A 230,686-nucleotide genomic window follows, 5' to 3' on the forward strand; every position below is an offset into this window, starting at 1 on the left:
CGACGTTGAGCGGCTTGCTCGATGCACCGCTCACGACAATCCGCTGCCGGTCGCCGATGAAGCTGATGGAATCGACGACGCCCGAGAGCGCCTCCGTCCCGGCGTTCGTCACGCGAATGGTTTCGGGGCGGATCATGACGGTCACGTTCGCGGTCGTCGCAGCGCCCTCGATCGGCAATCGCCCGCCGGGCAGGATCAACATGCCGTTCTCGATCGGAGCTTCCACGATATTCGCCGCTCCGATGAATTCGGCCACAAAGCGATCCTTCGGTGCGAAGTAGACCTCGCGTGGTGCGCCGATCTGGGCGATCGCACCTTTCCGCATCACCACGATGCGGTCGCCCAATTCCATGGCTTCGGCCTGATCATGCGTGACGTAGATCGTCGTAATGCCGAGTGCTCGCAACAACCGGTTAAGCTCACTCCGCAGCCGGTCCCGCAAGGCGGCATCAAGCGCGGTCAACGGCTCATCAAGCAGCAGTATTCCGGGCCGGATCGCGACCGCGCGCGCCAATGCGACGCGCTGCCGCTGGCCGCCCGAAAGTTGGTCGATACGGCGGTTCTCCAAGCCAATGATGTTCGTCAGAGCCACCAGTTCGGCGACGCGCGCGGCCTGCTCGTCCCTGGCAACGCCGCGGATCTTCAGCCCGTAGGCGATATTGTCCGCCACCGTCATGTTGGGGAACAAAGCGTAGGACTGAAACACCATCCCGACATTACGCCGTTCGATCGGGACCGAGGTCATATCCTTGCCGTCGAACAGCACCTTGCCGCCGGCGTCCGGCAGCTCGAGGCCGGCGATGATCCGCAGCATGGTGGTCTTGCCGCACCCGGACGGCCCGAGCAGCACCAGCGTCTCGCCGCGCGCAATGTCGAGGGTCGCGGGATCAAGCGCGCGCGTGCCGTCGGCAAAGGTCTTGCCGCACGCCTCGATCCGCACCGCTGCACCGTGCCCCGCCGTACTCATCGCTTGTGGTCCCCATCGGCCAGCAGTTGCATCGCAACCAGGAGCGGAATGATCATCACGAAGAAGATCAGCGTGTAGGCCGAAGCGACTTCGAGCCGCATCGAGGCATAGCTGTCCGCGAGCCCGATCGGCAATGTCTTCGTCAACGGCGTATGCAGCATCCAGGTCAGGTTGAATTCACCGAGCGACAGCGTGACCACCATCAATGCGCCAGCCAGAATTCCAGGCAGCGCGTTCGGCACGATGACATCGCAGAACCGCCGCCACGGCGAGGCGCCCAGCGAGGCCGCCCCCTCATCTAGCGTCTTGATATCCACGGTGGCAAACACCGCCATCACCGAGCGCACCATGAACGGCATGGTAAAGATCACGTGGCCGACCAGGATGAACAGCCAGGAACGGCGGAAGTCGCCAAAGCTCCCATAGGCGAGCAGAAGTGCCAGCGCGATCGCGAGCCCCGGAATCGCCAGCGGCAAGGTGATGATCTCCTCGACGATGCGGGCAAGCCGGCCTCCCCGCGCATGCAGCGCATAGGCCGCGGGAACTCCCGCAAACAGCGTGACGGCAAGTGTCGCGAAGGCGATCACGAACGAGAGCAGAATGGTGCCGGCGTAGAGCTCCCAGACCTGCGCGACCCATTGCAGCGTCACGCCGGACTGGATGCCGCGGAAATAATTGACGGTGACGCCGGCGGAGATCGAAAGCCCTGCGGGCACCACCAGGAATGCCGCAACAAGCAGTGTGAAGATGAATTGGCTGGCGAAGATCAGGCGATCGCGCATGCTTCACCCGGCCGCCGCGACCGCGCTGCCGCTGAACGTGCGGGCGAGTGCCAGGATGAGCCAGGTGATCAGGCCGAGCCCCACCGACAGCGCGGCTGATGTCGCGAAATTGGCGGCCAGCGTGAACTCGGTGTAGATCAGCATCGGCAGCACGTCGATGTTCGTCGCCAGCGTGAAGGCGGTCCCGAAGGCCCCCATCGCGGTCGCAAATGCGATCGCTCCGGACGCAACGAAAGCCGGCGCCAGGGCCGGCAGCACGACGTCACGCTGGACCGCCCAGGGGCTGGCGCCGAGCGAACGCGCCGCTTCCTCCAGACCGACATCGAGCTTCTGCACGGCCGCCATGATCGTGAGGATCACGCGCGGGATCGAGAAGTAGAGATAGCCCAGGAAGAGCCCGTAGATCGAATAGGCGAACACGAACTTTTCGCCGAAGATCCGGTTCGACAGATCGCCGATCAGCCCTTGGCGTCCGGCCAACAGGATGATCATGAAGCCGACCACCACGCCTGGAAAGGCCAGCGGAAAGGTCAGCATCGCGATCAGCACGGTCCGCCCGGGGAAGCGGTGCCGCTGCAGGAACATTCCGGCAATCGTCGCCACGATCAACGTGACGACCGTGGTTGCCGCCGCCAGCAGCACGGTGTTGAACAGCGTCGCGCGATAGCGGCCTTCGGTCAGGATGGCGAGATATCCAGCGAGCCCGTGCGGACCTTCAGCGCCCGCAACCACCAGCCGCGCCATCGGCAACAGGAAGAATGCCGTGGTCACGACCGCAAGCGGCAGCAGGCAGAGCCAAACGAAAGACTTTTGCGACATCGGAAGAATGGTGCCCCGCGAAAGGCACCATATTGCCTCAGCGAACCTCGGCGAGATAGCGGTCGACGACGGCTTTTTGCACGTTTTCCATCTCACCCCAGTCGACGCTCTTGGCGCGGGCATAGTCGCTGTCGGGGAGGAATTTGCCCTTCACGGACGCCGGCAGCTCGATCGGGCGGGCCGGACGCAGATAGGCATTGGTCCAGATCGCCTGCCCTTTGTCGGACAAGAGATAGTCCATCACCTTCTTGGCCTTCTCCTTGTCGGGCGCGTTCTTCACGAGACCGACGACATAGGGAAACACCACCGAACCTTCGCATGGGATCACAAACTCGAAGTTGCCCTTCTCGGAGTATTTCGCGCGGTAGGCGTTGAAGTCGTAGTCGAACAGGATCGGCATCTCACCGGAGACGACGCGGGCATACGACGTCTGCTTGGGCACGATCGGATCGTTCTTGCGCAATTCCTTGAAGAAGCTGATCGCCGGATCGAAATTGGTGGACGAGCCGCCCAGCGCCAGATTGACGGCGACCGCGCCGACATAGCCGACAGCTGCGGAGGACGGGTCGAGATAGCCGACCATGCCCTTGTAGTCGGGCTTCAGCAGGTCCTTCCAGCAGGCCGGCACCGGCTTGCCACCGAGTGCATCCTTGTTGACGAACAGGCCGAGCGTGCCGGAGTGGATCGTGGTCCAATAGCCGTCCGGATCCTTGAGGCCTGCAGGGACCTGATCCCAGTGCGCCGGCTTGTAAGGCTCGAGCGCGTCCTGCGCTTTGGCCTTCATGCCGAAGGTCACGCCGAAATAGCCGATATCGCCAACCGGATTGCTCTTCTCGGCCAGGATCTGGGCCAGAGCCTGGCCGGAATTCTTGTTGTCATGCGGGATATCGTAGTTGAGGTCCGCCTTGATCGCCTTCAGCATCGAGGCCCAGTCAGCCCATTCCGGCGGGCAATTGTAGCAGATCACGTCGGCTGCCTTGGCGGATTGCCACGCGCGATCAGTGTCAGCGCCAGCAACGCAAGGACAAGGCGGACGGTCTTCATGGGAGGCTCCGGTCTGGGAGAGGATGCAATGGGGATTTCAACATCAACCGCGCGACCAAGTATAGGCCGCGTATGAACGTTTTGCGACGCGCTTGCTGCCGTGCAGCAAAGCGAGCTCCCCCAAATGCCGGCCATCGGATGCTCGCGGCAACCCGTCGTTTCGCGCTAGGCTGCCAGGCAAAAGAGGAAGCGCCCATGTATCAGCCGCCCGGCGTCAAGACATCGTCCGACCTTCCCGTCTCCGATCTGATGAAAGCCTGGGTCCTTGGTGACCCCGACCAGCTCCACCTTTCCGAGAAGCTGACGCCGGTCCCGTCGCGCGCCGAAGTGCTGGTGCGTATCGACGCGGTTGCGATTTGCGCCACTGATCTGGAAATCATCCATGCCGGCTCGCCGGCAAGCATTGAGGGCGGCCTGCCCTTCAACAAAAACTTCACGCCGGGTCACGAGTACATGGGCACGGTTGCCGCACTCGGGCCTGACGTCGACGAATTCAGGATCGGTGAACGGGTCAGCGTCGAAATCCATGCCGGCTGCGGCCAATGCAAGCGCTGCCGCCAGGGCATGTACACGTCCTGTCTCAACTATGGGAAGCCGGAAAAGGGCCACCGCGCCAACGGCTTTACGACCGATGGCGGGTTCGCCGAATACGCGGTCAACCATATCAACACGCTGGCGCGCGTCCCCGACACCATGAGCGACGCGGAAGCGACGCTTGTGGTGACTGCCGGGACATCGATGTATGGCTTGACGGAATTGGGGGGATTGGTGGCCGGCGAGAGCGTCGTGGTGATTGGCCCAGGGCCGATCGGACTTCTCACAGTAGCTGTGGCCAAGGCGCTTGGCGCAAGCCCGGTCATCCTGACCGGCACGCGCAACAAGCGGCTGGCGATCGGCGGGGAATTGGGGGCCGATCGCGTCATCAACATCAACGATGAAAACGCCGTTGAGGTCGTGAAGCAACTAACAGGTGGGATTGGCGCCGACTATGTCGTCGAATGTGCCGGCACCGAAGCGACACTCAACCAGGCCATTCACATGACCAATCGCGGCGGCAAGATCTGCCTTGCCGCCTTCCCGCACGAGGCCGCGTCGCTGGACATCGCGCATCTCGTGCGGAACAACATTTACGCCTACGGCATCCGCGGCGAAGGCCGCAGCGCCACGCATCGCGCGATGGAACTGATGGCGGCGAAACGGTTCGATGCGACGAAGATCCACACGCATACGTTTCCGCTGGCCGACCTGCTGACGGCGCTCAGATATGCGCGGGATCGTGTCGACGACGCGATCAAGGTCGTGGTGACCAATCGCAAGGCCGACGCGATCGCGCGCGCTGCCGAGTGAGTCCGGGGCTGCGCGGACGAGCGCTGCCAGGAAAGCCTGCTCACACCGAGCAGTATCGTTCCTTGATCTCCTCATCGGCCAGCAGCGCTTGCGCCGACGCCTGATGCACCACGGAGCCTTGATCCAGGACATAGGCACGATCGGCGATGCCCAGCGCGAGTTCGACGTTCTGCTCGACCAGCAGAACCGTTGTTCCCTGTGCCTTCATGCTGCGGAACAGCTCGAACATCTCGTCGACCAGGACGGGCATGATGCCCTCCGAAGGCTCATCCAGCATGATCAGGTCGGGCTTTGCGATCATCGCCCGCGCGATCGCCAGCATCTGCTGCTCGCCGCCGGACATCGTCACCGCCTCTTGATCCATGCGCTCGGCCAGCCGCGGGAATATCACGGCAATCTCTTCGAGCAGCTCGGCTTCCCGCTTCTTCGCAGGTGACGCGACCAGGCCCAGTCGAAGATTCTCCCGGACCGACAGGCCCTGCACAATGCGACGCTCTTCGGGAACATAGGCCAGGCCCAACGCGAAGCGCACATGCGCCGGCTGACGCAGCAGCTCCTCACCCTTGAAGGTGACCGAGCCGCGTGTCCGCCCCATCAAGCCCATGATCGATTTCAGCGTCGTCGTCTTGCCGGCTCCATTGCGGCCGATCAGGCAAACGATCTCGCCTTTGGTCACCTCGAGACCGATGTCCTGCAACGCGTGGCTTGCCCCATACCAGGCATTGAGCTTGCTGACCTGCAGCATCGCCTCAGTGCTCCCGCTGACCAAGATAGACACGTTTCACCGCCTCGTTCTGCCGGACCTCCTGCGGCGTGCCCTCGGCAAGCAGTTCTCCGTGGTGCAGCACGAGGATGCGGTCGCTGATCCCGAGCACCAGCTTCATCTTGTGCTCGACGAGGATGACCGTGCGCTCCTTTGCGAGCTTCAGGATCAAATCCATCATGGTCCGGGTTTCCTCCGGGCTCATGCCGGCCGTGGGCTCGTCCAGCAGCAGCAACCGGGGTTGGCTCGCAAGCGCCATGCCGATCTCCAGCGCCCGCTGCTCGCCATGCGCCAGCGTCTTGGCGGCGCGTTCCCGGGATTCCCACAGCCCGACCAAAGCCAGCAACTCGTCAGCCCGCTCGACCAGTTCGGTCAGGCGCGCACGGGGACGCCAGATGTCATATCGCGACACCAGCGCTTGCAGACCAACGCGGATGTTCTCACGCGTCGTGAGCTGCGGAAACACGCTGGTGATCTGAAAGGATTTTGCGATCCCCATGTGCGCAAAGCGATGTTGCGGCAAGCCGGTGACATCCCTGCCCTCGAACTCAACGCTGCCCTTCGTCGGCCGAAAGGCGCCGCACAGCAAGTTGAAGTAGGTGCTCTTTCCAGCCCCGTTCGGACCAATGATGGAGGTGATCGCTCCCCTGGAAAACTCGGCCGAGATGTTGTTCAGAGCGACAAACTTTCCGAACGTCTTGCCGACGCCCCTGGTGCGCAGAATGATTTCGCTGGCTTGACCTGCTGCGGTCGTCATCGCTTGCCCCGCGCGATCAGTGTGCCCCAGATCCCGGCGGGGAAGAACAGCACGCATGCAATGAAGATGGCGCCAACGATCAGTTGCCAATGAACGGTCCACACGGAGACGATGTTCTCCAGGACCAGGAAGACCGCCGCGCCGACCATCGGCCCGAAGAACGTCCCCATGCCACCCAGCAGCGCGATCATCACGACCAGGCCCGAGGTCTCGTAGTGCAGGATCTCGATCGGAACGATCGACAGGTGCAGAGCCTGCAACGCACCCGCGAGACCACAGAAACCGCCCGACAGGACGAAAGTCAGCAAGCGTGTCAGGGTCACGTCATAGCCCGATGCGCGGGCACGCATCTCGTTCTCCCGCACCGCTTCAATGACGGCACCGAAGGGCGAGGCGAGAATGCGCGACATCACGAAGAATGCAGCGATCACAAAAGCCGCGATGACGTAATACCGGATCATCGGATTGATGAAATCGATCCGCAGGCCGAACAGATCGATGGTACGGACATTGATGCCGCGCAGGCCATTCTCGCCGCCGGTCAAGTCTACCGCCTGATAGAACAGGTAATAGACACATTGCGACAGAGCCATCGTGACCATGGCGAAGTAGATACCGCGGGTCCTGATCGCGAGCACGCCGATCAGCAGTGCCATGAGCAGCCCACCGGCGAGCCCGGCCGCAATCGCCGCATACCACGGCCAACCGAAGTGCACGATGGCGATGCCACAGAGATAGGCGCCGGTCCCGAACAGCGCCGCGTGCCCGAACGACAAGAGACCCAGATAGCCAAACACGAGGTTGAACCCGAGGGCGTACAGCCCGTAGATCAGAATATTCACGGCGAGCGCCGTGAACGGCATCACCAACGGGAAGATCAGGATGACCGCCGCAACAATGCTGGCGCGATGTCGCGTTGCGAACTCGTACCAGCCACCCGTCGTGGCCCGAGGCTGTTTGATCGATTGAGTGGTTTCGGTCATGCCAGGCTCAGCTCATCAATCCGGCGCGGCCGAAGAAGCCTGGGGACGAACAATGAGGACGATCGCCATCAGGGCAAAGATCGAGACCTTGGCCATCTCCGGGGCAAACAGCGAGGTCATGCTGACCACTACACCGACCAGGAGGCCCGCCAGTACGGCACCGCCGATCGACCCCATGCCTCCAACGACCGTCACCACGAACGCCTCGGCGAGAATCGTGCCCCCCATCTCCGGAATGACGCCTTGGAGCGGGGCCGCTAACAGGCCGGCGAAGCCTGCAATCGCGGTGCCTATCCCGAACACGATCAACCAGACCCTGGAAACATCGACCCCAAGGACGCGGACGATCTGCGGATCGCGCGCACCGGCGCGGATGATCAGCCCGAAGCTGGTCTTCTCCAGAAACAGCCACAGCGCCAGCAGAACGACGGCCGTCGCGCCGATCACAAATAGACGGTAGAGCGGGAAATAGCCGACACCGATGTCGACGGCGCCCTGCAGGACCTCGGGCGTATCGAACGGATAGCCGGTCTTGCCAAAGGCAATGCGCACGCACTCCACCATCACGTAGCTGAGCCCGAAGGTCAGCAGCAGCGGATAGTCGATGCCGCGACCGTAGAGCGGCCGGATCAGCACGCGCTCAACGGCAAGGCCGAACAGTCCAATCGCGATCGGCACAGCCACGAGGCAAATCCAGAAATTGCCCCCGATCGAGATCAGATAAAGTCCGACATAGGCGCCGACCATGTAGAAGGCGCCATGGGCGAAGTTGACGACCGTCAGCATCCCGAAGATCAGCGAGAGGCCGATCGCAAACAGCACGTAGATTGCGCCGAGCGCCAACCCGGCAAACAGCTGCAGCGCAATCAGGTCAAAGCTCAGGCCCGCCATTTGTCCCCCTCGGCACAACGCTCACCGCTTCGCAGCGCGCGCCGGCGCATGGCTCAGCTCTTGTGACCGAGCGCCTCGCAGGTGCGCAGGTACTTCTCGTTAGGCTCTTCGGTCGACAGGACCTCGAACACGTCGGACTCGTTCTTCATGTCCTTGGACTTCGACTTGATCACGAGCACCGACTGCACCGACTGGTGATCGCATTTGCGATAGTATTGCGGTCCCTTGTAGTAGTCATACTTCAGGGCTTCCAGTGCAGCGACGACCTTGTTGGTCTCCACGCTGCCCGCGCCCTTGACCGCCTCGAGCACGGTCCGCACCCCGCCATAGCCGAGCGCACCGTAGTCGGTGGGCAACTTGCCGTCATACATCTTGCGGAAGGCGTCGTTGAACGCCTTGGTCGAGGCAAACTTGTCTTCGATGCCCCAGTAGAACGAGCAGCCGCCGACGACGCCTTCGAATGCCTGGGGTCCCGCCGCGACGCGGCTGGCATGCGAGAGCAGTGGTGCGATGATCTGGATCGATTTCTTGATGCCGAAGTCGGTTGCCTGCTTCAGCGCGATCTGCTGGTCGCGGCCGAAATTGCTGATACAGAGAATGTCGGGCTTGAGCGCCTGGAGACGCGGCAGCAGGGTCGAGAAGTCAGTCGTCCCGAGCGGATGGCGAATATCGCCGAGGTTTTCGATGTTGAATTCCTTGCCCACTTCGAGGAAGCCGCGCACCATCTCGTGACCGTAGGCGTAGTCCGCCGTGAGGAACGCAACCTTCTTGCCGAACTTGGCGAAAGCGTACCGGCCGACCGCGCCTGACGTCATATGCGGATTCAGCGCTTCGTGGAAAGTGTATTTGCTGAGGTCCGCCGCCTCGTTGATGGCGTCGGACTGGCTGATCGAATTGAAGATGACGCCACGCTCCTTGGTGACGTTGTTGATCGCAAGCTGAACCGCCGCCGAGAGACTGCGACGACGAAATTCACCTTCTCCTTCTCGACCAGCTCCACGTCCGCGTCGCCGCTTCACCCGGATTGAGCTTGTCGTCGCGCACGACGAGCTCGGCCTTGCGGCCGTTGAGGCCGCCGGCGTCATTGAATTGGGCGACGGCCAGCTGAGCGGCCCGCACCTGATCCTGGGCCTCGGCGCCATAAGGACCGGTCAAGGGAACGGGGAAGCCGATCTTGATCGGTGCTTCCTCGGCCTGCAGCAGATTGATGCGAAAAGGCGAGACGGCGAGAGCGGCGCCGGCGCTTGCCGTCGTCAGCAGGCGACGCCGCGATATCGAACCGGCTTTGGTGACCTTCTTCGTCATGACTATCCTCCCCAAAAACTGTCTGTGTTTTGCTTATCGCCTTGTCTTTGCCCGGAACGTCTCCACCTCAGATTCGTCCCAAGGCCGTCAGGATAACCTGAGGCGTGAGCGGAATCTCGGTAATTGTTGCGCCGAACGGCCGCAGCGCATCGTTGACCGCGTTGGCAACCGCGGCTGCCGCACCGGCCGTACCCGCCTCGCCCGCCCCTTTGGCTCCCAGCTCCGATTCCAGTGTCGGTGACACCACGTGGCCAATGTCGATATCGGGCATCTCGCCGGACATCGGGACCAAATAATCCGCCATGTTGGCGTTGGTCAGCTGACCACGCTCGTCATAGATACACTTCTCGAACAGCGCCGCACCGAGCCCCTGCACAACCCCACCCCGGATCTGTTCGTCGACCAGTTGCGGGTTGATGATGGTGCCGCAGTCTTCGACAACCCAATGTTTCAGCAACGTCACGAACCCGGTCTCGGTATCGACCTCAAGCCATGAGGCCTGGACGCCGTTGGTGAACGCAAAGGGATACTGGCGCGGCACGAAATGCCGGGTCGCCATCAACTCGGGCTGGATGCCCGGCGGGAGGGTATCCGGTCGGAAATAGACGATCCGCGCCAGCTCGTTCAGCTCGATCCGCGACGCGCCGTCGTCGGCATTGACGATGCGGTTATCGACGATATCGAGCCCGGCCGGCGTCGATTGCAGGATGGCTGCGGCGACATCCAGAATATTCTGGCGCAGAGCCTTGGCGGCCTGCAAGGCGGCTTCGCCGCCGATGCCGGCGCCGCGCGAGGCCCAGGTGCCGCCGCCGTAGGGTGTATTGTCGGTGTCGCCCAGGGTCACGCGGACCCGGTCCATCGAGACGCCAAGCACGCTGCCGACGATCTGGGCCGTCAGCGACTCCGACCCCTGCCCCTGCTCCGTGATGCTGGTCTGGCAGATCACCGAGCCCTGTGTATCGAGCCGAACCGCAACACCATCCTGCGATGAAATCTTCGCGCCGCCGACACCGTAAAAGGCGGCACTTGGATTGGTGACCTCGATGAAGCTCGCGATTCCGATGCCCCGGTGTATATTTCTGGTGCGCAGTGCCGCCTGCTCGGCACGCAATGCGTCGTAGTCCATCATCTGAAGCAGCTTGGCCAACGAGGCATGATGCGAAAGCTGCTCGAACTTCATGCCCGAGGGGGATGCACAGGGATAGGCATCGTCGGTGATCAGGTTACGCCGGCGGATCTCGACGGGGTCCATGCCGATCTTGGCTGCGGCCAAATCGACCAGGCCTTCGGTGACCGAACAGGCAATCGGGTGTCCGACCGCCCGGTACTGGCACATCACGTTCTTATTCTGGAACACGACCCGCGCTCGCGCCCGGTAGTTCGGCGTGACATACGGCCCGCCAACGAGATTGACCACCTGATTGGCCTCGATGGCGCTGGTGCGTGGATACATCGAATAGGGACCGATCCCCGTCAGGTCTTCAATCTCGAAGGCCGTGATCGTACCGTCCGGTCTGACGCCTATCCGCCCCCTGCATCGATGATCGCGGGCGTGAATGTCCGTGTTGAAGCTCTCGATACGGTCAGCCACGAATTTGACCGGCCGACGCAACAGCTTCGATAGCGCGTATGTCGCCATTTCGTCGGCGTAGATGTGAACCTTGATGCCGAACGAGCCGCCGACGTCCTTGCAGACCACCCGGACCTGCGCCTCCCTCAATCCGAGATGCAGGGCTGCAATGTTCTGCACCATGTGCGGCGCCTGCGTGCCCTGATAGACCGTCAGCCGCGCCTCGGCCCCATTCCAGTCGGCAACCACTGCACGCGGTTCAAGCGTCACGCCGGTATGCCGCCCGAACACGAATTCGGCCTCGACGACTTCGGACTCCGACAATGCGTGGTCGACGTCGCCGGCATCGAGTGTCCGCTCGAAGGCAAGATTGTCACCGAGCGAGGCGTGAATGACAGGCGTTGCGGGATCGAGCGCGGTGCGCATGTCGGTGACCGCCGCGAGTTCCTCGTAATCGACGGCAATATGCTCCATGGCATCTTCGGCCGCCGCACGGCTAGTCGCGACAATCGCTGCAACCGCTTCACCCTGCCAGCAGACCCGGTCGACTGCGATCGCGTGCTGCGGCGCGGACTTCAATCCCTTCAGATGCGAGAGCACACCGACCCACGGTGTGATGACAGTCTCAAGCTCACGCCCCGTGACGATGGAAATGACGCCAGACATACGCCGCGCCGCGCTGGCGTCGATCGCCACGATTTTGGCGTGGGCATGGGGCGACCGCAAGAAAACCACATGCGCCATCCGCGGCAATTCCAAGTCGCTGACGTATTGTCCGCGCCCTTGCAGCAACCTGTCCAGGTTGGGTCGCGGCACCGTCTTGCCGATATAGGAATTCGGGCGATCGAGCACCGAAAGTGACTCTGCTGGCGCACGGGTCACAGTCATGTCCGCCGCTCCGCGCGTGTCTTGGCTGTCGCCTCCACAGCGTCCACGATGGCCTGATAGCCGGTGCAGCGGCAATAATTGCCGGAGAGATGCTCGCGGATCGCTTGCCGATCAGGCACGGGCGAATGCTTCAGCAGATCCTGCGCCGTCATCAGCATCCCCGGCGTGCAGTAGCCGCACTGCAATGCATTGCGTTCGCGAAATGCCGCCTGAAGATCGGCGATTTCACCGCTGTCGGACACCCCCTCGATGGTCTCGACTGACGCGCCATGCGCCTGGACCGCCAGCATCAGGCAGGAGCGGACGATCTCGCCATCGATCCGAACAGTACAGGCACCACAGACGCCGTGCTCGCAACCGACATGCGTTCCGGTCAGCTTGAGGTTTTCCCGGAGAAAGTCTGCGAGGTTGAGCCGTGGCAGCACAAAGGCATCGATCGGTTCGCCGTTGACCAGAAGCGAGAGCGATACTGGAGCGCTCACTTGGCCACTCCCGTTGCCAGCTCGGGTCGCGCGAGCAAAGCGGCCACGCAGCGCCGGAGCAAGACAGTGGCGAGGTGTCGGCGCATGGCCGCGGTAGCCTGTTGATCCTCTTGCGGGTCGAGCTCGTTGGTCAGCGCCGTCGCAGCTTCCGCCAGCAACTCGGGATTCACGGATGCATTGATCAGCTTGCCGGCGGCAGCTGCCAGCAGAGGCCTATCGCCAACGGCAAAGAAGCCCAGCCGAAGATCCGAGAATCGGCCGGCAGCAACAACAGCACGCGCGGCGAGACCAACGACGGCGTAGTCACCATGCCGCCGGGCGTATTCCTGAAAAAAGAACGTCGAGCCTTGGCCGGTGACTGGCGCCTCGATCGCGACGAGCAGTTCGTCCGGCGATAGTGCCGTTTCGTAGATTCCTTTAAAAAATTCGGTCGCAGCAATCCGCCGCTCGCCCGTCGGACCGCGAGCAACGATCGTGGCGTCAAGCGCCATGACACAGGCCGGCAGCTCCGACGCGGGATCGGCGTGAGCGAGGCTTCCGCCAATCGTTCCGCGGTTGCGGATTGCGGGATGGGCAACGTGGCTGACGGCATCCCGCAACAGCGGAGCGTGCAGCGCAATCTCGGGCGATCTGAGCAAGTCGACATGCCGGGTCAGCGCGCCAACGACGAGGACGTCTCCCCTCATGGCAATGCCGCGCAACTCGGCGAGGCCGCCGATATCGACCAGAATCTCCGGGGACAGAAGCCGCAGGTTCATCGCCGGCATCAGGCTCTGGCCGCCCGACAGAACCTTCGCCTTGTCGCCATGCACGGCAAGCAACTCCAGCGCATTCACGACGCTGGTCGCGCGGGCGTAGGCGAAAGCCGCAGCTTTCATGTGGGCGTGGCCTCCCGGCCCAATTTTGGTTTGTCAGATTAGAGGGCCGCCTTGTTCAAAGGTCAAGCTTGTTTATCGAGTGATTATTTGCGCATCAGGGCTTGTCTTCACCTTGGGAACGCCGCAGGTTCCTTGCCAACTAAAGTTCAACGAGCAGGGAGGCGGATCATGAAGCTCGGGTTCTTTACGATGCCGATCCATCCTCTCGACAAGGACTGGCGGCAATCGCTGCGGGAGGATCGGGAAGCCTTCCTGCTTGCGGATGAGCTCGGGTTCACGGAAGCGTATGTCGGCGAGCATGTCACCGACAAGGCCGAGAACATCACCTCCAGCATCGCGTTCATTGCCTGGCTCGCAGCGGCAACCAAACAGATCAAGCTTGGAACCGGCACGATCAACATGCCGAATACCCATCCGGCGGCGGTCGCAGCATCTGTCGCCATGCTTGATCACATGCTTGATGGCCGTTTCATATTTGGAATAAGCCTGGTGGATTGCTGTCCGACGCGGAAATCTTTGACAATCTCGACGCTGACCGCAACGCCATGTTCCTCGAGGCAATCAATCAGGTCCTCGACATCTGGTCGGGCAAACCGCCTTATGATCTACAAGGCAAATATTGGAATGTATCCGTCAAAAAGACTCTGATCGAGGACATCGGCCAGGGAATCGTCGCGCGCCCGTTGCAGGCTCCGCACCCGCCGATCGTGGTGACCGCGGTCGCGCCATTTTCAAAAGGCGTCACGGAGGCCGCTGCGCGCGGCTGGGATCCGATCTCGGCAAACTTCCTGATGCCCGCCTGGGTCAAGAGTCACTGGCCCAAATACGTCGAGGGCTGCGAGCGCGTAGGCCGGGCGGCCAACTCCGCCAATTGGCGCGTCGCCAAGAGCGTGTTCGTGGCAAAGGATGCGGCAACCGCGAAGGCCTATGCTACATCGCCGGACAGCCCCTACGTGTACTATTATCACCAGCTGTTCACAAAGCTGAAGCGTAGCGGCCGGCTCGAACTGTTCAAGACGCGGCGGGACCAGCCCGATGCGGAGGTCACGCTGGATTCGATCTGCGACAAGCTCATCATCTACGGCACGCCCGAAAGCGTGGCCGACCAGTTGCTGGCGTTCCGGCAGGAGATCGGCCATTTCGGAACCTTGCTCTATGCCGGGAAGGACTGGAAGGATCGCGAGCTTGGCCGCCAATCGATGATCCTGATGGCCGAGAAGGTCTTGCCGCGCATCAATGCCGCCGGCGGCTCATCGACGTGAAGGAGTTTCGACGTGGCTTTCACTGATCGCATTCCGTACCAGGCGCAGGTCGACCGGCCGAAGCTGACGTTACCTAATGGCAAGAAGCTTGCCGTCTGGGTCATCCTCAATGTCGAGGAATGGCGCATCGAGAATCCCATGCCGCGCACCGTGCTGAGCCCGCCGATGGGCCAACCTCTGTTGCCCGACGTGCCGAACTGGTCGTGGCACGAATACGGCATGCGTGCCGGCTTCTGGCGGCAATTCAAAGCCCTCACCGACCGAAAGATACCGGTGACGCTGGCTGCGAATGCCAAGGTCTGCAACAGCTATCCGCGCGTCGCGTCGGCGGCACTCGAGGCGGGCTTCGAATTCATGGGACACGGATTCGTCCAGGGACCGATGCACAAGGTGGAGAACCAGGCCGATGCAATCAAGCGCGCGGTCGACACCATTGCCGGATTCACCGGCAAGCCACCGCGATCATGGGAGAGCCCGGGCCTGACCGAAACCGAAGAAACGCTCGACCTCCTGCGCCTCAACGGGATCGAATACGTGGCCGATTGGGTGATTGACGATCTTCCGCAAGAGATCGCCACGCCGCATGGAACTGTGACGACAATTCCCTATTCGGTCGAGACCAATGACATTGTCATCCACGCGCTGCAGCACCTGCCGTCGGAACAGTTCCTGACGCGCTGCACCGACCAGTTCGATCGGCTGTATCTCGAAGGCGCGGAGAATGCCCGTGTCATGGCGATTTCGGTGCATCCCTACATCACAGGGGTCCCACATCGAATCAAGTACCTTGAAGCCCTGCTCGATTACGTCACCGGCCATGACGGCGTGGCGCTCATGACGGCGAGCGAGATCGGCGACTGGTATCGGGATCAGATGGCGCAGAAGTAGTCCGGCTCAGCCGACGACCTGGATCGGCGCCCTCCGTCGATCGGTCGCGCTCTCCGCCATCCGCTCAAATCCCGCGAGGAAGATGTCCAGCGCGTCACTGATCATCTGCGCCTTGTCCTCGAGGACAGGCGCTTCGTAGATGTATTTGCGTACCCCGTAATAGAAAATGCCGCCGTGAAACACCCAGGCTAGTTCCAGTTCGGCGGCGCTGGGCCGGCTCTGCGTCGCGAGGCCGGCGTCGTGGCGGCACTCCCTGAGAATGCGGGTCAGGATCTTGTCCTTGACCATGCCAACATACCAGCGATTGATATCGAGACCCTTCAGGCCCGAGTAAAGATAGATCCTCAGCCATCTTCGATTGAAGATTGCGTCTGTATAAACTTCGTAGAATTCTTGCAGCCGCGCGCGGAGCGGACGAGATCGATCGGACAGCAATTTCTCCCAGCCGATTTCAAGGGGTTCGAGATAGACCTTGCGGTAGACCTCCTTGATGAGATCGTCCTTGCTCGGAAAATAGCGGTAAAGCAACGGCTGGGTCACACCGAGTTTGCGAGCGAGGGCACGCGTGCCGCCGCCGAACCCCTCCTCCGCAAAGAGCTCGGTCGCCTTGGTGACGAATTCACTGCGACGGTCGTCAGCTGATAGTCGCTTCTGCTTGGTACGAACTCGCTTGACGGGCATCTTTCGATTCATGATGGCTTGTCACCATCGTCAGCCAAGAACCGGCCAAAACCTCCCCGCGAGAACAACAGCGGACTGTTGACGCTGTAAGCATAGGCTTCCACAGCGCCCAGGAAAATGACGTGATCACCGCCGTAGTAGCGGTTGGCGGCACGGCACTGGAAATTTGCGACCACGTCGGCAAGCACTGGAGCGTTCCCGAGGCCTGGAGTCCAGCTCACACCCGCGAACTTGTCACCCGACGATTTGGCAAACTGCATCGCCAACGTCTGCTGTGACGCATCGAGAACATTGACCGTGAAGTGGCTGGCATTCTGGAAGATCGGCAGCCCCTGCGAAAACATCCCCAGGCTCCAGAGCACCAGCGGCGGATTGAGCGACACTGACGCGAAGGAATTGCAAGTAATTCCGTACGGCCGTCCTTCGGCCGACATTGCGGTGACGATCGTTACACCGGTCGCAAACGTACCGAGCGCATTGCGGAAGTCACGGGGATCGATCGTCGAACTGTCGCTTGCGAGCTCATTAGCCGGATCCGGTGGATGTTTGGGTGAGTCGGACATCCGGCCAGCCTCAAAGCGTCAGGTTTTCGGACGGCAGCCCAAGCGCTACCCGCCCGTAATTGGTGCCTGCTGCATCGAAATTGAAGGCGAGATGCGAGTTTACAGCATGCGCATCGCGGAATTGACGCTGCAACGCACCTGATGTGAACAGGCTGCGCGCCCCGCTCGCCGCGAACAGAAGAGACACCGCTTCAGTGCACAGATTGACCGCGAATGCGCCATCGCGCCGGAGCTTCGTCTTCGCAGCAATGCCCGGGATGTCGCCACGCCGAAGCTCCGCAAGCACCTCGACGCAGTTGGTGCGCATGATCAGCCGCGCGGCATCTATCTTCGCCGACGCTTCAGCGATCTTGATTTGTGTGCTCTGCAGGTCCCCGATCTTGGCCCGATTGTATGTCGAGGCGCGGTATCGCGCGATCTCGACATAATCATCAAGGCAAGCCTGGGCATTTCCCAGGCCGACTCCGGACAATACGTAGGGAAATAACGAGAAAACCGGAAGCATGTAGAGCGCGTTCGGATTGACAACGCTGCCTGGTGTTGCACCACCGGCAAGATCGCTGACAGCAACCGTCATATGCTCGGGAACGAATGCGTCAGCCACCCGCACATCGTTCGACCCAGTTCCACGCAAACCGGCGGCATTCCAGGTGTCGTCGATGCTGTAGTCCCGCCTGTTCAGCAGGAACAGCCGATACTCGACACCGTCGGCCTCATCATCCGAAGCAACTACGCTCGCGAGCATGTTCCACCCGCATGCTTCCACCCCCGATGAGAACGGCCAATGTCCGCTCAGCACGTACCCGCCACTCGTCTTCCTGGCGCGACCCGCCGGAAAGACAAAGGAAGACGCGATCAACGTGGCCGGATCCTCCCCCCATACCGCGCTCTGCGCTTCAGGCGCGAACATACCCAGCATCCAGTGGTGGCTCGCAAGATTGGCAAAGTTCCACGAAACCGAAGCGTCGCCTTGCCCCAGAGCGTCAGCGCAGTCGACGAGCGCAACGTAGTCGAGTTCGCTCCCTCCAACTCGCTTCGGCTGCAGGATTCGAAAGAGCCCGCTATCATGCAGATCCCGCTCTGTCTCCACTGGCAACCGGCGCAGCTCTTCGGTGCGCGCCGCCCGTTCTCGCAAGGCCGGCACGAGCCCTCTCGCTCGTGCGACCATCAGCGAGTAAAGATCCCGGTCCGGCCCTGGCGGCATCTTCGCGTCGAGCCCGCGGCCAACCTCAACCATGGTCTCTTCCTTTGTTCGATCTCCAAGACATTCGGGCGATCGGATCGATCGGCTCAGTTTATCGAGCGATCACCAGAGATCAAGACGTGCAATGCCGCTCCCCACGAATTCAAGGCTCGGGACGCGCGACTGCGCAGAGCGCACATATGAGCGTTCCCTTCCTAGATTCCCGCGCCTGCGCGGGACAGCTCATTCTAGCATTTCTCACAACCAGAATTCGATGCCTGGTCCAAAAGACGGTGCTACCAGTGTACAAATGATCACTGAACCCTACCGCAGGCGACGACGCGGCGGCGAATGCATGACGGGCGTCGGCAAGGTCCCGCCGCTTCGTGCTGCCGACCGGACCACAAATCCGTACTCAAAAGATTTCTGATCGAAGCGGCTGGAAAAGTCCGACCGTGAGCACTTCCGCAAGCCAGCCCGCCTAAGCTCTCGCGCAGCCTGAGCGACTCGCCGTGCACCGCTGCAAACGACAACGAACCGGATGAGAATGAGAGCGAGGGCGGCGAGCAGGTACCACCACCGCCCAATATGGATCGGGAGCTGATTGATGTGTCCAGCAAGCCGCTGATCTACGCCAAAGATCGCGGCATAACGCGCTGGGTTGGCGACAGACCTCGTGAAGGCATGGAACGGGCAAAAATGGGTCAGTCTGGACGCTGTATCCGGTACGTTCTGGCAGCGCAAAAAACGACAAAGCCAATACCTAGAACTTCGACGCGGAGACACCAGAAGCGCATGTGGAGTTGGCTCGGGCATTGAATATGGAGCGCATGCGCACGCAGCTCGGTCATAGAACATGCGCGATCCTCGATATCTCGATCCTCGATATTACGGCGGGCAACAACGCGCTGGCCGAAATAGGGAGTTTCTTGGATTCGGCGGTCAATACATGACGCGGATGGCTGGCAGAAGCCGTGACGGCATGAAAACGGCGTTGGCGGAGGCGAGCGGGCTGCGCCTTAGGGCCGATATGTCAGGTAAGCTGCCTCTTACGAGATTAGCATCCTTCGCGCTGACGAGGCTACTGCGCTTTGGTATTGTTCTCCGCAGGGAGAAGCCCACGGTCGTATCGCCTAGGCGCGCCACACTTGATCAGTCGATCGAGTGCTTGCGGATAGATAGTGCCGTGAATATTTGCTTCCGAGTGGCCAAGTGGCGCAAGTATGGGGGCCAGCCGCTGCGCTGGAAGCTGGTTCAGCGCGTCGGATCGCCGAAGGGATGGGTCGTTGCGCTAAGGATGGGCGAAAATAACGAGGTAGTCCTGGATTACTTGTTAGTTCCGTCGGCGTCGCTTTCGTTCAAAAGCCACGTATTCTGTTTTTCTGAGGACTCACGCCCGGTCTACAAAATCGAGCGCTTTCAGACTTTCGAAGCGCTGTCTCAGTCGCTCGTAAGGCGCATCTGCGAGAGCACGAGCAAAACAGAGCGGGCCACAGAAGCCCCCGGCGGCCAGGTAGCGCTCGACTGAACAACGTTGCGAGTCTCCTACACTCACCACGATGATGTGGCGTCGTGACATTGCGACCGCCGTCCGATTGGGGAACGGCAAACAAAAAGCCCGCCGCGGATACTTCCGCCGTGGGCTCAACAATTTCTGATTTTCCGATTATGCCGGTGAGTTGCCCGACGTGTCAACCGGTTCTTGCGAGCTGAACGCGATCGGTAAAATATGATGCGTCGGCTTCGACGGCGGGAAACCTCCTTCACCGAAAGTCCGCGCATGATGCCAGAATCGTAACACGAGCTGGCGTCGGTCGCCCTATGCTTGTTGCGATGATGTCAGTGTGCCGCTGAGTTGCCCGACGCGTCAAGCGAACGAACGGCTCGCAGCACCTGTACCGACATCAGGACAGTTTTTGGCTCGCGTCAGCTCAACCGACCCGCGCCACCATTAGATTGCAAGGAGGAAGCGCCGATGTATTTCGTTGCTGCCGTGCTCGCGGTCCTGTCCGGCCTGTTCTATGCCGCAGGCCATCATCAGATCGGCTCCATCGGTGCCACCATGTGCCAGTATGGCGGCATCTTCTGCGACAGCCCGGTGCTGGTTCTCGTCGGTGCGGGGTTCGCCGCGACGTGGGGCATGCTCGTCAGCGTACGCTGATCATCCCGCGCGAACGCCCGCATCTATTGCGGCATCTATTGCGGCGGGATCGGGTTTGCCGGTTGAGCAGGCTTTGGGCCGGGCGGAGCAGGTTCAATCGGCGCCCTGGGCTCGGTCGGTATCACCTTTGCGCCAGCCGCACGTGCGGCCTCGCCGGTCGTCGAGTAATTGGCGGAAGCGGCGGGCTGCACCTTCGGCTTGCTCCACGGACCGTGGTCGACGACCAGCATGCCCAACACGCCGAGGATCGCAACCACCGCCGCAACCAGCAGCGGCGCGCCACCATGCCGATTTCGATGCTCAACCGGACGGCCATCCGATATGCCATGCGCCTGCATTGTCATCATCGTCTCCTCCACGGAAACAAGCCGCGACCGGCGCGTAAGTTTCCGGTTCCCCGATGTGAAAGCGAGACATGTTGGTGGAACCAATCCATAGCCACCGAATTTCCACGATATGCGGCCGCTACCGGCCGTTCAAAGCACGCCCGGATTGCCAAAGGTGACGGCACCTGGCCTTCAGTGAAATCGCGGCACGGCACATGAGCTCCGAAATACCCGAGTCCCCGCTTCAGCCCACGCTCAGTGAGCGAGCGATCGACACTGCAACGGATGTTTCGCGAACCATTACGGAGGTGTCTGACGGACTTCGCGCGGCTGCCGATCGCCTCAGCGAGGCGATCGCAAGCTCGCGCCGGCCGGGCGGAGCCCTCGCCACGGTGAGCGCGGTCACGCGCGAAGCGCCGCTCGCAAGTCTGTTCGTTGCGTTTCTGCTCGGCATTGCCGTCGCGCGCCGGCGCTAGGCGTCGATGCGCGGCGAGGACTGTCCTAGAATTTGCCCTTCGTCGCGTCCTTGGTTGCGGACATCACGCTTCCGCTGATCTGCCGCATATGTTCGCCGGCATTGGTGAACTGGCTGCGCAGGAATTCCGACTGGATCCGCATCGCCTCCTGCAGATCGGTCGCGTGCACCAGCTTGCGCGCATGCTCGAACGCCGCCTTCATGTTCTGCTCGGTGAACGACAGCGCCTGTTTGGAAATCTCGGTACCGGTGCCCGGCATCGCCGTCATCGACTTGCTCGCGGCATCAAAGAACAGGCTGAAGGCCTGTTCGGCCTGGTCGATGGTCTTTTCCGCGAGATCGCGGAGCTCGGCGGGAACTTCAAGCTTCGGTTCAATCATGATCGCGCCCCCTGAAATAAGCGTCGGCGGACGTTAGCATAGATTGTGACGGCGTCAGCGCCGTATCGCCAACGATGAGAGGCCCGCTCGCTCCGATGGCCGAGGAAAAATTACCTAGCGGCGACGGGGCTGCGCCATCGCCGGATTCCAATCATGTCAGCACTGTGGCATAGTGATTCGGCCTCGTCGTTGGTCGCGTTCTCGTCTCGCCTCTCTTGGGGAATAAGGGGATCCGATGCTGCGCGCCGTTCGTCCGACACCGACCTGCACCCGCTTCAAGACCAGCATAGAGATGCCGTGCATGAAGTGCGGCACACAAATGCGGCTTGCCTTGATCGAGCCGCGCGACCAGGTCTACGACGTGCTGACCTATCAGTGCGCGCCCTGCAATTCCGGCGAAAGCTTCCTGAACGCGCGCTAGGCTGCCGGCACGTTCAGTCGTTCAGCACCGCGGCTCCCGCTTCCGTCAGCTCGGGCTCGCCGCCATGCAATTCGACCAGACCAAGCTCGGTGAGGATGTCCAGATCCTCGTCGCTGACCGGGGACAATTTGAGCCTGCCGGCCTGGATATCCCGAAGGGTCCAGCGCAAGCCGATGGCGCGCTCGAGTGAAAATTCAGCGAATGGATTGTTTGCCATTCGCCTCGACTAGTGCCGCATTTGGATCAGACTTTGTCTTTGCCGCGGCGGCTTCATGGACAGCACAGATTGATGGCGAGCTGGCGCGATCGGGGCATCCGGCGCCCCCATCGCGTCATCGCGCCAGGTGCCTCTCGCTGCGGCTCAGTACCGATAGGGATCGATATCGAGCAGCGGGAATGCGCTGAACACGTTCGGCAGATTGGTCGGCGTCGCCGGATGCAAATAGGACTTGTCCAGTTCGGCGAAGCTCGTGACGCCGAGCAGCCCGAGGCAGCGGATCACCTCGTCCTCCAGCAATTCAAGCATCCGAACGATGCCTGCCTCGCCGGCCGCAGCGAGCGCCCAGCATTGCAGACGGCCGATCCCGACAAGGTCGGCCCCCGAGACGATGGCCTTGACGATGTCGGTGCCGCGGCAGATCGAGCCGTCGACCATGATCTTGGCACGGCCGGCGACGGCCTCGACGATCTCGGGCAGGACATGCATGGACCCACGGCCGTGGTCGAGCTGCCGTCCGCCATGATTTGAGACGTAGATCCAGTCGACCCCGTGATCGAGCGCGATCCTTGCGTCTTCGGCGGTAGCTATACCCTTGAGGATCAGCGGAATCTTGAACTTGTCCTTGATCAACTTCACCGTCCGCCACTCCAGCCCCTTCTGGAAATCGCCGCCGGTGGCGCGGATGCGGCTTTCTCGGACGTAGCGCTTGGCGATGTCGCGCTCGCGCCGGCTGTAATGGGCGGTGTCCACAGTGAGGCAGAACGCGGCGTAACCGTTGTCGATGCTACGGCTGACCACATCCTCGACGAAAGCATCGTCGCCGCGCACATAGAGCTGGAAGATGCGCAAGGCATCCGGCGCCGCCTTGGCGGTATTCTCCAGCCCGGGCTCGGACACCGAGCTCAGCATATGCGCCGCGCCGAATGTTCCCGCGCCGCGCGCGACGGCCGCGCCCGCGTCGGGATCGAAGATCTCGAGTGCACCGACCGGCGCGATCATCACGGGAAGCCGGAGCTTGCGGCCGAAGACCTTGGTGGAGGGATCGACATTGATAACGTTGCGCAGGACGCGCGGCCGGAACGCGATCTCGTCGAGCGCCATCCTGTTGCGGCGCATCGTGGTCTCGGTCTCCGAGGCCCCGACGATGTAGTCCCAGGCGTTCTGATTGAGCTTGGCGCGGGCCGTTCGCGCGAATTCGTGCAGGTTCTGGTATTCCTCGCCACTGGCGCCGAGCTCGACATTGCGCGCCTGCTGAATGGGGGTCCCGTCATTCATGGTGTTTCTTCTCCCGATTTGGCCGGCACATTAGCCGCAGACAAATAGGAAAAGCTACCACCTTGACCCACCAAACCGGCCTGCGAAGGCCAGCTATTCGCCTGTGAGATAGATCGGATTTCGACGCGACGCCGCCGCCTCCGGATTGACCTTGCTCGCTGCCTGCTAGCTGCCCGAAAACCGGTTTCGGTACTCGGTCGGCGACACGCCGAGGTGGCGCAGGAAGGCCCGCCGCATTCGTTCGTCATCGCCAAACCCCGCGCGCTTGGCGACCTCGACGACGCCGCCGATCTGGCGGCTTTCGAGCAGCAAGCGCGCGGTCTCCACGCGCAGCGCCTCGACACCGCTTGCAGGCGTCATGCCGGTGCGGCTGACATAGGTCCGGGCAAAGGTGCGCGGCGTCATCCCGGCCTTTTCCGCCAGCGTCTCGACCTTGAGGTCATCAGTGATGTTCTCGATGATCCAGGCATGCAGCGCACTGAAGCGTCCCTCGACGTCCGACGCCTGGGCCGCAAGCACGGTCGAGAACTGGCTCTGGCCGCCCGGCCGTTTCAGAAACACCACAAGCCTGCGCGCGACGTCGAGCGCGATGGTATGTCCGAAATCCTCCTCGATCATCGCGAGCGCCAGATCGATGCCGGCGCTGACACCCGCCGACGACCAGACATGTCCGTGCTTGACGAAAATCGCGTTGGGCTCGACGCGGATATTGGGAAAGCTGTCCTGCAGACGAGGACAATAGCGCCAGTGCGTTGCAGCACGCTTACCGTCCAGAATTCCGGTCCACGCCAGCGCGAATGCGCCGAGGCAGACCGATGCGATACGGCGCGCCTTCGGCAGCGCCTTCGCAATCCAGTCCATCAACTCGGCGTCGTTGCGGATCTTCCAGATGCCGGGCCCGCCGGGGATCACCAGCGTGTCGATCTCGGCAGGCGAAACACTGGCGATCGGCGCCGTGTCGATCATCATGCCGACATCGGTCGGTACCAAGCCACCAGACGTCGACAGATAGGATAGCGAGTAGTCCGGCCCGGGCAGTTCGATCGCCTCCAGCTCTGCGAACACCTGAGCCGGCCCCGAGATGTCAAGCAAGGTCACGCCCGGAAAGGCAACGATCGCGATCCGCCGCGTCGCTTTCCTGTCGCGCGGCTCAGGCCGGGGCGGTTTGGCAGCTTTCGAGGGCATATTGTCCTTTAAGCCATTCGAGGCCGCCCTGTATAGCTCGCGATGGAATTCTGGAGTTCTGCCATGTCGCGACATCTGGGCAGCGGGTACAGGGCGATCAAATCGCCGTGGGCGGATTACGCAATCTACAGTCTACCCGACGCCTCCCGGATCGAAGCCTGCGACCGTCAGCCGCTGATGGACGCCATGAACGGCATCATCGCCGTCAACTGGCAGGCCACCGAGCCGCACTGGACAGCAACCTCCTCGCCCTTCGACAAGAAGTACAGCCTGATCCTCGTCTATGACGGCTCCGGCCTCGTGGCCTTCTCGGTCTACCGCATCCTGCAGATGTCGGCCGGACTTGGAATCTATCGCAGCGGCACCGAAGTGCTCCCTGCGCACCAGGGCCGCGGCTTGTACGGCTTCTTCACGGCGGAAGTTCTGAAATGCTCGGGCGCCGAGCGAGTCGACGGCAACGTGCTCTACGGCTGGCGCACCCGCAATCCGATCGTCTGGGCAGCGAACGCTAAGATTTGCGAAAAAGTGTCTCCATCATTGCTCGATGACGCGCAGGACCCGGCACTGCAGGCGGCCTGTGTCGAGATGTGCACTTCGCTCTATCCGGGCAAGCCGCTCGAACTGCCTGATATGATCATGCGTGGCGCTTACGGCCACATTAAGCACCATCGGCAGGCCTATCATGGCACCGCGTCGCTGGTCGATGCCGCGATGTCGCGAAAGATTCCGAATTCAGCGGATGCCCTTTTCTCGGTGGGTTACGCGAGGGTGTGATGTCGATGCTCGGACAACAAGCCGTTTACGCCCCGACGTCGCGCTTAACCGATCGCGCTTATCTCGCCTGGACGGCCGTGGCGATCGCCTATGCAATCGCCTTCCTGCAGCGCGTGTCGCCGCAATCGGTCAGCCTCAGCTTCATGCACGACTTCAACACCGACGCGGCCGGTGTTGCGATGCTGGCCTCGAGCTACTTCTGGGGCTACACCTTGATGCAGATTCCGGCCGGCCTTCTGGTCGATCGTTACGGCGTCAAGCGCGTCGTCCTCGTCAGCATGATCGCCTCGTCGCTCGGTAGCGCTGCGTTCGCGCTGGCGCCGAACCTGCTCGACGTGTTTGCTGCCCGTCTGATCGTCGCCTGCGGCGATGCGCTGGTCTTCACCGCACTGCTGAAGCTCGTCGCGCAGAGCTTTGCCGATGAACGGTTCGGCATGATGTCGGGCATTTCACAGGTCTCCGGCTATGTCGGCGGCGTGATCGCGACCACACCGCTCGCCGCCGCCGTGTCGGGGTTTGGCTGGCGGGCCTGTTTCCTGTTCATCGCCTGCATCGGCCTCGCCAACCTCGCCTTCGCCAAGGTCACGCTCAAGCCTGATCCGGCCTCGCACAGCAACAAGACGCTGAAGGGCGTCGTGATCGCCGCGCGGCAATCGCTTGCCCATGTCGCGAACTGGGGTTGCGCGATGACGTTTGCGTCGCACTTCGCGGTCGTGACGACGCTGTCGGGCGTCTGGGGCATTCCGATGGTCGCCCACTTCTTCCATATCTCCCCAACGGCTGCCGGCACGCCGCTGCTCGCCTTCATGATCGGCAATGCGCTCGGCTCGATCTTCCTCGGTCACGCCGCCGATCGTGCCGCCGCGGCGCTCGACCGCGCGCTGATCGGCATCTGCGTGTTGCGCATGCTGCTGATCGCGATGCTGCTGCCGCCAGTCGCCCAGACATTCGGTCTCGCCTACGTCACCGTCGTGTTCACGATCCTGGGCCTCGTCGCCGGCGGCACCGTCCCGCTGGTGCTGAAATGCGTCAAGAAGCTCTACACCTCCGACTTGATCGGCGTGGGTGCTTCCGTGAACACCACCGCCGCTGGGATCTTTGCCGGCGTCTCGCAGCCGATCATCGGCTTTGCGATGCTTACCGCCAGCAACGCCTCCGGCACCGACGCCGTGCACAACGCGGCCGCGATCGGAGACGGCGGTTACAGCGCCTTGATCTTCATTCTGCTTCTGATGTCGCTGCCGGGCATTGCCGGGCCGCTGATGATGAGAAGCAAGTTGATAGCTCGTTAGTGTCGTTATGAGTGTAGGGGGTGTTATGGAGCGCTTGTTCTTGAAAAGAGGCGACGTTGCGTCGGACTTTCCGGTCAGCAGCTGGCAGAGCGTGATGTTCTCCGAGTTTGAAGCGCAGATGAGCAGCGAGGCAAGGCCGTTTCCTTGCGTGTTCGGAGTGACCGGACATCGCCAGGATCAGCTCCGCTACCTGTTCCTCGATCCGTATGACGTCGCGGTGCTCGGCGAACAGCTCGCACAATATGTTTCGGAGGCGCGCTCGTTCGGTCCCAACACATCGTTGATCGTATTCACGCGGCCCCGCCCGGTGCAGACGCTCGACGCCTATTATCGCAAGATGTGGCTGACGCTCGACCAGCTCGCGCGCCTGGACAAGAATCCGTGGCCATCAGACATTCCGGAACAGATCGACCACCCGATGTGGGAGTTCTCGTTTGCGGGCGAGCCGATCTTCGTCGTGTGCACGACGCCCGCCCATGTGATGCGCCAGAGCCGCCGGTCCAGCGCCTTCATGCTCACGTTCCAGCCGCGCTGGGTATTCGAGAAGATCCTGGGGACGGAAAAGGCGGCGAACGCCGCATTCGCCGAGGTGCGCAAGCGCCTGATCCCGTACGACAGCGCGAGCCCCTCCCCGCTGCTTGGCCGCTACGGCGCGACCGATGGCCGCGAATATCTGCAGTACTTCCTGCACGACGACAACACTGCGAGCGGAGGCTGCCCGTTTGCCAAGCTCGCGCAGAACAAGACGCCACCGATCGCGAACAAGGAACAGGCAGCATGACCCAGATCATCGCCGGCACGAAGACTGAATTTGCCATCGATCGGGAGATCCTGAACCTGCTCCCGGCCCAGGGTTCGGTCGAGCTGCAGCACGATGCGGCCGGCAAGGTGCATCACTTCCATACCCATCCGGTCGATGAAATCCTGATGATCATCAGCGGCCGGCTGAACTTCATCTGGGACGAAGGCGAGCGGGTCGTCGGTGCCGGCGACACCATCTTTCTGCCTGCCGGTACCCGGCATCAATCCGAAGCGCTCGAGGGCGGCGCGATCTACGTCATCGCGACGCAGCCGCCCGCCAAGCCGATGAACAACTGACATTCAGGGAAAACGCGAACACCTCAGGACAGTGAAGGATCGCGCGGCGGGTTTACCGCCAAACGTTCGACCAGCTCGATGACCTCGGAACGCTGGCCGGGCGCAAGTCGAAGGAAAGCCTTCAATAGTCGCAGGCTTTCCAGTGTTTCGCTCGATGGAGCTCCGAGCTTCTTCTGCAGCTCTGCAACGTATGTGGGATTTTTCATCTCGCACCTTAAGTGAGGATTACGAATGGCATACCCAGGTAAGCGTGAAGGCTTGGCCCAGAAGGTCGACACCGCAGCTCAAGAGGCCGAACGCCTCGGCCTGACCACGGCAACCTTGATACTCCGGATGGCACGCCTCGAGATCGATCGGGCGGAGCCCGAGGAGGTTGAAAGTATGCCAAGGAACAACTTGCGCAGCAAGCCGAACTGAGCTCCGGACACGGGCCGGTTCCGGCTCCACAGGCCGCCGGTCCGCACCGAGGCCGTGAACGACGTTGCACGAGGCGAGAGGCTTTGCTCTCGCCTGCGGTCAGGTTGTTTTACGTGTATTTGATCTTTGGTGCAGGCTGACCGGCTAGCCGGCGTTGCCTGCTTTGCCGAACGCGCCCGCCTCGGCCAACGCGGCGATGCGCCGGTCGTCATAGCCAAGCGTCTTGCTCAGCACATCCCTGGTGTGCTGACCAAGCAGCGGCGCCGCGACGGGATCGACCGTCGGCGTCAGGCTCATACTGACCGGCGACTCGATGTTCGGAACCGAGCCGGCGGTTGGATGCGCGATCTTGCTGAGGCGATCACGATCGCGCACTTCGGGCGCGTTGAACCCTTCCTCGACGGTGCGCAGATATCCGACCGGGATGTTGGCCTTCTTCATCTTCGCCATCCAGTGCTCGAGCGTGTCGCCCGCGAAAACGCTGGCGATAATGCCGCGCAGCTTCTCCTTGTTGGCAGACCGCGCCTTGCGGTGAGCAAACTCGGGATCGGTGACGAGATCCGGACGTTCAAGCACGTCGGTGACAAGCCGGCGATAAAGCCGGTCGTTGGCACAGGCCATATAGAGCGGACCATCGGACGCCCGGTAGACGCCGACGGTCGGCGAACCGTTCGGGGAGTTGCCGAAACGGCCGGGGTTGTTGCCATTGATGAGATAGGCCATGCCATAGAAGCCGGTCATTGACACCGCGGTGTCGATCAGCGCGACCTCGACCTGCTGTCCGCGACCGAGCCGATCCCGCGCAATCAGCGCCAGCAAAATGGCGTTGCAGGCCGACATGCCAGTTGCCATGTCCACAATCGGTGGCCCGGTGCGCACCGGTTCGCCGTCCGGAAAGCCGTTGAGCGACATGAAGCCGCTTTCGGCCTGCGTGATCGGGTCAAAGCCCGGGCGCAGCGCGAAATCGCCTTTGCGGCCGTAGGCGGAGATCGAACAATAGATCAGCCGCGGATTGGTCTCCGCGACCGACGCATAATCGAGACCGAATTTCTTCATTACGCCGCCGGAGAAATTCTCCACCACGACGTCGGCCTTGGCAATCAGCGCGCGCGCGATTTCGAGCGCAGCCGGATTGTTGAAATCGAGCGCTATGCCGCGCTTGTTGCGGTTGAGGCTCAGATACGCTGCGCTCTCGCCGCCGATTTCCGCGTGCTCGTAGGCGCGCGTGTCGTCCCCGCCGTCCGGATTCTCGATCTTGATGACCTCGGCCCCGAAGTCGGCCAGCGTTTGGGTGCAGGCCGGGCCGGCGACGACTCGGGTGAAGTCGACAACCAGCAGGCCATCGAGCGCCGTCGGAACTCCTTCCCCGCGCGGCGCGCGCCCTGGCAATTCTGGTCTGGTCATGATCCGGCGCTTCCTCTGTTATTTTGTCAGGCGAAATACGACGGCCCCCTGCCAGGACCGGCACTGCACGCCTTTTAGCGGAAGCCCGTCACCAAAACCAAACCCGGATTTTGCAGGGCGGGACCTTCGCCCGACATGGCTGTCGTCGGCAAAGGAGGGCCCGCAGTGCCGGCACGGTCGGACGACTTAATGTCAGGGAAAGCGGCATGATACCGGAGCTGGAGGTGCGTCCGGCAAGCGGAAGGCGGTCGAAACAAATATCGGCGGGTAGCAACAGTCCGTTGCCACCCGCTTTCGTCATCGAGAACCGCCGCGCTATTCGGCGATCATTTCGCCGGAGCCGCCGAACTCGGCCGGAAAGTCCTTCAGCTTCGGCAGGCCGTCGCGGATCGGCAGCACCGCCTCGGAATAGTTGACGTGAACGCCGGGGCTGAACTTCAGCGTCGGGATCGTCGCGGTGAACACGTCGACGAGCCCAAGCGTCGGGTGGTTGGTCATCAGGTGACCGCCGCACTTGGTGCAATATTTGCGCTGGCTCATCGCGGTCTTCTCGAATGTCGCGATGTGGTCGGCGCCCTTGGTGACCTCGACCGCCTCAGGCTTCCAGAGACTGAACGCATTCACCGGACCGCCGGACCAGGAACGGCATGAACGGCAATGGCAGTATCCCATCGCCTCAGGCTCCCCTGTGACCTTGAGCTCGACGGCGCCACAGAAGCAGTTTCCAGTGTGATTCATCGGTCGGTTCTCCTTGGGTGAAGTGGTCGGATTCCGCGCCGGCATCGACCCACGTTACTCGTGGTGTTCGCGATGCAGGATAAGACGTAGGCGGGCGTAGCCGCTGCGAACTCCCTTGTGGACGCACCAGACCATTTCCCGCACAAGAGGCAATCACATTGCGCTTGCATGCAGGCAGGTCGTCGACGCCAGCGACGTTACATGAGAGTCCGCGCTGCTGTCGACCATCTTCCGCCCAGCGAGGCAGCGCACATCGCTAGCGCCCAAGGAAGGCGCTCAGTGTGAGGCAAAGCACAGCGCAGCAATGTGATGAATCACTGTTATGCCGGTTGCCTGCATGGCAACCGGCATGTGAGCACCTCACCCTGGATCAGCGTTGACGGTCCTTCGCGGGAACCCGGCCCGGTGTGGCAAGTCCATACATCAGCGCCAGCCGATCCAGGCACTCCTTGAGGCGCCGCGCGAAATAGTCCTGCCAGCGCTGCGTCCGCAAACCGCGCCGCTGCCCGACCTGCTCCATGGTCATGCCAAGGATCAAGACGTCATGCACCAGCGCCGAGCCATCGGCGCCAAGCTCATGCTCCGCGCGATTCAAGCGCAAGGTCGCCTGGCGCTGCCCCTCCGTGATCGGCTCACGTTGCAGTCCGCCGTCAACATATTCGCGCGTCGTATCCACCGCGCGAGGGCCACGCTCGGCCTTCTCCCAATCATTCTGGAAGGCCCGGCCGCCCCGATATTGTGTATCGTCGATCTGCCGGTGCGCATGCAACCGACCGAGCGGATCGTTGCGGATCGAGCGGAACGCAACGATCTTCTCGCCCGGCTCGATTGCAAGGGGATCGTCGACCTCGATGGTCGCCACCTCGGCATTATAGGGCATATCCTGGGAGCGCCGGTCATGCGTTCCGGCGGGATCGTACGGCTTCCGGCGTTTTGCGCGCGGCATCGGTGACCTCCAAAATGTCTGATGATGGGCGCGCGGAAACTCTCCGCGCGATCGCGTTTGCGGACCGACGCCCGTCGGCCGGAAGATGGGCTGTCTCAGATGGCGCCGACGGCTTGAAGCCAGGCGACGTTCAGGACCGGCCTTGCCGAGCCTTCGGGATCGCGGCTCAAGTGAAAATGCGGGCTGCAGTAGCTCGAGCCCGGCCGGCGCGGATGACCACAGAAGGTCATGGTTCGCCGTCGGCGTCCCCGCCATAGGGATAGCGGCAGTCTCCGGGTTTAAGATCGAGCAATGAGAGGTGCCGTGGCGCGACCGCCGCGCAGCGAAGTTGGGGCATCTCCACCAATTCGGTGAAGATCTTGGGGCATCGAACCAGATCGAGCTTCGGCTCGGCCTGCACGTCCCGCAGTCGGCCGATCCGCGGGAGCTCCGGCAGGACCGGCTTGGGTAGTTCGAGATATCCTGGCGGAGACGGCTCGGGCCCGATCGAGGCCGGCCAATCCCATGCGCTGCGCCCGGCTGAGCGCCGCGTTGCGGGTATAGGCCGTATTGAAGGTTGCGTTGATCGTGTCAGCTATTTCCCAATAGGACAAGCCGCGGGCGCGCAGGTCCTGCAGGGCTGCCGAATGCTCCGGCAGCCAGTTCATCATTTCCATTCCAAATTCCCATTTTTGTCATTCCGCCGGCGCCTCGCACAACTTCCGATATTCCGAACAAAAAGTCAAGCTTGATTTCTGATAATCGTAACGGTAGTAATGGATCCGGGTTTGGAGAGGATGGAACATGCTGGATGCGGCACTGATCGAACGAGCACTGGAAAAGACAGGGAAGAGCAAAGGCGGGCTGGCCCGCGCGATGGGAGTTCGGGCCGGAGCGGTGTCCGAAATCCTGTCGGGGATACGATTGATCAAGGCATCGGAGATCGCCCCGATCATGGAGTATCTGGAGCTGAACTCGGTGCCGATCGTGGGCCGGGTCGGCGCGGGCGCCTCGATTCAGCCGGAGCTCGAGCAGGTGCCGCCGGAGGGGCTCGGGGAGATCGAACTCCCGTTCCCGATGACGGAGGAGACCGTCGCTTTCGAGGTTTCGGGCGATTCGATGCTGCCGAAATACGAGAACGGCGACGTCATCGTGGTCTATCGCGAGCAGCGCTATCCGCTGTCGAGCTTCTACGGAGAGGAAGCTGCGGTCCGGCTGAAGAGCGGCGAGCGCTATCTGAAGACGATCGAGCGCGGCAGTTCTTCCGGAACCGTCAATCTCAAGAGCTTCAACGCCAAGCCGATCAACGGCGTCAAGCTCGAATGGATCGGCGAGATCTGCGTTACCCTGCCCCGTGGCCAGATCGAGCGGCTGCGTGGCAAGACGGCGGCGAAGGGCCGCAAATCCGCCCCCAAAGGCGGCCGATCGTCCGAGAAATAGCAGCGCTGCTGCCAGGGCCGGCCAGATCGATTCGGATGCCACCGCACCGAATCGATCTAGGGCAGGCACGTTCGAATTCCGATTATCGGCAATTTCTCTTGACACAATTCCGATTATCGGAAACAATGATCGATGACAGTCAACGCATCGAACCATCACATCAGGCAATGCAGTATTTCGTCGTGATGATCGACTACGGCCGCCGTGGCCGCGAGGCGATCGTCGATCCCGAACTGACGCGACGCGAGGTCGTCTCACGGGTCGCGTCGGGAGAATATACAAACGTCAGCTTCATTCACGAGATTGCCGGGTGTTCGGTTGAGGATGTTACGGACGATATCCTTTCCGAGGCCGCCCTGCCCGAGATCCCCCTGACCGGCGCAGAGCTGCAAGCCAATACGCTGGATCACGTCCGCGACCGGCGGAAGCACGAGCCTATCTGACGGCGCTCACGTGGTGATTGCGAAAAGGTGATCTTTCTTGATCCGACCACTTGGCCGGAACCCGAAACGGACTAGATAGCGTTCACGCAGAGTCTATTCGGACCAGGCGTAGGTTCCCCTTAGATTAGCGAATCGTTTTCTCGGGCCGGCAGATTTCAGCTTCAGATGACTTCGACAACCAACGCCGAGATCGCGAGAGCCGATGGCGATCTCCGGATCGCGCTGCTGCTTGGCATCGCAAACTGGTTTCTATTCCTCGACCATATTCCGCATAACTTCGTCAGCGCGCTGACCATGCGCAATTTCGGCTTCAGCGGCGCGACCGACCTCTTTGTATTCATCGGCGGCTACGCGGTGACGCTCATCTACGCCCAGATGACGCTGGAGCGCGGATTCCTGGTGGCAGCAACCCGCATCTTCAAGCGCGTTTGGCAGCTCTATGCCGCCTATATCGTTCTGTTCGTGATCTATGTCGAGTTGATCAGCTATGTCGCCGCGCGGACCGCGGCGCCCGAGATCATCAGCGAATTCAACATCACCGGCTTCATCGACCACCCGGTCCGGACGCTGATCTACGGCTTGTTCCTGCAGGCCAAGCCGCTCAATCTCGACGTGCTGCAACTCATCATCGCCCTGATGGCCTTCCAGCCGATCGTCGTCTTCGGACTGCTGTACGTACCGAACGCGACACTTCTCGCGTCCGTGACACTTTACGCCGCCGCCCGCGTGCTCGACTGGAACCTGACATCCTATCCGTATGGAGCCTGGTATCTTAACCCGTTCTGCTGGCAATTGCTGTTCGTGATGGGCGGCTGGCTTGCGCTCATCGGCACTCGCTATGCCCCTGCGATCCGCGCGATGCAGGCCATTACCGCGCTGCGCGCCACAGCGTTGCTCTATCTGCTGTTCGCGCTGACGATCGTGTCCAGCAACGAAATCCCGGCACTCGCCCAGATGATGCCAAGCGGACTGAGCGAGATGCTGCTGCAGAACGACCGCGAGGACGTCGCCCCTCACCGCATCCTGCATTTCCTGACCCTGACATTCCTGTTCACCTGGTTGGTGCCCCGCGACTGCGAATACCTGCGATCATACGCGTTGCAGCCGATCATCAAATGCGGCGAGGAGTGGCTGGCCGTGTTCTGTGCGGGCGTGTTCCTCTCCTTTGCTGCGCACCTGATCCTGATCACGGGCCCGTATTCGCTGACCAGGCAGGTTGCGGTCAGCATCGCTGGCATCGCGGCGATGACCGCGGTCGCCTACTACGTCTCGTGGTCGAAGCAACAGGACAACAAATCAGCCGTCGGAGCACGGTCCTGAACCGGCAGCGACGAGCTGGAGGTCGACGCTAACGTTCCGCGCATCCATGGTCGCGGTGCAGCCCCTCGGTCTCCAGTTGTCCGATCAGGCATGCTCAGCCGAGCCCTGCATGACGCGCAAATTGGCTTGTGTGCAGCTGTTCAAAACAACGAGGCTGCTCTGGGGCAGGAAACAGGGGCTTCGCCAAGCGCTGGCCAGCTGCGGCTTCCTCATCGCACCAATGATCTGGCGGTAGCGGTGGGGCCGATCAAGCTGCGGGTAGCCGGCTCCTTTCCGAATGGATACTATCTCGTCAGCCTCGTGCCCGAGCCCTGGATGGCCGACGTCCAGAAGCGCACCGCTCCGAGAATCAAGGTCTGGGCAAGCGCGGCAGCTTCACGAACCGCGTCGAAATCTGGGAATTGTGTCCGTCGACGAGCACCTTGATGCTCACCGCTTGGAGCTTTCCTGTTCGCTGGTCGGGAGCAAGGTTGTAGCTCACGCGCGCGCCGGCTGCGGGCACGACGCCAGGTGGAAGCGATTTCAAATGAAAGAAGATGTCCCTGTCGCCGGCGTCCGGCCGGATGAAGCCGAATGCACGGTCATTGTGATAGGTCTTGATCGTCCCCTCCAGCATCAGATCCTCCGCTCGACGGCTGCGGGTCTATCCTATTCCGGGCAGTCGGACGCGGCATTTGAGGCCGGCCGGAATTGCGTAATTCGGGTTGGGCAGTTCGAGCCTCACGCCGATGGTTCCGCTCGCGGCATCGAAGACCTGGTCGACCACGGTCACAGTTGCGGCGTACCTGCCGCCGACCGGCTCCTCCGGAAACACCTCGGCCGATGCGCCCACGCGGATCTTGCCGAATTGGCCGAGCGGCACATAGACCTCGACGTTGAGAGGATCAATCTGTGAGACGGTCATGATGTGAGACTGGTCGAACACGTATTCACCAGGCCCCAGGGTTCGCTCCACCACCACGCCGTTGATGGGACTGCGGATCGTGCGCTGCTTGAGGACTTCCGTCGCACGGCTCAATTCCAGCTTCGACATGGCAAGGTTCACCCTCGCTTCATCGAGTTCCTGCTCGGCGACGCGCGCGCCCGTTTCGGCTTCATCGGCGACCGCAACCGTGACAGAGTCGCTCTTGCGCAACTGTCTCGCCCGCTCGTCCTTGCGGCGCTGGAACTCCAGCTTAGCCATGCTGGAACGAACCGTCGCATCGTTCTCGGAACGGAGCTTGGCCAGCGCTTCCGCAGCCTGCTCCACGCCCGACTCGAGGCGGGCCAGCACATCGCCCTTCTTGACCACGTCGCCACGATCGGCGAGCACCTCACTCAACAGGCCCGGTACCGAAGTCCCGAGCTTGAGCACCATTTTCGGCTGGATCAGGCAATCGAATTGACCTTCGACCTTCTGGTCCTGCGCACGCGCATCAATACAACCTAAGACAGTCGACGCGAGAAGGGTCAGCGCGCCGCAGCCGATAGCCGCCATCGCCCGGGGTGTCTTGTGACCCGCTGGTTCACATTTGCCCCCCGTCGGATTGAAACGCCCGCACGTCGCTCGCACCCTGCGGACGAGCCTGGATACAGTGGCCATCTTCATTCACCTCTCCCCGAGAAGGCCAGCAAACGGTCGAGACGCCGATCAAGCTGCAGGTTCTGGACCCGCACATAGCCGTGCCGGCGCTCGGCTTGAAACTGCGCAAATCTGCGCAACCCCTGATATACGCTCACCGGCACGTCAAAACTCGCGTCGACCAGTTTGCGGATGACGTGGGCCGCCGTCGCCGTATGGATCGTGAAGATATCGTCATCGAGCGAAACGATCGCCTCGCAGCTGCCGGGGTCCCCCTGCCGGGCACAACGGCCGAACAGCTGGCGATCGACGCGCCGCGAGTCATGATATTCGGTCAGGATGACATGAAGCCCGCCGCAATCGGCGACGCCTTTGCCGAGGCCGATATCCGTGCCGCGCCCGGCCATGTTGGTGGCAACGGTGACCCGCGCGGGCTCCCCAGCGCGCGCGACCACTTCGGCTTCGATCTGATCCTGCTTAGCATTCAGAAGCGCATGTTCGATGCCGCGCCGCCTCAATACGGCGCTGATCTCCTCCGATGCGCCGACAGAGCGCGTCCCGATCAGCACCGGCCGCCCCCCCATCACCGCCACGCGTTCGACCGTATCGGCGATGACGTTCAGCTTCTCGGCCTGGCTTGCGCAGACCCGCGGAGGCAAGACGGTCCGCTGCGACGGACGGTTCAACGGAATCCGGACCACATCGAGCCCATAGACGGATTTGATCTCCCGCGCGACCTCCAGCGCGGTGCCGGACATTCCCGCCAGCTTGATGTAGCGCCGGAACAGCCGTTGGTAGGTGATGCGGGCCATGGTCTCGCGACGATCGGTCAGCTCACAGCTCTCCTTGACCTCGATCAGTTGATGCAGACCACGCTCCCAGGAGCGGTCCGGCATCGTGCGTCCGGTCGATTCATCGACGATCTGGATCTTGCTGTCGACGACGACATAGTGCTGGTCGCGCTTGAACAGATGGATGGCCGTCAGCGCCTGCGTCATCAGCTCTTCACGAGCGCGCGACGAGGTCCACACACCATGCTCGTCATCGGTCAGGTGGCCGAGTTGCCGCCGCCCCTCGGCGGTCAACAGCACGGATCGCTCTGCCGGATCGACGGCGTAATGGTCTCCGGCGACCAGCTGTGCGGCGAAATCAAGCGCCTGCTCGCATTGCAGCTTCTCCTCAGCGGCTCCAATCGACGAAGACAGGATCAGCGGTGTGCGGGCTTCATCGATGAAGATGCTGTCCGCCTCGTCGACAATGCCGAAGTGGAGCCCGCGCAAGACGAGATCTTCGCCCCGCTCCTGATGGCCGCGAAGCTTCTCGAGCGAAAGATGCAATCTGCTGCCGCGCCGCGATAGCGCGACGCGGTCGCGCAGATAATCGAATGCGAGTTCCTTGTTGGTGCAATAAGTCACCGACTTTGCATAGGCCTGGCGGCGCTCGGCCTTGGACATGCCCTGCACCACGACGCCCGTGCTGAGCCCGAGAAACTGATAGAGCGGAGCGAGCTCGGTTGCATCGCGATTGGCGAGATAGTCGTTGACCGTGATCAGATGCACCGGATATCCGGCAAGCGCGACGGTCGCCGCCGGCAGCGTCGCGGCAATTGTCTTGCCTTCACCCGTCGCCATCTCGACCAGCTTGCCCTGCAGCAATCCCCATCCCGCCATCAGCTGAACGTCATAGTGCCGCTGGCCGATCGTACGGGTTGCCGCCTCCCGCACCAGGGCGAATGAGCGCCCGACCAGCTCAGGCACGAAGCCCCGCCGGCGCAGCGTCGCGCGCATGCCGTTCGCTTCCTGCCGCAAATCGTCGTCGCTTGCGACAGACAACGCACGTTCGTGTTGTGCCGCATGCCCGACGATCGCACGCAACGCGCGTGCCGGGTCGCAAAACCGGCCGAGCGCAGGCTTGATCAGATCATTGACGAGGCCTTGTGCGATCCGGTCGTGCAGCGCCGGCTCATATTCCGCCCGCTCGGGATAGGGGCAGCTCAATGCCAGCTCGCGGCGGTCCAACTTCATACCGGGCCTAGACATTGAAATTCGTCAACAAAAGCAGCCTGATGCTGCGATACCACTGCACCGACAGCGGCTCCATTCGATGATCGAACCGCACGAAGACATGCTGACCAAAATAGTCCACCGCCTCAAGTCCATCGAGCGCGATGTCGAACTGGAAGGTCCGCTGCAAGGTCTTCGGACCCTTGGTGTCGCGCGGATCGACGGCGATATCCCCTCCACCCTCGACGCCCAACGCAGGAGACGGGAGATATTCACCGGCCGCAGGGACCGCGCGTAGCACGCGTCCTTCCAGATTCAGACGTGGCCGGTCAACCGGCCGCACTTCGATGCGATCGGTGGTCAGGCGAACGCGATCGACCGCCTCCTGAGGCACCACGACACGCGCCAATGGCGTCGTCTTTCCGACGACATAGCCGAGCAGTTCGCCTCGCCGGTAATAGCGGCCGGGCATATCCACCATTTGCGGCACGATGAACACTCCGTCGCTGCGGGCGCGCGTGAAGAGTTCGGCGGCACGTTCGCGAACAAGGGCGAGGTTTGCCTGCTCGACAGCAAGCTTTTCGTGCACGACCTGCGCCTTGGCGCGGTCGGCGACGAACTGGGCGGCATATTCGGCCTCCAGCTCAGCGACTTTGGCTTCGTTCCTGCGCAGCTGCGCAAGCAGCGCCGGATCATAGCTCTGGATCAACGGGTCTCCGCGAACGACCTCGGTCCCCGGCGTCACCAGCAGTTCCCGAACGAACCCGTTCGCGCTCGCGCGGACCATCGCCTCTTCCGGCAACCACAACACGCCTTCGGCATGCGAATGGTAAGGCATGGGAACGGCGAACAGGACAACGACAAGGCCGAGAACAAGGCTCCCAGAAATGGCCAGGGAACGCGCGCGATGCTTGCGCAACCGCGGACTTTCCAGGAGGTGCCGTACCGCCCTGACGACAGGGAAGATCGCCATCGCCGCCACAGCCCAGATCGCGAGCAGAACGCCGATGAAGAAGAATTGCCCCGCGATGAACAAGGCGATCATGACCGTCACCATGATCCGGTACAGCGTCGACGCGAAACCATAGAAGACAAACCATACGCACTCCGCGCGCGATCCCTCGGGCCGTTCTACTTCCCGAATCCAGAGCACATAGCGCTCGATCAGATATCCCCAATAGCGCGCCGATCGCGCTGCGAGGTTCGGCATCTCGATGAGATCGACCAGGATATAGTAGGCATCGTAACGCAGCAGCGGATTGCCGTTGAACAGCAGGGTGGAGACACTGGCGATCAGCATCACGTTGAAGAGGACGGCGCGCACCAGCCCGGGTTCGATCAGAAGCCAGAGATAAAAGGCAATCGCTGCGACGAACAGCTCGACTCCCATGCCGGCGGCACCGACCAGCGCGCGCCGATATTTGGATCTGAACACCGTCGCCGCCGACGCATCGCAGTACGGAACGGGCAACAGGACCAGCAGAATGATGCCGAGATCATGAACCTCACCGCCCCCCGCCTTCGTCGCCGAAGCGTGCCCCAATTCGTGGAGCGCCTTGATCAACGGAAAGACCAGGTAGAGAACCAGAAGATTGTCAATGGCCAATACCCGGTCGCTGAAATTGTGGGTCAGCTCGGGCCAATGCGGCCATATCAGAACGAACGCCGGCAGCACCACCACAAGCCATACCGCCGCGCCCCAGCCGCTCCAGATCAAGCGCAGCAGCCCTCTGCAACGCGTGAGCAGCCGGTCCGGATCGAACAGGGGGATCCGGATCGCCATCGGGTTGCCGTAGGAACGGAAATGCCGCGCCTTCTCCTCGCGCTCGCCGCGGGCAAACGCCTCGGCCACGTCGGGCGTGACGTCGCTTTCCAATAAGTCGGCGGAATGCAACTGGCCGAGCAGCTGGATGAGTTCGTCCTGGCTTGGCGCCTCGTCGCCAAGGTGCTGGTTGGCCAATTCCCACAATTGCTCGACAGTGTGATTTCCGTCCAGCAGCGAGATCACGAGACGCGCGGACGGTGTAAAGCGGTGCACGCGGGATGAGGCCGGATCCTGCAGCAGGTACCAGACCTCGCCGCGGTAGAGATGTCGATGCAACCGCGCATGCGCACGCAGCTTCGGCTTTCGCGTCGCGACGCGGTACCACCAGCTGCTGAGCAATGGCGCGTTCATCCGAGTCCCGCTATCAAAACAGCCACTTCCAGATCGTGAGGCGCACCCAGTCGACCAGATAATGCGTCCAGATCCAGATCAACTTCCGCTCACCGACTTCGACCTTGCCGACCCCCTCCATGCCGGGCCGCACCTGCTCGGAGGCGTCGCGCATTCGCGCTTCGACCCGGAAGAAGTTGCGACCGTCCTGAGCCGTCGAGACCGGCGTGATCTGTTCGACCGAGAACTCCATCTGTCGATGCGGAATACCGGAAAGCGTGAGCTCTCCCTGTTGTTGGAGCTTCAGATAGGAGATGTCGCGCTCCTCCACCTGCAGGATGACGCGGTAGCTATCCAGCGGTGCGATTGTGAACAGCGACTTGCCAAGCTCGACGGGCGTCCCCAACAGCTGCTGCAGATCGCCGGCAACGACGATGCCGTCGAACGGAGCGACCAGCGTGGCGCGCGACAGCTTGTCCTTGGTGAGCGACAACATCGCGTCAACCTGTTCGATCTGCGCCTGGAGTATCGCCATGGTCGAGCGCTCCTGCGCCGCCAGCGCCTGCCGATACTTGCGCTCGAGTTGCTCACGCTCCGACGATAGCCGCGCTTGATCGAGCTTGAGCTCCCGGTCATCGAGTTTGCAGAGCACCTGCCCGGCCTTCACGGTGTCGCCGGCCCGAACGAAGCTCTCCGCAATGAATCCGTCGAACGGCGCCGCCGCGATGCGTTGCACGGCTCCCTCAATGACGGTTTTCGCCGCGACGCGATAGGTCCCGTTGACGACGCTGAAGAACAGAATGAACCCGAGCGCCAGCAGTGCGATCAGCTTTGCGCCGGGGTGGCGCGGTCCGAACAGGACCTCCGCACCGTGGCGCAACGACGAGCCGGCATACTGCAACAGGTTCCGCTCGCTTTCGCGCTTCAGCGTCAGGATCGGCCCAAGCAGCCCGCCGACGGTCTTGCAAAGCTCGATTGTCGCCTCATCGAATGGCTCGCCCTTCGTCCGTTCCAGGGTAAGGACACCGGTCGCGTGTCCACCGTCGACGAGTGGAACGGAACAGATCGCGACGTCGTGATATTCGCGGGCAAGCTCATCATGGGCGAGCGCGGCACGCTCCACGTCGTCGCGCGGCGGAAACACCAGAGCGACATCGAGATCAAGCACCTCGTCCATCGCATTGCCGATCCGCCGCCCGAGGTCCATCTTGGGATCGAACGTCGCGGTATGCGAGATCACCTTCACTTCGTTACTGCCGGATTTCTCTAGACCGATGCTGACCCGGTCGCACGCCAGCCGTCCGGCAAGCTCGTTCGCGACCGCGAGTGCAGATGCCGAGAAATAGCGCTCCTGCATGGCCGTCGCCACGATACCCATGGCGATGCCCATGCGCGTCAGCCGCGCCTCGCGCTCTTCCAGCGCCCCCTTGCGGAATTGATCGATCAACCAGGCGCTCGCCCAGTGCAACAGCCGCAGCGCCCGCTGGAGTGCCGCCTCGGGTCCCGGGCCGATATCGAGCACCACGACCCCGTGAAGGGTGCCCGACACCTCGATGGGGTAACCGATGAAGGCGCCGCGCCCTTCCGTCGGCACGACGATTCCGCGCCGCTCGGTCAGCGCCCGTTCGGCGGCCGGGCTGAGATGCTGCATATCGAGACCAGGATGCGGCCACACCGCGGCGGGAACGTAGGCGCCATCCTTGTCCGGTCCGAGCAGGAGCAATCCACCGCCGGCACGCTCGACCTGCATGCACAGGATGGTCAGCCAACTCGTACAGAATTCCGCGCTGTCTTTCGCTGCAGAGAATTTTGCCCAAGCCACCGATTCCGCGCGGGACGCGTCTTCGGCAAAGGAATAGATCGGCGACGCGGTTGTCATTGCGGTTTTGGGCTCCGTCGAGCTTGGCGCCGCGAAGCCGCAACGAAAGCGGCATCGCAGCGCGCACCTGAGAGCGCGCTGCCGTGGCGCAGAGACCGGGCGAACGGCATAGCCAGAGCCCTATGCTAAGCGGATGCCCTTGCCCCGTTTAACCGATCGTCGGCCGGCGCGTCATCGCCGGACGACGCTTCCGACGTTCCTCCCTTGATGACGGATAGACGTGATGGCAGGGCCTGGAAGTTTCGCATCGACTGAAGATGGAGATAGAGCAACTCCAGCGCGTCGCTCTTGGCGAGCTCGGCGAGCTTTTCGCCGGGGAGAGCCTTGAGCTTCTCCCGGTTCACCGCCATGAAGCCAGCCAGCGACAGCTTTTCGCCGGCGGTCGTCTCGACCTGGGCTTGCATGGGCTCGAGCAGATCGAGCTCGAGGACCTTCTTGCAGAAGGCCACCGTACGGTTGAACTGCGCCTGATATTCCTGAAGGAAGGTCAGGACGTTCTGGACATATTGTGTGGGCTTGTTGTCGGCATCGAACAGCTCTTGTCCTTTTGCCTCTCGATTGAACCCCGAATAGGCCTCGTCGATGCAGAGAATCAGCCGGTCGCCGTCCGCGCTCGTCGAGAACACGAATGGATAGCGGCGGATGAATGCCGGGACATATTTGGCGTCCCATTTGGCCTCTCGGGACAGAAACAGGTTCTCGCCTTCCCGCACGCCCAGGATCACCGCAGGCATGATGCTTTCCTTGTTGCCCGCGAACACGATCGCATATTCCGAGGCAGCATACGGAAACTCGACCGCCATCAAGGGCACTGAATTCGTCTTGCCACTGAACTCGTAGTTTCTCTTCGTCTCGATCGCGCAGCCGCGATGGCGAGCCGCGGACAACGGGACGACGGTTTCGTAAATCAGCAATTGGGTCGTCATAACTCTACTCCTCCGCCTCTACTACAGGCCTCAGCCGGCCCCTGAACTATTCACAGACATTGGACGTATGCGCATACCCGCGTTTGGATTCCACTGGGCCTTGTCCTGGCCCAGGTGGTTCAGGAAATCATCGAGCCATTCCTGCGAACCGTTCGCGGGTCCAGAGGCGAGATGGCCGACGGTATCGAGATCGCTACCCCAGTTGATGCTGGCTATTTCTTTTGGCTTGTCTGTTGTCCGCGATGAGTGATGCGTCGATGCTGACGAATCCGCCTCCGTCGCTGCGCTTGGTCCCGGACTGCCGACCAGGCTCGCGGACAGCGAGACGAAATATCCGCCAAGATCCGTATCTTGGCCATGGCCCGTCTTGGTGTCCGGCTTGATGTTTTCGGGCTTGAGGACAATGTTGGAGGGCAGGGTAACCCCCGCAGGCACATCGGTGCTTGCGAACGGTGCCACCGGTCCGGCCACCGTCGCCGTCGTCGGCAGCACGAAGGTCGCTGCCGGCAGCGTGATCGCGGGGTGAGCGGCGGACTGCTGGACGATGATCCCGCTCTGCAGCACGGCAGTCGGAGCCGGCTGTCCTTCCCCTTGGGCCGGTTCCGGCAGACGACGCTCGCCGACCTGAAGGGTGTCGCCTGCAACATCATCGCCGCTGTCTTCGGCAAATCGCATGGCGTTGCCCATCTCGTGGACCAGCGTGGTGAGCAGGTCCATCCGACCGGCAGCCGGACCCGAGGACGAGGCCTCGAACACGCCGTTGGCGAGCCGGATGGTGAATTCGCTGTTGTCGCCCGGCGTCGGGTCGACGAACCAACCCCATCCGGCCGCGTCGCCGTCGAGTACGATGGTGTTGCCGGTCGTGGCACCGAGCAACTGACCCGGAAGATCGGCGATCAACACCGTGACCTGATCAAGCACCGAAAGCCGCGGATCTGTCGGCCCCAGGGCATCGATCCACACCTGCTTTGCTGTAGCGACGATGGCAGCCAGTTGATCGGCGGTGACCGTGGCGACATCCGTTGACGGAGGCGCCGCAAGCGCCGCCGATTGCGGCGTGCCACCGCCAGCATAGGCAACGTCGTCGCCGCGGATCAGCACGTTGTCGAACGAGGCGTTGCCGTTGCGCGCGTAGAGCCCGACGCTGCCGTCATGCACCAGGCCGTTGTAGTTGAAGCTGAGGACGCTCTTGCCGTTGAGCACCACGTTGACGTTATTGGTGACTGTCTCGCTCAGCGCGACGAGCAGGCTGTAGTCGGTACCGGCGGTGATGGTCGCAGTCGCGACCGCATCGACGTACCAGATGCCGTTGCTGCGGTGTCCGAGGACGACCTGATTCGTGCCGGCGATGATTCCGGCATAGATGAAGTCGTTCGACGACGTGTAATCGAAGATCAATCCGGCAGATGTGCCGGCCTTACTGGCGTTTACCGTCGCCGAATACTCCACATACGACAGCGGCGCCACGGCAAGCTGCCGCGTCGTGAGCGCGACGTCGTTTGCAGGCGGTACCGCAAAATAGCGCCCGCTCGTGCCGCTCGTCGTGGTCCAGGTTCCGTTCTGCGGCACGAAGTTGTTCGCAATACCGTCCGAGAAATCCTCCAGGAGCGAGTAAGTCGGAGTGAACGGAAGCTTCTGCACCGAGTAGGACGTGACGTTGGTCAGCGAACTGTTGGTGCCGAGGCCCAGCGTTCCCATATTGAGCGGGTTCGTGAACGTATAGGAGAGCGAATAGCCATTGAAACTGATCGTTGCGGTCTCGAAATTCGAGGCCAGCATGAAGGCGGTCTGCTTGTTGGTGCCCAAGCCCTTGACGCTCAGGGTGGCAAGGTCGGTCCATCCCGACGCTGTTCGTTGACCGATCTTGATCTGGTTATTGATGACGTCGACGCCGGCATATTTGAAGTTGTCCGGTGCCTGGTAATCGAAGATGACGTAGCTGTTCTGGTTCGCGCCGCCATAGCCGACCTTCGCCGTGACGGACACTTCGTAATAGGTCGGCAGCCAGGCATCGAGATCGAACAGAGTGATATTGTCTCCACTCACCGTGCTCAGGCTGTTCGAATAGGCTGCGCTGGCGACGCTCCAGGTGCCCGCGGCCACAAACATGCCGGTCGGCGAGCTGTTGCCGGTAAAGTTTGCGCTGCGCAACACGTCGCGCTGCGTGCCTGGTGTGTTGCCGGCCTGCGGATCGGTCGGTGCGCCGGTCTGGCCGTGCCACGCGCTGTCTTGCTGCAGCACCAGACCGAGCTCGCCGGCAGGTTCGCCGTTGCGGCCGGGGTTCGGATCGTTCTTTGTCGGCAACTGCGGTATCGCGCCGCCGTTCAGATCCGAGAAGCGGGTCGGATCGATGCCGTCGCTCAGGGATTCCGCATACAGGAAGCTCTGCACGCCGGGCTGCAACGTGCGGCTCACGGTGGCCATGCCGAACTCGGAGAACGGCACCAGATAGGAGTTGTATTCACCGACCCAGTCGATCAGGCGATCGCCACCGGTATTCGCAATCAGGACGTCCTTGCCGGCGCCACCATAGGCACGGTCCTCATAGGTCGGCTGCGTGACCGGCACGTTGTTGAGCCCGCCATTCACCGTCTGGTCGTCGACCGCGTTGAGCAGGTCGTTGCCCCAGCCGCCGTACAGATGGTCTCGGCCGGTCCCGCCGACCAGCCAGTCGTTGCCGTTGTCGCCGAAGATGGCATCGCTGCCGTCGTTGTACGCCGCAGCGTAGGCGACGGTCTGGTTGCCGTTCTGCTGCGACGTTCCGCCGGGCACATACACGCCCGAGTTCTGATTGAAGTTCAGGAAGAACTGTGCGCCGGTCGGCGTGGCGCCCGCAGCCCATTTCGAGGCCGTTCCATCCGCATTGAGCAGGATCTCGCGCAGCGGATCGTTTTCGTCGTAAAGCGCGAACTCGCCGGTGCGCCCCGCGATCTTCGGATGCGTGAACTTGCCGTCCGGGTCGGTGGGATTGAAGGCCAGCACATTGCCCGGGTTGAACGGATGGTAGTAATCGATCTCGTAGAGGCCGATCGGGGTGCCATCCGCCGCGTATTTCGGCGCAAAGGACAGCGGCAAAGCTTCGGCGCCGGAGATCGCGTCGTCGCCCGAGCCGCCGTGCATCTCGTCGTTGCCGAGGCCGCCGAACATGATGTCGTCGTAGTGCATCGTCGTCTTGCCGTCGGAGTTGGGCTCGTTCGGCTTGGCACCCGCGTAGGAGAACTCGTCGCCCGTCGGCTGCGTCCCCTTCCAGTTGGGATCGGCGCTGAACGGCGTAATGTCGACCGTATATTTCATCACGCCGCTGACGTTGATGGTGTCGGTCTGCATATTGCCGGGCGTGTAGATGTATTCGTTGAGCGCGTTACCGTTGCTGTATTTGGGGTCGCTGTCGGTCGGCAGCAGCGGCGTCACGCCATACAGCGGCTCGCCGAGGCTAACATTGTAGTTTGCAGCCGACGAGGTGGCGCTGAGGCTGTTGCGGCTCACAAAGATGCGGCCATCGTCACCGAGCATGCCGTCGTCGCCGGTGCCGCCCGACATCCAGTCATTGCCGTAGCCGCCGATCATCGTGTCGTTCTGGCCCTCGCCATACAGCCAGTCGTTGCCGACCTCGCCATAAATAACGTCATCACCGTTCTCGCCGTGGATTTCGTCGGCCGCGCCGATGTCGCCATGGGCATTGGCCGGTTTGAGCGGATCGGCGCCGTTGAAATCCGGTCCGCCCGGCGAGTAGTCGAGCAGCCTGACCGCCCGCACGACGATCTTGACCGTATCGTCATACGCCACCACGCCGCCGCCGGTCGTAACCTTCGACAATGTGATCGCCGGATCGTGGGGACCGCTGTCGTAGTTGAAGCGCAGGAAGCCGTTGTAGCTCTGCACCACAGTCGAAATGCCGGTCGTCGTCAGGTAGGCGTTCATCGTGAGATTGGCGACCACCGCCGATCCGACCGGGGGCGCGACGATGCCGTTGACGCCGACCAGGCGGATGATGTCGCCATTGTCACCGACGATGTTGTCGGAGTCGTTGGCGTGGCCGTTCGGGTTTGTCGTGATGTTGATGCCGCCGTTGCTGGTATCGACGGTTGCGTCTCCGGCCGCATTGAGCGCGATCGCGTTTCCGGAGCCGCCAAAGAGCAGGTCGGAGCCGTCCGGCCGCAGGCTCGGGCTCTTCAGGCTGAACATGTCGGAACTGCCGCCGACCAGATCGTCCTGGTTCTGGTTGCCGAACACGATGTCGTTGCCGGCATTACCTTCGATGTAGTCCTGGCCGTCGGATGCGCCGTCGAACGACGGACGCAGATTCAGCGCGTTGTTGACGTCACGGAACGGATTGCCGGCGATGTTGGTGCCGAGACCGACACCGGTCACGCCGACGCGCCCGCCCTTCGTGTCGGCCGGATCGACCGCCATGATGCCGTTGCCGAGATCCTTGATCAGGTGCGCGACATAGTCGATCGAGCCGTCGCCCTGGATTACGTCGTTGCCGGCTTCGCCAAACAGCATGTCGTCGTTGGGACCGCCGGCGATGTAGTCGTTGCCGTAGCTGTTGGCCACGGTCACCGAATTCGAGCCGCCCGGCACCGTGTCGTACATCGTGATCTGGTAGTCGCCCCAGTTGGCATGGCCGCGCGGATCGGCCTGCGGGACGCCGTTGGCGTAATCCAGCCCGGCCGCTGCCGTGTCCGTGGCTGCGCCGGTGCTGTAGATCTGCGTGCCGCTCAGCGTCTCGAAGCGGAGGTTGGCATAGTTGCCGAGCAGCCCTGCCCCGGCAGTTCTACCGACCAGACCGCGGGTCAACGTCACGTTGTCGCCGAACACCAGGTCGCGACCCGTGCCGCCGTCAAGCGCATCGTTGCCGGGACCGCCGATCAGAATGTCGTCACCGCCATTGCCGTAGACCGTGTTGTTGCCGCCGACCTGCCGCGACTGGCTGCTGATGACCCGCGCCAGCAGTGTCGTCTCGATGCGCTGTGGCACCAAAGTCAACGGTTTTGTGGTGTCGCGGGCGCCGTCGGTCGTCTGCGTGATGTCGCCGAGCGCACCGAAGATCACGTCGTTGTTGTCACCGAAGACATCGGAGCTCGTCACGCCGACGCCCGGTGCTTCGCCGTAGATCAGGTTGCTGGCACCCGAGGTCAGCGGGTCGAGGTCCGGGGCGCCGGAATTGCCGGCGGCCTGCGCGACCGTCAGAACGCGGGTGATGACATCGACGTTGAAGCCGCTGTCGCCGTAGATGTGGTCCTGGCCCCGCTCGCCAAGGATCGTGTCGTTGCCCGAACCGCCGGCGAGATGGTCGCCAGCCTGGCTGCCGATGATGGTGTCGTCGCCGGCGCCACCATAGGCGGTGATGCCGACGGTCGGCAACTGTCCGTCCGGAATGCCGGCGAACAGGTTGTGCGCGTCGATGACGTCGTTGCCGTTGAACGTATACTGGTTGGCCAACGGGAACACGAAGAAGTCGGCGCTCTGCCCGAGCCGGTTGCGCTCGACGATCGTGCTGGTGAGGTTCACCTTGGCGTCGCCGCTGGAGGCCGTGTTCCCATGCAGGAACGCCAGGAAGCCCGGCTGCAAGTCGATCAACTCGAGCGTGTCGTGCTTCGCCAACGCACCCCAGCCGATTGCCGCCGTGACCTTCGTCTCGCTGACGACGTTGGTCGTCAGCGTCAGCGTCTTGCCGTCGCCGCTGATGCTCTGGATCGTCAGTATGCCGTTATTGTGAGCGGTCAGCGCTACTGTGATCTGCTCGCCCGGCAGGAAGCCGTCGAGCAGCCAGCTGCCACCGGCGCGGCTCAGCGTGTTGCCGCTGAACGTGAGGCCGGAGATCTCCTTGCTGTCGGCACGGCCGCTGATCGCCGCCGTGTCCGTCTCGGTGGTCACAACGTTCTTGGCGGTCAGGGTCAGGATCTGCGCCGTGACTCCCGCCACTTCGTATTTGCCGTCGTTCTTCGCCGTACCGGTGATCGAGATCGTCTGCCCGATCACGAAATTGTCGGTGATCCAGCTCCCGGTATCGGTGCGGGTGATGGTGTCGCCGGCCGGGTTGGCCGCAAACGTAACCGGATACTCCGAGCCGACCTTGGCGACGGTGCCGATATCGATCGTGATGCGCGCACTCTCGCTGCCGCCGACCGGTGTCGGGATCAGGCTGTTCGCTGCATTGAGCGTCAGCGTCTTGCCGTCCAGGCTGACGGCGGTGATCGTGAAGTTGCTGTTGTTGTAGGTCGACTGCGACACCGCGATGGTCTCGCCGACGGCGAAACCGTCGGTGATGAAGCTGCCGCCATCGAGCCGGGTGATCGTGTCGCCCGAGCCGCTGCGCGCGAAGCTGATCTGGTTATAGGTCGCGCCGAACGTGATCAGCCCTTCAGTGACGAAGCCGGGGTCGAACGGGGTGTTGTTTGGCAGCCTGATCGACGCGGTGTTCCATTCCTTGACCGTGTGCGTTGCCGTGCCGGTGCCCGCAAACGCCGGCGTCAGTCCGCCCAGCGTCAGCGTCAGATCGTTCAGCGTCTTCACTTCGCCGACGGCGACGCCGTCGATCGTCACGAGTCCGTCGACCTTGTAGCCGTCGGTGACCCAGCTGCCGCTGGCGCGCGTGATGGTACCGAAGGCGCCGTCGGCGGTGTCGAACGTGCCGAGCGTCACACTGACGGTGTCGCTCGGATTCGTCGCGCCTGGTCCTGGCGTCGCCATCGTGAACGCCTGGTTGTCCATGTGCGGCATCGGCTTGCCGCTGAACTTGCCGAGCGAGGAGGCCTGGTACGACTTGCCGGCGTACCACACGCCGTCCTGCGTCGTGTCACCATAGACGACGAGCGGCGACCCGATGTTGATGGTCATCGGAACGGCCGCCTGCCGTGGCAGGATAGCGGTCTGCCCGGCCTGCCCCGAGCCGGCCAGCAACAGCGTGTCGTTGGTGGTCTTGGTGGTGGCGAAGCCGGTGACCAGGAAGTCGCCGGTCAGTTCGACCGTCATCGGTTCCGAGCCGACGGTCGGGACCACCGTGTTCGCTGCGGTCAGGATCAGCGTCTTGCCGTCGGCGCTGACCCCGGCGATCGTGAAGCTGCCGTTGTTGGTTAGGCTGCCATTGGTGCTCGTGGTGCCGGACAGCACCATCGTCTGGCCGGCCGCGAAGCCGTCCCTTGACCAGTTGCCGCCGTCGTTGCGGGTGATCGTATCGCCCGCCGCACTGCGCGCGAAGGTGACGTTCGGGAAGCTGAACTCAGCGGTGATGGAGACCTGCTGGCCGACCGCGAAGCCGCTATCGCCGTCCCACGCCTTGCCGTCGCCGCGGACGATGCGATCCTGCGTTCCGGCCGGGTCGGTGTTGACCGGCGCGCTGACGGTCATGCTGCCGTTGACGAAGTCGCTGCTGCCGTTGACGGTAATGTCGTCGCCGCCGACGCGTATCATTGCAACGGTCTGGATCGCGGGCAGCTTGGTCAGATCGCCGCCGCTGAGGTCCAGCGTCGCGCCGTTGTTCTCGAATCCGGTGACCATCCAGGCTCCCGGCTGACCGCCGATCGCCACCGGCTGGCCAATCACGAAACTGCTGTCGGCGGCCCAGCTCTTGCCGTCCTTGCGGGTGATCGAACTCGTCGTGACAGTAAACGGGCCGGCCGCCGCACTGGAGACCAGATACCGTCCGGTGACCGCCACGGTGCCCGTGACGTTCACCGTCGACGTCAGCGATATCCCGCTGAGCAGCAACACGCTGCCATAGCCCGGGCCGTAGGTGCCGGAGCTGCCGTTATCGAAGCCGGCGATCGTCGCCGTGCCGATGTTGACGGGCTTGCCGTTTCCGCCCGGCAGATACACCGAAACCGTCTGTCCGGCGACGAAGCCGAGCGAGGCCCACGGCGAGCCGTCTTCGCGGGCAATCCGGACGAAGCCATTGGCGGTCGAAACATCGAAACTGCCGGTCGTCTGGGTTCCGATCTGCTGGCCGCTGTTGACCTGCAGATAGTCGGTCACCGAGATCGTGCCACTGAACCCGGTACCGGTCGTCGTCGGCAAACCACCGACCTGCTGCAAGGTCAACACGCTGTTCGCACCGTGCGCCACGCTACCGATGCCGACCACCGTGTACGCGCCGGTCGAGCCGCCGTCGATGCTGAGCATGACCTCCTGGCCGATGGCGAACCCTGCCGTGACCCATGATTGAAGATCTTCGCGCGACAGCGTGTAGACGCCGGCCTGGCCTGCGACGGGCGCGATATCGAACGCGGGCACGTTGGCATTCACCTGCAACGGCGCATTGCCGCCGCCATGAATGGTCGTGATGCCGCCATGCTCGGCGGTGATACCGATCGTGCCGTCCGCGTTGTAATCCGGACCAGGGATCAGCGTGCTCTGCACGTTGAGATTGTCGTTGCCGCTACCGAGGAAGATGTTCAGCACCTCGATCGTCGAATGACTGCCATCGGTGGTGAACTGTCCGGTCTGCGGGTTGACGCTGATCGTTCCGTAGCTGATGCCGAGCGGATAGATCAGCGGTTCGCCGAAGGTCGGCCCATTGCCCGCCAGCCGGGTGAAATCGAGCACGCCGGTGCCCATCCCGAAGCCGTTGAGCGCGGTCGAGGTCAGCGTGCCGTTCTCGCCCGCCAACGAGCCGTCATTGTAGATATTCAGCGTGTCGATCGCCTGCGACTCGGGCGGCTGCGGCGGGATGTTGAACAACGGCCCGTTGGCCTCGCCCGGCAGCAGCACCGCCGGCACCAGCGACACGTCCTCGGCGGTGGTGCCGCCCTCTACCGACAGCGGACCCTGGATGCCGTCGAGCAGATGCGCCATCTTCGGGAACGCGCGCAGGTTCTGGTGTCCCGGCTGGATGTCGAAATACGGGTCGCCGATCAGCGGCACCGTCACCATCTGGTACCAGACGGGAAGACCGGGGTAATTTACCGGATCGGGTGTATCGGGATAGTTCGCATCGGGCTTCGCCTTCGGCGGCGCGAAGGTAACGACCGCCGCCTCTTGCGTGACCGTAACGTTCGCTGCCGTCACCACGGTGCCCTCCCCGCCGAGCGGACGGCCGCTATAGGGCACGACACCACCGGGCGCGGCCGGATGGTCGGTCAGCACCATGACGTCGAGCTTCTTCGCGGTCGTGCCGGTGATCAGGTCGACCTTCTCGATCAGATCGCTACCGCCGATCCCCTGGATATCGACGATCTGGCCCTCGAGGAATCCATTGTCGAGCCAGCTGGTGCCGTCCTTGCGCGTGAGCGTGTCGAGCATCTTGTTGATGCTGGCTGCCGTGTAGGTGCCGGCGGCGGGCGTGACCGCCGCCGTCAAAGTCAGCGTCTTGTCGGTAACGCCGCCCGCTCCGATCGTGAAGAACGCCGGCGTCGAAGGCGCGGCGTTGGTGCCAAGCTGGGTGTTGTTCGAATTCAGGATTTCAATGATCTCGCCCGGCGCGAAGTTGTCGTTCACGAAGCTGCCGATGTCGCTGCGGGTGATGGTGTTGCCCGATATCGTGATATCGCCGGTGAACATCAGGAACGGCATGCTGCCGACCGCGTAGGTGACGTTGGTCGCTCCGGACGCGTAGATGCCCGTGTCCTGCAGCGAGTCGATCGTGGCGACATTGTAGGTGCCGGCGGTCGGCGCACTCGTCAGAGTGATCGAATTCGCGGTGACAGCGTTGTCGGCGCTGCTGATCTGATAGTCCGTGGTGACCAGGTTGGTGCCGAGAATGCGGATCTCCTGCCCGGGCAGGAAGCCATCGTTGATGAAGTTCAAAAGTTCCGAGCCGGTGCCCAGGGTGATCGTATTGCCGCTGATCACGATGTTGCCGGTGAACAGCTTCGTCGGCTGCTTGCCGCCGATCTTTGTCAACGTGATCGTGGCATCGTTCTCGTTGATGTCGGTCTGCCCGTCGGTCACGATCGCGATGCTGACCGGCGCCAGTGGCACGCCCGTCAACCGCATCTTGTAGCTGTCGCCGGTCGCGGTTGGCGGATCCGAAGCGGTCTGCGCGGTGACCAGCGTGCTGCCGCCACTCTCCAGCAGGAATACGCCCGGCGTCTCGTCGTCGAGAATGCGCGCATCGATTGACTGCGTGCTGTCCAGCCCGTTGTTGACCGATGCGCTGTTGTATTCGCTGTCGGTCGTGTTCGGCACGCCGTTGATGGCAAACGTCTTGGTAAAGTTGCCTGCCGTGACCGTATTCGCGACCGTCAGCGTCAGAGTCTTCGAGTCGAGGCTCGCGATCGTATACGTGGTGTCGTTGGCGCCCGCGCCGGTGATCGTGATCTGCTCGCCCTTCGCAAATCCGTCGAACAGCCAGCTTCCGCCCGCATCGGTCCGCGTGATCGTGTCGCCCGTGGCGCTCTGCGCAAAGGTGACGGGCAGCGTCTTCTGGGTGTAGATCGATTGGATGATCTGCGTGTCGCTCGGGTTCTCCGGAGACTGGTCGTTGATGGCGTTGATCGACACCAGCACCGGCTTGTTCCAGTTGGTCGAGTCGAAGACGATGTGATAAGCGCCCGGCTGGTCCGAGTAGGCCTGCAGGTCCTGGACGAAGCGCGGGTCGGATGAGCTCAAGGTGGCCCGGCCGTCCTGTGCGTTGACGGTCACGGTCACGTTGCCGACCGGAGCCTTGGTCAGCTCGATCGCATAGAGATCGCCGACCGCGGTCGTCGCATCGCCCTCCAGCACAATCGAATTGTTGTCGACGACTTTGCCCGCATATTGCGGCAGGCCGCCCGAGCTGAACGGATCGAGCTGCGTCACCTTGACCGCCGCCAGGTTCACGTCGTGGATGTTCACCTCGACGTTGCTGACGAGCGCATGGTTGTACGACGGGTCGTCGCTCAGCACCGTGTGGCTGATCACCACCGTCCGGTCGCCCTCCGGCGTGCCGTCGTTCGGCGTCCACACGTGAACGATCTGCTCCTGGTTCCAGTTGGAGCTGTCGAATTCGAGCACGAGCGATCGCGCCGGGACGTGCACCAGGGTGCCGTCGATCATGACGTCGCGGTCGTACGCCGCCGGCGCCACCAGGACGCCCGGACCGACCTGGCTGGTCGCGAGCCACACGCTCTCGCCGCTGCCCTGATTGTCGATGATGTCGCCCGCGCCCAGGTAGCCGTTGTTGCCATGAGCCTCCTGCTCGGCCATCGCTGCCGAGACGGTGACGTAGACATGGGTTCCGGCCACCGGCGCGTGACCCAGGCGAATGCCGTAGATGTCATCGCTCTGGCCTTCGGTCACTTCGGTGGTGCCCGGGCTTTGGTCGCCGGCCACGTTCTGGTCGATGATGACCTGGCCCTGCTGCGGCCGCGCGACGCTGAGGCTGATGCCATCGGCCACCAGCCCGTTATAGGCCAGATCGGCCGACGTGACGCGGTTGTTGATCATGCTGCTGGTGCCGTTGATGTCGCGCGAGACGACATCGCCCGCCACATCACCCGCAACGTTGATCGTGTCGTTGCCGAGCCCGCCGACGACACGCACCGCCATGCCGGGCGCCGTGCTCAGCACGTCGATCGTATCGTCGCCTTCAAGCGCGTTGACCTCCAGCACCTGAATGTTCTGGTAGGTGACGGTCAGACCGGCGCCGAAGATGCCCTTGTCCGTTACGACGATGTGGTCGGCGAACTCGGTGCCGAGGATGACCAGCTTGTTGAAGCCGCTGCCGCCGTCGACGGAGACCGGCGCGTTGATGTTGTACTGGACCTGGTTGTCGCCGCCGCCGGTGCGGATGTCGGTTTCGGCGGCAGTCGAGAAGCCCTTGGTCAGCAGTGGCTTGGCGATCATCTGGACCGGGTCGACCCAGACGATGTCGTGGGTGATCGGGTCGGTCTCGGCAAGCGCAAACGCGCGCACCGTGAACAGATCGTTGCCCTCGTCGCCCTCGAGCCGCAGCGGCGCCTGGTTGCTGTAGACCGTGAATGTGTCGTTGCCGGTGCCGCCTTCCGCGACCAGCGGCGATGTCGCGCCGGCACTGAGCCAGCCACGCGTCGTCGCCACCGTGCCGTAGATGCTTTGCGGCGTCAGCGAATTGGCGAGCTGCGGGAACCCGTCGAGCCCTGCCGTTCCCGTCAATGGCGGCGGCATGGCTGCCCCGACCACAGAGCCGCCATAGGTATCGCCGACCGGCTGCGGGATCTGCGGCTGGCTGCCATCGCGCTGCAATCCGTAGATCTGGCCGATCTGGAAGGTATCATTACCGGCGCCGCCGTCGAGCGTCGTCGGTGCCGCGTTGTCGTCCACCGCGAAGTAGTCGTTGCCGCCCAGTCCATAGACCGCCAGGCGGCCGTTGATCGCGCTGTCGTAGTTGACCCGCTGCACCGACTGCGAGCGCACGGCAGCATTGGCATTCGGGTCAGAGGCCTGCGCCTGATTGAGCGTGCTTGTCAGCAGGCTCGGATCGTAGTCCAGCACCGTGACGAACGCCGTGTCGTCCTTGTAGAGGGATGGCAGAGCCGGGCTTTCCTGAGCGATGCCGGTCGTGCGCCGCAGCAGGAAGACGTCGTCGGTCCCGACATAGCCCGGATTGTCCTTGCCGTAGACCGCCAGATTGTCGACGCCGTCGGTCGGATCGCCGCTGTCGAGCACGTTGATGACGTAGTTGCGCAGGTCGCCGTTGGCGTCGCCGCCATGCGAGCCGGTCGTATTGATGACGTAGGTGTCGCTGCCGCCCTGTCCATCGAAGGTCAGTGTGTCGCCGCTCGCGACGCCGGCGGCGGTCTCTTGCGTGATCTTCATCGACTGCAGCTGGTTGACGACGAAGAAGTCCTCTCCGTCGTCCTTCTCGATCTTCACATCGTCCTGGAGGGTCTGCTTCTGCAGCACGTTCTTGGCACTCAGCGTCATCAGTGCCCCGGTCAGCGCGGTGATGACGTAGGTGTGGCTGTTGTTGCCCGTGCTGTCGATCAGCGAGCCGACGATCGAAATGGCGTCGCCGACCGCAAAGCCGTCATCGCTCCAGTTCTTGCCGTCCGAGCGCGCGATCGTGTCGCCGCTGCTGTCCGGCGTAAACGTGAGGTTGTTCGCGGCGGATGCAGCCACCGTAATCGCCGGCGGAGCGAACTGGCCGGCCGGTGTCGGCAGGTTGCTGCCGTAGACGCGGGTCATGCCGCTCGAATATTTGACCGACAGCACCGCGGCGGTGCCGAAACCCTGCCCTGGACCATCATGGATGATCTGGCTCTGGGTGCCCGGCATCTGCGATGCGGCGTCGCCGCTCTGCCCGCCCAGGAAGGTCTGGTCGAAATAGATCTGGTCGCTGTCGCCGTTGCCGAAGACTCGCGTCAGATTGGCGGCCGGGGTGCCGTCGGCGGCGAACGTTACCGCACCATGGGCGATCACGCCGCGCAGATGCATGACGGTGCCGTCGCCGGGATCGGTCGCATCGAATTCCGCGATGCCGCTCGAGATCTCGCCGGTGCGGAAGAAGTCGCCGTAGATGTCGATGTTCTTCGCCGCGAGGATCTGCGAATTCGCGTCGGTCGTGACGTCGTCGGCGACCCGCAGCAGAATCGAGCCGTTCGGTGTGTTGATCAAACCATGGGCGATCGACTCGGGTGCGTTTTCGAGGAACAGCACCGTGCCCGACCCGAGCAGGTTGAGATCCTCGCCCTGCGCCGGCGTCTCTCGCACGGTGAAGCGCAGATCGACCCCGCCTGTGCTGGCGGTGCCATCGCCGAGACCCAGGCCCAGCGCCTGCAGCAACACGACATTGGCGCCGAGCGCCGGATTGGGCGGCGTCGCGTCCCGCAACGCCGGATCGACGATGTTGCTTTCGGTCAGGTAGATGGCGCCGGTCGCGCGCGCACCGATCGTGCCGCCAATGGCATAGGCCTGCGAGTCGATCTCGAGGTCGTTGCCGCCGCTGGCATCGCCGATATTGCCGCCATCGGCGAACAGATCGATCGTGTTGCCGACGATGCTGGCGCTGTCAGCGCCAACGCCGTTTGCCCGCGCGTCGAGAATCGAGCCGCTCTGGGTCGCCAGCGACACGTCGCCCTTGGTCTCGACCAGGCCGATCTCGAGGTCGTTGATCGTCTCCGCTCCCAGAAGTTTGGTCGCCTCCGTCCCGCGCAGCACGTCGGTGATGAAGATGCCCTGGGTGTTGCTGCCGGAATCCGTGTCGAAGGCGGTGAGCACGCCGAGCGGCGCGCCATGGGTTTCGTTGACGTTGATTTCGAGGAAGTTGTCGGGCGTGCCGATGCCGCCCTGTCCTTCCTTGCCGCCGATATTGTTGTTGCCGGCGACCAAGGTGATGTTGACACCGCTGACATCGGCGTCGACGTGTGGTCCAGAGTCGTTCAGCGAATCGATGATGCGGCGCGGCGAGTACAGCGTCACATCGCTGCTGGTCGACATAATGCGGCCGACGCGCAGGTCGCCTGTCTTCTCCTCGATCGTGACGAAGCCGTTGGTCAGGACGTCAATATGATGGGAATCCGTAGCCCCCGGTGCCGGGAACGGACCGCCGGTCAGGTCGGTAATCGCAAAGACGTTGATGATCGGATCGCTCGGCAGCGGATTGGCGGCCGTGACGACGATGTTGTTGCCGGCCGATATACCGGGATTGGTCGTCGGGTTCATCGGGTCGCCGTCACCCGGATGCGCGGTCGGGTCCTGCGTCTTGTCACGCAGCCGGAACTCGTAAGTGCTGCTGATCGTGCCGGTGCCGGTGCCGAACACGCCCATGTTCAGCGGGTCATTCGGATTGGCGTCGGGCGAGAAGTGCACAAACGACTTATAGAAAGTGCCGCTATGCGGGTGATCGTCGGTGACAATGATGCCACCCTGCGTACCCGACACGTTGGTCTGTAGCACCGTCGGCTCGAGCAACACATCGGCGTTGTTGCCGGCCTGGATCGAGTCGATGTCGACCTGGTAGGGCGTCGCCAGCCCGCTCTGGCGCACCAGGCTGCCGAGGGTGAGGTAGACGTCGTTCTTCGCCTTGGCGAAGAACTGCTCCTCGCCAACCTTGATGACCTGGCCCTGGAAGGTCTCGTCATGCGGCGCACTGCGCACGAGTTCGACCACCACCCGATGCGTCGCGTCGCCGATGCTGCCATTGTCCGCCAGCAGGCCGTGCAGGAAGTCGCCGGGCTGGAACGGCCACCACTGATTGCCCATAGTGTTGGTGCGGATGATGGCGTTGTCGTTGGTCGACTTGATGTTTCCGCCGGTATTGCGGATCCGGGTTTCGCCGATCGGGTTTTCGATCAGGCTCTGGGTCTGGTTCCAGGCATTGGCGAATGCCACGCCCTTGCTGGTGTCGCCGTCGAGCAGAACATCGCCGGTGCCGAAATTCTTGATGTCCACCAACGACGCCGTATAGGCGTGGTTGATCCAGAATTCCAACCCGGTGCCCGCACCACCGATGTTGGTGCTGTGGATGTCGACCTCACCGGGCGCACCGCGATTGATGACGTCGATCTCGTTGATGTCGAGGTTCTTGTTCGAGTTGTTGGTGATCAGCACCTGCTGGAAGTTCTCACGGAACTCGAATGTCGGCTTGGAACCGTGGACGTAATCGGGTGAACCGCCGGGCGCGTTGAACACTGCCTTGGCCCCGCCAGTGTTGGCGATCGGGTCGACCGAAATCGTCGCGCCCGCCTCGACGTAGCCGACCCCGTTCCCGCCATCGACGGTCACGTTGATCGCCTTGGTCACCTTGTTGTTGCTGTCGACGATCAACCAGGGGCTGGCGCCCTCATAGATGATCACGTCGGAGTTCCAGTCGATCGTATGGCTCTCCGAACCGCCGCCCGTACTGTCGACGAAACCGCCATTGGCCTCGACAAACAGCGCATCCGGGTCGGTGCTGCTCGGCGGGCCGGCGATGACGGTTGTGGAAGCCAGACCATGTACGGTCTCGCCGAGTGTCATGTTGTTGTGTTCATGGCCGTCGGACGGTCCGATGCCGATGAAGACCGAGTCGCTGTTGGCCCTGGCCTTGAAGTCGTTCTGGTCGGCCTTGATCGTGACGCCATAGATGCCGTCGATCACCGTTCCACCGCCGCCGATCGTGACGTCAACCGTGTCGGTTCCGTTGAGATCGGCCGGCGCGTTGGTGTCGCCAAACAGTCCACCCGCGAAGGCCTCGGCCGACACATAGAGATTTGCCGCCGGGACCGTCGGATTGTGGCGCGAGAACTGGGCTAGGATGGTCACGCTGTTGGCGTCGATGTTCGCACCGCTGCCTACCATGCCGTGAACGTCGCTGTTGGCGGTGATCTCTGCGGTGGAATTTGCAGAGCTGATCAATCCGCCGCCGTCGGAATGCGACTCATCGGTGATGTTGAAGTCATTGTCCGCGATCATCGAGAGGTCGCCGACCGCGATGATCTGGGTGCCGTTGCCGATCGCAACCGTGTTGTGATTGTTGAAATTGACGTCCGCTTCGGACGATCCAATGTGAATGAGACCGCCCGAGGCGTTGGCGGAATAGGCCGACAGGTTGGGCAGCGACTGGGTCGTGACATTGACGTTGCCGCCGGCGCTGACGAGGCTCGCCAGCAGTTTCGACGACACGGTGTAAGTCGCTTCGACATCGGCAGTGGGCTTGCTGATCTCGATGCCACCGCCGCTGCCGCCCTTGGCCGATGCCGACGACACCCCGTCTCCTGGCGGCGGGGAGATCGTCCGCAGCGAGATGTTGCCCGGCCCCAGCAGCTCCTGCGTGGTGCCGCTGCCGGCATCGGTCAGATCGATGCGCAGTTGCTGCTGTCCGCCCTGCGGGGTCAAGGCGACACCGGCCTTGAAGAACTGATGGGTGCCGCCGGCGCTGGCGGGAGCGGTGACATTGATGATGTTGTTGCCGGCCGCGTCCGAGGTCAGCTGCCAGCCGTTCGCGGTGAACTTGGTGTAGTACGTGACACCGTCCGTCAGCCCGCCGATCGTCTCACGCACCAGTTCCATCTGCGTGCTCGAGTCGACGCCGGACATATTCAGCGTGACGTCGTGCTCGGGGAAGTTATTGGGTGGATTAGACGGATCCGGCACGCCGCCGACGTCGTTCGGATTCGCCGCCAGTTTGATCACGTGGGTGTCGCTGGTGGTAATGACGTAGTAGGTGTTGCCGACGACGAGGCCGCCCACGTTGGTCCCGTTCGCGAGCGCATGGCCATTGGAATCGGCCGCTCGGAAGACGACCTGGTCGCCTTTCTGGAAGCCCGTGCCTGCCCCGACCAGAATGTCGTTTGCGCCCGGGGACGCAGTCGGCTTGTTGTTGTCACCGTTGTACTGAACGTTGACTGCGCCGGTCGAGAACACCACCGGAGTGGGCGCCCGGTAGGTGACGGCGGTGCCGCTACCGAACACCGACAGCGCTGCGATCGAGTTGTGCCCGGAATCCACGCCGCTCTGCGACACCGATTGCGGCCCCGCCTTGGCGTCGGTCAGATTGTCGTACAATTCGATGGTGAACGGATCGATAACGCGAACGTAGTAGTCTTTCGTCGTGGCGCTGCCCGGCAGAGTCTCGGTCAGACCGATATTGCCGCCGCCATTCGTGGTGTAGAGGACCGAATCGCCGGTCTGGAAATTGTGCGGGATCGAGAACCGGATCATGTTCCGGCCCTGATTGTCGACACCGCCTCCCGACGCGAATGGCGCCAGCGTATCGAGACCGCTGCCCTGGAACAGATCGCCCAGCACCAGATTGTTGGAATCCATCACGATGACGTTGTACTGCCGCGGGTTGGTCGACGGCCCCGACTGCAACGCCCCGTTCGCGGTCGAGATCGCCGTATTACCGTTCGGCAGGTAGGTGATGCTGTCCCCGGTCGACAGGCCATGGCTCGTGAACGTAATGACGTCGGTCGATGTGTTCACCGCGGTGATGAAATCGTTGAAGGTGCCACCGGAGTCGGATCGCGCCTCGGCGTCGACCGTCACGTTGCCGCCGGCGGTGATGCTGGAGCCGGTGTCGATCAGCGCGTTGACCGTTGGGTTGGAATTGACCCGTGCATAGGCGAAGCCGACATCAATGCCGCCGCCGCCGTAGTCCTTGGAAGTCGCATCGCCCTCGGCGCGGATGGACTGCGCAATCACCTTGACGTCGGTCGCGACATTCGCAGTCACGTTCTTGCCGATGACGGCCGTGATCGTCGGATTGACCGTCGCCACCGTCGATGCGCCGCGGCCTGCGCCGATGCCGCCACCCGACACAGTGCCGGTGATCGAGGCCGAGGTGGTGTCGTGCGCCTCGATGTCCAAGCTGCCGGCGTTGGTAATCTTCGTCCCGTCGCCGATCGCAGCCGACGTCGCATCGATCAGTGCAACCTCGGAAGTCATGATGCCGACCGAAATCGCACCACCGCTGCCGACGTCGGCCGCCGAGGTCGGCTGAGCCGCCGAGTCGGCCTTGATGGTGACCGCACCGGCGACGTTGATCGTCGACCCGCCGCCGACGAAGGCGTTGACTGCCCCCGTAACCACGGCGATCGCATCGACGCCGGCGCCAGCGGCAATGCCGATGCTGACAACGTCGGCCGTCGCACTGGCATCGCGATGCAGAGTATGCGCAGTAATCTGCAAGGTACCTGCGCTGATCTGCCCACCGGTGCCGATGAAGGCGTCCACCGCGCCGACGTCGGCATTGCTCAGCGACTGGCTGTCCGACATATGGGCCGCGCCTTGAATGGCGATCGCGTTGATGCCGGCAATCGCATCGCTTGCGCTGTTGTAGAGCTTGACCTTGTTGCTGTTGCCAACGAAGCCGACGAAATAGCGGCTGCCGTTGCTGAGGTCCTGGATGCTGTCACCGCCGCCATTGTCGTAGACCACCGCACTGCCGGTGGTCAGACCGATGGTGTTGCCGAGTTGGATTGTGTGGCCGACCGAGTCAACGGCATTGTGGTCGAACACCGTGGTGGCGCCGATCGCCGCCGTAGGCAGCATCGCTGCGATGCTGATGCCGCCGCCGGCGCCGCCCGTGGCGTCGGCATGGGCGGTGTCGTCGGCCACCGAGTCGATCAGGACTGTTGCGCTGCCCGTGAGGGCGCCGCCCCCGTTGTCAATGAACGCCTGGGTGTTGCGGGCAATGGTCGCGCTCGGCATCACCACCGCCACGCCCGCGAGGCCGACGCCGACGCCCTTGCCGGTGATCTCGGCGTCGCTGGTGTCGCTGGCCTTCAACGTGACCGGGCTATTGTGGCTGCTGCCGTCGACGATGGTGTCCGGTCCGATATAGGCTCGCGTGACGCCATCGATCTCGGCGGTCGGCAGCGCCAGCGCAAAGGCGATGCCGCCGGCACTCAATCCCTCTGACACCAGGACCGCCGTCTCATACGCGGTTGCTTCGACGTCCGCCGATCCGTTCAACTTGAAAGTCGACGAAGCCGCTGGATTCGATCCCGTGGCATTGCCGAGATAGGCTTCGACGGTACGGTTCATGACCGCGCGCGAGGCCGCGCCGGCGCCGCTGAATGCACCGATGCCTAGCACCTTGGTTTCGGGGGTCGCCGTGCTGTGGTCCAGCGCCTTGACCTGAAGTGCCCCGGTCACGTCGCCACTCGCCCCCACCGACGCGGCGGTAGTGCCGTTAACATTGGCGAACGCAGCCTCGAAGGTTAGCGAAATGGCACCACCGCTCAGGCCTCCGCCGGTCGCCTTGGCGTTGTTGGTCGAGGTCGCGTCGATATCCACCGCCGAGGTCCCGTCCTTGATCTTGCTGCCATTGCCGACGGATGCCCGTGTATCGCGGCTGACCGTGGCGTTGACCACCGCGCCCGAGGCGGCGATCGTGCCAACCGAGACCATGACGAGATTGCCGGTGGCAGCATTGTTCTCGTCGGTTGCGTCGACCTCCAATCCTGGCGTCGTGCCCACTCCGGATGACGTGATATCGGCATTCGAACCGATCGACGCCTGCGTCTTGCCGCCGACTGTCGACTCCGCGAGCATGCCGGTGGCCGAAATCCCGAAGGATACCGAAACGCCGATCAGTTCGGCATCGGAACTGATCTTGCTGGTATCTGCGATGACACTGACCGGACCGGTTGAGTTGATGAATGCCTTGTCGCCGATCGAGGCGACGACATTCGGCGTCACGGTGGTGAAGGCGAACGACGCATCGATGCTGGCAGCCGCACCGAAATCGAACATGTCGGAATTCACCGTGGCCTCGACGTCGGCCGTAGCGTGTACCGTGACCGCGCCGACGGTGCCGAACTCGCCGATGTTGGCGCTATCGCCTACACTGGCCGTGGTGTCGTGGTCTACCGTCAGATCGGTAAACACCACGCCGACGGCCACCGCCGCGGCGCCAATATGGCCCGTTGTCAGCGTGAATATGCGGGTCGCATCCGCATCTACGGTCACCGAGGCCGCATTATCGATCTCGGTCGAGTCGAACAGGCTGGCTTGCGTCGCGCTGTGATCGTTGACCACCGCGACCGCAGCACCCAGCGCAACCGCGCCGGCTGCGGCGTCGAGAGTCGTGACCTGAACGTTTTCGTTGAAGATCGCGTTGACCGAAACCGCGCCGCCGGCTGAGATCGTACCACCCAGTGCCGCCGTGACATTGTCGGCGACGTTGAGCACGGCGATCGCCGCACCAGCGCCGACCAGGCCGCCAGCCACCTGGCCGGACACGATGGTGATGGTGTCGATCTCGTTCGCCTTGACGCCGATGGCCCCGCCCGCGGTCAGCGAGGTTGCCGAATGGATGATCGCTGAAGTGCCGGGAGGCGCCGGGGTCTGGTTCTCGATGGCGCTGATGCTCGACTGAGTCGGCGCCTCCTCGTTGATGCCATGGATATGGCCGCCATTGCCTAACAGGGCTTCCTGCATGCCGGCGTTGACCCGGCTGTTGCTCGAATTGGCGTTCTGCTGAAGAACCTGGACCGCGCCCGCGCCCACCGATGAGAACTGGATTTGATTCTGGTTATTCAGAGCATCGCTGTAGCTGGTGTAGAAGGCGAAGTGGCCCCCCCCGGTATCGCGGACGTAATACTGCTGTCCATTGTGCAGGTTGCCAATGTCAGTGCCGCCGGTGCCGTGGAAATAGGTTACCAGGTCACCGGTCGACAGGCCGCTCGACGTGCCGAGATTCAGGGTGCTCGATGGCAACTCGACGGCTGATCCTGCGTCAAACCCGACACTATTCGTGAAATTCCCGATGCCGGTCGTCGCTGCCCCGGTGCCGCTCTGCGCCTGCGCCCCCGCATTCCTGTCGGCGCTGTCTTGCGCGCCGGTAAGGTACTGGTCGTCATTGCCCGACGACGTGAACTGGATCAGCCCCGTCGTGTGTAGCGTGTCGTTGGCGTGGGCGCTGGTGTCATAGAGCTGGATGACACCGTTGCCGAGATCGCGCACGAAGGCGTGGTTGCCCTCATGCAGGCTGCCGAGATCTTGACCGCTGCCGCTGTGATAAACCACTTCGGCCCCGGTCGGGAAGGCCTTCTGATCGTTGCCAAAATTGATGTTGCTGTTGGCGCCGGTGGTGACGTTGCCGGTCTGGAACGAATGGGTGGTTGCCTGGGTCGCACTGGCAGTGCTGACGAGATATTGATTGTCGTTGCCGGATGAGGAGAACAGCAACTGGCCAACGCTGGAATTCGTATCCACGGCGTGGGCATAGGTATCGAACAGTTCGATCTTTCCGCTGCCGAGATTGCGAACGAAGGCGTGTTTGCCGTCGATCAGCTGGGCACTCAGATCGGTGCCGCCGCCGTCGTGATAGATGACCTCGGTGCCGGTCGAGAATGCGTCGTTGTCGCTGCCGTAGTCGATCGTGCTGTTGGCGGTGCTGACGGTACTGGCCGCGAACTGATGGTGAGCTTGGTCGTTATAGGTCGAATCGATCTTCTGCCCGATCGACCACACACTGACCGCGCCGCCGACGCCGACAAATCCGCCGGCGCCGCTGATGTCAAAGCCGGTGACATTCTTGATATTGACAGCGTTGACCTCGATGTCGGCCTTGGCCTTGAGCTGCGCGCCGCCATCGACCTCGGCCTTGGTATTGTTATTGAGCGTTCCGACGTCAACCGCGCCGGCCACGCCGACGAAGCCGGCACCAACGCCAACGATATAGGTCTGGATGCCGACCTTGTCGCCTGCATCGACATAGACGCTCTGGTCCGCATTGGCCTGCGCCTGATGCAGCGTATCGACCAGCGCATTGGCGTTGACGACGGCGTCGGTCTCGACATTGACCAAGGTCACGCCAACCGCGCCGGAGACGCCGACATAGCCGGCACCGGCCGCGGCCACGATGTGCAGGATATTCTCTTGCGATGTTGCCTGCACCAGAACGCCATGGGCGTTGAAATGCGAGGCACCAGTCGATGTCGTTTCAAAATCGCTGGAAGCGATGTTGCCGTCCAAGAGGTCGCCGCGCCCGCCGCTGTTGCCCAACGCATCGACTTGCGCCGACGCACCGATCGTCGCCTCGGTGTCCTTGGTCACCAGCATCACACCGACCGAGCCACCGATGCCGACCGAGGCACCGGCGCCGACCGCGCCGGACAATTCGAAGATGTCGGTCTTGTCGTTGGCGAAAACATCGACATCGCCGCCGGCGTAGACCTTGGCGGAATCGCCGATCGAAGCCTTGACCTGGTTGTTGATGCTGAGCACGTCGACGGCGCCGCCGACCCCGACCCCGCCCGCGGCGACGCCAAAGCCGACCATCACGACGTCTTCCTTGCCACCGGCGACGACCTCGATGTCGCTCAAGGCATTGACGGTCGCACTGGTATCGACATAGGCCTTGGTGGTATCACCGATGACGTTGACGCCGACCGCTGGCGCCACACCCACGCCGCCGACGCCGACGCCGCCCGCAACCGCCAGATGGTAGAAATCATCGCCTGCGCCGACCAGCACCGATTGGCTGGTGGAGGCGCTGGTCGTATCGCTATTGACCTTGGCGTGGTCGCCGACATAGGCCTGCGTCGTCGCGTTGACGACATCGACCCCGGCCGACACCGCAACACCCACGGTCCCGCCGCCGACGGCGAAGGTAAAGGTGCGAATCTCGTCCTGGTTGGTCGCGGCGATCGCGACACCGTGGAAATTGCCCTGGGTGTCGAGCGAGGTGACGCGCGTGCCGCTCAGCGACGGATCCTTGCTGTTGACATCGTCCCCGCCGTTCTTGCTGAGGTCCATGCTACCGACATGCGGCGTATGAACCGCGCCCTTGGCGCGGAGCGCCTGGCGGTCACTCGGATTGGACAGCTGGTTCCGGTCGATTCCGCTGGTCTCGATGCCCTGCCCGGTCGGATCGTTGACGTTGAACGGATTGTTGGCCGCTCCTGCGGGCGGAATGTTGATGATGCCGGTATTGACGGTCAGGCCAGTGCCATTCTTGCCGTCACCCGTGACGAGGGCACCCGAGCCGATGAACGCTTCGGTATCCTTGGAGTAGACGTCGACCCCGGCGGCGGCGCCGACGCCGGCCTCACCGCCCACCGCCACCACCGCGACGATCTCGTTGATGTTGCTGACGTCGTTGGCCGACACCACGACGCTGCCGGTGGCATGGACGTTGCCAGCACCGGCACCTGACGCGTTGTTCGGGTCATCACCAATAAAGGCGCGCGTCGTGAGGTCGAACACGTGAACGTCGGCGTTGGCGGCAACGCCCGCCGTCCCGCCAACACCGATGCCGGCGGAAACCGAAACCAGGTCTTCGCTCGACTCGGCCTTGACGACGATATTGTTATCAACCGTCGCGATGACGCCAGAGTCGATGAAGGCGTTGGTGCTCTTGGTGATGACGCCGACATCGGCGCCCACACCAACACCTACCTCACCACTGGCCCCGATGGAACCCGCGACGGAGATGATGCCGCCGCTCGGCTCGGTGTCCGAGGGGTCGGCGTTCGGACCTGTGAAATCGCTGGCAGTCACCAGCAGGTCGCCGCCGCCGGTTACTTTAATATTGGAGCTGTGGCCGATATCGGCAGTCGTTGCCTCGTTCAACACCTCAACCGCAGCGGATCCCGCCACCCCGGCAGAGCCGCCGCCGCCAGCGACGCCAGCGGCAATCGCGATGATGTCCTCGTTGGCCCGTGCCGTTACGCTCATGATGCCGGCCGACGTCACCGTCGCATTCGGTCCGACATAGGCCGTCGTCGTGGCACCGTGCACCAGCGTGGTATTCGCAACACCGATCGCCGAACCGTTGACGCTGATGCCGACACCCCCGGCGATCATCGTGGTCTGGAAGGCGCTGGTTGCCTTCACGGTCACGCCGCCGCCATTGGCGTGCACGGTCGCGGAGTCGCCGATATAGGCCTCTGTCGTTGGATGGATATCGGCGATCGCAGCCGACAGAACCAGCGCTATCGAATCACCCGAGCCGGCCGTGCCGGCGACCGACAGCATGGTCTCGGATGAGTCCGCCGTCACGCTGACGGCACCTCCCGAGGACACCGTTGCGCCACCATCGATAAAGGCCTTGGTCGATTTGTTCAGGATCTCGACGTCAAGACCGATGCCGAGGCCCGCCGAGCCGCTGAGCGAGATGCCGAAGGCACCAGCGATGCTGGTGATCTTGGTTTCGTTGACCGCCTTGACGCTGACATCGCCGCTCGGCGTATAGAGGCCCGCCTGATTGATCTTGCCGCCACCGATATGGGCGTCGACATCGACGTTGAAGTCATTGACGATGAACGAGCCGCCGATCGCGGAGCCACCCTTCGAGCCAGAACCGGCGACTGCCAGCGACGTCACCTCCGGCTTCACCACGTCGGGGATTTTCGGAACGTCGAGCTTGGTCGGCAGCAGGTGCGCATCGGCCTCGACCATGATGGCGCCGGCCGCATCGGCGTCACCGCCTATGAATGCCGTCGTCGATGCGTGCAACACCGTCACGTCGACGGTGGCGCCGAATCCAGTGCCATCCTTGGAAACCGCTGCGGCCGCCGCCAGGGTCTGGGGATCGAGATTCTCGTTCGCCGTCAGGTTCACCGTGCCGCTCGACTCGATGTGCGAGCCCGCGGCCGTCGAGGCTTCGGTGTCGAATTGATTGACGATGTTGATGCCGACCGACCCCGCGAAGGAGCCGACCGCGTTGTTGCCGGTCGTCGCCGCGACAGCCGCACCCCAGGCAATGAAATCGTCAGTGGTCCCGTTGGGGGTGATTGCCTGAATGGTGACGCCGCTGCCCTTGATCAACGACGCACCGGTTACCCGCGCTTTGTTGGTGGCACTGACCACATTGACCGATACGCCGGCGGCGATCTGGACGTCGGCATCCGTGGCGAGTGCCGCGCCGACGCCCTTGGCGATGGCACGGTTCTGGGCCTGCGCCGAAATCGTCACCGCCTTGTTCGTCGCGGTGACGCCGGCGCCATGGCTGATCGTCGCGCTGTTGTTCGAGGTCAGCGCATTGACCGAAACCGCGGCGGCTAGCCCGATGCCGCTGGCATCGCTGGCGCCGCCTTCCTTCGAGTTCTTGCCCTGCGCGTCGCCGGTGCTGTTGCTGGCCGAAGGCAGTGACTGGCCGCTGGTATTGGAGTTGCCCCCATTCACCTGCTTGTTGGCCTGCCCGTCGGCATTCCCGCCGGAATCGTTGGAATCGGCGCCCTTGACCGTGGCGGTGGCTTCCGCGTCACTGGTCACGGCGGCGGTCGAGGTCAGCGTGAAAGCGCCGCCCGAAGTGGTGATCGTGCGTGCCAATTCGGCACTGACATTCTCCGCCACCACGGCGACCGAAACCGACGCGCCGAGCCCGACGCTTTTGCCGGCCGCATCGCCATCCGATTCGGTCTTGAAGTCAGTGGTTTGCGACGCCGTGATCGACACGTCGCCGGCGGCGCTGATGCCGTTGCCGCCCAGCGCATCGGTGCCAACGTAGGCGGTCGTCGTATCGTGTGCGACGATCACCGCAGCCCCGATTCCAATGGCAGCGCCGCCGCTGGACTTGGCAGCATTCTCGCCATGGGTGAATGCGGAATCCGTTGCCGTCGCCGCGACCGTGAATTGACCGGCCGAGCCGGTCCATCCCGTGCCGTCAATGATCGTGGCGTTGACGGTGTTGGTCATAACGTTGACACCGGCTGAACCGCCGATGCCCGCCTTGTCGCCGTCCGACTCGCCGTGAGGCTTGGCGGTGGCGAGGTTTGCCTCATTGGCGGTCGCGATGATCGACACGTCACCGCCAATCTTGAGCGCTGCGCCGCTCGGTCCAACCGGATCGGCATGACCGACCGATGTCGGGCTCAGGCCAATCACCGCCTCGGTCTTGTTGTCGACGACATTGACCGCCACCGAAATCCCGATCCCGGCATCGGCGCCAGCCGCACCCGAGGTCGCGTCGGCACGGGACGAGTCTGCGAGATCATGCAGCACCTGGTTGTCGTTGCCGGCGCCGCTCAGCGCGATCGCCTTGCCGCTATAGGCGTCGCCGCGCGATGCCGCGAGTTGGTAGTGTCCATTGCCGAGGTCGATCGCGTAGTAGGTCGTCCCGCCGGTGCCGTCGAGACCGCCGATCGCGGCTCCGCCCTTGGCGTCGTAGGTGACGGGATCGCCGGCGCGCAACTGGCTGCCACCGAGATTGAGCAAGGTTACGGTCGCGCCGCCACTAGCGCCTTCATCGAATTTAGCGTCAGAGAACAGGTTCGGAATATCGACGTTTTGGAACGTGATGATCGGCGCGAACCGCTGCGTCCCCTTGCCCTGCGACGTCAGCTTGACCAGGCCGGTATCACCACCCGCCTCGGCATCGGCCTTGTTGGTGTTGTAAAGACGTATCGTGCCGTCGCCGTTGACATGGACGAAGTAGGTCGTGCCGGTCGACAGGCCGCCGATGTCGTTGGTGAGAGGGTTGTCGCTGAAATATTGAACCTTGTCGCCGCTCTTGGGACCGAAATCCTTTCCGACGAAGATCGAATTGCGCTGGAACAGCGATGCGCTCGGGTCGTCATCCGTAGACACGAGATTGGCCGCCGCGGTGCCGGCGGCACTGAACTTGAACGGATTTGCGCTATCGGGCGAGCCGTTGACATATTTAAGGAACTGCTGGGTGCCGGTGCCGGCCCCGGTCAATTTGTTGAAGTTGGCGCTGCCGAGTTCGGCGTCGATTAACCCGTTGTCATTGCCGCTGCCGTCGCCGTAGAAGCGGACGGTGCCGTCGCCCGCGACGTTGACAAAGTAGCTCTTGCCGTCGGTTAGCCCGGTGATCGCAGTGTTGTTCGCGCTGTTGGGATCCGCCTGGTATTTCACCTCGTCTCCGGTCTTCAGACCGGAATTGAAGCCGAGATAGATCGAATCCTTCTGGAACGTCGGGTCGGTCGAGCTGTCCAATGCGACGACGTTGGGCGTCCCGATCACCGGTGCCTTGACCACACGGTCGGTCATGGTCGCTCGACGTCGAGGCCGCCGCCTGTAATCACCGTGTTATTGCCGATGAACCCTTGATTGGTGATTTCGTTGCGGTTGACCGCAACCGCGACACCGACCCCGGTGCCGCCGCTACTGGCCGAGGCGTCCGCCACCGCGTGGCCGTCGGAATTGTTGCTGGACTTGGCGGCGACCATGTTGGTCGCGGTAACGTGGATGCCATCGGGAATCGACGCCACCGAGGACGCATTCTCAAGATTGATTGCGATCGCGCCGGCGACGCTCACGCCGCCATCGCCGCTGGTGGCCGACGGCGAGGATGCGTTCTTGGTGCTGTCACTCTTCTTCGCGCCATCGTTTTTCGCGGCGCCGGCGGCGAAGCCCTGCTGCGCGTTCTTTTTGTCGTCGGCGGATGTGGTGTCGCCACCATCTCCTGGATTTTCGCTCTTCTTCTGGCCGCCTTTGACGCTTGCCTTCGCGGTACTTTCGCTGCCCGAGAACGCGCTCGACACGAACGAGGCGACGCCCCCGGTGGTCAACCATTGCTTGGTCGTTGACGTCGAATCATCGTTCACAATCGACAGCGCGAGCGAAACGCCGATCCCGGTGTTGGCGTCGGTATTGCCGCTTGCGGTGGTGGATACGGTGTCGGTGAGCGTCGAGCTCGCCTTGAGATCGCCGCCAACCATAAGCCCGGTGCCGATGCCGATCGTCGTATAGGCGTCGTTGTTTGCGGCGGAAATCGCCACCACCGGCGTCAAGCCAGTGCCGGAACTCGCCGTGGCGCCGTTCTGCGCAAAGGTCGTCATGCCGTGCGCCGACGTCGCGTTCAGCGACAAATTCTTGGCGCCGGTCAGCGTCGCATTGTCGCCGATATAGGCCGCTGTCGTATCCTCGCTGTAATCGACCGCCACGGAGGCGCCGACCCCGAGCTTGCCGCCGGTGGCACCACCGTCAACCGGCACCGCCTTGGCGAACTCCTTGATATTGGCATCGGCCTCGATGAGGACATTGGGGCTGCCGGTCAGCGTCACGCTGGCGGCATTGTCGACATAGGCCTCGTTCTCGCCAATGATGACGTTGATCGCGAACGCGCCGGCGACGCCATTGTCTTTCGAGCTGACGCCGGCGACCGCAATGGCGTTGAAGCTGCTCTGGGCAAGCGAACCCGGATCGGGCACGCCGTTGTTGAGCGCCCCCACGGCCACCGTCAGCGACCCGGCGGTGATGCTGCTCGATCCGCCGACAAACGCTGTATTATCGCGCTCGTCGGCGATATTGATCGCGACCGCGACCCCGACGCCGGTCGACGTGGTATTGTTGGTGAAACTGGCATCCGCCGCGGTCGTCACGACATCTACCGGGGTCGCCAGAATCATGACGCCGCCGCCGCCCGCGTTGATCGTGCTGCCGACCAGCGAGGCCGAGGTCTTGCCGTTGTCGACCGTGACCGCGACCGCCCCGGCGATGTTGATCGAGCCGTCGCTGGTCGCCGCCTTGTTGTTGCTGAGCGCGGTTTCGCTTGCGTTCTTGTCGCCGATGCTGGAGTCCGACCCCTGGCCCGAGGCATCGGCCGTCGTCGTGATCGTGCGGCTCGACGACGAGGCCAGCGTCACCGCGCTGCCGTCGATCTCGGCGCCGCCGGTCACCGACGCCGTCGTATCGCCAAGGACGACCGCAACCGCAACGCCAGCGCCGGCCGTGCCGCCGGTGCTGGCGTCGCCCTTCACCGTCATCGGCAATGTGCTGCTGGCGGTCAGCGTCGTCGCGCCGGTCGCGTTCAGCTTGGCGCTGTCCGAAACGTCCAGTGTGGCGCCGGCGTTGAACACCGAGACCGCGACCGCGCCGTCCAACTTGGTATCAGAATTGCCCTTCGAGGTTGCCGCAACATCGAACTTGGTGAAATTCGTCGTCGCGGTGGCGTCGATCTTGCCGCCCGCGGTCAGCAATGTGCCGAGACCGTGGATCGTCACGTTGGGATCGGCCTTTCCGGCGGTAACGGCAATCGTCACTGCCCGGCTCGCGTTGGCCGTGTTGGTCTCGATACTACCGTCGACCGAGGACAGGATCTTGATGTCACCACTCGTCGCGCTCAGCTGCGATCCGCCACCAATGTCGATCGTGGCGTGCGAGAAACTGGTGACCAGGGACACGCCGGTTTCGTTGGTGAGATTGCCGAGGTTGCTGTTGATGAAGCCGACAATGGAGGCATCGCTGATGGAACTGGTGTCGCCGGTATGCGAGCCATCGCCGTCGGTCGGACTGACAGTGACGGTCGAGTCGCTGGTCAGGGTCAGGTTGTGGCTGGCGGTCAGCGTGGCACCGCTCAGGGTAATCCCGGTATCGGCATTGGCCAGAAGACCCGCGCCGGCATCAGCGTTCCCCGCGGTATCCTTCGACTCCAGGGTCAAATCGCCGGTGACGTTAACGGAGGCGCTCGACGTGATATGCGAATTGGTGGTGACGGCAAGGTTGTAGCCGACGTACCCGCTCCCGGCCTCCCGGTTCTCGAGCGTGACGGTGTCTCCGTTGAAGCGTTGGTCGCCGCCATCGAACGAAATCGTCAGGGTGTGCCCGGCCCCAATGGTGCCGTCGAGCGTCGAAAGCATATCAACGTCGATGCGAATGATATCCTGGATGAAATCCCCTGTCGGCGACCGCGCGATGCTGACCGTGTTGTCGCCTGAGCCGAGCGCCTTGCTGCCTTCCGAAGCATTTGTCGCAGTATCGACCAGAGTGAGCGTATTGCCGACCGCCTTGAGCGTGAAATCATGAACGCTGAGCGACGAGTAGGAAATGTCGGCCGACAGCAGAAGACGTGGCTCCATGGCTTCCAGCGTGAAGGTCTGCCGCCGCGGCTGGGCCACCGGGCGCGATGCACCGCCCCGCCTGGGCTTCCTTTTGTATCGTTCGGGAAATAATTCGCGCACGACCTTGTCGAGCAGCGATTCGAACGGGGAGCGCTTAGAGGCTTCCTTGTTCCAGCGCCAATGAATACCCATTGGAATGCTCCATTTGGAAATGGACTTGACGGCGCAGAAAGAAACTCACGCAACGACAACCCCTGGGCAAATACACGTCCGGGGGAAACGACTTAGTGACTGACTGATTCCAGGAGATCGCCTCTGATTTTGAGGCTGTCCGATTCAACGTACGGCTGATGTCGGGATGAAAACCCGAGATCGGAAAAACTGAGAAAAACATTCATAGCAGCGCCCTCTACGAACAACGAGCCGGCGGCTTTCAAATTTACTAAAAGTAGCAAAGCATAGAGTAGGACTAGCAACACGAGGCAACAAAACTATGACACGTCGCCTTCGCGTCCACAAGCACCGTTGCGCTCATCGAATTTTTTTCGCGCCAGTGAGAGGCAGTTCACACTCGAATTCACCCGAGCAAGACAGACGCACGGCAAGAGAGCCAGCTCGTCAGCAACGTGTCGCCGCTACTGCAGGTTTTAGAAGTTACTGTCGATCATTTGATTTTCTTGAAGTTCTCGATTGATCAAAGCGCTCAGTGACTCGTGATCACACAGTCACAACAGGTGCATGCGCGAAGTCTTCGGTTCCGGTACGACCCGCGATCGCAGCGGGGATCAGCGCATCTAGCGCAACCGCCGTTGTCACCCTCATCTCGGACGGCGCGCTGATCGAGCCCGACCGCTGACTATTTCCTGCGCGACGCCAGGATCTTCTCGGCGGCGCGAAGATGCGGCTTGTCCAGCATCTTGCCATCCATCTTGGCGACCCCCGATGGATTATCGGCGAACGCGGCGATCACCCGCTCCGACCAAGCGATCTCCTCGTCGGTCGGCATGAAGGCCGCGTTGACGACATCGACGTGCTTGGGATGGATCACGGCCTTGGCGAGGAAGCCGTCCTGCCGCGCAGCGATCGCCTCCGCCTTCAGCGCGTCGAGATCGTTGATGTCGGTGGCGATGGTGTCGATCGCGACGACGCCGGCCGCGGCCGCGCCGACCAGGCAGAGATCGCGGGCAAGAATAAACGGCGAGTGATAGCGGCCATCGGTGCGGTTGCGGGTCGCACCGAGCGAAGCAGCCAGGTCTTCCGCGCCCCACATCATACCCCAGAGCCGCGGGCTCATGTTCTCGAAATCGAGGATCTTGAGAACCGCCCGCGCCGTCTCGGTCGCGACCGTGACGATCCGCGTGGTGCCCTGCTCGATGCTGGAGGCAGCCTCGAACGCATCGAGATAGAGCGCGAGCTTGTTGACGTCGGCGGCGCCGGCGCATTTCGGCAGCACGATGCCATCGGGCTTCCCGGGCATCACGGCGGCGAGGTCGCCGAGCGTCAGACCGGTGTCGAGCGCGTTGACCCGGATATAGAGCTTCTGCTCCGGATTGCGCGCATCGAGCATCTGCCGCGTGATTCCGCGCGCAACCACCTTCTGGTCCGGCGCGATGGAATCCTCGAGGTCGAGGATTAATGCATCGGCCGCGGTCTTCTTGGCGCTTTCATATTTCCGGGTGCTGTCGCCGGGAACGAACAGGAACGATCGCATCATCTACGCCTTCGGCTTGCAGTGCATTAGGCCGGTGCGGCGGCAGCTCGCCACCACCTCACCCCGCTGATTGGTCATGGTGTGCTCGAACTCGACGATGCCCTGGGTCGGCCGCGACTTGCTGGCGCGCTTGCCGATGATCTTGGTATGCGCTTTCAAGGTATCGCCGTGAAAGACCGGCTTCGGAAACTTGACGTCGGTCATGCCGAGATTGCCTACCGTGGTTCCCAGGGTCGTGTCGTACACGCTCATGCCGATCATGATGCCAAGCGTATAGAGGCTGTTGAACAGCCGCTGGCCGAACTCGGTCTTCTCTGAGAAATGCGCATCGAGGTGCAGCGGCTGCGGATTCATGGTCAGGAGGCTGAACATGGTGTTGTCCATCTCCGTCACGGTCCGGCTGAACTCGTGATGGAATTCCCGCCCGACCTCGAACTCTTCGAAATACAATCCAGCCATCTATCGTCCCTTGTAGTTGGGCGCCCGCTTCTCGACGAACGCATTCAACCCTTCCTGGCAATCTTCTGTCGAGGCGACCACCACGAAACTTTCCGCCGTGTTCTCCACCGAGCGGCGGAAATCGGCATCGACCGCGCGCATGAAGGCATCGCGGCCGATCTTCATCACGATCGGCGATTTCGCCGCTAGCTTGCGCGCGATCTCGCGGGCCCGCTCCAGTGCCGTGCCCTTCGGCACCACTTCGCTGAGCAGCCCCATGCGAAAGGCGGTTACGGCATCGAAGGGCTCGCCGAGGAACAGCGGGCCGAACGCCTGGTGCTTGCCGACCAGCCGCGGCAGCTGCACGAAGTGGATCGCCGGGATCAGGCCGACATCGATCTCGGGATAGCCGAAGGTCGAGCTGTCGCCCGCAACGATCATGTCGCAGGAGATCGCGATCGTCATGCCGCCGGCGCGCACCGCGCCGTCGATCGCGGCAATGGTCGGCTTGCCCATGCGGTACTGCGTATCGTTCAGCGCGAAATACAGCCGCTCGAGGAATGTTTTGGTCTCGATCGCGGGCTTGCCCCTGACGATGTCGAGGTCGAGGCCGGCGCAAAACACCTTGTGAGCACTGCTGATGATGACGGCGCGCACCGCCTCATCATCGCGCGCCTTCGCCAGCGCCGCCAGCAACGCATCGATCAAGGGAATGCTGAGCGCATTGACCGGCGCGCGATCCAGCACGATCTCCGCGATCTGGTCGCTGACCGAGTAACGAACGAGTTCCGTGCTCATGATGTCTTGACTCCTGTCATCGCTTGGCTTGCCGCACCGCGCCCGACAGCAAGAAGCCGTCGATTTCGGCAGGACCAAATCCAGCCTCTGTCAGTATCCTCTGGCTATCCTGCCCGACATCCGGCGCGGGGCACAGGTGATCCTCGGACACGCTCGCGATCCCTGGCGTCCGCGGCGAATAGACCGCGCCGACGCCCGGCGTATCCTGACGGACCGACGCCCTGGTCGCCTCGACATGAGGGTTGTGCAGCCATTCGCCGGGATTGAGGATCCGTTCCGCGATGATATCGGCCGCGTGCAGCGCCGTAAGCCAGGCATCCGTCGGCTGAGTCAGGAACACCTCGCGCAGCTGCGGGATCAGCGTATCGGCCGCGTCGGCGCGCCGGGCAAAGTCGGCGAAGCGCGGATCGGTGGCGAGATCCTCGCGCGCGATTGCATTGCACAACCGTTTGTATTGCGGCTCGTTCACCAATGTCACCATCATCCAGCCGTCCTGCGTCTGGTAGGTGCCGGCCGGCACATTGAGCGCGCGCGGCGCACCGCCCTCCAGGATGAACTCGGCGACCTTGTGCCCGAGCAGCGCCGACGTCGACTGGCAGAGATTGACGTCGATCCAGCGGCCGGTGCCGACGGTCGCGCGCGCGAAAAGCGTCGTCGCGATGGCCTGGAACGCGTAGACGCCGGTGACCACGTCGGAGATCGTGGTGCCGACCCGGTGCGGCACACCATCGGTACCGATATTGACCGAGACCAGCCCCGAGAACGCCTGCGCCACCGAGTCCGAGCCCGGCCGCTTTGAGTACGGCCCGCTCTGCCCGAAGCCGCTGACCGAGAGATAGACGAGGCCGGGATTGTCACGCGACAGGCCCTCATAGCCAAGCCCGAGCCGCTCGGCGACACCAGGACGGAATCCTTCAATCAGCACGTCGGCCTCGCGCGCCAGGCGCTGCGCGATCGCGATGCCGTCCTCGTGCTTCATGTCGAGGCAGAGACTGCGCTTGCCGCGGTTGTAGACCGCTGACAAGGTCGTGTGATTGCCATAAGTCGTGCCGAGATAGCGCGACCAATCGCCCTCGGGCGGCTCCACCTTGATGACGTCGGCGCCATAGACCCCGAGCAGCATCGCGCAATAGGGCGAGGCGATCCCCTGCCCGAAATCGAGCACTTTCAGCCCGCGATACGGCGCCTCGTGCGTCGGCGTCAGCCTGCGTTCGCCAGCCATTTGTCCTCCCCGTTAGTTTCGAAGGGCCCTACAGCGCCAGATAGCGCTGCCGGATGTTGTCGTTGGCCTTCAGCTCTTCGATGGAGGATGTGTAGACGATCTGTCCCTTGTCGATAACCGTCGCGTGGCTCGCAAGGCCAAGGCAAAAATGCATGTTCTGCTCGGCGATCAAGACTGTGGCACCGGTGCCACGGAGCTGCCGCAGCAGCTCGCCGATGCGTTGCACGATGATCGGTGCCAGTCCCTCGCTCGGCTCGTCCAGCAGCAGCAGCACCGGGTTGCCCATCAACGTGCGGGCGATCGCCAGCATCTGCTGCTCGCCGCCGGAGAGCCGGCCTGCGATCCGGTGCCGCAACGGCTCCAGCAGCGGAAACACGTCATAGACGCGGCGGATCGACCACTCGTCCTCGCCATCAGGCCCCTTCTTCTGGCCGATGACCAGATTGTCCTCGACCGTATGCTCGGGAAAGATCTGGCGGTCTTCCGGCACGAAGCCGAGCCCGGCCCGCGCGATGTGATGCGGCCGCATCCCGGACACCTGCTGGCCGCGCAGGGTGACCTTGCCGCGGCGTGCCGGCGCCAGTCCCATGATCGCCTTCATGGTAGTCGACTTTCCGGCGCCGTTGCGGCCGAGCAGCGCCATGGTCTCGCCCTTGCGCACCGACAGGCCGACGCCGAACAGGATCTGGCTGGTGCCGTAGTAGACGTCGAGGTCCTCGACCTGCACCACCGGCTGCGTGCTCATGCGACCGCTCCGGCGTGGTCGTCGCTGCCGAGATAGGCCTCGATGACGGCTTCGTTGCTGCGGATCGCATCCGGCGTCCCGGTCGCGAGAATTCTCCCGTAGCACAGCACGACGATCTCTGGCGCGATCTTGAACACAATGTCCATGTCGTGCTCGATGAAGACGACGGTGATCTTCTGCTTCTCCCAGAGCTCGCGCACCTTGTCGATCATGCGCCAGCGCTCCTCGGTGCCCATGCCCGCGGTCGGCTCGTCGAGCAGCAGCACCTTGGGCTCGAGCACCAGCGCAAGTGCGATATCGAGCAGCTTCTGGTCGCCATGCGACAACGTCGCCGCGGTCCTGTTGCGCTTGCTGGCGAGGCCGAGCAGCTCCATCGCATGCTGGGCGCGATCGCGCGTCTCGGCCAATGGAAAGCGGCGATGCATCACGGCGGCGCGGCGCTGATCGGCACCGACCGCAGCCAGCATCGTCTCCTCGACGGTGAGCGACGGAAAGATGCTCGCGACCTGGAAGGCGCGACCGATGCCATGGCGCACGATCTCCGGCGGCGCCTTGCCTGCCATGTCGACGCCATTGAGCAGGATCTGCCCGGCGTCCGGTCGGAGCGCGCCCGTGATCAGGTTGAAGAAGGTGCTCTTGCCGGCGCCGTTGGGACCGATCACGGCAGTGAGGGAGCCGTCGGCGAAGTCGAGCGAGACATTATCGGTCGCCTTGACGCCGCCGAAGGATTTCGAGAGGGCGCGAATCTCCAGCATGGCTAGCCGCTCCCCTCGCCGCGTCGTTGGGCGAACCATTCGACGACGAAGTCCATCAGGCCCTTTCGCAAACCGATGGCAAAGAAAAGGATGACGATGCCGAGCACGATGCCGTGATACTCGGTCAGACGGGTGACGGTATCATTGAGGATCAACAGCAGCACCGTGCCGACCATCGGGCCGAGGAAGGTGGTCACGCCGCCGAGCATGTTGATGAAGATGCCCTCGCCCGAGATCGTCCAATAGGCGAATTCGGGATAGGCGCCGGAGACGAACAGCGCCATGATCATGCCGCCGGTCGCGGCGAACAGCGCGGCCAGCACAAATATCGTCAGCTTCGCGCGCCAGACATCGATGCCGATGAAGCTCGCCCGCGTGGCGTTGTCGCGGATCATGCGCAGCGTGTAGCCGAACGGCGACTGCGCGATCTGGCGCATCAAGTATAGCCCGATCACCAGTAGCGCGCAGCTCGTGATGTAGAGATGCAGATGGTTCGACAGGTCGATGCCGAGGAACGGCGGCCGCGGAATGCCGCCGCGCAGGCCCTGGTCACCGCCAGTGAGCGACTGCCACGACAGGATGGTCGAATGGATCAGCATCTGGAACGCCAGCGTGACGAAGGCGAAATAGATCTCCTTCAGCCGCACGCAGATCGCACCGATGACGAGGGCTACCACAAATGTCATCGCCAACGTGGCGACGAAGGCCACCGGGATCGCCACGCCGGTCTTCTGCATCATGAGGCCGAAGCCGTAGGCGCCGAGGCCGAAGAACATGCCGTGGCCGAAGGAGATCAGCCCGGTGTAGCCGACCAGCAGGTTGAGCGACGTTGCGAACAATCCGTAGGCCGCGCAGCGGATCACGAAGTCGAGCAGCTGCTTGCTGCCGAACATCATCGGCAGCAGCGCAAGCACGACAAACGCCACCAGCGCGACCAGCACATCACGATAGCGCTGCGGCCTAGCGTCGATCCGCGGAGGCGCCATGGTTTGCGCGCCCTGCCCGGCCTGCAACTCGGTCATGCGACCTCCTTGCCGAACAGGCCGGTCGGACGCGACACCAGCACGATCACCATGAAGAGATACATCAGTCCCTCGGTGAACAGCGGGAAGCCGAGCGAACCGAACGAGCGGATCAGGCCGATCAGCAGCGCGCCGATCAATGCCCCCAGGATCGAACCCATGCCGCCGATCACGGTGACGATGAAGGACTCGATCAGAACAGAGAAACCCATGCCCGGTGTCAGCGAGCGCACCGGCGCGGCCAGCGCTCCGGCGAGACCCGCCAGCATGCCGCCGAGCGCGAACACGCCGCCATAGATCAGCCCGGTGTTGATGCCGAGCGCCGACACCATCCCGGGATTATGCGCAGCCGCACGGATCACCTTGCCGATCCTGGAGCGCGCCAGCCCCAGCCCGAGAACGACGGCAGCAGCCAACGCCACGCCGATCAGCAGCAGATAATATGGCGGCACCACGCCGCCGGCGATGAACAGCGGCGGCACCTGAAATGCAGCCGGCATGCCCATCGACTTGAATTCAGGCCCCCAGATCATGCGGACGACGTCATCGAAGATCAGCACGAAGGCGTAACAGACCAGGAGCTGCATCAGCACGTCGCGGCCGTAGACCCGGCTCATGAACACGCGCTCGAAGATCAGGCCGAGGATCGCGGTGCCGGCGGCGCCAACCAGGATCGCCAGCGCAAAGCTGCCGGTGAGCTGGTAGGCCGTCATCGCGAAATAGGCGCCGAACATGTAGAAGGCGCCGTGGCTGAAATTGACCACCTTGAGTACACCGAAGATCAGCGTCAGCCCGACGGCGACGAGAAACAGCAACATGCCGATGATCAGCCGCTGGTGGTCTGCGTTACCAGACAGGCAGGGCTGGCGAGGCAACTGGCGAGCGCGTCGAGGTCCACGAGAAATCATCCATTACGGCGGGCCGCAACGCCGGCGCGACAAACATCAGATGAAAGGCGGAGACAGCTTGCGGCTCTCTCCGCCGGACATGTGGATCAGGTGTAGCCTTTGCTCTTCTTCCACTCGGCTTCGAGTTCGAAGATGGTCTTCCAGTCACCGGCCTTCACATCAGGCACATAAGGCTCCTGCGGGATCGTGGTGCCCCAACCGATCGCGTAGCCGACCAGCGTGCGGTCGTCGGCCCGCATGGTGACGGTACCATCGGCGCCGAACGGACACTTGATGGTGAGCCCGGTGAGGACTTCCGCGACCTTCTTTCCGTCGGTCGAGTTCGCCTTCTTGACGGCTTCGTTGAGAAACATGACCGCCGTGGCGTTCTGCCAGGACCAGTTGGTCGGGTACTCGTTGTACTTCGCCTTGTAGGCATCGCCCCAGGCCGCATTCTCCGGCGTCGCCGGGAATGTCTTGATGTAGCGGTCGCCGGAGTGGATGCCCTTCGGCAGGTTCTTCACCACCGTGAGCGCGGTGTAGTCGGCCATGTTGACCGCGAACACCTCCATCTGGGTGAATAGCGCGTAGATATTGGCCTGGTCGATATAGGACGTGAGATCGCCGCCCCACAGGCAGGAATAGAGCGCCTGCGGCTTCGCCTGCAGGATCTTGGTCACCACCTCGGTGTAGTCGGGCTGGAACAGTTTTGGCCAGGACTCGCTGATGACCTCGACGTCAGGCGCGAACTTCTTCAGGTACAGCACGAACTCGCCGGTGGTGTCGCGGCCATAGGCATAGTCGGGCGAACAGGTCGCCCATTTCTTCAGGCCCTTGGTCTTGGCGATCCCTGCCGCGTAGCCGGCACCGACGATCGAGTCGTGAATGCCCTGCCGGACGCAGCGGAAGGCATTCGGGATGTGCTGCTTTGGATCGGCCGTCAGCGACGACGCTTCCGAGCAGGTGTGGATGCAGAGCACGCCGAGATCGCGCGCCACCTCGTGAACCGCGAACGATCCCGACGACGCCTCGCCGTCGAGCAGCATCTCGCAGCCATCGGTGTTGACGAGCTCGCGCGCGATACGTGCGGCTTCCTGCGGCTGTCCCTTGGAGTCGCGGATCACCATCTCGATCTGCCGCCCGGCAAGGCCGCCGGCAGCATTGACCTTCTCGACTTCCAGCATCACCGCGTTGCGCGAGGACGTGCCGAGCTGCGCGACGCGACCCGACAGAATCGTCGGCATGCCGATCTTGATCGTCTTGGCCTCTGCGCGCGCCACCCATGGCGCGGCAAAGGTCACCGCACCGGCGCCCATCAGCGCAAGCGTCGAGCGCCGGCTGATGCCCGGTTTCCGGGTCCTCGTCATACTCCCCTCCCTGTCGGGTTCGCGTTCCCAAAATCCCTTGCGGAGATCGTTCCGTCTCCATGCCCGTGATGTTTTCAGAGCAAGGGGGGTGACGTCAAGCCAAAGATGAACTACGACTCATAATTCATCTAGGGAGAAAACGGCGCCAGAATTGGCCCGACGAGCGGCAAATGATCAATCTTTCCAGCTTCATCGCATTTCATGCCAGGCGGACTCCGGACCGCTGTGCGCTGAAATATCGCGGCGAGGACGTCTCATACGCCGACTTTGACCTGCGGATCCGACAGGTCGGCAGTTGGCTCGCGATGCGCGGGATTGCGCCCGGCGATGTCGTCGCCGTCCTGATGAAGAACAGCACCGCTTTTCTCGAGCTGGTGTTTGCGACGAGCCATATCGGCGCGGTTTTCCTGCCGATCAATTATCGCCTCTCCGCCGATGAGGTCAGCTACATCGTCGGCAATGCCGGCGCGCGGCTGCTGGTTGCCGATGATGAATTCGCCGCGATCGCGACCGGTGGCGCGCCAGTGGTGCTGCTGGGTGAAGTCGCACAGTCCAGCATCACCAACCTCGCGCCCGACATCGCGCCGGCACCGATCCATGTGCGCCAGCCGCGCGATTTGATGCGGCTGATGTACACCTCGGGCACGACCGATCGTCCCAAGGGGGTGATGCTCACTTACGAGAACATCTACTGGAAATCCGCCGACCAGACCTTGGTGCTCGGATTGAACGCCGACACCCGGCTGCTCGTGGTCGGCCCGCTCTATCACGTCGGCGCGCTCGATTTGCCCGGCATCGCCGTGCTCTGGCACGGCGGCATGCTCTGCATTCACCGCAGCTTCGAGCCCGAACTGGCGCTCGCCGCGATCGAGCGCGAGAAGCTGAACGCGTCATGGTTTGCGCCGGTCATGACCACGGCCCTCCTCACCTGTCCGAACCGCGCGCGCTACGACGTCTCCAGCCTGCAATGGGCGATCGGCGGCGGCGAGAAGACACCGGAGGTTCGCATCCGCGCCTTCTCCGACTATTTCAGGAATGCGCGTTACATCGATGCCTACGGCCTCACCGAAAGCTGCGGCGGCGACACCTTCATGGACGCCGGCCGGGAGATCGAGAAGATCGGCTCGACCGGCCGCGCCATCGCCCATGTCGAGATCGAGATCCGCGACGACACGGGCAAGCGCCTGCCCGCGGGCCAGGATGGCGAAATCTGCCTGCGCGGCCCGAAGGTCACGCAGGGCTACTGGAAAGATCCCGAGAAGACCGCGTCCGCGTTCTTCGGCGATTGGTTCCGCACCGGCGACATCGGCTATCTCGACGACGACGGCTTCCTCTATCTGACCGACCGCAAGAAGGACATGATCATCTCCGGCGGCGAGAACATCGCCTCTTCCGAAGTCGAGCGCGTCATCTACGAAATCCCCGGGGTGCGCGAGGTCGCGGTGATCGGCCTGCCGGACACGCGCTGGGGCGAAAGGCCGGTCGCCATCGTGGTGCTGGCCGACGATGCAAGGCTCGACCTGCCCAACCTCACCGAATTCTGCCGCGCACGGCTCGCCGGCTTCAAGGTGCCGCGGCAGCTCATCATTCGCGACAGCCTGCCGCGCAACCCATCCGGCAAGGTGCTCAAACGCGTGCTCCGCGCCGAACTCGAGGCCACCGCATGACACCAGCGACACCTGCCAAGGTGACAAAGCTTAACCGGGTCGAGCGCAACGCCTGGACCAAGCAGAAGATCTTCGACGCCGCGACCAAGATCGTCGGCAAGTATGGCTATGCCGAAGCCTCGGTCGCCCGCATCACCGAGGCCGCCGGCGTCGCGCAGGGCACCTTCTACAATCATTTCGAGAACCGGCAGGAACTGCTCGATCAGCTGCTGCCGAAGATCGGCCTCGACATGGTCCGCTTCATCCATGCGCGCACCGGCACCGCCAGCGAGGCCCGGCAGGAGATCGAGCGCTTCAGCGCCTTCTTCGATTTCATCCGCGAGGTGCCCGAGTTTCTGCGCATTCTCAACGAGGCCGAGTTCTTCGCGCCGACCGGCTACCAGAAGCATTTTGACAACATCTCGAACGCCTATGTCCGTATCTTGCAGCGTGCGCGCGCTGCCGGCGCCACCAACATTTTCAGCGACGAGGAATTCGAGGCCATCGTCCAGGTGCTGATGGGCGCGCGCGGCTATCTCAGCCGGCGCTACTCATACTCCGAGCATGGTGTCACTGCCGTGCCCGATTATGTGATCACGGCCTATCAGAAGCTCGTCACGCGTGGCCTGTTCAACAGCAACGAAGGGAAGAAGCGATGAGCGCCGACGGCACTATCCTCGTCACCGGCGGCAGCCGCGGCATTGGCGCGGCAACCGCAACGCTGCTTGCCGATCAGGGGCATCGCGTCGTCATCGTCGATGTCGCGCCGGAGCCGCTGGCCGGCACGAACGCCATCCTCTGGCCGGCGCCGTTCGATGTTGCGAGCGAAGCTGTCGTCGTCGCCGGCATCGCCGATATCGAGAACGCGCACGGCCCGATCGCGGGCCTCGTCAATGCGGCCGGCGTGTTCGGCAAGATGCACACGATCGATCGGGTGCGGATGGAGCAATGGGACCGCGAGGTCAATATCGACCTGCGCGGCACGTTCCTGGTCGCGCGCAGCGTCGGCATCAGCATGGCGAAGCGGCGGCACGGCGCAATCGTCAACGTCGCTTCCGTGGCCGGCATGACATCGGGCCCGATCCACGCGTATACCGCAGCGAAGGCCGGCGTCATCCAGATCACGCAAACGCTCGCCGCCGAATGGGGCCGTAGCGGCGTGCGCGTCAACGCGGTGTCGCCCGGCTTCACTCGCACGGCGGCGCTCGAAGCCGGCATCGCGTCAGGCGCGCTGAACAAGGACCTTCTGGCCAGCCCGACGGCGATGAACCGGCTCGTTGAGCCGATGGAAGTGGCGCAGGCGATCGCCTGGCTGCTCTCGCCGCAGAGCAGCGGCGTGACCGGTATCAACCTGCCGGTCGATGCCGGCTACATCGCGGGCACCACCTGGGCCGCCTATGGCGGCCTGCCGGAAGCACCACGCAGCTGAGGACAACGCATGAATATCGAGCTTCCGCGCCAACACCTCAACCTGTCCTCCGCCATTGCCGAGGGCGACATCCGCGTGCTGCTGATGGTGCTGGTGCACATGACCGGCGACGAGAAGTGGCTCGAGCCACCCTACAAGCCGAAGCGCGACGTCCGCCTGATCCCCGATCCTGATGCCGGCGTGCCGAAGGAGATCCAGGACGAGATCCGCGCGGCGGTCCTGAACCTGTTCGCGAACGGAACGCCGAAGCCCGTCATCACTGATCCCGGCAATGAGCTGATGCTGCGGATGATGCGCGCGACGCTCGGCGAGAATGTCGCGCCGGAATACGCCCCGCTGATGCGGGAAGAGATGGGCTTCGTTCCCCGCGATGCCCACTGGCGCGAGCGCCCGTCCGGCGAGAAGCTGGCGCAGCAGCATGTGCTGATCGTCGGCGCCGGGGTCTGCGCGATTGCGCTCGGCGTTGCGCTCGGGCGGCTCGGCATTCCCTACACGATCGTCGAGAGGCAGGATGAGATCGGCGGCACCTGGTACGTCAACCGCTATCCCGGCTGCGGCGTCGATACGCCGAACCACTCCTATTCGTTCTCCTTCGGTGCCCGCAATCCGTGGACCCGCTATTTCGCACAGCGACGGGAGTTGCTGGATTATCTGCTCAAGGTCGTGCGCGAACACGACATCCGCAGACACGTCCGCCTCTCGACCGAGCTCGTCGCCTCGCACTGGGACGAAGCCAAGCGCCGCTGGATCTCGACGCTCAGGACCGCAAGCGGCGAAGAGACTTTCGAATCCACCGCGCTGGTCAGCGCGATCGGGCAACTCAACGATCCCTTGCCTGCCCGCTTCAACGGCGACGAGGACTTTAAGGGCCTGAAGGTCCATTCGGCGCTATGGTCCGACGACATCAAGCTCGACGGCAAGCATGTCGCCGTGATCGGTACCGGCGCGACTGCGATGCAGCTGGTGCCGTCGATCGCCGACCGCGTCGCCTCGGTCACCGTCTACCAGCGCACCGCGCAGTGGGCGCGGCCGGTGAAGGGATATTCCGATCCGATCACCGAGGGCGCCCAGTGGCTGCTGGCGCATCTGCCGTTCTACGTGCAGTGGTATCGCTTCAACATGTTCTGGCGTTACGGTGACGGCCTGTTGCCGTTCCTGCGCAAGGATCCGGCCTGGCCGCATCCCGACCGCGCCGTCAACAAGGGCAACGACCGGCACCGCCAGGAGCTGGCCGACTTCATCCTCTCCGAGCTGAAGGATCGCCCCGATTTGATCGAGAAGTGCATGCCGACCTATCCGCCCTACGGCAAGCGCATCCTGCTCGACAACAACTGGTTCAAGACGCTGACCAAGCCGAATGTCGAGCTGGTCACCGACAAGATCGATCATTTCGCAGCGGACGGCATCGTCACGGCCGACGGCACATCGCGGCAGCACGATGTCATCGTGATCTCGACCGGCTTCAAGGTCTCCGAGATGGCGGCGCGTCTCAACATCACCGGGCGCGAGGGCAAGAACCTGAAGCAGGCGTGGGAACACGACAATCCGACCGCCTATCTCGGTCTCACCGTGCCTGACTTCCCCAACCTCTTTCTGATGCTCGGGCCCAACTCGGGACCGGCGCATGGCGGCAGCGTGATCTTCCAATCGGAATGCCAGAGCCGCTACATCTCCGCCTGCCTGGTCGAGATGATCGAGAACGACATCGCTGCGATCGACGTCGATCCCGATGCGCATGACGAATACATCCGCAACGTCGATGCCGAGCACGAGCAATTGATCTGGACGCATCCGGGCATGACGACCTACTACCGCAACAGTCGCGGCCGCGTGTTCTCTGCAATGCCGTGGCGGTTCGTCGACTACTGGAAGATGACGCACGATCCCGACTTCACGCAGTATCGAAAGACCAAGTCGCGACAGGATTCCTGACCTGAATTCCCTTGTTCGTTAACTTGACAGCAGGCCATAACTGCCGCAGCATTTCGAAGGCTGCACCTGTTGGGGTGCTGGAGCGCCTGCTCCTCGCGTCGCAGGAATTGACGGACGATTATGGGATCGGCCGCCAGGCAGCAGAAGCGGACAGAGGTCCGTCGGCCCACCCTTGGAGAGGAGCATGACGCCACCGGCGCAAGCCAGCGACCTTGCTCAGCGGCAAGGTCTCGGTGCACGTTAAGGCGATAGCAGCTGCTAGCCGCGTGCGCTGCCGACAATCTGAACATATCCGCAGGACGAGAGCGCAAAGGCCAAGCGCTTTTGGATCCCGAAACACCACTGGTCTATACCAGAGATCCTTCGCTAAAACGAAGTAGCAGGGCCCCGCGATGCTTGAATGCACCGGGGCCCATTCGTTTGCGCCGTCTCCCCTTCATCACGCCGCATTGCGCGATCGCACCGGATCGGGAACAATTGTCCTGACGGGATGAGGAACGCTGATGGAAAAGCCGAAGGTCAGGATCTACACCGACTACAAGTCTCCCTACGCCTATGTCGCCAACAAGCGGCTGTTTGAGCTCGAGGAAAGCTGTGGCGTCGAACTGGAATGGCTGCCCTACACGCTGCGCATTCCCGAGTTCATGGGCACGGTCGAAGGGCGCACGCCGCATTTCTGGCGCAAGGTGCGCTACTCCTACATGGATGCGCGGCGGTTCGCCAACGCGCAAGGACTGACCATGAAGGGCCCGCGCCGGATCTACGATGCCTTCTACTCGAGCGCCGGGATGCTGTTCGCGCAGCGCCATGGACTGTTCCGGCCCTATCATGACATGGTATTCCGGAGGTTCTGGAACCACGAGCTGGAGATCGACGAGTTGTCGGAGATTGCCGGCGTGATTTCCGCGATCGGCGGCTCTGCCGATGCGTTCGAGGCTTATGTCAACGGCCCTGCCCGCGCCGAGCACGATCGCATCATCGACGAGGCCGAAGCGCTGGGCGTGTTCGGCGTTCCCAGCATGGTGTTCAACGGCGAACTGTTCTGGGGCGGCGACCGCATCGACCTGCTGATCGAACGGATCAGAAATCCGCAATCGATCGCGCTCGCACTCGGGAGCAGACATCGAACCTAAGCTCACGCCGTTTTGAACCTGCTTGCCCTCCCCGGACGATCAGCCTCCATCCAGGATGGCCCAGCATCCGGTGCGCTCCAGCACCGGCTTCAACGCAATGCGATCGCCGGCACCAAGCGCGGTGAACTTCTCGCGCAACTGCTGCAGGCACTTGACCTGATATTTGAACGGCGCCAGCGCGTAAGGCAGTCCCCAGACCTTGATCTCGAGGCGTTCAAGGCCCTTCGCGAATGCATCCGCATTGGCGGCGAGGAACGGCAGATAGAGTTCGCCCGCGATCCGCAGCAATGCTTCAGCGAACCCGCCAAGCGCCTGCTCGCGCGGATACCAGGCGCCCTCGACACCGGATGCGTCGTCGAGCCGCCGCACCCAGTGATCGGTGAACGGCGCGCGCTCGCGCATGATCCGCATCGGGGTCGGGTCGGTCGCCATCTCGCTGAGTTGTCCGAACCAGGCAAAGTCCGCTAGCGACGGGCGGCTGCCGAACAGATAGTTCGTCATGCCGACATGCGGCTCGAATGCTGCCAGCGTCCGCCGATAGCTCTCCTCGAGCAGCGGCCGGTTCTCATCCGTCGCACCGAGAATGACCATGCGCGAGATCTGCCGCTGCCGGAACTCCTCGATCTCCTCACGGCTGCCGGCTTCGGCTTCCGACGTCGCCCATTCCTCACCCGCCCAGCGCGAGACGTAGACCTGGTCTTCCGGATCCCACCAGCGATAGAGAAACAACGGCTTCACCGCCCATTCATCGGCGAGGTCCTCGAGCAGATCGCAGACGAATGCGACCGCCTTGTCCTCGGGGATCACCGAGCGCCCCTGGTGGCGCGCTTCCAGATCATAGGCGAGCGTCGTGGTCTCGCCGCGATAGCTGCCGTCGGGATATTGCAGCACCGGGATCAGCATCGGCTTCAGATGCGCGGTTGCCGCGCGCAGCGCCTTGCTCATGATCACCCAGTCGTGCGGGATCCGCCGGTAGCGCATCAGTGCGCGCAGCTTGATCGCATAGGGCGACGCGGTCGAACCGATCAGGCGATAGCGGTCCCCGGTCATGACGATGCCTCCGAAAACGCCGGATTGCCGTAGGGATAGAACCGCGTCAGGTCGACGTTCCGGTAAGGCAACTTGTCAAGACGCGTCGTGCCGAGGAACGGCTGCTCCGGTTCGACCAGCAGGATCGTCTTGGCAAAGCCATTGTCGTCGAAGCCGCGCCGGAAATGCACCCGCGACTTGATCGCCATCACCTCGAACGCGCCGATGTCAGGCACCAGCGCTTTCAGCGAAAACGGCTCCATGATCTGCACCAGATAGGTGGAGAGGATCAGCACATTGTTGCGACCGAAGCGCACGCAGACCCAGAACTGGCCGTAGCCCTCGCCAGCAGCCGATATCGTGCCTTGAATACGAACCGGATCGCCCGCCGACTCGTCGGCACGACCGCCGATCTCCATGTCGAAAGCATCGCCGGCCTTGGCGCCGGCCGCCTTCAGGCTTGCGGTCGCCCTGGCATCGGCGATGGTCGCGATCACGGTGTTGGCGAGGTCCTGCGCGATGATCTCGCGCAGCAGCCAGGTCGCCGATCCCGAGCGGTCGCTGTGATCGGCCAGCACCACCGGCGTGCTGCCGTCAGCGACGGCCTGCTTCGCCAACGCGACGCCTTCGGTGATGCTTTGGAGTTTCGTCGATTGCAGCAGCGCCTCGCGCAGCCGCCAGATCGTGCCCGCGAGATCGCGCGCGATTTGCTCGGCGAGCTTCGGGTTGTCGTTGGTCAGCACCTGCACGGTCATGCCAACATCGGGAACATCGGCGAACGGGAAACCGAAGAAGATATTGACGTAGACGTCGACCTCGCGGGCCTCCCACACCAGCGCGCGCTGCACAAGATCCATCCAGGGCCGCGCCCCGGTCCATTGCAGCACCGTGGGTGAGATCACCGGAACCTTGATCGTCCTGTGCACCGGCTTGTAGTCGCCGCGGATCGCCCGCACCAGCATGCGCGCCGCGCGCTCGCCCTGCAGATGCGCATCATAATGCGGGAAATATTTCACGGCGAACGCCATGTCCGCCTGTTCGAGGAACGCCTCGTCCTCATTGCCATGCGGGTCGAAGGTCGCGGCGATGAAGGCGGAACGGCCGACCACCTCACGCACCTGTCGGGCCAGATCGGCCTCCGGCCGCGGCACGTCGCGCACCGCCATGGCGCCATGCAGGCACAGATAGACGCCGTCGAACGGCCCCTCCTCCTTCAGCCCGGCGATCATCTTGCCGGTGAAGGTGCGATAGGCCTCCCGCGTGATCCAGCCCGATCCGGTGTAGGTCTTCGGCCAGAGCGGGGATTCGATGCCGACCAGTTCGACTTCGGAGAACTCGCGCGCAACTTGTACGAAGCCGCCCATGTAGTTCTTGGGATCGAACTGCAGCAGCGCCTCGCCCTTGGCCGGCGAGCCCGGATAGATGAAGTCGTCGAGGGTGGTCTCGTTCGGCAGGAACGAGACGGTTTCGTGGGAGAAATGCAGGACGGCGATACGTATCTTGCGATCGCTCATTTTGACGCGCCTCGGCTGTTTTCCGCATAGTGGCATCGAAGGCGCCGCGCGCCAATCCGCATTCGGTTTTTGCCCGCCAGACCTGCAAATAAGCCGACGCGTCACGGTTTGCCGCCGCGCGGATTCTGCTATGTTTGGCCAACAATCGGGCCCCGGCCTCGCAGACATCTCAAGGAGAGAACGCCATGAATCCCCCCGTCAGCTCGCCCGCGATCTAGGTCGTGAAATCCGTTCGCGAGCAGGTGAGCGCCGAGGAGTGGCAGGCCCGCGTCGATCTGGCCGCCTGCTATCGTCTCACCGCGATGTACGGCATGACCGAGATGATCGCGAACCACATCTCCTGCCGCGTGCCCGGCACCACCGACCAGTTCCTGATCAACGCCTACGGCATGCTGTATGAGGAGATCGACGCCTCCAGCCTGATCAAGGTCGACGTCGAAGGCAACACACTGCTCAACGCAACCGACTATGACGTCAACGTCGCCGGCTTCGTCATTCACAGCGCCATCCACATGGCCAAGCACGACATGGACTGCGTCGCGCATACCCACACTCCGGCCGGCATGGCGGTCTCGGCGATGGAATGTGGTCTGCTGCCGCTGGCGCAGACCTCGATGCGCTTCCTGCACATCGCCTATCACGACTTCGAAGGCATCGCCGACAATGTCGACGAACGCGAGCGGCTGGTCCGCGACCTCGGCGACAACGAAGCGATGATCCTGCGCAACCACGGCCTCTTGGTGGTCGGCCGCACCGTGCCCGCCGCCTTCAACGTACTGTTCCGGCTCGAGCGCGCTTGCCAGACCCAGGTGATGGCGCTGTCCTGCAACACCAAGCTGGTCTATCCGCCGCAAAACATCCTCGAAGACACCTATGAGCGGATGCTGCCCAAGCCCGGCCGCGCCGCGCGCAACGGCGAGCTCGCCTGGCCGGCGCTGCTGCGCAAGCTCGACCGGGCGGATCCGTCGTATCGGGATTGAGGCGCCACCCCCAACACCGGTGTCGTCCTTGCGAAAGCAGGGACCCATACGCCGCGGCGAGCGTTGCGAACGGGACTCGTCGTTCCGACGCCGCTCAACAATAACGATTCGTGGTTATGGGTCCCTGCGATCGCAGGGACGACAGCGAGTGTGTGGCGCGGCTTTGTCGTAGGCCATCGCGCCGGCTCAAAGCTCCGCTGCGAGCTGGACCACCTGGTTTCGCAACCAGGCATGGGCCGGATCGTGATCGTAGGAGGCGTGCCACAGCAACGTCGCCGGCATCTCGTTCAGCTCCACCGGCGGCGGGCTGAGGCTGAGCCCGAGCTCGGCCGAGAAGCGCGTGGCCAGCCGTGATCCCATGGTGACGATGACGGGCGCCTGCGCCACCAGATGCGGGACGGTGAGGAAACGCGGCGTGGTCAGCGCAACCGTGCGCTGCAGGCCGAGCTGGTCGAGCGCTTCGTCAACGATGCCGCGCACGCTGCGGGCAGGCCGCAGGCTGGTCAGCACATGCGGAAGCCTTACGTAGTCCTCAAGCGAGATCGGAGGCGTGATACCAGTCTTCTCGGCATTGAACATGCACAGGAAGCGCTCGGTCAACAGCGTGCGCCGCTTGTGATGGAATTGTCCCTGCGGGAGCGGCCCATGAGCGACGGCGAGATCCAGCTCGTCGGCGTCGAGGTCATCGAGCAGCCGGGACGAGTCAACATTGTAAAGCCGGAAGTGAACGCCAGGTGCGATCGCGCGCATGCGCGCCAGCAAAGCCGGCATGATCAGGATTTCCATACTGTCTGACAGTCCGAACCTGAACGTCCGTACCGCCGTGGCGGGATCGAACGCCTGATCGCGCAGCACCACCGCCTCGACCTGCGCAAGCGCGCTCCGCACCGGCTCGCGCAGGGTTGCTGCACGAGGCGTGAGACGCATGCCGTCGGCCCCACGCGTCAGAAGCTCGTCATCGAACAGCTCACGCAAGCGGGCAAGGTTGTGGCTCATCGCGGATTGGCCGATCCCGACGCAAGCCGCCGCCCTGGTCACGCTCCGTTCGGTCAGCAGCGCATCGAGATGAACCAGCAGATTCAAGTCGATACGACCTAAATTAGCAATATCGATGGCCATTATCGATCCTATCTGTTTGATCGATGATCATAGCCTGACCATCTCCTCCGACAAGGGAGCGACGGGCGACCGCCCGCCGCCCAAATCCACCCCAAGCCTACGGAGGATCCCATGTCGATCCGCAGCACAATTCTTGCCGCCGCCTTCAGCCTGGCCTCGCTGGGAGCCGCGCACGCAAGCACGCTCAGGCCGATCGAGGGCCGAAGCGTTCATGTCGGCGACCTGTCCGGCGTCGTCTACTACACCGTCGAGCCCGACGGGTATCGCGTCGTAACCACGCTCGCAGAGGGCGCGGCCGGAGCGCCAATCCGCTTCGTATCGGTGCTGGCACCCGGTCAGCGCGCCCTGCTCTCGACGCCGAACCAGGCAGATGCATTGGAGATCAGCCGAAGCGGCGACGGCCTGACCATCCGCACGTCAGGCCCAGCCTCCAATTAGTTCCGACACCGGCGCCGTGTTTCCGTCACTTGTGCAGGAATCCCAGATGTCCACGATCCGCCTTCATCGAACGACGAGCCTGACGCCCGAGCAATACGTAGCCGGTCTCACCGACTTCGGCCCGGGCCGCTCCAAAGTCTTTGGCAACAGCGCCGATGCCTATCTCAAGGTGCATGATCGCGGCCCCTCCGACGCCGACGTGACGGAAGGCTCGAGCGGCATCTGGGAGCGCTTGTACTACGATTGGTCCGACCCCGATCACGTCGTCCTGACGACGATCGACTCCAATGTGTGGGGCGGCGCGTCGGGCCACACCTACAACTTCACGCGCCGGCCCGACGGCACCACCGACATCGACGTGATCGTGGTGCGCGACGGCAAGAACCTGAAGGGATGGGTCCTCGGTCTCGTACTTCGAACCATCGGCAAAGGCGTGCTGGTGAAGGCGTTCGAAAACTCCGTCAAAGCCATCGAGCAGCGACATGCAGATGCGCTTCGGCGGGGCGGGATTGCCGCCTAGAGGCAGAGCAATCGGAGTATTGCACCGAGATCAATGTTTCTATTGTACCGCTTTTTGTATCGGATCATATCTAGCTCATTGAACGAATTGCACCGGAGAAAGCCGATGCAATGTAGATGGAGGCAACTGAGATGGACGTGAACTATCTCGATACGTTCCTGGCATTCCTCGGGATGACGTTCGGACTGGTCTCCGCGCTACCTGGCCTCTTCTTCCAACCCAAGGCCGAGGTGCGCAGCGCGACAAGGCCGGCCTCGAGGCGCGACTGACCGACACGCGGACGCGCGTCACGCGCGCCGGGAGACACCCATCGACGTCACCAGGACTGCTCCATGTCCACGCACAGCGCGCATCCCACCGCCGAGAGACGACAAGAACCGCAGCCCTACTGCGACTTCTGGCAGGGCCGCGGCCCGACAAGACTGATACTGTCCTCGATCGATCGAGGCTGGTCGGGCCTGTCGGCCGAGCTGCGGGCGCATGGCAAGAGCGAGATCCCCTGGCGGGGTACGCAATCCGACACCGAAATCTGTGTCGATGTTCACGGCAACGGATCGCCCGTCACCCGGCGGGCCACCGGAGTTTCGGATCGGACCATCACCCGACGCGACACGATCTGGCTCACCCCTGCGGGATGGAAGGAAGGTTCACTCGATATCGGCGGCGATCTGCCGGGGATCGCACATATCTATCTTGATCCGAGCCAGTTCTCCCCGGGCAAGCTTGGCGTCGAGGTCGATGCTTCGGCGCTCGGCGCGCTGCGATACGACAGCGCCTTCGAAGATCCGCTGCTGGGCGAAATGGCACGCGCCATCGCATCAGAGCTGCAGAGCGAAACTTCCGCCGGCAGGCTGCTGGTCGAGTCGCTGGCGAGCAGCATGGCGATACGGCTTATTCAAAAGTACACGAGCAGTCCGGCTGCGCGGCCGGCCGCCGTTTCTGCAAGCGGAGGCCTTGATCGGCGCCGGCTCTCCCGTGTGCTGGACTACATCGAAGCAAATCTGGAAGGCGATCTCTCGCTCGATCGCATCGCGTCGATTGCGTATCTCAGCCGATTTCACTTCGCCCGCGCCTTTCGGCAGGCCGTCGGCCATCCTCCTCACCGTTACGTCGCCGCGCGGCGCCTCGAGCGCGCGAAGGCCCTGCTGATCCAGGGCGACCGGCCGCTGGTCGATATTGCGCTTACGCTCGGCTTCTCCAACCAGGCCAATTTCACCCGCGCATTCAAGCAGGCAGCCGGCATGGCGCCGGGCCAGTATCGCCGCGGGTCCGGATTGCCGCAGCCGGCGATGTCGCTGGCCGATATCCGGGACGCGATTCCGATCCTCGCGTGATGCTGAAGGTCGCGACCTTCAGCAACGAATGACAAGACGACGGCATTCGACGCAAAGCGATTGGCCGCACGGATCGATATCTTGATCGGCAGCAAGCAACGAGGCGCGCATCCGCGGGAGAGCGGACGCGCCACCGAATTCGCTTGTCGATCAGCAAGAGAGACCAACGTCATGAACCTGACCGACCTTCAAACGCTCGCAACCCTGCTCGGACCAGCCTTTGGCTTGGTGTCGCTCATGGCCCACCGGCTGCAGCAGACCGGCGCGCTTCGCAAGGCAACAGTAGCGTTCGCCATCCGGCGTCGACAGCAAGCGATGACAACATCGCAGCAATCCGGGCAAAGCCTCAGAGGACCCGACTCTCCATAATTCGAGCCAAGCCGGAAACCCGCCCGGTCCAGCGAATGCCAGGAGGCCCGCATGCCCACCGTTGCACCTGCTCACGAGTTCGATGTCCAGACGCTGCTGCGTGCGCTCACGCACCGCGTCCACAGCGACCTCGTCTCGTCGATCGATGCGGTCTCTGCCGCCGTGCTGCGCACAGATAACCCTGCGGTCAAGGTCGCGCTTGCCGGCGTCATCGAACTGCTCGAGCAGCATGCCGGCGTCCATCGCGTGCTGGCGATGCCGGATCGCGACGGACTGATCGACGCCGCCGAATCCGTCCGCAAGCTTGCGCTCGGCCTGAGCCGATCGTCGCTGGAGCCGATCGGGATTCGTCTCGCGCTGAGCGCCGACAGCCTGCCGCTCGAAGCAGAACGCTGCTGGCGCCTCGCTCTGGCCGTCCATGAGCTGGTGACAAATGCTGCACGGCACGCGCATTTCGAAAGCCGGGATGGTGCGATCAAGATCAAGCTCTCGCTCGCCGGGACCATCGTCAATTGCATCGTCGCGGACAATGGTTCGCGCTCGGAGCGCTTGCGGCCGGGGCGCGGTCTCCAGATGGTCAGCGATCTGGCCCACAGCCTCGGCGGCCGGATCGAGTACGGCTTCGGCCCGCAATTCTCGTCGTTCCTCGTCGTGTTTCCGCTCCGCGCACGCGAGCATCGCGCCAACCGGATCGTCGCGTCGCGGCGCCTGCGTAACGCGCGTCAGACAGCGCCGCCGCGTGTGCGGCCGCGGCCGGCGCGCGCGCCTACTGTTGCCGTGCCGGACGGCCTGCGCAGCGATGTCCCCGCCACGACGGAAGCTGCACTGGAGCCGACATGAAGGGCGTTCTCAGCCTCGCCCTGCTCGCGACCGGCGCGCTCGGCTTTGCGATGTTCCTGGCAACCCTGCGGCCGGAACCCATCGGACGCTCAACGCGCGTCGCCAGTGCCTTCACGCGATTTCTCATCTCAATCGAAGCCAACAATGGACCAGGAGAGAGCCATGATCACGAGCACAACTGACGAAATCATTGACCTGCGTCGCCGCCGGCTGCTGGGCACCGCCGCGATCGGGATCGCCGCCGTCGGCGCGGCAACCGTGCTTCCGGCGGGAATCCGCACCGCGGCTGCCAGCGAAGCCGTCCGTCCCTTCCGCATCGACGTGCCGGAAGAGCAGCTGGTCGACCTGCGCCGGCGTGTCGCCGCGACGCGATGGCCCGACAGGGAGACCGTCACCGATCCATCCCAAGGCGTGCAGCTCAAGACCGTGCAGCAGCTCGCCCAATACTGGCAGGACGGCTACAGCTGGAGAAAGATCGAGGCGCGGCTCAACAGCCTGCCGCAGTTCATCACCGAGATCGACGGGCTCGACATTCACTTCATTCACGTTCGCTCCAGGCATCCGAACGCACTGCCGATGATCGTGACGCACGGCTGGCCTGGCTCGATCATCGAGCAGATCAAGATCATTGATCCGCTGACCAACCCGACGGCGCATGGCGGGACCGCCGCGGATGCGTTCGATCTCGTGATTCCGTCGCTGCCGGGTCACGGCTTCTCCGGAAAGCCGACCGCACCCGGCTGGACTCCGGTTCGTATCGCGCGGGCCTGGACCACCCTGATGCGCCGCCTCGGCTACAAGCAGTTCGTGGCGCAGGGTGGCGATTGGGGCAACGCCGTCTCGGAGACGCTGGCGCTGCAAGAGCCGGTCGAGCTGCTCGGCATCCACACCAATATGGCGGCCACCGTTCCGGCCGACATTTCGAGGGCCCTCGCGTTCAATCTGGCGCCGCCGGTCATTCTTGCGGCCGACGAGCGCCGTGCCTGGGATCAGCTGCGCTTCTTCTACGACAACGGGCTCGGCTACGCCAACGAGATGTCCAATCGCCCGCAGACCCTCTACGGGCTGGTCGATTCGCCGATCGGCCTCGCCGGCTGGATGCTCGATCACGATGCGCGCAGCCAGGATATGATCGCCCGCGTCTTCGACGGCAAGACGGAAGGGCTGTCGCGCGAGGATGTGCTCGACAACATCTCGCTGTACTGGCTGACCAATACCGCGATCTCCTCGGCGCGGCTCTATTGGGACACCCATCAGGTGTCGACGGGCGGCTTCTTCGACGTGCGCGGCGTCAAGATCCCGGTCGCCGTAAGCGCGTTCCCCGACGAAATCTACACGGCGCCCCGGAGCTGGGCGGAGCAGGCCTATCCGAAGCTGATCCACTACAACAAGCTCGACAAGGGCGGGCACTTCGCGGCGTGGGAGCAGCCCGAGCTCTTTGTCGCCGAAATGCGTACGGCGTTCCGCGCGCTTCGCAACGCCTAGTCATGCTGCCGGCGGTGCGCACGAAGATGCGCGCCGCCATTCCTTCCGGCCTTGTGATGAACCAGCCTTCCTCATTCCTGTCGCGACATTCCGCTTCCGTCTTCGCGGTGCGGACGTTTGCGGCAGCCATGGTGGCCCTTTCGATCGCGCTCCTGCTCGATATGCCGCGCCCCTACTGGGCGATGGCGTCGGTCTACATCACCTCCAACGAGCTGACGGGGGCGACGTCGTCGAAGGCGGTGTATCGCGTGCTGGGAACGCTGATCGGAGCCACCGGAACGATCGTGCTGATCCCGAATCTCGTCAACGCACCCGAGCTGCTCAGCCTTGCCATGGCGCTGTGGGCCGGCGTTTTCCTGTATTTTTCGCTGATCGACGGCACCCCGCGCAGCTACGTGTTCCTGCTGTCCGGCTACACTGTCGCCCTGCTCGGCTTCCCGATCCTTTCGACGCCCGAATCGACGTTCGACATCGTCTCTACCCGCGTGCAGGAAATCCTGCTCGGCATCGCTTGCGCGAGCATCGCATCAAGGATCGTGCTGCCGCGCACTGTCGCCGACACAATCGCCGCCCGCGCGGAGGCCTGGCTCGCCAACATGCGCCAGCTCACCGTGGACGTCCTCACCGGCCACAGCAGCGATCAGGAGCACGATGGCGAACGCATGCGGCTTGCCGCTGCCGCCGCCGAGATCGACCAGCTGAGCCGGCATCTCGGCTTCGAAACCGTGACATCGGCGAATACGGTACGAGGCCTGGAACTGCTCCGGCAACGGATGCTGCTGTTGCACCCTCTGCTCGCATCAATCGAGGCCCGGAAGAACGCGCTCATCTCTCACGGCGGTGTGCCGCCAGCGATCGCCGATGTCAGCCTGCGGATTGCAAGCTGGCTTGCGAACGGCGATCAGGACGGACAGGACGCTGACCGATTGCGCGCAATACTCGATGAAGTCCAGCCGCAGCTTGCCACAAATGCGAGCTGGACCGAGATATCCGCGGTCGGCCTCGCCGTTCGGCTGCGCAATCTCATCGACATCATGCGGGATTGCCGCCTGTTGCGCGAGGCAACTGCCGACGGCCGCGACCCGAGCTCGCTTGCGCTTGCCCTGACGCTTGATGGCCCGGAGCCCGGTGCCCGGCACCGCGACCACGGGCTCGCGTCGTGGGCTGCCGCGGCGACAGCACTCTCGGTTGTCGCCTGCTGCGCGTTCTGGATCGCCACCGGCTGGACCGATGGTGCATCTGCTGCGTTGTTCGCCGCACTTGTCGGGTCGTTTCTGGCCGGCCAGGACGATCCGCTGCCGGCATTCCGCAAGTTCTTCGGCGTCATCCTCGTCGTCATCGTGGTCACCGGAATTTACACGTTCGGCATTTTGCCGCGCGTCACGACGTTCGAGATGCTGGTCGTCGCCCTCGCGCCGACGTTCCTACTGTTCGGCTGGATGACGGCACGGCCGGCGACCGGATCCACCGGCTCTTGGCTTGCCATCTTCACATCGGTGCAGCTCGCGCTGCAATCATCCTACTCGGCGGACTTCGGCGCCTTCGCCAATTCCAGCATATCCCTCATGGTGGGTGTCGCACTCACGGCCACGACCTGCGGGATCGTCCGCACGCTGGGCGCGGCCTGGATCGCAAACCGCCTGGTGCGGAGCAACTGGCGCACGCTCGCTGCGGTCGCCGGGCGCAGCTCGCCGCAGGATCGCGCCGCCATCGGCAGTCTCATGCAGCATCGCCTGGCTCTGCTTGCCGCGCGCATCACCGTGGTTCCAGCAGCGGCGCGGAGCGACGCCGCCAATCTTCTGCAGCTTCGAACGGCGCTGAACATCATCGATGTCAGGCACGCGAGCCTCGGCCTGTCACACGCTGCCATGGCCGGCATCGACGCGCTGTTCAACCGTCTTGCATCGGCTGCGCGGACCCATACCGCCGGGCGGCTGCCGGATGAGCTGATCGGCCGGCTTGACGACGCGATTGCGTCGACGTTGCGAGAGCCCGCGAGCAAGAACCGCAGTGACGCGCTGATCGGCCTTTCCGGAATTCGCGCCGGCCTGTTTCCTGCCGCCGGGTCCTACCAGCCGCGCCTATCAGCACAAGGGAGCATAGCCGCATGAGATACGAACTTGATCTGTTTGGCGTGATCGTTCCCAGTTTCCTGCTGTGGGGTGTCGTCGCCTACATCCTCACGCGCGTAGCCGCCAGGGTGTTGGCGCGGGCTGGCCTTTATCGCCACGTCTGGCACGGCGCGCTGTTCAATTTCGCGCTCTACGTCTGTCTCGTCGCTGGCCTCAGCTTTATCTCCAGGGAGTTGGTCTCATGAAATCCGTTCTCAACGCGCTGCGCCGCGTCTCCCTCACCACACTCGTGGTTCTGGTCGCGGTCTGGGCCGGTTACAAGCTCTGGGACTACTACATGAACGAACCTTGGACCCGCGACGGCCATGTCAGGGCTGACGTCGTTCCGGTTGCGCCCGATGTCTCCGGCTTCGTCACCGACGTGCTCGTCAAGGACAACCAGCCGGTCCGGCGCGGCGACGTGCTGTTCCGGATCGACCGGGCGCGCTACGAAATCGCGCTGAAGCAGGCGGAGGCGGTGCTGCTCGGCAAGGGCGCCCAGCTCGACGAGGCCAACGCGGACCTGAAGCGCTACAGCGCGCTGACGCCCGACGTGGTCGTCTCCAAGCAGCGGCTGGATCAGGTGATCGCGGCCCAGGGCGAGGCGCAGGCTGCCTATGACCAGGCCGTCGCGGACCTCAATCTGGCCAGGCTCAATCTCGAGCGCAGCGAGGTTCGTGCCTCCATCAGTGGCGTCGTCACCAACGTGGATCTGCGGCCGGGGACCTATCTCACCACCGGCAAGGGCGTCATGGCGCTGCTCGATTCCGACACGCTGCGCGTCGAGGGCTATTTCGAGGAGACCAAGCTGCCGCGCATCCATCTCGGCGACCCCGTCAGTGTTCGTTTGCTCGGCGCGGACCACACGTTGCGCGGAACCGTGGAAAGCATCGCGGCCGGCATCGAAGATCGCGATCGCAGCTCCGGCTCAACACTGCTTGCCAACGTCAATCCGACCTTCAACTGGGTGCGGCTGGCGCAACGCGTTCCCGTCCGCATCGCGCTCGATCCCGCCATGCGAAGCGAGCTCGTTGCCGGCGCCACCGCGACCGTCGAGGTGCTCGGATTGCCGGCGCACGGCGGCCCGAGCGGAACCGGGGAGGCTCGCGACGGTTCACACCCAAGCGTGTGCCGGGCGGTGCAGGCCGCGTTCCGAGCCCGGCCGCAGTGTGGCTGACGCCCCAATCGCGCGATAGCCGGCGTCGTCTGATTCTGATCCCGCCTTGTGGACTAGCAGGGTGGGATCACAGCGCGAACGCGCCGGTCAGCTTCCGAGTTGAATGGTACGCTCCAGCGCCGCGGCAAAGCCGTTGAGCGGGACGTTGAAGACGACCGGCTGCGCGGTGTTGATGTTCTGCGCCGCAACGGTCAGCGTCTTGGCCTTGCTCATCGTGTCGGTCACGGCGCTGGGAAAGGATATCGGAAGCAGACAGCCTTGCGCGGGACATGTGGAGAAGCGGGTCTGCTCCAGATCCTTGCCGAGCTTGACGACCGCCCCGCTGTCAAGCTTCAGCCCGAACGGCATCAAGATATTGCCTTCGGTCTTTCCGTTTCTGGGTAGCAGTTCGATGGCGAAGACTTGCTGGTTGGTCTCCTTGGAGGTCTGGGTCCGACTGAGGGTGCACAGCCTCGCGCGGCCGTCGAGCTGACATTTGACGATCCAGTCTCCGTAGGTCTCGCTGATCGCGGACGCGCCCTTGGGGAGCTGCACGGGGGGCCCCGCGCCATCCATCGCAGATGTCCGGCTCCGCGTGTCGATCGGAACGGAGACGGTCCCTCCGCTAGCGTCCGACATATCGGGCGTCCGGGCGGCCTGCGCCGAGCCGACGCCGGCCATGATGGCGAGAGCGACGATTACCCGAAGACGTCTGTCTGCTGCGCTGACCCTCACCATGCATTCACCCCGTCTCATCACGCCTCGAAGCCGATTTTGCCTTACGTGGGTAAAATTCCCACATAGACAAAGCACATCTACTTGGAGAACCGCCGACATGCAAGAGATTATCGCCGCCAGCGTGATTGTTGCGATTGTTGCATTCTGCAGCGGGTATTTTTGGGCAATTGCGCGTGAAGTCAGGGCCTCGAACAGGCAGCGGCGGAAATGACGCATGATGGGTGGAGCGCAGTCATGCCCATCCAGCGCGATTTGCCCGCGAGGCGCGTTTTCAACTAAGCTCGCCGGATGGACATGCTCGTCAAGCTCTATGCCCTGCCCGATTCCCGGCCCGCCTACGATCGATTGCAGCAGGCCGGAATTGTGATGCGCCGCGCGCTCGCCCCCGAAAAGCACAAGGTTACAGCCTGGGTACGGGAGACCTTCAGCGAGGCATGGGCCAGCGAAACCGAGGTCGCGTTCAGCCGCGAACCGGTCTCCTGCTTCATCGCGATCCAGCACAAGAAGATTGTCGGCTTTGCCTGCCATGACGCGGCCTGTCGCAACTTCTTCGGTCCGACCGGTGTCGCGCCGAAGGCCCAGCAGGGCGGTATCGGCAAGGCGCTGCTGTTCGCCTGTCTCGAGGACATGAAACACCAGGGCTTCGGCTACGCCATCATCGGTGGCGTCGGCCCGGCAGACTTCTATGCGAAGGCCGTCGGTGCCGTGGCCATCGAAGGCTCCGCGCCAGGCATCTATCGGGGACTGCTGTAGGTGGCGGGTTGCGCTTCGCTCGACCGATAGCAGCCTCCTTCGAGCCCATCCTTGGCGGATTCAGGACGGAACCCGAAATCCGTTCAATCGCAATCGCTTACATACAAGTAAAAGTTGCACTGCGGTCGACGCCACCGCATCGCAGATGCACGCCACACGCTGCGCTTCCGTGATCCCGCTCCTCGCATCGAGGCCGCACAATTATTTGGCGCCGGTCGCCATCGACACGACATGAGGACCTTGCGCTTCACGTGCCGCCGATGGTCAACTCGCTGATCGGAATGTTCCTGCATCGTTGGGGGAAACATGAAGTTCAAGTTGATTGCGATCGCGGCCAGCCTGGGGCTCGCACTCGCCGCCACGGCGGCGGCCGCCCAGACACCGCGCAAGGGCGGGACCATTCGCATGACGGCGCCGTACGGCTCCAGCTTCACTAGCATGGACATCCACACGACACCACGCGCCCAGGACGAGATCTACGCCAAGGCCCTGCACCGCTCGCTCTACATCTGGGACTCCACCGAGGGCAAGCCGGTTCTGGAACTTGCCAAGGAGGTCGCCGTCTCGGGCGGAGGTCTCGTTCATACCTTCAGGCTGCGCGACGACGCCTATTTCCACAACGGCCGCAAGATGACGGCGGACGACATCATCTGGTCCTACAATCGCATCATGGACGGTACCAAGGCCTATCCCGGCGCACGCTTCGTCCGCATCATCGAGGGCGCGGCCGAGGTCGAGAAGGGCCAGGCCAAGGAGATCTCCGGCCTGAAGAAGATCGACGACTTCACCCTCGAAATGAAGCTGACCGAAAAGGTCGATCCCGCCTTCTACTTCTTCACCGCGCTGACGTCGATCTATCCCGCCGACGAGGGCGCCATGGAGAGCTTCATCCAGAACCCGATCGGTCTCGGTCCGTTCAAGTTCGTCGAGCACGTGCCGGGCTCGCGTATCGTGCTGGAACGCTGGGACCGGTTCTACAAGCCCGGCAAGCCATATGCCGACAAGCTCGTCATCTCGCTGATGGGCGAAGCCGCAGCGCGCGACGTCGCCTTCCGCAACAAGGAGATCGACACCTCGGTGCTGGGGCCTGCACAGTATGTCGCCTATCAGGCCGACCCCGACCTCAAGGGCACCATCGTCGAGGTCGCCGAGGTCTTCACTCGCTACATGGGGATGAATCCCGCCTTCAAGCCGTTCTCCGACAAGCGGGTTCGCCAGGCCATCAACTACGCGATCGATGCCGATCTGATCATCAACAAGCTGGTCAAGGGCAAGGCCTATCGCGCCACGAGCTGGCTGCCTTTGACCTCGCCCGCCTACGACAAGACGATGAAGCCCTACCCGTATGATCCCGCGAAGGCGAAGCAATTGCTGGCCGACGCGGGTTATCCCTCGGGCTTCGAATTCGAATGGACCACCAGTCAGAATGAAAGCTGGGGCCTGCCGATCGTCGAGGCCGCGATCCCGATGCTGGACAAGGTCGGCATCAAGGTGAAGGTGAAGCAGGTCGAAACCGCGGTGCTGGCGGAGGTCATTCGCAAGGGCGACTTCCAGGCCTTCATCTATTCCCAGGCGACCGGCCCGGATCCACAGGCCGCGCTCAAATGCTTCCATTCGGCGACGCCGCAATCGGCCTGCAACTACACGACTTTCAAGAACGCGGAGTTCGACAAGCTGATCGATGAGGCCGGGCAGACCGACGACGCCGCCAAGCGCGTGCAGCTGCTGCAAAAGGCGAACGCGCAGCTCCGTGAGGAAGCGCCGGTCTGGTTCTTCAACTACAACAAGGCGGTCATGGCGGTGCAGCCCTGGCTCAAGGGAATTCAGTTGGACGCGACCGAACTGACACATCAGAATGTCGAGGACCTCTGGGTCGACGAGACCTCGCCCGCGAAGTGACAGGTGCCATCGTCCTCCCTCCATCACGAGAATGGAGGGAGTGAGGAAAACGTCCAATGCTCTCCTTCGCGATCCGTCGAGTCCTGCAAACCATTCCGACCGTGCTGGCCGTGGTGCTGCTGATCTTTGTGCTGTTCAGCGTCGTCCCGGGCAGCATCGTGTCGAGCATGGGCGACGACGGCCGGGGCCCGACGGATCCGCAGGTCGTGGAACGCATGAAGAAGCAGCTCGGGCTCGATGATCCGGTTTACGTGCGCTTCGGCTCGTATATCGCCAAGCTCGCGACCGGTGATTTCGGCACCTCGTTCCGGACCCGCGAGCCGGTCACGACCATGATCGCCAAACGGATGTGGCCGACGCTGCAATTGATCTTCGCAGCCCTGGCATTCGCGGTTGCGGTCGGTGTACCGCTCGGCTTCATCGCCGCGCTGAGGCCGGGCAGCCTCGTCGACACGATCTCGATGGTGCTGGCGGTATCGGGCCTCTCGATGGCCAAGTTCTGGCTCGGGCTATTGCTGATGTATCTGTTCGCATTGAAGCTCGGCTGGCTGCCGAGTTTTGGCTATGGCGATGGCGGGCTCAAATATCTGCTGCTGCCCGCCGTGACGCTCGGCGTCTCGCCGATGGCGCTGCTGGCGCGGACGACGCGTGCCGCGGTGCTCGAGATCATGACCGCGGATTTTGTCCGCACCGCGCGCTCGAAGGGCATGAGCGAGACCCGGGTCGTGACTTGGCACGTGATGCGCAATGCCCTCGTCATCATTCTCACGGCGATCGGCCTGCAATTCGGCGTCGTGATGGGCCAGGCGGTGGTCGTCGAGAAACTATTCTCCTGGCCCGGCATCGGCTCGCTGCTGGTCGACAGCGTCCTGCAGCGCGACATTCCTGCCGTGCAGGGCACCATTCTGGTGGTGGTGCTGTTCTTCCTCGCCGTCAACACACTGGTCGACCTGCTCTACGGCGTGATCGATCCAAGGATCAGATACGCATGAGGGGCCGTCGGGTTCAGCACACCTGTGCACGATCGACCATGCAGTCCGCCATGGCCGGGTGGATGCGATGAATCTTGGCACCAGCGCGATCATCGGCGGGATGCTGTTCGTGCTTGCGATCTTCGTCGGCCTGTTCGCGCCCTGGCTGGCACATACCGATCCGGTCATGGGCGCCAATCTCGTGAATGCGGAGGAACCGCCGAGCTGGATCTGGTGGTTCGGCACCGATGCGCAGGGTCGCGATATCTATTCCCGCGTCGTGCACGGCGCGCGCATCTCGCTGACCGTCGGCATCGTCTCGCAGCTCGTCAACAGCGTCATCGGCGTGACGCTGGGCTTGACCGCGGGCTATTGGGGCGGCTGGTGGGACGATGTCGTCAACGGGCTGACCAATGTCATGCTCGCGATCCCTTCGCTGATCTTCGCACTCGCCATCATGGCGGTGCTTGGGCCCGGCCTGACGAGCCTGCTGATCGCGCTCGGATTGACCAACTGGTCCTTCACCTGCCGGATCGCGCGGGCCTCGACGCTGTCGCTCAAGAGCCAGGGCTATGTGCAGGCTGCACGCGTGCTCGGCTATGGAGATCTGCGCATCATGATCACGCAATTGCTGCCGAACATGATCGGTCCCATCATCGTCATCGGCACGCTCGGCATGGGCGGCGCGGTGCTGGCCGAAGCCTCGCTGTCGTTCCTCGGCCTCGGCATCCGTCCACCCTATCCCAGCTGGGGCAGCATGCTTTCGGAGGCGCGCGACCAGATCACCACGGCGCCATGGCTGTCGGTGTTCCCGGGCCTTGCGATATTCCTGACCGTGCTCGGCCTCAATTTGCTCGGCGACGGCTTGCGCGACGTACTCGATCCTCAGTCGCGGAGCCGGCGCACATGACGGCCGCTCCGCTGATCGAAGTCGAGGATTTGCGCATCGATCTAGACGATGGCGCCAAACATGTTGCAGCGGTCGAAGGCGTTTCATTCCGCATCGATCGTGGCGAGACATTCGGCCTTGTCGGCGAGTCCGGCTGCGGCAAGAGCATTACGGCGCTTGCCCTGATCGGCCTGCTGCGCCGGCCGCTCTCGATCGGCGCCGGCGCCATCCGCTTCGAAGGCCGCGAGATCCAGGGACTTTCCGCGGCCGAGCAACGCGCGCTGCGCGGCAACCGGATCGCCATGATCTTCCAGGAGCCGATGACGGCGCTTAATCCGGTCTCGCCGGTCGGCCGCCAGATCGCCGAAATGTTCGTGCTGCACAAGGGCAAGAGCTGGCGCGAGGCAAACCAGCTGGCCGTCGAGGCGCTGGCGAATGTCCGCGTCCCCGCGCCGGAGCGGCGGGTGAAGGATTATCCGCACCAGCTCTCGGGCGGCATGCGCCAGCGCGTGATGATCGCCATCGCGCTGGCATGCGATCCGGATCTTCTGATCGCCGACGAGCCAACCACTGCGCTCGACGTGACGGTGCAGGCGGAGATCATCGAACTGATGCGCAATTTGTGCGCCGAGCGCGGCACCGCGATCCTGATGATCAGCCACGATCTCGGCCTGGTCGCCAACGTCTGCCGCCGCGTCGGCGTGATGTATGCCGGCCGCATCGTCGAGGAACGCGGCTCGGACGACATCTTCCGCGCCGGCGCGCATCCCTACACGCAAGGCCTGGTCGACTCGCTGCCGCGGCTGGGGAGCCGCGCGGCGCTTGGCCGGTCGCGGCTCAGGGAAATCGCCGGCGTCGTACCTGCGATCTCGGATTTCCCAAGCGGCTGCCGGTTCAATCCGCGTTGCGCGCAGGCGACCGAGATCTGCCGGACCACCGTACCGGAGACGACATGGCTCGGCGCGGGCGGCCTCGTCAGGTGCCACCATCATGCTTGACCCCGCGGTGAGGCCTGGCGACGACGTCATCCTCAGCGTGAAGGATCTCGCGGTGCATTTTCCGCTTGGCGGCGGCCTGTTCGGCAGCGGCCACCGGCTGCTGCGTGCGGTCGACGGCGTCGATCTCGAGCTCAAGCGCGGTGAGTGCCTCGGCCTCGTCGGCGAATCCGGTTGCGGCAAGTCGACCGTCGCCCTTTCGCTGCTTGGGCTGCTGACGCCGACGCGGGGCAGGATCGTGCTGGACGGGCACGTGGTGACGGAGCGGCGGTCGGTCGATCGAAAGCGATTGGCCCGTATCGCCCAGATGGTGTTTCAGGATCCCTACGCCTCGCTCAATCCACGCCAGACCGTTCGCCGCACGCTTGAAGACCCACTGCGGCTGCATGGCGTGACAGCCCAGAGCGAGATCGACGGACGCGTTGCCGAGATGCTCAGGCATGTCGGCCTGCGGCCCGAACAGGCCGGCCGCTACCCGCATGAATTTTCGGGCGGCCAGCGCCAGCGCATCGGCATCGCCCGCGCGCTGATCCTCAATCCGAAGATCGTTATCTGCGACGAGCCGGTATCGGCGCTCGATGTCTCGATCCGCGCCCAGATCATCAACCTGCTGCTGGAATTGAAGGAGAGCCTCGGCCTCTCCTACATCATGATCAGCCACGACCTCGGCGTGGTCGAGCATATGAGCGACAGGGTCGCGGTGATGTATCTCGGCCGCATTGTGGAGACGGGCGGCTGGCGCGACATCTTCGAACGGCCGGCGCACCCCTATACACAGACCCTGATCGCCGCGATTCCCGATCCGCTACGCCGCGCGCCGATAGCGACCGCAAGGGGCGAGCTTCCCAATCCTCTCGATCCGCCGGACGGATGCGCCTTCAGTCCGCGCTGTCGTTACGCCGAAGCGGTGTGTCATCGCGAACCCGGGCCTTCGCTTGAAACGCGTCCGGACGGACACGCAGTGCGGTGCTGGCGAGCCGACGAGATTGCCGGTCAGCTTCCAAGTTGAATGGTGCGCTCGAGCGCCGCATTTGCCTGCGGGGCGCGTTTTCCACTAAGGTCGCCGGATGGTGACAGGCGGGTTGAAGATCACGACCGGCATCATTGCCGCAGTACTGGTCACTGCGGCGGTGGCTCAGGCGCGCAGCGTGCTGGCCCCGCTTGCCGCCGCCCTGTTCATCATTGCGATCGTCTGGCCCGTTCAGGAGCGGCTGCAGTCATGGCTGCCGAAACTCCTCGCGCTCGCCATCACCGTCGTCGTTACGACCACTGTCTGCATCGCATTCGCCTCGCTCGCGGCGTGGGGATTCGGCCGTGTCGGGCGCTCCTTGATTGCGGATGCGGCGCGATATCAAGCCTTCTACGACGCCGTGGTGATATGGCTGGACGGCCACGGCATCTCGTTCGCAGGCCTTTGGGCCGAACATTTCAATGTCGGCTGGCTGCTGCGCGTCACCCAATACGTCACCGGCCGCGTCAACACCACGTTGAGTTTCTGGCTCATCGCGCTGGTCTATGTCGTGCTCGGACTTCTCGAGGTCGAAGACGCCCGTCGACGAATCCAGCGATTGAAGAATCGCACAGCCGCGGACGTCTTGCTCAAGGGCAGCAAGGCCACGGCGGCCAAGTTCCGCAAATACATGCTGGTGCGGACGCAGATGAGCGCGGTCACGGGTCTCCTGGTCGGCCTGTTCGCCGCCGTGACCGGACTGCCATTCGCGTTCGAATGGGGCGTCATCGCCTTTGTCCTCAACTACATTCCTTTCATCGGCCCCTTCATCGCGACATTGTTTCCCACGCTGCTGGCCATGACGCAGTTCGGGAGTTGGCCAGCGGTGTTTGGTGTGTTCGCCTGTCTCAACGTCATCCAGTTCGTGGTTGGCAGCTATATCGAACCGCGGGTGGCCGGCTCGACGTTGTCGATCTCGCCGTTCCTGGTGCTGTTTGCGATCTTCTTCTGGAGCTCGCTTTGGGGCCTGTTCGGGACTTTCATCGGCGTGCCGATCACGCTCGCCATTCTGACCTTCTGTGCCGAGAGTCCGTCGGCCGCATGGATCGCTGATTTGTTCGGCGGAACGCACGAAGAAAGGCCGGAAACGTCTTAGCTTCCGGCAATTTCCACCCGCTCGGGCTCGGCGAGGCAGAGCTTCCGGTCCGGCCCGACCACCATTCTGTGGATATAGAAATAGGTGGCCGCATCATCGGCCGCCCCCATCACCGGCGACGGGGCCGAGACGATCTTCGACGCACCGCATGTGCCGATCCAATCGATATGTCGGTGACCGTGCATCACGACCGAGCGATCGGAAAATTTTTGCAACCTGCGTACAAACCAACTGCCGTTGATCAGGGCCGTCCCGATGCGTTCAGCAAACGTCTTGACCGGCATCGGATACTCCATCAAGTGATGATGCAGCGCGATGATCCAGCATGCCGTGGGGAAATCACGGATTGCAGCCTCCAATCGCCGCGTTTGCGCTTGCGAAACCAGACCGAGCGCGTTGGTGAAGGAAAAGTGGGTTTCTGCGTTGGAGTTGAGAATGGCGATCCCGAGGCCGCCATCCCGGTCCGGCGGCAGGATCATTGGGAATTGGTCATCGAACAAGCCGCGGACCGCCACTGCACGGCGCACACCCCCGTGCTGCGCAAATTGCACTATCCGGTCTTGGTAAGGTGCCAGCGCCTGGTTCAGCGTAGCCGATGGTTTGCCGGAACCGTCGATGACACGCACGCGATCGCCCTGGACGGCCGCAATCGCCGACAGGGTACGCATCTGCCGTAGCCGCTTGCCTGGGCTGAACGGCAGGTCGAGGCGCGCGGGATTGGCGCGATCAACGACGTTAACGTCATGATTGCCCGGAAGCATGATGATGCGTGCTGCAAGCTCGGGATGACCTGCCAATGCATCGAGAAACTCCGCCCATTCGCCGGGCCGGCCGGCATCCGTCATATCGCCGCTGATCAGCACATGGTCGAGTGGATCGACGGCGTGAATTTCGGCGAGGCGAGCCAGCACGCGATGGAAGCGCTGGTTTCCCCGCGGACCGGCCGTCCCGCTTTCGATGCGGAAACCGTATCGCTCGCCGACCACGTGAAGATCCGACAAATGCGCAAGGCGCCAACAGCGGCCTCCGGACGGCGTCGCGTCGAAGGCGGCAAGGTCGGCCGGTTGATCCATGCTGGCGTCGGCCACACTCCAGGCCAGTGATGCGACCGCAAGATAGCCGGACACCAGCACCACGGCGTTCGCGAACGTCGGCACCACAAGACGATGGATCAGAACAAGGTCATTGACGGTCGCAGTCCATTGCGAAGCAGGCCAGGACAGGACCGCGATCAATGCCGCACCTGCAGAGAGCAGCATGCCGGCGCCGATTGAGCAATTGCGGCGCAGCCTTATGCGAGAAGCAGGAGTTGCGCCGGTTCGCCAGAGCAGTTCCGCCAGATGGCTCAGCGCCTCGCGCGTGAAGGTGTAGCTCGGTTGCACCGCGAGCGCATTCAATGACCAGAAGTTTGTTTCTGCGATTTGAAACAGCGGTCGCCCGCCGAGCCACCCTAACGCCGCGATCACAACCAATGCCAGCACGGCCCCCACCTCGGACAACGCCAGAGCTTGTTGCGAAAGGCTCGAGATCCAGGCGGACGCGACCAGCGGCGCAAGGCCGAGCAGCAGGCCCGGAAGCAGAAGTGAAACCGTCCAGGCGAATAACAGCTTCGCCGGGCTTATCTCAACCAGAAGGCTGCCCACGATCGCGAACAACGAACGCTGTTCGGGACTGGCGGCATTGTCCTCAAAGTCGCCATCGCGGGGATCAAGCAGCACGCCGACGTTCCTCCGTTGCGCAGCGTATTGACACAAACGCAGCTAGCGCAGCTTCCCGAAGAACTCCCGCACCTCGCCAACGAACAGCTCGGGCTGCTCGAACGCGGAGAAGTGCCCGCCCTTCGGCATCTCGCTCCAGTGCTGGATGTTGGTGAAGTTGGTCTCCATCCATTTGCGGACCGGCGTGACGATCTCCTTGGGAAACACGGCAACGCCGGTCGGCACACTGACCTTGTGCGGAGTTCGCTTGCCCGGACCGAAGCTCTCCCAATAGAGCCGCGCCGACGATGTCGCCGTCTCGGTGACCCAATACAGCATGACATTGTCGAGCAGTTCGTCACGGCCGAGGATGTTTTCCGGATGCCCGTCGCAGTCGGTCCAGGCCCAGAATTTCTCCAGGATCCAGGCCGCCTGCCCGCTCGGTGAATCCGTCAGCGCATAGCCGAGCGTCTGCGGCCGGGTCGCCTGCTGCTTGGAATAGCCGGAATCCCAGTCGGCATAATATTTAATGCCGTTGAGCGCGCGGGTTTCCTCCGGCGTCGGCTGCCCCTCGACATTGGGCCGCGTCGACATCGCAAGCGTGATGTGGATGCCGGCGCAATGCGCCGGATCCTGCCCGCCGATCGCGGTGGTGACCGCGGAGCCCCAATCGCCGCCTTGCGCGAAATAGCTGGTATAGCCCAGCCGTTCCATCAGGACGGCCCAGGCCTTGGCGATCCGGTCGACGCCCCAGCCGGTCTCGGCCGGTTTGGCCGAGAAGCCGAAGCCGGGCAATGACGGGCACACCACATGGAAGGCATCGGCAGCGCTGCCGCCATGCGCGGTCGGATCGGTCAGCGGTTCGATTACCTTGTGGAATTCGACCACCGATCCCGGCCAGCCATGGGTGACGATCAATGGCCGGGCCTCCGGATGCTTTGAGCGGACATGGATGAAGTGAATGTCGAGCCCGTCGATCTCGGTGGTGAACTGGCTGAAGCGGTTGAGCCGCGCCTCGCGCTGCCGCCAATCATAGGTCTCGGCCCAATATTGGCAGATGTCCTTGATCCATTTCAGCGGCGCGCCCTGGCTCCAATCGTCGACCAGCTCGGCCTCCGGCCAGCGGGTCCGGCGCAGCCGGGTGCGCAGATCCTCGAGGACATCGTCACTGACGGCGATGCGAAACGAGCTGATGGCGGCGGTATTCATGGCGTCTCCCCAGGATACAGAGCTTTCCGGGGAAGATAGGGGCGGACCGTCAGCCGAGCAAACCGTCGCGTGAGGCTATTTGCCGATCGCCGTCTCCAGCAGCGCCTGGGCCTGCTTGGTGGCTGCGGCGAATGCCGGCTGCTCCGGGGCGTGCTGAACGAAGCAGCGCTTGAAGGCGTCCTCGCCCTGCTGGCGCAGGTCGCCGAGCTTGTCATAGGCCGCCCGCGTGATCTGCTTGCGCTCGAGCTTCTCGGCCGCCGCGTCGGCCTTCTTGTTGTAGTCGGCGCGGATCGCGGTGCAGGCCGGCACCTGCACGGTGGGCGCGATCTCGCCATAGGCGATGTAGAACTTGCCGTCGTCGAGCGCCGCGACGAACACCTCGTCGGCTGCCTCTGGGAACGAATCCTGGGTGCGGCCGGCCAGGAAACCGTAGGCAAGCGTGGCCGACGCCGGCTTGGCGACCGGCAGCTCGTTGAAGTTGATCACGGCCGCATCGGTCGAGATCGCCTGGGTGTAGAGGCCCTCGAACTTCAGCGCCGGCTCGATCTGCTGCGGTACGTTCTTGCTGCCCTTGTCCCACCAGGCCTTGTGCTCGTGCAGCCAGCGGGTGAACAGGGATTCGGTGGTGACGATGATATGGGCCTTCGGCTCGACGAAGCTGCCGTCGGCACGCTTCTCGCCGATCTTGGCGCCGTCCCTGCCAGTGTCGGCATCGAAGCGCAGGCCGTCGAGCATGCCGAACCCCATGTCGCCTTTATATAGAGTGTCGAGATTGAGCTGGGCGGGCGCAAAGCCCGGCCGGGCGGGCTGCGACAGGATCGCGGCCAACTGGCCCTTGAGCTCGTCGCGCGCGGCCGCCTCGGCCTTGTCGACGGCCTCGTTGATCTTGTTGTCGTTCGACAGCTTGGCGAATTTGGCGATCGCGGCGTCACGCGTCGCGATGTAGCGGTCTTCCGGCGACGCGGCGCGGGCCGGCGACAGGATCAGGATGGGGGACAGGACGAGGGCAAGGCGGAAAATAAAATGCATGCCCTGTGGTCGCCCGCAGGGCATGCAAGGTTCAAGGTCACGGGTACTACCAGCATATCCGTCGCCGGCAGGCCCTCTGCCGGCGACGAATCTCTTCAGGACGGACCGGTCAGGCCGGCCTTGTCGGCTGCCTTGGTCAGCCCGCGCCCCTGTCAGGCCGCCTTGGAATTCGCCACGTGGGTCGCGATCGCGTCCATTAGCGCCGGCGACAGGCAGTCATACGGCTCGAGCCCAAGCTCCTTCAGCCGCGACCTGATCCCGGCCATCTCGGCCGGCTTGACGCCGGACTCGATCACCGACGACACGAAGGCCGCAAACCCCGGAGCCGCCGAGCCGGACTCCTGGAACAGCTCGGGATGGATGAAGTCGAGGCCATAGAACGGATGGCCCTTGTTCTCGATCCGGCCGTACATGTGGGTGCCGCATCCGGTGCAGGCATGACGCTGGATCACCGCTGCGCTATCCACGATCTTCAGCTTGTCGCCGTTCTCCAGCACGGTGACGTTCTCGCGCGGGACGACCGCGACCACCGAGAAGGTGGCGCCCGAAGGCTTCCAGCACTTGGTGCAGCCGCAGGCGTGGTTGTGGGCGACGTCGCCCTTGACCCCGACCTTGACTTTCTTGTCCGCGCATTTGCAGACGAGCGTGCCGCCCGCAAAACTGCCGGAGCCTTGTTTGACGCCATTGTCGACCGACGGGTGGATATGAACAGTCATTGGTCTATCCTCCTAGTGCTTGGTGTTTTGATTTCAGAATACGACGACCGAACGGATCGATTTGCCCTCGTGCATCAGGTCGAAGCCCTTGTTGATCTCGTCGAGCTTCAGCACATGGGTGATCATCGGATCGATCTGGATCTTTCCGTTCATGTACCAGTCGACGATCTTCGGCACGTCGGTGCGGCCGCGCGCGCCGCCGAAGGCGGTCCCCTTCCAGACTCGCCCGGTGACAAGCTGGAATGGTCGGGTCGCAATCTCCTTGCCGGATTCCGCGACACCGATCACGACCGAGACGCCCCAGCCGCGGTGACAGGCTTCCAGCGCCTGGCGCATCACGTTGGTATTGCCGGTGCAGTCGAAGGTGTAGTCGGCGCCGCCGTCGGTCAGGCCCACCAGGTGCTGGACGATATCGCCCGTCACCTTGGTCGGGTTGACGAAATGCGTCATGCCGAACTGCTTGCCCCACGCTTCCTTGGAGTCATTGATATCGACGCCGATGATCTTGTCGGCGCCGACCATCTTGGCGCCCTGGATCACATTGAGGCCGATGCCGCCGAGGCCGAACACGACGACGTTAGCGCCCGGCGTCACCTTGGCGGTGTTGACGACCGCACCGACGCCTGTGGTGACGCCGCAACCGATGTAGCAGCTCTTGTCGAATGGCGCGTCCTCGCGAATCTTGGCGACCGCGATCTCGGGCAGCACGGTGAAGTTCGAGAAGGTCGAGCAGCCCATATAGTGGAAGACTGTCTTGCCCTTGTAGCTGAAGCGCGAGGTGCCATCCGGCATCACGCCCTTGCCTTGCGTCGCGCGGATCGCGGTGCAGAGATTGGTCTTCTGGCTCAGGCAGCTTTTGCACTGGCGACATTCAGGCGTGTAGAGCGGGATCACGTGATCGCCCGGCTTCACCGACGTCACGCCGGCGCCGACCTCGCGCACGATGCCGGCACCTTCATGCCCGAGGATCGAGGGGAAGATGCCTTCGCTGTCGAAGCCGTCGAGCGTGTAGGCGTCGGTGTGGCAGATGCCCGTCGCCTTGATCTCGACAAGGACCTCGCCGGCCTTGGGGCCTTCCAGGTCGAGCTCGACGATCTCAAGCGGCTTCTTGGCTTCGAATGCGACTGCGGCGCGGGTCTTCATCTTGGTCTCCACAAAACATCAAACAGGTTTGTCATTCGCGCCGGTCACGCTCACTTCTTGTCGTTGTGGCCCATGCAGGCGTCTTCCGCCTTGCCGTAGGCTTCCGATTTGTCTTCGTGCTTGGCCGGCCGTACGCGCTCAACCGCATCATTGGAACGAGCGCGCAGGTACACATAGAGGTCGTCCATGTAGCAAGCAACGTTCGGATTGTCGCCGAACGCCGGCATAACGTTCTCCTGCGACGTCGAGACGTTCTTGCGTCCGCTCGCGACCACGCCGAGAAAATCGGCATAGTTCATGCTCTTCAGCGAGTCCTTCAGCGCAGGCGCGTACGTCGAACCCATACCATCGGGCCCGTGGCAAACGTGGCATTCCGAATGGTATCGGCGATATCCAGAGTAAGTGTACCAATCGACGGTCCCGTCAGGTGCAACCTTGTAGGTCGGGTTACCGTCCTTATCGAGATACTTGCCGTCCTCGGATTTGACCGCCGTCGGGTCGCCGGGAGCTTCGGCAGAGGCAACTCCTCCCATTGCCACGACGAAGATCGCAGCAGTCACAAACCAGATCTTACGCAAAAGCATATCCTCGCGTGCGGATGGAAGACGGACCGGCGCATGGAGATCGCCCCATGCGCCGGAACGAGGCTTGCTCAGCTCACTGCTGCGGCAGCGAGAACACGGTGAGCGTTCCACCGAGCGCGGTGTAGTTGCTCAGCGCCGCATAGCCGCCGACTGCGCCAAGACCGGCCGTCGGATCAGTCAGACCGGCCGCGAGGCCGATGCCTGCCCAACCACCAACACCTGACAGAACTGCGACGTACTGCTTGCCGCCATTCTCATAGGTGGTGACGTTGCCGATGATGCCGGACGGAGTCTTGAACTTGTAGAGCTCCTTGCCCGTCTTCGCGTCGACCGCCTTCAGGTAGCCTTCCAGCGTGCCGTAGAACACCACGCCGCCGGCGGTTGCGAGCGCACCCGACCAGACCGAGAACTGCTCCTTGTTCGACCACACGATCTTGCCGGTCTTGCCGTCCCAGGCAATGAAATTGCCCATGTTGGTCTCACCGGGAGGCGGATACATCGACAGCGTCGCGCCGACATAGGGCTGACCTGCGGTGTAGCTCACCTTGAACGGCTCGTAGTCCATGCAGACGTGGTTGGTCGGCACGTAGAACAGTTGCGTGTCGGGCGAGTAGGCCGCCGGCTGCTCGTCCTTCGAACCCAGCGCCGCCGGGCAGATGCCCTTGACGTTGTGGTCTTCGCCGGCCTTGTCGGTCGACGCTGCATCGAGAACCTTCGGACGACCATAGGTCGGCGAGCTCTTGTTCATATCGACGCCGGAGGTCCAGTTCACCTTCGGATCATACTTGTCGGCGACCAGCAGTTCGCCGGTGGCGCGATCGAGCGTGTAGCCGAGGCCGTTACGATCGAAGTGCGTCAGCAGCTTGCGCGGCGTGCCGTCGATCGACTGATCCGAGAGGATCATCTCGTTGACGCCGTCATAGTCCCATTCGTCATGAGGCGTCATCTGGTAGACCCACTTGGCGACGCCGGTATCCGGGTTGCGCGCCCAGATCGTCATCGACCACTTGTTGTCGCCGGGACGCTGCTTCGGATTCCAGGTCGAGGGATTGCCCGATCCGTAATACACGAGGTTCAGTTCAGGATCGTAGGAGATCCAGCCCCAGGTCGCGCCGCCGCCGATCTTCCATTGATCGCCTTGCCACGTCTTCAGGCTGGAGTCCTTGCCGATCGGCTTGCCGAGCTCGGTGGTCTTGTCGTCGACCAGGATCTGATCATCCGGACCTTCCGAGAAGCCGCGCCAGACCAGCTTGCCGGTCTTGAGGTCGTAGGCCGTCATGTGGGCCTGAACGCCGAACTCGCCGCCGGAGATACCCACCAGGACCTTGTCCTTGATGACCATCGGCGCCGAGGTACCGGTCGATCCCTTGCTCGGATCGCCGTTCTTGACGCTCCACTCAACCTTGCCGGTCTTCGCATCGAGCGCGACCAGCGTGGTGTCGGCCTGATGCAGGATGATCTTGCCGTCGCCATAGGCGACGCCGCGATTAACGGTGTCGCAGCACATCACCGGAATGACGTTCGGATCCTGCTTCGGCTCATACTTCCAGACGATCTGATTGTCCTTGGAAAGGTCAATAGCGTAGACCTTGTTCGGGAACGGGGTGTGCACGTACATCATGTTGCCGATGATCAGCGGTCCGCCTTCGTGACCGCGCAGCACGCCGGTCGAAAACGTCCAGGCGACCTGCAACTTTCCGACGTTCTGGGCGTTGATCTGATTCAGCTTCGAGTATCGCTGATTGGTGTAGTCGCCGGTCGGCATCACCCAGTCTTTCGGGTTCTGCGACATCTTGTGGAGTTCGTCATTGGCGCTGGCAGCTCCGACGGCAAACACCGCCATTGCCCCAAGGCCAGTCGCGTAAAGCATCTTGCGCATCGTGGATTTCCTCCCAGGTTCAAGAGCTCAAGGGTTTCCGCCGAAACGGCCCCACTTCTTCCATTTTGGTGCCCCAGTCGTAGTCCGATCGAACCCTGCTGACTTGCCCAATAGAGAAGAGCCGTTTGCTCAAAAGCGAAGCTGCGACAGATTTTTGCAGGCCCGCCCCCAATGGCTGGCAAAGGTTGCTTCATGTTGCAGGGCATCAATCGCGGCCGGCACATTCGAAGCGCCAGATTGACGCGTTCTAAGGTTGCGCTTGACGAGCCCAGAACTAAGTCGGAGGATCACCCGACATTAACCGGGAAGAAATCCCGCCACCTCCCTAAGCTGTTCAGAATCAGGGAGAAGGCGCATCGTCCCGGGCCAGATTGAGCTCGGTGAGCAGTCACGTTGGGGATCGAATCGGTGGCTGGAAAGATGTCCGATACAGTCCATTCACTCAGCACGAACGGATTGACGCCCAAGCGGCAAATCCAGCGCTGGTCGGATGCGCTCACTGATCTCTGTGGTCAGTTCGATGTCGATGCGCTGGAAGGATCCTCGCTCGAGGGCCGCATCAATTTCACGACGGTCTCGCGATTGAAGCTGTGCCAGATCGAGGCAAGCCAGCACCGGATCGCGCATACCATCTCACGCATCAAACTCAGCGAGCACCCCTACATCAAGATCGTTTTCCAGACCCACGGCGTCTCGCATTTCGAGCAGGACGGTCTGCACTTCGACATCATGCCGGGCGACTGCTTCGCCTACGACGTGTCCTGTCCGCATACGATCATCAGCCCGTCCCTGACCCGTCACGAGGTCGTCATCGTGCCGAAGGACCTGCTCAAGGAGCGCGGCTTCCAGCTCTCGAAGATGGCGCCCTGCAAGCTCTCGGCGCGCAACGGCACCGGCCGCATCGCCTATGATTTCGTGCACGCCGCGTTCGGCGAGGCGCCGACGCTGACCCCGGTCAACGCGGTCGGTGTCGCCGATGCGCTGATCGATTTGCTGCTGCTGCCGCTGCGAGAAACCGGCGCGATGTTCGACCGCGGCAGCGCCGAGGCGACCTATGTGCGGGCCCAGGGCTTCATCCGCGAGCACCTGCGCGATCCCGATCTCTGCATCGACCGCATCTCCGCGGCGCTCGGCTGCTCGAAGCGCTATCTGCACATGCTGTTCAGCGATCGCGGCATGACGGTCAGCGACTACATCTGGAAGGCCCGGCTGCAGAATTGCCGGCAGGAGCTGGAATCCCAGAACGGCAAGACCATCACGGACGTGGCCTTCTCCTGGGGCTTCTCGAGTTCTTCGCATTTCAGCCGCGTGTTCCGGAAATATTTCGGCATCGCGCCCTCGTCCGTTCACAAGGGCCTGCACAGCGGCATGCCGGTGGACGTGGTGCTGGAGTAGCGTTTCCGTCTGGCGTGCAGGCGTCACGCCATGCTGTCGACCTTCAAATCCTCATCAATCAAGCTGACCTCAATCAAGGCTTGGGCGCGCAACCTCAAGCGGGACAGCGTCGCGCTCTATCTCGCGGCGCGTGACCCGCGCGTACCATGGTACGCCAGCGCTTGCGATCGCCATCGCGGCCTATGCGCTGTCTCCGATCGATCTGATTCCGGATTTCATCCCGGTGCTCGGCTATCTCGATGATCTGATCCTGCTGCCGCTCGGCATCTGGTTCGCGATCGCGCTCGTTCCGGACGAAGTGATGGCGGAATGCCGCGCCAAGGCCGGCGCGGTATTGCAGCGACCGATCAGCCGCGCCGGGATGATCGCAATCGTCGTGCTCTGGATCGCCGGCGCATTTGCGCTGGTGTGGGCCGCTTTCAGATACTGGCCGCGGTAGCGGCCTTCGGCACCAGCGCCTCGACCGTCACGCCGTCATCGGTGGAGTTGATCTTGAGCGTGCCTCCGAGCGCGAGGATCCGCTCCTGCATGCCGGTCAAACCGCGGCCAAGCCTGCGATCGGCGAGCATGCCGCGGCCATTGTCGCGAACCCGCACCAGCACGCCATCGCGGCTGCCGCGCAGGCCGGCCTGCCGCTCGACGGGCTCGATCGTGATAGCGACCGCCGTCGCGCCGGCGTGGCGGAACACGTTGGTGAGCGCTTCCTGGACGATGCGGTAGATCGTCAAATCGGCCATCTCGCCGGTCTCGCCGAGATCAGGCGACACGTTACTCTCGATCTCCACCTCCGGATGCGTCTCGCTCCACAGCCGCACCAGCGCACCGAGCGCTTCTGCAAGCCCGAGCTCGGCCAATCCCACCGGCCGCAATCGCTCAAGGATGCGGCGAGTGAACTGCTGGAGCGCGTTGACCTGCTCGAGGATGGCGTTGCCGTGCTTGCGCAATGCCGCAGGATCCGCCTTGTCCACCTCCGACAGCCGGGTCAGTGCGCCGGCATGCGCGCGCAGCGCAAACAGATAGGGCCCGAACTCGTCGTGCAGTTCGCGCGCGATTTCCTTGCGTTCGGAATCCTGCAGCGAGACCGCACGTTCGGCGAGTAGCCGCTTGCTGTCGACGGCCTCGCCAAGCGTCGCCGCCAAATGGTTCAGTTTGGCACAGATCGCGGCCAATTCGGGCGATCCGCCGGGCTCGACCCGTGCATCGTAATCCCCGGCCTCGATACCGATCATGGCCTGCGACAGCGCCTCGAGCGGCGCCAGCGCGCGACCGACCACCAGCATGGTCACCAGCAGCAGCGCCACCGCGATCGCGGAGCCGATCTCGAGCTGGGTAACGATGCCGTCCCAGATCTCGGCGATCTCGTCGTCGGGATGCGAGGTGATGACCAGCGACTGCGGTTTGCCGTGAACCGAGATCGGCACCCGCACCGAGGTCTGCTCGGGATGGACCAGCGCGACGAACCACTCCGGCGGGGCGCGCGGATCGCCAGCGTCCTGCGGACGCTCGGGAGACTTTGCGGTCGCGTCATCCTGCCGCGTGATGCTGACATGACGCAGCCGGCTCAGATCCTCGACGATCTGATCAAGCCGCGCATCGGGATCCGGCGCCTCGTCGAGGCCGGCCACGATCGCAGCAACAAACTCGCGCGCGAGCCGGATAACGCTTTGATCTTCTGCCTGAACGCGAGGTCCCGCCTCGAGCGCCAGCCGCGCGATATTGATGCCCAATCCAAGCGCCAGAATCAGCGCCAGCAACAGGTTGATCCGTGCGCGCAAGGATAGCTTTTGCCACATGACGTTGCCCCCGACCGCGATCCCTCCTCCGAGAGGATCGTTGACAGCCAAATTTGCCCGGCTATCTAATCGCACCCTATCGCAATCCCGTGCGAGGTGCACAACCGGTCGGAACCGAGGTGTTCTTCGCGCAAGCCGATGTGATGACGCGTGAATCGATGAGGTCGCCGGAACAACGCCATGCGCATTCTGATCGTTGACGATCATCCCATCGTTGCCTCCGGTTGTCGCACCGTGTTCGCCGACGATCCCGCGATCACCCTGCTCGAAGCAGCGGATGCCGAGAGCGGCGAGCGGGCTTTCGTTGCGGAGAAGCCCGATCTCTGCGTGATCGACATCAACCTGCCGACCGTCTCCGGCTTCGAGCTGGCCCGGCGCATCCTGAGCCGTGATGCGTCCGCGCGCCTCATCATGTTCAGCATGAACGACGACCCGGTGTTCGCCGCCCGCGCCATCGACATCGGCGCCAAGGGCTACGTCTCGAAGACCGGCGATCCCAACGATCTGGTGGAGGCGGTCCGCGAGGTCGGTAACGGCGGCGTCTATCTGCCGCCTGCGATCGCACGCAATGTCGCCTTTGCGCGGCCGGGCTTTGCGCAGAATCCGCTTTCCAAGCTGACCTCGCGCGAGATGGAGATCCTGCGCCTGCTCAGTTCCGGCAAGAGCCTGTCGGAGATCGCCTGGCTGGTCCATTCGTCATACAAGACGGTCGCGAACACGTCATCGATCATGCGCCAGAAGCTTGGCGTGCGCACTTCGGCCGAGCTGGTGCGCCTCGCGATCGAGAGCGGCGTCGCCTGACGCCGCGCACCAACACAGAGGAATACGACGATGCAGACGGTTTCCCAGAACAAGTCGCATGGCGGCACACAAGGCGTCTACCGCCATCCCAGCCGCGAGACCAAGACCGACATGACGTTCTCGGTGTTCGTCCCTGAGCATGCGGCGGGCACCAAATTGCCTGTCGTCACCTACCTGTCGGGCCTGACCTGCACGCACGCCAACGTCACCGAGAAGGGCGAATTCCGCCAGGCTTGCGCCGAGCTCGGCCTGATCTTCGTCGCTCCGGATACCAGCCCGCGCGGCGAAGGCGTCCCGGGCGATCCCGCCAATTCCTACGATTTTGGCCTCGGCGCAGGTTTCTATGTTGATGCGACGGAGCAGCCGTTCGCGACCAACTACCGGATGTGGAGCTACGTCACTGAGGAATTGCCCAAGCTGATCGCCGAGCAATTCCCGGTCGACACGACGCGGCAATCGATCCTCGGTCACTCCATGGGCGGCCACGGCGCGCTGACGATGGCGCTGCGCCATCCGGATCGCTATCGCGCAGCAAGTGCGTTTGCGCCGATCGTGGCACCATCGCAGGTACCGTGGGGCAACAAGGCGCTCGGCGGTTATCTCGGCAGCAACAAGCAGGCGTGGCGCAAGCATGATGCGGTCGCGCTGATCGAGGATGGCGCCCGCTTCTCCGACCTGCTGGTCGATTATGGCGATGCCGACGGTTTTCTCACCGAGCAGCTGCGGCCCGAGCTGCTGAAGGCGGCGTGCGAGCAGGCCAACATTCCCCTCACCTTGCGGCGTCAGCCGGGCTACGACCACAGCTATTACTTCATCTCGACCTTCATGGCCGATCATCTGCGCTGGCACGCCGCGCGGCTGAAGGCGTGATACTTCCCGCGCCAAAGCGGCGTGATACCAAAATGTCGAAAACAACCCCATGCAAAGTAGCCGGTTCCGACGTTCAACCAGACGGCTGTCGACCAGACGGCTTGACACGTCGGGCAACTCAGGCGTAAACTTCTAATATTCAGAAATCGTCCAAGCAACCGTCGCTCATCGTGCCTGCGGGGCGCCGTAGTTCGGCGCAAGCAGACGGTTGCGCACGAGGTAGTCGGTGGCACGCGACCAGGATTCGTCGGTGTTGCCGCGCATGTCGGCACTCGCTGCGGCCACCAATTGCCCGGTATGCACGTCCCGCAGGTAGAGATTGATGTTGAGGATGAGGTTGGAGACCTTCTGCACCACGCCGGTCATCGCGAGGTCAGCGCCGAGCTCGCCGGCCAGCTTCACGTCGCAGCCGCCGCAGGCTGAAGATTGCTGCCGTGCGCCGCAACATTGACGGGCGCGATATCGAGCACGCGGAACTTGCCGGAGTCCGCAAGCTCCTTGCGCACCTGATCGCCGGCCCGGAGCAGCCGCGCCTGCTCGTCGGTGCGCGGCCCGTTCATCTCTCCCTGCAGGCTGGTGTCGATCATCTCGAGATCGAACACCGCGAGCTTGGGCGGTTCGGCTCGCACCGCCCCCGCCGACATCGCCAGCAACGATACGACCAACGCGAACGCTGTTCTCATGATTGTGAACCAATCGAAATTTGTAACCTCGCAACGACAAAAAGCGGGGTTGCAAGCAAGGCCAATTCGGTCATCTTGCACGTCAACGCATGGTGCGACAATGCCATGCCGAGTGAGGAAAGACTGCGGGAGGAGTTATGTTCCGATGGCTGATCGGCACGATCGCGCTCAGCATGATGGCGGCCAGAGCGCTGGCGGCTGATCCCGTCGAGATCCATATCGGCTATCTCGGGCATGCCGGCGTCAAATCGACGCTCTCGCTGGTCGAACAGCCGGCCGACAATGACGGCATCGCCGGCGCGCGGCTCGCGATCGAGGACAACAATACGACCGGCAAGTTCCTCAACCAGCGCTTCGCGCTCGACGAGGTCAAGGTCAAGGACAGTGACGATGTCGCCAAGGTCGCGACCGATCTCGCCGGCCGCAACGACTACATCATCACCGATCTGCCAGCCGACGCGCTGCTCAAGGTCGCCGATGCACTACGCGATCGCGGCACCATGCTGCTGAATGCCGGTGCGATCGACGACCGGCTGCGCGAGCAAGACTGCCGCGGCAATGTCGTCCATGTCGCGCCGACCCGCTCGATGCTGGCGGACGCGCTCGGCCAGTACCTGGTATGGAAGCAGTGGAAGCGCTGGCTGCTGGTGAGCGGCTCGCACGATCAGGACAAGCTCTACGCCGATGCGCTGCGCCGCGCCGCCAACCGCTTCGGCGCCAAGATCGTCCAGGAACGGACCTTCGAGGACACCGGCGGCGCGCGGCGCACCGACTCGGGCGTGACGCTGATCCAGCGCCAGATGCCGGTGTTCACCCAGCAGGCACCGGCCTACGACGTGCTCGTTGCCGCCGACGAGAGCGAGGTGTTCGCGAACTATCTGCCCTACCGGACCTGGGACCCGCGGCCTGTCGCGGGCTCGGCGGGGCTGGTGCCGACCAGCTGGGACGCGGCGCATGATCAATGGGGCGCGGTCCAGATCCAGAACCGCTTCGTCAAGCTGAACATGCGCCGCATGACGGCGCTCGACATGCAGGCCTGGACCGCTGCCCGCATGATCGGCGAAGCCACGTCCCGCACCAGCTCGGGAGACCCCAAGAAGGTCATCGCCTTCCTCAAGAGCAAGGATTTCTCGATCGCCGCCTTCAAGGGCACGCGACTGACCCTGCGCGACTGGAATTGGCAGCTCCGCCAGCCGATCCTGCTGGCCGATGGTCGTATGGTCGTTTCGGTCTCGCCGCAGGAAGGTTTCCTGCACCAGGTCTCCGAGCTCGACACGCTCGGAGTTGACCGGCCTGAAACGAAGTGCAAGCTGCAGTAGGGAGATGAAACGCATGAGGCGCCGCTGTCTGTTGACCGGGATGCTCGTTTGGCTTGCCGCGACACCGGCGTCCGCCTTCGTTGCCTATGTCTCCAACGAAAAGGGCAATACGGTCACGGTGATCGACACCGACAGCTGGACGGTGACGAAAACCATCAAGGTCGGCCAGCGGCCGCGCGGCATCGAGTTCTCGCGCGACGGCAAGTTCGTGATGGTTGCGGTCGGCGACGACGACACCATCCAGGTGATCGACACCAAGACCCAGGAGATCGTCGACACCCTGCCCTCCGGCCCCGACCCTGAGCTGTTCACGCAGGATGCCGCCGGCAAGACCATGTACGTCGCGAACGAGAACGACAACACGGTCACCGTGATCGATCTCGAGAAGCGCGCCCGGCTTGGCGACATCCAGGTCGGCGTCGAGCCCGAGGGCATGACGATCAGCCCGGACGGCAAGGTCCTGATCAACACGTCCGAAACCACCAACATGGCGCATTTCATCGACACCGCGACGCGCCAGATCGTCGGCAATGTGCTGGTCGATTCGCGGCCGCGCTTCGCCCAGTTCAAGCGCGACGGCTCCGAATTGTGGGTCTCCTCCGAGATCGGCGGCACGGTGTCGATCATCGATCCGGTCAAGCGCGAGGTAACCGGCAAGATCACCTTTGAAATCCCGGGCCTGCGCAACGAGGCGATCCAGCCCGTCGGCATCGGCATGACCAAGGACGGCAAGACAGCGTTCGTCGCGCTCGGCCCCGCCAACCGCGTCGCGGTGGTCGATGGTGCGACCCACAAGGTGCTCAAATATCTGCTGGTCGGCCAGCGGGTCTGGCACATGGATTTCACCCCCGACGAGAAATATCTGATGGTCACCAACGGCGTTTCGAACGATGTCTCGGTGATCGACGTCGCGGCCCAGAAGGTGATCAAGACCATTCAGGTCGGCGAATTGCCTTGGGGGATCACGGTCGCGCAGCCATGACCGCAACCGACGCCCATATCGCGAGCCAATCCTCGCCGGATGCAAGTCCTGCAGCAACCGCGCAGCCGGCGTTGTCGATCGGCAATGTCAGCCACAGCTACGGTCCGCGGCGCGCCTTGATTGATGTCAATTTCACGGTCGCACCGGCGAGCTTCACCGCACTGCTCGGCCTCAACGGCGCCGGCAAGAGCACGTTGTTCTCGCTGGTGACGCGGCTGTTCGGCATCCAGAACGGCCAGATCAAGATCTTCGGCCACGACATCAGCCGGACGCCGGGTGAAGCGCTGCGTCTGATGGGCGTCGTGTTCCAGCCGCGCACGCTCGATCTCGATCTGTCACTGACGCAGAACCTGCTTTATCACGCCGCGCTGCACGGCATCTCGCGGCGCGAGGCGCGGCTGCGCAGCGCCGAGGTGCTCGGCCGCATCGGACTTGCCGACCGCGCCGGCAGCAAGGTGCGTGACCTCTCGGGCGGCCAGATGCGGCGGCTCGAGATCGCCCGCGCGCTGCTGCACCGACCGCGGCTGCTGCTGCTCGACGAGGCTACCGTCGGGCTCGACGTCAAGGCGCGCGCCGACATCCTCGACCACGTCCGCCAACTCGTCGCCGAGCAGGGCATCGGCGTGCTCTGGGCGACGCATCTGTTCGACGAGATCATGCCGGGCGACGACCTCGTCGTGCTGCATCAGGGCCGGATGCTGGCGCACGGCCCGATGTCGCGCGTGATCGCGGACGCAGGCGCCCAGGACGTCAACACCGCGTTCATGCGCCTGACCGGAACGGCAACCCTCACCGGAAAACCGCCAACATGAGCAGCACGACGGTCACGCCCGAACGCAGCGGCTTCTCGGTGTCCGAATACATCGTCTGCCTGAACGGCATCGTGTGGCGCGAGGCGCTGCGCTTCCTGCATCAGCGCGAGCGGTTCGTCTCGGCGCTGGTCAGGCCGCTGGTCTGGCTGTTCATCTTTGCGGCCGGCTTCCGCCAGGTGCTCGGCATCTCGATCATCCCGCCCTATGAGACCTACATCCTCTACGAGGTCTATATCGCGCCAGGCCTGATGGCGATGATCCAGCTCTTCAACGGCATGCAATCCTCGCTGTCGATGGTCTATGACCGCGAGATGGGCAACATGCGCACGTTGCTGGTCAGCCCGCTGCCGCGCGGCTATCTGTTGTTCTGCAAGCTGCTCGCCGGCACCGCGGTGTCGCTGCTGCAGGTCTACGCCTTCCTGCTGATCGCGTGGTTCTGGGATATCACGCCGCCGACCATCGGCTACCTCACCGTGCTTCCGGCGCTGGTGCTGTCGGGCCTGATGCTCGGCGCGCTGGGCATGCTGATCTCAGCCAGCATCAAGCAGCTGGAAAATTTCGCCGGCGTGATGAACTTTGTGATCTTCCCGATGTTCTTTGCCTCGTCGGCGCTCTACCCGCTCTGGCGAGTGCAGGAAGGCAGCCCGATGCTGTACTATGTCTGCCAGTGCAATCCGTTCACCCATGCGGTGGAGCTGATCCGGTTTGCGCTCTACGGCAAGATGAACTGGGTTTCGCTCGCGGTGGTCGGCGGCTGCACGGTGGTGTTCATGATCGGCGCGATCCTGGCTTACGATCCATCGCGCGGCCTGGTGCGCCGCGGACCCGGCGGAGGCGAGGCATGACAGGCTTGCGAACGGGATTTGGCGCGCTGCTCGCGATGGCGCTGTCGAGCCAGGTCGCATTGGCTGCGGATCCGCGTTACCCGGACTGGCCCTGCCAACAAGCCAAGGTGCCCGAGATCTCGCTCGCCGCCGTCTGGGCCGGGCCGCCGCTCGGCGATGCCGAGACCAAGTGGAGGGACGATCCGAAGATCAGCGCACTCGCGACCAAGCTCGCCGCGCGCCGCGTCCCGCTCGAGGATGCACAGAAGCAGATCACCGAGTTCCTGCAGGCCGCCGCGGCGGACAAGGCCAATGCGGGAAAGCTGCTGTTCGCTGGCCTGTTCGATACGCTCAATGGGCAGCGTGCCTCGGTCATGAACGGGCTCGAGCGCGTGATGCGCAAGCAGCGCGAGGCCGCGGAGAAGATCCGCGACGATACAATCAAGCTGCAGGCGTTGCAGGATGCCACGCCGCCGGACCAGACCAAGGTCGACGAACTCGGCAACCAGCTGGTCTGGGAGACGCGGATCTTCGAGGACCGCGGACGGGTGGTGAAATTCGTGTGCGAGGTGCCGACCACCATCGATCAGCGGCTGTTTGCGCTCAGCCGCACCATCCAGCAGGAGCTGGATTAGCCCTACTGCGGCACGGGTCTGCTTCCATCGTCATTGCGAGGAGCGATAGCGACGAAGCAATCCATCTCACCCCGTTTGCGGACAGATGGATTGCGTCGCTTCGCTCGCAATGACGGCCGATGTGTTCGCAGCCTCACAGGACTGGCGGGAGGTGCTCCTTTGCGCAGCGCTGTTCCGGAACCAAATGCGCCCCCCGCTCGTTGACCCCAACTATATCTGAAGTTGGGAGACCTTGATGAGAGCAGCCAAGATCGTCATGACCAGCCTCGCCGCCGCGAGCCTGATCACCTCAGCGGCTTTCGCCCAGCAACCGATGACTGGAATAGTCACCAAGATTGACCGATTGAGTGGAACCATCTCGCTCCAGCAGACGCAAAGCGGAACGGTGGGCGCGGCCGGCGGCGCGATGCAGGAATACAAGGTACCCAAGGGACAGTCGCTGGAGGACTTCCACGCCGGCGACAAGGTAACGTTCACCACCTCAGACAGCGATGGCGGCAAAACCATCAACAAGCTCGACAAGCAGAAATAATCGGCACGACGCGTGAGGACGGGCTCAATGCTCGCCCTCGCGCGGCTCGGGCTCCACATCCGCCAGCGGCAGCTTGGCCCGTTCCCACCCGTCGGTTCCCTCCGGATACCACGCCACGTTGCGGTAGCCGTAGGACAGCACGCGCTTGGCCGCGTTCCACGACATCCAGCAACTTTCCTGACAATAGATCACGAGCAATTTTGCTTGGTCGTCGCCGGAGGCACGCACCAGGCCGCGCCGGAGATAGTCCTCGGTTGAAGCGGCAAGTTTGCCGTAGCCGGTGTCGGGCAGCCAGATGCTGCCGGGAATGTCGCGATGCGGCCGCTCGCGCCACACCGTGCCGGCGGGCAGTTTCGGCTTCGGCGGGCGCGGCAGCACGTCGACGAAGGCACCGGACTTGTCGCGCCAGATCGCTGCCGCTTCCTCCGTCGTGAGCACGCGTGCGCCGGCAAGCGTGGCCGGTACAAGTGCGCGGTAATCCTCGGTGCGGTACCCCTCGGGCTCTGCAGGCTGGTCCTGCGCGCGGACAGGCGAAGCGGCGACCACCAGCACCGCCAGCATGGCCGCGAGCCTGATCATGGCGACTTGGTTGCGGTCTCCGGCCCGATCGGACGGTCGTTCTCGTCGAGCAGCGGAACGCCGAAGTCGAGCAGGATCTTGTTGATCGCCGGCTGGTTCTCCTGGATCAGTCGATTGAGCTGCCGCTTCCAGTTCTGGTCAGATCCGCGCACGCCCATGCCGATGCGATACACCAGCTTCGGTCCCGTGGTCTCCTTGACCAGCGGCGTGATATGCAGCGGCGGGTTCGCCTTCTTGGCATAAAAGCCCGCCATCGGCCCCCACAGGATGCCGGCATCGATCTCGCCCTTTTCGAGATCGTTCATCATCGCCTCGGCCGAGGAATCGTAGCGCGTGTCGATCATCAGCGGATAAGGCTTGGCATTGCCCATCAGCCCGTTGATGGCCATGTTGGTCGCCGGCGGCGTTCCGGCGACGATGCCGATATGCTTGCCCTTCAGCCGCTCATCCTCGAGCGTCGTGACCTCATCCAATCCGCTGCCCGGCTTGGCGACGATCGCATAGGCCGTGCGGTAATACGGATTGGTGCCCTGCGCGAGGTCGTCGCCTTGCGGAAATCCCATGATCACGTCGCAGCGATGCGAGCCGAGAGTAACCCGCACGAAACCGGTCGCCTGCGGAAAATACATGTAATCGAGCTTCTTCTGCAGCTTCTCGGCAAACAGCTCGCCGATCTTGTTCTCAAAGCCCTCGCCCTTGTCGTTCGAGAACGGCAGGTTGCGCGGATCGGCACAGATGCGGAGAACTTTGGGATCGACCAGCTCGATGGAGAGTTCGCCCTGCTCATTGACCTGCGCACGCGCGATGTCACGGCCGGCGAGACAGGCGATAAAGCCGACAAGCGCGAACAGGACAGGACGGCATCCGACAACTCTCATCACGCGGTCTCCTCTTGAGCGGACAGGTCACCGTGGTCAGGCAATTGCCCGGCGCGCCATGACGTGTAACAGGGATAATGATCGCGACGGCGCCGCGTTGCTTGTTGCAGCGCAAACGCACGTGAGACGACATCGTTCATGCGTCCCGGAAAAACTGAGGCGGAAACATGGCTCATGGCGGTTCGGTGCTTGCGCTGCTCCTGATGCTTTGGGCGCCGACCATAGCGCGGGCGCAAGAGGCGGAATTGCCTGTGAGCGAAGTCGCCCCCGGAATATTCGTTCACACCGGCGTCACTGCATTGATGACGCGCGAGAACGAAGGCGCCATCGCCAATGTGGGCTTCGTGATCGGCGACAGTGCCGTTGCCGTCATCGACACCGGCGGCAGCGTTCGCGAAGGACTGCAATTGCTCGCCGCGGTGCGCAGCCATAGCGACAAGCCGATCCGCTACGTCATCAACACCCACGCGCATCCGGACCACAGCTTCGGCAACGCGGCGTTCGTCGGCGACGGGACCAGCTTTGTCGGCCACAAGGCCCTGCCCCGCGCGCTGGCGGCGCGCGGGCAATTCTATCTCGACGGATTTCGGCGGACCATGGGCGATGCCTTGGTCGACGAGGTGCGGATCATTCCACCAACCGTGCTGGTCGAGGACACGCTGAAGCTCAACCTTGGCGGACGGAGCCTCACTCTGAAGGCCTGGCCGCCCGCCCACAGCGACAACGACCTGACCGTCTTCGATGAACGCAGCGGGACCCTGTTCGCCGGCGACATGGTGTTCCTCGAGCATATTCCGGTGGTCGACGGCAGCCTCAAGGGCTGGCTGCGCGCGCTCGACGACCTCGCCGCGATTCCCGCCGAGCGTGTGGTTCCCGGTCACGGACCCGTGAGCGCATGGCCTGCGGCGCTCGCCGACGAACGGCGTTATCTCGAGACGCTGGCCACGGACGTGCGCGCGCTGGTCAAAAGCGGCAAGCCGATCACGGCTGCGGCGGAGCACGCCGCGGCAGCTGAGCGGCCGCGCTGGCAATTGTTCGATGATTACAACGCCCGCAACGCAACTGCAGCATTCTCGGAAATTGAATGGGAGTAGCTGTTGGCCCTATAATGATGCGGCTGCATAGGATCTCGCGAACATGACCGGACATCGCGCCCGCCTGCTTTGCGTCGCCAGCCTTGTTGCGATCGCGCTGGGCACACCGGCCGCGCTCGCGGCCGAGACCTATGACCCCTGGCCGGGCCTCGTCCAGGACATCTTCAGCAATCGTCCGATGAATGACGGCAACGACGTCATCGGCATCGAGATGCCGGCGCGCGCGGAGGACGCCGCGATCGTTCCGGTGACGCTGCGCACCAAGCTGCAACCCAGCGACAGCCGCCGCGTCATCGCCATCACCCTGGTCATCGACGAAAATCCCGCACCGATGGCCGCGAAATTCACGCTCGGGCCGGACGCCAATGTCACCGAGATCTCGACCCGCGTCCGCGTCAACAATTACACCAACGTGCACGCCGTCGCGCAGCTCAGCGACGGCAAGCTCTATGTGAGCAAGGTCTACGTCAAGGCATCCGGCGGCTGCTCGGCACCGGCCGGCAAGAACGTCGAGGAAGCGAAGAACCGGCTCGGCCAGATGCGCTACCGGCAATTCACGAAGTCCGAACAGGGGCCGGCGACCAGCACGCGCGAAGCCCAGATCATGATCGGGCACCCGAACAATTCAGGCCTGCAGATGGATCAGGTCACGCAGCTCTATATCCCGGCCTTCTTCGTCAACGAGCTGCACATCTGGCAGGACGACAGTCCGGTGCTGGCGATGGAGGGCGGAATCTCGATTTCCGAGGACCCCAACATCCGCTTCACCTACGTCTCGAACGGCGCCAAGCACTTCCGCGCCGAAGCCAGGGATACCGACGGGCACGTCTTCGAGCACGAATGGAAGGTCGAGAATCCCGGGACCTGACGGGTACGCGATCTCGCGATCAACGCTCTAGAAACATCGGACTTCGGCTTCGGCTTGAGCGCGCCGCAAATCGTTGAGCGCGTTCGCGGCCTGCTCGGACGAGCGGAACTGGCCGCCCAGGTTGCCGCGCACCTGCGCCATGCTCAGCACGGTTTCGGCGGTGACGTAGCGATCATAGGGGATGATGGAGGCGACGACGTCGATCGAGCAGGAGCATTGCTCGATCGACTGCCGGGATTCGCCATTGGCCTTCATGCAGCCGAACACATACTCCGCCCGCGCCGAGGTCGGATAGTCGTTGATCTCCTGAGCCCGCGCGCTGATCGTCGTCCCGGCGAGCACGGCCAGGAGCCCGGCCAAGAACACCGCCAAGACGGCGACAATCGGTCGTAGCATGCCAGCTCCTGCCATGGTCGTGCTTCCTCTTCTCTTCCCGCAAGCTATGCTATGGGTGTTGATCAGAAAATAAAACATTCGGGGAAGTGGCTCAAGAAACGATGATCATGTCTGTACGCACGGTGTTGGCTGCGGCAGTTCTGGCGGTCATGCAGTTCGGCACCTCGTGCAACGCGGAGACCATCCGCGTTGCAGCGCAGAAGACCGGAACGCTGGCCTGGGAACTGGCTGTCATTCGCTCCCATGGTCTCGACAAGAAGGCCAACCTGTCGATCGATGTCGTCGAGCTCGCCAGCCCCGAGGCCGGCAAGATCGCGCTGCGCTCCGGCACCGCCGACGTGATGGTGTCCGACTGGCCCTGGGTGTCGCGCGAGCGATCGCTCGGTGCCAAGCTCCAGTTCTATCCCTATTCGAGCGCGCTGGGCGCCGTAATGATCCCGGCCGCCTCGCCGGTCGAAACGCTCGCCGACCTCAAGGGGCGCAAGCTTGCCGTCGCCGGCGGCGCGATCGACAAGAACTGGCTGTTGCTGCAAGCCGCCTTGAAGCAGGACGGCGTCGACCTGAAGTCACAGGCGACCATCGTCTATGGCGCGCCGCCGCTGCTCGCCGCCAAGACGCTGGGTGGCGAAATGGACGCGACGCTCAACTATTGGAATTTCTGCGCCGCGCTCGAGGCCAAGGGCTTTCGCCGCCTCGCCGGCATGGAAGAGATCCTGCAGAAGCTCGGCAGCAAGGGCCGCATCGCGATGATTGGTTACGTCTTCGACGAGGCCTGGGCTGGCGCCAACAAGGACCTGGTGGCCCGCTTCATCGCCGTGACGCGCGCCGCGAAAGAGATTCTGGCGACCTCGGACGCCGAATGGGATGCGATCGCGCCGCTGACCGGCGCGCAGGATGCCGCAACCCTGCAGGCCTATCGCGACCGCTATCGTGAAGGCATCCCGCGGCGTCCGATCGCTGACGAAGAGGCGGACGCGCGGGTGCTCTACCGGGTGTTGGCGCAACTCGGCGGCCGCGATCTGGTCGGGACGGCGACCGAGCTCGATCCCGGCACCTTCTATCAAGCGATCCCGGGAGACTGACGGTGCTGCGCCTCCTGTCATTCGCGCTGTTCATCGCGACCTGGTGGATTGCCTCGCTCGTGATCGGCGATGCCAAGCTGCCGGCGCCGCCGGCGGTACTCTCGGTGCTCATCGCCGAGGCACGATCGGGGGCGCTGTTCGTCAATCTCGGCGCGACGCTGGCGCGCGTCGCGCTGGCTTTCACGCTTGCAATGGCGATCGGCTCGGCGATCGGCTACCTGATGGGCCGCGTCTCGCTCGCCAATCGCCTTGGCGATCCCTGGCTGATCCTGCTGCTCAATTTGCCGGCGCTGGTTGTCATCGTGCTGGCCTATATCTGGGCCGGGCTGACCGAGGTCGCGGCGATCGCCGCCATCGCCATCAACAAGCTGCCGACCGCCGTCGTCACCCTGCGCGAGGGTGCCCGTGCGCTCGATCCTGCGCTCGACGAGATGGCAACGGCGTTTGCCTTGCCGCGCGGCCGCGCCTTCCGGCATGTGATCCTGCCGCAACTTGCGCCCTACATCGCGGCCGCGGCGCGCTCCGGGCTCTCGCTGGTCTGGAAGATCGTGCTGGTCGCCGAATATCTCGGCCGGCCGAACGGTGTCGGCTTCGAGATCGGCGTCGCCTTCCAGCTGTTCGACATTCCCCTGCTGCTCGCCTACTCGCTGAGCTTTGCCGGCGTCGTGCTGGTCATCGAGACGGTGATGGTGCAGCCGTTTGAAACCAGGCTAACGCGGTGGCGGCTCCGTGCAGCTTGAGGTCAATATCACAGGCAAGAGCTTCGAGAGCGCGGCCGGAAAGCGGCACGACGTGCTCGACAACGTCACCTTCACGTTGAACGCCGGCGAGGTCGGCGTGCTGTTCGGCCCGTCGGGTTGCGGCAAGAGCACCCTGCTCAAGATTCTCGCCGGGCTCGACGGCAACTATCAGGGCCATGTCACGCGCTCACCCGGCATGCGCCTTGGCATGGTGTTCCAGGAGCCGCGGCTGTTGCCCTGGCGCACCGTCGAGGAGAACGTGCGGCTAGCCGCACCTGAGGTCGACGACGGCACGCTGGCGGCGCTGTTCGAGGTGCTCGAACTGAGCGCGCATCACAACCACTTTCCCGGCGAATTGTCGCTCGGACTCGCCCGCCGCGTCGCCCTCGCCCGCGCCTTCGCCATCGAGCCGGATTTCCTGATCCTCGACGAGCCGCTGGCCTCGCTCGACAATGCCCTCGCAGGCAGGCTGCGCGACCAGATCGCGACCCTGGTCGCGAGCCGGAAGATGATGACGCTCCTGGTCACCCACGATCTCGACGATGCCGTCCGCCTCGGCGACCGCCTGTTCTTCCTGTCGCCGCGGCCGGCCCGAATCCTTCACGTCGAAACCATCGCCGCACCACGTGCGACACGGGGCGAGCCGGAGATCGGTGAAATCAAGCGGCAGCTCTCGCAGTTGGACCTTGCAAATATGTGAGACGCCGTCATCCTTGGACCAAGCGTAAGGGAGAGGTCGGATGTCGCGTGCGTTGATTGCCGTTGGAGTTGCCTTGCTCGTGCTGCCGGCCGCCGTGCTCGCCCAAAGCAAAGGCAAGGGCATCCGGTTGTGGAATCTGACCAGCGCCACGATCTCGAGCTTCGAGCTGTCGCCGGCGGGCAAGAATGAATGGGGTCCCAACCAGACGCTGAACGACAAGGACAAGGAAGTCGACCACGACGAGCGCTTGCGTATCACCGGCGTCGAGCCCGGCCGCTACGATGCCAAGGTTGGCTATAGCGGGGGCAAGCAGTGCTTGGCCCGCGACATCGAGATCAAGGCCGATGCGGTGTTTACGGTGTCCGACAAGGACCTGAAGGACTGCAACAAATAGAGCGCTAGCCCGCGGGCGGTTTGCCGCCCGTGCTCGCGCGATCATTGGTGTGCGGATATTCGCACCGCCATCGCACCGCAGTCCATTTCGGATGTTCGCCGACCCACTGCGCGATGTAGGGCGGCGCGGCCATGGCGCATTGCTGCAGCGAGCCGGTCCAGTTGAACACCAGATGCTGCTCCTCGCAGGTGGCGGGCGACAGCACCGCACATACAGTGACGATCAGATCAATCGGGTTCATGCATGAGACCTCGCGAGCGTCGTCAAAAAGATAACATAAGCGCTACGTCCACAGCAGCCGGAAGTTTCATTTTCGCGCGAGCGGGACCCGGCCGTCGCGGCCCCGCAGCACATCGGCGTGACCTGAGCCGACAACCGTGAAACCGACGCCTTGCCGCCGGTTCATTTCGTCAATAAGCTGGTTCCCACAACTGCTAACAGGCTGATGGCTCTTACGGAAACCTCCCGGCGCGGCGTCGCGATCGCCATATGCTTGCTGGCGCTCGGCGCCGGCGCTTGGGCTGTCACGGGTCAGGTTCGGCGTGCAGCGGCGGAGCCGCAGCCGGGCAAGCCGGATTCGGGCCGCACCGAGCCCTCCCGCATCGCAAACAGCGACCAGGCACCGGTCAAGCTGACGCCCAACCAGCAGGGACAGATCGGGCTCGAAACTTCGGTTGTGGAAGCCGCTCCGCATCCTGAGCAATTCCGCGCCTACGGTGCCGTGCTGGACATCTCTCGCATCACGGAGCTCACCAACAGCTACGCCAATGCGCAGGCCCAACTCCAGACAGCGCAGGCCAAGCTCGAAGTCGCGAAGAGCGCATTCGACCGGACCAAGAATCTCGTCGACTCCGCCGCGCTCCCCAGAAAGGAAGCCGAAACCGCGGAGGGAACGCTGCGAACCGACAAGGCCGCGCTTGCTGCGGCGGAATCGCAGCTCAGGACTCTTGCAGCAACAGCACAGCAGGAATGGGGGCCGGTGATCGGCCGCGGCATCGTCGAGCGCTCGCCCGCGGTCGTCAGGCTGATCGAGCGTGATCAGTTTCTGGTTCAGGTGACGCTGCCGCCCGGCGTGAGTGTCGCCGCAACTCCGCGAACGGCCCTCGCACAGGCGCCGACGCGAAATGCGAATATCGATCTGCAGTACGTCTCCCCGGCAACACGCACCGATCCCCGGATTCAGGGATTGAGCTATTTCTTCTCGGCGCCTGGCGACAGTGGTCTGCTGCCCGGCATGAACACCACGGTCTATGTGCCGTCGGGCACCACTTACGAGGGCGTGTTCATCGAGGATACCGCGATCGTGCGATGGCAGGGCCGATCATGGGTTTACCTGCGCGTGAGACCCGACAGCTTCCGGCGGCATCCGATCAGCACGGATCAGCCGGTCTCGGATGACGACTACGTCGTCCGAGACATCCCGTCGGGATCCGAAATCGTCATCCGGGGTGCACAGGTCCTACTGTCCGAGGAGGCCAAGGGCGAGCTTCGGAGCGGCGATGACAATGACTGACGGCACCGGCTCCGACCGTTCAGGACCGCAAGCCGCTCTCGTCGCGTTCGCCATCCGCTTCCGCGGTATCGTGCTCGCGCTTTCGTTCGCGCTGCTGGGCTACGGCCTGTTCGCGCTCGGCGAAGCCAAATACGGCGTCTTCCCCGAATTCGCACCGCCACAGGTCACGATCCAGACCGAAGCTCCCGGCCTCAGCCCGGAGCATGTCGAAATCCTGGTCACGCAACCGATCGAAACGTCGATCAACGGCCTGGCCGGCGTCGAAAGCCTGCGCTCGTCGTCGATCCAGGGCCTCTCCGTGGTGACGGTCGTCTTCCAGCCGGGCAGCGATATCTACCGGGCGCGCCAATTGGTGACGGAGCGTCTCTCGGCCGTGGCCGCGCGGCTGCCACAAGGCGTGCAGCCGCCCTCGATGACACCGTTGACTCCGCTGGCCGGCACGGTGCTGGTCATTGGCCTGACGTCCGACCAGCGCTCGCTGATGGAATTGCGCACCGTTGCGGACTGGACCGTGGCAAGGCGGCTTCTGGCCGTCACGGGCGTGGCACAAGTATCCACTTACGGCAAAGACGTCAGGTCTCTGCAGGTGCAGGTCCGCCCGGACGACCTGATCCGGTTCCGGGTCGGCATGAACGATGTGCTGGCCGCCGCGCGCAAGGCCACCGGCGTACGGGGCGCCGGCTTCATCGATACCGCCAATCAGCGCGTCACGCTGCAAACCCAGGGGCAGTCCCTGACGCCCGATCAACTCGCCCGCACCGTTCTTCTGCACGAAGGCGGCGCGAGCGTGGTTCTCGACGACGTCGCCACCGTTGTGACCGCTCCCGAGCCGCCGATCGGGGCCGCCCTCATCGACGGCGTGCCCGGCATCATGCTGATGGTCAGCCAGCAATACGGTGCGAACACACGAGAAGTCACCACGCGGGCGGAAGCCGCCCTGCAAGAGCTGCGACCGGGCCTTGAAGCCGACGGTGTCAAGCTCCATGCAGACATCTTCCGCCCTGCCAATTTCATCGATGCGGCGACCGAGAACGTGCTCAACGCGTTGTTGATCGGCGGCGCGCTCGTGGTCGTTGTGCTGTTTCTGTTTCTGTTCGACTGGCGCACCTCGATCATCAGCTGCACTGCCATTCCCCTCTCGTTGATCGCGGCCGTGCTCGCACTGCAATGGATGGGTGAAACGCTCAACACGATGACGCTGGGTGGCCTTGCGATCGCGATCGGCGAAGTCGTCGATGACGCCGTGATCGGCGTCGAGAATGTGGTACGTCGATTGCGCGAAAACCGCCGGGCAACGGCGCCGAGACCCGAGGCTCGCGTCGTGCTCGATGCCTTCCTCGAAGTGCGCACCGCCGTTGCCTATGCAACGTTTGCGGTGCTGCTGGTCTTCTTCCCGATCCTGACGCTTTCCGGCATTGCCGGCCGTCTCTTCGGGCCCTTGGGCATCGCCTACATCCTGGCCGTGCTCGCCTCGCTGGCGGTCGCCCTTACGGTGACGCCGGCGCTCTCCATGCTGCTCCTCGTCGGCAGGACCGGCGGGCAGCGCCTGCATGAACCGCCTGCGGTGCGATGGTCCCGTCGCCACTACCAGGCCTTGCTGCGTCATATCGGCCGCTACCCGAAGCTGGTGATGACGGCGGCCGCGGCTTTGACGATCGCCGGCGGGGCGATGCTGCCCTTCTTCGGCGGGACCTTCCTGCCGGATCTGCGCGAAGGCCATCTGATCCTGCACGTCTCCGCGATCCCCGGCACCTCGCTCGACGAATCGCTTCGTATCGGCAAGCTGATGACCGATACGCTCCTGAAGATCCCGGGTGTACGCCGGGTGGCGCAGCATGCAGGCCGGGCCGAGGCCGGCATCGACACGGTCGGTCCGCATTCCAGCGAGTTCGAGGTCGATTTGGAGCCCGGGCTCTCGGGTCGGGCACAATCCGCCGCAGAAGCGCGCATCAGGGCCGCTCTGGCCGGCTTCCCCGGGGTTTCCTTCTCGAGCAAGACCTACCTGACGGAACGTGTCGAGGAGACCGTCTCCGGCTTCACCGCGGCGGTGGTCGTCAACATCTACGGACCCGATCTCGATTTGCTCGAGCGCGCTGCGCGCGACGTCGCGCGCGAACTGGATGAAGTCGCAGGGGCCGCCGACGTGCAGCAACGATCGCCGCCGGGAATGCCGCAAGTCAACGTGACGCTTCGCCCGACGGATCTGCAGCGATGGGGTCTCGATGCGGTCGAAGTGCTCGAACTCATTCGCACCGCCTATCAGGCGATGTCGTCGGCCAGGGATATGAAGGCAATGCCGTCTTCAATGTCATCGTGATCCTCGACGCGCATGCCCGCGCCCGAGTCACTCAGATCGGTGACCTGCCTGTGCGGACGCCGAGCGGCGCTTACGTTCTGCTGAAGCAGATCGCCGACGTCTACGAGACTTCGGGCCGCTATCAGATCCAGCACCTGAATGCGCAGCGCGTTCAGACCGTAACGGCGAACGTCAGCGGCCGCGATCTCGAATCCTTCGTGGCCGCCGCCAAACGCAAGCTGGCGCGCGAAGTCACGCTGCCGCCCGGTGCTCACGTGGAGTTTGCCGGTGCGGCCGAGGCCCAGGCCCGGTCGCGGCACGATCTCATCGTCAACTCCTTGCTGGCCGGGACGGGCATCGTCGTTCTGCTTGCGATGGTGACCGGTCATTGGCGAAACCTGTTGCTGGTCATGATCAACTTGCCGTTTGCGTTTGTCGGCGGCGTATTCGCCCTGGCGCTGACCGGTGGCCTGCTTTCGCTCGGGTCGATGGTCGGCTTCGTCACGCTGTTCGGAATCACGCTGCGCAACTCGATCCTGATGATCTCGCATTACGAGCACCTGGTCCTGGTCGACGGTCGTGTGTGGGGACTGGATACCGTGATCGAGGGCGCGGCCGACCGCCTCGTCCCGATCCTGATGACATCTCTGGTGACCGGCCTCGGATTGCTGCCGCTCGCGATCGGCGCCGGAGAACCGGGACGTGAAATCGAGGGCCCGATGGCGATCGTCATCCTTGGGGGCCTGATGACTTCGATGGCACTCAGTCTGCTGGTGCTACCGACCCTCGCGCTTCGATATGCGCGATTCAAGAGCCGCCCCTGAGCACGCGCAAGACGCGTGACGATCTATTCGCTTCACAGGCAGGCAGCAGCACTGGCCAGGCATAGGCGCAGCACAATCCAGCAATGGACGGTGGAGGTCTTGGGCGGGATCGTCGAAGCCCGTTTAGGTGAGGCTTTGCGCGATGGCACCGGAGCGATCAGTTCGACCGGCGTCCGGAGATCGAAAGACCCGCCGACACTGCCACGGCTTCGACGGCGTTTGCCATCGAAGCCGCGGCAGGTCGTCAGGTGGACTTACTTGCGCGCTGCGCAGGCGTACATGTTGATTTCCATGCCGACCAGCACTTCGACGATCTTCGGTGTTTTCCAGGCCATTTCCTTCTCCCAAGTATAAGTTGGCGCAAGCCTCGCGCCGCGCGGCAAGCTAGGGCTGGCTTTTCCAGGGTGCAAGTCGGGCGGGTAACGACCCGACTTCGCTGCTGGACATGCAGAAACGGACGACGGCTCGCGGACATCCGCCCGGCTTAGCAACGGCTGGGAAATTCCGACACTGATCTGTCAGGCATTTTCCGGCTGCCGGTCGGCGACGCACGGAGAAGCAAACCCGATTGCGCCGGCCGCGTCTTGCCCAAGAGCGAAATCGCAATTTTTTTGTTGTGCGCGGAATCCAGCGTCAATATCTGGAATCCGTCCGGAAAAATTCGCGGACCCGTGACTATTTGAGCAGGCGCAGCAGCGCCCGGCCGGCGCGCGATTTCAGCTCTTTCGCATCCAGCGTTCCGTCATTGTCGGGATCGGCGGCCTTGAAGCGCTGCTCGACGACTGCGAGGTATTCGTCGAGCGTCAGGGTGCCGTCGTGATCCGGATCCGCCATCTTGAGCTCTTTCGCGGTCAGCCGTCCGCGCAATTCGCGGACGTCGAGCGTGCCGTCGTGGTCGGGATCGAGCTTCGCGAACAGGTCGGCGGCAGCCTTCTTGGCTTCGGCAAGGTCGACGGTGCCGTCATTGTCGGGGTCGAGCATCTTGAGCGCGCTGCGACCACCGGATGCGGCCAGAGCGGGACCTGACAGGACGGCCGCAGCCAAAGTCAAAGCAAGCGATCGGCGCGAGATCATCATTCGTCTCCCTTGATGCCGCTCCGGCGCGAGGAACGGAGCAGGTCCGCAAATCGACGTTCACCATAGCAGCTTCCCGAAGCTTCCACAGCTAGTGCAGCCGGTGCACCGCTGTCGGGTTTCGGGTGGAAACAGACGGCCTGAAGCATCATCGATGGCGCTCCGTCGATTGCATTTGCGCCAAAACGTGCGAGGTGACCCCATGAGCGATATTTGCCGGACCATGTTGGGCTGCGTCGTTGCGCTCGGTCTAATCGCGCCCGTGTCCGCGCAGAACGGGGCCCCTGTCCCGTCGGCGGAGGCGGTTCAGCCGCGGGTGCTCACCGGCAAGGAACGGCTCGGACGCAAATGGACCGACGAGCAGCGCATCGACAATTGCAATGTGCCGCCGGACAAGCGCGGCACCAAGCCGCGGCCAAGCGCCTGCCCCCATGCACCGTCGAGCTGATCGAACCGCTCGCGCTGCGGCATAAGTGCGAACCGCGCGGTGGCGTTGTGTATTCCACGCGACGGTAAGCCACGGACGCATCAGCGAAAAACTGACGCGATCGACCGGCCTCCCGCGGTGGTTGGGGTTCGTTCACGTTTTCGTATTGACCCGTTTTGGTTTCAGGCCGATGGTTCCGTCCGCAACGTCAGGAATAGGCGTGCAGCAAAGGTTCATTGGGAGGATAGGATGAGACGCATTGCGCTGGCCGCAAGCCTCGTGATTCTTGCATCGTATGGTGCAAGCGCTCAGACCAACGAGCAGTTGGTCAAGGGTGCGACTGATACGTCGAACGTTCTCAATTACGGAATGGGTTACAATCTTCAGCGCTTCTCGACGCTGAACCAGATCAACAAGGACACCGTCAAGAATCTGGTGCCGGTCTGGAATTACAGCCTGAACGACGACCGCAGCGAGGAATCGCAGCCGCTCGTCTACCAGGGCGTCCTCTACGTCACCACGCACAACGCCACGATCGCGATCGACGCCAAAACCGGCAAGCAGATCTGGAAGACCAAGGTCGAGTATCCCGCCGAGACGCCCCGCATCGTCTGCTGCGGCATCATCAATCGCGGCGCCGCCCTCTATGACGGCAAGCTGTTCCGCACCACCCTCGACGCCAATGTGATCGCGCTCGATGCCAAGACCGGCAAGGAGCTGTGGCGCGAGAAGGCCGCGGACATCAAGGAAGGCTACTCGATGACGGTGGCGCCGCTGGTCGCCGACGGCGTCGTGATCACCGGCATCTCGGGCGCCGAGTTCGGCACCCGCGGCTTCATCGACGGCTGGGATCCCGCGACCGGCAAGAAGCTCTGGCGAACCTACTCGATCCCGACCCCGGACGAGCCCGGTGGCGACACCTGGAAGGGCGATACCTGGAAGCTCGGCGGCGGATCGACCTGGATCACCGGCTCCTACGATGCCGAATTGAATACGGTGTATTGGGGCATCGGCAATCCCGGACCGTTCAACTCGGCGGTGCGTCCCGGCGACAATCTCTACACCTGCTCGGTGCTCGCGCTCGATCCGAAGACCGGCAAGATCAAGTGGCACTACCAGTTCTCGCCGAACAACCCGTTCGACTACGACTCGGTGGCCGAGATGGTGCTCGCCGACATGAACGTCGAGGGCAAGCCGACCAAGGTGCTGATGGATGCCAACCGCAACGGCTTCTTCTACGTGCTCGACCGCACCAACGGGAAGCTGCTCGCGGCCAATCCCTATGTGAACGTCAACTGGGCCACCGGCATCGACATGAAGACCGGCCGCCCGATCGAGACCGACGTCGCCAAGGATGCGCGCGAAGGCAAGAAGGTCACGGTCTACCCGTCGATCCTCGGCGGCAAGAACTGGGAGCCGATGTCGTTCAATCCGCAGACCGGCCTCGCCTACGCCAACACGCTCGCTTTCGGCGGCAGGTACAAAGCCGAGCCGGTGACGTTCAAGCAGGGCGAGTGGTATCTCGGCATGGACCTCACCGATCCCTGGGAATGGGGCACCGGACCGCGCGGCCATCTCAAGGCGATCGATCCGATGACCGGCAAGGCGAAGTGGGAAGCGCCGAGCGATATTCCGCGCTTCTCCGGCGTGCTCTCCACCGCCGGCGGCGTGGTGTTCTCCGGTCAGTTGACCGGTGAATTCGAGGCGTTCGACGCCGACACCGGCAAGAAGCTCTGGCAGTTCCAGACCGGCTCGGGCATCGAAGGACAACCCGTGACCTGGCAGCAGGACGGCGTGCAGTATGTCGCCGTCACCTCGGGCTATGGCGGCGTCTATTCGCTGTTCTCGGGCGACGAGCGGCTTGCCAAGGTGCCACCCGGCGGCTCGCTGTGGGTTTTCGCGGTCAAGAACTGAGCGCGGAGCACACGTGACTGAAAGAGTAACCCTGTTGACGGCGGCGATCTTCGCCGCCGTCGCGGCGGCCTTGATCACCTCGATCCCGGCAGCCGCACAACAAGCCGGTGCAATCGACCTTGAAGGTCAGGCCGACCAAGGCAAGGTCACCTACGCCAAGAACTGCTCACACTGCCACGGGCCCAACATGGTCAACTCCGGCACCATCACGCCGGACCTGCGCGCGTTTGCCGGCGACAAGACCCGCTTCGTGACCACCGTGAAGCAAGGCAAGAACGGCAAGATGCCGCCCTGGGCCGATATCCTGAGCGAGCAGGAGATCGCCGACGTCTGGGCCTTCCTGTCGAGCCGGAGGCCCCAATGAGGGCCCTGCTTGCCGGCGTTGCCACGGCGTTGCTTGTTGGCATGACGGCGGCAGCGCATGCCGCCGACGCGCCGCTCAAGGTTTGCCTCGACGAGGATCTGCCGCCCTTGTCGGCGCATCATCGCGGCAAGCCGGATACCGGCTTCGACGTAGCACTCGCGCAAGTGATTGCCGAGCGGCTCGGACGTCCGCTCAATATCCAATGGTTCGAGAGCAAGCTCGACGAGGATTCGAGCCCGGCGCTGGAAGCCAATGCCTTGCTGTCGGACGGGCGCTGCTCGCTGGTCGGCGGCTATGCGCTCACCACGGATTCGCTGAAGGCACCCGGCGTCACGACGGCCAAGCTGCCGGACTTCGATGGCGCCACCCGCGACGATCGCCGCCGCCGGATCCCGATCGGGGTGCTGGTGCCGAGCCAGCCCTACATCTATTCGCCGATGACCGTCGTGCTCGGTCCGAAGGCCAGGGACAAGATCAAGGAGCGCAAGATCACCGATATCGGCGACCTCGCCGGCCTTCGCCTGACGATCGAAAGCGGCACGCTGGGCGATGCCATCCTGATGACCTTCGACAAGGGAAAACTGATCGAAGACATCACCCATCTCGTTCCCGGGCGCAGCGACCTGTTGGGAGAGCTGGAGCGCGGCGAATACGACGCCACCCTGCTCGACCTGCGCCGGTTCGACGCCTACCGCGCGAGCCATCCGGATACCAAGATCACGGCCTCGGGATATTATTATCCGATCGGCGCCAATCGCGGTTACGTTGCGCTCGAAACCGACAAGGCGCTGCTGGAGGCCGTCAACAAGGTGCTGTCCGATCTGCAAGCCAAGGGCACCATCGCGGAGCTCGGTAAAGCCGCAGGCCTCACATGGCTGCCCCCGCGCGAGCCGATCATCCTTGGCGATGTCTGGCTGAAGATCCTGAACCGCTAGCGCTTATTGCAGCCAGGGAGGCGACCGCAATTGAATCATTGCGCACGCTCTTTCCTCGTCATTGCGAGCGAAGCGAAGCAATCCATTGCGCCGCAAGCGAAGACATTGGTTACTTCGTCGCTGACGCTCCTCGCAATGACGGGAAAGAGCTCGGACCAGCTTGCGGCCACTGACCGGAAACGTGAGCCCGCTATCGCAGATAGCTCGCCAGGTTCATGCTCTGGATCTTGGCGATCGCCGAATAGGACGCCGTCAGCTGCGCCTGATAGGTTGAAAGCTGCGCCGTCACCGCAGCGACGTCGACGCTGGTGAGGTTGGTCGACAAGGTCTTGGCAAAATTCTGGTAGTCGCTCTGGTCCGTGCTGGCGGTCTCGATCTGCGACGACGCGGTCGAAAGCTTGGCCTGCACCGTGGACGTCGCATCGAGCGCAGTGCTGGCGAGGTCGAGCGCCTGCGAGATGTCGCTCGACGTCAACGTCGTGCTGTTGCCGACGTATTTCAACAGCCGCATGACCTGCTCGAAGGCCGGATTGTCGGCGGTGACGCCGTAGGAGATCGACTAGCTGTCCGAGACGCGCACCGACGCGATTTCGCTGTCACCCTTGTAATAGCTGATATCCGACGTCGTCAGCGAGCCGGTGCCGGCGTCGAAGCTCGACAGATCCGCGGGCGCCGTGTCGGTACGGGCGCCGCTGAAGACATATTCGCCGTCATACTGGGTGTTCAGCAGCCCCTGCATCTGCGACATCGCCTGCTGGGCGTAGTTGATCGCGGATGCGGTCGCCGTGCTGCTGCCGGTGGTGGCCGCGCTGAGCTGGGTCCGCAGCTGCGTGATGATATCGGTCACGGAGCCGACCGCCGAATACATCGCCTGCACCTTGTTGTCGGCGAGATTGCTGGCATCGATATAGGACTGCGCACGCGTCACCGAGACCTGTAGATTGATCACGCGCCCGGCGCCGGAACCATAACCACCGAAATCCTCGGATTGCAGCCCGGAGGATTCCTGCACCTGCTCATTGGCCATCGCCGCCTGCAGGCGCAGCGCACTTGATATCATCTGATCCGACTGCGCGAAGGTGGCAACACGCATCAACATGGCGACGACCTCATGCCTAGCCTGAACTCATCGCGGTCATCAGCGCCGAGAACATGGCGTTGATGGCCGTAATGATCTGGGACGCGGCGGCGTATTTGTTCTGCAGCGCGCTCAGATTCGCGCTCTCCTGGTCAATGTTGACGCCGGATTGCGACGACAGTGAACTCGCATAGGTCGATTGCGCGGTCTGCTTGGCGGTGTAGGTCGCCGATGCCTGGGTCGCCTTGCCGGCGACGTTGGCAACGATCGCGGACGGCGCGCGCACATTCGGCGCGACGGCCCATGTGATGGCCACGCGCGTCGATTCCGGTCCCATCGTCGGGGTGGAGTCCTTCATCATTCCCGACAAGATCAGCGTGCGCGGGCTCGAGCAGATCGGCTATGTGCGGCTGGCCCATCTGTTCTGGCGGATGTCGCGCGAACTCGCCCGTGATCCCTCGCCGCTGGCCGAGCTGGAGATCGCCTGGTGGGGCATCAGGAGCACCCGGCAGAGGTACCGCGACATGTGCGAGCTTCCCGCCGGCATCAGCCCGGCCGAGCTGGCCCGCCGGATCCGCGCCTTCCACGACGACTTCCGCGCGATCCCCGCTGACCGTCTCGGTCCACGGCATCCGCTTCCAGCTGGCGACGACCGCCACGCAGGCCCCCGAGGCGCCGCAGGTGGTTTCGCCGCCGCTCGCCGCGGCTTCTTAGCCGCGCCAGAAATCTCACTGGGAATCGGCGAGCATTCCGTTCAGAAGCGCTTCGGCCCGCTGCAGCAGCGGCTTCGCGCCACTATCAGATGCAATCGCGATCGCCGTGCGCAACTGGTGGAGAACCAGGTTCTTCTCGTTCGTGGCCGGCGCTATCGTTGCCTCGCTGAACAGCGCCTCGGCTTCCAGGCCTGAAAAGCCCTGTTGCCGCGCAGTGTTGCGTACCTCACGCAGCATGTTCAGCGCAGCCCGTGCATCGCCGAGCCGGTTGACGGCGAGCGCCAGGTAGATCGAGGCTCGCAGCACAATCGAGGTGTAGCCGACCGATCTGGCTTCTTCCCGGGCTTCAATGAGCGTCAGCCGCGCTTCATCGAGACGCCCCTGCTCCAGATATGCGATACCGAGATGGCACGTGACAACCGGCACGAAGAGGCGAATTCCATACTTCTGCGTGAGCGCGAAAGCCTCCCCCAGGATGTCAGCTGCTCCTTCGGGATTGCCCTGGCCGAGCATCAGGAAGCCGCCGCTATACCCCGCGGCAACGCGATCGAATGGTCGATTGCTCTCATCGGCGATCGCGGCCGCGCGCTCGTGAAATTCGATGCCGGTGTCGATCTCTCCCAGCGTCGTGTGGGTCACGCTCTTCATCATGCAACACAGCAACAGCAGTGTTCTCGGCGTCGTTCCGGGCGGTGCGCTGGCATCCGGCCCGGAAAGGCGGAGGCACGCCTGTCCCAGCATCTGCTCAGCTTCACGGAACCGGCCGGCGATGAAGTAGGCCTGGCCAAGGCTGTATTGAGCCAGGTTGAGCCAACCGGGATTGCCCCATTCCCCGGCCAGGCGAGCAACCTCCTCGCCGGTTTCGATTGCCTCGATCGGCGTGCCATAGAAATTCTGGGCGCCCGACCTGACCGCCATCGCCGCGACCTTCCGCCCGATATCGTCGACCGCGTTGGCGCGTCCCTCCGCGTCCCTTCCGAGATCGAACCATTCGGCGACCTTGCCGACGCTCATGAACGCCGTGCGCGCCTCGATGCGAAGATCGATCGCATCCGCTTCGCGCGAGCGAGCGAACGGCGTCTTGTCGAGCGCGGCCATTGCGATCTCGAAGTAATTGGTCGCATCGGCAAATGCCGATCGTGCCAGGCTCTTGCGCGCGGCGGTTCTGCCGTAGGCGAAGGCCCTTTGCCAATCCTTCGCCCGCATTGCGTGATAGCAGAGCTTGCTGGGCTCATCGTACGAACTGCCATTGCCTTCCAGCGTCGCAAGAATCCGTGCGTGGACGCTCTCGCGCAGCTTTTCGACCATCGAGTCGTAGGTCACCTGGCGAACCATCTCGTGCGGGAATTCGAGCAAGCCGTCCTGCTCGACGTCGATCCTCACGAGAAACTCGACGCGATCGAGCGCCGTCAGGCAGCGCTGAAAGGCCTCTTGCGACAGGCCGGACACCTCACGCAGCAAGGATTCCGTCGACGACGGTCCCAACGCCGCCGCGATCTGCAACAGCGCGCGCTCCTCCTTCGATATGCGATCGAGGCGCGTGGCGATGACGCCCTGGATGCTGCTCGGAATCCCGAGATCACCGACCGGACGCGCAAGCGCCAGTTCGCCCCAATGGCCCCGGAGGATTCCACTGTCCTTGAGGCTGCGACAAACCTCTTCAATGAACAGCGGTACGCTCGCCGTATGAAGAACGACGCGGTTCTTCAGATCAGCCATGTTCGCCGACGAGCCCAGGATGTCGTCCAGCATCTCGCGTCCGGCATCCTCATCGAGCGAACGCAACGCCGTGATTTCCGCATTGCTGCGCGCTACCCAATCCGGAATTCCATTGGGCCGGCTGGTCAGCAGCACCAGAAGGCCGGGTGCCCTCAGCGAGGCGAGCGCGGCCATCACGGTCTCGCTGGCGCGATCGATCCAGTGCAGATCCTCGATGAGGATCACCGCGCGCCGGCGAGCGACCAGGCCTTCGACAATCGCACAGCATGCCTCGCTGATCGCACGGCCGCGCGCGTGCGGCTCGAGCTCGCCCCATTCCGGATCCGATATCGGGCGGTCAAGCACGGCATCGATGGCCGAACGCTGAATCCCGGTCAGTTTGGTCAAGCCGTCCGCGTCCGCCGCGGCTCCCTCCAGGATCGAGAGCAACAGGGCCTTGAGTGTGCTGAACGGCGCGCCTTGAAGATTCGGGCTGCATTCGGCGTGGATGGGAAGCCACCCCTCCCGGGTGAGCTGGTCTACGAACTCATGCGCCAGCCGCGATTTCCCGATCCCGGGATCGCCGATCAAGAATGCCGTTTGCCGGTCAGGATCGGCATTGTGCGCCAACTGCCTGAGCAGCGCCGTTTCCTTCAGCCGGTTGACGAACCGCGCAACGCTTCGTGCCCTGCGCACCCGCCAGCTGGAGACATCCGTTGCGCTGGCGACGCGGTAGATCGGCAAGGGTTCGCTAAATCCCTTGAGCTGCTTCCGACCCAGATATTCAAACTGAACGTTGCCCTCGGCAAGGTTCTGACAGGCTTCGGACGCGTAGATCTGGTTCGGCTCTGCGGCCGCTTCAAGCCGCGCCGCAAGATGCTGCGCCGCCCCGCCGATCTCGTAAACCTTGGAGTACTCGCTGGCGACCATATAGGTCACCACCCGCCCCGAATGGAGCCCGACCCGGACCTGCAGTCCCGGATCGCCCAAACCCGCGACCCGTCGGACCAGTTCGATCGCTGCATGGCAGGCCAGCGGCGCGTGGTTGTCGTCAGCGATCGGCGCGCCAAATACCGCGGCGAGCCCATCACCCAGCTCCTTGCTGACGATGCCGCCGAACTGGCGCACGGCGCCTCGCATCGCGATCAGGGCCGGCTCCAGGCGCGAGACCGCCTCTTCCGGGTCCAAATCCGCGACGAGCCCCGTCGAGTCGACCACGTCGGCGCGAAGGATCGTCACAAATCGTTGTTCGCTATCGGGGTCCGCGCGCTTGGCTACCGCAGCACCGCATTTGGCGCACCAATTGTCGTCCGCTCCGATCGTCGACTGGCATGCAAAGCAAAGCATTCCCCTGCTCTCAAAGGCTACTGCGGTATCGCCGGCTCCCCCCGGTGAGCAGCCTAGGGTAGAGATTACCCATCGGGACCTGCTTATCAATCCAGACGTGCAATCCACTTGCATCCGCGCCAACCCGAGAGGTTGTCGAACTGGACGGGATACAGTCTTGAGTGGTAGGTCGGGGCGCGAGAGAAATCGGGCGGCGCAACTGGAGCCGCATGACCTATTCGATCGACGTACCAGCGTTGCATAATTTACGTATAGCCAGAGCAATTCAAAGTTGCAATGAAAGGGAAATCCTATGGGCGGAAGAGTATTCAATAATCAACAATTTAAAGATCACATCAACGCGCACTACTATCCTTTGCAGAACATGATCAAGAGCGTCGCTATACTTAAGGCGTCGGATCATATCGATATCGAGACGCTGGAATATGGCCAATACCAGCCGATCCTGTCGCCCCGGGACCAATGGCCGGGCGGAAGCGGCAAGCGGTGGCAGCGGGAGATGGGCAAGGCGCGCCTGGACCTGGCCACGCAGGCAAGCACCGCCCCCCTCTCCAAGGACGAAGCCGGCGTCGTGCCGCTGACGAAGTGCGCCCTGCTCGATGCCAGCGTCCGCAAGTGCTTCAACTCCGAACCGCCGATCCCGATCAAGATCGACGTCAAGGAGCAGGACAAGAACGCGCCGAACGCCGATCGGCACGACATCCTGCTGGTCTGGGAGCACGCTAACGGCGACGATCAGCCGCCGACGCTTCTGCTGCTGACGATGGTCTGCCCGGCCTAGCTCCTGATCGCGGGCGGCACCTCCCTACGATCGGCCTTGCGCCAACGGCGGCTGCCTGATGGCAGCCGTGCTGGCGTGGCCGCAACGATCATCTGCCTCGCTTCAATCCGCTTTCAGATGCCGGCGCGCGGCGCTGATCTCGACGACGCCCGGCGGCGCTGCTGCAACAGCGCTCTCACCGCGCGCTCCGCGGCGCGCGCGGAGCCGAAATGGCCGCCGTCGAGGCCGTCAAAGGCGCGGTCCGAGGAGAAGAAGCAGAAGCCGCTGCTATCGCCGACAACGATACCCGCGGTACGATCCGAGACTTCAATGATGTAGGCTTGGGACATGCGTGCTCACGCGCCGAATGACGGCGTTCCTGTCTGATTGTCGGGTGCTCTGGATTTTCGAAGCGATCAACAACAGACGCCGGTCGCCGCCGAGACGCAGCGATGCTGCATGCGGCTTCGCATGTCGCACATCAGGCTGCGGTGGTGATGTCTCATTGCGGTGACCTTGAACAACGCGAATATCGCGGATCAATATCCGGCCGAACCACGCGGCGGTCAATGAAATGGCCGTCCAAAGATCACGGTCCGGCGCGATACCTCATTCGCGACGGCCTGGAAAACAGCACAGATTTGGTGATGACGGCAGCGGTCGCTGAATTGCGAGGCCGGCCGGGCACCCTGCGTCCTGGTGCCCGACCGCGATCGCTCAAGGCAGAATCGGCGGATGATAGGTGAAGGTCGCCATCAGGATCGCGGCCAGCAGCATCACGATCGGGAAGTGAATGAAGAACTGCACCGACGTGTAACCGATCAGGTCCTTCGACTTCAGGCCGAGGATGCCGAGCAGCGGCAGCATCCAGAACGGGTTGATGAAGTTCGGCAGCGTCTCGGCGATGTTGTAGACCATGACAGTCCAGCCCAGATGCGCGCCGATGTCGTTGGCTGCCTTCATGATGTAGGGCGCCTCGATGATCCACTTGCCGCCGGCCGACGGCACGAAGAAGCCGAGCAGCGCCGAATAGATGCCGACCAGGAACGAGAACACGGTGGAATTGCTGGAGGCACCGACGAACCAGTGCGCGATCGTGTCCGACAGCGTGGTGCCGCTGCTGTTCGGCACCTTGGTCAGGATCTGGGCGATGCCGGCGTAGAACGGAAACTGCAGCAGCACGCCGGAGACGCTCGGCATCGCCTTGGAAAAGGACTCGATCAGGCTGCGCGGCCGCCAGTGCAGCACGATGCCGAGAATGAGGAAGACGAAATTGTAGGTGTTGAGTCCCGACAGTGTGATCAGCGGATTGCCCGACTGGAACGTCTGCCACAGCCATCCGGCGGCAAGCAGGGCAATCAGGATCGTCAGCAGCGGACTGAACTCCAGCCAGTCGCCCGGACGCGCCGGCTTCCTGGCTTCGATGCGATCGTCGTCGAGCGCAACGCCGAGGTCTTCCGCCGTCTTCGCCTGCTCCGCCGCCGGCGTCGTGAAATAGCAGATCGCCGCCGACACGACGCTCACCATCACGACGGTGACCATGTTCTGCCAGGTCAGGATGGTTTCCGAGAAGCCGATCACCCCGGTGATCGGCAGAAGCGATGCCGGAATGCTGCCGGCATTGGCCTGCAGCTGCGCAGCCGACGACGTGATGCCGAGTGTGAAGCCGCAGCCGAGCCCGAGATAGCCGGCCGCGCCGGCTGCCCGGTAATCGAGCCGGATATCGGTGCGCCGCGCGATCTCCCGCACCAGCAGGCCGGAGAAGATCAGGCTGAGGCCCCAGTTCAGCAGCGAGAGAAAGATGCTGAGCATCCCGACGAAGACCACAGCGCCACGCCCGGTCTTCGGCACGCTCGCCAGCCGCGCCAGCACCGCTGCGACCGGCGGCGACATCGCCACGACGTAACCGCCGATCGCAACCAGGGCCATCTGCATCGTGAAGGGAATCAGATTCCAGAACCCGTCGCCAAACGCGCGGCTGACGGCGAGCGGCGAACCGCCATGCAGGATGGCGCCGGCGGCAACCGCAATCACGGCGATCAGGACGAAGACATACGCATCCGGAAACCAGCGCTCGGCGAACGCCACCAGGGCCTGCGAAAACCGTGCCATGATGTTGTCCGCGGCAGGTTTTCGCAGGCTCACGGTTTGGTCGTGCGTTGCATTCGTCATCAATCTGATCCCCTTCCGGTGATGCGGTTAGCGTTCAATCGTTTTGGTCATCAAAGTGCGAGCGTGAGGTCGGTGAGCGGCACGGCCTGGCAGGCGAGGCATCGGCCTTCGCTGCCATCGACGGGGCCGAGGTGGGTGAACTCCCCATCGACCACCTCGACTGCGCAGCTTTCGCACTGCCCGACGCGGCAGCCGCTCGGCAGCGCGACGCCTGCCGCACTCGCCGCGTCGAGCAGCGTGCCCTGCTCCGGTCCCCAGGAGAAGCTCTGCTTGCTGCTCGCAAGCCGGATGGTGCGCGGCGCGAGGTCGCTCGGCACCGACGGCGGCGACACGAAGCTTTCGGCAAAGATGTCGAACCGCGGAATACCGAGCGCCACTGCGGCCTCGATCTGCGCTGTGACGAAATCCGGTGAGCCACAGATGTAGACCAGCGGCCGGCGCGCCAACAGCGGCTTGACCTGCGCGAGATCGATCCGCCCCTCGCGCCACGCATGCGAGTCGATCTGGTCCTGTGGCAACGGCGCCGAATAGAAGGTCACGCGCGTCAGCTCCGGCGTGGCGGCTTCCAGCTCCGCGAGCCGCTGCGCAAACGGATGCTCGCGGCTGCTGCGGCAGCCGTGGAGCAGCAGGACATCGGCGACGCGATCCTGCGGCGCAGTGTGCTGCAGCGTCTCGAGATGACTGACGAACGGCGTGATGCCGATGCCGGCTGCGAGGAAGACCAGCGGCCGCGGCCCTTTCAATGGCGGGGTGAAGATGCCGCCCGGCGGCTCCAGCAGAACCTCATCTCCGACGGCAAGCCCATGCAGACGATCCGGCATGAAGAACGGCGCGTCGCCGCCCCTGGCTTCGTCGAAGAAGCGTCCCTTCACCGCAATCGACAGCGCCTGCGGCAGATCGCCCGATCCGGTCAACGAATAGGCTCGCGCCTCGGTTGCGCCGGGCAACGCGGTCATCACGTGTTGCCCCGGCAGGAAGTCGGGCAGCGGACCGCCGTCAAGCGGCAGCAGGCTGAAGGCGATGACGTTATCGGCCTCGGCGCCGCGCTCGCCGACCACGAACCGCCGCTGGCCGCTCCAGACGCCGCGGCTGGCAACGCCGTCGCGCCTGATATCGCAGACGATCGCGCGCAGCGGCACGGAGCCGCTGACCGGATCGCGTGCGTCGTCATGCAGCACCGCGTTGATGTTGCGTGTGAGAACGCCTGCCGCAGCCGAGCGATCGCGGCCGAGCGGCGGACAATCCTCCCACCAGCCGAATTCGCGACGACGACCCGCGCGTCGAGCGCCGCATTGAGCCGCACCTTCAGGCGCACGGCGCCGCCCTGTGTTTCCACCACGGCCCAATCGCCTTCCACAAGCCCACGCTGCGCGGCGAGTTGCGGGCTGATCTCGACGGCCGGGTCGGGCGACTTCCGCCGCAGCGAGGCGACATGCCGCCACGAGGAGTGAATGAACCAGCCGCTCTTGGCGGTGGAGAGCACGAGTGGAAAGCGGTCGTCCTGGGCCGTCGTGAGCGGGCTGCCGACCGGTTCGACATGATCGGGCAACGGATCATAGCCGTGTCCCAACATCTGCTCCGAATAGATCTCGACGCGGCGCGTCGGCGTCGCAAAGCCCGCCGCCGTTCCGTCCTGGCGCGTGACGGCGTATTTCTCGTCGCGGAAGGCCTGCGGGAAGCGCCGTCCTTCGGGGTGCTGGCGCAGATCCTCGACACCAACGCCGAGCGGCGCCAGCTGATAATTCCAGCCGGCCTCGATGTCGCCGCCGAAGAACAACTCCTCCATGCCGAGCTTGAGCGCGAGCGCGGCGGCGATCTCGTAATCGGCCTTCACCGCGCCGACCGGCTCGACCATGCGCGGACGAAACTGCACGGTCTCGACGGCTTGCTGCGTGATCTCGAACCCGATCTTGAGCGCGTCGCGCTCCCACGGCGTGCTCGCCGGCAGAACGAAATCGGCGCTCTCCGCGGTCGGGTTCATGAACATGTCGATATGAACCTGGAATTCCAGTGCGTTCAGCGCGGCCTTGTTGCGCTCGGAATGGCCCTGCGAGACGACGAAGTTGGTGCCGAAGGCGACCAGTGCACGCACCTGGTAGGGCTCGCCCTCGAGCACCGCCTTGCTGAAATCGCGCGCCGTGATCCAGCCCTTCGCCGGCGGGCCGAGCGGCAATTCGGCAAGGCCCAACGCTTTCGCCTGCTGCTGCGGCGGCAGGATGTTGTAGTCGTTGAGGGCACGCGTCGGCGGTGGCACCGGCCAGCGATTGCCGCCGGGCCGATCGCAGGCGCCGGTCAGCGCGTAGAGCGATGCGATCGCGCGCTCAATCGAAGTTGCATTGGTGTGCTGCCCGACGCCCGTCCAGGAATGATAGGCAAGCCGAGGCCGGCCGGCGAGCAACGCGTAGAACGCCTCGATGTCCGCGACATCAAGCCATGTCAGTTCCGCCACCCGTTCCGGTGTGTAAGGCGCAGCGCGCTCGGCGAGCAATTCGAATGCGGTTGCCGCCGAGATCATCTGGCCCTTGCGGGCACCGATCGACAGCGCGCCGCGAAGCTGGCCACCGCTTTCCGGCGCGTAGCTTGTGTCGCAAGGTACCGGCGAGCCCGACGCATCGAGACGAACGAAAGCCTCAGCCGCGCCATCGGGCCACACCGCGTCGGCGCGCAGGAAACGCCCGGTGGCGCGATCGACCAGCAGCGATCCGTTGGTCCATGCGTCGACGAAATCCGCATCGAAGTTGCCGGTCGCGATGAGATGGCGGATCGCGCCCATCGCGAGCGCGCCATCGGCGCCCGGACGGATGCGCAGCCAGAGATCGGCCTGTTGACCTGAGCCGTTCGGCTTGGGATCGACGACGACGACCTTGGCGCCGCGCCGCCGCGCGTCGGCGATCCGCGTCGCCTGGGCGAGCCAGGTGCGCGCGGGGTTGTGGCCCCATAGCACAATCACTTCGGCATTGTCGTAATCGGGAAAGCCGATGCCGCGGCCGAAGGTCAGCGCGTGCGCAAAATCCTTGTGCCAGCCGCAGATCTCGACTGCGTAGATCAGATTGGGGCTGCCAAAGCCGCGGATGAAGCGCTCGACCCATTCGAAGCTGTCGACCATCGGCGTGCCGCTCGGCGTGGTAACGCCGAACGCCACCGCCTCGGCGCCGCTCTCGGCGCGGATCGTGCGGAGCCGGTCGGCGATCTCGGTCAACGCCTCGTCCCAGGACACCTCGACCCAGCCTGGATCGGCGGCGTCACGCGGACGGGTTCGCTTGAGCGGGACGGTCAGACGGCGCGGGCTGGCGACGATTTCGGGGGCCGCCCGGCCCTTGGCGCAAAGCGCGCCGCCGGTCGGGTGGTTATTTAATACCTCCACACCGACCAGGCGCCGGTCCTCGACGACGGTGACAGCACCGCAGCGCGAGCGACAAAGCGTGCAATAGCCGGGTAGCCGCTGTTTCACCGTCATCTCACCGTCAAGTCAGTCCATGTGACGCATTTTGGTAATGCGTTACACATTTACGTCATACGCTACCGCTCCCGTCAAGGCTAAGTAATAATCAGGGACGAATCGGAGTTCCCGGCGAGAGGCGGCTGCGACCACCCATGGACCAGAATTTGCGCGAACAGGTGCTGCAGCGGGTGCGCGCCGAGATCATTTCGGGGCAAAGCCTGCCCGGCACGATGTATTCGGTGCCGAGCCTCGCGGCGAGCCTCGGCGTCTCCTCGACGCCGGTGCGCGAAGCGCTGCTCGAGCTCAGCCGCGGCGGCCTGGTCGAGCCGATGCGCAACCGTGGCTTCAAGGTCGTTGAGCCGACGCTGACCGAGCTGCGCAACCTGTTCGACATGCGCGAGGTGCTGGAGCTGCACGCCGCGGTGCTGGTCGCCGCCAATCCGCCAAAGGATCTACCAGCCGTACGCGGTTGGGCCGATGAGATCGCGAGGGCCGTCGAGACCGATGACGTCCAGCTCTATCTGGAAGCCGACCGCGCCTATCATCGCGAGTTCATTGCCGCAGCCGGCAACGAGCTGCTGACCGAGATGGTGATGGGCCTGCGCGACAAGATGCGGCTCTACGGCATCAGCTCCCGCGCCGGCCACGAGCGGCAGCAGGCCTCGGTGCCCGAACACTACCGGCTAATCGAACTCGCACTCGCCGGCGAGACCGAGGCTCTGCCGACGCTGCTGCGCAGCCACATCCGCTCCTGGGAGCCGATCTTCGTCGATGCGTTGATGCGGTCCAAGGAGCACGCGCGCGAGCCGCTGCGGCAGGCACGTGGCTGAGGTGGGGAGCGAGATCGATAGCCGATCGCGGCGACGGGCTAAAGCGCGATGAGATTTCACCGCGCCTTAGCCCTCTATTTGAGCATGATCTTTTCGGAAAACCGCTTCGCACTTTTCCGGATCATGCTTAGTCCAAAATGCTCTTGTAGTGCTCCGAGAAGACATCGCGGCCGATGATGAGCCGCATCACTTCGGAGCTTCCGGCCAGGATCCGGTTGACGCGCGCGTCGGTGAACATCCGGCTGATCGGGTACTCATCCATGTAGCCTGCGCCGCCGTGCAGCTGCACGCCGAGGTCAAGCATCTTCCACTCGACTTCCGACGACATCATCTTGGCCTTGGCGCCCATATTGCTGGTCAGGCGTCCCGCGTTGTGCTCGGCGACGCAATGATCGACATAGACCTGCACGAGATCGATTTCGGCATCCATCTCCGCCATGCGGAACTGGGTGTTCTGCTGCTCGGCGAGCGGCCTGCCGAACAGCTTGCGATCCATCACGTAATCGCGCGTGATATCGAACGCCTTGCGTCCGTTGGCGATCGATCCGACCGCGGAGATCAGCCGCTCCTCGGCAAGGCCCTCCATGAGGTAGTAGAAGCCCCTGCCCGGTTCTCCCAGCACGTTGGCCCTGGGCACCTTCACGTTCTGGAAGAACAGCTCGGCGGTGTCCTGCGCCGGCATGCCCATCTTCTTGAGATTGCGGCCGCGCTCGAATCCCTCCATGCCGCGCTCGACGATCAGAAGCACCATGGCGTGCTTCTTCTCGGCGCCCGCGAGCTTCGCCGCCACGATCACCACGTCCGAATTGATGCCGTTGGAGATGTAGGTCTTCGAGCCGTTGAGCAGGAAATGATCGCCCTTGTCCTCTGCCGTCGTCCGCATGCCCGCAAGGTCTGAGCCGGCGCCGGGCTCGGTCATCGCGATCGCCAGGATGGTCTCGCCGCTGACGCATTTCGGCAGGAAGCGGTCGCGCTGCTCCTCAGTGCCGAAGCGCTTGAAGTAAGATCCGACCAGGCGGCTGTGCAGCGTATTGAACCAGCCCTTGCAGCCCGAGCGCGCGGTCTCCTCGATGATGATCTGCTCATAGCGGAAGTCCTCATCGCCCATTCCGCCATACTTCTCTTCGGGCCAGATCATCAGGAAGCCGAGATCGCCGGCTTTCTTGAACGCGCTGCGGTCGACGATGCCGGCCTCCCGCCACTCCTCCATATGGGGCGTGATCTCGCTGGCGAGGAACTTGCGATAGGAATCGCGGAAGATGACCTGATCTTCGGTAAAGCTGCGCATCACTCACCCAATAGCGCTCTCAAGCGGCGTGGAAACTGGCCGGCGTGCGGCGCGGCACGCACAAAAAAATTCGGAGCGCCGGTTCTGTTGCAATCGAAACCGGCGTTCCGTTGTCAAAGCAGTCGATGCCTTACTTGCCCTTCCAGTTCGGCGCGCGCTTTTCTGCAAAGGCAGCAGCGCCCTCGCGGGCATCCTCGGAGACGAAGACCGGAGCGACGATCTCCTGCTGTTTCTTCCACATCTGATCTTCCGGCCAGAGCCGGGACTCGACGATCACCTGCTTGGAGGCCTTGACGGCGAGCGGGCCATTGGCGCCGATCGCGGCTGCAAGCTCCAGCGCTGCGTCGAGGGCCGGGCCGTCGGTGACGCGGTTGATGATGCCGAGTTGATAGGCGCGCTCTGCGCCGAAAAACTCGCCCGTCAACGCAAACTCCATCGCCACGCGGTGCGGCATCTGGCGCGGCATGCGGATCAGCCCGCCGGCCGCCGCCGCCAGCCCGCGCTTCACCTCGGGGATGCCGAACTTGGCGTTGCGGTTGGCGACGATCATGTCGCACGACAGCGCGATCTCCATCCCGCCGGCGAGCGCGTAGCGTCGACCGCCGCGATCAGCGGCTTCTTCGGCGGCGCCTCGGTGAGGCCGGCGAAACCGCGGCCGGGGATCGACGGCCGTTCGCCCTTCAAAAACCCCTTGAGGTCCATGCCCGAGCAGAACGTGCCGCCGGCGCCGGTGATGATGCCGACGCTGAGCGTATCGTCGGCGTCGAGCCGGTCGATCGCCGCGGCCACGCCCTTGGAGAGGGCGAGGTTGGCGGCGTTCTTGGCTTCCGGCCGGTTCAGCGTGATGATCAGGATCGGTCCGCGGACTTCAGTGAGGACCGGAGTTTCTTCGGACATCGCTTTGGTCTCCTGTTGCCGTGCGCAGTTGCCTAGCGCGGGGCCATGCGGATGGCGCCGTCGAGGCGGACGTCTTCACCGTTGAAGTAGCCGTTGGTGATCATGGTCAGCGCGAGCTGCGCATATTCCTCCGGCATGCCGAGACGCTTCGGGAACGGCACCGACGCGCTGAGCGCGGCCTTGACGTTCTCGGGCGCGCCTTGCAGCAGCGGCGTGTTGAAGATGCCCGGCAGGATGGTGTTGACGCGGATGCCCTCGGCCATCAGGTCGCGCGCGATCGGCAGCGTCATGCCGACGACGCCGGCCTTCGAGGCCGAATAGGCCGCCTGCCCCATCTGGCCGTCCTCGGCCGCGACCGAGGCCGTGTTCACCACCGCACCACGCTCGCCGTGCTCCAGCGGCGACAGCGACAGCATGCCCTGCGCCGACTTGGCGATGCAGCGGAAGGTGCCGACCAGGTTGATCTGGATGATGCGGTTGAAGGCGTCGATCGGAAAGTGCGTGGGTTCGCCGGTCTTCTTGTCGCGACCGGCGGTCTTCACCGCGTTGCCAGTGCCGGCGCAGTTCACCAGGATACGCTCCTGGCCGTGGGCCGCGCGGGCCTTGGCGAAGCTGCATCGACCAGTTCGTCGGAGGTGACATCGACCTTGCAGAACACGCCGCCGATTTCCTTGGCGATGGCTTCGCCCTTCTCTTCGTTGAAGTCGAAGATCGCGACCTTCACGCCCTGCGCGGCGAGCGCGCGTGAGGTGGCAGCGCCGAGGCCGGACGCGCCGCCGGTGACGACGGCGGCGACCGATGAATCGAGTTTCATTGCGTTATCCTTTCGCGATCAGAGGCGTTCGATGATGATGGCCGGCGCCATGCCGCCGGCGGCGCACATGGTGACCAAGCCATAACGACCGCCGCTGCGCTCGAGCTCGTCGAGCGCGGTGCCGATCAGGATCGATCCGGTCGCGCCGATCGGGTGACCGAGCGCAATCGAGCCGCCATTGATGTTGACCTTCTCGCGGTCGAGCTCGAGGTCGCGGATGAACTTCTCGGCGACGACGGCGAACGCCTCGTTGATCTCCCAGACGTCGATGTCGTTCTTGGTCAGGCCTGCCTTGGCGAGAACCTTCCTGGCCGCCGGAACCGGCGCATTGAGCATCAAGGTCGGATCGTCACCCTGATTGGCATAGGCGACGATGCGGCCACGCGGCTTGAGGCCGTGCTTCTCGGCATATTCCTTCGACGTGATCAGGACAGCGGCGGCGCCGTCCACCACGCCCGAGCTGTTGCCGGCATGATGCACGCCCTTCCACTCGAGGCCCGGGTAGCGGCGCTGGATCTGCTTCTTGAAGGTCACGCCGTTGCCGAGATCGAAATCGGCAAGCTGCTCGAAGCTCGGCTTCAGCGAAGCAAGGCCTTCGGCGGTGGTCTCGGGGCGCGGAAACTCTTCACGACCGAGCGCCACGCTGCCGTCGTCGTTGAGGACGGGGATCACCGACTTGGCGAAGCGGCCTTCATCGATCGCCCGCTTGGCGCGCTGCTGGCTCGTCAGCGCCAGCGCATCGCAGGCCTCGCGGCTGATCCCCTCGCGCGTCGCGATGGCATCGCCGCACACGCCTGGTGCGACTGCGGGTGAATCTCGTCAAGCGCGGGATTGCCCGAACCCATCATCCGCGCCGGCTGGCCCGCCTTGGAGCGCTCGGCTGCGAGGGTCTGCTGATAGCTCATCATCTCGGTGCCACCGGCGATGACGCAGTCTTCCATCCCCGACATGACAGAGGCCGCCGCGAGGTTCACCGAGGTGATGCCGCCGCCGCAGAAGCGATCCAGCGTCGTGCCGCTGGCGTTGATGTCGTAGCCGGCCGCGAGCGCCGACATGCGTCCGAGATCGCCGCCCTGCTTGCCTTCCTGGGTCGAGGTCGACCAGATGATGTCGTCGACGGTCGAGGTATCGAGCTTGTTGCGCGCCTTGAGCGCGGCGAGCACGGTTGCCGCCAGATGCTGCGGATGCAGGTGCGACAGCGCGCCCTTGCCCGGCTTGCCGATGCCGCGCGGCGTGCGCACCGCGTCGATGATGTATGCTTCAGACATGCGTTTCCCTCTGCTTTGGATGTTTCTTGACTGTGGGCTCGCGCCGATCGGGCCGGACCGTTTCCGCTGAGTCTTTTGCTCCGGAACCGGCCGAGGCGTCAGCGGTGTGGCGTCACCGCAAGCGGCGCGGCGACCGGATTGCGCTGATCTTCGAAGTAGCGCGAGTTGATCAGCATGGACGGTTGCGCCGTCTCCCGTTCGTCGGCGCAGGCGGGCTTATCGCCCCCTTCCGCAAACAGCGGGACGCTCGGCGCGGCGGCGTGCGGACCGAGAGCATATTTCTGCTCTTGCGGCAGGTAGATCAACTGGCCGATCTGGGTGAGGGTCAATGTGAGACGGGAGACCGTCGAGCGCGGAAGACCGCAGCGGTCGGCGATTTCCCGATTGCCGAGGCGTATGCTTCGGCCTTCGAAGCAACGCACGATGTCGAATGCGCGTGACACCACCTGGATCACGCGCCGGTTGTCCGTGCCGGCGGTCTCTTGCGCCATCAGTACCTCAGATCGACGTCCCATCGTTTACGCCTCACTCCTCATTTGCGTTCGGGTGAACGGAGCCATTCCGGTTCGGGCAGGACGCGCCGATCCGCGACAGCGCTGTCGCGCGCGCAACACCGCGCGGCGCTCGCGCGAGCGGACCTGCACAAAGGATCTGACCGCAGGCGCCCGGTCTTCCAGCCCAGCGAAGCCGCTACCGCGCGGGACAAGCAGCTTCGGATATCGATGGCCGACCGGCATCAGGCGGATTCTTTCCCTAGGGTTTCAGACCTTAATTAATTGATTAATTAGTCAGGTGATTAAAGTGGGCGCTCTCCCCTGTCAACTGCGGTTGCCGCAGGGCGCCCCGCGCTCGGATGGGACCTCACGCATCGCCCCGTCGGCGGCCGATCCGGCGCGACGAATTTCAGACCGGTGCTGGGCAGCGATCGGGCGAAACGCGCGAGCTGACGCAAAAGCGGTTGCGGACCCACGCGCGCCGCAAAGCCGTCATTAATCCGCGCGGCGATTTGCCGGACACTGCGAGACGAATACGCAGGACGGATCAGGTTCGGAGATCAGGAAATATCAGGGGACGCGAACAGGCGCAGCCGGATTGTCCGAATAGACACGGCTGCTTGTCGGAATGACCGCTACGAGGGCTAAACCTAAGCTTTGAAAGCTTGGTGGGCGCACCAGGGCTCGAACCTGGGACCCGCTGATTAAGAGTCAGCGGCAGGGTGAGTAGAATCAATCATTTACTGGTCGCACCAGTGGGCTTATCCGACGAAAAATGGGCATTCGTCGCACGGTGATGGTCCCACGTATCCGCGTCAACAGAGTTACGATCGATGCTGCGACTTCGCTGGCACGAACTGCAAATCTATGCCTCGGCTCCATCGCAAGTATGACGCAAGTGGAATATGCGAGCCAGCATTGCAACCCTCATTCTGTCTCATCCGAATGCGTAAGCAATCCGGAGGAGATCGCAGGTTGGTGATTGATATGTTGGAGTCTTGAAAGTCCGCCAAGAACTGCGGACCGCGCGCAATACGTCGCCGCCTTGACACAACCTGCGAGGAAAGACCTTTTCGTACGGCGCCCGCTGGGGGAAATGCTGCCTCGTGAAACGCATCAACACGCGTCACCGGTTTCAAAGTTATGATCGGCGCCGACATTCGCTCTCAAGCAACGCCAAGCCATGATATCGTTCGCACGAACGGTAGTGCGAAGGAGCTTCTGTGCGGCGGGCATCTTCCTGGCTTCATGCTCTCGATCGAACGGCTCGGCGGTTCCAGGCGTGGTGCCGGACGTTTGCGCGACCTGATGGTGCCAAGGGAGGCGCCACGGGACGCGAAGACCTCTACGAGATATTCCTGTTCGGTCCGCACGGCTAACGGCTCTCCTTGTATCGACAGCGCCGAATTCGGCGCTGCTCCCCCCGGCTTTGGCGTCGGCGCTCCATCACCGATCCTGACGCTGCGACGTGCGTTCGAAGGCATGAATTCCTGGCATCGCACATTCCGTGCGGCCGGCCGATCGATGGAGCGACGGCATGACGCGTAGCGATCGACGACACGTGATCATCGTTGGCGGCGGCGCCAGCGGCGTGCTGCTCGCGTATCAGCTGCTGCATCAGCCAACCCGCAATCTCCGCGTCACACTCATCGAACAGCGGCCCGACATCGGACGCGGCATCGCCTATCACACCGGCAATCCGGATCACCTGCTCAATGTGCGCGTCGCCAATATGAGCGCGCTGCCGGACCGGCCGGATCACTTCTGGCGCTGGCTCTCAGCGCGAGAGCTTGATGTTCCCGTGTGTCCGGATCCCTATTGCTTCGTGCCCCGGCGCATCTATGGCGACTATGTCGCGAGCTTGCTGGAACAGCAGACGTCCGATCCGGCAGACGTGGAGCGCCTGTCGATCGTGCGCGGGGTCTGCGTCGACATCAGCGAAGGCCGTGCCGGCGTGACGGTCACGCTCGGCGATGGTCAATCATTGACCGGCGATACCGTCGTCCTCGCGACCGGGCATGACATGCGCGCCAGCCGCGCCGGTTATGCCGATCCATGGGCGCCGCCATCGGCCGCACCGCTCGATCCCGACGCGACCGTGCTGCTGCTTGGCACGGGACTGACCATGGTCGACTACGTGCTGTCGCTGCTACGCGACGGGCACCGCGGGCCGATCATCGCGATGTCGCGGCGCGGCCTGCTGGCAAAACCGCATCGACGCGCCGACGCCCAGCGCATCGACGAGGCCGAAGTTCCGTTCGGCGCCGGCATCAGCGCCCTGCTCCGCTGGCTTCGGGACCGCATCGAGCGGAACGCAGCCGAAGGGGGCGACTGGCGCAGCGTGATCGACGGCCTGCGCCCCTATACCCAGCGGCTGTGGCACGAGCTGCCGCAGGCATCCAAGCGCCGCTTCCTGGAGCACGCACGCGCCTGGTGGGACGTGCATCGCCACCGGATGGCGCCGGAAGTCGAAGCCCGCATCACGCGGGCCATTTACGCAGGGCAGCTCACGTTGGTGGCGGCGAAGGTGACCAGCATCGCGCCGAACCGCGATGGAGCACGCGTTCACTATCGCCGGCGCGGCGGCGGCAGGATCGCCAGCACGCAGGTGGGCGCTGTCGTCGACTGCACCGGCATCGTCAAGGACCCGCGCGCCACGCCCAATCCGGCGGTGCGCGCTCTGTTCGAACGCGGCCTGGCGCGGGTCGATCCGCTCTGCATCGGCATCGAGACCGACCGCAACTGCGCGATCATCGGCCAGGACGGCGCGGTCTCGCAGCGCCTGTTCGCGGTGGGCCCGCTCACCCGCGCGGCGTTCTGGGAGATCATCGCGATCCCCGACATTCGCAACCAGTGCGCCGTGCTCGCCACGAGACTCGCCGAGACGGCGGGCGAGCATCGGGCCGGGCTGGAGCCGGTGGTCTAAAGCGCGATGAGATCGGGTTGAACCGTCATCGCGCTTTAGATTCTTGTTTTAAGCATGATCTTTTCGGAAAACCGCTTCGCACTTTTCCGGATCATGCTTTAGCTGCTGAAGCCTGCCGGAATGAAGGCCGGCAGCTTCTGCTCGATGAACTGCTTGACCTCGGGCGAATTGAACACCTGGATGAAGGCCTTCAGGCGCGGATCGTCCTTCTTGTCAGGCCGTGCAGTGAAACGAAGGACGAGGCCATCGTCCACGGTACGGTCGATGATCAGGCCGACTTCGGATCGCCGCCGGCCGGGATCAGATAGGTGATGTTGACGAGCGCGAGTGTGACGTCATCGAGCGAACGATAGGTCTGCGCCGGATCGAGCTCGACGATCTTCAGATTCTTTGGATTGTCGACGATATCGAACCGGCTCACCGCAAAACCCTTGCCCGGCGCCAGCTTGATCAAGCCGGCGCGCTCGAGCAGGATCAGGCCTCGCGCGCCGTTGAGCGGTTCGTTCGGGATCGCGACACTGTCGCCGGATTTGATCTCGTCGAGCGACTTGACTTTCTTCGAGAACAGACCGACCGGCGCGATCACGCCGACCTTGTCGACCTGCACCAGGTTGAGCCCGCGCTGCTTGTTCTGTAGCGCGAGATACGTTGCGTGCTGAAACAGGTTGGCGTCGACGTCGCCGCTGTTGACGACTTCGTTGAGCGCCACCCAATCCGACAACTCCACGATCTTGACGTCCTGTCCCTTGTCCTTGGCGAGTTTGGCTGCGAACGCGGCCAATTGCCCGACCGGCCCCGCGCTGGTGGCGATCTTCAGGGGTTCGTCGGCCAGGGCGGCGCCGGTCAAAGCCAATGACAGGCCGATCGCCTGCGCGAGGCGTAGAATTGCTTTCATGTCTCAGGTCCGCTTCTTGTTGATGACGTCGATCACGCCGCCTTGCGCGCGCTGCCGCCCGCTTCGGCTTGCGTCAGGGCCTGGGTGAGATCCGCAAGGATGTCGTCGGGATGCTCGATCCCCACGGACAAGCGGACATAGCCGGGCGTGACGCCAGCGGCGAGTTGTTCCTGCGCGCTGAGTTGCTGGTGTGTGGTGGAAGCCGGGTGGATCGCCAGCGATCGTGCATCGCCGATATTGGCGACGTGATAGAACAGCTTGAGCGCATCGATGAAACGTCGCCCCGCCTCGACCCCGCCCTTGAGTTCGAAGCCGACGAGCGCGCCATAGCCGCCCCGCAGATAGGCGTCGGCGCGGCGCCTACTCTCGCCGTTCTGCAGGCCCGGAAATATCACTTGCGAGACCGCCGGATGCCTGACCAGGAAGTCGGCGACCTTGATCGCATTCTCATTGTGCTGGCGCAGCCGCAGCGGCAGGGTCTCGAGCCCCTGGATGAACTGGAACGCGTTTTGTGGGGCGATGGCCGCACCGAGATCACGCAGCAACTTCACGCGCGCACGCAGGATGTAGGCGATCGGCCCCAGGGGTTTTGCGGCTTCGGTCCAGATCGCACCATGATAGGCGTCGTCCGGCTTCGTCAGCAGCGGGAAACGGTCGGCATGGGCAGCCCAGTCGAAATTGCCGCCGTCGATGATGGCGCCGCCGATCGAGGTGCCGTGGCCGCCGATATATTTTGTCGTGGAATAGACCACGATCGCCGCGCCGTGCTCGAACGGGCGCGCGATCAGCGGCACCGCGGTGTTGTCGAGAATCAGCGGCACACCGAGCGGGCGCCCGATATCGGCGACTTCCCTGATCGGAAACACATTCAGCTTGGGGTTGGGAAGCGTCTCGGCGAAATAGGCGCGCGTCCTGGCATCGGTCGCGCGGCGGAAATTCTCCGGGTCTGCCGGGTCGACGAAGCGAACCTCGATGCCGAACTGCTTCAGTGTCTGCGACAGCAGCGTCCAGGTGCCGCCGTAGAGATCGGTCGAGGAGACGATGTTGTCGCCGGCCTGTGCGATGTTGAAGATGGCAAAGGCCGATGCGGTCTGCCCCGAGGCGAGCGCGAGCGCGCCGACGCCGCCTTCGAGCGCCGCCAACCGCTCCTCGAAGGCATCGGCCGTCGGATTCTTGATCCTGGTGTAGATCTGGCCGAGTGCCTCCAGCGCAAACAGCTTGGACGCATGATCGGTATTCTCGAACTGGAACGACGTCGTCTGGTAGATCGGCACGGCCACGGCACCGGTCGCGGGGTCCGAACGGAAAGAACCGCCGTGCAGAGCGAGCGTCTCGGGATTCTTCGTTTCGACCGGCATGATCAGATCTCCTGAGTTTCGTGCGCTGGTGCGTCACAAGCCGAAATGATGCGCGGCAGTTTTGGTGCTTGTCGAGACGTCCGAAAAAATAGCGATGAGCATGCTGTCGCAAACAGACGGGACGCCGCGAATTTTTCGACCGGCCCTCCGGTCGCACATGATTTGTTTCATGCGCGATCTGCGCAGATCCGATGCAGACCGATCAGGTCTGGTTCACAAAACTGGCTCGCAGGCGCATCGCTTCGCCCGCCGATCTGCTGCGAGGATCAGCCAAATGAGCGCGGCGCAAATGATCCATTGCGACATCGCGGATGGTGATAGCAGAAGTCGCGCGTCGGCGATCCGAATAGAAAACAAACGTCCGCCGGCCGCATGATAAACCGTCGTGAACCGCTCAGCGACGGAACAAGACGATGGCCCGACCCAGAGAACTTCGCTTCAACGCCTTCAACATGATGGCGCCGAGCCACAACTGGGCGGGTCTGTGGTCGCATCCACGCGACAACTCGCTCAACTACAATTCGCTGGATTACTGGGTCGACTACGCTCGGACCGCGGAACGCGGCATGCTCGACGGCATCTTTCTCGCCGACGTCTTCGGCGTCTATGACGTCTATGGCAGCAGCCCGGAGACGGCCCTGCGGCATGCCGTGCAGCTGCCGAACGCCGAGCCCACTTTGCTCGTCTCCGCGATGGCGCTGGTCACAAAGCATCTCGGTTTCGGCATCACCTCGAACCTCACCTACGAGCACCCCTATCAATTCGCGCGCCGCTTCTCGACGCTCGATCATCTCACGGGCGGGCGGATCGGCTGGAACATCGTCACCGGCTATCTCGACAGCGGCGCGCGCGGGATGGGGCTCGCGGCAAATCGCGCGCATGATGAACGGTACGAAGCGGCCGAGGACTTCCTGGCAGCGACCTATAAATTATGGGAAGGCAGCTGGGAGGACGGTGCCGTTCGTCGCGATCGCTCGGCGCGCATCTTCACGGATCCGGTGAGGATCCATTTTGTCCGGCACGACGGACCTCGCTACAAAGTCGACGGCATTCACCTCGCGGAACCATCGCCACAGCGGACGCCTTTGCTGTACCAGGCCGGCACCTCGAAACGCGGCCGCGCCTTTGCGGCACGGCATGCAGAGGCGATCTTCCTCAACGGCCAGACCAGGCCGATCCTCGCCCGCGCCGTTCGTGACATCAGGGACGCGGCGAAGGAATTCGGCCGCGATCCCTACGACATCCGTCTGTTCGCGGGCGCGACGGTGATCGTTGCCCCGACGCGCGCGGAGGCCCACGATCTGCTGGCGGAGTATGCGGACCATGTCGACCAGACCGGACAGCTCGCCCTGCTCTCCGGCTGGACTGGTATCGACTTCTCGAACTATCGCCCCGATCAGGCCGTGCAATATGTCGAAAGCAATGCAATCCAGTCGATGGTGGAGAATTTCACGGTGCGGAGCGATCGCCCGATCAAGGTCGGCGACCTGGCGAGCCTCAGCCGAGCCGGCGCCCGCTCACCCTTCGTCGTCGGCTCACCCCAGGATGTTGCGGATGAACTGATCGCCTGGGCTGACGAAACCGACGTCGACGGCTTCAACCTGTTCCGCCTGGTTGCGCCGGAATCGCTCGATGCCTTTGTCGATCTGGTCGTGCCGGAGTTGCAATCGCGCGGCGTCTACAAGACCGAATATCGCGAGGGCACGCTGCGCGAGAAGCTGTTCCCCGGACGCGGGCCGCGCCTGCACGTCACGCATCCGGGCGCGGGCTATCGCCACGCGCCCTCCAGCGCAGTCCGCTCCGACGCCGCCGAATAGGACGGCGGCAAATCACGCAACGGCGATTCAGCTCACCAGGTCGCGATGTAGGTGCCCTTGAATCGCTTGTCGAGGAACGCCTTCACCTCGTCGGAGTGATAGGCATCGATCAAGGGCTTGACCCAGGGCTTGTCCTTGTCTTGCTCGCGCACGGCGATGATGTTGACCCAAGGGCCATCGACCGCCTCGCGGGCGATGGCATCGACCGCCGGATTGAGCCCGGCCTGCACTGCATAGTTGTTGTTGATCGAAACCAGGTCGACGTCCTGCAGCGAACGCGGCAACTGAGCTGCATCCAGCTCGACGAAACGCAGCTTCTTCGGATTGTCGGTGATGTCGGCAATCGTGGAGGCGACGTTGCTCGGGTCCTTCAACTTGATCACGCCGTGGAGCGCGAGGATCATCAGGCCGCGCGCGCCATTGGATGGATCATTGGCGATCGCCACCCGCGCGCCTTCCGGCAGGTCGGCGAGCTTCTTGTATTTCAACGAGTAGACGCCCTGCGGCGAGGCGATGGTGTTGGCGACCTTGACGATCTTCCAGCCGGTCTTGGAGATCTGGTTCTTCAGGTAGGGTTCGTGCTGAAACGAATTGGCCTCGAGATCCCCGAGCGCCAGCGCCTGGTTTGGGATGACGTAGTCGGTGAATTCAACGACCTTGATATCGAGGCCACGTTCGGCCGCGACCTTCCTGACGACCTCGGTGATCTCTGCATGGGGTCCGGCCGTGACTCCCACCCGGATCGTCTCGGCGTGGGCGTTGCGGGCGAGCAGCGCGGCAACGGCAACAACGGTCATCAAGATACGCATCAAAATCTCTCCCGAGCTCGGCAGCCCATCATCAATGGATCGGCGACTACCAGCTCGGCAGCACGGCGCCCTTGAACTTGGTCAGGACGAACTCCTTGACCTCCGGCGTGTGATAACTGTCCACCAGCGTCTTGACCCAGGGCTTGTCCTTGTCGGCGGCGCGGACCGCGATCAGATTGACATAAGGCCCCTTCGGATCCTCGCGCAGGATGGGATCCTTGACCGGATCGAGGCCCGCCTGGGTCGCATAGTTGGTGTTGATCGCGGCGGCATCGACATCGTCCAGCGCGCGCGGTGCCTGCGCCGCGTCGACCTCGACGAATTTCAGCTTCTTGGGATTGTCCGTGATATCGATGACCGACGGCTTGAAGCCGACGCCCTCCTTCAGCTTGATCGCGCCCTTGTCGCGCAACAGCAGCAGGACACGGCCGCCATTGGTCGGATCATTCGGGATCGACACCTTGCCGCCATCGGGAATGTCGGCCCAGCTCTTGTGCTTCTTCGAATACACGCCGATCGGGAAGTTCACCGTCAGCCCGACCGCCTCGATCTTGTAGCCGCGATCTGCCTTCTGGTTGTCGAGATAGGGCTGGTTTTGAAACGAGTTGGCCTGGATATCGCCGGCGTCGAGCGCGGCGTTGGGTACGACATAGTCGGAGAATTCGATCAGCTGGATGTCGAGGCCGCTCTTGGCCGCGATCGGCTTCACCGCCTCGAGGATCTGGGCATGCGGCCCGGGCGTGACGCCGATCTTGATCGTTTCGGCCGCGGCCGCCGCCGACCAGGCAGCGAGGGCACTCGCGAGCATCACAACAGAACGAAACGACATCTTGATCTCCGTCAAATCAGCAAGAAGATCTCATCGTCATCTCTCGCCGCGCCGACGAAATCAATGAAATCAGAATCCAAATTTTCCGTTCCGATGGGCGATCGCTTCTGTCCATGCACCCCAAACAGAACGCAGACGCTGGCGCCGAAGGGATCGTAGAGCATGGTCCGGAAAGGTGTGAAGTGGCTTTCCGAAAGACCATGCTCAAACAAGCAGCGCCTCAGCGGTGGCGCAGGCGGCGATTGACCCTGCGCGCCAGATAGTCGCCGGCGGTCTGCACCGTCTGAACCAGCGCGATCAGCACCACGACGACGGCCAGCATCATCTCCGGCATGAAGCGCTGATAGCCGTAGCGGATGCCGAGATCGCCGAGCCCGCCGCCGCCGACGGCCCCGACCATCGCGGAATAGCCGAGCAGGCTGACGACCGCGAGCGTGAGCGCCAGCACCAGCCCGGGCAACGCCTCCGGGATCAGCACCTTGAACACGATCTGCAGCGGGCTGGCGCCGAACGACGACGCCGTCTCGATCAGCCCGCCGTCGACCTCGCGGATCGCGCCCTCGACCAGGCGCGCAATGAACGGCGTCGCCGCGATCGTCAGCGGCACGATCGCCGCGCCGGAACCGATCGACGTGCCCGCGATCAGGCGCGTGAACGGGATGATGGCAACGACCAGGATGATGAACGGCGTCGAGCGGGTCGCGTTCACGACCACGCCCAGGATGCCGTTGACGGCGGGAGCCGCGAACAGCTCGCCCTTCCGGCTGGTCGCCAGGAAGATTCCGATCGGTAGCCCCAACAAGGTGGCTATCAACGCCGCCACCGACACCATGAACAGGCTCTCGCCGGTCGCCTGGATGATCAGGTTGATGAGTTCAGGCGACATAGCCGAGCCGCTCCACTGCAAGATTGTGTTGGGACAGATAGGTGACGGCCCGCTTGACCGCGACGTCGCCGCCGGGAATGCCGATCGTCAGCGAGCCGACATGCTGGCCGCCGATCTCGTCGATCCGCGCCGAGAGCAGCGCGACGTCGATCGACAGCTCGCGCGCGAGCCGCGCAACGACCGTATCGCCGGCATCGCTGCCGCGCACCTGCAGCCGAATGACGGCCTGCCCGCCGGCAATCGGCTGCGCCACCAGGCGGCTCGAGAGCGATACGGGGATGCTGTCACCGACCACCTCCGAAAGGAAGGTCTGCGTAACCGGATGTTTTGGGTGCGTGAAGATATCGGCGACATGGCCGCGCTCGACAATGTCGCCGGCGTCGATCACCACGACCTCCTTGGCGAGCTGGCGGACCACCGACATTTCGTGGGTGATCAGCACGATCGTCACGCCGAGCTCGCGATTGATGTTGGCGAGCAGATCGAGGATGGCGCGGGTGGTCTGCGGATCGAGCGCCGAGGTCGCCTCATCCGACAGCAGTACGTTCGGCCGCGTGGCAAGCGCGCGGGCGATGCCGATGCGCTGCTTCTGGCCGCCCGACAGTTCGGATGGATACCGGTCGTACTTGTCGGCGATGCCGACGAGCGCGAGCAGTTCCTTCACACGAACGGCGATGTCGGCCTTCGACCAGCCGGCGATCTCGAGCGGCAGGGCGATATTGTCCGCCGCGGTGCGCGACGACAGCAGGTTGAAATGCTGGAAGATCATGCCGATCGAGCGCTGGGCCAGGCGCAACCCGCGGCCGGAGAGCGCGGAGATGTCGCGGCCGTCGACGACGACACGGCCGCTCGACGGCTTCTCCAGTCCATTGATCAGCCGCACCAGGCTCGATTTACCGGCACCCGAGCGGCCGATCACGCCGGTGATCGAGCCGCGCGGGATAGCAAAATCAATGCCGGCGAGCGCCTGCACGCTCGGCTTGTCGCGGTAGGCGGGATAGATCTTCGAAACGGATTCAAACCGCACCATGGTATCGCTCGCGCTCGGAGCGGACGCGATAGGCGGCGTTTCGACGGGCTGCGCCGCCGACAGCGATTGATGCACGTTCATTCAGTCGTCCAATTCGAATGGCTTTGGTCGCTTGGGGGCCGGAGCCCTGAGCTCAATGACCAAACAGAAGGTAGCTGCGGTCGTCGCCGCGGCGTTCCCTGGTGTCGTCGGTCCAGCCGATCGCCCGCCGATAGCTCCCCATCGCATCGGCTTTCCGGAGCGCTATGAGGTCGATCGCCTGGGCCTCGTCGGCGAAGGGCGATACATAGAGCGCATCCTCCGGACAGTAAAGCTCGCAAAGGAAGCAGGTCTGGCAATCGCTCTGGCGGGCGATCACGGGGATGCCGTCGGTCTTGTCGAACACATTGGTCGGACAGACGTTGACGCAGATGTCGCAGGACGTGCAGCTGGCGGCGTCGACGACCTCGATCATTCCGCGGCCTCCGCATAGGCTGCTTCCGCATGCGGCCGTACCGAGGTCCAGACCTCGTCGAGGCCACCGGTCGTCACATAATGGCGCTGGCGATCGTCCTGGTCGGGGAAATCGTCGCGGCGGTGCATGCCGCGGCTCTCCTGACGCGTCAGCGCGCTGCGGTACATCCAGCGCGCGGTCGCCAGCATCGCCGCACCCTCGCGGGCGCGGAGCAGATCGGCACTGGAGGCCGCATCCGCCTCGGAGACATCGCGCCAGGCCGCATCGAGGCGCGCCAGCGCGCCCTGCAGACGCGATGCTTCGCGGAAGTAGTTCAGCTCATACGGGAACACTTCGGTCTGGATCGCCTTCGCCAGCGCAGCCGGCGCGAACGCACGCTGCGGGCGATTGCGAAATGCGATCGTTCCAGCCGGAGACGGCTTCCGCCGGCCGATCGCGCCGAGCTGTCGGGCGTAGTCCGCCGCCCCCTGCCCCGCCCATGTGCCCGACGACATCGCCCAGGCCGCGTTGTGGCTGCCGCCACCGGTGAAGCCGCCGCAGATCAATTCGCGCGTCGCCGCATCGCCGGCCGCGTACAGGCCCGGCACGCTGGTGGCGCAGCTGTCATCCACGATGCGAAGGCCGCCGGTGCCGCGGACCGTACCTTCCAGCCGCAAGGTCACCGGGAAGCGATCCCTGAACGGATCGATGCCGGTGCGATCGAACGGCAGGAAGAAGTTCGGCTGCGACATCCGCATCTGCCGCTGCACGGCGTCATCGGCCTTGTCGAGCCGGGCATAGACCGGGCCCTGAAGCAGCGCGCGCGCGATCGCCGACCGTCCGCCCTTCGACGCCGCGCCGGGAACGATGCTGCCGTCTTCATGGGTGAAGCTGGCCCAGCCATAGAACAGCGTCTTGGTGACCGAGCCGAACGCCGCCGAGATCGCATACGGGTTTGAGAACTCCATGCTGCTGAACTCGGCCCCGACCTCGGCGGCCATCAGATAGCCGTCACCGGTCAGCACGTTCGATCCCAGCGTCTTGCTGAGGAACGCGCAGCCACCCGTCGCGATCACGACCGCCTTGGCGCGCACCGTCCAGCGATCGTCCTTCTGCCGGCGGATGCCGCTCGCACCGGCAACCGCGCCTTCATCGTCCGCCAGCAGTTCCAGCGCAGGGCTGTGATCGAGAATGGTGACGCCCGCTTGCTTGGTGCGCTTGCGCATCAGGCGCATGTATTCCGGCCCTTGCAGCGAGTTGCGCTGCGACTTGCCGCTGTCGTCGACCGGATAGGGATAACCCCACTCGGCCAGGCGGTTGCTTTGCTCATAGGTCCGATCGAGCACGCGCGCCATCCAGCGACGATCCTGCAAATGACCACCGAGCTTTTCGCGATTGGCCATCGCAGCATCGCGCAGTGCCGGATTGGGATCGACATACCAGACCCCGGTGCCGGCCGCGGCGGTTGCCCCGGAGGTGCCGCAAAATCCCTTGTCGGCCAGCACCACGCGCGCCCCGCGCTCGGCGGCGCTGACCGCAGCCCACGTCCCCGCCGGGCCGCCGCCGAGCACCAGCACGTCGGCGTCGAACTCCACCGATCCGGTCGGCGCGGACACCCGCTCGGCGCGGTTAGGCTGCATCGTCATGCGTCACGTCTCCGGCGGAATCGACAGCGGGTCGCGTCTCGACACATCGTTGCGCGCGCACGCATCGCTGGCAATTTCAGATATTTGCGGAGAGTTGGACGAAGCTTTCCCGGGTACCAACGGCCGAAGAAAATTTGTGTTGCCGCGTAGCGGTTATTTCGCCGCTGCCGCGACCCGCGGCACAGGATCATGCAGCGGCGCTGCGAGCAGAGGCGGATATTTCTTTTTGCGCGCGAACGGCCACCGTTCATTTCCTCGCACGTCTGCTGGCGATATCTCGTGAGGCAGATCATTCAAGCCCACGGCAGCAGCCATGTCCCATCGCGAGCTCCACCTCAATGTCAACCTGCTGCACTCCGGCGTCTATGCCTCAGCCTGGCGATTGCCGGAAAGCGATCCGCGCGCCTGCTTCGACGTCGGCCATTACGTGCGGGTGGCGCAGATCGCCGAGCGCGGCAAGCTCGATGCGATCTTCCTGGCCGATACCCCTGCGATCACCGACCGCATCGACTACCGCTCGTTCATGTCGATGGAGCCGACCATCGTGCTGGCGAGCGTCGCCGCGGCAACGACCCATATCGGCCTGATCGCAACCGCGTCGACGACCTACAACGAGCCCTACAACATCGCCCGCCGCTTCGCGACGCTGGATCTGGCAAGCGGCGGCCGCGCCGGCTGGAACGCGGTGACCACCGCCGACGCCACCGCCAGCCGTAATTTCGGCCTCGCCAACGTGCTCGAGCACAAGGCGCGCTACGACCGCGCCAAGGAGTTCGCCGAGGTCGTGCATGCGCTGTGGGACAGCTGGGAAGACGACGCCTTTGTCGGCGACAAGGCGACCGCGCGATTTGTCGACACATCGAAGGTGCATCCGATCGCGCATCACGGCGCGCATTACAGCGTCGCCGGTCCGCTCAACGTCCCGCGCTCGCCGCAGGGACGCCCGGTGACGGTGCAGGCCGGTGGCTCCAGCGATGGCCGGGACCTCGCCGCCGCCCAGGCCGAGGCCGTGTTCACGCTGGCGCAGACCATCGACGAAGGTGTGGCATACGCTCGTGATCTGCGAGCGCGCGCCGCCACCTACGGCCGCGCCGGTGATTCCATTGTCATCCTGCCGGGCCTCGCCACCGTCATCGGCAGTACGGAAGCTGAAGCCAAGCGGCGTCAGGATGAGCTCTGGGAGCTGGTTCCGATCGAATACAGCCTCGCGCGTCTCGCCGGCACATTGCAGGTCGATCCGGCCATCCTCGAGCTCGACAAGCCGCTGCCCGATCTGCCGCTGCCGGCCAATGCGAACCACACGATGTTCCAAGGCACCGTGGCGCTTGCCCGTCGCGGTAATCTCACCGTCCGCCAATTGCTGCGCGCGCTCGGCGGCGGTGTTGGCCATCGCATCATCGTCGGTACGCCCGAGCAGATCGCCGACGATATCGAGGCCTGGGTCCAGGCCGGCGCCGCCGACGGTTTCAACCTGATGCCGGACGTGTTGCCGACGGGGCTGGAAGTCTTCGTCGACAGCGTGGTGCCGATCCTGCAGCGGCGCGGACTATTCCGCCGGGACTACGCCGGCACCACCCTGCGCGACCATTTTGGCTTGCCCCGCCCGGCCAGCCGCTTTGCAAAGCGCGAAGCGGCATCCGCGAGCGCCTGACGTCGTCAGCGCACGCCGCTGCGCACGGGTGCATCATCGGCAGCGACCACCGCCGATGCACGGACGCGCGGGATGACCTCGCTGGCAAAACGCTCCATCTCTGTCTCGAAGGGCTGGAACTGCAACATGAACAGTTCGATGCCGGCGGCATGAAAGGCCCTGATCCGGGCAGCTACCTCGTCATAGCTGCCGACCAGCCCCGCTGCGGTTCCGCCATTGCTGCCGACCCGCGCCGATTTCTGCATGGTCTGCATCATCACGACCTTTGGGTCGGTGTTCTGCTTCTGTATTGCCTTGATCGGTGCGTCCTTCCTCGACAGCTCGAGCAGCCGCTCATACGCCGTCTGAGCCTCGGCCTGTGTCTCGCGCGCGACGACGAAGGCGGACAGACCGAAGCGCAGCGGCGAGCTCGTTCGCGACCGGCTCGCAACGTCGGCAATCAGGCCGGCGACATCGTCGAGCGGCTGGCCGTTGATGAACCAGACGTCGCCGTGGTCCGCGACCAACGCGCGCGCCGGCTCCGATTCACCGCCGACATAGATCAACGGCCGGGACCGGTAGAAGCTCGTCGGACGCAGCGCATAGTCGCGCACGTCGAAATGCTCGCCCTTGTAGGTCAGCCGCTCGCCCTGCATCAGGCGCGAGACCACCGTGATCCACTCACGGCCATAGGCGTAACGGGCATCATGCTCGGCAAAGCCGATACCGGCCTTGTCGAGCTCCGGTTTGTTCCAGGCGTTGACCAGGTTGATGGCAAAGCGGCCGCGGCTGATGTTCTCGATGCCGAGCGCGAGCTTTGCAAGCACGACCGGATGATAGAGATAGGGCTTGATCGCGGCGATGATCTCGATCCGGCTGGTCAGCGCCGCAAGCGCCGCCGCTGCGCTCCAGGCTTCGAGCTGATCGAGATCCTCCTGGTGCGGATTAATCGTGTGCTGTGCAATCAACGTTGAATCATAGCCGAGCCGCTCGGCGGCCAGCACGAGATCGCGATTGCGTTCCCAGGATGCATCATAGGGCTCGTCGGGATCCTGATAGGCGGCGCGCGAGCCGTGCACCAGCGCCCAGATGCCAAAGCGGACCGGTCGTGTCGTCATTCGTTGTTTCTCCTGCGTCCTCGCGCGTTGTTCTGGCGCCTTGCACTGCAGGAGATCAAGCAACCGCGCATCAAAAGATTTTCCTTGCCGTGTCGCGCGCGCGGGTAACCGAGAAACACTCCGGAACGAACGACAATTGAAAAACCGCTCTATTTCTGTCTGCAGAAAATCGTGGGACAGTTTGGGACATGTAGACAACACGTCACGCGATGCGACAGCGTGCGTCGCGCGACCGAAGAACTGCGTGACCACAGAAGATCACGCAGGATGACGCAGGACAGATTACCTTGAGCAATCTCGAGCAGACGGCGTCACCGGTTGCGTACGACGCCGAACCGCGCGGCGACACGACCGCCACATATCTTCCAAGGCGCAGGCTCGAGATTGGTCGGCGCGGCCTGCAACTTCTGTCGTGGCTGGCGCCGGCCATCCTGCTTGTGGTCTGGGAACTCCTGGCACAAGGCGGATGGCTGTCACCGCAGGTGCTGCCGGCGCCGAGCAAGGTCATAAAGACGGCATTCAAGCTGACGACCTCGGGAAGCCTGCTGAACGACCTTGGCGTCAGCCTGTTGCGTGCCGTCGCCGGTTTTGCGATCGGGGGTGCCGTCGGGTTCACCCTCGGCATCCTGGTCGGATTCTCGCGGATCGCGGAGGCCGCAATCGACCGCAGCGTCCAGATGATCCGCGCCATCCCCTTCCTCGCCCTGCTGCCACTGGTGATCGTCTGGCTCGGCGTCGGCGAAGCCGAAAAGATCTTCCTGGTCGCTCTCGGCGTTACCTTTCCGATCTACATCAATACCAACTTGGGGATCCGGCAGGTCGATCCGAAGCTGATCGAGCTTGGCCGCATCCAAGGCCTCGGCACGCTGAAGCTGATCCGCCGCATCGTCCTGCCCGGGGCGCTGCCTTCGATCCTGACTGGCGTGCGCTATGCGCTGGCGACCGCATGGCTTGCGCTGGTCGTCGCCGAAACCATCGGCGCCCAATCCGGCATCGGCTTCCTTGCGATGGATGCGCGGGAGTTCCTGCGCACCGACGTGATCGTGCTGACGATCGTGATCTACGCGCTGATCGGCGTCGCCGCCGACGGCATCGCCCGTTTTCTCGAGCGCCGCTTGCTCGCCTGGCATCCGAACTACGGAGGAGCGCGATGACCTTGCATGTCGCCCCCTCCGCCGCCGCGGTCTCACCGGCGGTCGTCGTGACGAATCTCCGCCGCGCCTACGGCCATCGCGTCGTCATCGAGAATCTCAATCTGCGGATCGAGCGCGGCGAGTTCGTCGCCCTGCTCGGGGAAAGCGGTTGCGGCAAGACCACGTTGCTCCGCGCGTTGGCCGGCCTCGACCCGATTGACGGCGGCCGCATCGCGGCCCCGCGCCGCCCGGCGGTCGTCTTCCAGGAGCACCGGCTGCTGCCGTGGGACAGCCTGTGGCGCAACGTCTCGCTCGGCCTGCAGGCCGGCAATGCGCGCGAGCGCGCCGCAGCGGCACTCGCCGAAGTCGGACTCGGTGACCGGCTGGACGACTGGCCGCGCAATCTCTCCGGCGGCCAGGCGCAGCGCGTGGCACTCGCCCGCGCGCTGGTGCAGGAGCCGGAACTGCTGCTGCTCGACGAACCCTTTGCCGCGCTTGATGCGCTGACCCGTATTCGCATGCACGACCTCGTGCGCGAGCTGGTCACCACCCATCGGCCCGGCGTACTCCTGGTCACCCACGACGTCGACGAGGCGATCGCGCTCGCCGACCGCATTCTGGTGATGCGTGAGGGCCGGATCGCCTTCGTGTATCGCACGGACGGTCGCGGCAAAACATCGATCGCCCGCACCGAGCTGCTCACCGAGCTCGGCGTCAGCGCCGTTCATCCCATCCCCGCCAGAATCTTCTGAAGGACAGCCATGTCTCGCTCAATCGCAAAACCTTCCCGCCGCGGCTTCCTCGGCGGCGCCGCGTTCGGCATCGGCGCCATCGCCGGCTTCAACATCCCGGACATCGCGCAGTCGGCGACCGGCCGCGTCACCGATACCGTCCGCCTCACCTGGGGCCTCAGCGGCCTCAATCTGATTGCCAAGGAGCGCGGAGAATTCGAGAAGCTGCTGGCCAAGGACGGCATCAAGGTCGAATGGCTGGGTCCGTTTCCCAACCATGCCCCGACATTGCAGGCGGTGACCGGCGGCAGCGCCGACTTCAGTTTCGGCGGCAGCACGACGCCGGCGCTCGCCGCGATCATCGCCGGCTCGCCGCTCGTCTTCACCCAGTTCGTGGTCTACGAACCCCGCACCACCGCGATCATCGCCAGGGACGATTCCGGTATCAACAAGGTCGAGGACCTGGTCGGCAAGTCGGTTGCGGTGAATCGCTCCGGTCTCGGCGAGTTCCTGCTCGTCGCTGCACTCGAGAAGCACAAGGTCGACCGCTCCGCGGTGAAGTTCGTCTACCTCAATCCGCCGGATGCCGCGCCGGCGCTGGCGTCCGGCAAGGTAGACGCATGGTCGATGTGGAGCCCCGGCGTCGACATCGCGCGGCTCGACTACAAGGCGCACGATATCTTCCTCGAGGGCCGCGACCTGGATTTCCAGATCGACTACACGTCCTACCTGACCACAAGGAAGTTCGCGACCGAGAACCCGGCGCTGGTTCGTGCCGTCAACGACGCCTTCCGCACCGAAGGCAAGTGGATTTCCGACAACAGCAAGGACGCCGAATACATCGCCCAAAAGGCCGGCAAATACAGCGACCAGGTGCGCGACCAGTTCGTCGCGCTGGACCGCAAGTATCGCTACTTCCCGGTCAATGACGAGAAATTCCTGTCCGAGCTGCAAAAGGCCGCCGACTGGCTGGTGGCACGCAAGGTGCTGCCCGAGCCCGTCAAGGTCACCGACCACCTCGCACAGCTCTGATCGCGACCTGCAACTAACATCGTTCCGGGTGAAATCCATGAACAAGCCTGTCTCCACCAGCGCGCTGGCGTCGTCCGATCGCCTCGACAGCCACTCGCCCGATATCGACGCACTGCTGGGCAGCATTGCCGAGGGTGCCAGCGACCGCGAGCGGGAGCGCGTCCTGCCGTTCCCAGAAATCGATCTCATCCGCAAGGCCCGCCTCGGCGCGCTTCGATTGCCGACCGAGGCCGGCGGTGCGGGTGCAACGATCCGCGCGCTGTTCGAGATCGTGATCCGCCTCGGCGAGGCCGACGCCAACGTCGCGCACATCCTGCGCAACCATTTCAGCGTGGTCGAGCGCCTGGTGCGCCGCCCCAAGGACGATCAGCACAGGCAGTGGCAGAAGGCCGTCGCCGATGGCGCGATCATCGGTCTTGCGGCCACCGAGCTCGATACGCCGAAGGTCGGCAACGTCACGCCGAACACCACGCTGACGGCCGACGGCGACGACTATCTGCTCAACGGCACCAAATATTACAGCACCGGCACGCTCTACTCGGACTATGTTCTGGTCCGCACCGCGGACGCGTCCGCCACCAATGCGGCAGTCCTGATCCCCGTCAATCGCGAGGGCATCGAGCTGGTCGACGACTGGGACGGCCTCGGTCAACGGCTGACCGCGACCGGCACCAGCCATTTCCGCAATGTGCGCGTCAAGCGCCAGGAGGTGGTATTCGACGCACCTGACGCCGGCTATGGCATTCCCTACTCCAACACGTTCGCGCAATTGTTCTTGACCGCGATCAACGCCGGCATTTCGCGCGCGATCTTGCGTGACGCCACGGCTCTGGTGCGGTCCCGCAAGCGGACATTCTATTACGCGCCGAGCGAGATTCCGGCGGACGATCCGCTGCTGCAACAGACCATCGGCCAGATCGCGAGCGGCGCGTTTGCCGCCGAAACGGTCGTGCTGGCTGCAGCCGAAGCGCTCGATGTCGCGACCGATGCATTCGACGCCGGCGACGCCAACGCCGTCGAAGCGGCCCACCGTGCAGCGCTGCTATCGGCGAAAGCAAGATCGTCGCCGACGAATTCGCGATCCGAAGCGGCAGCCTGCTGTTCGACGTCGGCGGCGCCTCCGCCACCAAGAAGTCGACCAATTTTGACCGCCACTGGCGCAACGCACGCACTTTGGCCTCGCACAATCCGAACACCTTCAAGGCCCGCTCGATCGGCCAATATGAGATCAGCGGCACGCCACTGCCCGCCAAGGGCTTCTTCTGATCGAAGGCTCGATCCGGCGCGGTAAAAGAGAGGGAGAAGCCCGATGAGCAAGCCGGATATCCACCTCGTCGACGCCGAACACGAGATCGAACGCCAGTTTCGGCTCGTCATGCGCCGCCTCGCCGGCGGCGTTTGCGTCATCACCGCCGGGCAAGGCGAAGATATCACCGGCATGACGGTGACCTCGCTGACCTCGCTCAGCGCCGCGCCGCCGCGGCTCCTGGTCAGCATCAACCGCCTGGCGTCGTCCTTCACCGCGATCGCCCGGCATCGGGCTTTCGGCGTCAATATTCTGGGCTCGGATCAGCAGGCGCTCGCGGAGCGCTTCAGCAATGGCCGCCTGAAGGGCCACGAGCGCTTCGAGGGCATCGCCTGGACCTGTGGCTCGTCGGGCGTGCCGTTGCTCGAACGCTCGCTGGCGATGGTCGAGTGCCAGGTCGAGGAGATCATCGAGCGGCATTCGCACGGCATCATCGTGGGCCGGCTCGCCAGCATGGAGCTGTCGCACCGGCTATCCGGCCTCACCTACTGGAACGGACAGTATGTCCAGATCGACCACGAGGCCGATCTCGATCTTCTGGCCGAGGTCAGCATTCCCCTGGCGCACGTTCGATAGGACCGGGAGCAGCACATGAAACGCGAAACCCCTCCGCAGTCTCCCCCCTCATCTGTCGGCGCGACGGTAACTCCACCCGGCCGCTGGCAGCTCAACCGCATCGTCGCCGAGCTGCGCGTCTCCCGGGAAGAGACTCACAGCATCCGCCAGGACGGCGAAGCCCGGCGCGCGCCCTCGCGCGAGGCGCTGGGGGCGATCCTCGACGGGCTTACCGAGGCGCTGTTTCCGCGGCACTACGGACAGTCCGATCTCGACGGCGAGAACATCGACTATTTCGTCGGCAACAGGCTGAGCATCGCGCTGGATTCACTCAGCGCCCAGATCCACCGCGGCGCGTTGTTCGTCGGCGATGAGCTCGAACCGGGCTTCGAACGTGAAGAGGCGATCGAGCTGACCCGCGCATTTGCATCCCAGCTGCCGTCAGTCCGCGGGCTCCTCATCAACGATCTGCGCGCGGCCTTCGTCGGTGATCCGGCGGCGCGGAACTTTCCGGAGATCCTGATCGGCTATCCCGGAATGACGGCCGTTATCCACCATCGCCTCGCGCACCTGCTGTATCGCCTCGGCGCACGGCTGATCGCTCGCCTGATGTCGGAAATCGCCCATGCCCGGACCGGCATCGACATTCATCCCGGCGCCAGCATCGGCTCCGGCTTCTTCATCGATCACGGCACCGGTGTCGTGATCGGGGAAACCGCAATCATCGGCAACAATGTCCGCATCTACCAGGCCGTCACGCTCGGTGCGCGGCATTTTCCGACCGACGACGAAGGCAGCGTCATCAAGGGCGACGCCCGCCATCCGATCGTGGAGGATGACGTCGTGATCTACGCCGGCGCCACCATCCTCGGCCGCATCACGATCGGCCGGGGCTCCACCATCGGCGGCAATGTCTGGCTGACCAAGGGCGTGCCGCCGAACAGCGTTGTGACCCAGGCTACCGTCCGGAACACGCCGGGCGGGGCCTAGCCAGCACTTACGCGGCCGCCACCGGCTTCCACCGCATGAAGCGCCGCTCCAGCGCCTCGAGCACGGCGTTGAACACCAGCCCGATCACCGTGATCCCGAGAATGCCGAAATACATCTGCGGGATCAGGAAGCTGTACTGGCTGTTGATGATGAGATAGCCGAGACCGGCCTTGGCACCGACCATCTCGGAGGCGACCAGCACCAGCATCGCCGAAGCGCTCGCCAGACGAATACCCACGAAGATGGTCGGCAGCGCCGCCGGCAGGATCACCTTACGGAACAATTGTTGCGGGCTCGCCCCCATCGTCCGCGCCGACTTGATCAGGAGCGGATCGACCTGCTTCACTGCCGCGATGGTGTTGAGCAGCAGCGGCCAGGCGCAGCTATAGATCACCATCGTGATCTTGGAGAGCTCGCCGATCCCGAGCAGCAGGATGAACACCGGCAGCAGCGCCAGCGGCGCGGTGTTGCGGCAGATCTCGATGAACTGGTTGAGCAGATTGCCGAGCCGGGAATACCAGCCGATGGCAAGGCCCAGCGGCACGATCAAGGCGACCGAGATCAGAAATCCGCTCAGCGCGCGGAGCAGGCTGGCCGAGACATCGTCATAAAGCTCGCCGGTTTGCGCGAGCTGCCAGCCGGCGGCGATCACCTCCGAGAACGGCGGAAGGAACACGGGGTCGATCAAACCGAACCGGGGCGCTGCCTCCCACAGCGCCAGCAATGCGATCAGCAACAACGAGCGGTGTCCGAACGCGCTGAGTCCACGCACTGCCGTGCGGACCCCCTTCACGAGCGGCGAAGGGCCGCTCGCACCGGACAGCTGCTCCGGGCGCCCGTGCGCCATCTCCAGCAGGGTCAGCGTCTCCAGGCTAGACATGGGCAACCTCTTTCACTTCACGATCGACACGAAGCGCGGCGACGCTGCCCGCCGATTGCTGGGCCTTCTGCACTTCCTCGCGCAGCAGGCTCCAGATCTCATGCCGCACCTGGCCGAACTCCGGCAACGCGCGGATATCCTCCGCCTCGCTGCGCAGCACCTCGGGGATCTCGATGACCTCCTTGATCCGGCCGGGACGCGACGTCATCACCGCGACGCGCTGGCCGAGCACGACAGCCTCGTCGATGCCGTGGGTGATGAAGACGATGGTCTTGCCGGTGGCCCGCCAGATCCGCAGCAGTTCGCCCTGCAACGTCTCGCGCGTCTGGGCGTCGAGGGCTGCAAACGGCTCGTCCATCAACAGCACCTCGGGATCGTAGGCGAGGCTCCGCGCGATCGCGACGCGCTGCTTCATGCCGCCTGAAAGCTCGTGCGGATAGCGGTCGGCAAAGCCGGACAGGCCGACGAGATCGAGGAAATGGTACGTGACGTCGCGCCGCTCCTTGGCCTTGAGCCCCGCAATATCGAGGCCGAACTCGACGTTCTGCGCAGCGGTGCGCCAGGGAAACAGCGCATATTGCTGGAATACGATGCCGCGGTCGCGGCCGGGTCCGCCGATCGGCCGCCCGTCGAGCAGGATGTGGCCGCTGGTCGGCGTCGTCAGGCCGCCCAGCAGATCGAGCAAGGTCGATTTGCCACAACCGCTCGGGCCGACCAGGGCCAGGAATTCGCCGGCGTGAACGTCGAGGGTGATGTCCTCCAGCGCCGTGAACCGGCCCGCCGGACGGCCGCCCGCGCCGCGCGTGACGAATTCCTTGCGGACCTGCTCGAAGCGGATCTTGACTGCGCTCATCGTGCCTCCGCCGTCTTGCCGGGATGGAAATAGTTGAACGCATTGGTGTAGGTGTCGGAGGCCTTGATCTGGCCCGGCTTGAGCAGGCCATCCTTCACCAGCCAGTCGATCCAGACCTGCAATTCGGCATCCGAGATCACGCCGCCCTTGGACGCGACGCCGGTGCTCTTCCAGTATTTGATCGAGGATGCGTCCTCGTTGCGCTTGCGCTCGGCGATGATCCGCTCGAAGCGAGCTCGCACTTCCTCCGGCGGTGTCGTCTGCGCCCACTGGATGGCGCGCGAGATGCCCTCGACCAGCTTGCGCGCGGCATCGGGATTGTCCTTGATGAATTTGTCCCGCAACACATAGGCGCCGCCGGTGAACTGACCGAACAGGTCGGTGTCGTTGAACAGCGAGCGGATCCCGCCGCGTTCCAGCGCCTTGTCACGCAGCACGCCGCTGAGCGCGCTGACCTCGACCTGACCCTGCCGCAGCGCTTGCTCGCCGGAAACCGGCGGGATCGCGACCAGCGTCACCTGCTTGGCTTCGCCGGCGCCGAGGCCGTTGCGGGCGAGATATTCGCGCAGCACGAACTCCAGATGCGCGCCCAGCGTGTTGACGGCGACCTTCTTGCCGATCAGATCGCGGGCAGACTTGATCGGGCTGTCGTCCTTCACGAAGTAGCCGTAATAGGTGTTGGCGTCGGAGCCGTAGTAGCCGACCACGGCCTTGATCGGTGCCTTGGCCGCGATCAGCTTGAGGATCGCGCCATAGAAGGCGCCGCCGATGTCGATATCGCCGGTGACGACGGTCTGGATGTCCTGCGGGCCGCTGATGGTGTTGCCGACCCATTTCAGCTTCAACGGCGCGAGATAGCCGAGGTCCTCGGCGAGCTCGGTAAACGTCACCTGACCCGCCCAGCCTTGATAGCGGATTTCCGTCTTCTCGAGCGGCGGCTCGGCGAAGGCCGGGGCCACGAGGCCCAGTGCGAAGGCGCCGGCCAGCAGGAACCGTGCGGCCCTGCGCGCGGCGGCTCGCCGCGCCCGCAGAATTCGAATGATGGCATTCATCTTGATTGCTCCGATAACTGATCTTGAATCAGGCGGCCTTTGCCGCCTGCGGCTTCGACGACTTGATGCGCGTTACACTGTGGCGGCCGTCAACACTGACCGGCACATCGCCATCGATGGTGGCGCGACGGACCACGCGATGCTGATCGCCGTAGTCATTGACCGCGTAATGCTGGGTCGCACGGTTGTCCCAGATCGCGACGTCACCGGCCTGCCAGCTCCAGCGCACGGTGTTCTCCAGTGCAGTGATGTGCGACTGGAACAGGTCGAACAGTTTTTGACCGTCATATTTCGGCAGGCCGACAAAGCGCTGCACGAAATTGCCGAGTACGAGAGTGCGCTCGCCGGTCTCCGGATGGACCCGCACCACCGGATGCTCGGTCTCGTAGATCGTGCCGGTGAACACCTCGTCGAAATGCTTCCTGTCCGCCTCGGTCGCGCGCGATTTCACCGCGTAGTCATAGGCGTTGCTATGCACCGCCCAGAGCTCGTCGGCGAGCTTGCGCAGCGGAACCGGCAGGTCCAGATAGGCGGCCGCCGTGTTCGACCACACGGTATCGCCGCCATAAGGAGGGATCACTACGCCGCGCAGCACCGAGATCTTCGGGTAGGCGTCGACGAATGTCACGTCGGTGTGCCACTGGTCGGCCCGACCGCCGCCGCGGCCCGAATCCAGTTCCAGGATCGACGACGTTCCCTTGGTCGCGCCGACCGTCGGATGCGGCACGAGCTTGCCGAGCCGCACCGCAAAGCGCTCCTGCTCGGCGTCATCGAGATGTTGCTGGCCGCGGAAGAAGATCACCTTGTGCTCGAGCAGCACCTGGTTGATGGCTCGAATGACTTCATCTGAGAGGTCACCCGATAGTTTGACGTTCCTGATCTCGGCACCCAGCCGGGCCGAGCGCTTGACGATGTCTGCGCGCGGAATGACGTTGTCGATCGTCGTGGTGTTGCTCATGATCCTGTTCTCATCCTTGCGATCCCCTGGACAAGGCTCCACCGTGCGCCGGTCGCGTGAGCGACGGCGGAGTTGCTGACATTCCGTTCGAGCGTGCCTTATTCGGCTGCGGCGTGCTGCGGCGGCCGCCAGATCGCTGATGCATAGAGCTCCGGCGCAAAATCCTCCGCAATCGTTCCGTTGATGCGCGCTTCATGCGACGCGAGATCCGCCAGGAACAGATCGCGGCTGATCCGCGCCACGACCGCTGGAATATCGCGCTTGAAGCTCGGCACGTCCCCGACCGGCAGGCCGAAGCTGACGAAGGCCGCCGGATTGAACACGTGGATGTCTTTCAGATACGGCGCACGGCCCGGTACTCTCTCCAGATATTCATGCCCCGATCCGAGATAAGGATAGCCCGCTAATGTCTCGTCGCGCTCGTCGGCAGGCGGAGCGAAGCGGTCCCGCCACAACAGGATCTCATCTGCGAAATCGCCGAGCTCGTTCTGCGCGCCCAGGCTGACGGCATAGCCGGTGCCGGCGACCGCGAAGTCGAAACTGAACTCGCCGTGGATGGTTACCGCGACGGGACGCACACCCTGCAATCGTGCCGAGGTCCATGGCGCGCCCAAATGCAGATGGAAGTTGGGAAAGGACACCGCCCGCGAGATCGCATCCGGCGGCGGCGTCGAGCCGGCTTGCCGGAAGCGGATCGCCTGTTGCCAACGCACCGCGTCGGGCAGCGCGCCGTAATTGTCATAGGCGCCGGGATAGCCGCGGATCCGGATCACCGGGAGCGAAGCCAGCGTCTCGCGCCGTGCGAACAGGTGGACATCGCGCGCGCCGGCCTCCAGCGCGACCGCCGCGGCATCGAACGCCGATGCGGCGCTCCCGATCACGGCGACGGAGCGGCCGCGCAGGCTCCTGAAGTCGATGGCCTCGGAGGTATGCGCGTAGAACCGCTTCGGCAAGCCTTGCAAGACCTCCGGCACGGACGCGCCGCCGCTGCCGGCAAAGCCCGTCGCGAGCACCAGCTTTCGCGTGGTCTCGATAACGGCCGCGCCGTTCCGCTCCAGATGCAGTCGCAAATGCCCGTCCGCCGGCTCGATGCGGACCAGCCGCGTGCCGTAGCGAACCGCAACACCGGTGACCCTGCGATACCAGTCGAGATAGGCCGCCCAATCGAGCCGCGGGATACGATCGAGCGCATCATAGGCGGCCGCACCATGGCGCGCTTCATACCAGGCCTGGAAGCCGAGCCCCGGCAGGCCCAGTTCGGGTCCCGGAAGCGTCTTCGGCGTCCGCAGCTTGTGCATGCGCGCGCTGGTCAACCACACGCCCGCTTTGGCACCGTCAGCCGCGGCATCGATCACGGAGACCTTGCCGATCCCGGCACGCCGAAGCGCAAAGGCAAAGGCGGAGCCGGATTGCCCTCCGCCCACCACGACCACGTTGTGATCGATCGCTTCGCGCTCGGGCACCCAGTTTTGCGGATCAGGGCCGATCAGGCGAAGCGCTTCGCGGGCAACGCTGTCGGGATCGGATTGCGGCATGGTGCAGAACCTCGCTTTGACGTTGCAAATCGTAAAAGCGATCGAGGTTCAGTCAATGAAACGAATTCAGCTTTGTTTCCGACTCCGAGCAATGTTCGCGTCGTCGGCAGCACACCTGCGGGAATATTTGCGATGTTCATCATCAGGCCGGCCGTCTCGTGCACTTTGCAACACGCAAAACTCACGCAATCAACGTGCGAAGCAGCCTCGCGCGCCCGCTTCCGCAGCCATCGCGCGCGCACTCGTCTCCGATCGGCAATCTGCTCATAAGATTCATGCTCGGCGCTCGCGCAACAACGCAAATTCATTTCACCGGCGCCGACGTAGAGTTCGATGCAAGGCGCGCGCTGAACATTGGCGCAGCACCCGAGCAACGGACCTAACGACATGCCGCAATCCGACAGCGCCATCAGCCTCGAGAATGACACGCCAGAGCTCGCCCGCTCTTATGATGAAGCCGGATTGGTTCAGTTCCGTCACGGCAAATTCCTGATCGGGCCGCTGGCGATCCGGACCGGCGATCACGTGCTCGATATCGGAACCGGCACCGGACGGCTCGCGGAATTCGTCGCCGGACTGGTCGGCCCGGACGGCCGCGTGATCGGCATCGATCCGCTTTCCGGCCGCATCGAGATCGCGCGGCTGCGGCAGGCCGGCAATCTCAAGTTCGACACCGGCCGCGCGGAGGATCTCTCGCGCTTCGCCGACGCCCAATTCGACGCGGTCTATCTGAACAGCGTGTTTCACTGGATTGCCGACAAGGACCGCGCCCTGCGGGAAATCCATCGTGTGCTGAAGCCGGGCGGCCGCCTCGGACTGAACGTGCAGGATCCATCCCGACCGCATCAATCCCGCGTGCTGCTCAGCCAGGCCATCGCCGAAGCAGGTCTCGGCGATCGCCGCCAGGATTCCAATCCAGTGCTCGGATCGACCGGTGAGGAGCTTGCGGCATCGTTCGCAGCCAACGGCTTCATCGATAGCCGTAGCGAGCTGCGCGCGCTGGTCGACATCCATGACGATGCCGCTTCATTGCTGCGCTGGTCGGAAGCAAGCGCCTTCGGGAACTTTCTGGAAGCGTTCTCGCCAGCCGAGCGCAATTTGGTGGGTCAGGCGTTCGCGCGGCTCGTCGAGGACAAGCGGACGCCCGAGGGCCTGTCGCTCGAGCGCTACCTTCGCTTTGCCTTCGCGCGCAAGGCGCCGGCCGCCAACTGATCCGATCCACCTTCGCAAGGTCCAGCCATGAGCAAGCGGCAGCTTTCCCTCAACTTCTTCATCTATCCGGACGGCCATCATGAGGCGGCCTGGCGATACAAGGACTCAACCCCCGACCGCCTGCTTGATGTCACCTACTATCAGGAGCTGGCGCAACGCGCTGAGGCGCACAAGTTCGACGCGGTCTTCTTCGCCGACGGGCCAGCGCTGGCCGACAATGTCCGCCCATGCCGCGCGGTTTCGGCTCGAGCCGATCACCCTGCTCACCGCGATCGCGTCCGCCACCAAGCGCATCGGCCTGATCGCGACCGCATCGACGACCTATACCGAACCATACAATCTGGCGCGCTATTCGCTTCACTGGATCACCTCAGCCGCGGCCGCGCCGGCTGGAACATCGTGACGACGAGCTCGCCGCAGGCAGCGCAGAACTTTGGCCTGCCCGAACACCCGCCGCATCACGAGCGCTACGAGCGCGCGCGCGAATATCTCGATGTCATCACGCGGCTGTGGGACAGTTGGGAAGATGATGCGCTGGTCAATGATCCCGCGTCGGGCGTCTTCGCCGACACCGCCAGGATCCATGCCATCGACCACGTCGGAAAGCACTTTCGCGTCCGCGGCCCGCTCAACATCTCGCGGACACCGCAGGGCCGACCGGTCTATGTCCAGGCCGGCTCGTCCGACGACGGACGCGCCTTCGCGGCGCGGTTCGCGGAAGCGATCTTCACCGCGCACCAGACACTGTCGAGCGCCCAGGAATTCTATGCCGACATCAAGCGGCAAGCCCGCGCCTTCGACCGCGGTCCCGATCAGATCAAGATCCTGCCCGGCATCAGTCCGTTCGTCGCCAGCACGCAGGCCGAGGCAGATCGGCTGCAAGACGAATTCAACGAGCTGATCCAGCCGGAATACTCGCTGATCCAGCTTCGCCAAATGCTCGGGCTCGACCTTTCCGGCTTCGACCTCGATGGCCCGTTCCCGCGCCATCTGATCGACACCGACAGCGCGCGCGGTGTCGCCAGCCGGTTCAAGCTCGTCGTCGACATTGTCGATCGCGAGAAGCCGACCATCCGCCAGCTGGTGCAACGCCTCGCCGGCGCACGCGGCCATTGGGTGATCGCCGGCGCGCCGGAGAAGATCGCCGACAACATCCAAACCTGGTTCGAGAACGGCGCGGCCGACGGCTTCAACGTCATGCCGCCCTGGCTGCCCGGCGGCTTCGATCTGTTCGCCGAGCAGGTCGTGCCGATCCTGCGCAAACGCGGCCTGTTCCGCCACGATTATGAGGGCGCCATGTTGCGCGACCATTACGGACTGAACCGTCCGGCAAGCATCTACTCAAACGCGATCCGGGCGATCGCCTAGCCGCCCCACATTCGCGTTACACCGTCCGCCCCACGGGCGGTCTTGTATGTCGACATCGTCACCAGGACGTCCATGAAAATCGCGCGCTCGTTCGCTTCTGCCCTTCTGATCCTCGCCGCCCTCTCCAGCACAGCCCTGCGCGCTGAGGCGCCAGCACTCGGCCTGGCGCATCATCCGGGCATTGCGCATGAGGTTGTTCATTCCGGCGAAATGGCCTACGTGCTGTTGCCGCCGCAACATCCGCTGGCCGGACAGCCGATCGCCTCCGCAGCCGACCTGGTCGACCTGCCCTTCATCGGGCTCGAGCGAGGCACCCGCCTCGGTGAAGCCGTGCGTGACAGCTTTGCCCGAGCCGGCGCGCCGTTCCAGCCGACCGTCGAAGTGCGCTATTGCAATACGGCCTGCGTGCTGGCGGCCGCTGGCGTCGGTGCGGCCGTCGTCGATCCCTTCTCTCCGCGCCAAGGCGGCAGCAACGGTCTTGTCGTGCGCCCCTTCGCGCCCAAGACACTCGCTGTCGCCTACATGCTATGGTCGGAGGCAGAGCCCTTGTCGCGGTTGGCGAAGGCGTTCCTGAGCGAAGTTCGGCAGGCGAGCTGGTTGCTGGACTGAATGCGGCAAAGGAGGCACGAGGAAACCGGCTGTTGACTTTTTTAGCGCCTGTTTGATGCTGGGCGCACGTTAGCGAGGTCGGACAAATTGCGAGACGGGAAGTGGGATGAGCGGTTCATGCTTCTGGCGCATCATTTGGCGCACTGGAGCATTGAAAAGGGACGCCGCGTGGGCGCCGTCGTGGTCGGGCCCGATTATGAGATCCGCTCGACCGGGTACAATGGCCTGCCACGCGGGGTCAACGATGCGGTGGAAGAGCGGCACTCCCGTATCACCGGCGCAAAATACGTCTGGAGCTGCCATGCCGAGCAGAACGCCATTTTCAACGCTGCGCGCATCGGGATAGCGCTCAAGGGCTGCACGATCTACGTGCCCTGGTTCCCCTGCGTGGAATGCACCAAGGCGATTATCCAATCGGGCATATCGGAGGTCGTCGGCTATGAGCCTGACCGGCCGAATTCCAACTGGTCCCAGGATTTTGCGATTGCCGGTACGATGCTGAAGGAAGCAAACGTTGCGGTACGGTTCATTCCGAGGCTCGCAGAGCTGCCGGATGTTTCCGACGAAAGCGATTGATCGCCGAATCCTCCGACCAGCCTCGACTATCGAGTCCCGTAGGCACGGTCACCCGCATCGCCAAGGCCCGGCAGGATGAAGGCGTTTTTCGTCCAGCCCTTCGTCGATCGCGGCAAGCCAGATTGGAACATCCGGGTGAATGCCGCGCATGCGTTCGACCCCTTCAGGAGCGGCGATCAGACTGACCAACCGGATGTCGTTGGCACCACGCTCCTTCAGCCGGTCCACCGCCGCGACGGACAGATTGGCTGTCGCCAGCACCGGGGAAATCACGATCACGAGTCTCTCGTGCAGATCGCTCGGCGCCTTGAAAAAATACTCCACGGCCACGAATGTTTCGGGCTCGCGATAAAGGCCGATATGGGCGACACGCGCCGTCGGCACGAGGTCCAGCATGCCTTCTGCAAAAGTGACACCGGCGCGCAACACAGGTGCGAACACCAGTTTCTTGCCTGATATCTCCGGCGATTTCATTTTCGCCAGCGGTGTCTCGATCTCGACATCCGCCAGTGGCAGATCGCGGGTCACTTCGTAGCAGAGAAGCATCCCGATCTCCTTGAGGAGTTCTCGAAACGACTTGGTCGAGGTGTCCTTGCTGCGCAACAGTGTCAGCTTGTGCTGTACCAGCGGGTGGCTAACGATCGTGACTCCTTCCATACCGAGCCCCCCTGCCCTAAAACACCGTACCATCGCTGATGATCTTGATCGGAGGCGACGCGTCGGCGCGGCGCTCACGCGCCAGCCGTCGGCCCGCAGCCCAGGTTCCTCCTTCGAGGATTTTCGCCAGCGGCAGCGCGTTTGCGTCGAGCCCGAGACGACGCCGCACATCATCCGCGACGCGGTCGAGCAACGCCACCGTCAGCCCCCGCCATTCCACAACAAGCGGCGAAGCGACATCATGCTCCCGGAATGCATCGCCCTCGTCGCAGAATGTCAGCACGCCATTGTCGAGGAAAAGACCACCATTTCGATACTCGGCAAGGCCGGTCAACCCATCGATATCGGTCACGGCAATGCCAGCATTCTGCAGCGGCTCGATCAGCGAATAGGCCAACCACTGCGAAAGCTTGTGCAACGGCATGAGCTGGCTGGTCACATCGTCAGTCGCCAGGACCGGATGCTTCCAGCAATCACCGAGCGCGATCCCGCCAAGCCTCAGTCGCGACGGCCAGATCGGCCCAAGCTCCGTCAAAAGCACCGACAGTATCGTCGGCGCGGGAAGTCTGCGATCGTCGGTCAGCGATGCCAGCCGATCGAACAGCCCGCCGGGCCGCGGCGTATCGCAGCTGCCGAAGACATCGGACTTCGCGGCCACCAGGCGGCCGAGGCTGCGCAACAGATTCACCCTGCCGTCGACGCCGACCAGCGGATTGGCGTCCGACACCTGCATGCCGCGTGCGAGGTCGGTCACGGATAGATTCGCGAGCACCTCGGCATCGGCGCGAAGCGGCTGCCGCTGATCGCAGGAGAATGCGCCAGCGGCAAACATCGCAAGCGAGACCAGTCCCAATCCCTCCGAACGGCCAATCGCCGATCCGGTCACAGGGTCGTGGTAACGCCATGATGGCCCGGCGCCGGCGTCGAGAAAGACGCTGACCATGGCCAGATCGAATTCGGCACGGGCCCGTGCCGCGGAATCCTGCCATGCGACCCGGTCAGCCAGGGCCGTCCAGCGATCGGCACCGTCACTAGAAAAATGCCGCCAGCGCGAATGGAACGGCACGGCCAGCGAGGGATACGCCTTTCGCGTGGTCTCCACCACCAGTTCGGCCGTCGCATCCATGCGGTCGAGGTCGACGTGGAAGTTCGGCAGCCGGTCCTCGAGGCCGACGGCAAGAAGCTTGTGCGCGCGCTCGCGCACCGCGCCTGCATTGAGCAACGACAGGGCCGCCGACGCCTCGGGGCTCACAGCCGCGCTCAATACTTGTCGAGCGAGCGGCCGACGAAGTCCCGCTCGGTTGGCTCCTCGGCCGAGTAGTAGCCGGCCGCCTTCTTGGCGACGATCTCCACTTGGGCATCGGCCGGCACCAGATCGTCGGGGATCGGCACGCGCTCGACGATGTCGATGCCTTGGCTCACCAGCGCGTCATACTTCATGTCGCTCATCGAAACGAAGCGATCGATCCGCTTCAGTCCGAGCCAGTGCACGACATCAGGCATCAACTGCTGGAATCGGGCATCCTGAACCCCCGCGACGCATTCGGTACGTTCGAAATACTGGGCGGCGGCATCGCCGCCGTCCTGCCGCTTTCGCGCATTGTAGACTAGGAATTTGGTCACCTCACCGAGGGCGCGACCTTCCTTGCGGTTGTAGATGATGATGCCGAGCCCGCCGGTCTGTCCGGCGCGCACGCATTCCTCGATGCCGTGCAGCAGATATGGGCGGCAGGTGCAGATGTCCGAGCCGAACACGTCGGAGCCGTTGCATTCGTCATGCACGCGGCAGGTGATTCTGGTGCGATGGTCCGGCAGTTTGGCGACGTCGCCGAACAAATAGGCCGTGGTGCCACCGATCGGCGGCAGGAACACGTGAAGGTCAGGCCGTGTCACCAGTTCCGGAAACATGCCGGCTGTCTGCTCGAACAATTGCCGGCGCAGATTGCTTTCGGTCGTGGCGAAGCGCGCTGCGATTCCGGGCAGATACCAGACCGGGTCGATCGCGATCTTGACAACGGAGACGCTGCCACTCTCGTGAACGACAACACCGTCACGCTTGAGCCGACCGGCGGCGATCGCCGCATGTAACTCGGGCAAATCGAGGCGGGCGCGGGTGACGGCAATGCTCGGACGGATATCGACGCCCTCGGCGATCTCTTTCGCGAACGCCTCTGCAGCAAGGTGTCCCCATGGATCGAGCGAGACGATCCGGTTCGGATCGGTCCATTGCGGGAATGGCCCAACCGTGGCGGCAGGTTGCGTATTGGTCAAGTCCGGACGCCGGATCGGGTCGAGTGCGCCCGACGAGACCGCCAGCGCGCGATAGATCGAATAGGAGCCGCTGTGGGTGCCGATGACATTGCGCTGCTGGGGGCGTGAAACCGTCCCGATCACCGGCCCGCGCTCACGCGCCGTGGCCGCTCCCCAATGAATCGGGAAATCGATCTTCGCGCCCGGCGCCGGATGGGATGTAATCCGGATATGATCAGTTCGATTAGAGCGAGTCATCGCGCACCAACGGATATCGACTGACGGCCGGGCGGACAGGCCGGGTTTCCGGCAATCGGGGGATTCTCTAGTATGGCCGAATCGCGCCTGAAGACAACGGCCGTTTCGGAAGGCGCGGGCATTAACAGCAGAGTTTACGACGCGATCATGACCTTTGCAGCGATGCCCGCCCCTGTTTGCCCGCCCAATGAACGAAGCGGCACCCGATGGTCAGAAGCAGCATGGGCACGCTCCTTGCACAACATCCCACGCGCCCCCCGGATAAAGCAATCTCATGACCAAGAGCGTAAACCTCGTCAGCCATCCCCTGGTCCAGCACAAGCTCTCGCTGATGCGCGACAAGGACCGCTCGACCAAGGGATTTCGCGAGCTTCTGAACGAGATCGGAATGCTGCTCTGCTATGAGGTCACCCGGGACTTGCCGTTGGAGATGGTCGACATCGATACGCCGGTCGCTGCGATGAAGGCACCGAAAATCGCTGGCAAGAAACTCACACTCGCTCCGATTTTGCGGGCGGGCGTCGGATTTCTCGACGGGATGCTGGCGCTCGTTCCCTCAGCGCGCGTAGCGCATATCGGCCTCTATCGGGATCCGGAAACACTTGAAGCCGTGGAATACTTCTTTAAGGCGCCGCAGGATGTGTCGGAGCGCATCGTGATCCTCCTGGATCCGATGCTTGCCACCGGAAACTCAGCCTGTGCTGCGGTCAGCCTGCTCAAGTCGCGAGGCGCCCGAGACATCCGGTTCGTCTGCCTGCTCGCCGCTCCCGAGGGGATCGCCCGATTTCAGGATGAGTGTCCCGACGTCCCGATCTGGACGGTTGCGATCGACGAAAGACTGAACGATCACGGTTACATCGTGCCAGGCTTGGGCGATGCCGGGGACCGCATGTTCGGCACCAAGTAGACGTACGGCATCGGCTCTGATGAAAATGCGATCAACCTGACCGATTTTGTGCGCACGCCCCATGCCCCTCATATTGCTCGAGGCCAACGAAAGGATCCATCAACACACAACGGCCGGCAGCGCCTTCGAACGCGGAAAGCTTCGATGGGGTCGGCATTGGCTTGCGAAAAGACCTTTTTTGACATCGCCTCAATCGCTTACGTAACTAAGCCTGAGGAAGCTGGCTAACGCGACAGCTTGACCTGCGAAATCGGGTCAGAGCGGCGCAGGCGACTGCGTCGAACGGCGGAATGTGCCCAGTTTTTGGGTCCACTGTCGCAATTTTTGGCACACCTGTTGCATCCCATCACGCATCGCGCCCCGAGCGACAGTTCGCCCTGGGTCCTCGGTGAAACGATGCGGTATGGTGCGGATGACGACGACGGCGGCGCTCGAACTGGTGCAATTGACGAAGATGTACGGCGGCGTCACCGCCGTTGACGCCATCAACCTCAGGATTCCTGCCGGCTCCTATTGTTGCCTGCTCGGACCGTCCGGCTGCGGCAAAACATCCACACTGCGCATGGTGGCCGGTCATGAATCGGTGACCTCAGGCGACATCCTTGTCGGGCCGAAGAATGTGACGGACTTGCCGCCTGCCGATCGAAGCACGGCGATGATGTTCCAGTCTTACGCCCTGTTCCCTCATCTTTCCGTCATCGACAATGTCGGCTTCGCCTTGAAGATGAAAGGCGTAGCCAAGGCCGTGCGCCATGCCGAGGCCAGAAAATTGCTGGAGCTCGTCGACATGCAGCCTTATGCGGCAAGGCTACCCGGCCAGCTTTCGGGCGGCCAGCAGCAGCGCGTGGCGCTGGCGCGCGCGCTGATCACCTCTCCCCAAATCCTGCTGCTGGATGAGCCGCTTTCGGCGCTTGATCCGTTTTTGCGACTGCGGATGCGAGCCGAACTGAAAAAGCTGCAGCGCGAGCTCGGGCTGACCTTCATCCATGTGACGCACGGCCAAGACGAGGCGATGGCGCTGGCCGACATCGTGGTGCTGATGAACGGCGGCCGGATCGAGCAGCAGGGTTCGCCGCGTGACATCTTCAACCATCCCCGAACCGAGTTCACGGCAAAGTTCATCGGCGGCCACAATGTCATTGCGGTGGGCGGTGAGACCTTCGCAGTTCGGGTCGATCGGCTGATGCTGAAAAGGCCGAGCGAAGCCGTCGCTGGTCCGTCGGTTGCGGGCACCATCAGCGAGGTCGAATACCAGGGGACCTATGTCCGGGTCGTCATCGCCATCGAGGGCGGACCGGAGATCTCGGCCCAGGTCACCGAAACCGAATTCGACGCCGCCAACTACGCCGTCGGTGAGCGCGTTCTCGCCACATGGGATCCGGCCCAAGCCAGCCTTCTCAAGTCCACCAGTTCTGCAATCGTCCGGTCGCCTGAAAAGGCAGCGTGATACAAAAGGAGATAGTCATGGCCAAATCCTCGAAAATCAATCGTGGCATCAACCGTCGCGCGGTGTTGAAGGGCGCGGCCGGCGCGGTTGGCCTTGCAGCAGGTTCAGGCGCAATTACCGGATTCCCCTATGTCCACGCCGCCGATCCGAAAGTCCTGCGCTATCTCGGCACGGCGGTCAACGAAGGCGACGAGATCTCAAAGAAGTGCCTGGCAGATACCGGGATCAAGATCGAGTACATCACGGCAACCACTGACGATGTGACCAAGCGCGTGATTACCCAGCCGAACTCGTTCGACGTGCTGGATACGGAATATTTTTCGCTGAGGAAGCTCGTGCCGTCGGGCAATATCTTTGCGCTCGACGCCAGGAAGATCAAGGAATTCGACAACATCACGCCGGTGTTCACCAAGGGTCAGTTGCCGAACGGTAAGAAGATCGGTGATCAGGGCACCGCGCCATGGAAGGTGCTCTATCTCGAGGGCGCGAACTCGAAGACATTCTCCAAGACGCCGACCGAGTTCGTGACGCTGATCCCCACCGTCTACAACGCCGATACGCTCGGCATCCGGCCCGACCTGATCAAGCGGCCGATTTCATCCTGGACCGAACTGCTCAACCCCGAATTCAAGGGCAAGGCCTCGATTCTCAACATTCCGTCGATTGGAATCATGGATGCCGCGATGGTGGTCGAAGCCAGCGGTCAACACACCTATGCCGACAAGGGCAACATGACGAAGCCCGAGATTGATCTCACCATGAAGATCATGACGGAAGCCAAGAAGGCCGGCCAGTTCCGCGCGTTCTGGAAGGACTTCAACGAGTCCGTCAACCTGATGGCATCGGGTGAAACCGTCATCCAGTCGATGTGGTCGCCCGCGGTCACCAAGGTACGCTCGATGGGAATCCCCTGCACCTTCCAGCCGCTCAAGGAAGGCTATCGCTCGTGGGCGTCGGGCTTCTGCGTCTCGAAGGCGGTTTCGGGGCCCAAGCTCGATTGGGCCTATGAATTCGTGAATTGGTATCTGTCGGGCTGGGCAGGCGCCTATCTCAATCGTCAGGGCTATTATTCCGCTGTGCTGTCGACCGCCAAGGCCAACATGACGGCGGACGAGTGGGGCTACTGGATGGAAGGTAAGGCCGCCGTCAACGACATCAAGGCGCCCGACGGCACCATTCTCGAGAAGGCCGGCGCCAAGCGTGACGGCGGATCCTACGACGATCGCATGGGCGCCGTCGCCTGCTGGAACGCGGTCATGGACGAGAACGATTACATGGTGCGCAAGTGGAATGAATTCATCGCCGCTTGATGCAATCCAGATGACTTGAGCGGCAGGACTTGCCGGGCCAAAGCGTATGGCAAGTCCTGCTTCGCCATCACCGCGACCGGCCTTTCAATGACGCAAGACCGCAAGACCTTCGTTGCCTGGCTGCAAGCCGCACCGATGATGCTCGTTTTCGCGCTGTTCTTTCTGCTGCCGTTGCTCTTCGTGACGATCGTCAGCGCATGGGACTACAACGAATATGAGATGATTCCGGCCTTCAGCCTGCGCGGCTACACCGATACGTTCGAAGGATGCATTGCCGACCTGCCCAATCTCTGCACCATCCTGAAGACCTATCTGAACACGCTGAAATTATGCCTGCTGACCTGGGGCCTGACCCTGCTGATCGGCTTTACTGTCGCCTATTTTCTCGCGTTCCACGTCCGATCCAAGACCTGGCAGATCGTGCTCACCCTGCTTTGCACCATCCCTTTCTGGACGTCGAACGTCATCCGCATGATTGCGTGGATTCCGCTTCTTGGCCGGAACGGATTGGTCAACAGGGGCCTCGAGGGCGCAGGTTTGATCAAACAGCCGCTGGAGTGGCTGCTGTTCTCCGAGTTTTCGGTCGTGCTCGCTCTCGTTCACCTCTTCACGTTCTTCATGGTGGTGCCGATCTTCAATTCGATGATCCGCATCGACAAGCGGTTGATCGAAGCCGCCTATGATGCCGGCGCCAGCGGATGGCAGACGCTGGTGAACGTCATCATTCCGCTGACCAAACCCGGTATCGTCATCGGCTCGATCTTCGTGATCACGATCGTGATGGGAGATTTCGTCACGATAGGCGTGATGGGCGGCCAGCAGATTGCGTCGGCCGGGAAGATCATTGAGTCGCGCCTGAATGCGTTGCAGTTTCCGGCGGCGGCAGCCAACGCGGTCATCCTGCTCGGCGTCACGATCCTGATCATTTCGGCGCTGACCCGGATCGTCGATATCCGTAAGGAGCTGTGAGATGAGCGAGAGGCGGCCGAGGTCCTTTTACTTTCTCGCTGCGTTCTTCAGCGCCTATGTCCTGTTCCTCTATGGACCAATGTTCGCGATCTACATCCTGTCGTTCCAAGGCCCCGATGGTGGTCTGACCTTCCCCATGAACGGCGTGTCGCTAGTGTGGTTCGGCAAGGTGTTCTCGGGTTCGGGCATCGTCGACATCGGGGCAGCATTCAAGCGATCGCTTCAGCTCGGCCTCATGGTCATGGTGTTGACGGTCGTTCTTTCCGTTTCGGCCGGCCTCGCCTTCCGCAGATCGTTCCGCGGTGCGACCTTTCTGTTTTATGTTGCGATCGCAAGCCTGATCATGCCCTCGATCATCACCTCGCTCGGCATCGCCCTGGAATTCCGCCTGCTTGACGATTTCATCATCAAGAGCGGCGCTGCGAATTGGACGACGGCGATGGGGCTTTTCACGTCCGGCCTCGGCGCGCATCTGACCTGGACCCTGCCCTTCGGCCTGTTGATCATGTTTGCGATCTTCAACAGGTTCGATGGCCGTCTTGAAGAGGCGGCGCGCGACCTCGGCGCAACGCCTTGGCAAACATTTCGCCATGTCGTGCTACCTATTATCCTGCCGTCCGTCGTGGGTATCGGCCTGTTCGGATTTACCTTGTCCTGGGACGAACTCGCACGATCGAGCCAGACCATCGGCTCGGTCAACACGCTGCCGCTCGATTTGCAGGGTCTGACAACCACCGTGACAAAGCCGGACATCTATGCGCTGGGAACACTGACGAGCGCGGTATCCTTTCTCGTGATTTTTTCGGCGCTCGTTGTCATTCTCGTGCTTCAGGCCCGGCAACGACGCCACGGGTCGGACGCCGGCAAGGGAATGGTGTAGAACCAACCTCATGCGCATCCTGATCGTCAACCCGAACACCACCGCCGCCATGACGGAAAAGATCGGCCGAGCCGGCCGCGCCGTTGCCGCCCAGGGGACGGAGATCATCGCCGTCAACCCGGCGGATGGGCCGGTCTCCATCGAAGGTATTATGACGAGGCATTTTCGGTGCCCGGGCTGCTGGCCGAAATCGTCCAAGGCGACGCAACAGGCGTTTCTGCTCACATCATTGCTTGTTTCGACGATACCGGCCTCGATGCGGCGCGCTGCATCGCGCAGGCTCCCGTCATCGGTATCGGCGAGGCGGCGTTTCGTTTGGCCACGATGCTCGGTCATCGCTTCACGGTCGTGACCACCCTCTCCCGGTCCATTGCGGCCGTTGAGAACAATCTTTTGAAGTACGGGCTGGCCAGCCGGTGCGCGAGGGTGCGCGCATGCGAAGTGCCCGTTCTGTCACTCGACGACCCCGCGTCCAATGCGGTCGCACAGATCAGCGCGGAAATCGAACGATCGAAGCGGGAGGACCACGCCGAAGTGGTCGTGCTCGGATGCGCCGGCATGGCCGATTTGGCCGCGCGGCTTTCGGAAACCCACGGGCTGCCCGTGATCGACGGGGTCGCGTGTGCGGTCAAGCTGGCGGAAGCGTTCGGAACGTTGGGTCTCAGGACATCCAAGATTGGGGCTTATGCGCAGCCGCGACCAAAGGCGTATCTCGGGTCTTTCGCACCATGCGAACCCCGTTAGCGCCCCTTCTGCGATCCATGGCGACGGTCCGACGAACCAAGACTATACTATCTGAGGGCAAGCGAAGCCGGCAGATTCGACCGAGAATGCTACATGACGTTCGACACCATCATTCGCGGCGGCACCGTGGCGACAGCCTCCGACACCTTCCGGAGCGACGTCGGGATCTCGGCCGGACGGATCACTACCCTCGGGCTTGATCTCGGCGCCGCACGGCAGGTTATCGATGCCACCGATCGCCTGGTGTTGCCAGGCGGCATCGACAGCCATGTCCATATCTCGCAGCCGAATGGCCCCCGCATCGTGATGGCCGATAATTTCGAAAGCGGCACGCGCGCTGCCGCCTTCGGCGGCAACACCATGGTGCTGCCGTTCTGCCTGCAGGAACGCGGACAGAGCCGGCGCCAAGCGGTGCGCGACTATCACGCCAAGGCCGACGGCAATTGCTGCGTCGACGTTAGCTTCCATCTCATCATCTCCGATCCGACCGAGCAGGTGCTCGGCCAGGAACTGCCGGCGCTGATCAAGGACGGCTACACCTCGTTCAAGGTATTCATGACCTATGAGGACCTCGCGCTCAGCGATCGCCAGATCCTGGAAGTGATGTCGGTGGCGCGCGAGACCGGCGCGCTGGTGATGGTGCACGCGGAAAACTTCGATGCCATCCGCTTCCTCACCGACCGCCTGGAACGAGCCGGCAAGACCGCGCCGCATTTCCATGGCACGTCGCGCCCGATCCCGGTCGAGCGCGAGGCCACCCACCGTGCGATTGCGCTTGCCGAGCTGATCGACGTTCCCGTCATGATCGTCCACGTTTCCAACCGCGAAGCGATGGAGGAGATTCGCCTCGCCCAGCAGCGCGGGTTGAAGGTGTTCGGCGAGACTTGTCCGCAGTATCTGGTGCTGACCGAGAAGGACATGGAGGGCCTCAACATGGAAGGCGCCAAAAATGTCTGCAGCCCCCGCCGCGCGATGCCGCAAGTCAGGTCGCCTGCAGGGAAGGTCTCCAGCAGGGCGTGTTCAGCGTGTTCTCCTCCGACCACTGCCCGTTCCGCTATGACGAGAGCGGCAAGCTCGCGCCGAGGGGGCGCACCAGCTTCCGCTGGGTGCCGAACGGCATTCCCGGTATCGAGACGCGGCTGCCGATCCTGTTTTCCGAAGGCGTCTCCAACGGACGCATCGATCTCAACCGCTTCGTCGCGCTGTCGGCGACCAACCACGCCAAGACCTACGGCCTCTATCCACGCAAGGGCACGATCGCGGTCGGCTCGGATGCGGATATCGCGATCTGGGATCCAAAGCGCGAGGTCACGATGAGCCAGCAGATCCTGCATCACGGCGCCATAGCGGCATTGAGCCAGGAGCAAGCCGACGAGCATTTTCTGCGAAGGTCCTTTGATGTGGCGCGCCGGGCGCTCACCCATGGCAACCATCCCTTCGGCGCAATTCTGGTCGACCACGACAGGCGGGTGCTGCTTGAAGTCGAAAATGGCTTCATGCCGCCACGCGACGGCACGGCGCATGCCGAGCGGCTGCTGGCAACACAGGCCTGCGTGACCCTTCCAGCCGGCGTCTTGCGCCAAGCAACGCTTTATTCTTCTGCGGAACCTTGCGCCATGTGTGCGGGCGCAATCTATTGGGCAGGCATCGGCCGGGTCGTCTATGGCCTGAGTGAGCATGCATTGCGCGAACTCACCGGCGACCACCCCGAGAATCCAACGCTCAACCTCCCTTGCCGCGAGGTATTCGGCAGCGGACAGCGCCCGACCGAAATCGTCGGACCCCTGCTTGAGACGGAGGCCGCGGCACTCCATCAAGACGTCTGGCAACGCAACCGAACCAGCGAAGCTTAATTCCCTTGCCCGGCAATAGAAAAATGGCGCCGCGGGGAGCATCGCGGCGCCATCAGTGCCACCCGGTGGAACGGTCCAGGTGGATCAGAACTTCACGCTGATGCCGGAATAGAGCGATTCCTCGGTGCAGGAATTATTGCTGACGCCGGCAGCGACGTTACAGACGACACTCTTGGCGTGGTCGAGGCCGAACTTGTTCTGCCAATAGCGATAGGCCACCCAGACGTCGACGAAGTGTGAGTATTTCGGACCCCAGAACGCCTTGCTCGCGTCGAAGGTCAGGCGGATCGGCTCGGAGTTGAGCTCGACCGCCGTGCTGACGTTGGTGACCGGATTGAAGGCCATCGGCTCGTTCTCGGTGCCCTTCTTGCCGTACCAGCCGGCGCGGCCGCTGATCGAGAAATACTGCATGTTCTCGGGCAGGAAGCCGAGATCCATATAGTAGTTTACCTCGACGGCCCAGGTCGGCTTGAATTTGGTGTTGCCGTCGATGAGGCACGTCACGCCCGGTACACCCGGTCCGAACAGACCGCACTGGTCGAACGCGTTGTGATTGGAGAACTCGTAGTACATCAACGGCGACACGTTGATGTAACCCTTGTAGGGAAGATTGAATTCGAACTGGAGACCGGCAACGACGTCACGCTTGGCCGGCGCGAGGAAGTTGTTCTCCGTGTTGGCGTCCATGCCGACTTCGAACGAGATATTGTTCAGCGGCCCCATGCTGAACGCCTTGGTGTTGAAGATCTGATTCCAGCCGAAGGTCGACCGGAACAGGCCGTAGATCTCGGTGGCGCCGGCGCAGGTGGCTGGAGCTCCGGTGATGGTCACGCCGACATTCGAGCACGGCGACGCCGGGTCGTTGTGATCCGACTTGTACATCGAGATTGTGAAAAAGTTCTGGCCATAGGCCCAGATGTCGAAGTGCGTGAAGGAGTAGACCTGCTTTGCGGTCTTTCCGTTGATGCTACCGTCGGGACGAACGGAGAAGACGCCGGGATCGGTACCGGAGAAGATGTACGAATAGGTCACGCGGTCGTCGATGACCAGAAAGAACGGCAGGTCGGCGGCCGGCTTGGGCGCCTTGACCGGCAGATCGGCAGCGCTTGCAAGGTTAGTGGCTGCCGGTATCAGCCCGAGCGATAGCGCGGCAGCTGACAAGGTTCGGCGGAAATTGAACATCGTGAAGACCCCCAAAGTGAAGCGTCAGGAATTCAGGCTTCAATGAGAGCCTCGCGCAGCTTGGGGGCGGACAGGAAGCCTGAAGTTTTTTCAGCTGCTGATGCGAGTTTGATCAACAACCACCGCGAGTTGGTCCGGTTTGATCGGATCTGGCGAGCCAAAAATTTTGCTTCGACTAAATTCAGAACTTTTCAAATTATGCCCGTCATTGTTCGGCTTCCGCGACATTTCCGCGCAACGCACGGAGCGCCGTCGACACGCGAAAAAGCCAGACAAAACCGCGTCATCGCGCTCTGCTCAAATTTCCGCCATCGATGCCTACCCCTGTGCGAATTGGGTCGACAGTCACAATTCTGCAACAGCGAGGTTCGGGTGCATGGCCGGCCGACGGCCAAGTCGCGCTGCGCCACGCACCGCCGACGCCCCCGTGGATTTACGGAAAAGCTCAACTATGCCGAAGGCTTGAGCAGCCGGTGGCGCTTTTTCGCTACTTACGTATGCAGGAAAACTGGCTCACTATTGTCGCTCCCTCTCCTCATGAACGCGATATCCACGGATGCGAGACACGACATCGGCCGCGCCGCACACGAGTGCCACGCCGCTCTTGCAGACGGTCGGCCTGACCAAGCGATACGGGTCGTTTCTCGCCAACGACAAGATCGATCTCGACGTCTGGCCGCAGCAGATCCACGCACTGCTCGGCGAGAACGGCGCAGGCAAGTCCACTCTCGTCAAGGCCATCTACGGTCTGGTTCAACCCAGCGATGGCGGACTGCGCTGGGAGGGCCAGACCATGGTGCTGTCGGGTCCGTCGCAGGCTCGCGCCCGCGGCATCGGCATGGTGTTTCAGCACTTCTCGCTGTTCGAAAACCTCACCGTTGCCGAGAACGTGGCACTCGGCCTCGATGGCAAGGAATCGTTCAAGGAGATGTCCGCGCGGCTTCAGCAGGTATCCCGCAGCTATGGGCTTCCGCTCGATCCCAAGCGCGAGGTCTGGCAGCTTTCGGTGGGCGAACGTCAACGCATCGAGATCGTACGCGCATTGATGCAGAATCCCAAATTTCTCATCCTGGACGAGCCAACCGCGGTGCTGACGCCGCAGGAAGCCGACCAACTGTTCGTCGTGCTCGAGCGCCTCAAGAGCGAAGGGCGTGCAATTCTCTATATCAGCCACAAGCTCGAAGAAGTGAGAAGGCTGTGCGACACGGCAACCATCCTGCGCGGCGGCAAGAAGGTCTCGACTTGCAATCCCAAAGCGGAGACGGCCGCCTCGCTGGCGCGCATGATGGTCGGCACCGAAATCAAGCAAGTGAAGCCGGCGGCAAGCCGGGAGATCACCGTGCCGCGGCTGGTCATCAACGATCTCAACCTCGAACCCGAAGATCCGCATGGCGTGCACCTCAGGGACATCTCAATGGAGCTCAGAGGTGGTGAAATCCTGGGCATTGCCGGCGTGGCCGGGAACGGACAGGACGAGTTGTTTGCGGCATTGTCGGGCGAGCGGCTCGCCCGCGACCCCGGTACGATCGTGATCGAAGGAATCGCTGCCGGACATCTGTCGATAAGCCGGCGGCGCAAGCTAGGAGCAGCCTTTGTGCCCGAAGAGCGTCTGGGTCACGGGACTGCGCCGCGCATGAGGCTTTCGGAGAATGCCCTGCTGACCGGACACGCCGCCGGCAACATGGTGCAGCACGGTTTCGTCAACACGGCGGCTACGCTGAATGCCGTCGACCGGGCGACGGAGACTTTCGACGTGCGCAAGGCAAAGCGTGATCCGGAAGCTGCGAGCCTATCAGGCGGCAACCTTCAGAAATTCATCGTCGGACGCGAGATCCTGCGCAATCCGGCCGTGCTGGTCGTCAGTCAGCCGACCTGGGGCGTCGATGCCGGTGCGGCTGCCGTGATCCGCCAGGCCTTGCTCGATCTTGCGGCCGCCGGCGCCGCAGTGCTGGTGACGAGCCAGGATCTCGACGAACTCATCGAAATCTCCGACCGGATTGCGGTGATGTTTCACGGTCGCCTGTCCGCATCGCTGCCGACGGCGGAGGCCAGCCGCGAGAAGCTCGGCCTGTTGATGGGCGGCAGCAGCCTCGAAACAAAGGAGCAGGCGCATGCAGCTGATACTTGAGAAGCGCGCCGAGCGGTCGAAGACGGTCGCGCTGGCGTCCCCGCTGATCGCGATCGGGCTCACGATCGTCACCATGACCATCCTGTTCATGGTCCTCGGCAAGAATCCGATCTCGGCGCTCTACGTCTATTTCATCGTACCGCTCGCCGACGGCTACTCGCTGCAAGAGATCGCCGTGAAAGCGACCCCGCTGGTGATGATCGCGATCGGTCTGTCGCTTTGCTACCTCGCCAATGCCTGGAACATCGGCGCAGAGGGCCAGTTCCTGATGGGCGCGGTCGCAGGAAGCTGGATTGCGGTGAAAACGCAGGGGACGGGGGCCGGCCATTGGGTGCTGCCGGCGATGCTGTTGCTCGGCGCCCTCGCCGGCGCGCTCTACGCCCTGATCCCCGCAATCTGCAAGGTCAGGTTCGGCGCCAGCGAGATCCTGACCTCGCTGATGCTGGTCTACGTGGTCGACCTGTTGCTCGACTATCTGGTCCGCGGACCCTGGCGCGATCCGCAAGGCTTCAACTTTCCGACCACCGCCGAGTTCGACCCGGTCGCCACGGTGCCGACGCTGATCGAGGGCGGCCGACTGCATCTGGGCTCCATCCTGGCACTGGTCGTAGTAGCCGCCGGGGCCGTACTGCTCGGCAAGACCATCAAGGGGTTCGAAATCCGCGTGGTGGGCGCAGCGCCCCGTGCGGCCCGTTTTGGCGGATTCAACGCCAATCAACTCATCCTGCTGACGTTTGCGATCTCAGGTGCGCTTTCGGGGCTCGCCGGGATCATCGAGGTCGCAGGCCCGGTCGGCCATCTCCAACCGGGCATCTCGCCGGGCTACGGCTTCACCGCTATCATCGTGGCTTTCCTCGGCCGCCTGAATCCGATTGGAATATTAATTGCAGGGCTTTTTCTCGCACTGACCTTCATAGGCGGCGAGCAGGCGCAGATCACCATGAAAATCCCATTGGACGTCACCAAGGTTTTCCAGGGAATCCTGCTGTTCTACGTGCTCGCCTGCGATTCCCTCATTCTCTATCGCTTCCGCATCGTTTCGTCGTCTCCGCAGGTGGCACGTGGAGCTCACTGAAGCCATCATCCTGTCGGTGCTTGCGGCATCGACACCCCTGTTGCTGGCAGCGACCGGTGAACTGGTGGCCGAGCGCTCCGGCGTGCTCAATCTCGGCGTCGAGGGCATGATGATCGTCGGTGCCGCATGCGCCTTCGGCGGGGCGTGGCTGACCGGCTCGATCATCATCGGCGCGCTCTGCGGCATGTTTGCCGGCGTGCTGATGTCGCTGCTGTTTGCCGCGATGGCGCTCGGTCTTGCGGTCAACCAGGTCGCCACCGGTCTGGCGCTGACCATCTTCGGCGTCGGCTTGTCGGGCCTGATCGGCGCACGCTTCGTCGGCGAACGGATTACACCGGCGCCGCATCTCCATATCCCCTACGTCAGCGACATTCCGCTGATCGGACACATCCTGTTCGGCGAGGATGGATTCGTCTATCTATCGCTGGCGCTGGTCGTGGCGGTGTGGTGGTTCCTGTACCGGATGCGGGCCGGGCTGATCCTGCGAGCCTGCGGCGACAACCACGTCTCGGCGCACGCGCTGGGCTATCCGGTGCTGAAGATCCGGATGTATGCCGTGATGTTCGGCGGCGCCTGCGCCGGGCTTGCCGGCGCCTATCTGCCGCTCGCCTACACGCCGTTCTTCATTCCGGGCATGACCGCCGGCCGCGGCTGGATTGCGCTCGCGCTGACGGTTTTTGCCTCCTGGTTGCCCGGCCGGCTGGTGATCGGAGCCTATCTGTTCGGTGCGGTGACTATTCTACAATTGCACGCACAGGGCGCCGGAATCGGCATTCCGTCTCAATTCATGTCGTCCCTGCCCTATCTCGCAACGGTGATCGTGCTGGTGCTGCTGTCGCGCGCGCGGACCGGCGGTTCAACCGCGCCTGCGGCGCTCGGCACCGTATTCGTACCGGATCGCTGACATCCGTTTCCGGGCGGGCGCGATGGGGGGCGCCGTCCAGGATTGTGGTTCACCCCGCACTTGGAGGACATTCACGATGAATAGGAACTTGCTTGGGGCCGCCGCAGCGCTTCTGATCGCCGGAAGCCTGACGAGCAGCGCCGTCGCGGCTGACAAGCTGAAGGTGGGGTTCATCTATCTCGGACCGGTTGGGGATCTCGGCTGGACCTACCAGCATGAACTTGCCCGACAGGCGCTGGTGAAGGAGCTCGGCGACAAGATCGAAACCACCTTCCTCGAAAACGTCCCGGAAGGCCCCGACGCCGAGCGCGCTGTCGAGCAGCTCGTCCGCGCCGGCAACAAGCTGATCTTCACCACCTCATTCGGCTACATGGACCCCACGCTGAAAGTGGCGAAGAAATATCCCAACGTGCACTTCGAGCACTGCTCCGGTTACAAGCGCGACAACAACATGGCGACCTACTCGGCGCGCTGGTACCAGGGTCGTTACATCCAGGGAGAAATCGCAGCCAAGATGTCAAAGGCCGGCGTGCTCGGCTATATCGGTTCGTTCCCTATCCCTGAAGTCGTCTCGGGTATCAATGCGACCATGATCGGCGCGCAGACGATCAATCCAAACATCAAGGTCAAGATCATCTGGGTCAACTCGTGGTTCGATCCGGGCAAGGAGGCCGATGCCGCCAAGGCGTTGCTCGATCAAGGCGCCGACATCATCATGCAGCACACCGATTCGCCCGCCGCGATGCAGATCGCAAGCGAGCGCGGCAAACTTGCATTCGGCCAGGATTCCGAGATGATCAAGTTTGGCCCCAAGTCACAGCTCACCTCGATCCTCGACACATGGGCCCCCTACTACATCGAGCGCGTCAAGGCGGAGCTCGACGGCACCTGGAAGTCCGGAGATGTTTGGGGCGGCCTCGAGACCAAGATGTTCGAAATGGCGCCCTACACGAACATGCCGGACGACGTCAAGAAAATGGCCGAAGATACCCAGGCTGCGATCACCGCCGGCAAGCTGCATCCGTTCAAGTGTCCGGTTGTCGGCCAGGACGGCAAGGAGGTCGAATGCAAGGGCGGCGATCACCTCGAAGATGGCCAGATCCTGGGCATGAATTTCTATGTCAAGGGTATCGACGACAAGCTTCCCGGCAAGTGAGCGATCGCCCGATGATAAATCCCTCCCCTCAGGGGAGGGACCTTTCAATGCAACTCTCGGAAAGGATCATGTTCGAGCAAGGAGCTGAAGCGCGATGACCATTCTTTTCAATCTCATCGCGCTTTAGCCGGTCTGCATCGCCCGGGCAGCGGCGCTGTGACGACGGATCAGATCGGTGACATCGAGGCCCGGGATCGCTCCGTCGATCACGGTCCAATGACCGCCTACCATGACGCGATCGGCACGATACGCGCCGCACAGGACGAGAGCGGCAAGCGGATCACCGTATCCGGAGAAGCGCAGTTCGTCCGGCTTGAACAGTGCGAGATCGGCCGCCTTGCCGACCGCGATTTCACCCAGTTCGGGCCGCCCGACGCAAGCCGCGGAGCCCCTGGTTGCCCATCGCAGCGCATCGATGTGACTGACGCGATTGACGCCGTACCGCGCCCGCTGCAACAGGAACGCCGCGCGCACTTCCTGCATCAAATTCGATCCATCGTTGGAGGCGGAACCGTCGACGCCAAGCCCGATTCCGACGCCGGCCTCCTCCATCTCGCAGACCGGGCAGCAGCCGGACGCCAAGACCTGGTTGCTGCATGCGCAATGGCTGATCGTCGTCCCTGCCCTGCCAAGCCGCACCATCTCGCCTGAATTGAAATGAACGCCGTGGGCAAGCCAGGTGCGCGAATTGAGCCAGCCGCATTGTTCGAGATAGTCCAACGGGCGACAGCGGTATATGTCCTCGCAAAACCTGTTCTCGTCCTCGGTCTCGGCGAGATGTGTGTGCAGGCGAACGTCGAGCTTGTCGGCAAGCTCCGCCGTCTTGCGCATCAGCGACGTTGTCACCGAGAACGGCGAGCACGGCGCCAGCGCAATCTGCACCATCGCATTCTCGCCGCGCTGATGATGTCGAGAGACGACGCGCTCGCTGTCGGCCAGGATCGTGTCCTCGTCCTGCACCACACTGTCGGGCGGCAAGCCGCCATCGCGCTGCGACAGGTTCATCGAGCCGCGCGTGAGCAGCACGCGCATGCCGAGTTGCCTGGCCACCTCGACCTCGATGTCGATGGCGTCCTCCAGCCCCGCGGGAAACACATAATGATGATCGGTTGTCGTGGTGCAGCCCGAGAGCAGCAATTCCGACATCGCCACCTTGACGCCAAGTTCCAGCGAGCCCGGCGTCAGTCGTGCCCACACCGGATAGAGCGCCTCAAGCCAGGGAAACAGCTCGCGATCGAGGGCTGCAGGTAGGGCACGCGTCAGGGTCTGGTAGAAATGGTGATGGGTGTTGATCAGGCCCGGCAGGACGACATGCGCGCTGGCATCAAAGATCACCGCGTCGGCGGCCGCAGCTTCGCGGCCACGGCCAACCAGTTCGACGATCTTGCCATGACGGACGACAACGCCGCGTTCGGCCCCGTCGGCCAGGATGGAGAGTGGATCCTTGATCCAGATCGGTTGCGTTTCAGCCATGACCCCAATCATCATGCTCGACTGCCTGGCAAAGCCCAAAGATGCAAGGATCAGCCCAGAATGGCGCTAGTCTTGCAAGATTGCCTTGCGAGGGCGGAACAGGAAAGACTTATATTGCAATGGACTTGAACACCATCAGGGATGTTGCGCGTCCGCGGACACGCGCACAGTTGCCCGTTTGGACGGCAGGCGATGCATGGCTTGCGGGCGGCACGTGGCTGTTCTCCGAGCCGCAGACCCATTTGAACCGCCTGATCGACCTGACCGACCTGAAATGGCCCGCCTTGACCGTTGATGGCGATCACCTCAGCATCGCTGCGACCTGCACCGTGGCGCAGCTCGACGGTCTCGCCTTCCCGCCGGACTGGATCGCGGCACCGCTGATCAACCAGTGCTGCCGCGCTTTCCTGGCATCTTTCAAGATCTGGAAGACGGCGACCGTTGGCGGCAATATCTGCATGTCACTGCCGGCGGGACCGATGATCTCACTGACCTCGGCGCTCGATGGCATCTGCACGATCTGGCGCGCCGACGGCGGCGAGCATCGGATTCCAGTCGCTGATTTTGTGACCGGCAACCAGCGGAACGTGCTCGCAGCCGGCGATCTGTTGCGGCAAGTCGACATACCGCTGGCCGCGCTGCGGCGGCGCTCGGCCTTCCGCCAGATATCGTTGACGCCGGTTGGCCGCTCCGCGGCGCTCCTGATTGGGAGCATCGATGGCAACGGCGCGCTGTCGCTGACAGTCACCGCCTCAACTGTACGGCCGATCAAGCTCTCCTTTGCGGATTTGCCAGGGCGAGAGGAGCTGCGCAACGCTATCCTTCAGCAGATCCCGGAAGCGGCGTACCATGCCGACGTTCATGGCAAACCGATGTGGCGCAAGCATATGACCTTGCGCCTGGCCGAGGAGATCCGCAGCGAACTCGCCACCGACCCATGAGCTTCGGCATCACATGAGCATCGAGATCAACGGCAGTACATTTGCGGAGACGCCTCGTCCCGGTCAATGCTTGCGCACGTTCCTGCGGGAGCTCGGGCACTTCGGGGTCAAGAAGGGCTGCGATGCCGGCGATTGCGGCGCGTGCACTGTCCTGATGGATGGCGAGCCTGTCCATAGTTGCGTGATCCCGGCATTCCGCGCCGAAGGGCGCGCCGTCACGACAATCGAGGGCCTCGGGTCCGAAGGCGGGACCCATCCTCTGCAACAGGCGTTCCTTGATGCCCAGGGATTTCAATGCGGCTTCTGCACCGCGGGCATGATCCTGACCTGCGCCTCGCTCAACCAGGCACAGCGGCAGGAGCTCGGCGTGGCGCTGAAAGGCAACATCTGCCGCTGCACCGGGTATCGCTCAATCCAGGATGCGATGGATGGAAAGTCGAATGTCGAGGATGCCACCGCCGGTGGCGCCTTCGGGCGCAGTCTCCCCGCGCCGGCCGGACCGCTCGTGGTACGGGGTGCGGCTCCCTACACCTTCGATATCGCGCTTGACCGGTTGCTGCACATCAAGCTGCTGCGCTCGCCGCATCCGCATGCGAAGATCATCGCGATCGACAAGGCTGCGGCGCTGGCGGTGCCAGGCGTACATGCCGTCCTGACGCATGAGGACGCACCCAAAATCCTGTTTTCGACCGCGCGGCACGAAAAGGATTGGATGGACCCGGACGACACCCGCGTGCTTGACGACACGGTGCGTTTCATAGGGCAGAAGGTCGCGGCTGTGGTGGCCGAAACCGAGGCGGCGGCCGAGGAAGGTTGCCGCCGGCTCAAGGTCGATTACGACATCTTACCGGCGGCGACGGACCCGGCGCTGGCGATCGCGCCGGGTGCGCCGGTGATCCACGGCGACAAGACCGCCGAAACCCATCGCGTCGCTGACGCCGCGCGCAATGTCGTCGCCGAGACCCACGGTGAGTTCGGCGACGTCGCCGGCGCGCTGGCCGTGTCGGCCGCAACCTATGAAGGCACGTTCACCACGCAGCGGGTCCAGCACGCCGCCCTGGAAACCCACGGCGGACTTGCCTGGATCGATGCCGGTGGCCTGCTGAATGTCCGCTCCAGCACGCAGGTGCCTTTCCTAATCCGAAGATCGCTGGCGCAGATCTTCGATCGCCCGCTCGACAAGGTACGGGTGTTCTGCGAGCGCGTCGGCGGAGGATTCGGCGGCAAGCAGGAAATGTTCGTTGAGGACATTCTGGCGCTCGCCGCGATTGCAACCGGCCGGCCGGTCAAGCTCGAATTAACCCGCGAGGAACAGTTCATCGCGACCTCGACCCGGCATCCGATGCGCGTCACTGTCAAGGCCGGCGCCGACAGCGACGGCAAGCTGACGGCGCTGCAGCTCGACGTGCTCTCCAATACCGGTGCCTATGGCAACCATGCCGGGCCCGTGCTGTTCCACGCCGTCAGTGAATGCATCAGCGTCTATAACTGTCCGAACAAGAAGGTCGATGCGGTCGCGGCCTATACCAACACGGTGCCGGCCGGCGCGTTCCGCGGCTATGGCTTGCCGCAGACGCTGTTTGCCGTCGAGGCCGCCATCGACGAATTGGCAAGACAACTCGGCATCGACCCGTTCGAGATCCGCCGACGCAATATCGTGAAGCCCGGCGATGCCATGCTGTCGCCGCCGCCATCGCAATACCACGACGTGTTCTACGGCTCCTACGGGCTCGACCAATGCCTCGATCTGGTCGAGCGCGCAATGTCCGCGGAACGCCCCGACTACGGGCTTTCTGATGACTGGCTGGTCGGTGACGGTCTCGCGCTCACCATGATCGACACCGTGCCGCCAGCCGGACATCTCTCCGATTCGACGATCACGCTCCGCGACGACGGCGGGTTCGAGCTGACGGTGGGGACCGCCGAATTCGGCAACGGCACCAGCACCGTGCATCGACAGATCGCCGCGACGGCGCTGGCGACGACCGTCGATCGCATCAGCCTGCGGCAGTCCGACACTGCGCTGGGCGGCCACGACACCGGGGCGTATGGTAGCGCGGGTACCTTCGTGGCCGGGCGCGCGACGCAAGCGGCGGCGGAGCAACTTGCCGATGGCATCAAGGCTTTGGCTGCGGAGCTGAGCAACGCCGCCGCCTCGTCATGCATCATCGAGAATGAGACCGCGATCTGCGGGAGCGAACGCCGGTCGTTCTCAGAACTTGCATCGGCCGCAAGGACAAAGGGACGCGTGCTGCAGGCCAGCGGCAATTCGGCCGGCACGCCGCGCTCGGTCGCGTTCAATGTCCAGGGCTTTCGGGTCGCCGTGAACAAGGGCACGGGAGAGGTCCGAATCCTGAAGAGCGTACAGGCCGCCGATGCCGGTCGCGTCGCCAATCCCATGCAATGCCGCGGCCAGATCGAGGGCGGCGTCGCGCAATCACTCGGCGCCGCGCTTTATGAGGAGCTGCTCATCGACGATAGCGGCAGGGTGATCAATCCAACGTTCCGCGACTACCATCTGCCGTCGTTCGCCGATGTACCGCGCACCGAGGTCTATTTCGCCGAGACGTCGGATGCAATCGGCCCGATGGGCGCGAAATCGATGAGCGAGAGCCCCTACAACCCCGTCACCGCAGCGCTCGGCAACGCCATCGCCGACGCCACCGGCATCCGCTTCACCAGCACGCCGTTCAAGCCCGACAAGCTATTCCCGGTGCTACATGAAAAGTTTGGCTGAGACCCGCGGGGACCGAACTCGGCTTGATGCCCGACAAACCGGGCCAGGCCTCCAGCTATCCCCTGGCCACGGTGCACTCGATCTGGCCGTGCGGCTCGTCGGTGGGCAGAAAAACCTGGTTGTTGTTGTCCAGTCCGAAGGCGGAGAGGTTCATCGGGATGAAGTGCATGTTCGGGCATGCCATGCTGATCTCCGAAATCTCCGGCACCGCCGCGAGCGCCGCCTCGCCCATCCGGTAGAGGCTGTCCTGCACGCTCCAGCTATAGGTCGTGGCAAACACCTCGAGCACCGTATCGAGAATCCTGGCATTGGTCGCGGGGTAGCTCGCCGGCTTTCCCGACCATTTCCAGGTTGCCACCAAGCTGGTCGCGCAGATCCGATCGTTGGTTGGCGGAATCGTCGTATAGCGGTCCCTGACGTAGTTCTCCCAGCCGGACTGCGTCGACTTCATGAAGGCAAAATTGTCGACGCCGGACGACATCGTCATTGGCCCGCCCCGCTTCACCGCGACTTCCACCGTCGGCCTGCCATTGCCGTCGAGCACGAAGCTGTGCGGATGCGGCTTCCCATCGAAGCTCAGCCGGCTCCATTTGGTCTCGTGCGAAGTGATCGACACCGAGGAGATCTGCGGATAGGTATCGAGATATCTCTGCGCCAGAACCTGACAGAAGTCTTCCGGACTCAGCCCGGTATTTTCCCGCGCCACGACATTGACGATGTTCTTGATCGTGTCGGTCGACACCGTCGAGGAATTGTCGGCGTGGGTGAAGGTGCGGGCGAAATCGCCCTCGAGCATGGCCTTGATGCTGAGCTGGCTGACCTCGTGCCGGTCGCCGTCGCGATGAATCCGCATCACACGGACGCGGCCCTTACCGTATCGGTTTTTGATCAGCGGCACGTCTTGTCTCCAACGGGGCTGGCGATCGTACGGATGCTACCTCGGGTTCCGGATAGAGAGCAATGTTCGTGCCAGAGACGGCCATCAGCTTCCGCGATACGTCGCGTAGCTCCACGGCGTCACAAGGAGCGGCACGTGCAAATGACCTTCCGGCTCGCTCACGGCGAAGCGCAGCGTGATGCGATCGAGAAAAGGAGGATCCGCCAACGGCACGCCGCGCGCGGCGAAATAGTCGCCGACGCTGAACGTGAGCTCGTATTTGCCGACCGGCACAGGACGTCCGCCAATCAGCGGCGCATCCGTTCGACCATCTCGATTGGTCGTCGCACTTGTCACCACCCGGCTGACGCCGAGTTCGGCCAATTCAACCAATTCGAGAGCGACGCCCGCGGCCGGCCTGCCGCTATTGGTATCGAGCACGTGTGTTGTCAGCCGGCCGGACACGGTTAGGCGATCGGTGCTCGTCACCGACTGGTCCAGTCGCAGCGCGGCAATCCGGCAGATTTCATCGACCGAGGTCTGCGTTTCAGTCGCGAGGTCGTTCGGCAAACGCCGCGCGAAGTCGCGCAAGATCGAGTCCTTGGTGTGCCGGCGCACGCAGACGATGTAGGGGAAGCCGAACTTCGAGCGATAGGCCGTGTTGACGCGCTCGAACGCTTCATACTCGGCATCCGACAGGCGATCGAGACCGACACTGTTCTGTTCGGCGTTGGATTCCACGGTCAGCCCCGCAGCACGCTGCGTCTTGTCGGCGAGGTCGGGGTGTGCCTTGATGAGCGCCATCCGCAAGTCGGCCGGCGCTTGATCGACAGCCTCTCGCATCGCGGCAAACAAGTCACCGATGCCGGCGAATGGCCGCTTGGCCGCCGCCCGTTCTGCGATCCATGGTGAATGTTCAAAGATGTTGGCGAGCGCCGCGACGAAAGTATCGCGGCTGCAAGCGTTCAATTCGGCAAGCGGCTTTGACATCAACGATCCAGTTCTGACGGCATGCTCGGTGCGGGATTTCTCACCAGCCGGAATCCATCGAAACTCTCCAAGATGCGCCCGGGACGCGGATAGATATCGGACGCAAAGACTGTTCCATCCGGGACGCGTGGCAGGCCCTGCTACCGGCGATCATAAGACCATCCGAACACGCCGCTCCGGCGCACCTCGGGTTCCGCGGCTGGGGCCGCCGCCGGTGCCTCCACCCGCGGCGCCGTCGAAGCAGGCGCAGTGGGCGGAACCGGCAGGTTGTCGCATTTCAGCGAATAGACCAATTCGCCCTTCTCGGTGCGGCCGATCGGAGCGCAATCGTCAACCACCGGCGCGGCCGGCCTTGCCGAGGGTTTGACGGTCGCCGGCTTGGTCTGAGCCCAGACCGGCGATACCAGCAGCAGCAGGATGGGCAGAACCTTTTTCATGGGCAGCTCTCGAACACTGGTGCATTCAAACGGATCGAACCGGCAAAGTCCACGATAACACCGCTGATGGGTTGCCGATTATTTAGCCGTGACTAAGGAATTTGCTCGCCACTTCGTGAATCCACCCGCCGTCGCAACCAACGCATGCGAGCACCACCTAAGTGGATAACGACGCGATTCGCGGACAAGGCGCATCGGCGTCGACACAACTATCGACAACGGGAGACAGGACATTGCCCAGGACATTTCTGACCGCGATCGGCGCGATCCTCATCAGCACGGCCTTGGTTCAGCATGCGACGGCAGCGCAACGCCATCACACGAGGCCCGACCGGGCTGCAACGACCCAGACCTCGGGGCGCAACCTCGACTCCTACGCGGCTTGGCCGCGCGCCACATCGGAAGGATACGGCGGCCCCGCGCCAAGCTATTATCGCGGTGGCTACTCGGCCCCAGCCGGGCATTGACGGGACTTCTTCTCAACACGACCTGATTTGCGACCGCGATCCGTCAGCTTCGCGGTCACCCGTAAGCCGACCTTTAGCCAGCTTGGGACCGAGCAGGCTTCTGCGCCTCCTACGGATGGATGGATTTCTCGCGACGCTTAGAGCAATCCGATTTTTCATCGTGCCTTAAGGACCGAGCCGCTCTAGCGCCCGCGTCACCCGGCCGATGAAAGCGACGCGCCGGGCCTCCGAAGCAACATTCAAATGATACAGCGCGTGGTAGTCCACGCGCGCCTTGCCACCGGTGAACCAGCGCAGATAACGCTTGACGATCTTGCGCGGTGGATCGCTCATCCACAGCGCCATAAAGCGCGGCCGACCGTAGGTGACGATGCCGATGATGCACGTGATGTTGTCGAGCATCGGCCTGACCTTGGCCGGATCGCTGATGTCGAAGGCAACGCCGGGCATCATCATGCGGTCGAGGAATCCCTTGAGCATCGCTGGCATGCCGAAGCACCAGGTGGGAAACTGCACCACCAGTACCTCGGCACGCTTCAGCCTCGCGATGTAGCTTTCCAGCCCGGCCTGATTCCGCGACATATCGTCGTAGTGTCGCCGCGCATCTTCCGACAATACGGGATCAAACCTCTCGGCATAGAGATCGAGCAGATCGACCTCATGCCCGGCTGCCTGCAAGGCCCCTAGCGCCCTTGCGCGAATGCCGGCGTGGAAGCTCTCAGGCAATGGATGGCAATAGACGTAGAGGACGCGCATGGGCTTAGGCGATCAATGCCTTGCCCGGCGTCGGAGCCGCGCCGTCGGCAGAAGCTGGTGCATGAGCATCGATGAACTCTCTATTCCGCCGCAGCCGTCCTGCCTGGCAAGTCGTCATCTGGCCAAAGCTCCGAATAATCGGGCGGCTTCGCGGTAATCCGCCTGCCACCCTCGAGGACAACGCGGTCGGCCTGCGGCCGGCTGACGATCTCGTTGAGGCTGCGCGCGTTGAACACGATGAGCCGCGCCGGCGCGCCCTCGCCGATCGATCCATGTCCCTCCAGTTTCGCGATGCGCGACGGCATGCTCGCAACCAGCGACGGCGCCTCAGAAAGCGGATGATCGAAATGCAGGATACGCACGGCCTGCCGGAACGTGTCGACCATGTCGTGATCCCCGTATGCATAGAAGCTGTCGCGGCAATTGTCGCCGGCAGCAGCCACGCGGATTCCACGCTTGATCATCTCGTGCACCACCGTGACGCCTCGCCAACGCGGTGTTCGTCCGCTGCACCGGTCCTGGAGATACATATTGACCGTCGGCAGCGTCACGATGGATATGTCCGCTTCAGCCAGCAGGTCGAGCGTCCGGTCGATCTCGCTGTCGCCCTGCACCGCAAGGCTGCAGCAATGGCCACAGACGACGCGGCCCTTGTAGCCGTGCCGGAGCGCCGAGCGTGCGATGAAGGGCAGCGTCGCGGCGGCCGGGTCGTCCGTTTCGTCGACGTGGAGGTCGATATCGAGGTCATGGCGGGCGGCCAATGCGAACAGCCGATCGAGCTGTCGATCGATGTCGGCCTGCGGAGCGCCATGCATGCCGATCGCGGGACGCGTGACGCCGCCAAGCAGCCCTCCCGATTTCTTCACGATTTCGGCGACGCGGTCACCGAAGGAATCCATCAAGAGTTCGATCGGGCAGAGCGAGACCGCCTGCAGATCCACCCTGCCGGCCCATTCCTCGCGCATCTCGCGCAACACCGGCCAGCTTCGCTCGGCGCTGTCATGATAGGTGTCGATATGCGTGCGGATTGCCGAGACACCGTGCGCGTGAGCGCAGCGCAAGCCAAAACCCATGCGCCGCCGCAAATCGGGCGCCGTCCAGTTCGGACGGTCGGCGGCCGCGGCGAGCCGCGCGTTGTTGAAGGTTCCGTCGATATTCGGGTTGCGCTCGATCGAATGGCCTTTGTCGAGATGCGTGTGAACGTCGATCAGCGTCGGCCACATCTGGCGGCCGCCGAGATCGACGCGCGCGATGGCATCGTCGCGAGTATCCTGCGCGGGCATGACACGCGCGATCTTGCCGTGCTCGACCAGCACGTCGACGCGTACGACACCTTCATGATCGCTGTCCGCCGACCTTGCGGAATTTGCCAGCAGGCAAACCGGAATGCGCGCATTCGCAAGCCAATAGCGCGGCGCGTCGGACCAGGCAATCTCGGCGAAATGAATTGTCATACGGCGTATTCAAACCTGTCAGGGGAACGTAGCAAGCATCAATTTGTGTCCGCGGCGATGCCTGTTCGTCATCGTTCATGTCCGTTGCAAGCCCGGCATCGCAATGCGCATCTCCTCGAGCAGGACACTCGGGAATGCATCAAGCGTGCCACGGGCGCGCACCGCGAGCTTTATCGTGATCGGATCGACCCTGAGATCCTGGAACGGGATAAAGACAAGATCGCCGCGCGCGATATCGACGCCGATATCCACCGGGTTGAGGAAGGTGACGGCATTGCCCTCGCGCACGATCCGCATCATGAACGCGATGGAATTGCTCTCGATGGTCGGATGCAAGGGGATGCCGGCGCGCGTGAAGGCGAGTTCGACCACGGGACGGATGGTCATGGACGCATCGCCCAACACCAGCGGGAATTCGAGACAATCGGCGAGCCAGGCCGGCTTGCGACGCGTCAACGGATGTCCCGGCGCGACCACCGCACCCAGGTGCAAGTCGTGGCTTGCCACGACCCGCAGGCCCGGCCCGGCGGGGAAATTATAGCCCAACGCGATATCGGCCTCGCCAGTGAGCACTGCGTTCGGAATCTGATCGAGCGTCAGGACGCGCAGTCGAATATGCATGCGCGGATGGGCGCCCATCACTCCGGCGAGGAACCTGGGCAAAGGACCGCCGGCGAGGCCGTTCATCGTCGCGATCGTCGCCTCGCCGCGCTGAAGACCCTTGAGCGCTTCGATCTGCGCCGCGACACGCTGGCTCGATTTCAGGGTCTCCCGCACATGCATGATCAGGATCTCGCCGGCGGAGGTCAGGCGGAGGCGGCGCGGCATGCGCTCGAAAATCGGTGTGCCCAATTCCGTTTCGAGCGCCAGAATCTGCCGGTTGATGGCAGAAGATGCCACGTTCAGCCGCGCCGCCGCCTTACGGATCGATCCGAGCCGCGCCACCTCGTCCAGATAGGTCAGGATTCGGGCATGCAGCATTGGGAATTGGCCTCCAGCCATTTGATGATTCAATGCGTTGAATCCGCGATGACGAGCCGCTGCCTAGCGTGAAAGCTCGTCGCCCAAGAACTAGCCATCGATGCCGTAAAGGCATCACAACGCACTAAAATTGATGCTTTCTAATCATTCGCATTTGCTGACATCCTTGCCAAGCCTGATCACTCCCAACGGATGTCGCAAATGACCACGCCCGTACGGATCTCCCGACTTGCCATCGCTGGTGCCACGCTCCTTGGCATTGCCTGCGCTCCGTCCTTTGCCGTTGCCGCCGACAAGATCACGCTGCTGTCGAGTTGGTTCGCGCAGGCCGAGCATGGCGGCTTCTATCAGGCCAAGGCGACAGGCCTGTACGAGAAGGCCGGCCTCGACGTCGTCATCAAGATGGGCGGTCCGCAGGTGAACGGTATGCAGCTTCTGCTCGGCGGCGAAGCCGACGTCATCATGGGCTACGACATCCAGGTGCTGCAGTCGATCGGGAAAGGACTGCCCGTCGTCACCATCGGTGCGTCATTTCAAAAAGATTTGCAGGGCTTGATGACGCATGATGACGTCAAGAGCCTCGCGGACCTCAAGGGCAAGGACATCCTGATCGCGAGCTCCAGTCACTCCACCTTCTGGCCGTGGCTGAAGACCAGGTTTGGCTTTGCCGAAAGCCAGGCCAAGGCTTACACGTTCAACCTTCAGCCTTTCTTTGCAGACACCAACGTCGCCCAGCAGGCGTATCCCTCATCCGAACCGTTCCAGGCGCTCCAGAAGGGCGTAGCGGTCAACTTCTTCCTGTTCGCGGATGAAGGCTATCCCCCCTACGGCACGACGATGGTGACCACGACCAAGCTAGTCGCAGAGAAGCCGGACGTGCTGAAGCGCTTCGTGCGCGCGTCGATGGAGGGCTGGAAGAGCTATCTGACCGACGATCCCGCCGCTGCCAACGCACTGATCAAGGCAGATAACCCGAAAATGACTGACGATCAGATCGCCTTCGGCGCCAAGCGCATGAAGGAATTGAAGGTGGTCGATGGCGGCGATGCCCAGACCATGGGCATCGGCGTGATGACCGACGCGCGCTGGAAGTCGACTTACGACTTCATGGTGGCGGGCGGCCTGCTCGACAAGAGCGTCGACTACAAGAAGGCGTTCACGACGCAATTCATCGACGGCATGAAGATTCCAATGAACTGACACGCAGCGCGGCGGATACCAGCTGCGCCCTCGATACGACAGACGAACGCCGGCGATGCAACGACACAAGGCCAGTTCCGCCCTCACCGAAGTGCTGCCGCCCCTGGTGGTTGGCGTGATCATCGTCACGGCCTGGGAAGCCTCCTGCCGCACCTTCGCCATTCCAGCCTACCTCTTTCCGGCGCCCAGTGCGATCGCGCAGGCGATCGTCGTCGACACGCCGGGACTGATGCGAGAGCTGTGGAGCACGTTGAAAGTGGCGCTGACCGCGCTTGGTCTCGCAACCATGATCGGCTCGGCCCTGGCTTTCCTGTTTGTGCAGAACAGGCTGATCGAGCGCAGCTTCTTCCCCTACGCCGTCATCATGCAGGTGACGCCGATCGTTGCCATTGCCCCATTGATCATCATCCTGGTGAAAAATACGCAGGTCGCGCTGATCATCTGCGCCACGATCATTGCTGTCTTCCCGATCATCTCCAACACCACCATCGGCCTTCGCAGTATCGACAGCGGCCACCAGAACCTGTTCGCTATCAATCGTGCCACACGCCTGCAGAGCCTCCTTTATCTACGCATACCGAGCGCCCTGCCGTTCTTCTTCGCCGGCTTGCGCGTCGCCAGCGGCCTCGCACTGATCGGCGCGGTGGTAGCCGAATTCGTCGCCGGCACTGGCGGCCGCAGCGCGGGCCTCGCCTATGAGATCATGCAGTCCGGCTTCCAGCTCGACATACCCCGCATGTTCGCTGCGCTGTTCCTGATCACCATCACCGGCATCGCCCTGTTTCTGGCGATGGCCGCCCTGTCGAAGCTGGCGCTCGGCCGCTGGCACGACAGCGAGTTCGAGCGGGACGGCTGATGTCCCGCGAGTTGCCCGCAACACAACACGTCCCGACGAGGTTCGCATGCTGACCACCAAGCAGAAGGTGCTGCGCCGTTTCTGGTACGCGGTGATGCCGCTCTCCGCCCTCGCGGACGGACCGAGGCCATTCCGTCTGCTCGATGAGGACATCGTGCTGTTCCTCGGCCCGGATGGAAGCCCGGCCGCGCTCAGGGACCGCTGTTGCCACCGCACCGCCAAGCTCTCGAGAGGCTGGTGCAAGGACGGGCAAATCGTGTGCGGCTATCACGGCTGGACCTACGACTCCACCGGCAAGCTCGTTCACGTCCCGCAATTTCCGGTGCAGCAGGAAGTGCCGAACCTGTCGACGCCCGCCTATCACTGCCAAGCGCGCTACGGCTATGCCTGGGTGGCGCTTGATGAGCCGCTGGCGCCGATCTTCGAGGTGCCCGAGGACAGCGACCCGTCTTTCCGCTACGTGCCGCAGTTCTACGAAGTCTGGAACACCTCGGCCCTGCGGATGATGGAGAACTCTTTCGACAACGCCCACTTCGCCTTCGTGCACCAGGGGACATTCGGCCAGGCCGACCAGCCGCTCCCGGACAAGTACGAGATCACGGAAACCGACTACGGGTTCGAGGCCGAGACGCTGATCACGGTTATCAATCCACCGATCCAGCACCGGATATCTGGAACCGATGCCGCCACCACCACGCGTCACATGCGCAACAAATGGTACATGCCGTTTTGCCGCCGGCTCGACATCGAATATCCGTCCGGCCTTCGCCACATTATCTTCAACTCGGCGACGCCGATCGACGACAGCCATATCCAGCTGGTGCAGTGGCTTTACCGCAACGACACAGAAGAGGACTGCCCGGCGCAGCTGCTGAACGACTGGGACTACAAGATCACGCGCGAGGACAAGGACATCATCGAATCCACCGACTACGACACCCCCATTGACGCCGGTCGCCGCGCGGAGGCCAACATGGTGTCGGACCGGCCCGGCATGATCATGCGCAAGCGGCTGATGAAGCTCCTCGAAGACCACGGCGAGGCGGAGGTCTATCGCGCCGCTTGACCCTCCGATTGCAGGTCGCCACAGATGTTCGACGCCACCCTGTCCATGCCAAACTCTCTCGCTGCCGCGTGCTACCCGATCAAGGCGCTGCTCGCCGACCTCGGCGATATCGCGACGAGCCTCGATCCGGCCGATCTGCGGCGGAAGTCGCGCGACTACTACTGGTATTCGCCAATCCTCGCCGCCCGGTTGAGGGACAAGGTTGCAGACATCATCATCACGCCGCGCGACGAGGCTGACGTGATCCGCGTCGCCGCCGCCTGCTACCGCCATCGCATCCCGCTCACCGTGCGGGGAGGCGCGACCGGAAATTACGGTCAATGCGTTCCGCTCGAAGGAGGCGTTCTGCTCGACATGTCCGCCATGAACCGCATCGAATGGCAGACGCCGGGTATCGTCCGCGTCGAGGCCGGCGCCAAGCTGTTCGACATCGACGCGCAGACCCGGCCGCTCGGTTGGGAGCTCCGCATGCATCCGTCCACCAAGCGCATGGCGCAGATCGGCGGCTTTGTCGCCGGAGGATCCGGCGGTATCGGCAGCGTCACCTTTGGCGGCATGCGCGAGCCCGGCAACATCCTCGCCGCGCGTATCGTCACCGTGGAGGAGACGCCGCGCGTGATCGAGCTGCGCGGCGACGCGGCACAGAAGATCAGCCGCGCCTATGGCACGACAGGCATCATCACGGTACTGGAAATGCCGCTGGCGCCGGCGCTGCCATGGATCGACGTGATCGTTGCTTTTGACGACTTCGCTGAGTCAATCCGCTTCGGTCGGGCGATCGCAATGGCGGACGGCGTCGTCAAGAAGCTGCTGGCGCCGATCGAGTGGCCGCTACCGCAGAACTTCGCCGGTCTTCGCCAATATTGCCCTGACGGCAAGGCTGTGCTGCTCGGCATGATCGGATCGATGTCGATCGAGAGCTTCGAGACGCTGCTCGACTCATTCGGCGGCACCCTCACTTACAAGGCGCCGAGCGAGGACACGCTTACGAAGGTGCCGCTCTACGAGCATAGCTGGAACCACTGCACGCTGCAGACGTTCAAGGTCGATCGCAACATCACCTACCTGCAGGTGCTCTATCCACACGACCGCATCGTCGAGGCGGCCGCCGAGATCGGCGCCCGGTTCGAAGGCGAGGTGATGCAGCACCTCGAACTTCATCCGGATCAACGGACTGATGACCGCGAGTGGGCTCCCCGTGATCCGCTATTCGACGCCGGAACGGCTCGACGAGATCATGGCAGCCTATGAGGCATTCGGAATCATGATTGCCAATCCGCATGTTGTTACGCTGGAGGACGGCAGCCGATACAAGCGCGTCGATGCCGACCAGCTCAGTTTCAAGCATGAGGTGGATCCGCTCGGCTTGCTCAATCCGGGCAAGATGCGCAGCTTCGCTCCGCGCTTGCCAGGGGCGCAGCAATGAATGTCTTGCCCATGTTCGAGGCGAAGCCTCCCGAGCTCGTCGCAACGCCCGCCCCATCGCGCGCATTGCTGCAGCTTGCGGGCGTCTCCAAGACTTTCACCAACAGGACGCTGGCGCTTGAGGGCGTTGATCTGACCGTCCGGCCCGGCGAGTTCCTCACCTTGCTCGGAGCCTCGGGCTGCGGAAAGTCCACGCTCCTGAAGATGATCGCCGGCCTCAGCGCGCCCACGACCGGTACCATCGACTGGCCGACCTCGACCTACGATGCGCGCGGCGAGCCCGACCGCTCGCTCGGCTTCGTGTTCCAGGAACCGACGCTGCTGCCTTGGCGGACGGTGTTCGACAACGTCTATCTGCCGCTGATGCTCGGCGGCGCGCGTCGCCGGGATGTGCGCGAGCGCATCATGGAAGTACTGGCGCAGGTCGGCCTCACGCGCTTTGCCGACGCTTATCCGCGCGAGCTCTCGGGCGGCATGCGGATGCGTGTCTCGGTGGCTCGTGCGATGGCGACCAACCCGCGCATTCTGTTGATGGACGAACCTTTCGCCGCGCTGGACGAAATCACGCGCATGAAGCTCAACAACGATCTCATGCAACTGTTTACGAAGAACAACCTCACGGTGATCTTCGTAACCCACAGCGTCTACGAATCGGTCTATCTGTCGTCGCGGATCGTGGTGATGCGCGCACGGCCCGGCCGCATGAGCACCGAGATTGCGATATCAGCACCCTATCCACGCAACGAAGACTTCCGCGTCTCGCCGGTCTACAACGATTATTGCCGACGCGCTTCGGAGGCGCTGCGCCAGGCCATGGCGCAGAGCACTGACGAGCCGGGGTGAACACGGTGCTCCGCCATCTCGTCCCTGCGGGAATCCGCAAGCCGTTTGCCAATTACAGCCATGCGGTCGAAGTACAGGCCGGTGCACGACTCATTTTCTGCTCGGGCCAACTCGGCATCTCGGCGGACGACCGCATCCCGGAGGGCGTTGAAGAGCAGTCGGCGCTCTGCTTTGAGGCCATCGGCTTGTGCCTGGCCGAAGCCGGCATGGGCTTTCGCGATCTCGTACGCATCAATGCCTATGTCACGGATCGCGCATGCGTGGCTCCCTATATGGCCGTGCGCGATCGCTACGTGGCACTGCCGGCACCGGCCTCGACCCTGATGATCGTCAGCGGCTTTACGCGACCGGAGTTCAAGGTCGAAATCGAGGCCCTTGCGGCGAAGTGACGGCCGCAGCGCACGAATTCTTTTGTCGCGATTTCAATTGCATACCCGATCACGAACCCTATGTATTTGGCTCCAAGGCCATTGGCGTCCTGGACATGGAGTCGGCGCGCGATGCGCCAAGCCATCGTCGCCAGACGCGGTATCTGGCACCGGCACAACCATCGCACGCTGCTTCGCGGCCGAGACCGCAACGGTCATGCGGGTCGCTCGCCAGCGCTACCGGCAGTACAAAATCGCGGCGAATCGCAGTTTGGCGGACAAAATCACAGCGAGGGAGCGACTCGAACCCCCGACCCGAACGATCTGGTTTTGGTTCTGCAGCAAGCGGTATGTTGCTGCGACGGGCAGAACAGGTTGTCCGCTTTGCTCGCTCTAATTTCCGATTCTACGACGAGCAAGTAATCGACCTGTCCCATCGGATCTGCTCGCTGTATCGAATGGGGTGAAGATACACAAACAAGGGAAAAGCCGAACAGCAATCTGGTGATGTCCGCCACACCAAAAAGCGTCGCTCGAAACCCGTTTGGAGTGCCTGATATCTGAATACGCGCAACTCTGACTTTCGGGGGCAACTGCGACTACAAGGACATCGATCTATAGGTTCAAATCGGGGAGGCGCAAGCACCGATACCGACAATCGGTTCGAGTTGCTATCTAATTGATTGTTTTTCATCATTTTTGGCGCCTATTCTACGGTTTGGCTACCGGCCAGTGTCCCACCCGATGGTAGCCCATCCAAGGTCTGGCCCTGTTCCTCAATTTCGTTCGCCGATCGGCGGTCAACGTCGTGAAAGAGCCATAGCGCGGTTTCGCCGGTCTCGATGCGAGGACTTCACGTTGGACCGCCGCTGGGCCGACAGCCGACCTAACTTATCGCGCCGACAGGGTCACGCCGCGAATCGATCCGGGAAGCCACTTTGGAGTTCGTCCAGCAGCCTCTGTTCTCGCTCGATGGGATCACCGCGAGCGTCGCACCGACGGCAAAGGTCAATCGTCTCTTCGAGGGCATCATTGTCTCCATTCTAGATTTGCGTCTCGAGTACCAGCTCTGGCGCATCGTGAGCGGTTATCTGTTCGGCCGGCTTTTCATGCGCAAACGCTTCAGGTTCCTGGGCGGCCGATCCATTGCCTTGTTCAGGCTGGATTCGGAACCAGGCCACATAGAGTGCCGGCAGGAACAATAGCGTCAGCAGTGTGCCGACGATGATGCCGCCCATCATCGCGTAGGCCATCGGTCCCCAGAAGATCTCGCGCGCGATCGGAATCAGCGCGAGACTTGCGGCCGCCGCGGTCAATAGGATCGGCCGCATGCGATGCTCGGTCGCCTCCACGACGGCCTCCCAGGCCGGGCGCCCCTCCCTCTTCAAATCCTCAATCTGCACGATCAGGATCACCGAGTTTCGAACCAGAATTCCGATCAGGGCGAGCACACCGAGGATGGCAACGAAACCGAGCGGCGCTCCGCTCGGCAGCAGGGCCATGACGACGCCGATCACGGCGAGCGGCGCGACCGCGAAGACCAGGAACAGACGATGGAAGCTCTGCAGCTGGATCATGAGCACCGTCGCCATGACGAACAGCATGAGCGGAACGACGGCAATGATTGGCGCCTGGCTCTTGGCGCTCTCCTCGACGGATCCGCCGATTTTCACCGAATAGCCCGCCGGCAGTTCCTTGGTGAACTCCGCGATTTTCGGCGCGAGCTGATCCACGATTGTCTTCGGCTGCACGTTGCCAACAATGCCGGCCTTCAACGTGATGGTTGGGATCCGCGCACGCCGCCAGATCGTCGGCTGCTCGAGCTCGTAACGCAGATTAGCCACGGCCCCGAGCGGCACGGATCGACCACCGAGCCCCGTCAATTGCAGATCGCGCAGAGTGTCGATGGAGGCTCGTTCCGGCGCGGTCGCCCGTCCCGTGACATTGACGAGATAGATGCTGTCGCGCACCTGAGTGATCGACGAGCCTTCGAGCACGGAGTTCAAGGTCGTGGCGATGTCCTCCGAAGTCACGCCGAGCTGGCGCGCCTTGTCCTGGAGAACGTCCACCTTGACGACGCGCGCCGGCTCCATCCAGTCGAACACGACGTTGCCCAAGTCGGGGCTGCTGCGGACAATCCCGGCGAGCTTCTGCGAGAGATCCCGCACCTTCGCGATATCAGGTCCACTCAAGCGGTACTGCACAGGGCGTCCGACCGGCGGACCGACCTCCAGCAGCTTGACGTAGGTGTCGGTGCCGGGGAACGTCTTCTTGAGGTAATCCTCGAATTGTGCCTTGACTTGGTCGCGCGCCTTGATGCCTCCCTTGGTCACGACCACCATTTGACCGAACCAAGTGTTGGCGGTCTGCACGTCGAAGGACAGGACGAAGCGCGGCGAGCCGGTACCGACATAGGTCGACCAATGATCGACCGAATTATTGTCCTGAAGCTGCTCGCGCTCGAAGCGCGCCATCTGTGAATTAGTATCGGCAATGGAGGCGTTCTGCGGCAAATTCCAGTCGATCACGAGCTCAGCGCGATCCGAGGACGGGAAGAACTGTTGCTGGACGAAATTCATGCCGAACAGTGCCAGCAGAAAGGCTGCAACCGTAACGCCGATCGTCATCCAACGATGATGCATACAGAACAGCAAGAGACGCCCGAACAACTGCGCTACGCGCCCCTTCTCCTCATGATGCCCCTTCATTTTGGCGGGCAGGATGGTAACGCCAAGCAATGGCGTGAACAGCACTGCCACGATCCAGGAGACGATCAGGGAGACGGCGATGACCACGAACAGCGTGAAGGTGAACTCGCCCGCATTACTGCTATTGAGCCCGATCGGAATGAAGCCGGCAACGGTTACCAGGGTTCCGGTCAGCATGGGAAAGGCGGTCGAGGTATAGACATGGGTCGCCGCTTTTTCGAGGGGATCGCCGATCTCAAGCCGCGCCACCATCATCTCGACCGCAATCATGGCGTCGTCGACCAGCAGGCCGAGCGCGATGATCAAGGCGCCGAGCGAAATTCGCTGAAGCGAAATTCCGGCATAGGCCATCACCACGAAGGTGATGGCGAGAACCAGCGGAATCGCAATCGCGACGACTAGGCCAGCGCGCATCCCCAGGCTGAGAAAGCTGATGCCGAGAACAATGATCACAGCCTCGAACAACGCCTCCGTGAAGCCGGACACGGCGTGCTCGACCACCACCGGCTGATCGGCGACGAGATGCACGCCGACGCCGATCGGCTGGTCAGCAATGATCTTTGTCATTTCCTCTTTCAGAGCCTCGCCGAAATGCAGGAGGTTGGCACCGGACTTCATGCCGATCGCGAGCGCGATCGCGGGCTGTCCGTTGTATCTGAACAGGGTTTTGGCTGGATTGACATAACCGCGCGTGATGTTTGCAACGTCGGTCAACGGAAAGAAACGGTCGTTGATGCGGAGGTTGACCGCCTTCAGGCTTGCCTCTGACGTGAACTGGCCGTTCACCCGTACGCTGATCCGCTCGGGCCCTTCCTGGAACACGCCGGACGGCGCGACCGCGTTCTGTCCCTGCAGAGAAGCCATGATGGAGTGGACGTCGAGACCAAGGGCCGCGATCTTGCGGGTGGAGAATTCGAGATAAATGACCTCGTCCTGCGCGCCCAGAATATCGACCTTACCCACATCCGGAACGGTCAAGATCCTGGCACGGATGTCCTCGACCCGGTCACGGAGCTGACGCTGGCTCAAGCCGTCGCTGGTGAAGGCGTAGATGTTGCCGAACACGTCGCCGAAGCGATCGTTGAAGCCCGGTCCGATCACTCCTTGAGGAAACTCGCCCTTGATGTCTGCGATCATGTTGCGGACGCGAATCCAGGTCGGCTTCACGTCGGCTGCCTTCGTGGTGTCACGCAGATAGACGAAGACGGTGGTCTCGCCGGCAACAGTGACGCTCTTGGTGTAATCGAGCGATTCCAGCTCCTCGAGCTTCTTCTCGATCCGGTCGGTGACTTGGCGCGTCATCTCTTCAGGCGAGGCACCCGGCCACTGCGCCTGAATCACCATGGTCTTGATGGTGAAGTCGGGGTCTTCCTGCCGCCCCAGCTGGAGATAGGCAAACAGGCCCGCCGCCATGAAGGCAATCATGAAGTACCAGACGAGCGAACGATGGCCGAGCGCCCAGTCGGAAAGATTGAACGACTTCATGGCTTTTCATCCTGTTCGATACGGACTTGCTGTCCCTGCTTGAGGCTGTGGATCCCGGCGGTTACTACGCGCGCACCGGGGCCAACTCCGCCGACAACGCGCGCGCCGGTTTGATCAGCGACGACATCGACCTTTTGCAACGACACCGTGCTGGCGGGCTGATCGACGACCCAGACGAAGTTTGCGCCGTCCTTGGCGAGCAGAGCCGACGCGGGCAGGCGCAATATCCGGGCTTGACCCTTGTCAAGTTTCGCGGTGATGGTCGTGCCGAGGCGAAAGCCTTCAGGCGGGTTGTTGAGCGCGATACGGACCCGCCGCAATCGCGTCACCGGATCGGCTTGCGGCGCGATCTCGCGAATGCCGCCTTGCACCTGTACGGCGGGCAAGAGCTGCAGGCTGACCGTGAATGGCAGGCCGATCTCCAGCGGCAGCGGAAAGTCCGGTCCGATATCGACGACGGCTTCGCGAACATCGGGTCTCGCGACCGTCACCACGCTTTGGCCGGGAGATACCACCTGGCCGACTTCCGCCCCCACCGCGGTGACCACACCGGCGAAGTCGGCCCTGATCTGCGAATAGCCGAGCTGCTCGATCGCCTTGGTCAGGTTCGCCTGAGCCTGCGCCACCGTCGCTTCCGCGCCGGCGCGCGCCTGCTCGGCGTTGTCCAGCGTCTGC

186 protein-coding genes and 17 pseudogenes (2 of these 203 only partly in view) are annotated in these 230,686 nt (G+C 63.4%); 99 read left to right on the forward strand and 104 right to left on the reverse strand.

Annotated elements, in window-relative coordinates; all coding sequences use genetic code 11:
• From AKN84_RS02065 to AKN84_RS02080, 4 genes and pseudogenes are all read right to left on the reverse strand, one after another.
• Window positions 1–967: the 5' portion of an ABC transporter ATP-binding protein gene (locus AKN84_RS02065; RefSeq protein WP_050419132.1), read on the reverse strand. Its footprint begins 92 nt before the window's first position; 967 of the gene's 1,059 nt are visible here — the first part of the coding sequence; it begins with the start codon at window positions 965–967; the stop codon falls past the left edge of the window.
• Window positions 964–1,749, reverse strand: coding sequence for an ABC transporter permease (locus tag AKN84_RS02070; RefSeq protein WP_050419133.1), 786 nt, complete (start codon window positions 1,747–1,749; stop codon window positions 964–966). The genes AKN84_RS02065 and AKN84_RS02070 overlap by 4 nt, the downstream gene beginning before the upstream one ends.
• A 3-nt stretch (window positions 1,750–1,752) precedes the next feature.
• Entirely contained in the window at window positions 1,753–2,568 is an 816-nt protein-coding gene (locus AKN84_RS02075; protein ID WP_050419134.1) for an ABC transporter permease, read from the reverse strand.
• Between the two features lie 37 nt (window positions 2,569–2,605).
• Window positions 2,606–3,612, reverse strand: a pseudogene (locus tag AKN84_RS02080) (ABC transporter substrate-binding protein).
• Window positions 3,613–3,807: 195 nt separating this feature from the next.
• Here AKN84_RS02080 and AKN84_RS02085 point away from each other — a divergent pair.
• Window positions 3,808–4,959, forward strand: a complete 1,152-nt coding sequence (locus tag AKN84_RS02085) for a zinc-dependent alcohol dehydrogenase (protein ID WP_050419135.1) — start codon at window positions 3,808–3,810, stop codon at window positions 4,957–4,959.
• 40 nt (window positions 4,960–4,999) lie between these two features.
• On the opposite strand, the gene AKN84_RS02090 is transcribed toward AKN84_RS02085, so the two are convergent.
• The 8 genes and pseudogenes from AKN84_RS02090 to AKN84_RS02125 form a co-directional block, all read right to left on the reverse strand.
• Window positions 5,000–5,704 carry an ABC transporter ATP-binding protein gene (locus AKN84_RS02090; RefSeq protein WP_050419136.1) on the reverse strand — a complete coding sequence of 235 codons (705 nt, stop codon included), beginning with the start codon at window positions 5,702–5,704 and terminating at the stop codon, window positions 5,000–5,002.
• A gap of 4 nt (window positions 5,705–5,708) precedes the next feature.
• Window positions 5,709–6,479 carry an ABC transporter ATP-binding protein gene (locus tag AKN84_RS02095; RefSeq protein WP_050419137.1) on the reverse strand — a complete coding sequence of 257 codons (771 nt, stop codon included), beginning with the start codon at window positions 6,477–6,479 and terminating at the stop codon, window positions 5,709–5,711.
• Entirely contained in the window at window positions 6,476–7,462 is a 987-nt protein-coding gene (locus AKN84_RS02100; protein WP_050419138.1) for a branched-chain amino acid ABC transporter permease, read from the reverse strand. Before AKN84_RS02100 ends, AKN84_RS02095 begins: the two co-directional genes overlap by 4 nt.
• A 15-nt stretch (window positions 7,463–7,477) precedes the next feature.
• Window positions 7,478–8,353, reverse strand: coding sequence for a branched-chain amino acid ABC transporter permease (locus tag AKN84_RS02105; RefSeq protein WP_244484890.1), 876 nt, complete (start codon window positions 8,351–8,353; stop codon window positions 7,478–7,480).
• 53 nt (window positions 8,354–8,406) lie between these two features.
• A pseudogene (locus tag AKN84_RS02110) lies at window positions 8,407–9,658 on the reverse strand (ABC transporter substrate-binding protein).
• A 67-nt stretch (window positions 9,659–9,725) separates the two neighbouring features.
• A complete protein-coding gene (locus AKN84_RS02115; RefSeq protein ID WP_050419139.1) occupies window positions 9,726–12,116 on the reverse strand; it encodes a xanthine dehydrogenase family protein molybdopterin-binding subunit in 2,391 nt (796 codons plus the stop codon).
• Window positions 12,113–12,598 carry a (2Fe-2S)-binding protein gene (locus AKN84_RS02120; RefSeq protein ID WP_050419140.1) on the reverse strand — a complete coding sequence of 162 codons (486 nt, stop codon included), beginning with the start codon at window positions 12,596–12,598 and terminating at the stop codon, window positions 12,113–12,115. The genes AKN84_RS02115 and AKN84_RS02120 overlap by 4 nt, the downstream gene beginning before the upstream one ends.
• A complete protein-coding gene (locus AKN84_RS02125; RefSeq protein ID WP_050419141.1) occupies window positions 12,595–13,476 on the reverse strand; it encodes an FAD binding domain-containing protein in 882 nt (293 codons plus the stop codon). The genes AKN84_RS02120 and AKN84_RS02125 overlap by 4 nt, the downstream gene beginning before the upstream one ends.
• Before the next feature lie 168 nt (window positions 13,477–13,644).
• On the opposite strand from AKN84_RS02125, the gene AKN84_RS49870 reads away from it, so the two are divergent.
• The 3 genes from AKN84_RS49870 to AKN84_RS02135 are packed head-to-tail and all read left to right on the forward strand — an operon-like array spanning window position 13,645 to window position 15,626.
• Window positions 13,645–14,124, forward strand: coding sequence for an LLM class flavin-dependent oxidoreductase (locus AKN84_RS49870; protein WP_283805475.1), 480 nt, complete (start codon window positions 13,645–13,647; stop codon window positions 14,122–14,124).
• Complete coding sequence (locus tag AKN84_RS02130; RefSeq protein WP_283805476.1) at window positions 14,022–14,738, forward strand: LLM class flavin-dependent oxidoreductase; 717 nt, start codon at window positions 14,022–14,024, stop codon at window positions 14,736–14,738. The genes AKN84_RS49870 and AKN84_RS02130 overlap by 103 nt, the downstream gene beginning before the upstream one ends.
• Before the next feature lie 12 nt (window positions 14,739–14,750).
• The gene (locus tag AKN84_RS02135) at window positions 14,751–15,626 is read left to right on the forward strand and encodes a polysaccharide deacetylase family protein (RefSeq protein ID WP_050419142.1); all 876 of its coding nucleotides are present in this window, start codon (window positions 14,751–14,753) and stop codon (window positions 15,624–15,626) included.
• Between the two features lie 6 nt (window positions 15,627–15,632).
• On the opposite strand, the gene AKN84_RS02140 is transcribed toward AKN84_RS02135, so the two are convergent.
• Genes AKN84_RS02140 through AKN84_RS02150 form a run of 3 tightly spaced genes read right to left on the reverse strand, consistent with a single transcriptional unit; the run spans window position 15,633 to window position 18,074 of the window.
• Complete coding sequence (locus AKN84_RS02140) at window positions 15,633–16,307, reverse strand: TetR/AcrR family transcriptional regulator (protein WP_244484891.1); 675 nt, start codon at window positions 16,305–16,307, stop codon at window positions 15,633–15,635.
• A gap of 8 nt (window positions 16,308–16,315) precedes the next feature.
• A complete protein-coding gene (locus AKN84_RS02145) occupies window positions 16,316–16,870 on the reverse strand; it encodes a flavin reductase family protein (RefSeq protein WP_050419144.1) in 555 nt (184 codons plus the stop codon).
• A 10-nt stretch (window positions 16,871–16,880) separates the two neighbouring features.
• The gene (locus tag AKN84_RS02150) at window positions 16,881–18,074 is read right to left on the reverse strand and encodes an acyl-CoA dehydrogenase family protein (RefSeq protein ID WP_128970375.1); all 1,194 of its coding nucleotides are present in this window, start codon (window positions 18,072–18,074) and stop codon (window positions 16,881–16,883) included.
• Window positions 18,075–18,883: 809 nt separating this feature from the next.
• On the opposite strand from AKN84_RS02150, the gene AKN84_RS49875 reads away from it, so the two are divergent.
• The 3 genes from AKN84_RS49875 (at window position 18,884) to AKN84_RS02160 (ending at window position 20,214) form a co-directional block, all read left to right on the forward strand.
• Window positions 18,884–19,006, forward strand: coding sequence for a hypothetical protein (locus AKN84_RS49875; protein ID WP_283805477.1), 123 nt, complete (start codon window positions 18,884–18,886; stop codon window positions 19,004–19,006).
• A gap of 29 nt (window positions 19,007–19,035) precedes the next feature.
• The gene (locus tag AKN84_RS48310; protein ID WP_193399624.1) at window positions 19,036–19,581 is read left to right on the forward strand and encodes a hypothetical protein; all 546 of its coding nucleotides are present in this window, start codon (window positions 19,036–19,038) and stop codon (window positions 19,579–19,581) included.
• 447 nt (window positions 19,582–20,028) lie between these two features.
• Window positions 20,029–20,214 (forward strand): hypothetical protein, encoded by a 186-nt coding sequence (locus AKN84_RS02160; RefSeq protein WP_050419147.1) that lies wholly within the window; start codon window positions 20,029–20,031, stop codon window positions 20,212–20,214.
• A 35-nt stretch (window positions 20,215–20,249) separates the two neighbouring features.
• Here AKN84_RS02160 and AKN84_RS02165 read toward each other — a convergent pair whose 3' ends face one another.
• Window positions 20,250–20,552 (reverse strand): hypothetical protein, encoded by a 303-nt coding sequence (locus tag AKN84_RS02165; RefSeq protein ID WP_050419319.1) that lies wholly within the window; start codon window positions 20,550–20,552, stop codon window positions 20,250–20,252.
• A 203-nt stretch (window positions 20,553–20,755) separates the two neighbouring features.
• Here AKN84_RS02165 and AKN84_RS02170 point away from each other — a divergent pair, with 203 nt between their 5' ends.
• A complete protein-coding gene (locus tag AKN84_RS02170) occupies window positions 20,756–21,016 on the forward strand; it encodes a hypothetical protein (RefSeq protein ID WP_050419148.1) in 261 nt (86 codons plus the stop codon).
• A 25-nt stretch (window positions 21,017–21,041) separates the two neighbouring features.
• Here the strand turns inward: AKN84_RS02170 and AKN84_RS02175 are convergent, their stop codons facing one another.
• On the reverse strand, window positions 21,042–21,395 hold the full coding sequence (locus AKN84_RS02175) for a phasin (RefSeq protein ID WP_021080362.1): 354 nt from the start codon (window positions 21,393–21,395) through the stop codon (window positions 21,042–21,044).
• A 235-nt stretch (window positions 21,396–21,630) separates the two neighbouring features.
• On the opposite strand from AKN84_RS02175, the gene AKN84_RS02180 reads away from it, so the two are divergent.
• Window positions 21,631–21,816: a hypothetical protein gene (locus AKN84_RS02180; RefSeq protein ID WP_050419149.1), complete on the forward strand. Its 186-nt coding sequence runs from the start codon at window positions 21,631–21,633 to the stop codon at window positions 21,814–21,816.
• A 13-nt stretch (window positions 21,817–21,829) separates the two neighbouring features.
• Here AKN84_RS02180 and AKN84_RS02185 read toward each other — a convergent pair whose 3' ends face one another.
• From AKN84_RS02185 to AKN84_RS02195, 3 genes are all read right to left on the reverse strand, one after another.
• Entirely contained in the window at window positions 21,830–22,033 is a 204-nt protein-coding gene (locus tag AKN84_RS02185) for a hypothetical protein (protein ID WP_050419150.1), read from the reverse strand.
• Window positions 22,034–22,177: 144 nt separating this feature from the next.
• A complete protein-coding gene (locus AKN84_RS02190; protein WP_050419151.1) occupies window positions 22,178–23,311 on the reverse strand; it encodes an alpha-hydroxy acid oxidase in 1,134 nt (377 codons plus the stop codon).
• A 165-nt stretch (window positions 23,312–23,476) separates the two neighbouring features.
• A complete protein-coding gene (locus AKN84_RS02195) occupies window positions 23,477–24,496 on the reverse strand; it encodes a GlxA family transcriptional regulator (RefSeq protein WP_050419152.1) in 1,020 nt (339 codons plus the stop codon).
• Between the two features lie 42 nt (window positions 24,497–24,538).
• On the opposite strand from AKN84_RS02195, the gene AKN84_RS02200 reads away from it, so the two are divergent.
• From AKN84_RS02200 to AKN84_RS02215, 4 genes are read left to right on the forward strand one after another with little or no spacing between them, the layout of a single operon-like run.
• Entirely contained in the window at window positions 24,539–25,270 is a 732-nt protein-coding gene (locus AKN84_RS02200; RefSeq protein ID WP_128970354.1) for a hypothetical protein, read from the forward strand.
• Window positions 25,270–26,562: an MFS transporter gene (locus tag AKN84_RS02205; RefSeq protein WP_050419153.1), complete on the forward strand. Its 1,293-nt coding sequence runs from the start codon at window positions 25,270–25,272 to the stop codon at window positions 26,560–26,562. Before AKN84_RS02200 ends, AKN84_RS02205 begins: the two co-directional genes overlap by 1 nt.
• Before the next feature lie 40 nt (window positions 26,563–26,602).
• Window positions 26,603–27,343 (forward strand): YqcI/YcgG family protein, encoded by a 741-nt coding sequence (locus AKN84_RS02210; protein WP_244484892.1) that lies wholly within the window; start codon window positions 26,603–26,605, stop codon window positions 27,341–27,343.
• Window positions 27,340–27,660: a cupin domain-containing protein gene (locus tag AKN84_RS02215; RefSeq protein ID WP_050419155.1), complete on the forward strand. Its 321-nt coding sequence runs from the start codon at window positions 27,340–27,342 to the stop codon at window positions 27,658–27,660. The genes AKN84_RS02210 and AKN84_RS02215 overlap by 4 nt, the downstream gene beginning before the upstream one ends.
• Before the next feature lie 23 nt (window positions 27,661–27,683).
• On the opposite strand, the gene AKN84_RS44475 is transcribed toward AKN84_RS02215, so the two are convergent.
• Window positions 27,684–27,866, reverse strand: coding sequence for a hypothetical protein (locus AKN84_RS44475; protein WP_128970355.1), 183 nt, complete (start codon window positions 27,864–27,866; stop codon window positions 27,684–27,686).
• Window positions 27,867–27,918: 52 nt separating this feature from the next.
• On the opposite strand from AKN84_RS44475, the gene AKN84_RS02220 reads away from it, so the two are divergent.
• On the forward strand, window positions 27,919–28,077 hold the full coding sequence (locus AKN84_RS02220) for a hypothetical protein (RefSeq protein ID WP_225645895.1): 159 nt from the start codon (window positions 27,919–27,921) through the stop codon (window positions 28,075–28,077).
• 144 nt (window positions 28,078–28,221) lie between these two features.
• Here the strand turns inward: AKN84_RS02220 and AKN84_RS02225 are convergent, their stop codons facing one another.
• The 4 genes from AKN84_RS02225 to AKN84_RS44480 all read right to left on the reverse strand — a co-directional run bounded on the left by AKN84_RS02225 (window position 28,222) and on the right by AKN84_RS44480 (window position 31,821).
• A complete protein-coding gene (locus tag AKN84_RS02225; RefSeq protein ID WP_050419156.1) occupies window positions 28,222–29,484 on the reverse strand; it encodes a CaiB/BaiF CoA transferase family protein in 1,263 nt (420 codons plus the stop codon).
• Window positions 29,485–29,796: 312 nt separating this feature from the next.
• Window positions 29,797–30,219 (reverse strand): GFA family protein, encoded by a 423-nt coding sequence (locus AKN84_RS02230; RefSeq protein ID WP_024582032.1) that lies wholly within the window; start codon window positions 30,217–30,219, stop codon window positions 29,797–29,799.
• Window positions 30,220–30,589: 370 nt separating this feature from the next.
• A complete protein-coding gene (locus AKN84_RS02235) occupies window positions 30,590–31,165 on the reverse strand; it encodes a DUF6456 domain-containing protein (protein ID WP_050419157.1) in 576 nt (191 codons plus the stop codon).
• Between the two features lie 278 nt (window positions 31,166–31,443).
• Window positions 31,444–31,821: a GcrA family cell cycle regulator gene (locus AKN84_RS44480; protein WP_347337291.1), complete on the reverse strand. Its 378-nt coding sequence runs from the start codon at window positions 31,819–31,821 to the stop codon at window positions 31,444–31,446.
• A gap of 127 nt (window positions 31,822–31,948) precedes the next feature.
• On the opposite strand from AKN84_RS44480, the gene AKN84_RS02240 reads away from it, so the two are divergent.
• From AKN84_RS02240 to AKN84_RS02250, 3 genes are all read left to right on the forward strand, one after another.
• Complete coding sequence (locus tag AKN84_RS02240; RefSeq protein ID WP_050419158.1) at window positions 31,949–32,584, forward strand: LexA family transcriptional regulator; 636 nt, start codon at window positions 31,949–31,951, stop codon at window positions 32,582–32,584.
• Window positions 32,585–32,751: 167 nt separating this feature from the next.
• Window positions 32,752–33,027 (forward strand): hypothetical protein, encoded by a 276-nt coding sequence (locus AKN84_RS02245; RefSeq protein ID WP_050419321.1) that lies wholly within the window; start codon window positions 32,752–32,754, stop codon window positions 33,025–33,027.
• Window positions 33,028–33,192: 165 nt separating this feature from the next.
• Window positions 33,193–34,347 carry an OpgC domain-containing protein gene (locus AKN84_RS02250; RefSeq protein WP_050419159.1) on the forward strand — a complete coding sequence of 385 codons (1,155 nt, stop codon included), beginning with the start codon at window positions 33,193–33,195 and terminating at the stop codon, window positions 34,345–34,347.
• A 349-nt stretch (window positions 34,348–34,696) separates the two neighbouring features.
• On the opposite strand, the gene AKN84_RS02260 is transcribed toward AKN84_RS02250, so the two are convergent.
• The 17 genes and pseudogenes from AKN84_RS02260 to AKN84_RS02340 form a co-directional block, all read right to left on the reverse strand.
• Entirely contained in the window at window positions 34,697–34,963 is a 267-nt protein-coding gene (locus tag AKN84_RS02260) for a cold-shock protein (protein WP_050419161.1), read from the reverse strand.
• Window positions 34,964–34,990: 27 nt separating this feature from the next.
• On the reverse strand, window positions 34,991–35,824 hold the full coding sequence (locus AKN84_RS02265; RefSeq protein ID WP_050419162.1) for an efflux RND transporter periplasmic adaptor subunit: 834 nt from the start codon (window positions 35,822–35,824) through the stop codon (window positions 34,991–34,993).
• A 107-nt stretch (window positions 35,825–35,931) separates the two neighbouring features.
• Window positions 35,932–37,947 carry a preprotein translocase subunit SecA gene (locus AKN84_RS02270; RefSeq protein ID WP_202814656.1) on the reverse strand — a complete coding sequence of 672 codons (2,016 nt, stop codon included), beginning with the start codon at window positions 37,945–37,947 and terminating at the stop codon, window positions 35,932–35,934.
• Window positions 37,940–39,919 (reverse strand): efflux RND transporter periplasmic adaptor subunit, encoded by a 1,980-nt coding sequence (locus AKN84_RS02275; protein WP_128970357.1) that lies wholly within the window; start codon window positions 39,917–39,919, stop codon window positions 37,940–37,942. The genes AKN84_RS02270 and AKN84_RS02275 overlap by 8 nt, the downstream gene beginning before the upstream one ends.
• 181 nt (window positions 39,920–40,100) lie before the next feature.
• Window positions 40,101–41,945, reverse strand: coding sequence for a GAF domain-containing protein (locus tag AKN84_RS02280; protein WP_050419165.1), 1,845 nt, complete (start codon window positions 41,943–41,945; stop codon window positions 40,101–40,103).
• Between the two features lie 125 nt (window positions 41,946–42,070).
• Window positions 42,071–42,871, reverse strand: a complete 801-nt coding sequence (locus tag AKN84_RS02285; protein WP_050419166.1) for a SapC family protein — start codon at window positions 42,869–42,871, stop codon at window positions 42,071–42,073.
• A 30-nt stretch (window positions 42,872–42,901) separates the two neighbouring features.
• Complete coding sequence (locus tag AKN84_RS02290; RefSeq protein ID WP_050419167.1) at window positions 42,902–70,156, reverse strand: hypothetical protein; 27,255 nt, start codon at window positions 70,154–70,156, stop codon at window positions 42,902–42,904.
• A complete protein-coding gene (locus AKN84_RS02295) occupies window positions 70,153–73,140 on the reverse strand; it encodes an LEPR-XLL domain-containing protein (protein ID WP_050419168.1) in 2,988 nt (995 codons plus the stop codon). Before AKN84_RS02295 ends, AKN84_RS02290 begins: the two co-directional genes overlap by 4 nt.
• 664 nt (window positions 73,141–73,804) lie before the next feature.
• The gene (locus AKN84_RS02300) at window positions 73,805–74,659 is read right to left on the reverse strand and encodes an HpcH/HpaI aldolase/citrate lyase family protein (protein ID WP_050419322.1); all 855 of its coding nucleotides are present in this window, start codon (window positions 74,657–74,659) and stop codon (window positions 73,805–73,807) included.
• A 3-nt stretch (window positions 74,660–74,662) separates the two neighbouring features.
• Window positions 74,663–75,118, reverse strand: coding sequence for a MaoC family dehydratase (locus tag AKN84_RS02305; protein WP_024582047.1), 456 nt, complete (start codon window positions 75,116–75,118; stop codon window positions 74,663–74,665).
• On the reverse strand, window positions 75,119–75,895 hold the full coding sequence (locus tag AKN84_RS02310; RefSeq protein ID WP_050419169.1) for an enoyl-CoA hydratase/isomerase family protein: 777 nt from the start codon (window positions 75,893–75,895) through the stop codon (window positions 75,119–75,121).
• Between the two features lie 16 nt (window positions 75,896–75,911).
• Window positions 75,912–77,117 carry a CaiB/BaiF CoA transferase family protein gene (locus tag AKN84_RS02315; protein ID WP_050419170.1) on the reverse strand — a complete coding sequence of 402 codons (1,206 nt, stop codon included), beginning with the start codon at window positions 77,115–77,117 and terminating at the stop codon, window positions 75,912–75,914.
• A gap of 28 nt (window positions 77,118–77,145) precedes the next feature.
• Window positions 77,146–77,862, reverse strand: coding sequence for an ABC transporter ATP-binding protein (locus tag AKN84_RS02320; RefSeq protein ID WP_050419171.1), 717 nt, complete (start codon window positions 77,860–77,862; stop codon window positions 77,146–77,148).
• Window positions 77,859–78,617, reverse strand: a complete 759-nt coding sequence (locus AKN84_RS02325) for an ABC transporter ATP-binding protein (RefSeq protein ID WP_050419172.1) — start codon at window positions 78,615–78,617, stop codon at window positions 77,859–77,861. Before AKN84_RS02325 ends, AKN84_RS02320 begins: the two co-directional genes overlap by 4 nt.
• Before the next feature lie 2 nt (window positions 78,618–78,619).
• The gene (locus AKN84_RS02330) at window positions 78,620–79,639 is read right to left on the reverse strand and encodes a branched-chain amino acid ABC transporter permease (RefSeq protein WP_050419173.1); all 1,020 of its coding nucleotides are present in this window, start codon (window positions 79,637–79,639) and stop codon (window positions 78,620–78,622) included.
• Window positions 79,636–80,537: pseudogene (locus tag AKN84_RS02335) on the reverse strand (branched-chain amino acid ABC transporter permease). The gene AKN84_RS02330 and the pseudogene AKN84_RS02335 overlap by 4 nt, the downstream one beginning before the upstream one ends.
• 96 nt (window positions 80,538–80,633) lie before the next feature.
• Window positions 80,634–81,893, reverse strand: coding sequence for an ABC transporter substrate-binding protein (locus tag AKN84_RS02340; protein ID WP_050419174.1), 1,260 nt, complete (start codon window positions 81,891–81,893; stop codon window positions 80,634–80,636).
• A gap of 170 nt (window positions 81,894–82,063) precedes the next feature.
• Between AKN84_RS02340 and AKN84_RS02345 the strand changes: the two genes are divergently transcribed.
• From AKN84_RS02345 to AKN84_RS02365, 5 genes are all read left to right on the forward strand, one after another.
• Complete coding sequence (locus tag AKN84_RS02345; RefSeq protein WP_050419175.1) at window positions 82,064–83,560, forward strand: AMP-binding protein; 1,497 nt, start codon at window positions 82,064–82,066, stop codon at window positions 83,558–83,560.
• Window positions 83,557–84,198, forward strand: coding sequence for a TetR/AcrR family transcriptional regulator (locus AKN84_RS02350; protein WP_050419176.1), 642 nt, complete (start codon window positions 83,557–83,559; stop codon window positions 84,196–84,198). Before AKN84_RS02345 ends, AKN84_RS02350 begins: the two co-directional genes overlap by 4 nt.
• Window positions 84,195–84,968: an SDR family NAD(P)-dependent oxidoreductase gene (locus AKN84_RS02355; RefSeq protein WP_050419177.1), complete on the forward strand. Its 774-nt coding sequence runs from the start codon at window positions 84,195–84,197 to the stop codon at window positions 84,966–84,968. The genes AKN84_RS02350 and AKN84_RS02355 overlap by 4 nt, the downstream gene beginning before the upstream one ends.
• A gap of 9 nt (window positions 84,969–84,977) precedes the next feature.
• Window positions 84,978–86,900 carry a flavin-containing monooxygenase gene (locus AKN84_RS02360; protein WP_050419178.1) on the forward strand — a complete coding sequence of 641 codons (1,923 nt, stop codon included), beginning with the start codon at window positions 84,978–84,980 and terminating at the stop codon, window positions 86,898–86,900.
• A gap of 503 nt (window positions 86,901–87,403) precedes the next feature.
• Entirely contained in the window at window positions 87,404–88,033 is a 630-nt protein-coding gene (locus AKN84_RS02365; RefSeq protein WP_050419179.1) for a 2-hydroxychromene-2-carboxylate isomerase, read from the forward strand.
• Window positions 88,034–88,072: 39 nt separating this feature from the next.
• Here the strand turns inward: AKN84_RS02365 and AKN84_RS02370 are convergent, their stop codons facing one another.
• Together AKN84_RS02370 and AKN84_RS02375 are read right to left on the reverse strand one after the other, a co-directional pair.
• Window positions 88,073–89,083, reverse strand: coding sequence for a glutathione S-transferase N-terminal domain-containing protein (locus tag AKN84_RS02370; RefSeq protein WP_050419180.1), 1,011 nt, complete (start codon window positions 89,081–89,083; stop codon window positions 88,073–88,075).
• On the reverse strand, window positions 89,080–90,576 hold the full coding sequence (locus tag AKN84_RS02375; protein WP_050419181.1) for a M81 family metallopeptidase: 1,497 nt from the start codon (window positions 90,574–90,576) through the stop codon (window positions 89,080–89,082). Before AKN84_RS02375 ends, AKN84_RS02370 begins: the two co-directional genes overlap by 4 nt.
• 221 nt (window positions 90,577–90,797) lie before the next feature.
• On the opposite strand from AKN84_RS02375, the gene AKN84_RS02380 reads away from it, so the two are divergent.
• Window positions 90,798–91,556 carry a class II aldolase/adducin family protein gene (locus tag AKN84_RS02380; RefSeq protein WP_050419182.1) on the forward strand — a complete coding sequence of 253 codons (759 nt, stop codon included), beginning with the start codon at window positions 90,798–90,800 and terminating at the stop codon, window positions 91,554–91,556.
• 186 nt (window positions 91,557–91,742) lie between these two features.
• Here the strand turns inward: AKN84_RS02380 and AKN84_RS02385 are convergent, their stop codons facing one another.
• Window positions 91,743–92,675, reverse strand: a complete 933-nt coding sequence (locus tag AKN84_RS02385; RefSeq protein ID WP_050419183.1) for a LysR family transcriptional regulator — start codon at window positions 92,673–92,675, stop codon at window positions 91,743–91,745.
• A gap of 111 nt (window positions 92,676–92,786) precedes the next feature.
• Here AKN84_RS02385 and AKN84_RS02390 point away from each other — a divergent pair, with 111 nt between their 5' ends.
• The 11 genes from AKN84_RS02390 (at window position 92,787) to AKN84_RS02435 (ending at window position 100,949) form a co-directional block, all read left to right on the forward strand.
• Window positions 92,787–93,113, forward strand: coding sequence for a hypothetical protein (locus AKN84_RS02390; RefSeq protein ID WP_050419184.1), 327 nt, complete (start codon window positions 92,787–92,789; stop codon window positions 93,111–93,113).
• Window positions 93,114–93,159: 46 nt separating this feature from the next.
• Window positions 93,160–93,633, forward strand: coding sequence for a hypothetical protein (locus tag AKN84_RS02395; protein ID WP_050419185.1), 474 nt, complete (start codon window positions 93,160–93,162; stop codon window positions 93,631–93,633).
• 131 nt (window positions 93,634–93,764) lie between these two features.
• Window positions 93,765–93,902 (forward strand): hypothetical protein, encoded by a 138-nt coding sequence (locus tag AKN84_RS47160; protein ID WP_157863237.1) that lies wholly within the window; start codon window positions 93,765–93,767, stop codon window positions 93,900–93,902.
• Between the two features lie 63 nt (window positions 93,903–93,965).
• On the forward strand, window positions 93,966–94,967 hold the full coding sequence (locus tag AKN84_RS02400) for a helix-turn-helix domain-containing protein (RefSeq protein ID WP_167351830.1): 1,002 nt from the start codon (window positions 93,966–93,968) through the stop codon (window positions 94,965–94,967).
• Between the two features lie 81 nt (window positions 94,968–95,048).
• Window positions 95,049–95,336, forward strand: coding sequence for a hypothetical protein (locus tag AKN84_RS02405; RefSeq protein ID WP_128970358.1), 288 nt, complete (start codon window positions 95,049–95,051; stop codon window positions 95,334–95,336).
• 51 nt (window positions 95,337–95,387) lie between these two features.
• Window positions 95,388–96,176, forward strand: a complete 789-nt coding sequence (locus tag AKN84_RS02410) for an ATP-binding protein (protein ID WP_050419187.1) — start codon at window positions 95,388–95,390, stop codon at window positions 96,174–96,176.
• On the forward strand, window positions 96,173–96,358 hold the full coding sequence (locus AKN84_RS02415) for a hypothetical protein (RefSeq protein WP_050419188.1): 186 nt from the start codon (window positions 96,173–96,175) through the stop codon (window positions 96,356–96,358). Before AKN84_RS02410 ends, AKN84_RS02415 begins: the two co-directional genes overlap by 4 nt.
• Window positions 96,339–97,661, forward strand: coding sequence for an epoxide hydrolase family protein (locus AKN84_RS02420; RefSeq protein ID WP_050419189.1), 1,323 nt, complete (start codon window positions 96,339–96,341; stop codon window positions 97,659–97,661). The genes AKN84_RS02415 and AKN84_RS02420 overlap by 20 nt, the downstream gene beginning before the upstream one ends.
• A 56-nt stretch (window positions 97,662–97,717) precedes the next feature.
• On the forward strand, window positions 97,718–99,772 hold the full coding sequence (locus AKN84_RS02425) for an FUSC family protein (RefSeq protein ID WP_050419324.1): 2,055 nt from the start codon (window positions 97,718–97,720) through the stop codon (window positions 99,770–99,772).
• Entirely contained in the window at window positions 99,769–99,978 is a 210-nt protein-coding gene (locus AKN84_RS02430) for a DUF1656 domain-containing protein (RefSeq protein WP_050419190.1), read from the forward strand. Before AKN84_RS02425 ends, AKN84_RS02430 begins: the two co-directional genes overlap by 4 nt.
• Entirely contained in the window at window positions 99,975–100,949 is a 975-nt protein-coding gene (locus AKN84_RS02435) for an efflux RND transporter periplasmic adaptor subunit (protein ID WP_128970359.1), read from the forward strand. The genes AKN84_RS02430 and AKN84_RS02435 overlap by 4 nt, the downstream gene beginning before the upstream one ends.
• An 87-nt stretch (window positions 100,950–101,036) precedes the next feature.
• On the opposite strand, the gene AKN84_RS02440 is transcribed toward AKN84_RS02435, so the two are convergent.
• The gene (locus AKN84_RS02440) at window positions 101,037–101,882 is read right to left on the reverse strand and encodes an invasion associated locus B family protein (RefSeq protein ID WP_244484895.1); all 846 of its coding nucleotides are present in this window, start codon (window positions 101,880–101,882) and stop codon (window positions 101,037–101,039) included.
• A 72-nt stretch (window positions 101,883–101,954) separates the two neighbouring features.
• On the opposite strand from AKN84_RS02440, the gene AKN84_RS02445 reads away from it, so the two are divergent.
• The 7 genes from AKN84_RS02445 (at window position 101,955) to AKN84_RS02475 (ending at window position 109,278) form a co-directional block, all read left to right on the forward strand.
• Window positions 101,955–102,419 (forward strand): GNAT family N-acetyltransferase, encoded by a 465-nt coding sequence (locus AKN84_RS02445; protein ID WP_050419192.1) that lies wholly within the window; start codon window positions 101,955–101,957, stop codon window positions 102,417–102,419.
• Window positions 102,420–102,725: 306 nt separating this feature from the next.
• On the forward strand, window positions 102,726–104,318 hold the full coding sequence (locus AKN84_RS02450) for an ABC transporter substrate-binding protein (RefSeq protein ID WP_050419193.1): 1,593 nt from the start codon (window positions 102,726–102,728) through the stop codon (window positions 104,316–104,318).
• Between the two features lie 56 nt (window positions 104,319–104,374).
• A complete protein-coding gene (locus tag AKN84_RS02455; RefSeq protein WP_050419194.1) occupies window positions 104,375–105,310 on the forward strand; it encodes an ABC transporter permease in 936 nt (311 codons plus the stop codon).
• Window positions 105,311–105,410: 100 nt separating this feature from the next.
• On the forward strand, window positions 105,411–106,199 hold the full coding sequence (locus AKN84_RS02460) for an ABC transporter permease (protein ID WP_430649880.1): 789 nt from the start codon (window positions 105,411–105,413) through the stop codon (window positions 106,197–106,199).
• Window positions 106,196–107,176, forward strand: coding sequence for an ABC transporter ATP-binding protein (locus AKN84_RS02465; protein ID WP_050419195.1), 981 nt, complete (start codon window positions 106,196–106,198; stop codon window positions 107,174–107,176). The genes AKN84_RS02460 and AKN84_RS02465 overlap by 4 nt, the downstream gene beginning before the upstream one ends.
• Window positions 107,169–108,182, forward strand: coding sequence for an ABC transporter ATP-binding protein (locus tag AKN84_RS02470; RefSeq protein WP_050419196.1), 1,014 nt, complete (start codon window positions 107,169–107,171; stop codon window positions 108,180–108,182). The genes AKN84_RS02465 and AKN84_RS02470 overlap by 8 nt, the downstream gene beginning before the upstream one ends.
• 58 nt (window positions 108,183–108,240) lie before the next feature.
• Window positions 108,241–109,278 (forward strand): AI-2E family transporter, encoded by a 1,038-nt coding sequence (locus AKN84_RS02475; RefSeq protein ID WP_050419197.1) that lies wholly within the window; start codon window positions 108,241–108,243, stop codon window positions 109,276–109,278.
• Here AKN84_RS02475 and AKN84_RS02480 read toward each other — a convergent pair.
• From AKN84_RS02480 to xoxF5, 7 genes are all read right to left on the reverse strand, one after another.
• Window positions 109,275–110,996, reverse strand: coding sequence for a metallophosphoesterase family protein (locus AKN84_RS02480; RefSeq protein ID WP_244484896.1), 1,722 nt, complete (start codon window positions 110,994–110,996; stop codon window positions 109,275–109,277). The two genes, AKN84_RS02475 and AKN84_RS02480, sit on opposite strands and share 4 nt — an antisense overlap.
• Window positions 110,997–111,038: 42 nt before the next feature.
• On the reverse strand, window positions 111,039–112,184 hold the full coding sequence (locus tag AKN84_RS02485) for an epoxide hydrolase family protein (protein WP_050419199.1): 1,146 nt from the start codon (window positions 112,182–112,184) through the stop codon (window positions 111,039–111,041).
• A 75-nt stretch (window positions 112,185–112,259) separates the two neighbouring features.
• Window positions 112,260–113,213 carry a hypothetical protein gene (locus tag AKN84_RS02490; RefSeq protein WP_050419200.1) on the reverse strand — a complete coding sequence of 318 codons (954 nt, stop codon included), beginning with the start codon at window positions 113,211–113,213 and terminating at the stop codon, window positions 112,260–112,262.
• 152 nt (window positions 113,214–113,365) lie between these two features.
• Complete coding sequence (gene gfa / locus AKN84_RS02495) at window positions 113,366–113,929, reverse strand: S-(hydroxymethyl)glutathione synthase (RefSeq protein WP_050419201.1); 564 nt, start codon at window positions 113,927–113,929, stop codon at window positions 113,366–113,368.
• Between the two features lie 33 nt (window positions 113,930–113,962).
• Window positions 113,963–115,072, reverse strand: a complete 1,110-nt coding sequence (locus AKN84_RS02500; protein ID WP_050419326.1) for an S-(hydroxymethyl)glutathione dehydrogenase/class III alcohol dehydrogenase — start codon at window positions 115,070–115,072, stop codon at window positions 113,963–113,965.
• A gap of 50 nt (window positions 115,073–115,122) precedes the next feature.
• The gene (locus tag AKN84_RS02505) at window positions 115,123–115,605 is read right to left on the reverse strand and encodes a c-type cytochrome, methanol metabolism-related (RefSeq protein ID WP_050419327.1); all 483 of its coding nucleotides are present in this window, start codon (window positions 115,603–115,605) and stop codon (window positions 115,123–115,125) included.
• Window positions 115,606–115,729: 124 nt separating this feature from the next.
• Window positions 115,730–117,535, reverse strand: coding sequence for a lanthanide-dependent methanol dehydrogenase XoxF5 (gene xoxF5, locus AKN84_RS02510; RefSeq protein WP_050419202.1), 1,806 nt, complete (start codon window positions 117,533–117,535; stop codon window positions 115,730–115,732).
• Between the two features lie 420 nt (window positions 117,536–117,955).
• On the opposite strand from xoxF5, the gene AKN84_RS02515 reads away from it, so the two are divergent.
• Both AKN84_RS02515 and AKN84_RS02520 read left to right on the forward strand, forming a co-directional pair.
• On the forward strand, window positions 117,956–118,930 hold the full coding sequence (locus tag AKN84_RS02515; RefSeq protein WP_050419328.1) for a helix-turn-helix domain-containing protein: 975 nt from the start codon (window positions 117,956–117,958) through the stop codon (window positions 118,928–118,930).
• Window positions 118,931–118,960: 30 nt separating this feature from the next.
• Window positions 118,961–119,369, forward strand: a pseudogene (locus tag AKN84_RS02520) (YkvA family protein).
• Here the strand turns inward: AKN84_RS02520 and AKN84_RS02525 are convergent.
• Complete coding sequence (locus AKN84_RS02525) at window positions 119,350–120,723, reverse strand: histidine kinase (RefSeq protein ID WP_050419203.1); 1,374 nt, start codon at window positions 120,721–120,723, stop codon at window positions 119,350–119,352. The pseudogene AKN84_RS02520 and the gene AKN84_RS02525 sit on opposite strands and share 20 nt — an antisense overlap.
• A gap of 180 nt (window positions 120,724–120,903) precedes the next feature.
• Between AKN84_RS02525 and AKN84_RS02530 the strand changes: the two genes are divergently transcribed.
• Window positions 120,904–121,524 carry a response regulator transcription factor gene (locus AKN84_RS02530; RefSeq protein ID WP_050419204.1) on the forward strand — a complete coding sequence of 207 codons (621 nt, stop codon included), beginning with the start codon at window positions 120,904–120,906 and terminating at the stop codon, window positions 121,522–121,524.
• A 30-nt stretch (window positions 121,525–121,554) separates the two neighbouring features.
• Entirely contained in the window at window positions 121,555–122,394 is an 840-nt protein-coding gene (gene fghA / locus AKN84_RS02535) for an S-formylglutathione hydrolase (RefSeq protein ID WP_050419205.1), read from the forward strand.
• 165 nt (window positions 122,395–122,559) lie between these two features.
• Here the strand turns inward: fghA and AKN84_RS50570 are convergent.
• A pseudogene (locus AKN84_RS50570) lies at window positions 122,560–123,151 on the reverse strand (DUF3280 domain-containing protein).
• A gap of 63 nt (window positions 123,152–123,214) precedes the next feature.
• On the opposite strand from AKN84_RS50570, the gene AKN84_RS02545 reads away from it, so the two are divergent.
• The 6 genes from AKN84_RS02545 to AKN84_RS02570 all read left to right on the forward strand — a co-directional run bounded on the left by AKN84_RS02545 (window position 123,215) and on the right by AKN84_RS02570 (window position 128,181).
• Complete coding sequence (locus AKN84_RS02545; RefSeq protein WP_050419206.1) at window positions 123,215–124,396, forward strand: ABC transporter substrate-binding protein; 1,182 nt, start codon at window positions 123,215–123,217, stop codon at window positions 124,394–124,396.
• A gap of 4 nt (window positions 124,397–124,400) precedes the next feature.
• Complete coding sequence (locus AKN84_RS02550) at window positions 124,401–125,378, forward strand: YVTN family beta-propeller repeat protein (RefSeq protein WP_050419207.1); 978 nt, start codon at window positions 124,401–124,403, stop codon at window positions 125,376–125,378.
• Window positions 125,375–126,190 (forward strand): ABC transporter ATP-binding protein, encoded by an 816-nt coding sequence (locus AKN84_RS02555; protein ID WP_128970360.1) that lies wholly within the window; start codon window positions 125,375–125,377, stop codon window positions 126,188–126,190. Before AKN84_RS02550 ends, AKN84_RS02555 begins: the two co-directional genes overlap by 4 nt.
• Window positions 126,187–127,035: an ABC transporter permease gene (locus AKN84_RS02560; RefSeq protein WP_050405241.1), complete on the forward strand. Its 849-nt coding sequence runs from the start codon at window positions 126,187–126,189 to the stop codon at window positions 127,033–127,035. Before AKN84_RS02555 ends, AKN84_RS02560 begins: the two co-directional genes overlap by 4 nt.
• Window positions 127,032–127,649 carry a hypothetical protein gene (locus tag AKN84_RS02565; RefSeq protein ID WP_050419208.1) on the forward strand — a complete coding sequence of 206 codons (618 nt, stop codon included), beginning with the start codon at window positions 127,032–127,034 and terminating at the stop codon, window positions 127,647–127,649. Before AKN84_RS02560 ends, AKN84_RS02565 begins: the two co-directional genes overlap by 4 nt.
• A gap of 235 nt (window positions 127,650–127,884) precedes the next feature.
• Entirely contained in the window at window positions 127,885–128,181 is a 297-nt protein-coding gene (locus AKN84_RS02570; RefSeq protein WP_050419209.1) for a copper-binding protein, read from the forward strand.
• 24 nt (window positions 128,182–128,205) lie between these two features.
• On the opposite strand, the gene AKN84_RS02575 is transcribed toward AKN84_RS02570, so the two are convergent.
• Both AKN84_RS02575 and AKN84_RS02580 read right to left on the reverse strand, forming a co-directional pair.
• Window positions 128,206–128,760: a PQQ-dependent catabolism-associated CXXCW motif protein gene (locus AKN84_RS02575; RefSeq protein WP_050419210.1), complete on the reverse strand. Its 555-nt coding sequence runs from the start codon at window positions 128,758–128,760 to the stop codon at window positions 128,206–128,208.
• Window positions 128,757–129,638, reverse strand: a complete 882-nt coding sequence (locus tag AKN84_RS02580; protein WP_050419211.1) for a substrate-binding domain-containing protein — start codon at window positions 129,636–129,638, stop codon at window positions 128,757–128,759. Before AKN84_RS02580 ends, AKN84_RS02575 begins: the two co-directional genes overlap by 4 nt.
• A gap of 203 nt (window positions 129,639–129,841) precedes the next feature.
• Between AKN84_RS02580 and AKN84_RS02585 the strand changes: the two genes are divergently transcribed.
• Both AKN84_RS02585 and AKN84_RS02590 read left to right on the forward strand, forming a co-directional pair.
• The gene (locus tag AKN84_RS02585) at window positions 129,842–130,732 is read left to right on the forward strand and encodes a quinoprotein relay system zinc metallohydrolase 2 (RefSeq protein WP_430649881.1); all 891 of its coding nucleotides are present in this window, start codon (window positions 129,842–129,844) and stop codon (window positions 130,730–130,732) included.
• Window positions 130,733–130,775: 43 nt separating this feature from the next.
• Window positions 130,776–131,600, forward strand: a complete 825-nt coding sequence (locus tag AKN84_RS02590) for a quinoprotein dehydrogenase-associated SoxYZ-like carrier (RefSeq protein WP_050419213.1) — start codon at window positions 130,776–130,778, stop codon at window positions 131,598–131,600.
• Between the two features lie 27 nt (window positions 131,601–131,627).
• On the opposite strand, the gene AKN84_RS02595 is transcribed toward AKN84_RS02590, so the two are convergent.
• Window positions 131,628–131,996: a hypothetical protein gene (locus tag AKN84_RS02595; protein WP_430649876.1), complete on the reverse strand. Its 369-nt coding sequence runs from the start codon at window positions 131,994–131,996 to the stop codon at window positions 131,628–131,630.
• A gap of 149 nt (window positions 131,997–132,145) precedes the next feature.
• Between AKN84_RS02595 and AKN84_RS02600 the strand changes: the two genes are divergently transcribed.
• The 4 genes from AKN84_RS02600 to AKN84_RS02615 are packed head-to-tail and all read left to right on the forward strand — an operon-like array spanning window position 132,146 to window position 134,912.
• Complete coding sequence (locus AKN84_RS02600; protein ID WP_244484906.1) at window positions 132,146–133,078, forward strand: ABC transporter substrate-binding protein; 933 nt, start codon at window positions 132,146–132,148, stop codon at window positions 133,076–133,078.
• Between the two features lie 2 nt (window positions 133,079–133,080).
• A complete protein-coding gene (locus tag AKN84_RS02605; RefSeq protein ID WP_050419216.1) occupies window positions 133,081–133,818 on the forward strand; it encodes an ABC transporter permease in 738 nt (245 codons plus the stop codon).
• The gene (locus tag AKN84_RS02610; protein ID WP_050419217.1) at window positions 133,808–134,518 is read left to right on the forward strand and encodes an ABC transporter ATP-binding protein; all 711 of its coding nucleotides are present in this window, start codon (window positions 133,808–133,810) and stop codon (window positions 134,516–134,518) included. The genes AKN84_RS02605 and AKN84_RS02610 overlap by 11 nt, the downstream gene beginning before the upstream one ends.
• Window positions 134,519–134,558: 40 nt before the next feature.
• Entirely contained in the window at window positions 134,559–134,912 is a 354-nt protein-coding gene (locus tag AKN84_RS02615) for a hypothetical protein (RefSeq protein ID WP_050419218.1), read from the forward strand.
• Between the two features lie 4 nt (window positions 134,913–134,916).
• Here the strand turns inward: AKN84_RS02615 and AKN84_RS02620 are convergent, their stop codons facing one another.
• Window positions 134,917–135,153 carry a hypothetical protein gene (locus tag AKN84_RS02620; protein WP_050419219.1) on the reverse strand — a complete coding sequence of 79 codons (237 nt, stop codon included), beginning with the start codon at window positions 135,151–135,153 and terminating at the stop codon, window positions 134,917–134,919.
• 204 nt (window positions 135,154–135,357) lie between these two features.
• Between AKN84_RS02620 and AKN84_RS02625 the strand changes: the two genes are divergently transcribed.
• Window positions 135,358–136,425, forward strand: coding sequence for an efflux RND transporter periplasmic adaptor subunit (locus AKN84_RS02625; RefSeq protein ID WP_128970361.1), 1,068 nt, complete (start codon window positions 135,358–135,360; stop codon window positions 136,423–136,425).
• Window positions 136,418–139,545, forward strand: a pseudogene (locus tag AKN84_RS02630) (efflux RND transporter permease subunit). The gene AKN84_RS02625 and the pseudogene AKN84_RS02630 overlap by 8 nt, the downstream one beginning before the upstream one ends.
• Before the next feature lie 254 nt (window positions 139,546–139,799).
• On the opposite strand, the gene pqqA reads toward AKN84_RS02630, so the two are convergent.
• Window positions 139,800–139,880, reverse strand: coding sequence for a pyrroloquinoline quinone precursor peptide PqqA (gene pqqA, locus AKN84_RS02635; protein WP_050419220.1), 81 nt, complete (start codon window positions 139,878–139,880; stop codon window positions 139,800–139,802).
• Window positions 139,881–140,220: 340 nt separating this feature from the next.
• Window positions 140,221–140,619 carry a lanmodulin LanM gene (gene lanM, locus AKN84_RS02640; protein WP_050419331.1) on the reverse strand — a complete coding sequence of 133 codons (399 nt, stop codon included), beginning with the start codon at window positions 140,617–140,619 and terminating at the stop codon, window positions 140,221–140,223.
• 202 nt (window positions 140,620–140,821) lie between these two features.
• On the opposite strand from lanM, the gene AKN84_RS02645 reads away from it, so the two are divergent.
• From AKN84_RS02645 to AKN84_RS02660, 4 genes are all read left to right on the forward strand, one after another.
• Window positions 140,822–141,067 (forward strand): hypothetical protein, encoded by a 246-nt coding sequence (locus AKN84_RS02645; protein ID WP_050419221.1) that lies wholly within the window; start codon window positions 140,822–140,824, stop codon window positions 141,065–141,067.
• Window positions 141,068–141,295: 228 nt separating this feature from the next.
• Window positions 141,296–142,960, forward strand: coding sequence for a methanol/ethanol family PQQ-dependent dehydrogenase (locus AKN84_RS02650; protein ID WP_050419222.1), 1,665 nt, complete (start codon window positions 141,296–141,298; stop codon window positions 142,958–142,960).
• 70 nt (window positions 142,961–143,030) lie between these two features.
• Window positions 143,031–143,324 carry a c-type cytochrome gene (locus AKN84_RS02655; RefSeq protein ID WP_244484907.1) on the forward strand — a complete coding sequence of 98 codons (294 nt, stop codon included), beginning with the start codon at window positions 143,031–143,033 and terminating at the stop codon, window positions 143,322–143,324.
• Window positions 143,321–144,259, forward strand: coding sequence for a substrate-binding periplasmic protein (locus AKN84_RS02660; protein WP_050419224.1), 939 nt, complete (start codon window positions 143,321–143,323; stop codon window positions 144,257–144,259). The genes AKN84_RS02655 and AKN84_RS02660 overlap by 4 nt, the downstream gene beginning before the upstream one ends.
• Window positions 144,260–144,449: 190 nt before the next feature.
• Here the strand turns inward: AKN84_RS02660 and AKN84_RS02665 are convergent.
• The 3 genes and pseudogenes from AKN84_RS02665 to AKN84_RS02675 all read right to left on the reverse strand — a co-directional run bounded on the left by AKN84_RS02665 (window position 144,450) and on the right by AKN84_RS02675 (window position 149,095).
• Window positions 144,450–145,358 (reverse strand): annotated as a pseudogene (locus AKN84_RS02665) (flagellin).
• 16 nt (window positions 145,359–145,374) lie between these two features.
• Window positions 145,375–145,611 (reverse strand): annotated as a pseudogene (locus AKN84_RS02670) (flagellar basal body rod C-terminal domain-containing protein); the annotation flags it as partial.
• A gap of 454 nt (window positions 145,612–146,065) precedes the next feature.
• Window positions 146,066–149,095 carry an ATP-binding protein gene (locus AKN84_RS02675; RefSeq protein WP_050419226.1) on the reverse strand — a complete coding sequence of 1,010 codons (3,030 nt, stop codon included), beginning with the start codon at window positions 149,093–149,095 and terminating at the stop codon, window positions 146,066–146,068.
• Window positions 149,096–149,459: 364 nt separating this feature from the next.
• Here AKN84_RS02675 and AKN84_RS02680 point away from each other — a divergent pair, with 364 nt between their 5' ends.
• On the forward strand, window positions 149,460–149,876 hold the full coding sequence (locus AKN84_RS02680) for a hypothetical protein (protein ID WP_347337292.1): 417 nt from the start codon (window positions 149,460–149,462) through the stop codon (window positions 149,874–149,876).
• A gap of 113 nt (window positions 149,877–149,989) precedes the next feature.
• On the opposite strand, the gene AKN84_RS02685 is transcribed toward AKN84_RS02680, so the two are convergent.
• The 4 genes from AKN84_RS02685 to AKN84_RS02695 all read right to left on the reverse strand — a co-directional run bounded on the left by AKN84_RS02685 (window position 149,990) and on the right by AKN84_RS02695 (window position 155,484).
• Complete coding sequence (locus AKN84_RS02685) at window positions 149,990–150,205, reverse strand: hypothetical protein (RefSeq protein WP_050419228.1); 216 nt, start codon at window positions 150,203–150,205, stop codon at window positions 149,990–149,992.
• A 367-nt stretch (window positions 150,206–150,572) separates the two neighbouring features.
• A complete protein-coding gene (locus tag AKN84_RS02690; protein ID WP_244484897.1) occupies window positions 150,573–151,967 on the reverse strand; it encodes a short-chain fatty acid transporter in 1,395 nt (464 codons plus the stop codon).
• A gap of 110 nt (window positions 151,968–152,077) precedes the next feature.
• A complete protein-coding gene (locus tag AKN84_RS48715) occupies window positions 152,078–153,085 on the reverse strand; it encodes a flavin reductase family protein (RefSeq protein WP_244484898.1) in 1,008 nt (335 codons plus the stop codon).
• Complete coding sequence (locus AKN84_RS02695; protein ID WP_244484899.1) at window positions 152,983–155,484, reverse strand: molybdopterin-dependent oxidoreductase; 2,502 nt, start codon at window positions 155,482–155,484, stop codon at window positions 152,983–152,985. Before AKN84_RS02695 ends, AKN84_RS48715 begins: the two co-directional genes overlap by 103 nt.
• Window positions 155,485–155,621: 137 nt before the next feature.
• Between AKN84_RS02695 and AKN84_RS02700 the strand changes: the two genes are divergently transcribed.
• Window positions 155,622–156,299: a GntR family transcriptional regulator gene (locus tag AKN84_RS02700; protein WP_050419230.1), complete on the forward strand. Its 678-nt coding sequence runs from the start codon at window positions 155,622–155,624 to the stop codon at window positions 156,297–156,299.
• A 127-nt stretch (window positions 156,300–156,426) separates the two neighbouring features.
• On the opposite strand, the gene AKN84_RS02705 is transcribed toward AKN84_RS02700, so the two are convergent.
• The 6 genes and pseudogenes from AKN84_RS02705 to AKN84_RS48720 all read right to left on the reverse strand — a co-directional run.
• Window positions 156,427–157,587, reverse strand: a complete 1,161-nt coding sequence (locus tag AKN84_RS02705; RefSeq protein WP_050419231.1) for an acyl-CoA dehydrogenase family protein — start codon at window positions 157,585–157,587, stop codon at window positions 156,427–156,429.
• A 130-nt stretch (window positions 157,588–157,717) separates the two neighbouring features.
• A complete protein-coding gene (locus AKN84_RS49880) occupies window positions 157,718–158,161 on the reverse strand; it encodes an enoyl-CoA hydratase-related protein (protein ID WP_283805479.1) in 444 nt (147 codons plus the stop codon).
• Entirely contained in the window at window positions 158,134–158,484 is a 351-nt protein-coding gene (locus AKN84_RS49885; protein WP_283805480.1) for an enoyl-CoA hydratase-related protein, read from the reverse strand. Before AKN84_RS49885 ends, AKN84_RS49880 begins: the two co-directional genes overlap by 28 nt.
• Window positions 158,485–158,516: 32 nt before the next feature.
• Window positions 158,517–159,298, reverse strand: a pseudogene (locus AKN84_RS02715) (SDR family NAD(P)-dependent oxidoreductase).
• Window positions 159,299–159,316: 18 nt separating this feature from the next.
• A pseudogene (locus AKN84_RS02720) lies at window positions 159,317–160,566 on the reverse strand (acetyl-CoA C-acetyltransferase).
• A 236-nt stretch (window positions 160,567–160,802) separates the two neighbouring features.
• Window positions 160,803–161,081 (reverse strand): annotated as a pseudogene (locus AKN84_RS48720) (helix-turn-helix domain-containing protein); the annotation flags it as partial.
• Window positions 161,082–162,597: 1,516 nt separating this feature from the next.
• Between AKN84_RS48720 and AKN84_RS02730 the strand changes: the two are divergent.
• A complete protein-coding gene (locus AKN84_RS02730) occupies window positions 162,598–163,986 on the forward strand; it encodes an FAD/NAD(P)-binding protein (RefSeq protein WP_050419233.1) in 1,389 nt (462 codons plus the stop codon).
• 98 nt (window positions 163,987–164,084) lie between these two features.
• Here AKN84_RS02730 and AKN84_RS49890 read toward each other — a convergent pair whose 3' ends face one another.
• From AKN84_RS49890 to AKN84_RS02740, 3 genes are read right to left on the reverse strand one after another with little or no spacing between them, the layout of a single operon-like run.
• Window positions 164,085–164,240, reverse strand: coding sequence for a MetQ/NlpA family ABC transporter substrate-binding protein (locus AKN84_RS49890; protein WP_283805481.1), 156 nt, complete (start codon window positions 164,238–164,240; stop codon window positions 164,085–164,087).
• Between the two features lie 14 nt (window positions 164,241–164,254).
• The gene (locus tag AKN84_RS02735) at window positions 164,255–164,881 is read right to left on the reverse strand and encodes a MetQ/NlpA family ABC transporter substrate-binding protein (RefSeq protein WP_283805482.1); all 627 of its coding nucleotides are present in this window, start codon (window positions 164,879–164,881) and stop codon (window positions 164,255–164,257) included.
• 32 nt (window positions 164,882–164,913) lie between these two features.
• A complete protein-coding gene (locus AKN84_RS02740) occupies window positions 164,914–166,239 on the reverse strand; it encodes an O-acetylhomoserine aminocarboxypropyltransferase/cysteine synthase family protein (RefSeq protein WP_050419234.1) in 1,326 nt (441 codons plus the stop codon).
• 413 nt (window positions 166,240–166,652) lie between these two features.
• On the opposite strand from AKN84_RS02740, the gene AKN84_RS02745 reads away from it, so the two are divergent.
• Window positions 166,653–168,056: an LLM class flavin-dependent oxidoreductase gene (locus AKN84_RS02745; RefSeq protein ID WP_050419235.1), complete on the forward strand. Its 1,404-nt coding sequence runs from the start codon at window positions 166,653–166,655 to the stop codon at window positions 168,054–168,056.
• A 32-nt stretch (window positions 168,057–168,088) separates the two neighbouring features.
• Here AKN84_RS02745 and AKN84_RS02750 read toward each other — a convergent pair whose 3' ends face one another.
• From AKN84_RS02750 to AKN84_RS02775, 7 genes are read right to left on the reverse strand one after another with little or no spacing between them, the layout of a single operon-like run.
• Window positions 168,089–168,865: a MetQ/NlpA family ABC transporter substrate-binding protein gene (locus AKN84_RS02750; RefSeq protein ID WP_050419236.1), complete on the reverse strand. Its 777-nt coding sequence runs from the start codon at window positions 168,863–168,865 to the stop codon at window positions 168,089–168,091.
• 46 nt (window positions 168,866–168,911) lie between these two features.
• The gene (locus AKN84_RS02755) at window positions 168,912–169,694 is read right to left on the reverse strand and encodes a MetQ/NlpA family ABC transporter substrate-binding protein (protein ID WP_050419332.1); all 783 of its coding nucleotides are present in this window, start codon (window positions 169,692–169,694) and stop codon (window positions 168,912–168,914) included.
• An 11-nt stretch (window positions 169,695–169,705) separates the two neighbouring features.
• The gene (locus AKN84_RS44490; protein ID WP_128970362.1) at window positions 169,706–169,906 is read right to left on the reverse strand and encodes a hypothetical protein; all 201 of its coding nucleotides are present in this window, start codon (window positions 169,904–169,906) and stop codon (window positions 169,706–169,708) included.
• Between the two features lie 8 nt (window positions 169,907–169,914).
• Window positions 169,915–170,580: a methionine ABC transporter permease gene (locus AKN84_RS02760; RefSeq protein WP_050419237.1), complete on the reverse strand. Its 666-nt coding sequence runs from the start codon at window positions 170,578–170,580 to the stop codon at window positions 169,915–169,917.
• Entirely contained in the window at window positions 170,570–171,691 is a 1,122-nt protein-coding gene (locus AKN84_RS02765) for a methionine ABC transporter ATP-binding protein (RefSeq protein ID WP_050419238.1), read from the reverse strand. The genes AKN84_RS02760 and AKN84_RS02765 overlap by 11 nt, the downstream gene beginning before the upstream one ends.
• 52 nt (window positions 171,692–171,743) lie before the next feature.
• Window positions 171,744–172,064, reverse strand: a complete 321-nt coding sequence (locus AKN84_RS02770) for a 4Fe-4S dicluster domain-containing protein (protein WP_050419239.1) — start codon at window positions 172,062–172,064, stop codon at window positions 171,744–171,746.
• Complete coding sequence (locus AKN84_RS02775; protein ID WP_050419240.1) at window positions 172,061–173,689, reverse strand: FAD-dependent oxidoreductase; 1,629 nt, start codon at window positions 173,687–173,689, stop codon at window positions 172,061–172,063. The genes AKN84_RS02770 and AKN84_RS02775 overlap by 4 nt, the downstream gene beginning before the upstream one ends.
• Before the next feature lie 313 nt (window positions 173,690–174,002).
• Here AKN84_RS02775 and AKN84_RS02780 point away from each other — a divergent pair, with 313 nt between their 5' ends.
• Window positions 174,003–175,340, forward strand: a complete 1,338-nt coding sequence (locus AKN84_RS02780) for an LLM class flavin-dependent oxidoreductase (RefSeq protein ID WP_050419241.1) — start codon at window positions 174,003–174,005, stop codon at window positions 175,338–175,340.
• Between the two features lie 5 nt (window positions 175,341–175,345).
• Here AKN84_RS02780 and AKN84_RS02785 read toward each other — a convergent pair whose 3' ends face one another.
• Window positions 175,346–176,437 (reverse strand): LLM class flavin-dependent oxidoreductase, encoded by a 1,092-nt coding sequence (locus AKN84_RS02785; RefSeq protein WP_050419242.1) that lies wholly within the window; start codon window positions 176,435–176,437, stop codon window positions 175,346–175,348.
• A 383-nt stretch (window positions 176,438–176,820) separates the two neighbouring features.
• Here AKN84_RS02785 and AKN84_RS02790 point away from each other — a divergent pair, with 383 nt between their 5' ends.
• The 6 genes and pseudogenes from AKN84_RS02790 to epsC all read left to right on the forward strand — a co-directional run bounded on the left by AKN84_RS02790 (window position 176,821) and on the right by epsC (window position 182,184).
• The gene (locus AKN84_RS02790; RefSeq protein WP_050419333.1) at window positions 176,821–177,591 is read left to right on the forward strand and encodes an ABC transporter permease subunit; all 771 of its coding nucleotides are present in this window, start codon (window positions 176,821–176,823) and stop codon (window positions 177,589–177,591) included.
• Window positions 177,588–178,322 (forward strand): ABC transporter ATP-binding protein, encoded by a 735-nt coding sequence (locus tag AKN84_RS02795; RefSeq protein WP_050419243.1) that lies wholly within the window; start codon window positions 177,588–177,590, stop codon window positions 178,320–178,322. The genes AKN84_RS02790 and AKN84_RS02795 overlap by 4 nt, the downstream gene beginning before the upstream one ends.
• Before the next feature lie 9 nt (window positions 178,323–178,331).
• Window positions 178,332–179,333: an NrtA/SsuA/CpmA family ABC transporter substrate-binding protein gene (locus AKN84_RS02800; RefSeq protein ID WP_050419244.1), complete on the forward strand. Its 1,002-nt coding sequence runs from the start codon at window positions 178,332–178,334 to the stop codon at window positions 179,331–179,333.
• A gap of 37 nt (window positions 179,334–179,370) precedes the next feature.
• Window positions 179,371–180,599: pseudogene (locus AKN84_RS50260) on the forward strand (acyl-CoA dehydrogenase family protein).
• 43 nt (window positions 180,600–180,642) lie between these two features.
• Entirely contained in the window at window positions 180,643–181,215 is a 573-nt protein-coding gene (locus AKN84_RS02810) for a flavin reductase family protein (protein WP_050419245.1), read from the forward strand.
• 15 nt (window positions 181,216–181,230) lie between these two features.
• Complete coding sequence (epsC, locus tag AKN84_RS02815; protein ID WP_128970363.1) at window positions 181,231–182,184, forward strand: serine O-acetyltransferase EpsC; 954 nt, start codon at window positions 181,231–181,233, stop codon at window positions 182,182–182,184.
• Window positions 182,185–182,191: 7 nt separating this feature from the next.
• Here epsC and AKN84_RS02820 read toward each other — a convergent pair whose 3' ends face one another.
• From AKN84_RS02820 to AKN84_RS47685, 6 genes are all read right to left on the reverse strand, one after another.
• Window positions 182,192–183,064, reverse strand: coding sequence for an ABC transporter permease (locus AKN84_RS02820; protein ID WP_050419246.1), 873 nt, complete (start codon window positions 183,062–183,064; stop codon window positions 182,192–182,194).
• Complete coding sequence (locus AKN84_RS02825) at window positions 183,057–183,917, reverse strand: ABC transporter ATP-binding protein (RefSeq protein WP_050419247.1); 861 nt, start codon at window positions 183,915–183,917, stop codon at window positions 183,057–183,059. Before AKN84_RS02825 ends, AKN84_RS02820 begins: the two co-directional genes overlap by 8 nt.
• Window positions 183,914–184,969 carry an ABC transporter substrate-binding protein gene (locus tag AKN84_RS02830; RefSeq protein WP_050419248.1) on the reverse strand — a complete coding sequence of 352 codons (1,056 nt, stop codon included), beginning with the start codon at window positions 184,967–184,969 and terminating at the stop codon, window positions 183,914–183,916. The genes AKN84_RS02825 and AKN84_RS02830 overlap by 4 nt, the downstream gene beginning before the upstream one ends.
• Before the next feature lie 28 nt (window positions 184,970–184,997).
• Window positions 184,998–185,927 carry a TauD/TfdA dioxygenase family protein gene (locus AKN84_RS02835; RefSeq protein ID WP_050419249.1) on the reverse strand — a complete coding sequence of 310 codons (930 nt, stop codon included), beginning with the start codon at window positions 185,925–185,927 and terminating at the stop codon, window positions 184,998–185,000.
• Window positions 185,928–186,025: 98 nt separating this feature from the next.
• Window positions 186,026–187,462, reverse strand: coding sequence for an FAD-dependent oxidoreductase (locus tag AKN84_RS02840; protein ID WP_050419250.1), 1,437 nt, complete (start codon window positions 187,460–187,462; stop codon window positions 186,026–186,028).
• The gene (locus AKN84_RS47685) at window positions 187,414–187,872 is read right to left on the reverse strand and encodes a hypothetical protein (protein WP_162240840.1); all 459 of its coding nucleotides are present in this window, start codon (window positions 187,870–187,872) and stop codon (window positions 187,414–187,416) included. The genes AKN84_RS02840 and AKN84_RS47685 overlap by 49 nt, the downstream gene beginning before the upstream one ends.
• Between AKN84_RS47685 and AKN84_RS02845 the strand changes: the two genes are divergently transcribed.
• From AKN84_RS02845 to AKN84_RS02860, 4 genes and pseudogenes are all read left to right on the forward strand, one after another.
• Complete coding sequence (locus AKN84_RS02845; protein ID WP_050419251.1) at window positions 187,850–188,674, forward strand: class I SAM-dependent methyltransferase; 825 nt, start codon at window positions 187,850–187,852, stop codon at window positions 188,672–188,674. The genes AKN84_RS47685 and AKN84_RS02845 overlap by 23 nt on opposite strands.
• A 27-nt stretch (window positions 188,675–188,701) precedes the next feature.
• A pseudogene (locus AKN84_RS02850) lies at window positions 188,702–190,042 on the forward strand (LLM class flavin-dependent oxidoreductase).
• A gap of 153 nt (window positions 190,043–190,195) precedes the next feature.
• A pseudogene (locus tag AKN84_RS02855) lies at window positions 190,196–190,651 on the forward strand (LysR substrate-binding domain-containing protein); the annotation flags it as partial.
• An 87-nt stretch (window positions 190,652–190,738) separates the two neighbouring features.
• A complete protein-coding gene (locus tag AKN84_RS02860) occupies window positions 190,739–191,227 on the forward strand; it encodes a deoxycytidylate deaminase (protein WP_283805483.1) in 489 nt (162 codons plus the stop codon).
• A gap of 26 nt (window positions 191,228–191,253) precedes the next feature.
• Here the strand turns inward: AKN84_RS02860 and upp (AKN84_RS02865) are convergent.
• The 3 genes and pseudogenes from upp (AKN84_RS02865) to AKN84_RS02875 form a co-directional block, all read right to left on the reverse strand.
• Window positions 191,254–191,884 (reverse strand): annotated as a pseudogene (gene upp, locus AKN84_RS02865) (uracil phosphoribosyltransferase).
• A 16-nt stretch (window positions 191,885–191,900) separates the two neighbouring features.
• Entirely contained in the window at window positions 191,901–193,136 is a 1,236-nt protein-coding gene (locus tag AKN84_RS02870) for a URC4/urg3 family protein (protein ID WP_128970364.1), read from the reverse strand.
• An 8-nt stretch (window positions 193,137–193,144) separates the two neighbouring features.
• Window positions 193,145–194,392, reverse strand: a complete 1,248-nt coding sequence (locus AKN84_RS02875; RefSeq protein ID WP_050419254.1) for a GTP cyclohydrolase II — start codon at window positions 194,390–194,392, stop codon at window positions 193,145–193,147.
• Window positions 194,393–194,666: 274 nt separating this feature from the next.
• Here AKN84_RS02875 and upp (AKN84_RS02880) point away from each other — a divergent pair, with 274 nt between their 5' ends.
• The 8 genes and pseudogenes from upp (AKN84_RS02880) to AKN84_RS47695 all read left to right on the forward strand — a co-directional run bounded on the left by upp (AKN84_RS02880) (window position 194,667) and on the right by AKN84_RS47695 (window position 202,502).
• Window positions 194,667–195,299, forward strand: a complete 633-nt coding sequence (gene upp / locus AKN84_RS02880; RefSeq protein WP_050419255.1) for a uracil phosphoribosyltransferase — start codon at window positions 194,667–194,669, stop codon at window positions 195,297–195,299.
• A gap of 412 nt (window positions 195,300–195,711) precedes the next feature.
• Window positions 195,712–196,746, forward strand: coding sequence for an ABC transporter ATP-binding protein (locus AKN84_RS02885; RefSeq protein WP_050419335.1), 1,035 nt, complete (start codon window positions 195,712–195,714; stop codon window positions 196,744–196,746).
• A 17-nt stretch (window positions 196,747–196,763) separates the two neighbouring features.
• Complete coding sequence (locus AKN84_RS02890) at window positions 196,764–198,056, forward strand: ABC transporter substrate-binding protein (protein ID WP_050419256.1); 1,293 nt, start codon at window positions 196,764–196,766, stop codon at window positions 198,054–198,056.
• 87 nt (window positions 198,057–198,143) lie between these two features.
• Complete coding sequence (locus tag AKN84_RS02895) at window positions 198,144–199,025, forward strand: ABC transporter permease (protein WP_050419336.1); 882 nt, start codon at window positions 198,144–198,146, stop codon at window positions 199,023–199,025.
• Between the two features lies 1 nt (window position 199,026).
• The gene (locus tag AKN84_RS02900) at window positions 199,027–199,905 is read left to right on the forward strand and encodes an ABC transporter permease (RefSeq protein ID WP_050419257.1); all 879 of its coding nucleotides are present in this window, start codon (window positions 199,027–199,029) and stop codon (window positions 199,903–199,905) included.
• 10 nt (window positions 199,906–199,915) lie between these two features.
• A pseudogene (locus AKN84_RS02905) lies at window positions 199,916–200,649 on the forward strand (aspartate/glutamate racemase family protein).
• Between the two features lie 93 nt (window positions 200,650–200,742).
• A pseudogene (hydA, locus tag AKN84_RS48730) lies at window positions 200,743–201,992 on the forward strand (dihydropyrimidinase); the annotation flags it as partial.
• 9 nt (window positions 201,993–202,001) lie between these two features.
• Window positions 202,002–202,502 (forward strand): nucleoside deaminase, encoded by a 501-nt coding sequence (locus tag AKN84_RS47695; protein WP_283805484.1) that lies wholly within the window; start codon window positions 202,002–202,004, stop codon window positions 202,500–202,502.
• Window positions 202,503–202,586: 84 nt separating this feature from the next.
• On the opposite strand, the gene AKN84_RS02920 is transcribed toward AKN84_RS47695, so the two are convergent.
• Window positions 202,587–203,684 (reverse strand): hypothetical protein, encoded by a 1,098-nt coding sequence (locus tag AKN84_RS02920; RefSeq protein ID WP_050419259.1) that lies wholly within the window; start codon window positions 203,682–203,684, stop codon window positions 202,587–202,589.
• Between the two features lie 556 nt (window positions 203,685–204,240).
• Between AKN84_RS02920 and AKN84_RS02925 the strand changes: the two genes are divergently transcribed.
• From AKN84_RS02925 to AKN84_RS02940, 4 genes are all read left to right on the forward strand, one after another.
• The gene (locus AKN84_RS02925; RefSeq protein ID WP_050419260.1) at window positions 204,241–205,812 is read left to right on the forward strand and encodes an ABC transporter ATP-binding protein; all 1,572 of its coding nucleotides are present in this window, start codon (window positions 204,241–204,243) and stop codon (window positions 205,810–205,812) included.
• On the forward strand, window positions 205,796–206,887 hold the full coding sequence (locus AKN84_RS02930; RefSeq protein ID WP_050419261.1) for an ABC transporter permease: 1,092 nt from the start codon (window positions 205,796–205,798) through the stop codon (window positions 206,885–206,887). The genes AKN84_RS02925 and AKN84_RS02930 overlap by 17 nt, the downstream gene beginning before the upstream one ends.
• Entirely contained in the window at window positions 206,874–207,791 is a 918-nt protein-coding gene (locus AKN84_RS02935) for an ABC transporter permease (RefSeq protein WP_050419262.1), read from the forward strand. Before AKN84_RS02930 ends, AKN84_RS02935 begins: the two co-directional genes overlap by 14 nt.
• A gap of 76 nt (window positions 207,792–207,867) precedes the next feature.
• Window positions 207,868–208,947 carry a BMP family ABC transporter substrate-binding protein gene (locus AKN84_RS02940; protein ID WP_050419263.1) on the forward strand — a complete coding sequence of 360 codons (1,080 nt, stop codon included), beginning with the start codon at window positions 207,868–207,870 and terminating at the stop codon, window positions 208,945–208,947.
• A 123-nt stretch (window positions 208,948–209,070) separates the two neighbouring features.
• Here AKN84_RS02940 and AKN84_RS02945 read toward each other — a convergent pair whose 3' ends face one another.
• Window positions 209,071–210,420 carry an 8-oxoguanine deaminase gene (locus AKN84_RS02945; protein WP_050419264.1) on the reverse strand — a complete coding sequence of 450 codons (1,350 nt, stop codon included), beginning with the start codon at window positions 210,418–210,420 and terminating at the stop codon, window positions 209,071–209,073.
• 119 nt (window positions 210,421–210,539) lie between these two features.
• Between AKN84_RS02945 and AKN84_RS02950 the strand changes: the two genes are divergently transcribed.
• Together AKN84_RS02950 and AKN84_RS02955 are read left to right on the forward strand one after the other, a co-directional pair.
• Window positions 210,540–211,361: an FAD binding domain-containing protein gene (locus tag AKN84_RS02950; RefSeq protein WP_050419265.1), complete on the forward strand. Its 822-nt coding sequence runs from the start codon at window positions 210,540–210,542 to the stop codon at window positions 211,359–211,361.
• 13 nt (window positions 211,362–211,374) lie between these two features.
• Window positions 211,375–214,098: a molybdopterin-dependent oxidoreductase gene (locus AKN84_RS02955; RefSeq protein WP_050419266.1), complete on the forward strand. Its 2,724-nt coding sequence runs from the start codon at window positions 211,375–211,377 to the stop codon at window positions 214,096–214,098.
• Window positions 214,099–214,153: 55 nt separating this feature from the next.
• On the opposite strand, the gene pucL is transcribed toward AKN84_RS02955, so the two are convergent.
• The 6 genes from pucL to AKN84_RS02985 form a co-directional block, all read right to left on the reverse strand.
• Complete coding sequence (pucL, locus tag AKN84_RS02960) at window positions 214,154–214,996, reverse strand: factor-independent urate hydroxylase (protein ID WP_050419267.1); 843 nt, start codon at window positions 214,994–214,996, stop codon at window positions 214,154–214,156.
• Between the two features lie 84 nt (window positions 214,997–215,080).
• Window positions 215,081–215,965 (reverse strand): 2-oxo-4-hydroxy-4-carboxy-5-ureidoimidazoline decarboxylase, encoded by an 885-nt coding sequence (gene uraD / locus AKN84_RS02965; RefSeq protein WP_050419268.1) that lies wholly within the window; start codon window positions 215,963–215,965, stop codon window positions 215,081–215,083.
• 140 nt (window positions 215,966–216,105) lie between these two features.
• Entirely contained in the window at window positions 216,106–216,402 is a 297-nt protein-coding gene (locus AKN84_RS02970) for a hypothetical protein (RefSeq protein WP_050419269.1), read from the reverse strand.
• Window positions 216,403–217,034: 632 nt separating this feature from the next.
• On the reverse strand, window positions 217,035–217,625 hold the full coding sequence (locus tag AKN84_RS02975; protein ID WP_050419270.1) for an NAD(P)H-dependent oxidoreductase: 591 nt from the start codon (window positions 217,623–217,625) through the stop codon (window positions 217,035–217,037).
• Window positions 217,626–217,705: 80 nt separating this feature from the next.
• Window positions 217,706–219,079: a cytosine deaminase gene (locus tag AKN84_RS02980; protein ID WP_050419271.1), complete on the reverse strand. Its 1,374-nt coding sequence runs from the start codon at window positions 219,077–219,079 to the stop codon at window positions 217,706–217,708.
• Window positions 219,080–219,154: 75 nt separating this feature from the next.
• A complete protein-coding gene (locus tag AKN84_RS02985; RefSeq protein ID WP_050419272.1) occupies window positions 219,155–220,060 on the reverse strand; it encodes a LysR family transcriptional regulator in 906 nt (301 codons plus the stop codon).
• A gap of 201 nt (window positions 220,061–220,261) precedes the next feature.
• Between AKN84_RS02985 and AKN84_RS02990 the strand changes: the two genes are divergently transcribed.
• The 7 genes from AKN84_RS02990 to AKN84_RS03015 are packed head-to-tail and all read left to right on the forward strand — an operon-like array spanning window position 220,262 to window position 225,839.
• Window positions 220,262–221,260, forward strand: coding sequence for an ABC transporter substrate-binding protein (locus tag AKN84_RS02990; protein ID WP_050419273.1), 999 nt, complete (start codon window positions 220,262–220,264; stop codon window positions 221,258–221,260).
• 55 nt (window positions 221,261–221,315) lie between these two features.
• Window positions 221,316–222,116 carry an ABC transporter permease gene (locus tag AKN84_RS02995; RefSeq protein ID WP_050419274.1) on the forward strand — a complete coding sequence of 267 codons (801 nt, stop codon included), beginning with the start codon at window positions 221,316–221,318 and terminating at the stop codon, window positions 222,114–222,116.
• Window positions 222,117–222,162: 46 nt separating this feature from the next.
• The gene (locus tag AKN84_RS03000; RefSeq protein WP_050419275.1) at window positions 222,163–223,182 is read left to right on the forward strand and encodes an aromatic ring-hydroxylating dioxygenase subunit alpha; all 1,020 of its coding nucleotides are present in this window, start codon (window positions 222,163–222,165) and stop codon (window positions 223,180–223,182) included.
• A 24-nt stretch (window positions 223,183–223,206) separates the two neighbouring features.
• Window positions 223,207–224,433 (forward strand): FAD-binding oxidoreductase, encoded by a 1,227-nt coding sequence (locus tag AKN84_RS03005; RefSeq protein ID WP_244484900.1) that lies wholly within the window; start codon window positions 223,207–223,209, stop codon window positions 224,431–224,433.
• Complete coding sequence (locus tag AKN84_RS48735) at window positions 224,420–224,608, forward strand: hypothetical protein (protein WP_244484901.1); 189 nt, start codon at window positions 224,420–224,422, stop codon at window positions 224,606–224,608. Before AKN84_RS03005 ends, AKN84_RS48735 begins: the two co-directional genes overlap by 14 nt.
• Window positions 224,605–225,450 (forward strand): ABC transporter ATP-binding protein, encoded by an 846-nt coding sequence (locus tag AKN84_RS03010; protein ID WP_430649877.1) that lies wholly within the window; start codon window positions 224,605–224,607, stop codon window positions 225,448–225,450. Before AKN84_RS48735 ends, AKN84_RS03010 begins: the two co-directional genes overlap by 4 nt.
• Before the next feature lie 5 nt (window positions 225,451–225,455).
• On the forward strand, window positions 225,456–225,839 hold the full coding sequence (locus AKN84_RS03015) for a RidA family protein (protein ID WP_050419340.1): 384 nt from the start codon (window positions 225,456–225,458) through the stop codon (window positions 225,837–225,839).
• Window positions 225,840–226,861: 1,022 nt separating this feature from the next.
• On the opposite strand, the gene AKN84_RS03020 is transcribed toward AKN84_RS03015, so the two are convergent.
• Window positions 226,862–230,011 (reverse strand): efflux RND transporter permease subunit, encoded by a 3,150-nt coding sequence (locus AKN84_RS03020; RefSeq protein WP_050419276.1) that lies wholly within the window; start codon window positions 230,009–230,011, stop codon window positions 226,862–226,864.
• A protein-coding gene (locus AKN84_RS03025; RefSeq protein WP_050419277.1) for an efflux RND transporter periplasmic adaptor subunit crosses the window boundary here: on the reverse strand, window positions 230,008–230,686 show its 3' portion. Its footprint extends 398 nt past the window's final position; 679 of the gene's 1,077 nt are visible here — the last part of the coding sequence; its start codon lies beyond the right edge, outside the window — the gene reads right to left on this strand; it ends in the stop codon at window positions 230,008–230,010. The genes AKN84_RS03020 and AKN84_RS03025 overlap by 4 nt, the downstream gene beginning before the upstream one ends.

This window comes from Bradyrhizobium tropiciagri (assembly GCF_001189845.1).
Lineage (GTDB): Bacteria > Pseudomonadota > Alphaproteobacteria > Rhizobiales > Xanthobacteraceae > Bradyrhizobium > Bradyrhizobium tropiciagri.

What these genes read in the sequence shown, in the direction of transcription:
- AKN84_RS49885 (WP_283805480.1), bottom strand. Translation starts at nt 158,484, where the DNA reads ATGTCCGAAGAAACTCCGGTCCTCACTGAAGTCCGCGGACCGATCCTG.
- AKN84_RS02995 (WP_050419274.1), top strand. Translation starts at nt 221,316, where the DNA reads ATGCAACGACACAAGGCCAGTTCCGCCCTCACCGAAGTGCTGCCGCCC.
- AKN84_RS02840 (WP_050419250.1), bottom strand. Translation starts at nt 187,462, where the DNA reads ATGCCGCAATCCGATCCCGACAGCGTTGCCCGCGAAGCGCTTCGCCTG.
- AKN84_RS02990 (WP_050419273.1), top strand. Translation starts at nt 220,262, where the DNA reads ATGACCACGCCCGTACGGATCTCCCGACTTGCCATCGCTGGTGCCACG.
- AKN84_RS02745 (WP_050419235.1), top strand. Translation starts at nt 166,653, where the DNA reads ATGGCCCGACCCAGAGAACTTCGCTTCAACGCCTTCAACATGATGGCG.
- AKN84_RS44475 (WP_128970355.1), bottom strand. Translation starts at nt 27,866, where the DNA reads ATGAAAAATCCCACATACGTTGCAGAGCTGCAGAAGAAGCTCGGAGCT.
- AKN84_RS02465 (WP_050419195.1), top strand. Translation starts at nt 106,196, where the DNA reads ATGACGGCCGCTCCGCTGATCGAAGTCGAGGATTTGCGCATCGATCTA.
- AKN84_RS02430 (WP_050419190.1), top strand. Translation starts at nt 99,769, where the DNA reads ATGAGATACGAACTTGATCTGTTTGGCGTGATCGTTCCCAGTTTCCTG.
- AKN84_RS02300 (WP_050419322.1), bottom strand. Translation starts at nt 74,659, where the DNA reads ATGCGATCGTTCCTGTTCGTTCCCGGCGACAGCACCCGGAAATATGAA.
- AKN84_RS02985 (WP_050419272.1), bottom strand. Translation starts at nt 220,060, where the DNA reads ATGCTGCATGCCCGAATCCTGACCTATCTGGACGAGGTGGCGCGGCTC.
- AKN84_RS02455 (WP_050419194.1), top strand. Translation starts at nt 104,375, where the DNA reads ATGCTCTCCTTCGCGATCCGTCGAGTCCTGCAAACCATTCCGACCGTG.
- AKN84_RS02370 (WP_050419180.1), bottom strand. Translation starts at nt 89,083, where the DNA reads ATGACCGGGGACCGCTATCGCCTGATCGGTTCGACCGCGTCGCCCTAT.
- AKN84_RS02355 (WP_050419177.1), top strand. Translation starts at nt 84,195, where the DNA reads ATGAGCGCCGACGGCACTATCCTCGTCACCGGCGGCAGCCGCGGCATT.
- AKN84_RS02250 (WP_050419159.1), top strand. Translation starts at nt 33,193, where the DNA reads ATGACTTCGACAACCAACGCCGAGATCGCGAGAGCCGATGGCGATCTC.
- AKN84_RS02600 (WP_244484906.1), top strand. Translation starts at nt 132,146, where the DNA reads ATGCAGTTCGGCACCTCGTGCAACGCGGAGACCATCCGCGTTGCAGCG.
- AKN84_RS02590 (WP_050419213.1), top strand. Translation starts at nt 130,776, where the DNA reads ATGACCGGACATCGCGCCCGCCTGCTTTGCGTCGCCAGCCTTGTTGCG.
- AKN84_RS02505 (WP_050419327.1), bottom strand. Translation starts at nt 115,605, where the DNA reads ATGGGAGGAGTTGCCTCTGCCGAAGCTCCCGGCGACCCGACGGCGGTC.
- AKN84_RS02685 (WP_050419228.1), bottom strand. Translation starts at nt 150,205, where the DNA reads ATGTCCCAAGCCTACATCATTGAAGTCTCGGATCGTACCGCGGGTATC.
- AKN84_RS02215 (WP_050419155.1), top strand. Translation starts at nt 27,340, where the DNA reads ATGACCCAGATCATCGCCGGCACGAAGACTGAATTTGCCATCGATCGG.
- AKN84_RS02435 (WP_128970359.1), top strand. Translation starts at nt 99,975, where the DNA reads ATGAAATCCGTTCTCAACGCGCTGCGCCGCGTCTCCCTCACCACACTC.
- AKN84_RS03010 (WP_430649877.1), top strand. Translation starts at nt 224,605, where the DNA reads ATGAATGTCTTGCCCATGTTCGAGGCGAAGCCTCCCGAGCTCGTCGCA.
- AKN84_RS02295 (WP_050419168.1), bottom strand. Translation starts at nt 73,140, where the DNA reads ATGGGTATTCATTGGCGCTGGAACAAGGAAGCCTCTAAGCGCTCCCCG.
- gfa (WP_050419201.1), bottom strand. Translation starts at nt 113,929, where the DNA reads ATGACTGTTCATATCCACCCGTCGGTCGACAATGGCGTCAAACAAGGC.
- AKN84_RS02460 (WP_430649880.1), top strand. Translation starts at nt 105,411, where the DNA reads ATGCTGTTCGTGCTTGCGATCTTCGTCGGCCTGTTCGCGCCCTGGCTG.
- AKN84_RS02180 (WP_050419149.1), top strand. Translation starts at nt 21,631, where the DNA reads ATGCTGCGCGCCGTTCGTCCGACACCGACCTGCACCCGCTTCAAGACC.
- AKN84_RS02390 (WP_050419184.1), top strand. Translation starts at nt 92,787, where the DNA reads ATGTCGATCCGCAGCACAATTCTTGCCGCCGCCTTCAGCCTGGCCTCG.
- AKN84_RS02835 (WP_050419249.1), bottom strand. Translation starts at nt 185,927, where the DNA reads ATGAGCAACACCACGACGATCGACAACGTCATTCCGCGCGCAGACATC.
- AKN84_RS02845 (WP_050419251.1), top strand. Translation starts at nt 187,850, where the DNA reads ATGCCGCAATCCGACAGCGCCATCAGCCTCGAGAATGACACGCCAGAG.
- AKN84_RS02930 (WP_050419261.1), top strand. Translation starts at nt 205,796, where the DNA reads ATGCAGCTGATACTTGAGAAGCGCGCCGAGCGGTCGAAGACGGTCGCG.
- AKN84_RS02595 (WP_430649876.1), bottom strand. Translation starts at nt 131,996, where the DNA reads ATGCTACGACCGATTGTCGCCGTCTTGGCGGTGTTCTTGGCCGGGCTC.
- AKN84_RS03020 (WP_050419276.1), bottom strand. Translation starts at nt 230,011, where the DNA reads ATGAAGTCGTTCAATCTTTCCGACTGGGCGCTCGGCCATCGTTCGCTC.
- AKN84_RS02700 (WP_050419230.1), top strand. Translation starts at nt 155,622, where the DNA reads ATGGACCAGAATTTGCGCGAACAGGTGCTGCAGCGGGTGCGCGCCGAG.
- AKN84_RS02440 (WP_244484895.1), bottom strand. Translation starts at nt 101,882, where the DNA reads ATGCGTCATTTCCGCCGCTGCCTGTTCGAGGCCCTGACTTCACGCGCA.
- AKN84_RS02820 (WP_050419246.1), bottom strand. Translation starts at nt 183,064, where the DNA reads ATGTCTAGCCTGGAGACGCTGACCCTGCTGGAGATGGCGCACGGGCGC.
- AKN84_RS02170 (WP_050419148.1), top strand. Translation starts at nt 20,756, where the DNA reads ATGAGCTCCGAAATACCCGAGTCCCCGCTTCAGCCCACGCTCAGTGAG.
- AKN84_RS02570 (WP_050419209.1), top strand. Translation starts at nt 127,885, where the DNA reads ATGAGAGCAGCCAAGATCGTCATGACCAGCCTCGCCGCCGCGAGCCTG.
- AKN84_RS02920 (WP_050419259.1), bottom strand. Translation starts at nt 203,684, where the DNA reads ATGTTCAATTTCCGCCGAACCTTGTCAGCTGCCGCGCTATCGCTCGGG.
- AKN84_RS02765 (WP_050419238.1), bottom strand. Translation starts at nt 171,691, where the DNA reads ATGAACGTGCATCAATCGCTGTCGGCGGCGCAGCCCGTCGAAACGCCG.
- upp (WP_050419255.1), top strand. Translation starts at nt 194,667, where the DNA reads ATGACCAAGAGCGTAAACCTCGTCAGCCATCCCCTGGTCCAGCACAAG.
- AKN84_RS02345 (WP_050419175.1), top strand. Translation starts at nt 82,064, where the DNA reads ATGATCAATCTTTCCAGCTTCATCGCATTTCATGCCAGGCGGACTCCG.
- AKN84_RS02340 (WP_050419174.1), bottom strand. Translation starts at nt 81,893, where the DNA reads ATGACGAGGACCCGGAAACCGGGCATCAGCCGGCGCTCGACGCTTGCG.
- AKN84_RS02695 (WP_244484899.1), bottom strand. Translation starts at nt 155,484, where the DNA reads ATGACGGTGAAACAGCGGCTACCCGGCTATTGCACGCTTTGTCGCTCG.
- AKN84_RS02735 (WP_283805482.1), bottom strand. Translation starts at nt 164,881, where the DNA reads ATGAAAGCAATTCTACGCCTCGCGCAGGCGATCGGCCTGTCATTGGCT.
- AKN84_RS49880 (WP_283805479.1), bottom strand. Translation starts at nt 158,161, where the DNA reads ATGGAGATCGCGCTGTCGTGCGACATGATCGTCGCCAACCGCAACGCC.
- AKN84_RS02795 (WP_050419243.1), top strand. Translation starts at nt 177,588, where the DNA reads ATGACCTTGCATGTCGCCCCCTCCGCCGCCGCGGTCTCACCGGCGGTC.
- AKN84_RS02205 (WP_050419153.1), top strand. Translation starts at nt 25,270, where the DNA reads ATGTCGATGCTCGGACAACAAGCCGTTTACGCCCCGACGTCGCGCTTA.
- AKN84_RS02310 (WP_050419169.1), bottom strand. Translation starts at nt 75,895, where the DNA reads ATGAGCACGGAACTCGTTCGTTACTCGGTCAGCGACCAGATCGCGGAG.
- AKN84_RS02160 (WP_050419147.1), top strand. Translation starts at nt 20,029, where the DNA reads ATGTATTTCGTTGCTGCCGTGCTCGCGGTCCTGTCCGGCCTGTTCTAT.
- AKN84_RS02900 (WP_050419257.1), top strand. Translation starts at nt 199,027, where the DNA reads ATGAGCGAGAGGCGGCCGAGGTCCTTTTACTTTCTCGCTGCGTTCTTC.
- AKN84_RS02580 (WP_050419211.1), bottom strand. Translation starts at nt 129,638, where the DNA reads ATGAGAGTTGTCGGATGCCGTCCTGTCCTGTTCGCGCTTGTCGGCTTT.
- AKN84_RS02115 (WP_050419139.1), bottom strand. Translation starts at nt 12,116, where the DNA reads ATGACTGTGACCCGTGCGCCAGCAGAGTCACTTTCGGTGCTCGATCGC.
- AKN84_RS02800 (WP_050419244.1), top strand. Translation starts at nt 178,332, where the DNA reads ATGTCTCGCTCAATCGCAAAACCTTCCCGCCGCGGCTTCCTCGGCGGC.
- AKN84_RS02075 (WP_050419134.1), bottom strand. Translation starts at nt 2,568, where the DNA reads ATGTCGCAAAAGTCTTTCGTTTGGCTCTGCCTGCTGCCGCTTGCGGTC.
- AKN84_RS02755 (WP_050419332.1), bottom strand. Translation starts at nt 169,694, where the DNA reads ATGTCGTTTCGTTCTGTTGTGATGCTCGCGAGTGCCCTCGCTGCCTGG.
- pqqA (WP_050419220.1), bottom strand. Translation starts at nt 139,880, where the DNA reads ATGGCCTGGAAAACACCGAAGATCGTCGAAGTGCTGGTCGGCATGGAA.
- AKN84_RS02475 (WP_050419197.1), top strand. Translation starts at nt 108,241, where the DNA reads ATGGTGACAGGCGGGTTGAAGATCACGACCGGCATCATTGCCGCAGTA.
- AKN84_RS02385 (WP_050419183.1), bottom strand. Translation starts at nt 92,675, where the DNA reads ATGGCCATCGATATTGCTAATTTAGGTCGTATCGACTTGAATCTGCTG.
- AKN84_RS02730 (WP_050419233.1), top strand. Translation starts at nt 162,598, where the DNA reads ATGACGCGTAGCGATCGACGACACGTGATCATCGTTGGCGGCGGCGCC.
- AKN84_RS02365 (WP_050419179.1), top strand. Translation starts at nt 87,404, where the DNA reads ATGGAAAAGCCGAAGGTCAGGATCTACACCGACTACAAGTCTCCCTAC.
- AKN84_RS02810 (WP_050419245.1), top strand. Translation starts at nt 180,643, where the DNA reads ATGAGCAAGCCGGATATCCACCTCGTCGACGCCGAACACGAGATCGAA.
- AKN84_RS02515 (WP_050419328.1), top strand. Translation starts at nt 117,956, where the DNA reads ATGTCCGATACAGTCCATTCACTCAGCACGAACGGATTGACGCCCAAG.
- AKN84_RS02325 (WP_050419172.1), bottom strand. Translation starts at nt 78,617, where the DNA reads ATGCTGGAGATTCGCGCCCTCTCGAAATCCTTCGGCGGCGTCAAGGCG.
- AKN84_RS02285 (WP_050419166.1), bottom strand. Translation starts at nt 42,871, where the DNA reads ATGACGACCCAATTGCTGATTTACGAAACCGTCGTCCCGTTGTCCGCG.
- AKN84_RS02525 (WP_050419203.1), bottom strand. Translation starts at nt 120,723, where the DNA reads ATGTGGCAAAAGCTATCCTTGCGCGCACGGATCAACCTGTTGCTGGCG.
- AKN84_RS02760 (WP_050419237.1), bottom strand. Translation starts at nt 170,580, where the DNA reads ATGTCGCCTGAACTCATCAACCTGATCATCCAGGCGACCGGCGAGAGC.
- AKN84_RS02425 (WP_050419324.1), top strand. Translation starts at nt 97,718, where the DNA reads ATGAACCAGCCTTCCTCATTCCTGTCGCGACATTCCGCTTCCGTCTTC.
- AKN84_RS02705 (WP_050419231.1), bottom strand. Translation starts at nt 157,587, where the DNA reads ATGCGCAGCTTTACCGAAGATCAGGTCATCTTCCGCGATTCCTATCGC.
- AKN84_RS02260 (WP_050419161.1), bottom strand. Translation starts at nt 34,963, where the DNA reads ATGCTGGAGGGGACGATCAAGACCTATCACAATGACCGTGCATTCGGC.
- AKN84_RS02185 (WP_050419150.1), bottom strand. Translation starts at nt 22,033, where the DNA reads ATGGCAAACAATCCATTCGCTGAATTTTCACTCGAGCGCGCCATCGGC.
- AKN84_RS02320 (WP_050419171.1), bottom strand. Translation starts at nt 77,862, where the DNA reads ATGAGCACGCAGCCGGTGGTGCAGGTCGAGGACCTCGACGTCTACTAC.
- AKN84_RS02230 (WP_024582032.1), bottom strand. Translation starts at nt 30,219, where the DNA reads ATGAATCACACTGGAAACTGCTTCTGTGGCGCCGTCGAGCTCAAGGTC.
- AKN84_RS02305 (WP_024582047.1), bottom strand. Translation starts at nt 75,118, where the DNA reads ATGGCTGGATTGTATTTCGAAGAGTTCGAGGTCGGGCGGGAATTCCAT.
- AKN84_RS02565 (WP_050419208.1), top strand. Translation starts at nt 127,032, where the DNA reads ATGACAGGCTTGCGAACGGGATTTGGCGCGCTGCTCGCGATGGCGCTG.
- AKN84_RS02890 (WP_050419256.1), top strand. Translation starts at nt 196,764, where the DNA reads ATGGCCAAATCCTCGAAAATCAATCGTGGCATCAACCGTCGCGCGGTG.
- AKN84_RS02265 (WP_050419162.1), bottom strand. Translation starts at nt 35,824, where the DNA reads ATGGCGGCTATCGGCTGCGGCGCGCTGACCCTTCTCGCGTCGACTGTC.
- AKN84_RS02415 (WP_050419188.1), top strand. Translation starts at nt 96,173, where the DNA reads ATGAAGGGCGTTCTCAGCCTCGCCCTGCTCGCGACCGGCGCGCTCGGC.
- AKN84_RS02375 (WP_050419181.1), bottom strand. Translation starts at nt 90,576, where the DNA reads ATGAGCGATCGCAAGATACGTATCGCCGTCCTGCATTTCTCCCACGAA.
- AKN84_RS02680 (WP_347337292.1), top strand. Translation starts at nt 149,460, where the DNA reads ATGATCAAGAGCGTCGCTATACTTAAGGCGTCGGATCATATCGATATC.
- AKN84_RS02660 (WP_050419224.1), top strand. Translation starts at nt 143,321, where the DNA reads ATGAGGGCCCTGCTTGCCGGCGTTGCCACGGCGTTGCTTGTTGGCATG.
- AKN84_RS02895 (WP_050419336.1), top strand. Translation starts at nt 198,144, where the DNA reads ATGACGCAAGACCGCAAGACCTTCGTTGCCTGGCTGCAAGCCGCACCG.
- AKN84_RS02950 (WP_050419265.1), top strand. Translation starts at nt 210,540, where the DNA reads ATGGACTTGAACACCATCAGGGATGTTGCGCGTCCGCGGACACGCGCA.
- AKN84_RS02470 (WP_050419196.1), top strand. Translation starts at nt 107,169, where the DNA reads ATGCTTGACCCCGCGGTGAGGCCTGGCGACGACGTCATCCTCAGCGTG.
- AKN84_RS02175 (WP_021080362.1), bottom strand. Translation starts at nt 21,395, where the DNA reads ATGATTGAACCGAAGCTTGAAGTTCCCGCCGAGCTCCGCGATCTCGCG.
- AKN84_RS02530 (WP_050419204.1), top strand. Translation starts at nt 120,904, where the DNA reads ATGCGCATTCTGATCGTTGACGATCATCCCATCGTTGCCTCCGGTTGT.
- AKN84_RS02770 (WP_050419239.1), bottom strand. Translation starts at nt 172,064, where the DNA reads ATGATCGAGGTCGTCGACGCCGCCAGCTGCACGTCCTGCGACATCTGC.
- AKN84_RS02200 (WP_128970354.1), top strand. Translation starts at nt 24,539, where the DNA reads ATGGAATTCTGGAGTTCTGCCATGTCGCGACATCTGGGCAGCGGGTAC.
- AKN84_RS02750 (WP_050419236.1), bottom strand. Translation starts at nt 168,865, where the DNA reads ATGCGTATCTTGATGACCGTTGTTGCCGTTGCCGCGCTGCTCGCCCGC.
- AKN84_RS02970 (WP_050419269.1), bottom strand. Translation starts at nt 216,402, where the DNA reads ATGAAAAAGGTTCTGCCCATCCTGCTGCTGCTGGTATCGCCGGTCTGG.
- AKN84_RS02645 (WP_050419221.1), top strand. Translation starts at nt 140,822, where the DNA reads ATGAGCGATATTTGCCGGACCATGTTGGGCTGCGTCGTTGCGCTCGGT.
- AKN84_RS02165 (WP_050419319.1), bottom strand. Translation starts at nt 20,552, where the DNA reads ATGCAGGCGCATGGCATATCGGATGGCCGTCCGGTTGAGCATCGAAAT.
- AKN84_RS02615 (WP_050419218.1), top strand. Translation starts at nt 134,559, where the DNA reads ATGTCGCGTGCGTTGATTGCCGTTGGAGTTGCCTTGCTCGTGCTGCCG.
- uraD (WP_050419268.1), bottom strand. Translation starts at nt 215,965, where the DNA reads ATGTCAAAGCCGCTTGCCGAATTGAACGCTTGCAGCCGCGATACTTTC.
- AKN84_RS02980 (WP_050419271.1), bottom strand. Translation starts at nt 219,079, where the DNA reads ATGACAATTCATTTCGCCGAGATTGCCTGGTCCGACGCGCCGCGCTAT.
- AKN84_RS02140 (WP_244484891.1), bottom strand. Translation starts at nt 16,307, where the DNA reads ATGCCCGTCAAGCGAGTTCGTACCAAGCAGAAGCGACTATCAGCTGAC.
- AKN84_RS02500 (WP_050419326.1), bottom strand. Translation starts at nt 115,072, where the DNA reads ATGAAGACCCGCGCCGCAGTCGCATTCGAAGCCAAGAAGCCGCTTGAG.
- AKN84_RS02885 (WP_050419335.1), top strand. Translation starts at nt 195,712, where the DNA reads ATGACGACGACGGCGGCGCTCGAACTGGTGCAATTGACGAAGATGTAC.
- AKN84_RS02400 (WP_167351830.1), top strand. Translation starts at nt 93,966, where the DNA reads ATGTCCACGCACAGCGCGCATCCCACCGCCGAGAGACGACAAGAACCG.
- AKN84_RS02195 (WP_050419152.1), bottom strand. Translation starts at nt 24,496, where the DNA reads ATGCCCTCGAAAGCTGCCAAACCGCCCCGGCCTGAGCCGCGCGACAGG.
- epsC (WP_128970363.1), top strand. Translation starts at nt 181,231, where the DNA reads ATGAAACGCGAAACCCCTCCGCAGTCTCCCCCCTCATCTGTCGGCGCG.
- AKN84_RS02945 (WP_050419264.1), bottom strand. Translation starts at nt 210,420, where the DNA reads ATGGCTGAAACGCAACCGATCTGGATCAAGGATCCACTCTCCATCCTG.
- AKN84_RS02690 (WP_244484897.1), bottom strand. Translation starts at nt 151,967, where the DNA reads ATGGCACGGTTTTCGCAGGCCCTGGTGGCGTTCGCCGAGCGCTGGTTT.
- AKN84_RS02585 (WP_430649881.1), top strand. Translation starts at nt 129,842, where the DNA reads ATGCTTTGGGCGCCGACCATAGCGCGGGCGCAAGAGGCGGAATTGCCT.
- AKN84_RS47685 (WP_162240840.1), bottom strand. Translation starts at nt 187,872, where the DNA reads ATGGCGCTGTCGGATTGCGGCATGTCGTTAGGTCCGTTGCTCGGGTGC.
- AKN84_RS02550 (WP_050419207.1), top strand. Translation starts at nt 124,401, where the DNA reads ATGAAACGCATGAGGCGCCGCTGTCTGTTGACCGGGATGCTCGTTTGG.
- xoxF5 (WP_050419202.1), bottom strand. Translation starts at nt 117,535, where the DNA reads ATGCGCAAGATGCTTTACGCGACTGGCCTTGGGGCAATGGCGGTGTTT.
- AKN84_RS48310 (WP_193399624.1), top strand. Translation starts at nt 19,036, where the DNA reads ATGAAAACGGCGTTGGCGGAGGCGAGCGGGCTGCGCCTTAGGGCCGAT.
- AKN84_RS02420 (WP_050419189.1), top strand. Translation starts at nt 96,339, where the DNA reads ATGATCACGAGCACAACTGACGAAATCATTGACCTGCGTCGCCGCCGG.
- AKN84_RS02280 (WP_050419165.1), bottom strand. Translation starts at nt 41,945, where the DNA reads ATGACAACCGCGTCGCCGATCTATTCCTTTGCCGAAGACGCGTCCCGC.
- AKN84_RS02780 (WP_050419241.1), top strand. Translation starts at nt 174,003, where the DNA reads ATGTCCCATCGCGAGCTCCACCTCAATGTCAACCTGCTGCACTCCGGC.
- AKN84_RS02825 (WP_050419247.1), bottom strand. Translation starts at nt 183,917, where the DNA reads ATGAGCGCAGTCAAGATCCGCTTCGAGCAGGTCCGCAAGGAATTCGTC.
- AKN84_RS02675 (WP_050419226.1), bottom strand. Translation starts at nt 149,095, where the DNA reads ATGCTTTGCTTTGCATGCCAGTCGACGATCGGAGCGGACGACAATTGG.
- AKN84_RS02875 (WP_050419254.1), bottom strand. Translation starts at nt 194,392, where the DNA reads ATGACTCGCTCTAATCGAACTGATCATATCCGGATTACATCCCATCCG.
- AKN84_RS02740 (WP_050419234.1), bottom strand. Translation starts at nt 166,239, where the DNA reads ATGCCGGTCGAAACGAAGAATCCCGAGACGCTCGCTCTGCACGGCGGT.
- AKN84_RS02445 (WP_050419192.1), top strand. Translation starts at nt 101,955, where the DNA reads ATGGACATGCTCGTCAAGCTCTATGCCCTGCCCGATTCCCGGCCCGCC.
- AKN84_RS47160 (WP_157863237.1), top strand. Translation starts at nt 93,765, where the DNA reads ATGGACGTGAACTATCTCGATACGTTCCTGGCATTCCTCGGGATGACG.
- AKN84_RS02240 (WP_050419158.1), top strand. Translation starts at nt 31,949, where the DNA reads ATGCTGGATGCGGCACTGATCGAACGAGCACTGGAAAAGACAGGGAAG.
- fghA (WP_050419205.1), top strand. Translation starts at nt 121,555, where the DNA reads ATGCAGACGGTTTCCCAGAACAAGTCGCATGGCGGCACACAAGGCGTC.
- AKN84_RS02955 (WP_050419266.1), top strand. Translation starts at nt 211,375, where the DNA reads ATGAGCATCGAGATCAACGGCAGTACATTTGCGGAGACGCCTCGTCCC.
- AKN84_RS02450 (WP_050419193.1), top strand. Translation starts at nt 102,726, where the DNA reads ATGAAGTTCAAGTTGATTGCGATCGCGGCCAGCCTGGGGCTCGCACTC.
- AKN84_RS02090 (WP_050419136.1), bottom strand. Translation starts at nt 5,704, where the DNA reads ATGCTGCAGGTCAGCAAGCTCAATGCCTGGTATGGGGCAAGCCACGCG.
- AKN84_RS02245 (WP_050419321.1), top strand. Translation starts at nt 32,752, where the DNA reads ATGCAGTATTTCGTCGTGATGATCGACTACGGCCGCCGTGGCCGCGAG.
- AKN84_RS02975 (WP_050419270.1), bottom strand. Translation starts at nt 217,625, where the DNA reads ATGCGCGTCCTCTACGTCTATTGCCATCCATTGCCTGAGAGCTTCCAC.
- AKN84_RS02925 (WP_050419260.1), top strand. Translation starts at nt 204,241, where the DNA reads ATGCGAGACACGACATCGGCCGCGCCGCACACGAGTGCCACGCCGCTC.
- AKN84_RS02270 (WP_202814656.1), bottom strand. Translation starts at nt 37,947, where the DNA reads ATGTCTAGGCCCGGTATGAAGTTGGACCGCCGCGAGCTGGCATTGAGC.
- AKN84_RS02130 (WP_283805476.1), top strand. Translation starts at nt 14,022, where the DNA reads ATGTTCCTCGAGGCAATCAATCAGGTCCTCGACATCTGGTCGGGCAAA.
- AKN84_RS02545 (WP_050419206.1), top strand. Translation starts at nt 123,215, where the DNA reads ATGTTCCGATGGCTGATCGGCACGATCGCGCTCAGCATGATGGCGGCC.
- AKN84_RS02350 (WP_050419176.1), top strand. Translation starts at nt 83,557, where the DNA reads ATGACACCAGCGACACCTGCCAAGGTGACAAAGCTTAACCGGGTCGAG.
- AKN84_RS02095 (WP_050419137.1), bottom strand. Translation starts at nt 6,479, where the DNA reads ATGACGACCGCAGCAGGTCAAGCCAGCGAAATCATTCTGCGCACCAGG.
- AKN84_RS02395 (WP_050419185.1), top strand. Translation starts at nt 93,160, where the DNA reads ATGTCCACGATCCGCCTTCATCGAACGACGAGCCTGACGCCCGAGCAA.
- AKN84_RS02085 (WP_050419135.1), top strand. Translation starts at nt 3,808, where the DNA reads ATGTATCAGCCGCCCGGCGTCAAGACATCGTCCGACCTTCCCGTCTCC.
- AKN84_RS03000 (WP_050419275.1), top strand. Translation starts at nt 222,163, where the DNA reads ATGCTGACCACCAAGCAGAAGGTGCTGCGCCGTTTCTGGTACGCGGTG.
- AKN84_RS02785 (WP_050419242.1), bottom strand. Translation starts at nt 176,437, where the DNA reads ATGACGACACGACCGGTCCGCTTTGGCATCTGGGCGCTGGTGCACGGC.
- AKN84_RS02290 (WP_050419167.1), bottom strand. Translation starts at nt 70,156, where the DNA reads ATGACCGACCGTGTGGTCAAGGCACCGGTGATCGGGACGCCCAACGTC.
- AKN84_RS49870 (WP_283805475.1), top strand. Translation starts at nt 13,645, where the DNA reads ATGAAGCTCGGGTTCTTTACGATGCCGATCCATCCTCTCGACAAGGAC.
- AKN84_RS48735 (WP_244484901.1), top strand. Translation starts at nt 224,420, where the DNA reads ATGGCAGCCTATGAGGCATTCGGAATCATGATTGCCAATCCGCATGTT.
- AKN84_RS02315 (WP_050419170.1), bottom strand. Translation starts at nt 77,117, where the DNA reads ATGGCTGGCGAACGCAGGCTGACGCCGACGCACGAGGCGCCGTATCGC.
- AKN84_RS02830 (WP_050419248.1), bottom strand. Translation starts at nt 184,969, where the DNA reads ATGAATGCCATCATTCGAATTCTGCGGGCGCGGCGAGCCGCCGCGCGC.
- AKN84_RS02145 (WP_050419144.1), bottom strand. Translation starts at nt 16,870, where the DNA reads ATGTCCGACTCACCCAAACATCCACCGGATCCGGCTAATGAGCTCGCA.
- AKN84_RS02650 (WP_050419222.1), top strand. Translation starts at nt 141,296, where the DNA reads ATGAGACGCATTGCGCTGGCCGCAAGCCTCGTGATTCTTGCATCGTAT.
- lanM (WP_050419331.1), bottom strand. Translation starts at nt 140,619, where the DNA reads ATGATCTCGCGCCGATCGCTTGCTTTGACTTTGGCTGCGGCCGTCCTG.
- AKN84_RS44480 (WP_347337291.1), bottom strand. Translation starts at nt 31,821, where the DNA reads ATGGAAATGATGAACTGGCTGCCGGAGCATTCGGCAGCCCTGCAGGAC.
- AKN84_RS02100 (WP_050419138.1), bottom strand. Translation starts at nt 7,462, where the DNA reads ATGACCGAAACCACTCAATCGATCAAACAGCCTCGGGCCACGACGGGT.
- AKN84_RS02330 (WP_050419173.1), bottom strand. Translation starts at nt 79,639, where the DNA reads ATGACCGAGTTGCAGGCCGGGCAGGGCGCGCAAACCATGGCGCCTCCG.
- AKN84_RS02105 (WP_244484890.1), bottom strand. Translation starts at nt 8,353, where the DNA reads ATGGCGGGCCTGAGCTTTGACCTGATTGCGCTGCAGCTGTTTGCCGGG.
- AKN84_RS02560 (WP_050405241.1), top strand. Translation starts at nt 126,187, where the DNA reads ATGAGCAGCACGACGGTCACGCCCGAACGCAGCGGCTTCTCGGTGTCC.
- AKN84_RS02485 (WP_050419199.1), bottom strand. Translation starts at nt 112,184, where the DNA reads ATGAATACCGCCGCCATCAGCTCGTTTCGCATCGCCGTCAGTGACGAT.
- AKN84_RS02490 (WP_050419200.1), bottom strand. Translation starts at nt 113,213, where the DNA reads ATGCATTTTATTTTCCGCCTTGCCCTCGTCCTGTCCCCCATCCTGATC.
- AKN84_RS02410 (WP_050419187.1), top strand. Translation starts at nt 95,388, where the DNA reads ATGCCCACCGTTGCACCTGCTCACGAGTTCGATGTCCAGACGCTGCTG.
- AKN84_RS02625 (WP_128970361.1), top strand. Translation starts at nt 135,358, where the DNA reads ATGGCTCTTACGGAAACCTCCCGGCGCGGCGTCGCGATCGCCATATGC.
- AKN84_RS02235 (WP_050419157.1), bottom strand. Translation starts at nt 31,165, where the DNA reads ATGCCGCGCGCAAAACGCCGGAAGCCGTACGATCCCGCCGGAACGCAT.
- AKN84_RS02070 (WP_050419133.1), bottom strand. Translation starts at nt 1,749, where the DNA reads ATGCGCGATCGCCTGATCTTCGCCAGCCAATTCATCTTCACACTGCTT.
- AKN84_RS02150 (WP_128970375.1), bottom strand. Translation starts at nt 18,074, where the DNA reads ATGCCGCCAGGGCCGGACCGGGATCTTTACTCGCTGATGGTCGCACGA.
- AKN84_RS02125 (WP_050419141.1), bottom strand. Translation starts at nt 13,476, where the DNA reads ATGAAAGCTGCGGCTTTCGCCTACGCCCGCGCGACCAGCGTCGTGAAT.
- AKN84_RS02575 (WP_050419210.1), bottom strand. Translation starts at nt 128,760, where the DNA reads ATGATCAGGCTCGCGGCCATGCTGGCGGTGCTGGTGGTCGCCGCTTCG.
- AKN84_RS02190 (WP_050419151.1), bottom strand. Translation starts at nt 23,311, where the DNA reads ATGAATGACGGGACCCCCATTCAGCAGGCGCGCAATGTCGAGCTCGGC.
- AKN84_RS02360 (WP_050419178.1), top strand. Translation starts at nt 84,978, where the DNA reads ATGAATATCGAGCTTCCGCGCCAACACCTCAACCTGTCCTCCGCCATT.
- AKN84_RS49875 (WP_283805477.1), top strand. Translation starts at nt 18,884, where the DNA reads ATGCGCACGCAGCTCGGTCATAGAACATGCGCGATCCTCGATATCTCG.
- AKN84_RS02620 (WP_050419219.1), bottom strand. Translation starts at nt 135,153, where the DNA reads ATGAACCCGATTGATCTGATCGTCACTGTATGTGCGGTGCTGTCGCCC.
- AKN84_RS02940 (WP_050419263.1), top strand. Translation starts at nt 207,868, where the DNA reads ATGAATAGGAACTTGCTTGGGGCCGCCGCAGCGCTTCTGATCGCCGGA.
- AKN84_RS03005 (WP_244484900.1), top strand. Translation starts at nt 223,207, where the DNA reads ATGTTCGACGCCACCCTGTCCATGCCAAACTCTCTCGCTGCCGCGTGC.
- AKN84_RS02775 (WP_050419240.1), bottom strand. Translation starts at nt 173,689, where the DNA reads ATGACGATGCAGCCTAACCGCGCCGAGCGGGTGTCCGCGCCGACCGGA.
- AKN84_RS02555 (WP_128970360.1), top strand. Translation starts at nt 125,375, where the DNA reads ATGACCGCAACCGACGCCCATATCGCGAGCCAATCCTCGCCGGATGCA.